Source organism: Arthrobacter sp. R1-13 (assembly GCF_054161475.1).
Window position 1 is genome coordinate 2,919,205 of record NZ_CP096420.1, and the last position, 230,686, is coordinate 3,149,890.

Sequence of the window (230,686 nt, forward strand, 5' to 3'; positions counted from 1 at the left end):
GACCCGGATCTGGGCTCCCATACTTATCCTTTCCTAAGATCCCGATGGCCGGGACTGCCGGAACCGCGAGGGGTCCCGGCAGTCCCTGCCAGCGAAACTAGCGCTTCTGCCTGACGATTTTTTCCTGGTCGACCTGAGCCTCATCGATGGCCGAGTGCTCCTCGTGGCCGGCGCCGACCAAGTGGTTGTCGCCCTCCCCGAAGAAGCCCTGCTTGAAGTCCACGATTGCGGTCTTCAGTGCGGCAGCGGTGTCGTCGTCGAGGACGTTGGTCTGTGCAAGCGTGGTCAGGATGGAGGACCGGTGCTTGAGGTGCTCCAGGAAGCCTGACTCAAAGCGGTTGATGTCTTCCACGGGAACGTCGTCGAGGTAGCCGTTGGTGCCTGCCCAAATGGAGACAACCTGGTCCTCTACCGGGAACGGCGCGTACTGGCCCTGCTTGAGCAGCTCCATCAGGCGCGCACCACGGGTCAGCTGCTGGCGGGAAGCAGCGTCGAGGTCCGAGGCGAACATGGCGAAGGCCTGCATGTCGCGGTACTGAGCCAGGTCCAGCTTCAAGGTACCGGAGACCTTCTTCATGGACTTGACCTGCGCGGCACCGCCAACGCGGGACACAGATACACCCACGTCAACAGCAGGACGCTGGTTGGCGTTGAAGAGATCCGACTGGAGGAAGATCTGACCGTCAGTAATGGAAATTACGTTGGTCGGAATGTAGGCCGAGACGTCGTTTGCCTTCGTCTCGATCAGGGGCAGTCCGGTCATGGAGCCTGCACCGAGCTCATCAGAGAGCTTGGCACAACGCTCCAGAAGGCGGGAGTGCAAGTAGAAGACGTCGCCCGGGTAAGCTTCGCGTCCCGGCGGACGGCGGAGCAGCAGCGAAACTGCACGGTAGGCCTCAGCCTGCTTGGACAGGTCATCAAACACGATCAGAACGTGCTTGCCGCCGTACATCCAGTGCTGGCCGATGGCAGAACCTGCATACGGTGCCAGGTACTTGAAGCCTGCGGGGTCCGAAGCCGGGGACGCCACGATGGTGGTGTACTCCAACGCGCCATTGTCCTCGAGGGTCTGGCGGATGGCAGCAATGGTCGATGCCTTCTGGCCGATGGCGACGTAGATGCAGCGAACCTGCTTGGTCACATCTCCCGAAGCCCAGTTGGCCTTCTGGTTGATGATCGTGTCAATGGCGATTGCCGACTTGCCTGTCTGGCGGTCACCAATGATCAGCTGGCGCTGGCCACGGCCGATCGGAATCATGGCGTCGATTGCCTTCAGGCCGGTCTGCATCGGTTCGTGCACAGACTTGCGCTGAGTGACGCCCGGTGCCTGGAGTTCCAGGGCGCGGGTGGTCTCGGCCTTGATTTCACCGAGGTCGTCGATGGGCACGCCCAGCGGGTCAACAACACGGCCAAGGAAGGCGTCGCCAACGGGGACAGACAGAACCTGTCCCGTACGGTGAACTTCCTGGCCTTCTTCAATCCCGGTGAAGTCACCGAGGACAATGACACCGATCTCGCGGACGTCGAGGTTCTGGGCGAGGCCCAGAGTGCCGTCTTCGAAGCGAAGCAGCTCGTTCGCCATGACCGAGGGAAGGCCCTCAACACGGGCGATGCCGTCACTTGCGGTGGTCACGCGGCCGACCTCTACGCGCTCTGCGTTTCCGGGTTCGTAGGACGCCGCGAACTCGTTCAGCGCATTACGGACGTCGTCGGCGTTGATGGTCAATTCGGCCATCTGCAGTCCCTGCTCTCCTGTTTCGTGATCATCGTTGCTCACGATGACCGGGGTTTCTATCAGTAAGGTTTGTGCTTTGTCCGGTTTAGCCGGCGAGTTGACGGTGCAACTGACCCAAACGGGTGACGACCGAAGCGTCAACAACTTCATCGCCCACCTGGATCCGGATTCCGCCAATGAGGGTGGGGTCAACATTAATGTTGACCTTGAGCTCGCGCCCGTAAAGGGCGTTGAGCCCCGCCTGAAGCCTGCTGGCCTGCGTTTCCGTCAGCGGACGGGTAACGCTCACCGTTGCGATCCAACGCTGCTGGCGTTTGGCTGCCAACTCCGCAAAGCGTGCCACAAGCCGGGTGGGCTTGATGCCGCGAGGCTGGGTTACAGCCTGACCGATCAGGACCTTTGCTTCCTCGCCTGCTCCAGGAACAAGCTTTTCGGCCAAAGCTACCTTCGCTGCAGCGCTTGCTTGCGGCTCGGACAGAGCACGCTGAACCTCATGGTTGGAGGCAACGGCCTGGTTGAAGGAGAAAAGATCATTCTCCAGCTCTTCCAGCCCGGTGATCCCTGAGGCAGAGACGGCCGACTTGTTTTCAGCGACGGCGATAACCACCGAAGCGGCAAGGGTCTCGAGTGCATCGCCAATATCGCGTGCCGACGCCCAGCGTGAGCTGACCAGTCCGCTCACGATTTCGACAGCATCAGCGGACACTTTGCCGCTGAAAAGCTGCCGGACCAGCGCCGCCTTTTCTTCGCCGTTACGGGAGGGGTCGGTAAGCGCACGCCGCAAGCCAGCGGACGTGTCTACCGTTCCCAAAATGCCGAAGAGTTCTTTAGCCAACTGCAGCGAAGCCGTAGGAAGCTTAGCTTCCAACGCAGCCAAAGCCTTGGTCAGCGATTCGCTCGATACACCTGCCATTACTTAGCTGCACCTGCGTTCTGGCTCTCCAGTTCTGCCAGGAAGCGGTCAACCACACGGGCGGCCCGCTGGTCGTCATCGAGGGCTTCGCCCACAATGCGTCCGGCGAGAGTCGTGGCCAGCGTGCCAACCTCGGAACGCAAGGCGACAACAGCCGCCTGGCGCTCTGATTCGATCTGCGTGTGAGCCTGAGCGGTGATGCGTGCAGACTCGGCAGCAGCCTTTTCCTTCAGATCAGCAAGGATCTGGGCACCTTCTGCGCGGGCTTCTTCGCGGATGCGGTTAGCTTCGGCACGGGCGTCGGTGAGCTGCTGCTTGTACTCTTCGAGTGCGGCAGAAGCTTCAGCCTGGGCCTTTTCAGCCTTGGCGATGCCACCCTCGATCGCCTCGGCGCGCTCTGCAAACGTCTTCTCGAACATCGGGACAACAAACTTGACCACGATGAACATGAGGAGTGCAAAGCCAACGAGAACGACGAACATTTCCCACAGGTTGGGCACCAGCGGGTTGGCTGCCGCGCCGCCTTCAGTGGCGGCTGAGATGATCAGCTGATTCATATTTCACCCGTCCTTATCTTCTCGGTTCTGAATTGTCGCTTCGTTCTGAGGACTAGCTCAGGACGAAGGCGAAGACCAGGCCGAGGATGGCGAGGGCTTCAGTCAGCGCGAGGCCGAGGAATGCGATCGGCTGGAGAACGCGCTGGGCTTCCGGCTGACGTGCCACACCGTTGATGTAAGCGGCGAACACGAGACCAACACCGATACCACCGCCGATTGCGGAGAGACCGTAGCCGATGAGGTTGAGGGAGCCGTTGATGGAGCCTTCCATTTTTCTTCCTTTCAAGATGCCACCCGTGTGGCAGGTTGTTTGGGTTGCTTCATCCCCGCGAGGGGAAGTTTGTGGGTGCCTAGTGGCTGTCGGCGTGCAGCGCGCCTTCGATGTAGATCGCTGTCAGCAGCGTAAAGACGTAAGCCTGCAGCACCATGATCAGGGCCTCGAGCATGTACATGGCGATCGCACCTGCCAGCACAAGCACAGAGGTGCCCTGGAGCAGGATGTTTTCCTGCGTCACGAGGAACTCGATGCCGTAGCCGGCAATCATCACGATGAGGTGGCCGGCGAGCATGGTGGCAAAAAGACGGAGGCTGTGCGTCACCGGGCGGACCACGAAGTTGGAGATGATCTCGATCGGGACAACGATGGGCAGGATGTAGAACGGAACACCTGACGGAACGGTTGCCAGCTTGAAGTACCTGACGCCGTTCTTCTTGATGCCGATGGCAATCCAGGTGACGTAAACAATGCCTGCGAGGACGTAAGCGCCGCCGACGTGCGAGAACGTGGGCAACTGGAACAGCGGGATGGCGCCGTAGATGTTGTTCACCAGGATGAAGAAGAAGAGGCTGAACAACAGCGGCACGTACTTCATGAAGTCTTTGCCGCCAATGATGTCCTTGGCGATACTGTTGCGGACGAAGCCGTAGGCCATTTCGCCAGCGAACTGAAGCTTGCCGGGAACCAACTGCTGCTTCCGCGCAGCGAGCAGAAAGAATGTAGCGATAATTACGACCGACAGGACCACCAGCAGCATCTGCTTGGAAAATCCGTCTGCCGCACCCCACGGCAGGATTGCCGGCAGATGCATTTCGTTAATTCCAGGAGGAGTGAAGTCTCCTGTATTTTGGGCCGGGAGCGCAAGCGCGATCAACGCGTTTCCTCTCTGCAGTGTCCGTCATTGGGCGTTGGTAGGGGTCCGGCGAAATTCGTATCCGCGTCCCCCGTTGTGAAATTATTTGGCATTACTGTTCCCATCATCGGACGGGCCGCTGGAAGCATTGCTCTGCCCAGTAGTTTTTCGTGAACTGGTAAGGCCGTGCATATGGGAAAGATAGAACCCTCCCGCGGCTCCAAGCAGAGCGCCAGCGAGCACAATCCAGCGGGTTCCCCACAGATTATCCAGACCCCACCCTATCAAACTCCAGACGATGATTCCGCCAATGATGTAGCTGAATACGGCAATCCCAGCGTTGTATCCGCCGTCGCGGCCGTCCGCTGATACACCGGGAGCGCCGGTACCCGTGCGGGGAGCTTTGGGGCGGACTTTGCGTCCTGGTTTGCGACTAGTCATCACTGCCGCCTTTGGTGGATGTGGGGTCGTTGTAGATTTGCAAGCGTGCTTTACTGAAGCCACGGATTTCTGCGCCTTGCCAGATCACCACGGCCACGACGGCGCCGATCAGGAACCAGCGTTCGTGCAGCCATTCGGGCTCTCCGACTATAAAGAGGACGACGGCAAAGCCGACCACCTTGACGAAGTATGTGGCTACGAAGAGCCCAACGGCACCTGATGGATTTGTCCGGCCAACAAAATGGCCGATCAAAAGGCTGATGGCGAAAAAGAACATGACCAGCGCTCCGCCGAAACTGCTCGAGAGCAGCGCGCTGGAGCCATTAAAGGCGAGTGCGATCAGGCTTGTGATAAGAACGGCTGCACCAGCCGCGACAGAACTCAGCACTAACAAGCCAAGCCACAATGACTTCGCGGGGCCGGAGACGCCAACGGCCGCAGTGCCGGACGAACGTCCGTGCTCGGCGTTGGAGGTCATCAGATCCCAATCGTCGGTGCCTGCTGGCGGCGTGGTGGAGTGGCAGCTTTGGCTGCCCCTGAATTCTACACGAGATAGAAATTATTACTGAACCACTGTTACGCCGAGGTACCGTTACCGCGGCGACTCAGGTACGGCCATGCCGTGACGAGCGCCATTCCCAGTGTCAGGAACAGGTCCACGGCAAGGACGATCTGCCATGGGAACACAGCGAAGGCCAGTCCCCCAAAGGCAAGGATGCACGTCCACACGTACATCAGCAGGACTGTTGTGCGGTGTGAATAGCCAATATCCATCAGCCTGTGGTGGAGATGGCCACGGTCAGCCGACCAGGGCGAACGCCCCAGAGCCGTGCGTCTCACCACCGCCAGGCCGAGGTCCAGCAGCGGCAGGAAGAGCACCGCGAACGGAAGCAGGATGGGAATGATGGTGGGGATACCGTTCGCCCGGTCGTACAGCCCCGAGGTGATCTGGCCCGTTGCCACGATGCCTGCCGATGCCATCAGCAGGCCGATCAGCATGGCACCGGAGTCTCCCATGAAGATTTTCGACGGGAACCAGTTGTGGGGCAGGAAGCCGATGCAGCTTCCTACGAGCACTGCGGTGAGGAGCGTAGCCAGGTCCGAGTTGTCAGTCTGCGGGTTGTTCCGGTGAACCCAGTACGCCGTCAGGAAGAAGGCTGCCCCGCCGATGATGGCCACTCCGGCGGCCAGGCCGTCCAGGCCGTCGATGAAGTTGAAGGCGTTCATGGTGGTTACGATCAATCCGGCCGTCAGGATAATGGTGAGGAGCTCGGAGCCGACGTGGATGGGTTGGTCGGAGATAAACGGAATCACCGTCATGCGGACGCCCCAGATGGCCACCACAAGGGCCGCAGCGCTTTGGCCAATGAGCTTGATCCACCAGCGCAGGTCAAGGAGGTCATCGGCAACTCCCACGAAGACAATGACTATGGCCCCGGCGATGACTCCCCACGGGGCGTCATTGTTGCGGAAGATGTCCTTGACGAAGGTGGACTGACTGGCAACGATCAGGGCAACCAGGCAACCGGCAAAGATGCCTACGCCGCCAAGCCTGGAAACCTGATGCGAGTGTGTGTCCCGGCTCCTGATGGGCATGAACAGCTTGAGGCGATTGCCAACGAACCGCGCCCCCCACGTTACCGAGTACGACACTATGGCAGCTGTAAGCCCCATAAGCAGGTACATGATCACGAGGCGGCTCCAGGATGCAGCGCCAACCGGGCGTCCGCAGACGATGACGAATCCACGGCCCGAGGGCGCGCCACAGCGGTGCATCTTGGGATTCGGGGGCTCAATGGATGTAGGTCTGATTCTTGATTAATGGAAGTTCTCCGTTGCCATGCCTGCGCAGGCGGTGCGTCATGCCACTTGGGGCTGTAATACAGTGGACTCTATTCAAGATACTAATGCCAACGGCTGAATGGCTCGCGTCACACGGCCGAGTGACGCCCTAAGCGCCACGCCGTGACGAAAGGAAACCGCGATGCCCTCGTCGGTTGCAGTAGCCGCAGTAACGTTTGACCGACCCGGGGAACTCGCAGTACTTCTGAACGCGATCAACAGCCAGACCGCACCGGTAAAGACCATCTGCCTTGTTGACAGCGGCACGGTACCGGCGAGGGACGTAGCCGAGTCGCACAAGAACGTTGACTACATCCGCTCAGAGGCGAACCTTGGTGGAGCCGGAGGATTTTCCCTCGCGGTACTGAAGGCGATGGCCAGCGGTGCCCGCTGGATCTGGATGATGGACGACGACGCCGAGCCTGGCGACGCCGAGTGCCTCGCCACGCTGATCCAGGAGGCGGAGTCGCGTGACCTCGAAGCCGTGGTCCCGCTGGTGATGGCTCCGGGCGAGCCGGACTGGCTCTCCTTTTTCTTCCGCCTCGACGGCAAGGTGACCCACAGCCGCGCTGAGGTTGAAAAGATCGGCTTCATTCCGAATGACGGACACTTTTTCAATGGTGCCTTGATCCGTTCGGACGTGTTCTTCAAGGTTGGGCTGCCCGATATCCGGCTGTTCATTCGGGGCGATGAGGTGGACTTCACCATCAGGCTGCGCAAAGCCGGGATCCGCTTCGGCACCGTAACAACAGCAAGCATCACGCACCCGCATGCGTTTTCGGAGACGCAGCACGTCTTTGGCCCCCGCTGGCACGTCATCGTTCCCGAGGGCGCTTTCAAGCGCTACTACTACTACCGCAACCGCGGCTACCTCATCAGGCGGTACTTCAGGGTAAAGTCCCTCGTTGCCGACGTCGGTGGCTACCTGGGCTATTTCCTGAGCCGGGGTGACCTCCGGGGCCTGAGGGACTGGTTCCGTGCGTTCTCCATGGGCCTGCGAGCCAAGGGCTTCGCCCGCCTGGAGGATCAGAACTTCTAGCCCCCGGAGGCGCCGAGCCCTTAACGCCGGAGGCCGCCCAGCCTCCGGCGGAGAAGAAGCGCCAGCAGCACCCAGGGTTCACCGAAGACCCGGTAAGCCACACGGCGGGGGTGGAGCATCAGCCGCCACGCCCACTCCAGGCCCATCCGGCCAAGCCAGCGTGGCGCGAGCCTCTGGATACCGGCCAGCTGTTCAATGGCTCCGCCCACTGTGCAGTACACGGCCGGAGGCAAGGCCTCCAAAGTGCGTTGCAGCACTGCCTCCTGCAACGGCATCCCCAGGCCCACAAGAACCAATTGCGGCCGGAACGCCTGAAGCCAGGCGACGGCGTCGTCCTCTTTGGCGGGGTTCCATGCCTCCCCGGGCATGCCTGCCACATTTGCACCGGGAATAAGGGCCTTGAGCCGGGTAACTGCACCATCGTTGGCACGTTGTCCTGCTCCCAGAACCGCAATCCGTTCAAGCCCGGGAACAGTCCCCAGTGCAGGAATCCAGTCAGTGGAACCCAGCCGGTAAGCCATAAGGGACGCGTCGGACTCCGGACGCGGTTTCCGGCCCCTGCCCCACAGCCAAAGGAGCGGAGCGCCGTCCAGAAGCACCACATCGCTGCGCTCGTAAAGCTCCCGGAACCAGGAGTCAGAAAGCGTCAGCGTGACGCTGTGCAGATTGTGCCCGACGACGGTCCGGGTTGTTCCGTCGTCGATGAAGGTGGCCAGGACGTCAATCAGCTCATCGACAGTCAGCGGGGTTGCGTCAACGCCGAGCACCGGGATCTGTTCGCGGACAAGGTTCATCGGTCGTCGCGTCCGCTTGTGGGCACGCTCCCCTGCTTCTCCGCCGGTTCGGGCTCAGTCCCAGGGGTGACTTCCGGACCCGCAGGCTCAGGGCTCTCTGCAGGTTCGGACTCAGTCTCAGGGGTGGCTTCCGGACCCGCAGGCACAGGGCTCTCTGCTGCTACAGCCTCGGCTTCAGGGATCTCCGGGCTCGAAGGCTCCGGAGACTCGGCTTCAGGCGCCTCCGTCCCAGGCGCCTCTGTTTCAGGAGCATCCTGTTCCGGGGCTTCCTCCCCCAGACCCAGGACTCCGGGCACAACCTCGCGCAACCGCTCCAGACTGACTGCCCCGTCCCGCACGACCCGCAGCGGCAGCGACGTTGCATCAACTATCGTGGATGGCACGGCCTCGGACGCGCCCTCGGGGCGAAGGCCGTCCTCAAGGTAGACCTCTACTGACTCAGCCAACTGCTCCCGGGCCTCTCCGGCCGTGCGGGCAGCCGGCTGGCCGGTCCTGTTCGCCGACGAGACTGCCAACGGCCCCGTGAGGTTAAGCAGATCCCTGGCAAGTTCATCCGCGGGAATCCGCAGGGCCACGGTGCCTTTGGTCTCTCCGAGATCCCAGTCGAGCGAGGGCTGGGCATGGAGGATCAACGTCAGTCCTCCAGGCCAGAATTCCTCGGCCAGCTTCCTCGCCTCGGCGGGAACATCCGTTGCCAGACCGTCCAGGGCGTTGAGCCGCGGGATAAGGACGGGCGGGGGCATCTGCCGGCCGCGGCCCTTGGACACGAGGAGCATGGTTACAGCCTGGGGAGAAAAGGCATCCGCCGCGATCCCGTAGACGGTGTCAGTGGGCAGCACCACGCATTTGTTCTCCCGGATCGCACGCTGGGCATGCTGCAGTCCTTCATAGCGCTCAGTGGATGCGGTGCAGTTGTAGGTTGTGGTCACGGCCCTATTCTTTCATCAGCGGCGGCGGCGATTCCGCCAGGACAGCGCTCGTAGCCCTTTCTTTACCGTTAAGGTCGCGGTGGGCGGTGATCTCTGACCACAATCCGGTCCTGTTCAGCATGGTGGCGATCCAGCCGGATTGGACTTCCGCGTGCTCCATGACAAAGTATCCGCCCGGAACCAAAAGCCGCGCAGCAGAGGCAGCGGCCGCCGTCGGAAGCTCCATGCCGTCCGCTCCCCCGCCGTACAGTGCCTCCGGCGGATCGTGAAGGGCCACTTCAGGTTCATTCGGAATGGCTTCCGAGGGAATGTACGGCGGGTTGGAGACGACGACGTCGAACGTCCCGCTTCGCTCCGGCAGGGCATCCCGCAGGTCTCCTCTGACGAGTTCAACGCCGAGCGGGGCAAGATTCTTCTGCGCCCAGGCGTGCGCGAACTCGCTGAATTCGACGGCAACAACTTCAGCGCCCGGAACTTCATGAGCAATTGATCCGGCAATTGCGCCGGAACCTGTGCCCAGATCAACCACCTTGGGCCGCTCGATCCCCTGAAGGCGGTCGATCACCAGTTGAACCACTGATTCCGTTTCAGGGCGGGGGACGAAGACGCCAGGCCCGACAGCGAGCTGGAGGTAGCGGAAATGTGCAACGCCGGTGATGTGCTGGAGCGGAACACGCTGCGCGCGCTCGGCCACCAGCTCGGCATACCCCTCGGGGGCCCGGTAATCGCCCAGGAGCATGGCGCGAAGCCGTCCCAGCCCCACATCAAGCAGGTGCTCAGCCAGCAACTCGGCGTCCACCCGGGGGCTGGGAACGCCTGCTGCACCCAGAATTGCCGTCGCTTCACGGACGGCTTCCGAGAGGGACATCTCCGGGCCAATCGGCACCGGGACCTCACTCAAGTTATTCCCCGATAGCGTCGAGGCGTGACTGTTCGTCCATCTCAATGGCCGACTGGATAACCGGCTCCAAATCGCCGTTCATCACCTGATCCAGGTTGTACGCCTTATACCCGGTGCGGTGATCCGCGATCCGGTTCTCGGGATAGTTATAGGTACGGATGCGCTCGGAGCGGTCCATGGTGCGGATCTGAGACTTCCGCTGGGCGGAGTTTTCCGCGTCAATCTGTTCCTGCTGATGAGCCAGGATGCGGGCACGAAGAACACGCATGCCGGCTTCACGGTTCTGCAGCTGCGATTTCTCGTTCTGCATTGCCACCACGATTCCTGTAGGCAGGTGGGTGAGGCGGACGGCGGAGTCAGTGGTGTTAACGGACTGGCCGCCCGGGCCTGAAGACCGGTAAACATCGATCTTGAGGTCGTTCGGGCTGATCTCAAGCTCTTCGGGCTCGTCCACTTCAGGCAGTACCAGGACCCCTGCGGCGGAGGTGTGGATGCGACCCTGCGATTCGGTCACGGGAACACGCTGGACCCGGTGGACGCCACCTTCGAACTTAAGCCGGGCGTATACCCCCTCGGCAGGATCGTTGGAGTTGCCCTTCACCGCCATCTGGACATCCTTGTAACCGCCCAGGTCCGATTCCGTGGCCGAAATAAGCTCTGTCTTCCAGCCGCGGGATTCGGCATAGCGCATGTACATCCGGAGCAGGTCACCGGCGAACAGGGCGGCCTCATCGCCACCTTCACCACCCTTGACCTCCAGGATGACGTTGCGGGCATCGTCCGGATCCCTGGGAATGAGCAGCCTGCGCAAATTAGCCGCCGCCGATTCCAGGGCTTCCTCAAGCTGAGGCACCTCAGCGGCGAACTCGGGATCCTCCGCAGCCATTTCCTTCGCAGCAGCCAGATCGTCCTGGATGGAGTGCCAGCGCTGGTAAGCCTCAACAATGCCGTTCAGCTGGGCAGACCGCCGCCCCAGCTTCCGTGCCAGCCGCGGGTCAGCATAAACAGCAGGATCCCCCAGCTGCGCCTGAATAGCATCATGCTCATCCAACAGGCCCTGTACGGACTCAAACATTCTCAAAACCTCTTTCGACTTTTCCAAGTCTAGTAACACAAAAGCGAAGGTGGGCAAACAGCAAAGCCGTTCGGTTTTTGCCGCCCCGGGAGTGGCATCGGGCCTGCCGAAGCTGGGAGGCTTGCGATCGAAGATCGAAAGCCTCCCAGCGTAGGGGCGGGGGCGGCAAAACCGAACGGCGAAGGCGGAGGCGGAAACCCACACGGCGGACCGTGCGAAGGATTCCGGCACTCCGCCTTTGAACTCAGCTACTTGTCGTTATCCGACTTTGCGCCAAGCGTCGTCTTCTGAACCTGCATAAGGAACTCGACGTTGCTTTGAGTCTCCCGGATCTTGTTGGTCAGCAGTTCAAGGCTCTGCTGCGTTTCGAGTCCGGAGAGGACGCGGCGCAGCTTCCACATGATCTTGACTTCCTCGGGGGAAAGCAGGTTCTCTTCACGGCGGGTACCGGACGCGTTGACGTCCACGGCCGGGAAGATGCGCTTGTCAGCCAGCTGGCGGGACAGGCGGAGCTCCATGTTGCCGGTGCCCTTGAACTCTTCGAAGATCACCTCGTCCATCTTGGATCCGGTCTCTACGAGGGCCGTTGCCAGGATGGTGAGCGAACCGCCGTTTTCGATATTGCGGGCGGCGCCAAAGAAGCGCTTCGGCGGGTAGAGCGCGGCGGAGTCCACACCACCGGACAGGATGCGGCCGGAGGCCGGTGCTGCCAGGTTGTAGGCGCGGCCAAGGCGGGTCATGGAATCGAGGAGCACCACAACATCCATGCCCATTTCGACCAGGCGCTTTGCCCGCTCGATGGACAGTTCAGCCACAGTGGTGTGGTCGTCGGCGGGACGGTCGAAGGTGGACGCAATGACCTCGCCCTTGACCGTGCGCTGCATGTCGGTGACTTCTTCAGGACGTTCGTCAACAAGCACCATCATGAGGTGAACCTCAGGATTGTTGGTGGTGATTGCGTTGGCGATCGACTGCAGGATGAGGGTCTTACCGGCCTTGGGCGGTGAGACAATCAGGCCACGCTGGCCCTTGCCGATGGGAGCAACCAGGTCGATGACACGGGGGCCGATCTTCTTGGGGTCTGTCTCGAGGCGGAGGCGCTCGGACGGGTACAGCGGAACAAGCTTGGCGAACTCGACGCGGTCCCTGAGCTCTTCCGGAGTCTTGCCGTTGACTGATGTGACGCGCACGAGGGCGTTGAACTTCTGGCGGGCGGACTGCTGGCTGCGGTCCTCACCGTCACGCGGGGCGCGGATGGCTCCGACGACGGCGTCACCCTTGCGCAGGCTGTACTTCTTGACCTGGGCCAGGGACACGTAGACGTCGTTGGGGCCCGGGAGGTAGCCCGAGGTGCGGATGAACGCGTAGTTCTCCAGGACGTCGAGGATGCCCGCTACGGGCAGCAGGACGTCGTCCTCAGTGACCTCGACGTCGTCGACGTCGGGTCCCTGGCTGCGACCGCGACGGCGTTCGTTGCGGTCGCGGAAGCGGTCGTTGCGGGAGTTGTTGTCCCGGCTGTCCCTGCTGTCGCGGTTGTCGGACCGGTCGTTTCGGTCGCGGCGGTTGCGGCGGTTCCTGCGGCTGCCGCCGTCGGAATCATCGTTGTCACGGTTGTCGTCGCGACGGGTGTCAGGACGCGTGTCCTGACGGTTGTTTTCGCGGGTGCCTGTGGCATCGCCGGTGTCGCGGCCGCCACGGCCACGAGTGTTTTCGCGGCGCTCGTTGCGCTGGCCGGCATCGCCGGATTCGCCCTGCTCAGCAGCGCGCTGCTCAGGTGCACGCTGTTCAGTTCCACGCTGTTCAGATGCGCGCTGTTCCGTTGCACGCTGTTCGGCGCGATCCTCAGCGGCAGGCTGCTCAGACGGGGCTTCGACGCTCTCAGAAGCCGTAGCCGTGGCGGCTGCTTCTCCACGGCGGCGGTTGCGGGTGCGTGGCTGCCGACGCTCTACGGCGCCGTCCGCAGAGGGCGCTTCAGCTGTTGCGGCCTGCTTGGCTGCTGCCGGGGCTTCAACGGGTGCAGCATCCGGAGCCGGGGCTTCTGCACCCGGTGCGCTGACCACACCGTCGCTTCCAGCGCGACGGCTGCGGCCGCGTCCACGTGCTTTCGTGGTGTCCGCGGCAGGGCTTTCCTGCGCTGGTGCTGCGGGGGCTTCCGTTACGGCAACCGGGGCCGGAGCAGAGGAGGCAAGGGAGTTGTCCCTCACTTTCTCAGCAGAACGGGCCGGAGCCTTGCTCGCCGAGGAACCTGCACGGTGGGCGGAAATGGCCGTAACCAGATCCCCCTTACGCATGCGGGATCCGCCGGAGATACCCAACTGGCTGGCGAGAGCCTGCAATTGGGCGAGCTTGAGGCCTGCAAGGCCGCTGCTCTTGGGTGCGGCCGCTAATGCGGCAGCAGAAGATGATGTGTCCACAGCTGGAGACAGCTCAGTGGTTTCGGTCACGAAGGATCCTTCCCCCTCGACGGCGTCCAGACTGGGAGCTGGACGCGATGATTGATCTGGGCTGCAGTTCAGATCTGCAGCCGGGATTTCGGCCTTGCCGGATGGATTTCGGCCAGCAGGGCCGGATACTGATTCACCTGGAATGTTCCGGGTATGCGGAACGAAGGACTGGTCAGGGGTGCAGAGATGTTCTGCAGGTTCCTGCTACAGACCAAAAGCAGGTGGCACCGGAAAATATAGCGCAGTAGAAGATCGAAGCAGCAGATGCGAGACAGGCAACATGGCCAACATCGGGTGTCCCTGACTGCCTGCTTACCGCCTGCTTACTGCCTGCGGAATTACCGCCGGTGCAAGTCCACTTTAGCACCTTCGACGTCCACAGCCAGCTTCATCACACGCCAGGCGACATCCGGCGTGTTCTCGGACGTGTAGCTCCTGATGAATTCCAGGGTGGCCTCGGCTTCTTCTTCCCCGTTGGCCAGGACCAGAACCGTGGGACCTGCACCGGAGACAACTGCGGCGTGACCTGCCGCCCGGAGGGCGCCAAGCAAGCCCGCGCTGGGGCGCATTGCCTCGGCCCGATAGCTCTGATGCAGGTAGTCCTCAGTCCCTGCCAGCAGGAATTCCGGCTTCTGCGTGAGGGCGTGGATCAACAAGGCCGCCCTGCCCGAGTTCATCGCGGCCGCGTGATGTCCGATCGAGGCAGGAAGCAACGCCCGCGCCGCCTCCGTCGAGAGTTCGTAGTCCGGCACGGCGACGATTGGCACTACCTGCGGCGACACCTCGGCGCAGGTGCTGCTGTACTGGTCACTGTCCTGCCATGACAACGCAAGGCCGCCGAACAGGGCAGGAGCGACGTTGTCCGGATGGCCTTCCATCTCACTGGTGACCTGAAGAATCCACTCACGGTCCCGCTGCGAAGGAGCCGGCACGAGGGCGTTGGCTGCAACAACGGCTGCAACCACCGCGCAGGCCGATGAGCCAAGTCCGCGGCCGTGGGGATTGACGTTATTGGCGATGATTCTTAGGCCGGAATGGCGAAATCCCAGACGTGCGAGGGCGGCCGTGATGGCCTTGACCACAAGGTGGCTCGCGTCACGGGGAAGTGTCTCAGAGCCCTCGCCCGCCAGTTCGAAGAGAAGTTCGCCGGTGCCCAGAGTCTCTACCGTGAGAGTGTCATACAAGGACAGAGCCAGACCCAGGCTGTCGTAACCGGGTCCCAGATTAGCGCTGGTGGCAGGGACCCGGACAGTCACCTGCTGTCCCGCAGCGATGGCGGGCGATTCCGCGTCTGCCCTAAGCATCGTTTCCAACGCTACTTTTCTTCCAGTCCCAGTTCAGAAGCGACAGTCACGACGTCGTTGGAAACCTTGACGGGCTGCACTTCGCTGCCGTCCTCGGTCCTGAGCGCCCACTGGGGATCCTTCAGGCCGTGACCGGTAACGGTGATGACGATGGTCTTGCCTGCGGGAACCTGGCCAGCGGCGTGCTTCTTGATCAGGCCTGCAACGCCGGCTGCTGAGCCGGGTTCCACAAAGACACCTTCACGGGAGGAGAGCCAGCGGTGCGCGTCCAGGATTTCCTCATCGGTAACAGCTTCAATCACGCCGCCGGATTCGTCCCGGGCGGCAACGGCAGTATCCCAGGATGCCGGGTTGCCGATCCGGATGGCAGTGGCAATGGTGTCCGGTTCGGTAATCGGATGGCCGGCCACAAACGGTGCAGCACCAGCCGCCTGGAAACCCCACATTGTGGGTGTCTTGGTGGAAACAGCCGGAAGCGTACCTGCGGTCAAGGATTCGAACGGTGCCGAGTACTCCTTGTAACCCTTCCAGTACGCGCTGATGTTGCCGGCATTCCCCACAGGAAGTACATGGAAGTCCGGGGCGTCACCGAGGGCGTCAACGATTTCGAAGGCACCTGTCTTCTGGCCTTCGATCCTCGCGGGGTTGACGGAGTTCACCAGGAAAACAGGGTAAGAGTCACCCAGCTTGCGGGCGATGTCCAGGCAGTCATCAAAGTTGCCGTCCACCTGGAGCAGCGTCGCGCCGTGGGCGATAGCCTGGCTCAATTTCCCCATCGAGATCTTGCCTTCGGGCACCAGCACCGCACACTTCAGCCCGGCCGCCGTTGCGTAGGCCGCCGCGGAAGCAGAGGTGTTGCCAGTGGACGCGCACACCACTGCCTTGGCCCCGGCTGCGACCGCTGCCGTCATGGCCATGGTCATGCCGCGGTCCTTGAAGGAACCGGTCGGGTTCATGCCTTCCACCTTGAGGTAGACGGTGGAACCGGTAAGTTCGGACAACTGCCGGGCGTGGACCAGCGGAGTGCCGCCCTCACCAAGGGAGATCACCTTCGTGGCTTCCGTAACAGGCAAACGATCAGCGTATTCGCGGACTACTCCGCGCCATTGGTGAGCCACTTAGACTCCTTCTACCCGCAGTACGGATGTAACGGAATTGATGACGTCAAGGCCCTTCACGGCCTCAACGGTTGCTGCCAGTGCAGCTTCGCTTGCGCGGTGCGTGACTATCCTCAGTTCGGCCGTTTCCAGGTTGGAATCGGCGTCGCGGTGGATTGTCTGTCGCATGATTTCGATGGAAACGCCGTGGTCTGCGAAGAGACGCGCGATTTTTGCCAACACGCCGGGCTGGTCTGCAACGTCCAGTCCGATGTAGTAACTGGTTTGCGCGGCGTCGATGGGGAGCGCCGGCACGTGGCCCGTGGTTGTTTCCGTGCGGCCAGGGCCCCCAAGGACCAAGCGGCGGGCTGACGAAATAAGGTCTCCCAGGATTGCCGATGCGGTGGGGGTTCCGCCGGCTCCCTGGCCGTAGAACATCAGCTCGCCCGCGTTTTCCGCTTCAATGAAAACAGCATTGAAGGCACCGCGGACAGCGGCAAGCGGGTGCTCCCTCGGAAGAAGTGTGGGGTGAACCCTGACGGAGACGCCTTCCCCGCCGTCTGTTTCCGTGCCTGCGGCGGGCAGTTTCTCAGCAATGGCCAGAAGCTTGATGACGAATCCGGCATCCTTCGCAGCGGCGATGTCCGCAGCGCTGACGTTGCTGATTCCTTCACAATGCACGTTCTCGAGGGCAAACCGCGTGTGGAAGGCCAATGAGGCAAGAATGGCTGCCTTCGCGGCGGCGTCATGCCCTTCGACGTCAGCTGTGGGATCAGCTTCGGCGTAGCCGAGCTTCTGGGCCTCTGCCAGGGCATCGGAGAACTGGGCACCCGTTGAGTCCATCTGGTCAAGGATGAAGTTGGTGGTGCCGTTGACGATGCCGAGCACGCGGGTGATGCGGTCTCCGGAGAGGCTGTCCCGGATGGGGCGGAGAATGGGGATTGCCCCTGCAACGGCTGCTTCGTAAGACAGCTGGACGCCGGCTTTGTCCGCCTCTTCGTAAAGCGTGGGACCATCCTGGGCCAGGAGGGCCTTGTTTCCCGTCACCACACAGGCGCCGTTCTGGATGGCTGTCAGGATCAGGGACCTTGCCGGTTCAATGCCGCCCATGAGCTCGATGACCAGATCTGCATCTTTGACGAGGGTGTCAGCATCGGTGGTGAAGAGCTCCTGCGGAAGCTCGACGTCGCGCTTTGCATTGACGTTGCGCACAGCGATGCCGGAGAGTTCCAGGCGCGCTCCGGTACGGGCTGCGAGGGCGTCGGCGTCTTCAATGAGAATCCGCGCTACCTGGGCCCCAACGTTGCCGCAGCCCAGCAGGGCTACCTTCAGGGTTCGCACTTCAGTCATTCGCCACTCCCATGTCACGGTTTAACAGATCTTCTTCGGTTTCCCCGCGGACAATGAGCCGGGTGGATCCGTCGCGCACAGCGACAACGCCCGGCCGGGCCAGATAGTTGTAGTTGCTTGACAGAGCCCAGCAGTAGGCGCCGGTACCCGGTACAGCGAGAAGATCACCGGCTGCCACGTCCTCGGGCAGATATACATCTCTAACAACTATGTCGCCGCTCTCGCAATGTTTGCCCACTACTCGGGACAGCTGCGGAGCCGCTGCGGACGCCCGGGAGGCGAGGATGGCCGAATAATCGGCGTCGTAGAGCACCGGGCGGGCGTTGTCGCTCATCCCGCCATCCACTGACACATAGCGGCGGGGGTGCGTAACGTTTACGGCTCCTGAATCGGCAGAATCACCGGAAACCACGGGGCTGTCCACCCGGACTGTCTTCAATGTGCCCACCTCATAGAGGGTAAACGTGGACGTGCCCACTATCGCGCGGCCCGGCTCGATCGAGATCCTTGGGGCCTGGATGTTCAGTTCGGCACATTTTGACCGCACGACGGCGGCCATCGCCTGCGCGATCTCGGCTGGCGGGCGTGGACTGTCCACGGGAGTGTAGGCAATGCCGTAGCCTCCCCCCAGATCAAGTTCCGGCAGGACAATTGAATATTTGGCCTGCATGGCAGCAAGGAAATCCAGAAGCTTAGCCGCCGCAAGGGCGAAGCCATCGGCTTCGAAGATCTGCGAGCCGATGTGGCAGTGGATTCCGAGGAGCTCAATGCTGGCGTAGCTGGTGGCAGCTGCCACCGCTTCCTCAGCAGCAGACAAACCGGCCTCGTCGGTGGAATCACCTGCCATTGAAAGGCCGAACTTCTGATCCTCATGGGCGGTGGCGATGAACTCATGGGTGTGGGCGTGCACTCCTGGAGTCAGGCGAAGCATCACCTTGGCCACCTCCCCACGATCAGAGGCGATCTTGGCCACCCGCTCAAGCTCGGCGAGGCTGTCCACCACAATGCGGCCAACGTTCATGTCGAGCGCGCGCTTGATTTCGGCGTCGGACTTGTTGTTGCCATGGAGTCCAAGATGCGGGCCTTCAATCCCGGCTTTGGCGGCGACCGCAAGTTCCCCGCCTGAACATGTGTCCAGTCGCAGGCCCTCATCAGCCACCCAGCTGGCCACCGCGCTGCAGAGGAAAGACTTGCCGGCGTAGTAGACGTCCACTCCCCCGCAAATATCAGCGAACGCGTCGTCGAAGGCGTTCTTGAAAGCGCGGGCACGTGAGCGGAAATCCGTTTCGCTCATCACAAACAGGGGCGTACCGAACTCTTCCCGCAGGCGGCTGACGGGGATCCCGTCTATGGCCAACTCGCCGTCGTCGTTGCGTTCCACGCCCCCTGCCCACATCGGTGGATGCAGGACGTTCAGGTCTGCAGGCAGCTGCAGCCACTCAGGCGCCAGTGGCGAGGCCTGATGCGCACTCACTGCGTTGGTATGGCTGTTGGTATTCACTGTGCTGGTATTCACTCTGTTGGTATTCACTGCGCTGGTATTCACTTCGTTCATCTGTCTCACATCCGTTCCGGCGCCGAAACGCCCAGCAGATCAAGTCCATTGGCCAGCACCTGGCTCGTGGCATCGTTGAGCCACAGCCTGGTGCGGTTGAGGTCGGTGATGGCTTCATCCCCGAGCGGCGCCACCCGGCAGGCGTCATACCAGCGGTGGTAGGCGCCGGCGATCACTTCAAGGTGGCGGGCTATCCGGTGCGGCTCACGGAGTTCAGCGGCCTTGGCAACGATCGAGGGATAGCTGCCGAGATAGGACAGGAGTTCGTTCTCAGTGGCATGCTCCAGCAGGGAAGCGTCAAACGCGCTTCGGTCCACACCGGCTGCGACAGCGTTACGGGCTGTACCTCGTGAACGGGCGTGGGCGTACTGGACGTAGAAGACGGGGTTCTCGTTGCTGTGCTTCTTCAGCAGCTCAGGATCGAGCGTCAGCGGGGAATCTGCCGGGAACCGGGCCAGGGAATACCTGACGGCATCTTTGCCCAGCCAATCGATGAGGTCCTTGAGCTCGATGATGTTGCCTGCACGCTTGGAGAGCTTGGCTCCATTCACGGAGACCAGCTGACCGATCAGGACCTCGATGTTGACGTCAGGATCATCTCCGGCGCACGCCGCAATTGCCTTGAGGCGGTTGATGTAGCCATGGTGATCGGCGCCCAGGAGATAAATCTTTTGATCGTAGCCGCGATCCTTTTTGGACAAGTAGTACGCAGCGTCTGCGGCAAAGTAAGTGGGCTCCCCGTTGGCCCGGATCATGACCCTGTCCTTGTCGTCGCCGAAGTCAGTGGTGCGCAGCCAGACTGCCCCGCCGTCGTCGAACACGTGGCCCTGTTGGCGCAGGCGGGCAACGGCACTTTCGATCGCCCCGCCGTCGTGCAGGTCCTTTTCAGAGAAATAGGTATCGAACACCACACCGAAATCCGCCAGCGTGTGCTTGATGTCGTCAAGCTGCGCCTCATAGGAGGCGGCCCGGATGACAGGCAGCGCCGCAACATCAGTGAGTTCACGGATATCCGGATGCCGGGTCAACACGTGGTGGCCGAGGTCTGCGATGTACTGGCCGGGGTAGCCGCCTTCCGGCACATCCCTGCCGTGCAGGCGGGCCAGCACCGACTCTGCGAAGACATTCATCTGGGAGCCGGCGTCGTTGATGTAGTACTCGGCCGTGACTTTTGCGCCGGAGGCACGGAGAACCCTGGCGATTGCATCACCCAAAGCAGCCCACCTTGTATGCCCAATATGCAAGGGGCCGGTGGGATTGGCAGAGACAAACTCCATGTTCACCACGTGGCCGGCGAGCGCAGAATTGGTTCCATACGCTGGACCGGCCTCCACAATGGCCTTCGCCAGCGCGCCGGCAGTCGCTGCATCTACGGTGATGTTCAGGAATCCCGGTCCGGCGATGTCCACCGACGAGACGCCGTCGATGGTCTTAAGCCTTGTGCTTAGTACGGCAGCAAACTCACGCGGATTCATGCCTGCCTGCTTGGACAGCTGCAGTGCGATATTGGTGGCCCAATCGCCGTGGTCACGGTTCTTCGGACGCTCCACGCGGACCTCCTCGGGCACAGCCGAAGCCTCGAGGGCGACGTCGCCGGCCGCGACGGCGTCTTTCAGGCAGGCGGATATGGCGAGGGAGAGTTCTTCGGGGGTCACGCATCTAGCCTACCGGTGCCCTGCAATCCAGCGGAATTTGCATTGCGGCAGCAGTCGTCGCGAACCGCAATCCCGGATGCTTTTCGGGGTGCTCTTAGAGTTCTTTTTGGAAGGATTAGCGTTCACAGGAAATTCACAGCGCCAGGAAATGATGAACCATTACGCTGATTCTGACGTTGTCACATCCGTAACAGTCCCCGAACGAGAATCGAGCCCTGTATGAAAACCGCCCGCAAAAGTCTGTTCGTTGGCGTCGCCGGCCTCTCCCTGGTAGGAACCGTGGCCGGATGTGCACCGTCAGCCACCTCTCCGGCAGCCAGCACTCCCGCAGCTACAAGCGCAACTACGTCCGCCGTACCCTCGAGCTCACTGGCAACCTCCGGGACGGCCTCCGGCTACAAGGACGGGACCTACAGCGCCGACGGTAACTATGTCTCCCCCAACGGCACCGAGACGGTGGGCGTCGAGCTGACGTTGGCGGACGGGACGGTATCAGCCGTAAAAATCACCGAGCACCCGACCAACCCGAACACCAAGAAATTCCAGGGTGAGTTCGCCGGAGGGATCCAGGCGCAGGTCGTGGGAAAGAAGCTGGATGAACTCAATGTATCCAAGGTGGCCGGTTCGTCCCTGACCAGCGGCGGGTTCAATGACGCCGTGGAAAAGATCAGGTCCCAGGCCAAGTAGCCACTACCAACTGCAACAGTTCCACATCTTAGGAGAGCACGTGCCCCATCCGGGTTGGGCGGCATTCACTTTTGACGGGATAGGTACCCGTTGGGAGATCTGTACGCCCATTCAGCTGGCGGACGTGCAGCAACGCAGGCTTCTGGCCATCGTTGAGGAGTACGACTCCGCTTGGTCCCGTTTCCGCCCGGACTCCCTGGTGGCTTCTGCCGCGAGGGAGTCCGGCCGTTTCGAGATGCCTGACAACGCCGCTGAGCTGGGCTGGCTCTACCGCGACCTCTACCGGATCAGCGGTGGCGCGATGACACCCCTGATCGGGGGAAGCCTTGAGCACCTTGGTTACGACGCCGGATACACCTTGCTTCCTAAGGGATCACCGGTGGCACCGCCGCGCTGGGAGGACGTTCTGCAATGGGAAGGTTCCATCCTGTCGACGTCGGCACCTGTTGTGCTGGACATTGGCGCCGCCGGCAAGGGGCAACTGGTAGACCTGCTGTCCAAGGAGCTTTTGGCGCAGGGATTCAGCGAATACTTCCTCGATGCCAGCGGCGACCTGTTCAACTCAGGTCCCAAACCCGTGTCCATAGGACTCGAACACCCGTACGATCCCGAACGTGCCATCGGGACAATCAGCCTGCGCGCCGGCGCACTGTGCGCATCAGCCTCAAACAGACGGACCTGGGGCGACGGGCTGCACCACGTTCTGGACGGATTAAGCGGCGCTCCGGTGCAAACCATAGTGGCCACCTGGACCGTGGCTTCCAGCGCCATGGTGGCGGACGCGCTGGCCACGGCACTGTTTTTGGTTTCCGGGGACCGGCTCAAGGAGGACTTCGATTTCTCCTGGCTCAAGGTCTTCTCGGACGGAAGCGCAGAATACTCGGCAGACTTCGAAGGAGTACTTTTCTCATGAGTTCCATCAGTTTGCGGAGCCCCGTCGCTACGCGCCTGGACACTGCGCTCAACCGCCTGACGATGTACCGCCTTGTGCTCTGGGTCCTGGGGATTCTTGTGGCGTACAGCCTGCTGCTGAACGTCCTGGGATGGCTGACCTTCGGTATTCCGGAAATGTTGGCGCACCTGGCGCTGTGCCTTGGGCTGACTTATGGATCCAACCGGGGCCTGGCCGCCCTCTTCCGGGTACAGCCACATTCCGAATCCTCCCTGATCACCGGGCTCCTGCTGTACTTCCTGTTCTGGCCCTCGTTCAAAACGCTCGATATGGCAGGTGTGGCACTTGCCTGTGTCCTGGCGTCCGCCTCCAAGTATGCCCTCGCCTGGCGGGGCCGCCACATCTTCAACCCTGCCGCCGCCGGCGCGTTCATCACAGGACTGACCGGCCTGAATATCGCGACCTGGTGGGCGGCCACCCCTTCGATGCTCCTGCTCCTGGTTCCGGGCATTGTGCTGGTGCTTTACCGGACCAGGAAGGTGATTATGGGCCTTGTGTTCGTTGTCGCCTCCACGTCAATCGTGGCAGTTGAACTATTGCGTGCAGGAATGTCGGCCGGGGCGGCCTTGTGGCAGCCCCTTGCCCAGCGGCCCATACTGTTTTTTGTCGGTTTTATGCTCACCGAACCACTGACCTTGCCGCCCCGCCGTTGGCAGCAACTGGGGCTCGCCGCCGTCGTCGGTGTTGTTTTTGCCCTGCCGTACAACTTCGGGTTCGTGGCGAATTCCCCCGAACTGGCGCTGTTGTTGGGCAACCTGGTCGCCTTCTTCGCGGGCCAGCGCGGCGGTATCCGGCTCCATTTCCAGGGCTCCCGCCCCCTCACGCCTACGACGACGGAATTCACGTTCCGTCCGGAGCGCTCCGTAAGGTTTACCCCCGGGCAATACATGGAACTGAACCTCCCGCACACCGGCTCTGACGGGAAGGGCCGCCGTCGCGTCTTCAGCGTCACAAGCTCCCCCGACGATCCGGATGTGTCCTTCGGTGTCGGTACCGCTGAACCCCTCTCCGCTGCCAAACGCGCGCTCCAGTCCTTGGAGCCGGGCGACACTGTGACCGCCACGGCTGTGGGTGGGGACTTTGTCATGCCGCGTGACCCCTCTGTTCCCGTACTGCTGATCGCAGCAGGGATCGGCATCACTCCGTTCCTGGCACACCTTAATGCCGGTGCCGCCCGCGAACGCGATGTGGTGCTGCTGTACCTCGCCAAGAACGGCGCCGAACTCGCCTACGCGGACGAGCTGGAAAAGTCAGGGGCGCGAGTCATCGTACGGCTCTCGGACGGATCTGCGCCGCCACGGTCGTTCCACAATGCTTTCGCTGGCGTGGTGCCGGACAGTGCCTCACGGTTGGAGGGATCCGTGCAGGCAGTAGCAGGCCCCGGCCCCGGCCGCTCCGCCCGGATTGACGGGCCCGCCCTGAAAGAGCTTGTGCCGGACATTTCAGAGCGTGAGGTCTACATTTCCGGCTCCCCTGCCAGCGTTCGATCCCTGCGTTCTGCCGCCCGGCGGGCAGGGGTCAAAAAGGTACACACTGATTCCTTTGCCGGCTATTGAGGGACGTCGGCTGTCAGGAGCCGCTGGTTTTCCCTTCAGGGCTACGTTCCTGCTAAGCTCTAGGACGTCCCGCCGGTAAGGCTGGATCCCTGAAATGCCCTCGTAGCTCAGGGGATAGAGCGTCTGCCTCCGGAGCAGAAGGTCGTAGGTTCGAATCCTATCGAGGGCACAACCGAAAGCCCGTCAGTTCAACGAATTGGCGGGCTTTTGCTGTGCCACCGCAAAAAAGTCGCTACCCCCTCGTAGGCTGATTTCCAAGAGACAGCGGGTCAAGCGGCAAGGGGTATTCCATGTACTGTTCGATCATTCCGCCGTACATCCTCAAGCGGGTGGCGGCACAGGACGCGCCACGATTTTCGGCGGCGGCCAGGGCGGCCAAGGAAGCGCTGCTTCACGTCAAAAGCGTGCAGGCTGCGCGGGCACAGCCCTCCCCCGCCCTTCCTCCCGGTATTCGCCAAGTGAAACCGGGCCCTCCGCAAAGGACCGTTTACGATGCCCAGGAAGCGGAAATACTGCCCGGCAAAGTAGTCCGGAAAGAAGGCGAACCGGCTACCGGTGATCCGGCCGCCGACGAGGCCTACGATGGACTCGGCCATACGCACCGGCTCTATGCGGACGTGTTCGGGCGGAATTCCATAGACGCGCAGGGCCTCCCGCTTGACGCGACGGTGCACTTCGGGAAGCTGTACGACAACGCCTTCTGGGACGGATCGCAGATGGTCTTCGGCGATGGGGACGGGGAGATCTTTCAAAGGTTCACGCTTTCCCTGAGCGTTATCGGCCACGAATTGGCTCACGGGGTCACACAGCATTCAGCCGGCCTCGCCTACCGCAACCAGGCCGGAGCAATCAACGAATCCCTCTCCGACGTTTTTGGCGCCCTGGTGGAGCAGTTCGTTGGACAGCAAACAGCTGCGGAAGCCAGCTGGCTCATTGGAGAAGGACTTTTTACGTCCCAGGTTGAAGGTTCTGCCCTGCGCTCCATGAAGGCCCCGGGAACGGCATATGACGACGACGTGCTGGGCAAAGATCCGCAGCCGGACTCGATGGATTCCTATGTACGGACCAGCGCCGACAACGGCGGAGTTCACATCAACTCCGGCATACCCAACCGGGCGTTCTACCTTGTGGCCTCAAGTTTGGGCGGTTATGCATGGGACTCGCCTGGCCGCATCTGGTACGACGCCCTGACGAGCGGCTCGCTTAAGGCCGACACCACGTTCCGGGCCTTCGCCAAGGTAACTCTGGCTTCGGCAGAGGAGCTGTTCGGAGCAGCTTCACCGGAACATGACGCGGTCAAGCTGGCATGGGAAACTGTCAAGGTAAAGCTATAAAAGACGCCGCCTGCACAGAGTGAACCCCCGTGAAGGAAGCACCCAAAGCGGTCCGGCAGTACCGGAAGCACAGGAACCAGGCCATGAAAATCACCGTCCAGCGCAGCGGCGGCATTGCTGCGCTGACCCGTGAGTGGAGCGTGAAGGCTGTGACCCCTGCGGACAAAAGCCGCTGGGAGCCCCTTATTGATGCGTGTCCGTGGGATGCGGTGCCTGGACGGGACGAGGATGGCGGTGGTAACCAGCCCGACCGCTTCATGTACTCCATCCGGGCAGGACAGCACCGGGCCACGCTTCCGGAGCGTGCTGTTACCGGCCCATGGCGCATTCTTGTGGACAACACCAGGGCGGCCGCGGAGGCTTCCCGCAACAAGGACGGAAAGCGCTGAACCGGACTAGACGGCTGCGGCCAGCTGCCCCCTGAAGGTCCTCCGGTACAACTGTGGGCTCGTGTCGAGAACCTTGGCGAAATGGTGCCGGAGCAATACGGAGTGGCCGAACCCTGCTTCACGGGCAATCTCGTCGATGTTCAAGTCAGTGGATTCTAGCAATTCCTGTGCCCTCAGAACCCGCTGCGAATTCAGCCACGCCGCCGGAGTGGTTCCCGTTTCCGAACGGAACCGGCGGGCGAACGTCCGCGGTGACATATGCAGGCGGTTGGCCAACTCATTGACAGTATGTTCCTCGTCCAGATGCGTCACCATCCACCGCAGCAACTCCTCCATGGGAGCCGATCCGCAAGTCGGCATGGGGCGTTCGATGAACTGGGCCTGGCCACCGTCGCGATGTGGAGGAACCACCATGTCCCGGGCAATCGAGGCAGCCACGCCAGCCCCGAGCTCAACCCGGACAAGGTGCAGGCTGGCATCAATTCCGGCGGCAGTACCGGCACTCGTCACGAGGTTTCCGTCCTGGACGTACAGCACATTCTCATCAACCATCACGTCCGGGAATTTGGCGGCAAGCTCATTGGAATAGTGCCAGTGGGTGGTGCAGCGGCGACCATCAAGGAGACCTGCCCTGGCCAGTGCGAAGGCTCCGGAACAGATGGACATGACCCAGGCTCCACGGGCATGTGCTGCGCGCAGGGCATCCAGCACGTCTTCATGCACATCTTCATCCCGGCCATAGGGAGTCATAATCACCAGATCGGCGTCGGCCGTGGCCTCCAGCCCCAGAGCGACGTTCATCGACAGGCCGCCCTTGAGCGGGATGTCTCCGGGCACGGGGGCGCAGACCCGGAAATCAAACGCCGGCACTCCCCCTTCACGCGCCGATCTGTCGATTCCGAAAACCTCGTAGGCCGTGCCGAACTCGAAGAGGGAGAAGTGAGGGACAACGATTACCGCCACTGATTTAAGCATGAAATCAGTATGGCAGAAGGTTGGCAGGAATTATAGCTTTTTGGGCATTTCTGCCACTGTTCCGTGATGCATGGCGGGAGAAGGATTGAGTCATGGAAATCATCGCCGTTGTACTCATCGTCCTTCTCCTCGTCGTACTCCCCGCCACCCTGACAAGCATTTTGGGTGACGGTCGGGGTCACACTCCCCGCGAGCAGTCCCACCCTGACTGGAAAGCCATGGACCTGCCGAGCACCAACTACACACTCCGCAATTTCTGACCGACAGGGCTGCCGCTGTCCTGCTCCAGAGCTCCCCGGCCAAAAGATTCCAGCCACGTGAATCCAGCCAGGAAACACTGGCCAGGCACAGCGACAGCCCTCAGCATGTGGTTCCCTGCCGATCACGTCGTTAGCTGACCACGTCAGTGACCAGATCCTACGGCCGCTTGAGGACGGATTCGGTCCTCGATTCCTTTACACATGAAGTACATTTGGGGTCATGATCCAGACCTCCGCCCGCCTCCTGCAGTTGCTTTCGTTGCTTCAGATCCGCCGGGAATGGACCGGGCCCGCCCTCGCCGAGCGGATGCAAGTGACGGAGAGGACCATCCGGCGTGATATTGGCAAACTCCGTACCCTCGGCTATCCGATCCACGCATCACCGGGAATAGCGGGCGGATACCAACTCGGCGCCGGAGCCGAACTGCCTCCCCTCCTCCTGGACGACGACGAGGCCTTGGCTGTCGCCTTGGGCCTCAGCGCTGTCGCTGCGGGCCCAGTGGCCGGGATAGGCGAATCGTCGGTCCGTGCATTGGCCAAGCTGGAGCAGGTTCTTCCCTCGCGGCTGCGACACCGGTTCGGTGCCCTCAAAAACACTGTCACTACCCTTCCCAGCGATGCGGCACCTGTCGATCCCCTGCAGCTGACTGCGATTTCGGCGGCCATCACTGACCGCCGGGAACTGAGCTTTGACTACACAAAGGCCGACGGCGGCACCGGCCGCCGTCTTGTCGAGCCCTATCGGCTGGTGGACACGGGACGTCGCTGGTACTTCGTGGCATGGGATACAGAAAGGGAGGACTGGCGTACCTTCCGCGCCGACCGGATTTCCTCCATGCCGACTGAGCGCAAGCGGTTTGTTCCCCGGCAGCTGCCCGCCAAGGACATCGCCGCCTATGTTCAGGAATCCATCACCCGATCGCCCTACAAGTATGACCTGGTGATCCGGCTTCATGCCCCGATCCAAGAAGTAGCCGCCCTCGTAGGGCCACAAACGGCAAGCCTGAACGCAGAAGGAGAGGACAGGACCATTCTCCGCGCAGGCTGGGACAGGCTGGACACTCCTGCCGCCCATCTGGCCTCCCTGGGCATGGACTTCGAGATCCTCTCCCCTGCGGAATTCCGGGAGCATGCACGCGCAGTCGCGGAGCGGCTTATCCAGGCAGCAGGCGGCGGACCGCCGGCGACTGAGGAAAAGGAACGGTTCCCTGCTCAGCAGTAGACTGTTTCCAGCCATGACTTTTCATATCTCCTACCCCGCCGAGCTGCCGGTATCCGAGCGCCGCGAGGACCTGATGGCGGCCATCGCCGCGAATCAGGTAACCATCATCGCCGGCGAGACCGGCTCCGGAAAAACCACCCAGATTCCCAAGATGTGCCTTGAGCTGGGACTCGGGGAGAACGGCCTGATAGGCCACACTCAGCCGAGGCGGCTGGCCGCCCGCACCGTTGCTGAACGCATCGCCGAGGAGCTTGGCGTAGAAATAGGCCAGGAGGTGGGCTTCCAGGTCCGCTTTACCGGCGAGGTGAGCAGGTCCACGAAGGTCAAGCTTATGACCGATGGGATCCTGCTCGCTGAAATCCAGCGGGACAAGCTGCTGCGCAAGTACAACGCCATCATCATCGACGAGGCCCACGAGCGCAGCCTCAACATCGACTTCATCCTGGGCTACCTCAAAAGGATTCTTCCGCAACGGCCTGATCTGAAGATCATCATCACTTCAGCCACCATTGATCCTGAGCGCTTTGCGAAGCACTTTGGCACAGATGAGGCGCCCTCCCCCATTATCGAGGTATCCGGACGGACCTTCCCGGTCGAAATCCGATACCGGCCGTTGTCCCAACCTGCAGGGCGGGAATCGGAAGAAGACACCTCGGATGACGCACTCGAGGAAGACCGTGATCCGCTGGATGCCGTGTGCGATGCCGTCGACGAGCTGGCTGCAGAGGCGCCCGGCGACATCCTGATCTTCTTCTCCGGCGAGCGCGAGATCCGTGACGCAGCCGAAGCCCTCAACGCCAGGATCCAAGGGAACCGGCGGCTGGCAGGGACTGAAGTTCTCCCGCTGTTCGCAAGGCTGAGCCTGCAGGAGCAGCACAAGGTCTTCCATCCCGGCAGCAAACGACGCATCGTCCTTGCCACTAACGTTGCCGAGACTTCCCTGACGGTACCCGGGATCAAATACGTCATAGACACCGGAACGGCCCGTATCTCCCGATACTCACACCGGACGAAGGTCCAGCGCCTTCCGATCGAGCGCGTCTCGCAGGCATCCGCGAACCAGCGCTCCGGCCGGTGTGGCCGTGTCTCCGACGGCATTGCTATCCGGCTTTATTCCGAGGAAGACTTCGAATCCAGGCCACTGTTCACCGACCCGGAAATCCTGCGCACCAACCTCGCCGCGGTCATCCTCCAGATGACCGCCATGGGAGTGGCCCGCGGACCCAAGGATGTCGAGAGCTTCCCGTTCGTGGAACCGCCGGACTCGCGCGCCATCAACGACGGCGTCACCCTCCTCCGCGAGCTCGGCGCCCTTAACCCTGTCGTGACCACAGGCCCTGCCGCCAACAGTGGAAAGGGCCGCGATAGCGACGGCGATGCCGGCCGTGGCAGCCGCGGCCGGACTGGTGGCGGACTGACCGCCGTCGGGCAGAAGCTGGCGCAACTTCCGGTGGATCCGCGGCTGGGGCGCATGATCGTCGAGGCAGGCAAGCGGGGTTGCGTCCGTGAGGTGATGATCCTCGCTGCGGCCCTGACCATCCAGGATCCCCGCGAGCGCCCTACCGACAAGCAGCAACTGGCGGCTGAGAAGCATGCCCGTTTCCGGGACGAAAACTCCGATTTCACGGGCTTCCTGAACTTATGGAACTACCTTCAGGAAAAGCAGCAGGAACTTTCCTCCACCCAGTTCCGCCGGCTGTGCCGGACAGAGTTCATCAACTACCTCCGCGTCCGGGAATGGCAGGATCTGTTCGCCCAGCTCCGCCAGCTCGCAAGGCCCTTGGGAATCACCCTGGACAACAAGCGGCTGGCCGATCCCGTCGGCAACCATGAGGGCATCCACATCAGCCTGCTGTCCGGTCTGCTCAGCCACATCGGCATCCTGGACGAACGCAAACGCGAATATGCCGGTGCCCGCGGGAGCCGCTTCGCTATCTTCCCCGGATCAGCGCTGTTCAAGAAGTCGCCAACGTTTGTAATGGCCGCCGAACTGGTTGAGACAAGCCGCCTTTGGGCAAGGGTGGCTGCCAAATTTGATCCGCTCTGGGCCGAGCAGGTAGCGCCGGATCTGGTAAAGCGAAGCTACAGCGAGCCGCATTGGTCCAAGAAGATGGGCGCGGTGATGGCCCATGAAAAGGTAACCCTGTACGGCGTGCCCATCATTCCCGGCCGGCGGATCAACTACGGCCGGGTGGATCCGGAGCTGTCCCGCGAACTGTTTATCCGCCATGCCCTGGTGGAGGGTGATTGGCAGACCCATCACAAGTTCTTCCACCGGAACAGGGCGCTCCTCCAGGAAGTCGAGGAGCTGGAGGCGCGGATGCGTCGGCGGGACATCCTGGTCGACGACGAGACACTGTTCGAGTTCTATGACGCCCGGATCGGCAAGGAGGTGGTGTCCGAGCGCCACTTCGATAAATGGTGGAAGGACGCCAGACAGCAGGATCCTCAACTGCTGGACTTCGACCAGTCGCTGCTCATCAGCGAGGGCGCCGATGCCCTGGATGAATCCGCGTACCCGAAGAGTCTGCAGCACAAGGGCTTTGAGCTTCCGCTCAGTTACGAATTCCATCCGGTCGCTCCGGGCTCCCCTCCCAATCCTTCAGACGGCGTAACGGCCGAAGTTCCTGTCCTCTTCCTTAACCAACTCGATGACGCGCCCTTCCGCTGGCTCATTCCCGGCCAGCGCGTTGAACTCGTGACGGCGCTCATCAAGTCCCTGCCAAAGAACATCCGCAAAAACTTTGTTCCCGCACCGGACGTCGCACGGCAGGCCGTCGCCGCATTGGAGCGCGACTTCGATCCCGCTGAGGATGAGCTTGAGCCCTCGCTGGAGTTGGCTCTCCGGCGCATCCGGGGCCAGGTTATTCCCCAGGGATCCTGGAACTGGGACGCCATCCCATCACACCTTCGGGTGAGCTTCCGCGTGGTGGATTCGCACGGCAAGGTACTCGACGAGGGAAAGGACCTCAAGGTCCTGCAGGAGCGCCTCGCCCCCGCAACGCGCCGTGCCATCGCCGAATCCCTGGGCGCGACGCCCGGTACGACGGCGCCTCGAAGTGGCGCAAGCCCATCCCGTTCCGCCAACGCTACGTCGAAGGGGGCAGCAACCGGGGCGTCCGCCAATGGCAAGGGCGGGTCCGGCAAGGGTACCTCCGGCCTTGATGGAAGCAGGCAGGGCATAGCCGAACAGTCAGGCCTCACGGACTGGACTATCGGGACCCTGCCGCGGGAGGTTAAAGGCACCGTCAACGGTCACACCGTCACTGGCTATCCCGCGTTGGTGGACGAGGGGACGTCAGTGGCGCTGAAGGTGTTCCAGACTGAATCCGAGCAGCGGGAAGCCATGCGGGGCGGCGTAATTCGTCTCCTCGCGTTGAAAGTTCCCTCCCCTGACCGCTACGTCCTTGAACACTTGAGCAACACGGAAAAGTTAACGTTCAGCCAGAATCCCCATGGTTCGGTCTCAGCGCTCATCGCCGACTGCGCGCTGGCCGCGATTGACAAGCTGACCCCGGCGGACTTGCCCTGGGACGAAGCATTGTTCAGGTCTCTCTACGAGCAGGTGCGGGCGGAGCTGATCGATACCGTGTTCAGCGTCACCGCCATCGTGGAGCGCATCCTGTCCAGCACCAGCCGGATCAGAAAGCAGTTGAAGGGCACCACCAGCCTGGCGTTGATCAGTTCGCTCAACGACATCAGGAGCCAACTCGAGCAACTGGTCTACCCGGGTTTCGTGGCAAAAACGGGCTACGCCCAGCTCAGCCAGCTGCCGCGGTACCTGGCCGCGATCGAGAAGCGCCTGGAGAAGCTTCCAGGTAACGTCCAGCGCGATGCGTTAAATATGAGCGTGATCCAAGGACTCGAAGACGACTACGACGACGCCGTCTCGGCTTTGCTGCCGGGGCGACGCGCCGGGGAAGAACTCACCCGCGTGCGCTGGATGATCGAAGAGCTGCGCGTCAGCCTCTTCGCCGTCGAACTCGGCACGGCCTATTCAGTGTCTGAGAAAAGGATCCGCGCCGTGCTGAACAAGGCGCTGGCGCCGGCTTAGGATTCGGGAACATTCCCGGAGTATCCGGCGGCCCGCAAGCACTCACGAAGTTTTTCCGCGTTCGCGTCCAGTTGGGCAGGATCCGGGTTCTGATCCACCGACCCGAAATCGTAATCCGCCATCGAGTTCGAAGGCCACACGTGCACATGCATGTGATGGACTTCGTAGCCCGCGATCAGTAGCCCCGCCCGGGCCGATCCGAAGACCTCGACTTGGGCCGCACCGATTTTCCGCGCCACCTCCATGGTCCGGGAAAGAATCTCCGGACTCGCATCGGTCCAGCGGTCCACCTCTTCAATGGGGACAACCAGGGTGTGGCCGTCGGCGAGCGGACCCATGGTCAGGAAGGCAACCACGTTCTCGTCACGCCAGACGAAACGCCCGGGAATCTCGCCGTTGATGATTTTGGTGAATATGCTGCTCATGCGTCTGCCTTTGCTGCCGGAGCCGGGAGGGTCTTGTTGTCCAGGACGAAGCGGTACTTGACGTCACCGGCCACCATCCGCTCATATGCTTCGTTGAGTTGTTGGGCTGAAACGATTTCGACGTCGGACACAACGCCGTGCTCTGAACAAAAGTCCAGCATCTCCTGGGTCTCGGCAATGCCACCGATATAGGAACCGGAGTACGCGATGCGGCGGCGGATCAGATGCCAGGGATTGACCGGCGGCATGGGATCAGAGGGCAAACCCAGCTGGAACAGCGCGCCTTCAAGACGCAGGGTCCGGAAGTACGGGCCGAGGCCGTGTGGTGCGGCAACCGTATCGATGATGACGTCGATGCTGCCGGCGGCCGACTTCATGGCGTTTTCGTCCCGCGACAGAATGACCTCGTCTGCCCCCAACTCCTTGGCCGCCGCAACCTTGGCTTCGGAAGTGGTGAAGACCTTTACTTGGGCTCCCATAGCCTTGGCGAGCTTGACGGCCATGTGCCCGAGTCCGCCGAGGCCCACGACCCCAACGACATCGCCTTCCTCGACATCGAAGTGCCGCAGCGGCGAGTACGTAGTGATCCCGGCGCAGAGGAGCGGAGCGACGGCGGCCGGGTCAAGATTCTCCGGCACTCTCAACACATAGCGTCGGTCTACCACTACCGAGGATGAGTATCCGCCCTGGGTGATTCCGCCTGGGTTCCGTGGATCGATGGCGCCGTAGGTGCCCACCGGGCCCTTCTCGCAGTACTGTTCGAATCCGTCGAGGCAGCTCTCGCACTCACGGCAGGAATCCACCATGCACCCGACGCCCACCAGGTCCCCAATGGAGAAGTCGTCGACGGCGGATCCCACGCCGCTGATGCGTCCCACGATCTCGTGGCCCGGAATCAGTGGATACTTCGGCGCACTCCACTCGCCCCTCGTAGCGTGGACATCCGAATGGCACAGGCCACAAAATTCGATGGCAATTTCGACGTCGTCTTCCCCGGGTGCGCGCCGGGAGACCGTCAGCGGGACGAGGCCTCCGTCACTGGAGCGGGCGCCATAACCGGCGGCCAACCGGGCATCCGCCGATGAAGCGGAAGGAACAAGAGGTGGCAACGGCTTGGCGAAGGGCGGCGGGGAGGGGCGTCCTGGGGTCATAGTGTGACGCTACTCCCGGCACCGGCAGAATTTCCAATCACCGGGCAACACAATGGTCATCAAACAGCAGGACTTTCGGCCGTCCCGCCTGGTTCAGGGCCGGTCGCTACTTTGTTGTCGGAATTGTTGGACCATTCAGAAAATGAGCCGGGAAAGAGTGCGGCTGTGATCCCGGCAATCTCGAGGGCGGCTACCTCATGGGCCGCTGTAACGCCTGAGCCGCAATAGACTGCGACAGATGACCCCGGCCCGACGCCAAGGCCGGCAAAGCGTTCCTTGAGTTCCGCAGCGGGAAGGAAACGCCCGTCGTCGTCGAGATTCCCGGTGGCCGGTGCACTTACCGCACCGGGAATGTGGCCCGCCCGTGGGTCTACGGGCTCGAACTCACCCCGGTACCGCTCCCCTGCACGGGCGTCCAGCAGGACCCCGGACTGGTGCCAGCGGGAAGCCTCAGCCGCGTCAATGACAGGCATGGCACCCTCTGCCAGAGTGACATCGCCGGGCGCGGCCTTCCTGTCTCCCTCTTCGACAGGGAACCCTGCCTCCTTCCATGCCGCCAGGCCGCCGTCGAGCAGGAAGACGCTTGGAAAGCCGGCGTACCTGAGCAACCACCAGAGCCTGGCCGCGGCCATGTTCCCGCTGTCGTCATAGGCAACCACAACGTCATTGTTCCGGATACCCCAACTCCGCGCGGACTCCTGGAACCGGGTCAATGAAGGTAGAGGGTGGCGTCCTCGCCGGGGATCAGCAGCGGCGGCCAGCTGGGTGGGCAGATCCACATACAGCGCACCGGGGATGTGCTCCTCGAGGTAGTGTTCGTGGCCGTGCGGATCGCCCAGCGCCCACCGCGCATCCAGCAGAACAACGGGGCCGCCGGCGGCCATCCGCTCCTTCACCCAGGACACGTCCACCAGCGTGTTCATAGAATCTCCTTAGTTCAGAATCGCGAGTTCAGAATCACGTATCAGCCACCCCACTCTAACCGCAGGGCCACATCGCGGCCCCGGTAGGCTGGAGCAGTGAAACAACCGCGCAGCCTGGATCGAACGTGGGCAGATGAAGCCGTCCGGCGGATCAACGCCGAGAACAACCGGTCTGCCGACACCCACCTATATTCTGTGCCCCTGCCGGAGCACTGGGGCGTCCAGTTGTACCTCAAGGATGAATCCACTCACAGGTCCGGGAGCCTCAAGCACCGGTTGGCCCGGTCCCTTTTCCTGTTCGGCCTGGTCAACGGCTGGATCAAGGAAGACACCACCATCGTCGAGGCTTCAAGCGGCAGCACGGCGGTCTCCGAGGCGTACTTCGCCCAGCTGCTGGGACTTCCCTTCATTGCAGTGATGGCCCGGACAACAAGTCCGGAGAAGATATCCCTCATCGAACAATTTGGCGGGTCCTGCCTCCTCGTGGACCACGCCTCCGAAGTCTATGCAACGGCCGCCGAAGTGGCTCACACCGCCAAGGGCCACTACATGGACCAGTTCACGTATGCCGAGCGTGCCACGGACTGGCGCGGCAACAACAACATTGCCGAGTCGATATTCGGCCAGCTGGCTCTCGAGGAGCATCCCATCCCAGCCTGGATTGTGGTGGGAGCAGGAACGGGCGGTACCAGCGCCACAATCGGCCGGTATCTCCGCTATCACTGTTACGGGACCCGCCTGGCCGTGGTGGACCCCGAGAACTCCGCCTTCTACCCGGCTTGGCGCGACAGTGCAGGCGAGACGGCAACGGGCCTCCCCTCCCGAATCGAAGGGATCGGGCGGCCCCGCATGGAACCGAGCTTCGTTCCCGGCGTCATCGATCACATGATCCAGGTGCCGGACTCCGCGTCCGTCGCCGCCATGCGCCACCTGCACGGGCTCGCAGGGCTGCATGCCGGCCCTTCTACGGGCACCAACCTCTGGGGTGTATGGCAACTCATCGCAGCCATGGTCCAGGAAGGCCGCACCGGCAGTGTTGTGTCATTAATGTGCGACGGCGGTGACCGCTATGCAGGCAGCTACTACAATCCGGAGTGGTTGGCTATGCAAGGGCTTGACCCGGCTCCGTATGAAACCACTCTTCGGAAATTCTTCGATTCCGGAATCTGGAGCGGTTAACCGGATCCACTATTTCCGGGCCACCGGAAGGGCTACACCTCAACGGACTCGCCGCTTGCCAGATGAACGTACTCGGTGCCGTACTTGGCCCCAATGCGCTTCACATGCCCCTCCACGACTCCGAGGCCTGTTTCGCTGAGGAGCGCGTCATGGACCGGAAAAGCTTTCGGAGCCCGGACGCCCACTACAAAATCCACCACTTCCCCGATCTTGCTCCACGGCGCGTGAATCGGAACGAGCAGTGTCCCAACGCTCACCCCATCCGGGATGATGAACGAATCGCCGGGATGGTAGACGTTGGAATCGATGAGGTAACCCACGTTAGCGACGATGGGGATCTGCGGATGGATGAGCGCATGCTGGCCGCCGAACGTTTTGATATCAAAACCTGCTGCACGGAAATTGGTGCCGGGTTCGGCCGTGTGGATCCGTGATCCCGCAGCCGGAGCCTCCTCGCGCAGCCGGGCCGCCACACCCGCAGGCGCGTGCAACTGCAGTGAATCATTCTCGCTGAGTGCAGCTGCCACCACCGGAACATCTATGTGGTCCGGGTGCTCGTGGGTGATAAGCACGGCATGAGCGCCCTCCAAAGCCTGTTGCGATTCAGAGTAGGTTCCGGGATCAAGAACCAGGGCCAGTCCGTCCTTCTCGAGGCGGACACAGGCGTGGGAGTATTTCGTCAGCTTCATCCGGTCAGCCTAGATATTTGATATCGCCCTGTCCACGAACCCGTGGCTGGTAATCTTGAACTTTGCCACCATCCCTTGAGGGAAGCGAGTTCAACCCATGCCACAGGGCGCCACAGCTGGAAAAGAACAGCGGGTGACGAAGCAGCGCCTCGCGGTCAGCGCCGCTCTGGATCAGCTCAACGACTTCGTCAGCACGCAGGAGCTCTACCGCATCCTGCAGAATCAGGGAACCTCGGTTTCATTGGCCACGGCATACCGGATTCTGCAATCGCTTGCTGACGAGGGGCTGGTGGATGTGCTGCGCAGCGGCGATGGGGAAGCCGTGTACCGGCGGTGCGCCGTCACTGAGCACCACCATCACCTGCTCTGCCGGAACTGCGGCAAGGCTGTGGAGATCGAGGCGCCCGCCGTTGAGACGTGGGCGGCGCAGACTGCCAAGGAGCACGGGTTCACCGAAGTGGCCCATACCTTGGAAATCTACGGTCTGTGCCCTGATTGCTCGGCCGCGAAGGCAAAGGGCAAGGCCCAGACGGGCTCTGCTAACTAAGCCTGCAGGGAAGCTGCACGTGCCGGGCTTGACTGCACCCGGCGCCCAATCAGTCCACGCCGGGAGCGCACTCCGCCAATGATCCGGCAGGCCACATAGATCAGGAACGACAACGTGGTCACGTAGGGGCTGATTGGAATCCTCCCGCCCAGGGCCAGCAGGATGCCGCCCACCGTCGCAGTGACAGCGAACGCCACGCTGAGGATGACGACCATCCGTGGCGACGACGTCACGCGGAGGGCTGCGGCAGCAGGGGTAATGAGGAGGGCCAGTACGAGCAGCGCCCCGACTACTTGGATGGACAGGGCAACACTGACTCCCAGCAGGACCATAAAGGCTATGGCGAGTCCACGCACTGGAACACCGCGCGCTTCAGCAAGTTCCGGATCCACGCTGGCAAAGGTCAGAGGCCGCCAGATCAGCACCAGGGCCACCATCACAACGGCGGCGGTGCCTGCCAGAGCCTGCAGCTGCACGGTATCGACGGAGACAATCTGGCCCGTCAGCAGGCCGAATTTGTTGGCGGCCCTGCCTTCGTAGAGTGCCAGGAAGAGAATTCCGAGCCCCAGCCCGAAGGGCATGATAACGCCAATGATGGAGTTCTTGTCCCGCGCCCTGACTCCCATCAGGCCCAGCAGCAATGCCGCAGCCACTGACCCGATGAGGGATCCGAAAACGATGTCCGCACCTATTAACAAGGCAAACGCTGCACCGGCGAAGGACAACTCGGAAATACCGTGAACGGCGAAAGCCAGATCCCGTTTCATCACGAAGGTTCCGACCAGGCCGCCAAGCAGTCCAAGGACCGCACCGGCCCAAATAGAGTTCTGCACCAGCGCGAGCAGCTCGCCGTAATTGTCGAAGTTGAAAACCGAACGCAGAAATTCCTGGAAGTCCATTCAGACTCCCTCTCCGGCCAGCGAATGTTCATCGTGGTGGTGGGTGGTGGCATCCGGGAGCCCCACCACGACGATCCTGCCATTCAGGTGCATGACTTCCACGTGGCTGTCATAAAGCTCTGAAAGCACTTCGGTAGTCATCACTTCGTGGGGGGTACCCACCCTGAACTGTCCGCCAGCCAAGTAGAGGACCCTGTCCACGTAATCGATAATGGGGTTTATTTCGTGCGTGACAAACACCACGGCGCTCTCCTGCTCGTGGCACTGGTCATTGATCAGTGAGCTCACCGCCTGCTGATGATGCAGGTCCAGCGAAAGCAGCGGCTCATCGCACAGCAGCACCCGGGGCTCGGTGGCGAGCGCCTGGGCCACCCTCAGCCGCTGTTGCTCCCCGCCCGACAATTGTCCGACGGGCACATTGGCGTAGTCCGAGGCTCCTACCTGGGCCAGCAGCTGATCAATCCTGCGGTTGACCTTCGCTGCCCCGAGGCGCACTCCCCACCGGTCCCCATCCACACCGAGCCCCACCAGGTCCCGTGCCCGAAGGGGTGTATCCGGTGCGAAGGACTTCTGTTGCGGGATGTACCCGATCATCCGGCTCCCGCGCTCCACAGGATGGCCACCCAGCGTGGCAGTCCCCGAGTGAAGCTGCTGCAGTCCGAGCAAGACCTTGAGGAAGCTGGTCTTTCCGCTCCCGTTGGGCCCGAGGACAGCAAAGAACTCGCCGGGCTTGATATCGAGGTCGAGGTTCTCCCACAGCGTCCTTTTTCCAAAGGCAAGGGAGGCGCCGCGCAGACTCACTACCGGTTTCAACGTGTCTGTTCCTCAATTCAGGGTGAGTCTGGTTCCGCTATGGATCAAAGCCTGTAACTGGCCAGATGGGCACTCAACGGGCACTGCACGCGGTGACTCTGTCCTGATTATCTTAGGACGTATTGACGATGCTGATGGCCGGAAGGCAGGCCGGGCGTACCGGAATCTACTTGTTGATGGCCTTAGTAACGTTGTCGACGTTATCCGACATCCACTGCAGGTAGGACTTGCCGTCAGGCAACGTCTCACTGAAATCAACCACAGGTACTCCGGCGCCTTCGGCAGCCTTCTTAAGGACTTCGGTCTGCGGTCCCTCAGTCTGAAGGTTGTACGCAAGAAGCTTGACCTCACCCGAAGATACCAGTGCGCTGGCTTCCTGGAGGACCGACGCCGGGACGTCAGTACCTTCCTCGATAGCAGCGCTGTACTCTTCCGGTGTCTTGTTTACAAGTCCGGCTGATTCCAGCAGGTAGCCGGGAACCGGCTCCGTGATAGCTACCGGCTCCCCGTCTGCGCTGGCTTTGACGGCCGCCAGTTTGTCCTGCAGCCCGGCGAGTTCCTTCTTGAACGACTCGGCGTTGGCCTGGAAGGTGCTGGCAGACGCGGAATCGATGGTTGAAAGCTTGGCGGCAACGGCGTCTGCCAGCTTGGACATGGCATCAAAGCTGTACCAGACGTGCTCGTTGAACTCTCCGTGTTCGTGTTGATGCTTATCAGCGGACTCAGTTGCTGTTCCCGTCGGGCTTTCGGAGGCATGGGCTCCCTCCCCCTCCGGTGCCAGGCCTGAGACATCGACTGCCGTGATGATGTTGTCCTCGGCGATCTTGCTGTCCTCGGCGAGTTTGTGGATGAAATCGTCGTAGCCGCCACCGTTCTGGACAACCACCTGCGCCTTCGAGATGACCAGCTTGTCCTGCGTGGTTGCCTCGTAGGAGTGGGGATCCTGGCTGGTGCGCGTAATGATCGGGGTCACGTGGACTTTGTCGCCGCCGATGTCGCTGACGATATCGCCATATACGTTGGTTGAAGCGACGACCTCGATGGTCCCGCCAGCGGACGGGGAAGGAGCGCTCGACGGCGCCCCGGCACATCCGGTCAGCAGGAGACCAAGTCCGGCAACGGCTGCCAGGGAGGGACGAAGGACGAAATGACGCACAGGTAGGCCTCGGATCTTGTCGATGAGAATCAGGAGCATTAGCAACCCGAAAAGTCTAACGCTAAATGGGAATGATTCCTATTTAGGCTCCTTAGGTCAATTCTTAATCCGGCCCGGAAGGAGCTAGCCGCCCTCCTGCTGGCCCAGACGCCGTATCCCGGTGGCCTGGGTTGCGTCCCGGATCTCGCCCACAAGCTGTTCGATCACATCCTCCAGGAACAGCACCCCCTGGGTCTGTGCGTCAGGTCCGATCACGCGGGCCAGATGCGAGCCGGTCCGTTGCATCACCGACATTGCCTTCTCGATCTCATCGTCCGCGGAAAGGTTTGCCAAAGACCTGATACGGCCTTCTGCTATCGGATACCGGTAGCCGGCCTCCGGAATCGACAGAACGTCCTTGATATGGAGATAGCCCGACAGCATGCCGTCGTCGTCCACCATCGGGAAGCGCGAGAAGCCCGTCCGGCTGACAGCTTTCTCGAAGTCCACCGGTGTGGCGCCGGGCTTCATCATTACCAGCTTGTCCAGGGGCACCATGATGTCGCCCGCAGTGTATTCGGAGAATTCCAAAGCTCCGGTGATAAGGCCCGCATTGTCGTCTACGAGACCGTGACGGGTGGACTCCTGCACAATCGACTGGACCTCCTCCAAGGTAAAGGAGGACGTGACTTCATCTTTGGGCTCAATCCGGAGCAGTTTCAGAATGTGGTTTGCTGCCCAGTTCAATACCCGGATGACCGGATTGACCAAACTGGCAATGAACATCAGCGGCGGTGCAAGCAACAGAGCAGCCTTGTCAGCTACAGAAACGGAAATGTTCTTAGGGACCATCTCGCCGAAGGTCACGTGGAGGAAAGTGACAGCGAGCAGCGCAACGGCGAAGGCGCCGACGTCGGCGACCTCCACGGGAACCCCCAGCGCGTGCAGCGGTTCGGCCAGAAGATGGTGGATGGCAGGCTCGGCCACCAAGAGGATCAGCAGCGAGCACACCGTGATCCCCAGCTGGGCACAAGCCAGCATCAGGGAGACATTTTCCATCGCGCGCAGTGTGGTCTGGGCACGCCTGGACCCCTGCTCAGCCAGCGGTTCTATCTGGCTGCGCCGGGCCGACATGACTGCGAACTCAGCCGCAACAAAGAAGGCGTTGCCCATGAGCAGCACAACGAGCCAAAAAATTCCTGCCCAGTCGCTCATGCCTTGCCCCCCTGCCCTGCGGCATGTTCCTTATCCCGGACGGGGCCGGGTTTGAAACAGATCCTGTCGATCCGCCGGCCGTCCATGCGTGTCACTGTCAGTGTCCCGCCGTCGACGTCAACGGTGTCCCCTACGGAGGCGATGCGCCCGAGTTGGCTCATGACGTAGCCGGCCACCGTTTCATAGGCAGATTCATCCGGGACAGAGAGCCCCGGGATCTGCTCGGAGAGCTCGTCCGGGCGCAAAAGCCCTGGGAAGTACCAATCACCGGAAGCACTTTGAAGCAGTCCAGGCCTGACTTTGTCGTGCTCGTCAGAGACTTCTCCAACGATTTCTTCCACCAGGTCCTCCAGCGTGGCGATGCCGGCGGTTCCGCCGTATTCATCCAGCACCACGGCGAGCTGCATGTTTCCTTCACGCAACTCAGCAAGCAGCGCGTCCAGGTGGATGGTCTCCGGGACCCGCAGGACGTCCGTCATAATGGCGCCGGCCTCGAGCTTCTTGCGCCGGGATGATGGCACGGCGATGGCCTTCTTGACGTGGACAAGGCCGCGGATGTCGTCCGGGGAATCTCCGATAACAGGGAATCGCGAGTACCCGGTTCGGCGCGCAGCTTCCAGGATGTCGGTAACCGGCTGATCGGCCGCAATTGTCTCAACACGGATGCGGGGAGTCATGACGTCGGCAGCGGTTCGCCCGGAGAAGTTCAACGTCCGTGCGACGAAGTTGGCTGTTCCCGCATCCAGCGTTCCCATGTCAGCCGAGCGGCGAACGAGGGATGCCAGCTCGGCTGGGGTTCGTGCTCCGGAAATTTCCTCTTTCGCCTCAAGCCCGAAAATATTGAGAACCCTGTTGGAGAACCCGTTCAGCACAATGATGGCTGGTTTGAAAATGGCCGTGAAAACCAGCTGGGGACGGGCCAACGCCTTGCCGATCGGAAGAGACAGCGCTATTGCCATGTTCTTCGGGACCAGCTCGCCGATCAGCATCGACAGCAGCGTGGCAAGTGCCATCGCCAAAACCAGGGACAATGACGCGACTGCGGCAGGGGCGAGACCCAACGCCGCCAAGGGAGCCTCAAGGAGTCTTCCCACCGAGGGTTCCATCACGTAGCCCGTAAGCAGGGTGGTGAGTGTGATGCCCAGCTGACAGCTGGACAGTTGAGTGGACAGTGACTTGAGGCATTTCAGCAGCGGCACAGCGCCGGTGTCGCCGCTGTCCACTGCCCGCTGGACCGTCGCCTGGTCAAGGGCCACCAGCGAAAATTCAACGGCGACAAAAAAACCCGTGCCGAGGATAAGGAGGAAGCCGGCAATAAGAAGTAACCACTCCATTCAGCGATCAGCCTCATGACAGAGTGGGATGCTTTGGGCCATATCAGGCAATGGCACTGACGATGACCTCAGCAGGGGAAGTACGCGCTCGAAGGACTGGACGTGTCTGCCCGGCGGAGGATGGTCAGCAGAAGCCGAGCCTGTTTCCTGCATTCCGCCAGGACTCACAGTCAGCGGAGATCGATGGGCGCGTGAACGGGGTTTGCCGGCTCTTCGGGTGGAGTTGGCGGAACTGTGATTCGTGCTCCGCTGACAGCCCCCAGGCCGGCACCTAGATTTACTGTCCATAAGGATTCCAGTCTACAGGAGCCCCGGCCGCCCGCTCGGCGTCGCCAGCCGTCACCAGCTCTGGGATACCGGCCGTCCTTCCTCGTACCCGGCAGCTGACTGGATACCCGCGACGGCCTTTTCCCGAAAACCCTCGAGATCGGCTGCGCCGGCATAACTCATCGAGCTCCTCAGGCCTGCCGTGATGAGATCCAGCAGGTCCTCAACTCCAGGCCGTACAGGGTCCAGGTACATTCGCGAAGTCGAAATGCCTTCCTCGAAAAGCGCCTTCCGGTCCTTCTCAAAGGCGCCTTCGCGCTGGTTCCGGTTCTGGACAGCCCTTGCCGACGCCATGCCGAAGCTCTCCTTATAGAGCCTGCCGCTTGCATCGGGTTGAAGATCACCGGGGCTCTCGTGCGTGCCCGCGAACCAGGAGCCGATCATCACCTGGCTGGCTCCCGCGGCGAGCGCCAGTGCCACATCGCGGGGGTACCGGACACCGCCGTCGGCCCAAATACGCCCGCCGGCGGCACGCGCAGCTGCCGCACATTCGAGGACTGTGGAGAACTGGGGCCGTCCGACGGCGGTCATCATCCTGGTAGTGCACATCGCTCCCGGTCCAACCCCTACCTTCACAATGTCCGCCCCTGCCCCGAGCAGCTCCCGGGTGGCCTCAGCAGTCACCACGTTGCCTGCCACCAATGGCAAGCCGGACGCCACACTCCTAACGGCGGCCAGGGCATCAAACATTTTCTCCTGATGGCCATGGGCGGTATCAAGGACAATCACGTCTACGCCGGCGTCAATCAGTTCGGCAGCCCTTCCGGCCACGTCCCCATTAATTCCGACGGCGGCAGCTACCTTGAGTCTGTCCTTACCGTCCAGCGAGGGGCGGTAAAGGGTGGACCGCAGGGAGCCCTTGCGTGTCAGCGCGCCTGCCAACACACCACCGTCGTGGACTGGTGCGAAGTCCGTCCCGGCTGCCGCCATGGCCTCGAAGGCGCTGCGCAGGGCATGCTGGCGGTCCTCGCGGAAGTCCCCCGCGTCAAGCACCACCGGCTGGGCGCGCGCCACCGAAGCCAGGGAAGCGAAGCGGTCCTGGCCCTCGCAGTCGGCTGGCCTGACAACCCCGGTGACCCCGCCGCCGTCGTCGACTACCACCACTGCCCCATGAGGACGTTTGCCCATCAGGTGCAACGCGTCGATGACAGTCGCGGACGGGGAAAGGACCACCGGAGTTTCAAAAATCGTGTGGCGGGTTTTGATCCAGGAGGTGACTTCACGCAGGACGTTCAGTGGAACATCCTGCGGCAGGACAGCCAATCCCCCGCGCCTTGCCATCGTTTCCGCCATCCGCTTCCCGGTCACCGCGGTCATGTTGGCAGCCACCAGGGGAATGGTGGAGCCTGTCCCGTCGTCGGCGGCAAGGTCCACATCGAGCCTGGAGGTGACCGTTGAACGCGCCGGCACCAGGAAGACGTCCGAGTAGGTCAGGTCAGTAGAGGGCTCATTGAGAAAACGCACTGTTGCTCCTTCTAAAAGGGATCCCGGGTGCGAGTCTAGGCGAGGAGGGAAGCGCTTTGGCAGCCCTGTTGGAGGGGATGTGAAGCAATCGTTCCGTCACTTCATGATTTGGATCACCCTTATTGGCAGTTAACCAATGATCGTCACTAGACTGGCAGAGGTCTGGGTTCATAGGACGCAGAGACTGGTTCGATTGTTGTGCTGTGGTGTTGTGCTGCCGCATGTCGCAAACCAGAGGAAATCAAACTCATGGAAGAGGCGTATTTCAAGTGCCAGAGCAGCCTAGCCACCGTCTACCAGAGGAATTTGGCGGAAACGAGTGGCTCGTGGACGAACTGTACGAGCGTTACCAACAGGACAAAAACGCGGTCGACGCCAAGTGGTGGCCTCTGTTTGAATCCTTTGACGCCGGTGAAGGTTCTTCCACCAATGGGACCTCCGGAGCGAATGCTCCGGCCCACCCCGAAACCCGTGAACTTCCAGTTGTAGCGCCCCCTGCAGCGGCACCGGCGCCGGCTGCATCCGCTCCTGGTGCCCCCGCCCAGCAGGCTCACCAGCAGGCGGAAACCGCCCCTCCGGCAGCACCTGCCGCGAAGAAGGCTCCCGCGACGGTTGCCCGCGACGGCTCCAAAAAGCCCGAGGCGACCAGCGGCTCGGCCCCGATTCCGGCCCAGCTGCCCAAGAACATCAAGGCTCCCACCGCACCGGAGGAAGACGTCGTTTCCGTTCTGCGGGGCCCGGCCAAGGCAATCGCGTCCAACATGGTCACGAGCCTCGAGGTCCCCACGGCCACAAGCGTCCGTGCCATTCCCGCGAAGCTCCTGATCGACAACCGAGTGGTCATCAACTCCAACCTGGCCCGCGCCAGGGGCGGCAAGGTCTCCTTCACGCACCTGATCGGGTACGCGGTAATCCGCGCCCTGTCCCAGTTCCCCTCAATGAACGTCTACTACGACGAGGTGGACGGCAAACCCGTAGCGGTACAGCCCGCACACGTTAACTTCGGCATCGCCATCGACATGCCCAAGCCCGACGGCACCCGCCTTCTTATGGTGCCGAACATCAAGAAGGCTGAGACCCTGAACTTCTCGGAGTTCTGGCACACCTATGAAGACCTCATCAAGCGTGCCCGTGCCGGAAAGCTTACGGCCGACGACCACTCCGGGACCACGGTTTCACTGACCAACCCCGGTGGCATCGGAACCGTCCACTCGGTTCCGCGTCTGTCCAAGGGCCAGGCGGCCATCATTGGCGTTGGCGCCCTCGACTACCCTGCCGAGTTCCAGGGCGCGAGCGAGAAAATCATCGCCCAGAACGCCATCAGCAAGGTACTCACTCTGACGTCCACCTATGACCACCGGGTCATCCAGGGTGCGGGCAGCGGCGAGTTCCTCAAACTGGTCCACTCCCTCCTGCTCGGCGCCCAGGACTTCTACGACGAGATTTTCGAAGCCCTGCGCATCCCGTACGAGCCCGTACGCTGGAGCCCGGACCTCCAGATTGACCCTGCAGACCAGATCAACAAGGTTGCCAGGATCCAGCAGCTGATCCACTCCTACCGCGTCCGTGGCCACCTGATGGCAGACACGGATCCGCTGGAATACGTGCAGCGCAAGCACCCTGACCTCGATGTCCTGACGTATGGACTGACGCTTTGGGACCTGGACCGCGAATGGCCCACTGGGGGCTTCGGCGGCAAGCCGCAGCTGAAATTCCGCGACATCCTTGGTGTACTCCGGGATGCCTACTGCCGCACCACCGGCATCGAATACATGCACATCCAGGAGCCTGCCGAGCGCAAGTGGTTCCAGGACCAACTCGAGCACCCCTACTCCAAGCCCAGCCGCGAAGAGCAGCTCCGGATTGTTTCGAAGCTGAATGCAGCCGAGGCCTTCGAAACCTTCCTGCAGACCAAGTTCGTTGGCCAGAAGCGCTTCTCGCTGGAAGGCGGCGAATCGCTGATCCCGCTGCTGGATGCCATCATCTCCGATGCCGCTGACGACGAGCTGGACGAAGTGGCAATTGGCATGGCCCACCGTGGCCGTCTCAACGTGCTGACGAATATTGCAGGCAAAACCTACGCCCAGGTCTTCCGCGAATTCGAAGGCACCCAGGATCCACGGTCCGTACAGGGCTCCGGCGACGTCAAGTACCACCTGGGCACCGAGGGTACGTTCACCTCGGACAACGGCAAGGAGACCAAGGTCTACCTCGCGGCCAACCCGTCCCACCTGGAAGCTGTTGACCCGGTGCTGGAAGGCATCGTCCGGGCCAAGCAGGACCGCCTGGACCAGGGTGAAGCATTCCCCGTGCTGCCCATCATGATCCACGGTGACGCTGCCTTCGCCGGCCAGGGTGTTGTGGCTGAAACCCTCAACCTGTCCCAGCTCCGCGGATACCGCACGGGTGGAACCATCCACGTAGTGGTCAACAACCAGGTTGGCTTCACCACGGCTCCCTCTTCCTCGCGGTCCTCCACGTACTCCACCGACGTCGCCAAGATGATCCAGGCTCCGGTGTTCCACGTAAATGGTGACGATCCCGAAGCCGTGGTCCGGATCGGCCAGCTCGCATACGAGTTCCGCCAGCGGTTCCACAAGGACGTCGTCATCGACATGGTGTGCTACCGCCGCCGCGGTCACAACGAAGGCGACGACCCCTCAATGACCCAGCCGCTGATGTACAACCTGATCGAAGCCAAGCGGTCCGTGCGCAAGCTTTACACCGAGTCGCTCATCGGCCGTGGGGACATCACCGAGGAAGAAGCCGAGCAGCTGCTCCGCGACTACCAGGAACGCCTCGAGCGCGTGTTCGCCGAGACCCATGCAGCGCAAACATCCCCTATCCCGATCATCACGGCCGACTCCGCCGCTGTGTCCGATATCGAGCGGCCACAGGCTCAGCAGGCCGACTTCGGCACCAACGCACCGGCGTCGACGGCGATTTCACCGGAGACGCTGGCACGGATCGGCAAGGCCCACCTGGAGATTCCCGAGGGTTTCACGGTCCATGCAAAGCTCAAGCAGTTGCTTGAGAAGCGCGAGCAGATGTCCCGTGAAGGCGGTATCGACTGGGGATTCGGCGAGATTGCGGCCTTTGGCTCGCTGATCATGGAGGGCGTGCCTGTCCGCCTGGCCGGCCAGGACTCCCGCCGTGGCACGTTTGTACAGCGTCACGCAGTCTTCCATGACCGGGCTAACGGCAACGAATGGCTGCCGTTGGGCAACCTCTCCGACAGCCAGGCCAAGTTGTGGATCTACGACTCCCTGCTGTCGGAATACGCCGCAATGGGCTTCGAATACGGCTACTCGGTTGAGCGTCCGGATGCGCTGGTGTTGTGGGAGGCTCAGTTCGGAGACTTCGTCAACGGCGCCCAGACGGTCATCGACGAGTTCATTTCGTCCGCTGAGCAGAAGTGGGGCCAGCGTTCTTCGCTCGTCCTGATGCTGCCGCATGGCTACGAAGGCCAGGGCCCGGACCACTCCTCAGCCCGCATCGAGCGCTTCCTGCAGATGTGTGCCGAAGAAAACATGATCGTGGCCAACCCCACCACGGCGGCGTCCCATTTCCACCTGTTGCGCCGCCAGGCCTACAGCAGGCCGCGCAAGCCGCTGATCATCTTCACTCCAAAACAGCTTCTTCGCTTGAAGGGTGCGGCATCGGCTGTGGAAGACTTCACCACGGGAGCCTTCCGGCCTGTTATCAGCGACCACGAAAACCTCCAGGGCGACGCCGTCGAGCGCGTGCTGCTGGTCTCGGGCCGCCTGTACTACGATCTCCTGGCCACCAGGCAGAAGACGGCAGATTCGACGACGGCGATCGTCCGCGTGGAGCAGCTGTATCCGCTGCCCCACGCAGAGATCGCTGCCGAGCTCGCCAAGTACCCCAACGCCGAAGTGGTGTGGGCACAGGACGAGCCCGCCAACCAGGGTCCTTGGCCGTTCATGGGGCTGAACCTTCCTGAGGCTTTGGACCGCAGGGTGCGCCTGGTCTCCCGCCCGGCGTCCGCTTCCACCGCAGCGGGTTCCATGAAACGCCACGCCGCGGAGCAGGACACGCTCCTCAAGCAGGCTTTCGCCCGCAAGTAGGTTCACTTGCTGCCCGGCTGGTCGTCGAAACAAGCGACGCACGGCCGGGCAGTTCTGTTTAATGGACACACCGCCCACCGCGGCTGTGAGTCACCGGTAGTTGTCCGATAATTGTCTGTCGGACCAAGGGCAATCCTGACGTCATCGCCGAGGTAAAGAGGTAGTAGTGGAAGACAGGAAGCTGCGCATAGCGGCTGTTGGAGATGAGTTGCTGGCCGGACTTGGTGACCCCAGGGCTCTTGGCTGGCTGGGGCGCGTTCTTGCCCGCACTCCACAGGACGGCGTGGCCGTTGAGTGCTACTCCCTCCCCTGCCCTCAGGAAGGAACTGAAGGCCTGGCATCGCGTTGGCTGGCGGAAGCGACCCGGCGGTTCAGCGAGCACCATGAAAACCGGCTCGTCATCGGCTTATCCGGCAGGGACGTGGAGTTCGGCCTTTCCACCGCCAGAAGCCGGCTCAATCTTGCGAACATCCTGGACGCCGCCACTCAAAACAACATCGAAGTCTTTGTCGTTGGACCACCGCCCTCGCTGGATCCCGGACAAAACAGGCGGCTGAGTGACCTCAATACGGCCTTTGCCGATGTAACAACCCGGCGCAAGCACCTCTATGTGGATACGTTCTCGCCGTTGCTGAACCACGAGCAGTGGCGTCAGGATCTTGCTGCCAACGGCGGAACTCCAGGCCAGTCCGGTTATGGGTTGATGGCTTGGCTCGTACTGCACCGTGGGTGGTTCCAGTGGCTGGGTCTTGCCGCTCCCGAGTAGCAGCCAGTTAGCTATTGCGCTCCAAGGAATCGCGATATATCGTAACTCACACGATATATCGTGAGTTGGAGGAGCCATGACAGAGAGCAGCAGGACAGAGAACAGCTGGACCGTTACCGGCCCCCAGACCATCGACGTTGACGGCGTCACCTCGCTTAAGCTGGGAATCGTCGGCGGTCGCTTCGACGTGGTTCGCCACGAGGAAGCTGTGACCCGGATCGAGATTTCCGAGGTTCACGGTGATCCTGTCGCAGTGAGTCTCGTGAATGGCAGGCTGGAAGCCAGGCATCAACTTCATGGCGCCCAGGGCTGGTTCAAGAACCTCATGGGCGCCGTCAACCACAACAGCAGCAATTCAGTGGTTATCAGTATCGCCCTGCCGGAGGGCGTCCAGGTGGAAGCCGGGACAGTCAGCGGGGACGGCCTGGTGGCAGGAACAGGCAACCAAACCCGGCTGGCTACTGTGGGCGGCTCAGTCATGGCCGACGCGACGTCCGGCGAGCTGCACATCAATACTGTCAGCGGTGAGGTGATAGCACGAAACCACAAAGGCGTCCTGACTGCCAAGAGCGTGTCCGGAGAAGTGACAGCCTCCGGGCACTTCAGCCATATTCGTGCGAACACTGTCAGCGGAGATATGAGCTTCGACCTTAAGGGGTTCACCAGCGATTTTGGGGCGAATTCCGTTTCCGGTGATCTGACCGTCCGGCTGCCCCAGGATGTCGGAGTGGATATCATCGCCAAGTCCGCGAGCGGAGCCGTGACTATAGATGACCGGCAGTACTCCCAGCCCGGCGGCAAAGTGGAGGCCATCGCAGGACCTGATTCACGCCTTATGCTCGTTCGGACCAACTCGGTATCAGGCAGTCTTTACATCCTTCACAGCCTGTCATCGGCAGATTCAGAAGCAGCGGTCTAGTGCCTCCGGTCTTCGCCCACGGTGCCCTACGCCTCTACCTCCTGGCATTGCTGGAGTCCGGACCCAAACATGGCTATGAACTCATCAAGGCGCTCAGTGACCGCTTCGGTGGCACCTATTCGCCTAGCGCCGGGACCATCTATCCGCGGCTGGCCAAGCTCGAGGAAGAGGGCCTGGTGGCAACAGAGACCCAGGGCCGGCGCACCAAGTACAGCATCACAACGGCCGGGCTCGGTGAGCTTGATGGACGCCGGGACAAGCTTGCTGATGTGGAGAATGACATTTCCGCCTCAGTCCGGCGTCTCGCGGACAACCTGCGTACGGACATCCGCAATAACATGCGTGGGCTACGCGCAGACCTTGCAGCCACTGCGGAGGCAGCCCGTTCCAGCGCCAGGTCAGGCGATCTGTTCGCCCGTGCCGAACGCAAGCCATCTGGCAATGACCCCATGCTCAAAGAAGCCGAAATGATCCTTCAATCCTTCAGGGACGAGCTGCGGGTGGAGCTCAGGCTTCATGCCAGCACCAACCCCATTACCCCGGTGACCCTGGAAACCGTCCGGACGGTCCTGCACCAGGCGGAGATCGCTATCAAGAATTCATTGCAGGAGTAGTGCCGGTCGGTTCGCGGCCAGTCCCGCTTTATGGGAGACTTGAGGGCAGCTCTTTTGAGTACCGATAGTAAGGAGGCCAGCTATGAGCAAACGTGCACGTAAACGTCGTGACCGTAAGCGTGGCGGCGCGAACCACGGGAAGCGCCCCAACACCTAAGCCACGGCTTGGAACAAAAGCTTAAAGCTTCGGGCCCCGGAAACCACATGGTTTCCAGGGCCCGAAGCTTTTGCTGTTTTTGGGAGAGGCCGCTAGGCGTCGACCGGACGAATCCCGTGGATACGGTCCAGGATGGCGTTCTTGAGATTCTCGGGAGCCGACTCAGTACAGGAACGCTTCACCATATTGCGGATAACGCACTCGAGGTCGTATTGCTCCAGGCACTCCGGGCAGTCGTCCAAGTGGTCCTTGATCTCTGCAACGTCATCACGCGTCAGGGCACCATCGAGGTACTCATAGATGCGTTCCATCCGGGCGTCATCACAGTCGCCCAATCCTTGGCAGTCGCTCATTTCCTGTTCTCCTGTGTGTCACTTCCGGGCGCCGGGGTGGATTCCCCCGCGGCTTTAAAACCCCGCTCTGCGGCATAGTCCGCGAGCATATCGCGCAGCATCTTCCGGCCACGGTGAAGTCGGGACATGACTGTCCCGATCGGGGTGTTCATGATGTCTGAAATTTCCTTGTATGCGAAGCCTTCAACGTCGGCGAAGTAAACGGCCAGCCTGAACTCCTCGGGTATCGCCTGAAGCGCCCGCTTAACGTCCGAATCCGGAAGGTGGTCAAGTGCTTCAACCTCTGCCGAGCGCAAGCCCGTTGAGGTGTGGGACCCGGCCCGCGCCAGCTGCCAGTCTTCGATGGTGTCGGTGTTGGACTGCAGGGGTTCGCGCTGCCTCTTGCGGTAGAGGTTGATGTAGGTATTCGTCAGGATCCGGTACAGCCAGGCCTTCAGGTTGGTTCCCGGCTTGTACTGATGGAACGCCGAAAAAGCCTTGGTATAGGCCTCCTGGACGAGGTCCTCCGCATCGGCGGGATTCCGAGCCATCCGCATGGCAGCGGAGTAAAGCTGATCCACATACTGCATGGCGTCGCGCTCAAAACGGAGCCGCCGCTCCTCAGCCGATTCGGATTCGACATCCACTTCCGCTTCGGGGGCCGGCTGCCCGGCCTCTTCACCTTCGATGGCTTCAGGCTCTTCGAGGTGCGGAACTGAAGTCCCCGCTGCTGCCGCGGCCATGGCTGCGGGTGTGGCACCGTTTCCGGCTGCCTCATACATGGCCGCTACGGCCGGATCCAGGGTGCTCATTGCAGTCAAGTCTACTGTCACCTTCCGCTTGCCCGGGTATGCGGAAGCGCTTGCTTCCCACTCCTGCGGAGGACTCAGCAGGTTGACGTCGTCCTTTACAAAACTCAAACTTGCTCTCCACTCTGTGTCCGGACGTCAGTGAATCCGGGGGACGTCCATGCTTCCGGTCAGACCGGCCAAGCCATCACGCGGTGCCTGACCGGAGCGATACGGGCCTGCATTTCACAACGACGGGTGGCAGGCAAATATTCCACAAAAGTGCAAGACTAGAACCGGTTCCCCCGCGGAGGTTGCGCGGCTCGTCCATCCAGGAGGAAATTCATGTCCTTTGTCCGTTTTCTCGCCCGGCCCATGCTGGCATCCAGTTTTGTCCTTGCTGGCGTGGATAAGCTCAAGAATGCGGATGATACTGCCGCACAGTTGTCTCCCCTGCTTCGGCGTGCTTCTGAATCCCTCCCCTTCCCCGCAGATGAGAAACTCCTGGCCCGGCTGATAGGCGGTACCCAGGTAGGGGCAGGCCTCTGCTTCGCCCTCGGTAAGTCCGCACGGATGGCGGCTGCCGTCCTTGCTGTCATTTCGGCCTTGAACGCCTTCGTTGAATGGCGCAGTGCCGACATCAGTTCCAAGGAAGGCCGCCAGTCCCGTCGTAATCAGTTGCTGAAGAACATGACACTCACAGGAGGCGTCCTTCTGGCTTCAGTGGATACAGCAGGCAAGCCGAGCCTGGCGTGGCGCGCCGAACACCTCGCCGCAGACGCGCGGAAAAGCGCGGGGCATTTGGCCGCCGATGCCAAGAAAACCACTGGCAAGCAGCTGAAGCGTGCAGACAAAGCAGTGCGCAAGGCCGTAGACCATGCAGTGGGAGCATAAAGCAGTATGACCGGAACCACCTCAGCCGCTCACGCTGCCCCCCTCTCGGCTGACCCTGGCCAGCACTGGCCGGCACCATACGCAGCCCGCCCGGTTAACGCCACAGTGGCAGTACCGGGTTCAAAGTCCCTGACCAACAGGTACCTTGTCCTGGCGGCACTCGCCGATGGCCCTTCACGGCTGCGGGCTCCACTCCACTCACGCGATTCTGCATTGATGATCCAGGCGCTGCGCCAACTGGGAGCCACCATCACCGAGGTTCCCGGAGACAGCGTGTTCGGCCCCGACCTTGAGGTATCGCCCATCACCGGATCCGACGCTGCCGGGGAGGCTTCTATAGATTGCGGCCTCGCGGGTACAGTGATGCGTTTCGTTCCCCCGCTCGCGGCGCTGCGCAACGGCGGCACCCTGTTCGACGGCGACCCGCACGCACGGATACGGCCCATGGGCACCATCATCACGGCTCTTACCTCGCTGGGCGTTACAGTCAGCGGCGAAGCAGACGGGCCGCCGTCGTCCCTGCCGTTTAAGGTTGAAGGGACCGGTCAGGTTCGCGGCGGGCACGTGGTTGTTGATGCCAGCGCCTCCTCACAGTTTGTATCTGCGCTGCTGCTGGTGGGAGCCAGGTTCACCGAAGGCCTCCACCTGGAACACGTCGGCGCCCCTGTCCCCAGCCTTGACCACATCAACATGACGGTTGCAGCACTGCGCGGCGTAGGCGTCTCCGTGGACGATTCCCGCCCGAATCACTGGGTGGTCTCCCCCGGCCCTATCAGTGCCTTCGATCAAAGGATCGAACAGGACCTGTCCAACGCCGGGCCTTTCCTCGCCGCCGCAGTGGCCACGGGTGGAACGGTACGGATTCCCAACTGGCCCGAGGGCACCACGCAGGTCGGCGACATGTGGCGCACCATCCTCCCGGCATTCGGCGCGACTGTCAGTCTGGAGGACGGGACCTTGACCGTCACCGGCGGGACCGAAATCAAGGGCGTCGAATTCAGCGACACGAGCGAGCTTGCCCCAACGGTTGCCGCGCTCTGTGCACTTGCCACCGGTCCGTCCAGGCTCAGCGGCATCGCCCACCTGCGGGGCCATGAGACGGACCGCCTTGCTGCCTTGGTAAGCGAGATCAACGGGCTTGGTGGGGACGTCGAGGAAACACCGGATGGCCTGCTCATTCGGCCCGCTCGGCTCCATCCGGGCATTTTCCACAGTTATGCTGACCACCGCATGGCGACGGCAGGCGCCATTGTGGGTCTCGCCGTCCGTGGCGTGGAAGTCGAAGATATCGCCACCACGGCAAAGACCATGCCTGAATTTCCGCAGATGTGGACTGACATGCTGGCCCAGGGACCTGACTCCGGCTCCGCCACACGTCGTGGACCACGGCACGCCCGGGAAGAGGCTTCCAACGGTGGCACGCAGCACTGAATCGTGGGACGAGTCCGATGTCCGCATTCGTCCGAACAAAAAGGGTTCGCGCCCACGGACGAAGGATCGTCCCAGTCACGATGATGCCGTTATCGGGAGGATCATCACCGTGGACAGGGGACGGTACACCGCTGTAGTGGGCGAAGACTCCGGGAATGAACGGACAGTGGTGGCCGCCCGGGCCAGGGAGCTTCGCCGCTCCCCCGTGGTGGCTGGAGACTTTGTGTCGCTAGTTGGAGACGTTTCGGGAGAGCCTGACACGCTGGCACGGCTGGTCAGGATTCAAGACCGCAAAACGCTCCTGCGCCGCAGCGCCGATGATACCGATCCCATTGAGCGCGCAGTGGTGGCCAATGCCGATCAGCTCGTCATCGTGGTTGCGGCAGCCAACCCGGAGCCACGCACAGGTTTCATTGACCGCGCCCTGGTGGCAGCGTACGACGCCGGCATCGACCCCCTGCTGCTGGTCACCAAAGCCGACGTCAAGGACCCGGCCGAGCTGCTGGCCAACTACCGCCATCTGGACTTTCCGGTCATTATCAGCCGCACCGCTGACTCAGCGGCTTCAGGCATCGATGCCCGCTCGGATGACGGGCTGTCAGCCCGTCTGGACCGTGAAGCAGTCGCGCAGCTGCGCCATCACCTTGACGGCAAAGTCACCGTCATGCTCGGCCACTCGGGCGTTGGCAAGTCCACCATGGTGAATGCCCTCACCGGCGCTGAACGGGCCACCGGAGGGGTCAATGCCGTGACAGGCCGCGGCCGCCACACGTCGTCGTCGGCCCTTGCCTTGAAAGTGACCGGCGCTCCCACGGGAAGCTGGATCATCGACACACCCGGAATCCGCTCCTTCGGCCTGGCCCACGTGGATCCGGACAGGATCCTGCACTCCTTCCCGGACCTTGAGCCTGGGACCGAGGCTTGTGAGCGCGGCTGCAAGCACGACGCCACAGCAGTTAACTGCGGAGTGGATGCCTGGGTGGCCGAAGGCCATGCCGGAGCATCCGGTGCCGCACGGCTCGCTTCGCTCCGGCGCCTCCTCGGCACAGATCCCCGCATGGAAGCACAGGAAACAAAGGAACTCGGCAGCGTCTCCTAAAGGCACGCTGGGGTCATATTGGCAGCGTTGCTGCACCGCTTCCGGGCCTGAAGGCCGCCGAGACGGTAGTTTGGAACAATGACCCAACCCGCTTCGAGCTACAACGATGACCTGCGCCTCGCCCACGTCCTGGCTGACTCCGTGGACGACCAGACCATGAGCCGCTTTAAGGCGCTTGACCTTCAGATCGAAACGAAGCCTGATCTGACACCGGTTACAGACGCTGACAAGGCTGCCGAGGAATCCATTCGCGGGCAGCTGTCGCGCTCGCGCCCCCGCGACGCGGTCCTCGGTGAGGAGTTCGGAAGCTCAGGGCACGGTTCCCGTCGCTGGATCATCGATCCCATCGACGGAACAAAGAACTTCGTTCGGGGCGTGCCGGTCTGGGCCACCCTCATCGCGCTCGTAGATGAAGGCGAACCCGTAGTTGGCCTGGTCAGTGCGCCGGCTCTGGGCAAACGCTGGTGGGCAGCCAAAGGCGCGGGGGCATACATGGGCCGATCCCTGGCTGCGGCCACCAGACTGCGTGTCTCAAACGTCTCGGAGCTTTCCGACGCTTCGTTGTCCTACTCCAGCCTGGGTGGCTGGAAGGAACGCGGGAACCTCGATGAGTTTCTGGGATTGACTGAGGAGGTCTGGAGGACAAGGGCTTACGGGGATTTCTGGTCCTATTGCCTGGTTGCCGAGGGTGCAGTGGATATAGCCTGCGAGCCCGAACTGAATCTTTACGACATGGCGGCGCTGGTTCCCATTGTGACCGAAGCGGGCGGGCGGTTCACCTCATTGGAGGGCGACGACGGTCCCTTCGGAGGCAATGCCCTCGCTACCAACTCGATCCTCCACTCAGAGGTGCTCAAGCGGCTCAACCCAAATCTGGACGACCTCTTATAGTAGACCGGCTGACGAATTATCGACTGCGGAACATCCAGCTAAGGGTGTTCCGCCGTCGTTTTGTTCGGTCAAACGGTTGTTTGTCCACCTGCCGTAACAATCGGCTTAACATTTGGATCGACTTTTTTATGGCTGACTGAATGTCTTAAGCTCGATATCAGGTCACGAGTGCCAGCGCTAAACCCCGGTTTGCTGGCCGGCAACCCTCCATTCGCGGTGGGGTGCCCCGGGTGACGACCAGGCCGGTCCGGAACGGACCCGGCAAGCGCGGATCCCGGCTGAGGGGTCCTGTTCGAGTGAGGTCCCGTTGACTACTGCCATTTACTCCCCCGACGCCGCTGCTGCTGACGCTTCTTTTAGCGAACAGCACGTTGCCCTCTCTGTTTCCCGTCGCCCGCTTGCAGCCGTCACCGGGGCGGAAATCCAGGCGCCGCTCATCCAGGGCGGACACATCCGCTACGCCAACCTCGACTACGGCGCGTCGGCACCAGCGCTCTCCGTTGTCTCGGCCTACCTGAACGAGATCCTGCCCTATTACGCGAGTGTCCACCGCGGCGCGGGTTACGCCTCACAGATCAGCACCTCCGTTTACGAGAACTCGCGCAACATTGTTCGCGACTTCGTAGGCGGCCGCTCCGATGATTCCGTGATTTTCACGCGCAACACCACTGATTCGCTGAATCTCCTGGCCGGGTGCCTCCCCGCAGCAGGCGGACAGCACATTGGTGAAGTGCTGTATCTCGACATCGAACACCACGCCAACCTGCTTCCGTGGCAGGGAGTCCCGCACCGCAGCGTCGTGGCAGAGGAGACCCTCGCCGGAACCATCGCCAATCTCCGCGCAGAGCTGGAACAGGGCGACATCAGCCTGCTTGCGGTCACCGGAGCCTCAAACGTCACCGGTGAAATCCTGCCCATTCGCGAACTGGCCGCATTGGCGCACCAATTCGGCGCCCGGATCGTCGTTGACGCGGCCCAGCTTGCTCCGCACCGCCGCATCAACATTGCAGCGGACGACGTCGATTACCTCGCCTTTTCGGGTCACAAGCTCTACGCTCCATTCGGTTCCGGCGTCCTGGTGGGCCGCCCTGACTGGCTCGACGCCGGCACACCCCACCTTGCAGGCGGCGGCGCGGTCCGCGAAGCCAGGCTGGACAGCGTCAGCTGGACGACTGGCCCGGCACGCCATGAGGGCGGCTCCCCCAACGTTCTGGGCGCTGCGACCCTTGCCCGGGCCACCCAGGTCATTGCCGCCCTGGACCAGGACCTGTGGCACGCCCACGAGTCGGCCATCCGTTCCTTCCTCGTCGAAGGGCTGCAGAAGATCGAAGGCGTCACCGTTCACCAGATCTTCAGTGACACCGATTCCGCCACAGACACGATCGGCGTCGTGAATTTCTCGGTAGAGGGCTACGACGCGGGCCTGGTGGCCGCATACTTGTCAGCGGAGCACGGCGTGGGGCTCCGCGACGGCCGTTTCTGCGCCCATCCGCTCCTGAAGCGGCTGGGCCTGCCCTCAGGATCGTTGCGGGCAAGCTTCGGCTTGGGCTCCCGCCTCGAGGACGCCCAGCGGCTGCTTGCGGGCATCGAGGAGCTGCGCCGTACGGGTCTTGGCTGGGACTACGTAGTCGACGCCGGACGCTGGGTGCCGGCAAATGACACCCGCACCTACCCTGAATGGGCACCAAACACCCCGGGAACCGCCGGAGCGGCGCCCTGCATTGAAGACTGACCCGCGCTGAAGAGGTAAGTTCAGGGGGTAACCAACAGCCGGCCGGAGGAGAGTACGCGTGGCGCGGGGAGGCCCCAAACTTCATCAGCAGCGCCGCCGCGAACTGGGCATGGCATTCCAGGACGGCGGCGAGCACTACGATCGCGTCCGCCCGAATTACCCTCTTGACTCCGTGGATTGGCTCGTGCCGGCCGCGGCCCATGACGTTGCCGACGTCGGTGCCGGAACCGGTAAGTACACCGAGTTGCTGGCCCAACGCGGCATGCGGGTGACCGCCGTCGATCCTTCCCCGGACATGCTCGGACAGCTGCGCAGGGCGCTGCCCGGCGTAACGGCGCTTGAGGGCACGGCGGAGTCCACCGGACTCGGGGATGCCGCGTTCGACGTCGTAACTGTCGCCCAGGCGTGGCACTGGTGCGATCCCCTGCGGGCCAGCACAGAGGCCGCCCGGATCCTCCGCCCCGAAGGAGTGTTGGGGCTCATCTGGAACCAGCTGGACACTTCCGTGCCGTGGGTGCACCGGCTTTCCCGGATCATGCATGCCGGCGACGTCCTCAAACCACACTTCAGGCCGGTTGTAGGGCCCGAATTTGTCGATCTGGAAAGCCATCTGACGCGCTGGGAGGACCCGCTGACACCCGATGACATTCTTGAACTCACCAAGTCCCGCAGCTATTACCTCGGCGCCTCTGCGGCTGTCCGGGCGAAAGTCATAGCAAATCTCGAGTGGTATCTTCATGAGCACCTGGGTCACCCAGCCGGCGTAGCCATCGGCCTCCCCTATTTGACCCAATCCTGGAAGGCCTATAAAGCGTGAGGCTGCAGGACATAGCGGTAGGCTTGGTTCCGTGAAGACCAGTGCGCCATCCTCCTCCATCGAGGACTACGTCAAGGTCATCTACTCCTTTACGGAGTGGCAGGATAAGCCCATCACTTCGTCGCAACTGGCCCAGCGCCTGGGCGTCGCCAACTCCTCAGTCTCGGAAATGGTCCGGAAGCTCAAGGAACAAGGGCTGGTTGACCATAAGCCCTACAGCGCCATTACCCTGACGGACAACGGGGTCAACCTCGCTCTTTCCATGGTCCGGCGGCACCGGCTCATCGAAACCTACCTCGTGCAGGAACTGGGCTACAGCTGGGACGAAGTCCATGACGAAGCGGAGCACCTCGAGCACGCGGTGTCGGACACCTTCATCGAGCGCATGGCGGCAAAGTTGGGGAACCCGCTCCGCGATCCCCACGGAGATCCCATTCCCTCTGCAGACGGTTCGGTCAAAATGCCGCCAGCCCACCGGCTGAGTGAACTGGACGAGGGCCACACCGGCAGAATTACCAGGATCAGCGATGAAAACCCGGAACTCCTGCGGTATCTCTCTTCGGAGGAGATCGATCTTGACGCCAACGTCGAGGTAGTTGGCCGGAAGCCGTTCGGGGGGCCACTCGTCGTGCGGATTGGTTCCGGCGATGTGCGCCGTGAGTTTGACCTGGCTGACGAGATCACCTCAGCCCTGTGGGTCTACAGTGAAACCGCCCATGCGGGCTGCCGGCTGCCGGTCCTCTGAATGCCTTCGTATTGGACAAGCGCTCTGAAGGCTCCGGGATGGAAGGCCTGGCTCGCAGTCGCTGTTGGTGGCCTGGCGGGAAGTGAACTCCGGTACGGGTTGGGTCTCCTCTTCCCCGAGCACCCGGGATCCGTTCCGTGGACAACCCTGGCGATCAACGTAAGTGGCAGCTTTGTGCTGGCGCTCCTGACAACATTGTGGATGGCCCGGCCGCGAACATCATTCTGGCTCCGGGCAGGGATTGGTCCGGGGATCCTCGGTTCCTTCACCACGTTCTCGGCGGTTGTTTTCGCCCTGGACAGGCAGATCCGTGACGGGCAGCATGCGCTCTGGATTTTCTACCTCGGGCTTTCCCTCATTCTCGGGCTCGGCGCCGCGGCGGCCGGCTGGAAGGCTGGCAAGGCCGTTGCCGACATCACTGGAGGGGCGCAATGACCACTGCGCTTCTCGTTGGGCTGTTCGGAATGGTGGGCGCCTTGCTCCGCTTCGCCGTTGACACTTTATTTGCCCACCGAACCGATTCCCGCTCCCATTGGCCGTGGGCTACATTCATGGTGAACATGACGGGCTCCCTCATCATTGGCCTCTCCCTGGGCATCACCGGCCGGCTGGGGTTGGGGCCCGAACTGCAGGCAGGACTCGCTACAGGTTTGGCAGGCGGCCTGACCACCTTCAGTTCATGGACGACGGCGACAGTCCGGTTGGTGAGCGAACAGCGCTTCGGTGCAGCCGCCCTGAATGTTACCGCCAATCTTCTCGCGGGGCTGGCTGCTGCCGGGGTTGGGATCATGCTGGCCGGCTGAGGAATAAATCGGGGCGCAGACTCACGTATCGTTGACTGTGATGATGAGCAGACGCGACGCCGCAATAGCCCTGGACGTTCCCCTTGAGATGGCCCAGCGCCACGGCATTCCCTCCCGCCTTTCGGAGGCAGAGTTGCGTGAGATACTCGACAACCCGCCTCCGTGGTTGGTGCAGTCCCGTGCCAATCGAACAGGTAAGCGGCCTGTGTGGGTTCATCTGCAGTGCGATGTCTGCGGATATTCAGAGGCCGCACGCCCCAAGAAATGGTGGCCGGACTTCACCTACGTCAGCTGCGCCCACCACAGTCCGGCCGAAGTGCCCGCGCCCGCAGCCGGCTTCGTGAGGAGCGAATTCGACGGCATCGGAACCCGCTTCGTTGGCATTGCCGACGTCAACCCCTCTCAGTAGGGCGAGGCAGGATCAGCCGGCGTCCGTCATTTCCTCTGGCACCGCAATGAGATGCTGTTCCCTTCCATCCCGGAGCACTACCAGGTCCAGCGGCGCCCCGATCGCTTCAGCGAACATCAGCTTCTGAAGGCTTTCAGCATTGGACACAGACTTCTTGCCCACACTGAGCAGTACATCAGCGGGCTGCACTCCGGCGCGTTCAGCCGGTGAGTCCGGCAGTACCTCGACGATTCGCAGGCCTTCCCGTTTGCCGGTCCTCATCACGGCACTGACGGGAAGCTGCACGGGAGTGCTGACAAGGCCCAGATAAGCGCGCCGGACCCGGCCATCGGTAAGCAGGGACGAGATGATGCGTCGGGACGTGGCGTTGATCGGGATCGCCAGTCCCAGGCCTGCGCCCGCAACGGCCGTATTGATGCCCACAATCCGGCTGTGGGCATCCGCCAGCGCTCCTCCTGAACTTCCGGAGTTGAGTGCCGCATCAGTCTGTATGACATCTTCAATCACCCGGCGATTGCGCCCCGCCCAAATGGGTATCGACCGCCCGAGTCCACTCACCACTCCTGCGGTGACTGACCCAGCCAAACCCAAAGGGTTTCCAACGGCCACTACAAGCTGTCCGACCTTCAGGTTTTCTGCGTCCCCGAAATCCGCCGGTGGGGCAGCCTGCGCCCTGCCCCTCACGATGGCGAGGTCGGAGAGGCGGTCTGCGCCTACTATTTCGATCTCCGTTTTGCTGCCATCGGTGAAGACTGCATGGCCGCTCTGAGTACCACTGACCACATGCGCGTTGGTCAGCAAATACCCGTCCGAGGTGAAGAGGACCGCAGAACCGGCCCCGACGCGGAACCTGCCGGACCTTCCTTTGCCTGTCATCTCAATGGCAGCGACATGGGGCGTCACCGTCTCTGCCACGCGGATCACAGTCGCGGAATAGGAATCAAGCGGATCCTCCGACCCCTCGCCCATGTCCGGATTTGGATGGATAACCGATGCCACAGCGCACCTCCCTAAGACTCGCCTTATCTAATTCAACGACGGTCCGGGCGTGCATAGTCCAGCCACTGCTACGCCCAAAGTGAAACTGCCAGACGTGCCTGACCGGCGATACTAGGCGTACACATCCTGCTGCTCATCCACGACTACCGCCCCAGGCATAAAAAACACCCCGGTCCGAAGACCGGGGTGCTAATCGATGACCCGACACATCCGTGAAGGATGTCTCGACTCACCACATATGTGGAGATGGGGGGAATTGAACCCCCGTCCGATGTCGTGTTGTCAGGGCTTCTCCGGGCGCAGTTTGCGGCGGATTTTCTCGGCCCCAGCTCTCTTGCAAACAAGTAGCTGATCCGGGCCCAGTCATCTAAGAGTCCCGTTTACCCCGATGACGGAGGCAAACAGCAGTGGCTATTTAAATGACGCCAGCATCCGGGGCAATAGCAACCTCGGGCTGACGGACTGTCTTACTGCTTAGGCAGCAAGAGCGAAGTCAGTGCGTTTTGATTCGGCACTTATTGGTTTGCAGACAGCGTTTACGAGATAATTCTGCATCCTCGGCCCGCTTCACCTGTCGCGACTAACATCGTCGAAACCGATCATCCCCATATTTTGTTTTCAACCCGGTCAGGTTCTTCGCGGAATCCGCTCCGATCTTTCCCGGACTACCTATGATAACGCACGTTCAGCCCGAATCATTCCCGACGGCGGTGCAAAGGCACCACTGCATGTGGCCAAGCGTCAGGACAGACTAGCGGCGGTTCCTGGAGCGCATTTCCCGCAGCGCCTCACGGGTGTCCTGCTGTTCACGCAGGGTCTGGCGCTTGTCGTATTCCTTCTTGCCCTTGGCGATGGCAATCTCCACCTTGGCCCGGCCGTCCAAAAAGTACAGCTGAAGCGGCACAATGGTGAACCCGGACTCGCGGATCTTGTGGGAGATCTTCACAAGTTCCTCACGATGCAACAGGAGCTTACGGCGCCTGCGTGCTGCATGGTTCGTCCAGCTGCCTTGGTGATACTCCGGGATGTGGATGCCTTCCATCCAGAGTTCGTCGTTATAAAAGGTGCAGAACCCGTCCACCATGGAGGCGTGGCCCTCCCGCAACGACTTAACTTCTGTTCCCATCAGGGCGATCCCGGCCTCGTATGTGTCCAGGACGTGGTAATCGTGCCGGGCCTTTCGGTTGGTGGCCACTATCTTGCGGCCACTTTCTTTAGGCACGGTAGAACTCCTCAGATCTAGTGTTAGACAAACTTCAAAGGGGTGGACTGCCGCCCGGGGACCGGCTGCGCTACACCCGGGCGTGAAGTCCTTCTAGTGTACGGCAGAGTAGCCGCGCGCTTCAGGTAGGGACTTGGGCCTAGAGCAGGGTCATGGGGTCCACTGCTGCGCCGTTCAACCAGGTTTCGAAGTGCGAATGGCATCCGGTTGAATTGCCCGTGGTTCCCGAGTAGGCGATGAGCTGACCTTGGCTGACTTGCTGGCCTGCTGACACCACCACGCTGCTGTTGTGGTAGTAAATCGTTGTCAGCGAGTTGCCCTGCACCACACCATGCGAAATCTTGACATGATTGCCACCGCCGTCGTTGCCCCAACCGGCCGCAAAAACAGTACCTCCGGCCGCCGCGTAGACGGGGGTGCCGCACCCGGCCCCAAAGTCGATGCCCGTGTGCATATAACCACCGGTTCCGTAAAAGTCCACGGTACCGGGCGGGGTGGCCCGCCAGCCGAACCCAGAGGTTATGGGCACCCCTCCGGAGAAAGGAGACCTGAGGCCAAACGCTGAAGGCGATCCCTGAACGGGGACGTACGGCTGGGCCACCTGACCCTGGGCCCGTGCAGCAGCAGCTGCTGCTTCGGCGATCCGGCGCTGCTCAGCCTCCCAGGCCTCACGCAACTTGCGGTCCCGCTCGGCGATTTCATTCGCTACTGCGTTCTGTTGGGCCTGAACTTTCGACAGCTGCGACTGGATACCTGGCTTGGCCGCCTGCAGCTCCGCATTGAGCCGGGTGGTGTCAGCGATGAGCTTGTCCACCTGTTCCTTCTTGGCGGCAGCCTCATCGCGGGCAGCTTTTTCCCGCTCCAAGGCTGCGTCTGCCTTGGCTTTGAGATCCTTAATCTCGGCCTCGACTGCTTGCAGGCGCGCCTGTGAATTCACGTTAGTGGCATTCTGCTGGCTGAGCTTGTCCATAGCGGAGTTTTGACTCCGCATGGCCTGATCGGCAAGGTCGATTGTGTCCGTCAGGCTCGTCCCGCTGTTCGCGCCCAACAGCAGCGTGAGGTTTGATGGCACACCGCCGGATTTATAAGCTTGCGTTGCGATCTGCCCGATGAGCTTCTTTGTGTCAGCGATCTTCTTCTTATCGCTCTCCAACTGCTCAGTGATTTTGGCCTTGTTTTGCTGGGCGAGATCCACCCGGGCCGCAAGTGCCTCAACCTCTTTAACTGCGCTTGCTACCCTGCCCTGCGCTTCAAGCAAGGCCTGCTGCGCTCCTGGAAGCTGACCTTGGTAAATGACCAACTCTCCGGCCGCCTGCGCTATACGGGCGTCAACAAACTCCAAAGACTGTTGCACACGGGCGGCCTCAGCTTGCAGCGCGGCCTGCTGGTCCTCAAGGTCATCAGCCAAGGCTGCAGGTGCCGACGTCGCAAGGATCGAACACAGCACCAATGCCAGGGCGGCGCTTATCACGCGACCTCGGTATCGGGCCCTGACTGGTGGTTCGATTCTGTTCATTGACGTCATGAGCTTTCCTTTAGGGTACGCACAGCCTAAACGCGCAAATATCTGCGTAGGGTCAAGAGAGACGAAATTCCAGCCAAGATTACACCCAGCGCGAATAGCGCAGGAACCAGGACAAGGGTCTGGCTCGGTGAAATGAATGGCGTGTCCTGAAATTGCTTTGACAAATCGCCGAGGAAGAAATATGAGACCGCCCAAAGCGTTCCGGAAGCCAGTGCAGCGCCAATAAGGGCAGCGATGACACCCTCCAGAATGAAGGGAAGTTGAATGACTGTCTTGGACGCCCCCACGAGCCGCATGATTCCCGTTTCCCTCCTGCGGCTGAAGGCGGACAACCTAATGGTGGTGGCAATCAGCAGGATGGCACAAACGATCATGACGGCCGCGATGACAACAGCGACAACGGACGCTCCGTTCATGACCGAGAAAAGCTGCTCGAGGATCTTACGCTGATCTATGACGCTTTCCACGCCGGGTTGGGAGGCAAATGTCTCGCTGATAATTTGATACTTTTCGGGATCCTTCATATTGATCCGAAAAGACGCCGGAAGCTGGTCAGGAGCCACTGAATCGACGATGGGCGAGTTGGAAAACTGCTCTTTGAAGTGCCCGTACGCGTCTTCTTTTGATTCAAACTGGAATTCATTAATGTACTGGGCGACGGCTGGGGAACGCAGCAATGCTTCCAGGTTCTTCTGTTGCTCGTCAGTCACTGGCCCGGAGGCACAGCCGGCAGCCGCGGAACCTTCGCTGCAGAGAAAGATCGCTACCTGGACTTTGTCGTACCAGTAGCCCTTCATCTGGTTGATCTGTAGCTGCAGCATGCCTGCGGCACCGACAAATGTCAACGATATGAAGGTTACCAGGATGACAGAAATGACCATCGTGAGGTTACGGCGCAAGCCGCTGCCGATTTCACTGAGGATGAATGCGAGCCTCACTGCGGCGCCTCCCCTGACGATGTGCCTTCCTGGCTGACACGCTCTGGTCCAGCCAGATCGTCAAGGCCGCTGGCGTCCTTGAGTCGCCGCGATTGCCCGACGACCGGAATCATCGACGTGTACAGTGCCTTGGCCTCATCACGGATGACCACGCCATTCCGGAGCTCCACCACACGCTTACGCATTTCGTTGACGATATCGTCGTCGTGGGTGGCCATCACTACCGTGGTGCCGTTCTGGTTGATCTTGTCCAGAACGCCCATGATGCCCATGGATGTTGTAGGGTCCAGGTTTCCGGTGGGCTCATCCGCCAGCAGGATCCCGGGGCGATTGACGACGGCGCGGGCGATTGCCACGCGCTGCTGCTCACCTCCGGAAAGCTCGTGGGGCATACGGTGCTCTTTGCCTTCCAACCCGACAGTCTTAAGCACTTCGGGGACAGTCGACCTGATGACACTCCTGCTCTTGCCAATGACCTGCATGGCAAACGCCACATTGGCGAAGACATTCTTCTGGGGCAGCAGCCGGAAATCCTGGAAAACGACGCCGATACCGCGCCGCAGCCGCGGAACACGCCAGCTGGAGATGTTCGCTACGTTCTGGCCGGCCACGTAAACAGCTCCCGACGTCGCCCTGTCCTCTTTGAGGACTAGGCGCAGGAACGTCGATTTCCCCGAGCCGGAGGCGCCTACCAGGAACGCAAATTCGCCGCGGTCGATTTCGAGCGTGATCGAATCCAGCGCGGGTCGCGCCTTCTGGTCGTACACCTTAGTGACATTTTCGAAACGGATCATGGCCCTAATTGCCCCGCAGCACGTGGGCACACGGCTCACTTCTGCCGCCGGTGCACGGGCTTTCGGTTTGGGGGAAGTAGGGCTCCGGCTTCTCGACTATACGCACGGATATTCGGGAATTCCCGGGAATAACAGGGCGTGTCGCTCGATTCCGGCAAGCCGAGGGACCGTATCGACGGCCGTTCGACTACTTTTCCGCGTTGCGGTTGTCAGTACGCCAACGGATGCCGGCGTCAATGAAATCGTCGATCTCGCCGTCGAACACCGCAGAGGTGTTCCCCACTTCATGCTCGGTCCGGAGGTCTTTGACCATCTGGTAGGGGTTCAGGACGTAGGAGCGCATCTGATCGCCCCAGGAGGCTTTGACGTCGCCGGCCAGGGCCTTCTTTTCCGCATCCTCCTGGACTTTCTTCAAGAGGAGCAGCCGGGACTGCAGAACCCGCATAGCCGCTGCCCTGTTCTGCAGCTGCGACTTTTCGTTCTGCATGGAAACCACGGTGCCGGTAGGAATGTGCGTGAGCCGAACGGCTGAGTCTGTCGTATTAACTGACTGCCCGCCCGGGCCGGATGACCGGAAGACGTCAACGCGGATCTCGTTGTCCGGGATCTCGATCGAATCCGTTTGCTCGATCAGCGGGATGACCTCAACGGCAGCAAAGGAAGTCTGCCGGCGGCCCTGGTTGTCGAACGGGCTGATACGCACCAGGCGGTGTGTGCCCGCCTCTACGCTCAGCGTTCCAAAAGCATACGGAGCCTTCACCTCGAAGGTGGCCGACTTGAGGCCTGCTTCCTCCGCATAGGAGGTATCCATGACGGTGGTGGGGTATCCGTGGCGCTCGGCCCAGCGAAGGTACATGCGAAGGAGCATTTCAGCGAAGTCTGCTGCGTCCACTCCCCCGGCTCCGGAGCGAATGGTGACAACAGCTTCACGTTCGTCGTACTCACCCGAGAGGAGGGTCACCACTTCGAGTTCTTTGAGTGCTTTGCGGACGGATTCGAGTTCGGCGGCAGCTTCACCCATCGAGTCGGCGTCGTCCTCGTCCTGTCCCAGCTCTACAAGAACTTCAAGGTCATCGATTCTGGAGGCCAGCGAGTTCAGCCGTTCCAGCTCGGACTGCCGGTGGGAAAGTTTAGAGGTGATGACCTGGGCTGCTGCGGGGTCATCCCACAGATCAGGCTCACCTGCGCGTTCACTGAGTTCAGCAATCTCTTCCTTGAGTGCTTCAACGTCCGTGACGTTCTCAATAGACGTGTAAACGGCGCGAAGAGCGCGGATTTCTGCAGAAAAATCAATTTGAGCCATGGTTCCTCCAGCCTACGCTATCTGCCTCGTCCACCGGCTTTGCGTTGCCTCCCCCGCTCAGCGGCTCAGTCTTGCCCTGGCAGTGGATTCGGCTTGGATGGCAATTCCATCAGGAACGAGGAAGTTGACTATTGGCGGATGCACCACAGCACTCAGCACGACGACGGCAGTGGATCCCTCTGTGCTTCCGGTTGATGGCTCAACGGCAAGACCGTCAAATCGGGTGAAAGCGTCGTTTTGCGTCAGGTAGTCCATGACGACAGTCCGGACCCTTCCGCCGTTCAGCACGGCTGAGGGCGTTCCTGCCGTGGTTTCCATCTGACCGAGGGTGTAGCTGTCAGCAGCCGCCACGGATGCACCGTCAGCCATGGACAGTAGTTTCTTGTGTTCGATGTAAACCGTGGACACTGCCACGACAACGGACGTCAAGAGAAGGGCAAGCAGGATGTAGCCGATGATCAGAACTGTGATTTGACCCGTTTCAGGATCGGCCTGGACGGTGTGAATGTCCTGGCTCTGCTGACGCTGCCGACTCTGCTCAACCTGCTGACTCATCTGAACCTGCCGACGATTTGCGTCGCGGAGCCGTTCAGTTCACTGACGGTAAGCCCGAGGGACTCGTTGAACGGGACGAACGGCAATGGCACGCTCAAATGGACGGTCACCGTAACGGCAGCTCCGGCGGCGGCACAGTCGGCGGGTTTGCACACCGTTTCCATCCGGGCGTTTGCTGCAGGATGTCCATGATCCGCGAGCGCCAACATCACCGCTTGCTCAGCGGCTATACGCCCGCTTTCCGGATCAGCCTGCGCAACGAACACTTTCGCCGCTTGATCGGCGGCGCCAACTACCGCAAAGGATCCGCCCTGGATTTGGCCGACGGTGATGATGAAGTACACCAGCGGCACCATCAGGAGCACGGCGAGGAACGTGAATTCGACGACGGCGCTCCCGCGTTCGGCGTCGTCTCTCCTACCATCGCGCGCAGCAACTTCAGTGCACCAAGCCGCACGAAGGCGCCGCCTAATGCACTCCCTTATGTCGTTGCGGGTCTCACGGCTGCAGAGCGGCATGTCCTTTCACCTCCAGTACCTCCCGTGGTCCGATTAAACCGATCACGGGAAGTGGTGCCTTGACCGTTACTTCAAGGGTCCGCAGCCCTTGGAAGGTTACTTCTGCCGTCGTCACGTCCTGCGCGAAATCCTGGTTCAACGCGCCCTCGATGAGACTCCCCGCACGCTTTCGTGCATCATCCGCGTTTCTGTCTGCGAGCGTTCCGTATCTTGCTCCCGACGCGGCCGCATCGATGAGAGTGTTACGGACGTGGAGTACCAGTGCCAATTGAATAATGGCCAGGAAAAACATCGTCAGCAGTCCACCAACCAAAACGAAGTCAACCACAGCCGATCCCCGTTCCCGCCAGGAGCTGTTTCTGATTCTGGAGGCTCCGGGCGCAGCATCCACCCGCTCGGGGCTCCGCAGCCTCAAACCGGACATCGTTACTTGGCGACCGTGTCCATTGCCTGATTGAAGAGGCCTTCCAGCGCGGGTCCTGCGAGCGCCAAAAGCGCGGCCACCAGGACAGCAGACATGAGTGTGATCATCACCCATCCAGGGACATCGCCGCGTTCAGGGTTGTCCACAGCGGGAAGCGACCCACGTCGTCGAGATGTTTTCAGGTTGCTGAATCGGTAGCTTGTCATCAGCAAACTCCGGCGCATTCTTTCGAGGCTCATTTGGTTCCCATTCTGTACTGTCTCTCCGATTGACCCGGGTGTCCGGGTGTTTTTCCAAACATCTCTAAAGGCCCAGACTGATTGCTGCAAGGCCAGGGAAAACTGCAAAAACTACTGTCAGGGGAAGCACGCCGAACACCACGGGCACCATCATGGCAATCTCCTTTTTGCCCGCCGCCTCCATCAGGTCGCGCTTGGCGGTGTCCCGTACATCCTGGGCCTGGGCCCGCAGCACGTCCGCCAATGGCGTTCCACGCTCCACAGCCACCACTATCCCGTCCACAAATCGCACGAGAGGTCCCAAATCCGTGCGGGCCGAAAACTCCTGCAGCGCTTCCACCAAGGGTTTGCCGGCCCTAGTTTCGGCGAGTACCCGGCTGAACTCCTTGGACAGTTCCCCGCTGGAGCTACGGCAAACCCTGTCGAGCGCTCCCGAAGCGCTCTCCCCTGCGCTCACGGCAAGCGCCATCAACTCTGCGAGGCTGGGAAATTCGGCCATCATCCGGGACTCCCGGGTTTTGATTTGGACGCCGAGCCAATAGTCCCGAAACAGGAAGGCGCAAAGAGCGCTTCCCAGAACAGCAACAACGGCAAGGAATGGAGAAAAACTCCCATTCACAGCCGCTGCGGCCACAACACCCGTTGCGACAAGGAACCCGCAGATCGCCCACAGCACCTGCTCTGCCCGAAAGTCGACAGCGGATTTATTGATACCGGCCTGTGCCATTCGACGGCTCAACACGGACGAACCCATGTTGAGCCTGTTGAGTGAAGCCAGACCATCATGAACAAGCGGGCGGAATATGCGATCCAATAATCCGAACGGAGTGATGCGCTGGCTGTCCTCCAACAAAAGCCGGGACTCGACGTTCTGGGACCTAAGTTGCGGCTCAATGCGCTCGAGAAACGACGGTGGCCGCATGAAGGGAAGACGGGCCAAGAGCAACCACAACCCGGCGCCAAGTGCTGATCCACAAACGAGCGCACTCGCTGACAGCACCGTCATCTCAGAACGCGTTCGTCTTGGGGCAGGGCCCCGATCCGCAGCATGATCGAATAACACACCACAGAGACAACGAGTCCGCCCAAAAGCACCGCAGCACCGAGCGGGGTGTTGTAGGCGGCGACAGCCTCGGGCCGGCTTGCCAACAGCACCATGACAATCCAGGGAGCGGCAACAGCCAAGCGTGCCGCATTCACGGTCCAGGACTGTCTGGCTTCAAGCTCGCTGCGCGTTCGCGCGCTCTCGCGCAGGAACTCGGACAGTGTCCCCAGGAGTCGGCCGAGGTCAGATCCTCCCACGTCGCGTGTGAGCCTCAGGGCCTCGACTATTCGATCTGCAACCGGGTCAGCAAGCCTTTCTTTCAGCCGGTTGAGTGCAGGATCAAACTGGCCGCCGGAACGGTAATCTGCTCCAAAGTCCCGGAAAATGTGGCGGAGTTCTTCGGGTCCTTTGTCGCCCAGCTGGATCAAGGCTTCGGGGAGCGACAGCCCTGCGCGAATAGCCGAGCGTAAGTGGTCAACGAGATCCGGCCAGAGCTGTCGCAGGACAGCCGTTCGCTTTATCGCGCGCCACCTGACCAGTGCCACTGGAAACCATCCTCCGAAAAGGCCAAAGCAGCACGAGATCGGCAGTGAGCGGGTCACAATGAAGAACACCAAAGCAACGAAGACCGCAAGTCCCAGACATGTAGCAATCAGGCCAAGCCGTGACACCTTTTCAATCCCGGCATTTCTAAGCAAATCCTCCAAGCGGCTGGTCCTGCGCGGACGCTCCGACCGCTCTCCGGATTCTTCCCACGCAGACCACCAGATCAGGAAGAAGCCCGCTCCAGCCAGCACCCCGAGAAGCGGCGCCATCAGCTCGCCTCGAGCAACGCTGAGACATCGTAGCCGGCACGGGCAAACTTCTCTGACGACGGTATGGAGTTGGGCCGCGGTTGAAGCTGGCCATCGACTAACGCGAAAACCATGGATGACTCAATAACTCCGTTTTCCACCCTGCGGCCCAAGGACAATATCTCGGTGACCTGTCTTCTCCCATTCGCCTGACGGCTGCAGTGCACCACTAGGTCGATACAGGAAGCCACGGTAGGAACAACAAATGCACTTGAAATGTTCTCGCCCGCCAACAACGGCAGCGTGCAGATTTTGGTCACGGCATCGTGAGCTGAGTTGGCATGGACTGTGCACATTCCTGGCAGACCTGAATTCAGTGCAATAAGCATGTCCAGGCTTTCCGCCTCCCTGACCTCGCCTACGACCAGCCGGTCCGGCCTCATGCGAAGTGCTTCCTTTACAAGGCGGCGCAGGGGGATTTCGCCCTCCCCTTCAAGGTTGGCTTGACGGCATTGCAGTCCGACTACGTCCCGGAGCGGGAACTGCAGCTCGAAGATCTCCTCCACGGTGATCACGCGTTCACGTGTCCCGATGCTTGCCGCGAGGCAGTTGAGCATAGTCGTTTTGCCCGCTTGTGTTGCTCCCGAGACGAGAATGTTCAACCCGCTCGAAACTGCGGCGCCAAGAAATCGTGCTGACTGAGGAGTCAGGGTGCCAAGCTCAACCAAATGCTCCAACCTGCTTGCCTTGACGATGAACTTCCGGATATTGACAGCCCAATGGCGTCTGGTCACATCAGGAATAACGACGTGGAGACGGGATCCATCGGGAAGCGCGGCATCCACAAAGGGTGACGACATATCCAGCCGCCTGCCGGAGCTCTTCAACATCCGCTCTACGAGGTCCCTGACCTGCTGATCGGTCAGGCTGAGCGAGGTCAGCTCCGATTCACCGTTACGTGCCACGAAAATCTCGTTTGGAGCATTAAGCCAGATTTCCTCGATGGTGGGATCGTCCAGCAATGGCTGCAAGGTTCCGAATCCGGCTACTGCATCAAAAACGAAGCGCCGGGCCGTGTCCAGAGACCCGATGGGCGGCAGGGGTCCCATAAGCGCGCGCTCATCATAATCACTGACAGCCGCCTCCACGAGCCTCCGGACTTCTCCCGCCTGCCGCAGCGGATCCAGTCCCCTTCGGCGGATAAGCTCCCGTACTTCATCCTCGACGATCTGGACCGCGTCCATATGTTCCCCAATACGTCTGCCACCCCCGGCTGAGGCAGTGCAATTGGCTTAAAGCTAGAGCAGGGTACACGCATGGACAAAGTCAAACAGTGGTGACTGTGGAAAACTTCAGTGCCTTTGGTCACAGCGGTAACAACAGAAACACTGGTTTCATTGATGCGGCGATGTTATCGTGAGCCCGTTACGCCAGATATTTCCAAGTTCAGCGGCCTCTGGTTGTCTGACTGGACACGCAACTTAGTGCCGGGCTCGGGGGAGCTTGGCATGGTTCCCGGAGCTATAAATGATGCACTCACGTGTACGGTCTCAATCCCGGCAAAAATTCCTCGTGCCCGCCGTCCTTTTAACTGTCTCGCTACTGGCAGGTCCCTGGATCGTGATGCCAGCAAGTGCAACGGGAACTGAACCTGCGCCACCTCCCTCTTCCGCTCCTCCTGTTCCGCCGACCACCTCCACTCCTCTTGCTCCGGAGCCGCCGGCGGCCCCCTCTCCCGCACCCTCCCCCGCTTCCGAACCACCAGCTTCCGCACCCCCGGCCCCGGCCCTTGCACCGGACCCCTCGAAACGTCCCAGCCCAAGCGCAATGGCCCAAGCGATAGGGCCGGGCGGGGCTGAAATGGGCCAACGGTCTTCGCGAGTGGTTGCCAGCAAAGAAGATGCAACTGAGAAACAGCCCCCTGCCTTGGAATCCATGACCACGCAATCCATCGAAACTCAGGGCACCTGGATGCCCACCTTCGGAGTGCAAGGGCTGGATGTCAGCGGTCACCAGACCAGCGTCAACTGGCAGCAGCAATGGAACATGGGCGCCAGGTTCGCCTACGTCAAGGCAAGTGAGGGCAACTACTACACCAACGAGCTTTACAGTTCGCAGTACCAGGGATCCCGCAACGTCGGCATGATTCGAGGGGCCTACCACTTCGCCATTCCCAACTGGTCATCGGGATCCGATCAGGCACGATACTTCGTGAACAACGGCGGAGGCTGGTCGGCTGATGGCTACACACTCCCACCGGTGCTGGACTTCGAGTTCAACCCTTATGCTGGCCGCACCATTGACGGATTCTATTTCGGCGACACCTGCTACGGCATGTCCCCCGCCCAGCTGACGTCGTGGGTACGTGACTTCGGAAACACCATGCTCGCCCTGACCGGCAGGCTGCCCGTGATCTACACCAACACCTCCTGGTGGAAGCAGTGCACGGCTGACGCTGCCGGTTTCGGTAGCTATCCGCTGTGGATAGCGGCCTACCCGAGTTCTCCGACCAACAATGCCGGAGCTGTTCCTTCCAGCTGGAGCTCCTACAGCATGTGGCAGTACAGCAGTACAGGACCATTCGCCGGCGACTCCAACGTCTGGAACGGGACTTACGAGAACCTGCAGGATTTCGCGCGCTTCGCTGACGGCTATGGTGCCCGTTTCGCCATCGGTCCCAACGGCGGCACCATCTACGTCGTGGGAAACAAGACCAAATACCCGATCCCCAACTGGGAGACCTACCAGCTTTACTCCCGCGTCAACTCCCTGACCCGGGTCACCCAGCAATATTTGGACGCGTTGCCTACAGGTCCAGTGGTGGGCCGGTTCGCTAGGTCCGCCGACGGTTCGATCTATCTGATCGATTCGGGACGAAGATTCCACGTCCCCAGCTGCGGCATGATGAGCGATTTCGGCGGAGGCAACTGCACGAACTGGATACCCCTGTCGGGCGCCCAGCTGGGAATGTATACCGACGGCGGCATGCTGGCAAACGCCACCTCTTCGCCCACCGGAAAGCTCTTTTATGTCACGGGCGGCACGAAGCGCGAGTTCTTCGATGCACCGTCCCTCAGCCGCGCCGGCTTGCCTGCAGCCGTGATTCCTGCCAGTGATGCCCTGACCGCTTCGATGCCCTATGGGGCTCCCATTGTCCGCCAAGACGTGATCGTGGTGAACAGAAACACCCGGGAAGCATTCCTCTATACCGTCAACAAACTGCTGCCGGTCCCGACCTCCATCAATGCCGACAACGTTTGGGCAAGAGGAATCACCGCTGCTGCCCTCGACCCGCAGTCCCTTACCCAACTGGCCAAAGGCCCGGCGTTCATAGGATTCGCCGGAAACACGGCTGGAACCGCCAAGTTCGTCATCGGCTCAAACTATAAATATCTGATGTCGTCGGCCAGCCAATGGCCATCAACAACCGTCCAATTTTCAGACACCCTCCTGAATGCCATTGGCTCAGGCAGTTCGGTTGGCAGCCCAGCTTTCCTCAAATCAGTCAATTCGCCCGTGATTTATCGCTACGAAAACCAAGTAGCCCGGGAAGTTCCCAACCTGACCACTCTTTATCAATTCGGTGAGGGGCGGATTCCGCCTATCTATTCGTTGGCACCGAATACAGTCAACTCGCTGGCAAAAGGACCTACTCTGCTCCCGGCGGCCAAGCTCTATGTCGGCGATGCCAGCCCTGTCGTCTACCTCGTTGATGGAGCCAACAAGGCGCTTCAACTCGAGGATTTCAGGATCACTGACAGCATGGGGATCGGCGGTTACACCCGCGTCCCGCAAAGTGTCCTGTCCCTTTACACCAACACGGGTACTGTCCTGCCGGCCGTGACCTGCGGATCCACAAAGTTCCTGGGCTACCGTGGCGGTCTGTGGCGGCTCCCTGCCACCACTGGAACTGCCCAGCTGCCTGCACGGGTCCTTGAAGGGTCAACCTGCAGTTCGTTGCCCACTCCCCGAGGGAATATCGACAGCACGGTGTTCGTGAAGGCGCTCGACAACCCGGTGGTTTATCTGCTCCAGGACGGTGTCAAGAAGCCGGTGTCTTCCTGGTCAAGGCTGATGGAACTGAACCAGGGAAGCAGCTTTCCCGTAATCGCGGACTACGCACCCAGCGCCCTTGCTGCCATCCCCACCGGCAATCCGGCCTAGGCAGGGCTCTCGCGGCACAACAAAAGGAGGGCGGTACCGGAGGATTCCGGTACCGCCCTCCTTCGTCGTGGCTTGGGCCGACGCACAAGCCAACCGCGCCTACAGACTTTTACTTACCTTGCGCCAGCAGTTCCAGCAGGTACTTTCCGTAGCCGCTCTTGACCAACGGCTCCGCGCGCTTCCTGAGTCCGTCGTCGTCCAGGAATCCGAGTCGCCAGGAGATCTCCTCGGGGCAGCCGATGGAGAGGCCTTGACGCTTCTGGACCGTGTGGATGAACTCAGAGGCCTGGTTCAAGGAATCGAAGGTGCCGGTATCCAGCCATGCCGTTCCACGCGGGAGAATCTCGACCTGCAGCTTGCCGCGGTTCAGGTACTCCCGGTTTACGTCTGTGATCTCAAGCTCACCGCGCGGCGAGGGCTTCAGGTCACGGGCGATCTGCACGACGTCGTTGTCGTAAAAGTAAAGTCCTGGCACCGCATAGTGGCTGCGTGGCCGCTCAGGCTTCTCCTCCAAAGAGATGGCCTTGCCGTCTCCGTCAAATTCCACAACTCCATACGCCGAGGGATCTGCCACCCAGTAGCCAAAGACGGCACCGCCGTCGATGTCGGCAAAGCGGCGCAACTGCGTGCCCATGCCCCGCCCATAAAAGATGTTGTCACCCAGCACCAGGGCAACGGGACCGTCGCCGATGTGCTCAGCTCCGAGCACAAACGCCTGTGCCAGCCCGTCCGGAGAGGGCTGTTCCTTATAGGTGATGTTGACGCCGAACTGTGAGCCATCACCCAGCAGACGCTGGAACTGATCGGCGTCGTGAGGAGTGGTGATGACAAGAATGTCCTGGATGCCGGCCAGAATCAGTGTGGAAAGCGGATAGTAGATCATCGGCTTGTCATAGACGGGAACCAGCTGCTTGCTGATCCCCAGGGTAATGGGGTGAAGTCTGGAGCCGGTACCGCCGGCAAGGATAATTCCGCGCATGCAACCTATCTTTCCCTCTGGTGGGAAGTCCGGCCAAATCCGGTAACCTATGAAACTATGCAGCGACTTCTCGTAACCGGCGGCGCCGGATTCATTGGCTCGAACTTTGTCCACTATGTAATGGCCAATACGGACAACTATGTAACCGTACTGGATAAGCTCACATATGCGGGGAACCTTGAGTCACTCAAGGGGCTGCCGGAGGACCGGTTCCGTTTTGTTAAGGGTGACATCAGCGATGCGGAACTCGTCGATGGCCTCGTCTCCGACCACGACGTCGTGGTGCACTACGCTGCCGAATCGCACAATGACAACTCACTGCACGATCCGCGTCCGTTCCTGGATACAAACATCATCGGAACCTACACGCTCATTGAAGCCGCCCGGAAGTACAACAAGCGCTTCCACCACATCTCAACTGACGAGGTCTACGGGGACCTGGAGCTTGACGATCCGGAACGGTTTACTGAGGAAACCCCGTACAACCCGTCCAGCCCCTATTCCTCCACCAAGGCGGGGTCAGACCTCCTGGTGCGTGCGTGGGTGCGTTCGTTCGGTCTTCAGGCGACGATCAGCAACTGCTCCAACAATTACGGGCCGTACCAGCATGTCGAGAAGTTCATCCCGCGGCAGATCACTAACGCTATTGACGGTATCCGCCCCAAGCTCTATGGCAAGGGCGAAAACGTCCGGGACTGGATCCACGCAGACGACCATTCCTCCGCTGTGCTGACCATCATCGAAAAGGGCGTCGTCGGCGAAACCTACCTCATCGGCGCTGACGGTGAAAAGAACAACAAAGAAGTGGTAGAACTGATCCTCAGGCACATGGGCCAGGACAGTGGAGCCTACGACCATGTTGTGGACCGCGCTGGCCATGACCTTCGCTACGCCATCGACTCCAGCAAGCTCCGCAACGAACTTGGCTGGACACCGCAGTTCTCGGATTTCGACGCCGGCATTGAGGCCACCATCCAGTGGTACCGCGACAACGAGTCCTGGTGGCGGCCGCAGAAGTCGGCAACTGAGGCGAAATACAAGGAGCAGGGCCAGTAGGTATGGAGTTCCAGAAGAGGCTCAGCGCCACCGAAACACCCATTCCCGGCGTGATTCTTTTCGATCTTCCCGTGCATGGCGACAACCGTGGCTGGTTCAAGGAAAACTGGCAGCGCGAGAAGATGGTGGCCTTGGGCCTGCCGGACTTCAGCCCCGTACAAAACAACATCTCCTTCAACGACAAAAAGGGCACGACGCGCGGAATCCATGCGGAGCCGTGGGACAAGTTCGTTTCGGTGAGTACGGGAAAGATCTTCGGAGCCTGGGTGGACCTCAGGGAAGGACCAAGCTTCGGGAGCGTATTCACAGCGGAACTCGATGCCAGTAAAGCCATCTTCATTCCCAGGGGTGTTGCCAACTCCTACCAGACGCTGGAGGACAACACGTCCTACGTCTACCTGGTCAACGACCATTGGTCCGCTGATGCCGAGTACACGTTCCTGAATCTTGAGGATGAAACGGTAGCCATACCCTGGCCAATCCCCCTTGCTGAGGCGGAACTGTCGGACAAGGACAAGGCGCATCCACGGCTGGCCTCCGTCAAGCCAATGGGCCCACGCAAAACCTTGGTTCTCGGCGCAGACGGCCAACTTGGCACGGCACTGCGAGCGGCACTTGAAGGTGACCCGAACGTCGAATTTGCCGGCCGGGATGAGTTCGATCTTCTGGATCCGGCGTCTTTTGAAAGCCGTCACTGGCACAATTACAAAACCATCATCAACGCAGCGGCGTATACCGCCGTCGACGAGGCCGAAGAGCCGGAGGGCCGGCGTGCAGCCTGGGCGATCAACGCCGTCGCCGTCAGCCGCCTGGCGTCGGTTGCCGCCCGGAACAACATCACCCTCGTTCAGGTGTCCAGCGATTACGTGTTCGACGGTATTCAGCCCATCCACACCGAGGACGAGCCATTTACGCCTCTCGGGGTCTACGGCCAGACCAAGGCTGCAGGCGACGCAGTGACGGCAACAGTGCCCCGGCATTACATCGTGCGCACCAGTTGGGTCATCGGGGAGGGCAACAACTTCGTGCGCACCATGGCGTCGCTTGCCGGCCGCGGAATACAGCCGAACGTTGTGGATGACCAAGTGGGAAGGCTCAGTTTTGCCAGCGACATTGCGGCAGGAATTCTGCATCTGCTCACAACCGGATCAGAATATGGAACGTACAACCTGACCAACGATGGTGAGCCACAGTCTTGGGCACAAATCGCAGCTGACGTCTTTGAGCTAACCGGCGCGGACCGCTCCGACGTCAGCGGGGTCAGCACGGAAGAATACTTCCAAGGCAAAGCTGCGGCTCCCCGGCCGCTGAACAGTGTGCTGGATCTGAACAAGCTGAAATCGACAGGGTTCCAGCCGAGGAACGCACGTGAGGCGCTGGAGAGCTACCTGGCGGAAACAACCCTGAAGATCTGAACAACGGGCGCCCTCTCTTAGATGGCGACCGGAGTCAGCGTCAGCTGACCCCGGTCGCCATTCTTATGCCACTTCGGTGAGTTGGCGGGCCTCGCGTTGCCGGCCCATAAGCCCAATACTCACTACGTCACGGGCTCGTGAACCTGAGGGGCATCCGCAGGACTTTCCCCCATCGGATCCGTCGTTCCTGGCTCTTGACGCCTCCCGCGCCAGAACCTTACGCCTTCAACAGCGGCCCATAACAGGACCCCAACGGTCCCTATCAGCCAGGCTGTTACGCCTGCAGCCCACCCAGGCGGCGTAAATGACACGGCAACTGCGCGCCCAACCGAATCCGCGGGAATATCAACGGTGAGCAGGAATCCATCCAATGGTTCTCCCATCGTCCCGTTCTGAACCGTGTAGCCAGGCCAGGGCAACCTGCTTAGGGCTGCCTTTCCGCCCCCTTGAGGAACCTCATCTACGCGAAGCCGCACTTCTGTATCGGTGCGCGAAAGCTCAGTGAGTTTCGTATTCCCGCTCGTCCAGACAACCCCACCGGCCGAATGCAAGGGAACGTCACGGCTCCAGAGTTCAATCTCACCGTCGTCACTGACCATGCTCCAGCCCACCGGCGGTGCGGGGATCGTCACGGAGCCGGAACGTCCCACATAGTTGTTTACAGCGCCGGGAAGCTCATCGCCTTCAAACGATTTCTTGAGTATCTGGATGTTGTCAACGCTGAGCTCGTCCACGAGCATGATTCCGGTATCTGGCCGCTTTTCGAAGAGGTCGTCCAAGAGCTCAGCGCACGTTCCGCCCAGATATCGCACACAGAGCGTCCGGTTGTATTGCGTGAAGCCGACGAGCTGATACCTGTTGATCACCGATGCTTCACTCAGGTACCACGTATTCGCCATCAAAGTACGTGACCAGGTGGAATCATCTTGCGGATAGTCCAACGGGTCTCCCACTACCAGGACCTGGCCTTTGACACCGGCCAGGACTCCCTTGGGTATGTTGGCGTCGGCTGGGACATTGGCCCTGGAAAGGGGGCTGCCGTCCGTCGTCCGGTGCTGAAGGACAGATGCTCCGGCGCAGCCGATGGCGATAACGCCAGCGATAAGTACCGACGTCGACCATTTCCAATAGCGGAACCTGTTGCCCCGAAGGGCCCACCAAATCACTGCAACACCTGCCGCTGCAAGGCAACCGGTGAGGAAGACCGTCATGTACCGGTGGGGACTTTGTGCCCAGGCGCCATACATCCCAAAGGCAATCGCCCCGACGGCACCGAACAACGAAAGCTTGGATGGGTGACTGGCCAGGGCATGGGACAACAGCACGACACACAGCAGGATGCAGACCATCGCCAGATACGGCATGAACCGGGCCGGGTACCTCAGGGGACCAATGGTCGTCGGTAGGAGCACAAAGACGAGGGACAGCACCCCGAAGATCCAAATGTCGTGAATCCGTGGTGCGAAAGCGCGTATGCGGCGCCAGCTCAGGTAAGCGATCAGAGGCAGGAACCAGGCAATGTACAGGGCAGGCGCCGGAGCAGTGAATCCATTCCACCACCATGAGGGCATCATGGGCAGTGCAGTGGCAATGGTTGATCCCAACAACCCGGTGAGGTTCACGCCCATGTAGTTGTCGTTGAAGATTGCTGTCGTGCTGCGGGTGGTAACGGAAGCAGTCAGCACACCGGGCAGGTAAACCACCACTGCCACCAGCACGACAGCAAGTCCAACCGCTGCCGTTCGGAGAGCACTGGACCATTGACGGTGCCACAAGGCATTTATTCCTAGGGCGAGCAGCACGAAGCCGACTGCGACGGTTCCGGCGACATAACCGATCGTAACGATCAGGTATCCGATGAGGAATGGCCATAGTGGATTCCTGCCCGCGAAGGCCATGGATTTTAGAGTCAGCCAAAAATACGGGACCAGGGCCCAGGCCAGCGCGCCGGTCACCCAGGACGGTGCATCGAAGAACACCGTGAAGCCGTTCAAAGGGACCGCGATTCCGGCAACGAACGCCAAGGGCGGCGGGACGTTGAAGGAGCGGCTGAGAAGGAAGCATCCCACGCCGGCGCAGACGAGAATCGCCACCTTGATGATGGTGGTCACCAGGACCGCGTTTCCAGCCAGATAGACGAGGACACCGATGGCCATGATCAATGGATTCCAGGTGCCCCATTGACCCTCCGCGGTGTAGTTTCCGCTGGACCAGATGGCAGGGTTGAGAATAGGCACCTTGCCCGACAGCAGGCTGTCGCCCAGGTGATACCAGACGCCATAAGCTCCGTTTTCGGTGTCGTCCTGGAAGTAAAAACGGGGGGAACGGGCTAAGGGAATCAGGCTGAACAGCAACACGGTAGCTGCTGTTAGGGCGAGCCAAAGCCCGGAGGAGTTTTTGATTCCTTGTCCCGGCTCAGTCACACCAGGCTGCGGCTCCGTCACATCAGGCGCCGGCTCCGTCACACCAGGCTGCGCCGCACCCGTCGAGGAGAAATTCGAGGGGAATTCAGACGTTTTGTCCTTGAGAACCTTGGGCACTATTTGATCTTCCACAATGTGATTTCGGCCGTTTCTTCGCCAATTTTGTACCGGCTCTCGGAGACTTTGGTTCCGTCGACCTTGTCCTGCCATCCCTGCTCGCAGCCGCTGTCCGTCAAGACGTACTTCACGCCCGCTGACGCTGCTAGGGATTGTGCGAAGACGTAATGCTTTCGTTGTTCCAGGACCTCCCGCAATTTCGCTTCTTCCTTTGGCCAGGCAAGCCCGAGGTTGTAGAAGGCAGTCGGCAAGCCGGTGATGGCCTTTACCCGGAACTGACTGATACACGGATCAAACATGACCAGTTCTGAGGCCGTCCCGTCTTCTGCGCGGCCAATCTTCAGTTCGGAATCATCGTCCGTCAACGGTTTGGCGGCGTTCCTGATCGCAACAGACTGCTCATCCGAGAAGTTGGCGGTGCCGTAGGACTGGACGTATTCCGTGAACTTCGGGTAGTCACCGAAACTGACTGCAACCGCTGTCACAGTGACCAACGCTGCGATCGTCGCCGTCGCCACAGTTCCCGTCAAGCGGGGCTTGGTGATCTGAGTTGTATATGTTGCAGTCTTGACGCCACCGCCGTCGCTGGCTGACTCCTCGGCAAGGCTTGAGGTATCGATCGTGTCAGTCTGAACTGAACCGCGCCACAAGCGCCAGCTTTCCACGGCCACCTGGAGCAGGACCGGAACGGCAGCGGCAGTAACTATGGTGAAACTGTCGATCCAAAACCTGTAGGGTTCCTGGTTCGCTCCCCAGAGATCATTGCTGGCAACGACCGGCCAAGCGACCAGTGCCCCGACCGAGAAGGCGAGCCACGCCCGGTTTCGCTGCCGCAGTCCGGCCCAGAAGATCAGTGCCAGGAACAACAGCGGCACGAGCGCGGCCAACAATCCTGTTCCGAGTGGAACTCCAAGCGCCTTTGACGAAAGCTCGCGGTAGGTTAGGAAGTCGTCCTTGGCGGCGAGTCCCAGAAGGGTCCCGAGAATGGTCGGAGAGGCAGCAAGCGCCAATGCGGCGCAGGACGAAATCACCAGCGTCTTGTAGCGGAGCAGAAGTAGCAGGAACCCGGGGACCGCGGCCAGAACTCCTGCCATCAGCGTCGCGAGCGGCCCTGCGACAGAAGCTATGGTGGGTCCGCCGAGAAGTACTGCTGCCAGGATGCCGAGGCTTGCGATGCCATGGATTTTTCTTCCATAACTCAACAGGCCATAAGCCGCAGCAGCGTAGAGCAGAAGATAGACAGTGGTGAGGAAGGAATAAGTCTGGACGTTGGCGAGGAAACCTACCGCCCCTGCGGCAACAATAATCGCTGCTGAGCGTCTCCGCTGCGGGACAGGCTTCAGCCGGTGTCCTGCGGGGAAAGTGGCGCCTATGAGCAGGCAAACCGCGGTAACGGCAAGTGACAACGCCGCAGACTCTCCATTGAGCGTGAAGAGGACTCCGAAAGCGCCCCACAGTACAGCATGATTGTCCAAGGTATGGTGCCAGTTCCCGGTTGCGAGAACGGCAAAGGTGCCGATGATGCTGGGCACGAACCCGAGGGCTCCCAAGGCAGGAACTCCGGTCAGGCGGATCAGCAGCCAGCTGATGGCGACGACCATCAGCAACTGGAATGCAAGGCCTGTGACCTGCCAGGTCAGAATGATGTCCTTGTCGAAAAGCCGTGCAAGAAGGCCAAGGAAGACATAGTAAAGCCGCGGATAGTGATTGGTGCCGGTCTCCGTGAAAGGCTCGACGGCGGCAAGGTTGCCGTTGCGCACGTTGACGGCAATCGCCAAATATGAATACTGATCATACGCAAAATATTGGCGGAAGTTGTTCCAGGCAAAACCGGGGCTTTGGGTCAGAGGCCGAACCTGGAAAAACCAATACATGAGGCAAGAAAACGCAATGGCTCCGGTGGAAACAAGAGACCTCAACCGTACAGTGGGCATTTTGGCAGTCATCAAAGTCATATACGTTGGTTTCCCCGATAGTTCAGTCAGACCGGCCTGCTGCCGGGTACCTCGTTCTTAAGCCGCTCGATTACTAGAAAGATTCTAAGGCCTCCAGCCACAGCTGCAGTTTAGCCACAGTTGATTCTCCGGCATGCCGCGGCCCCGGCGTGACGGTAGACTTTGTGCACATGACGTACGAAACGACGGCTTCTCCCTCCAGCCCGCACCGCATCTCAATTGTGGTTCCTGTTTATCAAGGTGAGAAAACCCTCCCCGCCGTCGTCGCGGAGCTGATGGAGTACACCCAGCCGTCCGTCTCCCCTGGCGGAAACCCGTTCGTGGTCAGCGAGGTCCTCCTTGTTTTTGACCATGGGCCGGACGGGTCAGCGGGCGTCATCCGTGATCTAGCCGAGAAATATGATGTCGTCCGTGGAGTGTGGCTAAGCCGCAACTTCGGGCAGCACCCCGCCACATTGGCCGGAATGGCATCGGCCGGAGGCGACTGGGTCGTCACGATGGATGAAGACGGGCAACACGACCCCGCAGCCATACCGGCCCTCCTCGATACGGCTATGCAGAACCAGTCCACCCTGGTGTACGCAAATCCAAGCAACAAACCTCCTCACGGTTTCCTGAGGAACGCCGCTTCAGTTGGTGCCAAGAAAATGGTCTCGGCTCTGTTGTCCAGCAACGACGCCGCCAACTACCAGAGCTACCGGCTGCTCACGGGCGAAGTGGCCCGTTCGGTCGCCGCCTACGCGGGGAATGCCGTCTACCTGGATGTTGCCCTGGGCTGGATAGCATCCAACGTTTCCACCTGCCCCGTTGCACTGAGGGAAGAAGGTGACAGGCAATCGGGCTACAAGCTCAGGTCCCTGCTGTCGCATTTTTGGCGGATGGTCATTTCCAGCGGCACAAGGGCCCTGAGGCTGGTCAGCCTTATCGGGGCGCTCTTTGCCCTGATGGGAATCTGTCTGGCGATCTATCTTTTGATTGCGTACCTGACAGGGCACGGCGCCGGTCAGCAGGGGTGGACGTCCACGATGATCGTCATCCTTATCAGCACGGGTGCCATCCTCTTTTCTCTTGGCGTCATTGCTGAATACGTGGGCGTCAACGTGAACATGGCGATGGGCAAGCCTGCCTACCTCATCGTCAGCGATCCGGCAGTCGGTCCCCTCGGCCGGAGGCCGGAAACTCTCCCCCAACGACACAATGCCACGCAGGCCGCTGGAGGAACTACGCCTCATGCCTGATCCCACTTGGGTGATCGGGGCCGGCGGGCTCCTGGGCCGCGGTGTCTTGGCAGAATTGAAAAGCAGAGGGCATGAGGTTCTGACTTCGTCAATTCCCTGGAACGATCCCGCCGCTGCCAAAGATGCCCTCGCTGAGTCCGCCGTCGCTCTTCGTTCTCTCGCCGACGGGCGGCCCTGGGTGATTGCATGGTGCGCCGGAGCTGGAGTCACCGGCACTTCCCAAGCCGAACTCGATTCCGAACTGGAAGTATTTCAGTCAGCGCTCGATTCCTTTGGTGAAGTCCTGTGCGGACCGGATGCGGCCCCCGGCCGAATGTTCCTTGCCTCTTCGGCCGGTGGCGTCTATGCAGGGAGTTCCGAACCGCCCTACACGGAGGAAAGCCCCACGCAGCCTTTGGCCCCGTACGGGTTTGCGAAGCTTGCAGCGGAAGAATCAGCCGCTGATTTCGCCTTCAAAACGGGAACCCGCCTCGTCGTCGGCCGCGCAGCGAACCTGTATGGGCCGGGTCAGAACCTGGCCAAGCCCCAGGGCCTGATCTCTGTTTTTGCCAAGGCCCACCTGACCGGGCAGCCCGTCTCGGTGTACGTTTCGCTCGATACCCTACGCGATTACATCTTTATTGATGATGCCGCCGAACTGGTTACGGACTGCCTTGAGCGGCTGTCCGGCGAGGACATTCACGATGGGCAGACTGTTGTGAAAATCATAGCCACCCAGCGCGCTGACACTATCGGTGCAGTGATAGGGGCCTGCAAGACAGTCTTTAAGAGGCGGCCCCGAATAGTCCTTGGGGCATCGCCGTTTGCGAAGGCCCAAGCGCACGATCTGCGGTTCAAATCAGTGGTCTGGCCGGAACTGGACCGGCGGCCCTTCACTCCCCTTGCCGTCGGGATTGATGCAACGGTCAGGGATATGCAAACCCTCAGGAACGGACTCGGGCAGCTCTAGGGTTGAGCCTCGGAACGGTGATCGATATCGCATCCGCATGTCAGTGGCAGGATTCGGTACCCTTAATAGAGCGTTGGCGACAGGAAGAGACCGTAAAGAATTGAATATTCGAGAACTAGCGGCTGAGGTCCCGGAACGCAGGGGGGCCTGGAAATGGGCCTGTGCGACACCGCTGATTGCTACTGTGGCGGCGCTGATCCCGGTGATATTCAACCACCGCTTCTACTTTTACGACGATACCCAGATTGGCGCCTATCCGATTTGGGTGGAAATTGGCAAACTGCTGCGGGCCGGTGACTGGCCCATCTTCAGTGCTGCCGGCTGGCAAGCGGGTAACTACGCAGCCGAAGGACAGTGGGGCATCTTCAGCCCCGTCACGCTGCTGATCGGGCTTGCCGCATCCTTTGCAGGGAACGCGATCATTTTCTCCACGGCCGTGAAGATCGGGTTCCTGGCTCTCGCCAGCATCGGTGTCTATCTCCTGAGCCGCAGCTTCAGGGCCGTTCCACCACTGGCCTTTGTCGCAGGGGTGACGTCCACTTTGGCAGGCTTCACCGTCTATCTGGATGCACCGTCTTGGGTGACAGGCCTTATGGTGTGGGCATTCCTGCCGTTCGTTTGGTGGGCTCTGCGGCGTATGGCTTTTGACAGGAAGTCACCCCTGCCCGTGCTCGTTTCCGGCTATTTGCTCGTGACCGTTGGCTACGTTCACGGCACCATCATGATGGTGCTGGTTTTTGTCGCCTTCATCGCCGAAGTCCTGATCCGTCGGCATTGGAAGGCCTTGAGGCAGACGCTTGCCTCCGGCGTTGTTTTGGGACTCGTCGCTCTGGCGGTGTACCTGCCGGGAGTCCTGACCCTGGCCAGCACCGCACGAAAGACCGGAATCTCCAACACGAACTTCCTGACAGTAGACCTCACCGGTCTGGCCGGGTCAGCGCTCCCCAGCAACCTGCCCCAAGTCGCCTCATGGTGGTGGGGGCCGTTTGCACCGGTTCCCCTGACGTACATCGCCTGGTTCCTGCCCCTCTTCGCCATCATAAATTTCCACAAGCTCCGTCGGCTCACTCCGCCGATGGCAAGCCTGCCGGTTTTCCTGGTCTTCTCCTTGTTGCTGACACTTGCCCCCAGCGACATGGGACCTCTCCGGACGCCCGTCAGACTGATGCCCTACGTCGCTCTGACAGTCATCGTCCTGATCTGCGTCGCGCTCTCCCTTGCCCGTTTGAAGGCCATCTCACGGACCCGCTGGCTTGCAGTCGGCGGCTTGTTCCTGGCAAGTGTTTACCTCGGCTGGACCGGAAAGCCCGAGATGTGGACCGTCAGTGCCAGAATGTTCCTGATCATGGCAGCAGGCTTCGCCGTCATCGTCCTTGTCTTCTGGAAAGTGGATCGCGCGAAAAGAGCCGAAGGTATCTTCGCAGGAATACTGGTGGCCACATCGCTGGCGGTGGCCTTCCCCCAGCACAACTACTTCCCTGCTCCACCGGTCCAGGACTTCAAGATGCCTGGTGACACATCCAAGTACGGACAGCAACTCGAAGGCGCCGAAGGCCAGGCGATTGTGGTGGGTGCCCCGTCTTCCCTTGATGGAGCAGCCTGGGGTGAGACGCTGGTGGGCAACATGTGGTATCTGAACCCCGTTCCGGTCCACAACCTTTACAGTCCCATCCAGAACGCTGCGTATTCCAAGGACCTCTGCATCATTTCCCGCGGCGAAACATGCCGGGAGCTGACAACCAAGCTTTTCGAAATCGATCCGGCTTCAGGAAAACCACTCGCAGATCTCCTGCGGGTCGACACCGTGCAGGTTGTTCGGGATGCCGCGGACGCCCAGGGCGTCGAACTGGCCAAGGTGACACTCCCGTCTGGCTGGAGTGTGGCTTCCCGCACGCCGAACACCGTCATGTGGACCAGGGACGCACCTCTGGGCAACGTAGGCGCTCCCGTCTATTCGTCTGAAGGAACGGACGTTGAGCTGGTTCAGAATGAGGATTCTTCTGTCAGTTTCAAAGTCACCAAGGTTGGAAACGACGGCGGCAAGGTCACCCTAGGCAGGATTGCGTGGCCTGGTTACAGCGTCGACGGCGGAACGCTTGCGGACCCCCTGCGCGGATACCTCCTGACAGTGGACGTGGCACCGGACATGATCGGCAAGACGGTCACTGTGTCATTCCAGCCGCCGGGCTGGAACATCGAGCTGGCGGCCCTGGGCACGGCTTTGCTCCTCGGGGCCACCTGGTCGGTGCTGTTCGCCCTCAGACGACGCCGTGACCATCCACGAGCAGGGAAACTGCCCCCTGCTGCCCGGACGTCCGGCCCTGGCCCTGGCCCGCAGGATTTTGACGAGACAAAAGACAGATCAACAAATCCCTCCGAACCGGTAGGAGTAGCAGCGAAGGCACCATGGAACGAGGAGAGATAGTGACGACGGCCCCATTACCCGACGAGGATGAGCCGGTCCGCGGTATTCATTCGGGCCCGCCCGGCCCCCTGCTTAAGATCATCAAGGACCAACGCGTCGCATTCCTGCTCGTCGGAGGTGCCAACACCGCCTTCAGCACCGGCTTGTTTATTGTCCTTGCCCTGACCTTCCCGCAGTCACCGTCCTTTGTGCTGCTCACAGCTTCCTGGCTCGTGTCGCTCATTTCGGTGTTCTTTGTCTACCGTAAGCTCGTTTTCCGGGTAAAGGGCCACGTCTGGCTGGACCTCGGTAGATTCGCCTTGGTTAACCTGACATCCCTGCTGGTGAACATCGTGCTGCTGTCACTCTTCGCAGACATCCTTCAGTTCCCACGGATCCCCACACAGATTGCCATCACCGTGCTTTCGGTCTGCATCAGCTACTTCGGCCACCGATACTTCTCGTTTCGCCGCAAGGAACCGTCCCGACCGGCTGCAAGCACACCCACCCATGGAACCAAAGAGGAAGAAACGGCATGAGCCCCAAAGTCTCCATAGTCATCCCTGCCTACAACAACGTTCAGTACATTGCGGAAACGCTTGAGTCGGTGTTGAACCAGACCTTCGACGATTATGAAGTGGTGATCGCGGATCATTCCTCGATTGACGGAACCTCCGAAGTCATCGAGACCTATCGGAGCAACCCGCGCCTCCGGATTCTCTCGCCTACTCCCACGGGTGGCGGGGCGCAGGCCAACTGGAACCGCGTGAGCTCGGAAGCGCGTGGTCAGTACGTGAAACTTGTCTGTGGTGATGACCTCATCGCTCCGACGGCTCTCGAAGAACAGGTTGCGGCGTTTGACGCCAATCCCAGCGCCGTCCTTGTAGCTTCCCAAAGAGACCTTGTGGACTCAAAGGGCGACGTTTTCATTAAAAGCCGTGGACTGCAGGGCATTTCCGGGCTCGTCAGCGGCGTCAAGGCGGTCCGCGCGACCGTTCTGGCTGGATCGAATATCTTCGGCGAGCCGGCCTGCGTGATGTTCCGCCGTGAACTCCTCGAACAGGAAGGCGGCTGGGACAACACCAACCCTTATCTGATCGACCAGGCAACGTATGCCCGCATTTGCCTGCACGGGGACGTCGTCGCTCTTCGGAAAAGCCTGGCCACATTCCGGATCAGCGCCAGTCAATGGAGCGTCCGGCTCGCGAAGCAGCAGTCAGACCAGGCTATTGCGTTTCACCGGGAGATTGCGGCAAAGCATCCGGGGATCCTCAGTAAGACGGATCTCTACATCGGGAACCTGAAGGCCATCGGAATGTCCTACGCCCGGCGGCTTGCCTACATGCGGCTTGGCAAGCGCATGGGCCATGAGCTTGCCGTCGAAAGCACCGTCTAAGAGCCTTTCCGCTCGGCCGCGGTAGATTTATCGTGGCCGAGCGCAGGATCGTCTACGGCCCGTTCAGGAATGTGTTGCGTGGACATCACGCGCATCTTGCGACGCGCAGGCTCTTCAAAATGCCTCCACAGCATGTATCCCAGGACTGATACAACCACCGGCATCAGCGCAAAACCAACCTTTGCACCTACCGTGCCAGTCCCCAAAGCCTCCGGAAACGTCATCTGCATCTTCCAGAAGATTTCGATCAGCGGCATGTGGACCAGGTAGATGCTGTAGGACGCCATTCCGCCGATCACCAGGGCCCGTGTTCCAAGCAAGCGTGCAATGTGCCTGTCTGCCACGCCCAGTGTTCCCACCATCATGACAAGTACGGGGATCAGAAGACCCACGTATCGGGCACGCCCCGTGAGGTGCATGAAATAGCATCCAGCCACCAGGACGACGATGGCCAAAACCAGCAGATGGCTGGCGAGCATGCGCATACGTGCCCTGTCGGGCAGCCGCCGGACGATGTAGAACATCAAGGCTCCGGCGGTAAAGGCGCAGAGAATACGCAAAACCCACATCCATGGTCCGTAAAGGCCCAGGACATAGGAGAAAAAGACAACAGGGAACAGTACGACGGCGGCCATAACAACCAGCGAGCGCGTACTGAACGCCCTGTTGAGCCGAAAAATGAGTAGCGCGATGATGGGATACAGCAAGTACGCGAACGCTTCGGCGGATACAGACCACGCGGCACCGTTCCAGGTAAGGCGGTCAAACCCCGGCTCCGTCCACTGCACCACCAAGGTCAGCTGCCGCAGGAAACTGCCAATGCTGTAGTCCTTCACGGCAACAGGGTCTGCGCTCTGGCGGGCCAGAAGAATGCCATGCCAAATTGCGGTAAATACCAGCATGAAGGCATAGGCCGGCCACACACGTGCGAGCCTTGCCCACCAAAACTTGACGGTGGCTTGACGGTCCAGCCGGATACCCATCCGCTCGCCATAGTTCAGGGCGAGTACATAGCCGCTGAGGGCGAAAAAGAGATCAACGCCGAGCTCTCCGTGTGCCAAAAGGGGACCGATAACCGCGTCAAGCCAAGGGAATTCAGCAGCTATGTTTCCACGAACGTGGAAGAGGACCACCCACATCGCAGCCACAATGCGGACGCCGGTCAGAGCATGCACCTGCTGCACTGCGGCCGTGGCCGTTCGGGGCGGGGTCTCTAACACGGCGTTCGTTTGCACGCAGTTCCTTCGCGTTTCATCATTTAGGGACAACAGCGCCGGGCGAAAGGCACCTTGTCAAGAATACCGGATAGCCGCCGGCTCGATCGCTGCGGCTGGAGCGACGTACGGCCCTCTCCCTTCATGATACTTTCGGGGGATGGGCAATAATATTTATCTCGTTGCGTCCGCAGGGAACCCGAACTACGGCGACGAGTTGATCGTAGCGTCGTGGCTGCGATTCCTGGCAAGGGTGCGTCCGGAAGCTTCCATCTGGTTGGATTGCCCTCAGCCAGGCACTGCCAGCGCACTGTTTGCAGGTATGCACCCTCACCTGCGCACCACGAACACCCTTTGGCGTTCCTGTGCGGAGGCACCGGATCAGTCTGCCCAGGGTGTCTGGGACCATGTGGAGCGCATCGTTTCCCATGGCGGAACCCCCATGTACGACGTCGGCCTGATGCCCCTGGGTCAGGCGGACACTATCCATCTCCTGGGCGGTGGATACGTCAACGGCGTTTGGCCTGATCACGTTGGACTTGTAGCTGGAATGGCCGCTGCCGGAAGACTGAACGGCGCCCGTCTAATCGCTTCGGGACTTGGCCTGATGCCTCTTCCGGAGAACGCCGCGCAGCTCAAATCTACTGTCAGTTCATTTAGCAGTGCCAGCGTACGGGACGCGGCTAGTGCAGGAGCCATCGGGCTCGAAGTGGGGTTGGATGACGTATTCCTGGGCCTCCCCCACGAGCTGCAGCGAGCCGGCGGCTCCGAGGCTGTTCAGACGAGGGCAAAAGATGTAATGCTCTGTATTCAAAGCGACATGACCGATGACGAGACATTCACCCGGCTGCGGGACAAGCTCCATCTGGTGGTGGAGAAGGCACTGGCTAACGGACTCTCAGTCGGCTACATGGAAGCAATCCCTGGCTCTGACCGACGCATGTTCGATGCTTTGGAAGGGCTGATCCCCGAGGAGAACTTCGTTCCGTTCCTCTCTGTCTGGAACGATGGTCTGCCAGTACGGTCCGGTCAGGTGTGGTACACATCGAGATTCCATCCCCATATGATGGCCGCTGCTGCGGGGGCGCGCGGTGTGGCGATCGGCATTCTTGATGACTACTACGACGTCAAGCATCAATCACTGCTGGAGCTGGGAACCGGTTGGGCGTATGCCGCTTCCAAGAGCGAGGAGAACCTGCCGGAGCCAACCGGCAACTCAGACTTCCGGCAAGTCGCTCTCGGCTTGTCTGCGCGGAAAAGAACCGAAGCTTTGTCCTTGTACCCCTTGCCGTGAGTTCAACTGACTGGCGGCATCTTAGGAACCTAACGGCCTCTTAAATGTTTCAGGGCCCGGCACTGGCCGGACCCTGAATTTACAGCTGGTGGTTTTTAGCGGACGCTCCGCGCCATCTTGGGCTTGGGGTCGAATTTCAGGCCCTCAAGAATGCGTTTCGCCACTCCGAGCTGAAGCCTACGCCCTACCCGGGCCCTGACCATCCAGGCGTAGGTGGTGACCACAAACTGAACCCAGGCAAGCTTGTCATCATGGTGCCACCGGTAAGAGGACTCATTTCGGGCACCGTGGTAGAACTTCCAGGCATTGCCCGGGTTAAGGTCACCGAAGTTCACGCCCCGGTTTTCGGGCATATCGTGAACTGCAACGCTGTCCAGAATCTGAACACCGGGTCCCTCAGCGCTGATCCTCAAGGTGTACTCCATGTCGTCAAACCAAATGAAGTACTCAACCAGCGGAAGTCCATACTTGGCGATCGATCGACGCGGGATGAGTACGGAGACGAAGGAGCAATTGGTGATCAGAACCGAATTCAGACCCTTGGCGATCAGCCGTCCCCAGTCCCAGGTGGTACCCGGATTGTTCATTTCGCAGATGGAACCATCGGTGTATCGCACCAGTGAGCAGCTGTACGGAACGGCCCGTCCCAGTTCCGTTTCTGCTTCTGCATGACCCTCGAGCAGCTTCTCCAGCGCAGTCTCGGTGGTGTAGCAGTCGTCGTCCATGATCCAGACCCAGTCGGCGCCTCTTTCGTAAGCCCGTTCCATGCCTGCAGCGAACCCCCCGGCACCACCGGTGTTGGTGCTGAGCCGGACAATTTCGACTCGGGGATCATCGTCGTAGACCGACAATAGTTGCGGCGTCGAATCCGTGCTGGCGTTATCGACAACAATCAACTGGTCAACTGACCGTGTCTGGGCCAGGATCGAATCCAGGACTTTCCCGAGCTTATCCACCCGGTTGTACGTTACAACTACCGCTGCGACCTTGTCGGTCATGCTTTCCATCCTTCATACAGTTTCTTTGTCCACAAACGCGCTTCCGGGAGTTCCTTCAGGGACTCGATCTTCTCGCGCTGCTCCTGGACGATTTGTTCACGCAGCTCTTCGGACTCCATGATCTCCTTCGTAACGGACACAGCCTCCTTAAGGAAAGCCAGCGGCTGACGCGGCACGAGTGCACGGGAGGAGACGAGGGAGGCCTGCGATCCGACATCCGTTGAAAGTACTGCGACATCATGGGCAGTGGCTTCGAAAGTAGTCAGGGTCAATCCCTCGTTATCTGAAGAAATCACCAACAGATCCGATTCGGTCAGTGTGTCGTCAACTGCCCGCGGCGGCCTTCTAAACTCAACACAATCCGAGAGGCCATAGCGGGACACCAATTGGGTGGCTTCATCGGACAACGCGCCGTCACCGTGCATGATGAAACGCACGTTGTCAGCGGACCGCTTCAGCTGATGTGCATAGCGCAGGAACAGGTACGGCCGCTTTTGCTGGCTCAGGCGGCCGATGAAGGAGACGGTGAAAGGCCTCCCGTTCTCGATCTTCGCCTGCTGCACGGGTGCGGCCTCATGGAGTCCGTAAAGCGGAGCCAACGCCACCCGTTCCTTGGGAATGTCGCGCTGCAGCACCATATAGTCACGGAGTTGGGGCGAGATGACATGGTGAACATCAATAGCGTTGGAGAGCTTGATGGAAACCTCGACGAACCCGCCCGTGCGCCATTCAATGATGTGCAAGGAGTCCGCCACCTGGATGGTCGGGTCCATCGCCTTGAACCATGCGAGCCGGTGATAGAGCCAGCCGTTGTGATGGACATGGATTCCCCGGACCGAGAACTCCGTAGCGAGGGCCAACAAAAGGTCAACTTCCTCTGTACCCGGCAGCGGCAGATCCAGTGGAAGGACCAAGGCGCCTTCCAGTTCGGGCCGCACGATCCACGGGTGGGAAGATTCCCTGTCGGTGAGGACGATGGGAAGGAACCCTGCCTCTTTGGCTAAAGCAATGGATTCAAGCGCCCATCGTTCCGCACCCCCCATTTCAAGCCAGTGCAGTCCAAATACAATCGCCTGAGGCCTGTCTTCTCCTGCAAGCCCTCGCAGCGGGGCAGCGGACTCGACCCGTGCAATCCGGGGAGGCCGTCGGTTCGAAGTAATCCGCTTTTCATAGTAATCCGTGAGACCTTGCCGCAAGGCATCAAAAGCAACGGGAGCACCAAAGCGTGCCCGTTTCAGGACTTTTGATTTCAGACCCGCACGGCTGTAGAAAGATGTTCCCCCGCCTGGATGTTCTCCCCCAAGGTCAATGACCAGCGGCACCAGAGGGGCATTCTCAGGAACCGTTCCATTGAGGGTGCTGCGAACCTGAACCGTGCAAACCACAGTCCGGTCGGCCGGCCACTCCAAGCGATGGCACGAATCGCCGGTCAGTCTTGGGAACGACTCGTTCGGTCCGCGGAGCACTACAGCCCTGAATTCCCGGCCTGGCTGTACCAGCGAATGGTAATTCAACGCGCCGGCCAACAATCCAACTTCGCGTGGCGAGAGGCGCTCCTCCGCACCATCAAGGCCGGAGCCGCCGTCGTCAATAATTTCGAAGACCTGTCGGGCCCTGGTCATGTGTACTCCCTGCATTATTGTCATGCGTCGGTTCCGTCTCAGCCTTCCCGCAACAGCGAGACAGCTTCTCCAATAGGCCCGTCAGCCACCTTCTTACCTTGCCGCAGCACCACTCCCCGGTCGCAGACCTTGCTCACCATATCCAGGTCGTGGCTGACGACCACCAGTGTGCAACCGGAATCACGCAGCTCCTGGACACGGGCAAGGCACTTCTTCTGGAACGGCTCGTCGCCGACGGACAGAATTTCATCGATGAGGAAGACATCCGGGTTGGTGTGTACGGCGACCGCAAAGGCCAGCCGCAGGAACATCCCCGAGGAGTAGAACTTCACTTCCGTATCGATGAACTTTCCAATCTCAGAAAATTCCACGATCGCGTCAAAGCGCTCGGCGGTTTCTTTTTCGGTCATCCCGAGAATCACTCCGTTAAGGAAGACATTCTCACGGCCCGTCAGATCGGGATGAAAGCCCGCGCCCACCTCAATCAGGCCAGCAACCTTGCCCCGGGTCCGAACAGTACCGGAGTCAGTTGTCATGACCCCTGAAATCAGCTTGAGCAGGGTGGACTTTCCGGAGCCGTTAAGTCCGAGCAGTGCGACGGACTCCCCCACCTCCACACTGATGTCCACACCGTCAAGAGCCATGAAAGTGGAGGACAAGTCCCCGCGGCGTCCCTTTAGCAGCCACACAACGGTCTCTTTAAGGGACCGGGTATGGCGGAGGTTGAACCGCTTTGAGACATTTTCAACAACAATAGCCTCTGAACCCATCACAGCTCCTGCGCAAATCTGCCCTCAAGGCGTCGGAATAGTGACTGTCCCACGGCCAGGATCATCAATGAAACCAACAGGCCCACGGGAAGCCAGATCGAAAGAAGGTTCTCAGGAAGCCTTGCCCCCTCCGGCGCCAGCCTGACTGCTGAGGTCGGAGACCAGAATGCTGCGTGGAACAGTTCGACGGCGATGGTCATGGGGTTGAGCTGATAGAAGAAGTAGAACGTTTCTCCAAGCGTGTCCCGGACCAGATACCAGGCATAGAGTACTGGCGAAAACCAGGTAGCCATCATGAGCATGAGGTCAACTATGTTTTCAGAGTCCCTGAAAAGCACGTTCGCCGCAGCGAAGAACAGTCCGAGGCCCAATGACAGCATGGTCACTATCACGAATGCCCCCACTGCCCCTATCAGCTGGGGAATAGTCGGGGTCCAGCCAAAGAAGAAACACGCCACCAGCAGAATCAGCATCTGGGGCAGAAAATGGACGATGGCAACCCAAACGGATGCTACGGGGAACAGTTCCCTCGGCAAGTAGATCTTCTTCACCAGGGCGGCGTTGGCGACCACCGAACGGGTAGCCTGGCCAAAGGCCTCAGAGAAGTAGTTGACGAGGATGATGCCCGAGAACATGTAGATCACGAAGTTCGGCTGCTTGTTAAGCCCAAGGAACACACCGAGCGCGAAGTAGAAGACGACGAACTGCACGCCAGGCTTGACATAGGACCAGAGGAGCCCAAGCACGGAACTCCGGTAGCGGACCTTCAGTTCCTTTCGGACGATCAGGCGAAGAAGGTCCCGGCGGCGAAGCACGTCAAACAGGCCGCCGCCCTTGTCGGGTGCAGCCAACGTGTCTTGGCTCATGCGTCCACTCCTCCGCTTTCGAACTGATCTCCCGCTTCGAAGTGAGGCCGTATTTTGTTCTCAAACATGGTCAGGGCCGATCCGATTGCCATGTGCATGTCGAGGTACTTGTAGGTGCCCAGGCGCCCTCCGAAGAGGACATTCTTCTCTTCCGCCGCCAGGTCGCGATACTTCAACAACCGATCACGGTCAGCCGCAGTGTTGATCGGGTAGTAGGGCTCGTCACCGTGTTCCGCTGCGCGGGAGAACTCACGCATGATGACGGTTTTCTCCGTCTGGTAGTCCCGCTCGGGGTGGAAGTGGCGCGGTTCAATAATGCGGGTGTATGCGACGTCGGCGTCGTTGTAATTGATGACGGACGTACCTTGGAAATCGCCGACGTCGAGCACTTCCTCCTCGAAATCAATCGTCCGCCAGGAGAGACGGCCTTCCTCGTAGTCGAAATACCGGTCCACGGGACCTGTGTAGACGACCGGAATTTTTCCTACTACCTTGTCCTTGCTGTATTCCTGTGAATCATCAAAAAAGTCGGTGTTCAGTAGAACTTCGATGTTCGGATGATCGGCCATTTTTTCAATCCAGGCGGTATAGCCGTCGGTGGGAAGGCCTTCGTACTTGTCATTGAAGTACCGGTTGTCGTAGTTGTACCGCACGGGAAGCCGCGAGATGATTCCAGCCGGCAAATCCTTGGGGTCCGTCTGCCATTGCTTACCCGTGTAGTGCTTGATGAAGGCCTCGTAGAGCGGGCGTCCGATGAGCTGAATGCCCTTGTCGTTAAGGTTCTGGGGATCCGTTCCGGCAAGTTCTCCGGCCTGCTCCTGAATCAAGGCCTGGGCCTGGCCCGGGGTGAGGTTTGCGCGGAAGAACTGGTTGATGGTTGCCAGGTTGATGGGCAGGGAATAGACCTCGCCCTTATGCACGCCATACACCTTGTGGACATAGTTCGTAAACGTTGTGAAGCGGTTCACATACTCCCAGACGCGTTCGTTGGAGGTATGGAAAAGGTGGGCCCCGTAACGGTGGACCTCGATGCCTGTCTGCTCTTCCTTTTCGCTGTATGCATTGCCGCCGATATGGTGGCGCCGGTCGATGACAACGACCTTCAAGCCCAACTCCGTGGCGGCCTGTTCTGCAATTGTCAGGCCAAAGAAGCCTGACCCTACGATGACAAGGTCAGCGGTCACAAAATCTCCTGATTCGAATGCGGGCAGCACAACGTATGGCATTGTCTGCTGCTCTAGCCTACCCGAGGGTGGCGCACTCACCGCGAATCGGAAGCGGCAGCAGATCGTTATCCACATAGTGAAGGCGGGGCCGTTCCAGGTCGCTGGCCAGGCCATAGCGTGGGTCAGGACCGCACCGGCAAAAGCAAGGAAGACCATGACCCTCGAATGCACGCTCGTTCACAGCCATGGTTCCGGGCTAACCGGCGATCCCCTCGAACTGACCATCACAGCGCCATCCGGATGCAGTGGCTTGGAACTTCAGGACGCCGTCTCCCGGAAGTATGGCACGCGGACCCTTACGGCGCGAGGTTCGCCCATTGCCGGGATGACCGTCGGTGTTCCCCCGCTTGTCCCCGGAGTTGTCCTGGTGGACGGAAACGAAGCGCCGATTCACGGAAACCCGGGGCCATCGTCCCTCGGCTTGATGTTGGCGGTCCATGGTGGCCCGGGTGCAGGCACTGTGGTGCCCCTTGGCCGGGGTTCCGTCCGCATTGGCCGCAGCGGCACGGAGGTCCTCCTTGCCGATGCCGAGTTGTCGCGGGAGCACGCCCGTCTCGAGGTATCGGAGTCAAGTGTCACCATCACTGACCTTGGCAGTGTGAACGGAACAACCGTGGATGACAAAAGGGTCAAGAGTTCCCAGGTCTTCACCAACTCCCTCATACGCTGCGGCCACTCAACACTAAGCATCGTCTTCGGCGGGTCTTCCACTGAACAGCATGTTTATGCTGAAGCAGGCAGCAACGTTGCCGAGCCGTTGATTGTAGGCAGGAAGGCCGAAGACGCCAACCGCGGCACGTTGATCCTCACTGCGGTGCTTCCCATTGTTATAGGAACAGGCCTTGCCGTGATCACGGGAATGTGGATGTTCCTGGCCTTTACAGCAGTTTCGGCCCTTTCCATTCTGGTGCCTGTCGTGTCCGGCAGGCGCCAGCGGGGCGACCTGAAAAGGGCAGTGGCGGTGGCCGTGAAAGACGATCAGGAACGACGACGCCGGTCCGCACCTTCTGCTGCCGACATTGTCCTTCAAACCGTGTACTCCGGTCCCCAGCCCCTTCCCGCATCCGTTGCGGAAGGTGGGGTGTCGCTACGACTTGGACTGGCGACGCAACCGGCGAACGTGCGAACCGATCCCGCCGACCCGCGCTTTCGCCCACCCCTGCTGGAATCAATGGCTGTCACGCTTGAGCCAGGCCCCGGCGTGACCCGGATCCAAGGGCCGGACGAAGCCGTGGCCGGGCTTATCAGGTCCCTCATCATGCAGTTCTCAACTTTTTCGTTCGCAAGGGGAACCCGGGTCCTAATCCTCGGTGGAGCCCGGGAGATCCCTCTCGCCGCCCGGTTTCTTACGCAGGTCTCCCTGGTGACTCAGGCCGCGGCGTGTCTGGCCAGTCTTTCTGCTGGCCCAGGGCGCGGATTCGACCATGGAGTGCTGATCATGATGGAAAATATCCCGTGTTCCGGCGAGGCAGACAAAGTCCTTTCCGCTGCAGTGGGCAACGGGTGGCAGGTTTTCCACTGCTCCAATGCACGGGGCGAACTTTCGGCTGGCGTGGATGGCCCGTATGTCAATTTGAGCGGAGGCTTGGCGCGGTTGACGAGAGCATCCCGCCGCATTGATTTTGTGGCTGATCTCGTTCCCGATCAGGTTTTCAGTAACTTCTGCCGGCGGGTCGCCTCCAATCCGCCGCAGGATGATGCTGCCACACGGCAACGTGTACCGGAAGCCTGTCTGCTGGAAGATGTACTCACTCTCTCTGAGTCCGAACTCGCCCTGCGTTGGGATAAATCCCGGGAAACTCGGGGTCTCCCCGTCAGCCTCGGCATGGGAGCCTCCGGTCCGCGCTTCTTTGATCTGCAGGCGGATGGTCCGCACCTGTTGGTCGCCGGTACCACCGGTTCAGGTAAATCGGAGCTGCTACGCAGCCTGACGGTTTCCCTTGCCCTGTCGTTTCCGCCAGATCGCGTGAACTTCCTCTTTGTGGATTTCAAGGGTGGTTCCGGCCTTGGCCCTTTGACCGGGTTGCCGCACTGCGTTGGAATGCTGACTGATCTGTCACAGCACGAACTTGATCGATTTCTGATCTCCCTCCGCGCGGAGATTCGCCGTCGTGAAGAACTTCTCGCCTTGGCCCAAGCCCCCGATCTTGTAAGCTACCGGGCCACGGCAACCGGAAAGGTGCAGGCACTACCCCACCTGGTGCTGGTTATTGACGAGTTCAGGATGCTGGTAGAAGACGCACCGGAAGCGCTTCGCGAACTCATGAGAATTGCTGCCATCGGCCGGTCCCTGGGACTGCACCTCATCATGGCAACCCAACGCCCGCAGGGTGCGATTACAGCCGATATCCGGGCCAATGTGACCACCAGTATTGCCCTTCGGGTCCAATCAGAGCTGGAATCTGCCGACATTATCAACTCAGGGGCGGCTGCCCGGATCCCAGTAGGGAACCCTGGCCGGGCATTCCTTGCCCGCGGAACTGAGCCGCCCGAAGAATTCCAAACGGCAGCACTGACGGGAACGGCAGCGATAGCTGACTGCGAGCTGACGGTCGAAGCAACCCTTGATGTCCTGGCCACCACCCCGGGCACGCCTTTACAGCAGCGCGATGCTGCAACGGAATCCGTCACTCCGGCAGATGCCGCCGCTCCACTCATCCGCCAGGCATGTACCCTGTGGGCACTTCGTGGCGGTGCTTCCATCCGGCCGCCTGTGGCGCCGGCGCTACCTGAAAGCCTGCCGTTCCCCGGCCCCGGCCCCGATGGTGTGGCAGAGCTCGGGTGGGTGGACTCGCCGGAGCAGCAGACAGTGACCGCACTGAAATGGAAACCCTTGACTGACGGGCATCTGGGGCTGGTTGGAACGGCGACGGCGGGTACGGACGATGCACTGCTCCTGGTGCTGGGACAAATGCTGGAGACACCAGGGGAGGCGCACTTTTACCTCTTGGACTCTGACGGTACTTTAAGCGGAACGTCCGCGCTCCCACACGTTGGTGCAGTGGCTGGCCTTCAGGAACTTCGTCGCGGAGTCCGTGTGCTGGAACGCGTTGCCCACGAGATGTCGGTCCGGTTAGGCCGTCAGGGTGACGGTACAGATCCTCCCCTCGTCCTGGTCATTTCAGGTTGGGGTTCCTGGGCTTCTGCGCTTCGAGCTTCTCCGCTGGTTTGGGCTGAAGACCTGCTCCAGGACATCGTCAGGGATGGCCCGAAGGCCAAGGTCACGGTTCTCATTTCCGGAGGTCGGGAACTCGTGACAGCACGGTTTTCCGCCTCCATTCCAAACCGGTGCTTTTTCCCCATGGGTTCGACCGAGGAAGGACGCCTCGCGTGGCCCCGCCTTCCTGCCGTGCCGTCAGTAAGGGGCCGGGCCGTCGCTTTTGGGTCCCTTGTTAAGGGGAGTCCGTCCATGGTCCAATTCTTCGCTCCACCACAAAATTCGCTGCGGCTTCCTGCATCCGTTCAAACACCAAAAACGACACCTTTCAGGGTAGAGCGGCTACCCGATTCCATTCCGGGGAAAGCAATCAGAGACCGGTATGAGGACAAGACATCCCGGCGAATTCTTCCTTCCGGAAGGTCACCCAAGCGACGGGACCGTAGGCTCCTGGTAGGAGTAGGTGGGGACGAGCTTGAGCCCGTAACGCTCACCGTTCCCACGGGCGGCGTCCTCGGGGTACTGGGTGGCCCATCGGCAGGTAAGAGTACATTTCTGCAGGCCCTCCCCGAAATGAACCCGGGTGAAGCTGCCTGGCTAAACCCCGGGCAGGAAGCAGATGCCGGCTCGTACTGGTCCAGCCTCGCCGCGAAGGCCGCATCGAATGGACTCGCCCCGGATGCCTTAGCCCTCGTGGACGATGCTGACCGGTTGTCGCCGGAAGCGCGCAGCAGCCTGCTGGACCTGAACACGATGGGACTGACGATTGTCCTGGCCGCTGGCTTCAGCTCCACGGTCGCACAACGCGTTCCCTTGATGCTGCAGGCGCGCAGCCACGGCACAGGGGTACTCATTTGTCCGAGGAGCGTTCTTGACGGCGACTTCTTCGGTGTGCGTTTCGATGTGGAAGCACGCCCGCCAGCCGGCCGTGCCGTGGTCATATCCGGTGGAAGGGCTGTCTTGACTCAACTTGGAGATTTGGCTCCTCGGCTACAAGGCGGGAGGTCCGCCGCCGGAACGTGAAGCAAAGCCGACCACGCGTTTGTCGAACAGCAGCACAATAGCTGTGGCAGCCGGGACCAGCATCAGAAGTCCAATGAGCGTCAGTCCGCCTGTCAAAGCAGGAAATCCAAGGGTAAGGACGAAGAGTTGGGCCAGGAAGGCTCCCGCCCTCGGCCAGCGGTAAGCGCGGAAAAGAAAGTAGGCCATCGCGTAAAGCCACGCTGAAAAGGCGAGCAGGAGCACAAGGAGGAAGACAGCGCTCCAGAAGGAGCCTGTGGGGGCTCCGCTGAGCAGCCCGATGATGAACCAGGCGGCAGCAACAAGAAGGGCAGTTCCTTCTGCAGCCAGTATCCCGCTGAGGACGGCGATGCCTACCGGGCGCCTTTGCATGTCCGCTGCACCGGCGTCATTGGCAGCGGGGTGGCGGCGGTTTTCGGCGCCGCTCTTCATTCCGGCGTCGCTGCCCATCCCGGTGTCCCGGTCGTTCCCGGAGGCATCTTCCGGTGGTTCCAGTGGAGGTCTTGACACATTGGCACAATACCGGACATAGTCACTAACTGTGAGGCCACGTGAACAATGTGATGCATCGCTCACGCCGAAGAGGCACTTCCGTCATCAAACCCCCTTGTTTACACAGCGTTAACATGACAGGCTTATTGGAGATGACCAAGGGGGCCCGATTGGGCCCCTTTCCTTTGTTGCCTTTAGTGAATATTTTCACAAAGCACTCAACGAGTTTCCCAGGAATGGAGTGACTGATCAGCATGGATTGGCGTAACCGCGCAGCGTGCCTCGATAAGGACCCGGAGCTGTTTTTCCCCGTAGGCAACACCGGCCCTGCCCTCCTGCAGATCGAGGAGGCCAAGAGCGTCTGCCGCCGGTGCCCCGTGGTGGATACCTGTCTTCAGTGGGCCCTGGAGTCCGGGCAGGACGCAGGCGTCTGGGGTGGCATGAGTGAAGATGAGCGCCGCGCCCTCAAACGACGTGCTGCACGCGCACGCCGGGCTTCCTGAGGGACAAAACCAATATGAGGGGCCGTGGACGTTTCTGTCCGCGGCCCCTCTTATTTTTGCCGACGACCCGGCGCCCTACTTAGACCTGGAGGCCCCGGGCCGGCAAGGGCCCTACCGCCGGATTAGGCTGAGCACGATCTGGACCGCGGTGCCGCCACCTTCACGTCGTTGCCACTGGATTGTGCCTCCGAGCTCACTCATCACCAGGGTTCTGACTATCTGCAGCCCCAAGCCCTCGATATGGGGTGTTTCCGGGAGCCCTACACCATCATCGGCAACGGTCACTGTCAGCAGTTCCTCACCGTCGTCTCCTTCTGAGCGGTCCGCGAGCAACCAGACGGTGCCTGTTCTCCCCTCCAGTCCATGCTCGACCGCGTTGGTAACGAGTTCATTGATTACCAGGGCCAAGGGTGTCGCGAAGTCGCTCGGCAGTTCACCAAACAGACCGGCGCGCTCCGTGCGTACCTGCTGGGAGGGCGAAGCGACTTCAGCAGATAGCCTGAATTGCCGCCCGATCAGTTCATCGAAATCGACACTCTGGGTAAGGCCCTGGGACAACGTCTCATGGACGAGCGCGATGGTTGCTACCCGGCGCATCGCCTGCTCGAGGCCCTGTTTTGCCTCGTCACTGACCATTCGGCGGGATTGCATCCTGAGGAGGGCAGCAACGGTCTGCAGATTATTCTTAACCCGGTGATGGATCTCGCGGATGGTCGCATCCTTGGTCACCAGCTCCATTTCACGGCGGCGCAATTCCGACACGTCGCGGCACAAGACGAGGGCACCGAACCTCTGCTGTTCGTCCCGCAGCGGAATGGCCCGCAGTGAAAGGCTGACGCCACGGGATTCGATTTCGCTGCGCCAGGGCATCCGGCCGGTGACGACCAGCGGCAAGGTTTCGTCCACCATCCGACGGTCCTTGAGCAAGCCTGCCGTTACCTCTGCGAGTGACCGCCCCTCCAGAGATTCCCCATCGCCCAGACGCCGGAAAGCCGAGACACCGTTGGGACTGGCATACTGGACGATTCCATCCGCATCCAGCCTGATGAGGCCATCCCCCACACGCGGCGCACCGCGACGGGAACCGGTGGGCGATGCGAAATCGGGCCAGAGACCTAAGGTACCCATCCTCAGCAGGTCGTACGCACACTGCCGGTACGTCAGCTCAAGCCGGGAGGGCATTCTGGAACTGGACAGGTCCATGTGGGAGGTGACCACAGCGAGCGTCCGGCCATTGCGAACCATCGGGACCGCCTCCACCCGGAGGGCCATGTCGCTGCTCCAGTTGGTCTCGCTGGAACGCTCAATAGTCCGGCTCTCCCACGCTTTGTCCACCAGGGGCTGCAAATCCGACCGGATCCCCTCCCCCACAAAGTCGGCGTGAAACACCGTATGCGTGGTGGAGGGGCGGACATGCGCGAGCGCAATGTATCCGTGTTCCGGATGCGGAAACCACAATGCAAGGTCAGCGAAGGCAAGGTCTGCAACCATCTGCCAGTCGCCCACCAGGAGGTGCAGCCACTCGGCATCCCCCGGCCCAAAATCAGCGTGCTCCCTGATAGGGTCCGTAAAGATTGCCACTGCACCTCCATATTGCGACGCTCCGGCTACTGCCTAGCGTCGGACGATTGACCTCAAGAGCCTCAATGCTACCGACAGGGACGCCATATCGTCGGCTTCAAGGGCGTTGACCTCATCAAACATGCTCTTCGCCCTCCCCAACTGCTCGGCGTTCAGTCCTTCCCAGGTCTTCAGGCGGTCTTCTGCAGGGACACCGCTGGGAGTGGCCTCCAGCACGGCCGTGGTCATATCTGAGACCGTTGAATATAGATCGTCACGCAACGCGGCCCGGGCAAGGGCCTGCCAACGGTCCTCCCTCGGGAGCTTCGTGATCCGCTCCAACAGGGAATCAATGTGGAACCGGTTGAACACGGTGTAATACACATGCGCAATGCTTTCCACAGGTTCCGGATTGCCATGGGCGATCTTGGCAATGTCCAGCAACACAAAGCTCTCGAACAGCTCAGCCCACCTGTAAGAAAGGTCTTCAGGGAGGCCCCACGCGCCGGCCTTTTCAAGCCATGCGGCCACTCGTGCGCGGTCATCACCACGCAGGTAATCGAGCAGGCGAGAGCGCATCGGATCCATCAGTGGCTTGAACTCCGCGACTGTGTCTGCAATCGGCCGCGTTGCGTTCCCCTGAGTCAGAACCCAGCGGACCGCACGGTCCAGCAACCTGCGGATATCCAGGTGGACAGCGCTCCAGTGTTCAGTGGGGAACGATGCCGGAAGGGCGTTGAGCTCCGCCACCATGTTGTCCAGTTCGTACACTTCCCGCAGCGCCACAAATGCCTTCGCAACTTGGACCTCACTGGCGGAAGTCTCCTCCATCACCCGGAAGGCGAACGTGATTCCGCCCATGTTGATCATGTCATTGGCGATGACCGTCGCTATGATTTCCCGCCGCAGCGGGTGGCTGTCCAGCTCGGCGTCGAACCTTTCCCGCAACTGACGGGGGAAGTACTCCCGCAAGGTCCGACGGAACCACGGATCATCGGCGAGGTCACTTTCCCGCAGCGCCGTGGCCAATTGGATCTTGGCATAGGCCGAGAGCACGGAGAGCTCAGGGCTGGTAAGTCCTTGGCCCTGCTCCAGCCGCTCGCGGAGCGTCTCGGTTGTGGGCAGGGCTTCGAGCTTCCGCTTCAGGTATCCGGATTTCTCCATCCAGTCCATCAGCCGCTCATAGCTGGGGCTCCATTCAGCAACGCGGATTCGATCGTTCAGCAGCAGAATGTTTTGGTCAATGTTGTCCTCAAGAACGAGCCGGCCAACTTCCTCCGTCATGGATGCCAGGAATTCGGCACGCTCGCTGGCGTCGAGTTTGCCTGCCGCTACCATCCTGTCGACAAAGATCTTGATGTTGACCTCGTGGTCGGAGCAATCAACTCCGGCAGAGTTATCGATTGCGTCCGTGTTGAGGATCACCCCTTGCAGGGCGGCCTCAATACGGCCCCGCTGGGTCAGTCCCAGGTTGCCGCCTTCGCCCACCACCTTGACACGCAGCTCTCGTCCGTCCACACGGATTGCGTCATTGGCTTTGTCACCAACTTCAGCATTCGTCTCAGTGCTCGCCTTGACGTAAGTTCCGATTCCCCCGTTGTAAAGAAGGTCAGCCGGAGCCAGCAGGATCGCACGAAGCAGCTCTGGAGGGCTCAAATGGGTAACTCCATCGGGAAGGCCCAAGGCGACCCGGACTTGCTCCGAAACCGGGATCGATTTCAGCTGGCGCGGATAAACACCGCCACCTTCACTGATGAGTGATTTGTCGTAGTCGTCCCAGGACGAACGCGGCAGCCCGAACAGCCGTTGCCGTTCATCGAATGAAACTGATTCGTCCGGGTTCGGATCGAGGAAAATATGCCGATGATCAAAAGCAGCCAGGAGCCGGATGTGCCGTGAAAGCAGCATTCCGTTGCCGAAGACATCCCCTGACATGTCCCCCACACCGACGACGGTAAAGGGTTCGGATTGTGTGTCCAGGTCCAGCTCGCTGAAGTGACGCTTGACTGATTCCCAGGCGCCCCTTGCAGTGATTCCCATGGCTTTGTGGTCGTAGCCCACAGAGCCACCGGACGCGAAGGCATCCCCCAACCAGAAGCCGTATTCAGCGGCAAGCCCGTTGGCGATATCAGAGAAAGTCGCTGTCCCCTTATCCGCTGCGACCACCAGGTAGGAGTCATCTCCGTCATGCCGCACTACGCCGGACGGCGGCACCAATTCCTCACCCCCAGGCGTGGCAACGAGGTTGTCTGTAAGGTCCAACAGACCTCGGATGAACGTCTTGTAGCTCTCTACCCCCTCGCTCATCCAGGCAGCCCGGTCTTCCGCAGGGTTCGGTAATTGTTTGGCGTAGAAGCCACCCTTGGCCCCAGTGGGAACGATGACCGCGTTCTTGACCGTTTGTGCCTTGACGAGACCGAGGATTTCGGTCCGGAAGTCCTCCCGGCGATCTGACCAGCGAAGGCCGCCTCGTGCAACCTTCCCGAACCGGAGATGTACGCCCTCGACCCGTGGGGAATAGACCCAGATTTCGAACATCGGCCGCGGGAACGGCAACCCCTCAATGCCGGCCGGGTTGAGCTTGAAGCTCAGGTACGGCTTGTTCTGGAAAAAGTTGGTCCTCAGGGTCGACTCGATCAGATTCTTGAAGGTCCGCAGAACCCGGTCGGCGTCCAGCGTGGCTACCTGCTCAATCGACGCAGCCAGTTCCCCGCGCAACTGTTCCTGCCTGGCCTCGCGCTCTTCCTCCTCGAATGAGGGGTCAAATCGCGCCGTGAACAGTGCACTCAAGGCGCGCGTGACATCGGCGTTCGCCAACAGTGTGTCAGCCATGAATTCAAAGGAATTGGTGTTGCCCATTTGCCTCATGTACCTGGCATAGGCGCGAAGAACCACGATCTGGCGCCATGTCATGCCTTCACGAAGGACGAGCCGATCAAAGCTGTCAGATTCGGCTGCACCGGAAACTGCTGCACCAAAGGACTCGGCAAGAAGCTCTCCCGTGGCCGAAGGATCCACCCGTGGCGGGTATTTGAGCCCGAGGTCGTAGAGGAAGAAGTCACGTTTATCGGCCGTCTCGATCTCGAAGGGCCGCTCATCCAGCACCTCAAGGCCCAGGTTGTGGAAGTACGGAAGAATCTGGCTCAGGCTCTTGGGGTCAAGCATGTACAGCTTGACGCGCGCATCCTCCTCCAGAGTTGCTCCCGCGCCTTCAGGAAGGTAGACGTGAACGCCCGGACGCTCGGGGCCGCCCCTTTCTTTGGCTACCGCACTGTACTTCTCGAACCTTGCAATATCCTGCAACGCATCTTCAACCTCGTAGTCAACGCGGTAGCTGGCAGGAAAGGCCTCGGCCCAGAGTTCGGCGAGCTCTTTGCCGCCTCCATCAGGTGAGGAATCACGAAGTACTTCCGTGATTCCTTCGCTCCACGAACGCGTAGCGCGAACAAGACGTTTTTCCAGTTCCTGGGCGTTGACGTTCGTGACATCGGCGTCCTTCGGCAGACGGATCCGGAAGAAGAGCCGGGCCAGCGCAGACTCCGTCATACGTGCTTCATAATCAATCGACTCTGCGTGAAAGGTCTCACGGAGCTCATCTTCGATACGGAGCCTAACGTTGGTGGTGTACCTGTCGCGCGGAAGGAAGACGACCGCAGACATGAACCTGCCGTAAATGTCCGGCCTGAGGAAGAGACGCGTCCGGCGCCGTTCCTGCAGTCGCTGAATGCTGATGGCAGTCGCAGCGAGATCAGGCACCTCAATCTGGAACAGTTCGTCCCGGGGGTACGTTTCGAGGATCCCGAGAAGGTCCTTGCCGGAGTGTGAATCGGGTGGAAAACCCGCGATCCGAAGGACTGCCTCGACCTTCTCCCGCACGATTGGAATATCCCTGACAGACCCTGCATAGGCACTCGTGGCGAACAGACCGATGAAGCGCCGCTCGCCATTGACGTTACCGGCGGCATCGAAACTCTTGACGCCAATATAGTCAAGGTAGGCCGGGCGGTGCACGGTGGACCTGGAGTTGGCCTTGGTGATCACCAGTGCCCGCTTCTCCCTGGCCTTTTTCCGGCCGGCGTCCGTAAGGTGCTGAATCTGCCGGCCGTCCGAGCTGGCGCGCAGAAGGCCCAGCCCGCTGTCTTCACGAAGCTGGAGCACATCCTCGCCGTCCTCGTTGACGAGGTCGTATTCACGGTAGCCCAGGAATGTGAAGTTGCCTTCGTCCAACCAGCGCAGGAGATCCTGAGCCTGCCGAAGTTCTGTAATTTGGGCCGGATTGGCTACCTTGTCCAAGTCGGCAGCTATCTGGAGGGCTTTATTCCGCATCCTCGGCCAGTCTTCGACCGCGGCCCGAACGTTTCCAAGAATCCGCCGGAGTCCATCTTCAAGAAGATCCCGCCCCTCCTTCCCCAGTCTGTCAATCTCAACTGCAATCCAGGACTCCATGTGGGAGGCATTGTCACCTTCAGCAATGAGGTGGGAAAGACTCGGCATAGTAGCTGTATCGCCGCTGGAGAGACCAACCGTCGAAGGAACTTTGTCCACCTTGACCAGTTCACCCGTAACTCGGTTGCGCATGACGACAAACAGCGGATGCACCACCAAATGGATGGCGGATTTTTGACGGACAATTTCTGCATTCACCGAGTCCACGAGGAATGGCATGTCGTCAGTGACTATATATACGACACAGTTGTCGCCCTCTTCCAAGATGGAGACGTTCGCGTGGCCCGGCTGGCGGCTTTGCGCTACAGCCCGGTGCGTCTCCGCCCGGGTGGAGAGGACTTCGGCGGGGTACGCCTGGAAATCCTCTTCTGCCAAATGCTCGTAGTAGTCCCCCAGGTATCCTTCCAAGGCCGCGACGGTCAAGGATTGATCCTCCACACTGGATCCAGACGACATATATGAAACGCCTCCATCAGAAGTTCGCGGCTGCACCTTTGCAGCCCTCAAGGTGAGCCTAATCCTTAACTCTGCGCCTTGCTGTGGAAGTAAATACAGACGAACGGCGTTTTCCCTGGACTGGTGCACAAACCAATTCAGCAATGGAGCGGCGAAGTGCCGAGTCCGGGGCAGCTTCGAGCAGCAAGGCCCCCGAAAGGAGCGCTGCATCTCCGGCTCCGGGATCAGCAGGAAGAAACGCTTCTATCCGAAGGGACGGGCCGTATCTGTCCCAGGCTTCCCGCAGTTGGCGCTCCGGAGACCTGCCAACCACTGAGGCTCTCACTTTGTTCAGAACCACTTTCGGCGATGCATGCGGCACGGCCTGCTCGAGGTCAGATAACGCGCGCACCAACCGGGGTACTCCAACGGGGTCCGCGGCTCCTACCGCAAAGACAGTATCTGCGAGTTCAAGGCTGCGCAGGGTGGCCGCGTTCCGCCTGGGAGCCACCGTGTCAAAGCTGAGTTCTTCATCGGCCTCCAGACAGAACCCCGCATCAACGACGATGACGTCGGCAATCTCCCTGGACTTCTCAAGCACCAAGGAGAGGGCAGCGGCGCGCAACTCCGTCCATCGGTCAGCCCGGGTAATTCCGGTGAGAACGCGGAACGTGCCGCCCTTCGTGACTACCCGAGTGGCAACCCGAAGCAGGGCATCGGCGTCGAGGATGCCTTGGTCAGCCAGTCGGCACGCCTGTGCGAGCCCCGCCGTTTCGTCAAGCAATCCCAGCATGGCTGCGACGCTGGCGCCATAGCTGTCGGCGTCGACCAGCAGGACAGACTTACCCTCAGCCGCCAACTCTCCGGCGATGTTGATGGCGACAAGAGTCCGCCCAGGTGACCCGGCAGGACCCCAAACAGCAATGATCTGCCCTGTTCCCGACGCTGGAGGGACATCGGCGCCGTCGTCCAGTCTGATTCGGTTGGAGGCGCCGGGATCAGACATCCCGCTGTCTTGCTTGAAAGGGGGAACGGATCCACTCCCGGACAAAAGAGCCACCGCTTCCGAGATCTTTGCTGCCAGGGCCACCGGGTCCAGATCCGGCGCGGCACAGATCACTCCCATTCCACGCAGTCTGGTCATCTCTCCTGGAATGTCAGTCAAGGCAACTATTGCCACTCCCACAGCCCGGAGGCGGTCAACCAACGAGGCTGCAAGCTCCTCGCTTCCTCCTGCCACCACAGCGGCCCTTGCCAGCCCGCCCTGGCATGCTGCCAACAGTTCTGTCAGCTCTGAGCACCGCCTGACGACGGATACCGGACCATGCAGCCGCTCCAGGCCTCCGACCAGGTCTTCCTGGGCATCACCTACTGTTACGACCGGGATGCTCATTTGCCCACACCGCCCGGGTTCCACACAACTGAGATCTTTGCCTTGTTTGCCTGTGAACCCAAGAGCTTGGGCATCTGATCGTCACTGACCAGCACCATCAGGACGGTGGATCGGGAGGATCCAAGGGCAGTGGACCCTGGCGTCACCTGCGAGATTTCAGCGCCGGGCAGCAGCATCGAGGGCTCGCTGAAGCCATTGCGCGTATCGGGCTGCGCCACCCAGACATCAACCCTCGAACCGGCCAGCGCCTGCTCAGGAAGCGGTTCATCGATGGTTATGGCAACTGGTTTTCGATCGAGCTCATCCGGCTTCCCGAGGCTCGCCTTGGGCAGGAGCTGGTCCTTGCCGATCCTCTGAACAGCCACAAGCCCATCGGGAAGTCCGGCCTCGCCCGAGATGTAGAGCTCCTCCAACTGGCCCAGACGCACCTTAGCCCGGGCAGTGTTGTCCGCGGTCAGTCTCTCCCCGACGGCGATAGCCTCCCGCGCCACGTAGACATCAGTAGTCTGGTCGGCTGCACCCACCAGCGAAACGACTCCGACCACAGATGCAAGCACCAGCAGCAATCCGACGAGTAGCCGGGGATCCTTCCACGACGGTTTCTTCAGTCGTGCTCCCGCGGATGTTGTGCTCCCACTCATGCCGCCCCTTCCCCCTTTAGTCGCTACCGGATTGGTGGATCATGCGCCAGACACCCCTCATTGTCATTGCAAAGAAGCAGATCTGAAAGTCACAGCGTCAAACTGCATCAAACTGTGGATAACGCATGCTCTTCACCACATCGATGGCAAAATGGGTATATGCCCAGATTCCTGACGCTTGCAGACGTTGCCGAACAGCTACAGATCAATTCCCCGGCGGCCTACGCCCTCGTGCGCAGCGGTGAACTAAAGGCAATCCAGGTTGGTGGCCGAGGTCAATGGCGCGTCGAGGAAAAGATGCTGGAGCAGTACATAGAGGAGCGGTACGCCGAGGCAAGCCGGATGATCCAGGAGTCAAAGTCAAAGACGGTTTGATTCCTGCCGCTCAGGTCACCGCCTGAAGGGACCTGATGGCACTTAATGCCGTGAAGGGAACGGCCGCCATCTCGATGACATTTGCTGCACGCCTTGCTTCCCCGGGCGCGGTCACGGCGAAGTCCACGTAATCCCTGCCCACGCGGTCAATAACCCCGTGAAGTGTTGTTTCGCCTTGGGATCCGCCAGCCAACGTCAGTGCAAGATGCGAACGATCCCGGGAAAGCGCCCTGAGCGCACTTCCCAAATCAGGCCTCTGCCGCACTAGTGATGGTTCCGCGACAGCATGCCGCGCCAGGCCACTGCAGCGGCCAATTGCCGCGTAGGGAACAAGCACCTGATGCTGCTGTTCATTCAGAACCAGCAACTGGCTGCCGGCGTGGCCCAGCAACCCGCTAAGCGTGGATCCGGACAGCAAATGAACCGTAACCCTGAGGTTGATTGAAGCCCGGAGCCGGTCAGCGATGCCCACTCCTGCCACGTCAATGCGTACGCGCTCAGCAATTTCGGACTCCCGCTGAAGACGGTTCTCGGCAGAGAACTGCGCTTCCATGTCTTCGAACAGTGCATCCCAACGCATGCCGTCAGCGTAGGTGTCCAGGGTCAGCTGGTCAATTTCCAAAAAATCCAAGAGGAAAATGACTGGACAAAACAATATCGCCTGCCTCAGACTGATCGAACGAGCCTAAACTAGGTCAAACTGCATCAAACGACACCAAACACGAGGTAGGGCGCACAATGAGATCCACGGATCATAGATCTCTCAGTTCGGATGCAGCCTTGGCAGTTCTGATTTTGCTGCTCGGCGTATTCCTTGCTGCCACAGGGGAAGCCCTGACCGGCCGCTGGCAACGCTCCGCCGCGCGGAACCAGTCGATGGGCTTTGACGACATGCTGGGGTTCGGTGCCAACATTCTTGGTTTGGTCTTGGTTTTGTGGTGGGTACTTTCGGCGGTGATCGCCTTTGTAACAGCTGTCCTGGAGCATGCAGGGAGCCGTCGGGCGGCGGCCGTCACGGGTAGTTTCACTCCCCGCTACATGCGCAGGTTGGCACTGGCCGCCTTGGGCCTTCAGCTGGTGACCGCGCCCCTTGCGAACGCCGACAGTTCCTCCGGTTCAGCCTGGACCCCCGGCGCGGGGACTTCGGTATCAGCGGCATGGAAGGCGGAGCACTCAGACGACAAGCTCATACAGCCGTTGAATCCCCGCTGGCAGCCCAGTAAGCCGGCAGTGGACCCGGGCCTGATCGCAGGAACTCCACTTCGGGCTGTTCACCAGGTGCCAGGGAGCGGGACTGCGGCGGTAACGGTCGTGGAAGGCGATTCCCTCTGGACCATTGTTGCCAGCCATCTTGGTCCACTGGCCTCCGACGTCGACATCGCCCAGGAATGGCCGCTCTGGTATCGGGCCAATCGTACCGTCATAGGCGAAAACCCTGACGTGCTGAAACCCGGGCAACTGCTTACACCTCCCGGCGCGGCCTGATCGGCGCCCGCCAATCCGCCATCTATTGAAGGATCATAATGAGTGCAGTAACGGTAGTTCGGAGCAAGCAGGAACCAGTATCCAATACGGACGCGGCTGTTCACAGATTCCCTGCAGTCATCACCCCTGCGAGCCAACCCCCTTCAGGGCTGAAGCCCCCCGCGGAATCGATGAACAATCCCGTGAGGAGCCTAAGGGCGGCCACAGACCATCGCGAGGTCTGCGCCATTGCGCGGGGGACGGTCCAGGCTGCCATAGAAGTTCTCGCCGGCACTCGTCCTGTCCACCAATTGGCTCGACGCCTGGACCAACAGTGCCTGGCGGCCCTTCAACATCGGGCAGCCCTCATTCGCCTTAACAGGCAGAGCCTTTCCCCGTCCGCCTCCGGTGTGTACCGAAATCCTGCCGTGCGCTCCGTGCGCGCCTCAGAAGTGACGGCTGATATCTACGAAGCCAGCGCCGTCGTAGTGGATGAGACGCGGGCACGTGCGGTGGCGTTACGGCTGGAACGGAACAACAAGGTATGGCGGATCACGGTTTTGGAAATCGGCTGATTTCCCTGACTGTCAGGTCAGCGGCGCTTCTTCTTGTTGTTCCGTCTTCCGACATCCTGCGCTGCAGCTTTCGCGGGGTTGCCTGAACGGCCGGTCGACTTGGTCTCCATGCGGGTCTGGCTGGAGCCGTCTTCGCTCGGCGCCGTGTACTGAAGTTGGGCGGGTTTCTCCGGAGCCTGGAGGCCAGCTGCCTTGATCTGCGGAGTGTGGTGCTCCGTATGCTCTCCTTCGGCATCGGCGACGACGACATCTTCGGCGGGCGTCACTTCGACCTCAAGGTTGAACAGGAATCCAATGCTTTCTTCCCGGATGGCTTCCATCATGGCCTGGAACATGATGAACCCCTCGCGCTGGTACTCAACGAGCGGATCACGCTGGGCCATCGCCCGGAGGCCAATGCCCTCCTTGAGATAGTCCATCTCGTAGAGGTGTTCCTGCCATTTGCGGCCAATCACCGAAAGGACAACCCTGCGCTCAAGTTCGCGCATGCTCTCTGACCCGATGGATTCTTCTCGTGCCTGGTAGACCAGGCGGGCATCGGAAAGGATCTCCTCGCGGAGGAATTCTGCTGTGATGCGTGACTTCCCGCCGGCTTCATCGATGATGTCGTGAGGCGTGACGCTGACGGGATAGAGAGTCTTGAGGTTGGTCCACAACTGGTTGAAGTCCCAGTCGTCCCCGTTCCCCTCAGCGGTAGCTTCGTCGATGAAGGAGTTGATGGTGTCTTCGAGGAAGTACTGCACCTTTTCGTGGAGGTCGTCCCCCTCGAGGATCCGACGCCGGTCGCCATAGATCGCTTCACGCTGGCGGTTGAGGACGTCGTCGTACTTAAGCACGTTCTTGCGCTGCTCGGCGTTGCGGCCCTCCACCTGGCCCTGGGCCGAGGCGATGGCACGGGATACCAGCTTGGATTCAAGGGCGACGTCATCTGGGACAGAACTGTTCATCAGACGCTCCGCTGCACCGGAGTTGAACAGTCGCATGAGGTCATCTGTCAGGGACAGGTAGAAGCGTGACTCGCCGGGGTCTCCCTGGCGGCCGGAGCGGCCGCGCAACTGGTTATCGATCCTTCGCGATTCGTGGCGCTCCGTGCCCAGCACATAGAGGCCACCGAGGTTCAAAACCTCTTCGTGCTCGTCCTTGACGGCCTGCTTGGCAGCTTCGAAGGCAGCCGGCCACGCAGATTCGTATTCCTCTGAGTTTTCCTCGGGGTCCAGTCCCTTTTTGGCGAGTTCGGCCACTGCCGTGAATTCGGCGTTGCCGCCAAGCATGATGTCAGTACCACGACCGGCCATGTTGGTAGCCACAGTGACGGCACCCTTGCGTCCGGCCTGGGCAACAATGGCGGCCTCGCGGGCATGGTTCTTTGCGTTCAGAACCTCATGCCTGATGCCCTCCTTGGCAAGGAGACGCGAAAGGTACTCGCTCTTTTCGACGCTGGTGGTGCCTACCAGGATCGGCTGCCCCTTTTCGTGGCGTTCAGCGATGTCCTTGACGACAGCGTCGAACTTCACCGTCTCGTTCTTGTAGACGAGGTCGGACTGGTCGATCCGCTGCATATCCCGGTTGGTCGGAATGGCAACGACCCCGAGCTTGTAGGTGCCCATGAATTCCGCGGCTTCGGTTTCGGCCGTACCCGTCATGCCGGAGAGCTTGCCGTACATACGGAAGTAGTTCTGCAGCGTCACCGTGGCCAAGGTCTGGTTCTCGGCCTTGATTTCGACGCCTTCCTTGGCTTCGATGGCCTGGTGCATGCCCTCGTTGTAGCGGCGTCCGGCAAGGATGCGGCCGGTGTGTTCGTCAACGATCAGGACTTCGCCGTCGAGAATGACGTAGTCCTTGTCCCGCTTGAAGAGTTCTTTGGCCTTGATTGCGTTGTTGAGGAAGCCGATCAGCGGAGTGTTGGCAGATTCGTAGAGGTTCTGGATCCCGAGGTAGTCTTCGACCTTCTCGATGCCTGCCTCAAGAACACCGACGGTGCGCTTCTTTTCGTCCACCTCATAGTCCCGTTCGGGCTGGAGGCGCATCACTACCTTGGCGAACTCGCTGTACCAGCGGTTCGTATCGCCCTGCGCCGGGCCCGAAATGATGAGCGGGGTACGGGCCTCGTCGATGAGGATGGAGTCGACCTCATCGACGATAGCGAAGTTGTGGCCGCGCTGGACCAGTTCTGACTGGTCCCACGCCATGTTGTCGCGCAGGTAGTCGAAGCCGAATTCGTTATTGGTGCCGTAGGTGATGTCAGCGGCGTACTGCTCACGGCGGACGGAGGGATCCTGATTCGAGAGGATGCAGCCGCTGGTCAAGCCCAGGAAGCGGTAGACGCGGCCCATCAGGTCCGACTGGTATTCGGCCAGGTAGTCGTTGACCGTGACGACGTGGACGCCCTTGCCGGTCAATGCGTTCAGGTAGGCCGGAGCTGTGGCCACGAGGGTCTTGCCTTCACCGGTTTTCATTTCGGCGATGTTGCCCAGGTGCAGCGCAGCCCCACCCATGAGCTGCACATCGAAGTGGCGCAGGCCGAGGGTTCGGGACGACGCTTCGCGTACGGCGGCGAAAGCTTCGGGGAGGAGCTCATCCAGCTTCTCACCGTCCTGGTGACGCTCCCGGAGACGGTCGGTTTCTTCCCGCAGTTCAGCATCCGTGAAGGTTTTGAATGAGTCTTCCAGGGCATTAATGGAATCGGCATAGTTCCGCAGTTGCCTCAGGGTTTTTTTGTCACCCGTACGGAGAAGTTTTTCGATAAGTGATGCCACGTGAAGTTGCTCCCAGTCTCAAGCTGCCGAATTCTGGCGTGTTCAGTCTACGTGAGAGACACTGGCCGCGCCGTTAGTGTTCCCTGAGAGCTGATACCCAGTCCGGGGCAGGGCCATTTCATCCGCCAAGGCAGGTCCCAGATCCCCTATCGGGAAGACGACCACCTCATCCAGTTCCAGCCAATCGGCCATAAGCCTCAGCTCCTCGGCAAGCTCCACAGCAGTGTCATCAGGCGCATTCGGCTCTGCATAAGCCGCTCTCGCCAGAAGTCTTCCCGTTAGGCGGTCTGCCTTCAGGTCAACCCGGGCCACGATTCCCTCGCGAAGCAGGAACGGCAGGACGTAGTACCCGAACCTCCTCTTGGCCTCGGGAGTATAAATTTCAATCCTGTAGTGGAATCCGAACAACGCCTCCAGCCGCTTACGCTCAAACACAAGCGAGTCGAAGGGGCTCAGGAGCGCCCGGCCCGTTGCAGCGCGTGGAAGCTTTGCCTCGGCATGCCTGTACAGGGGTTTATCCCACCCTTCAACCCGGATAGGTTGCAGACGTCCTTGCTCCACAAGACGCTCCACTGATGCAGCCCCGGCGCGCAATGGTGTTCGGAAGTAGTCGGCGAAACAGCGTACTGTTCCAATGCCGTGAGCCCTCGCTGCAGCTTCTATGAGTCGGTCCATTGCGGAATCCGGGTCTCGATCAGCCGGCGGTTCAACGGTTGCGGCCGGCAGGATCTTTGAAGCCAGGGTGTAGCGGCGTTCAAATTGTTCTGTCCGGGACGCAGCCGAGACCACGCCTTCCTCAAACAGGTGCTCAAGAACCCTCTTGACCGCGTTCCAGTTCCATCCCCAATTGTCCTGGCGACGGTCCTCCACATGGCCGATCCGGGCTGTCAGTTCAGCGGCTGTCAGGGGCTTACCCTTCGAAAGCACCCCCAGCACCTGGTTCGCCACGTCCTCACGAAGTATGGGATCCATGCCGCCGGCGCCTACCCATTTCCGGTTCTGCCAGAGTACGAGGTCGTGGAAGTGATCAGGCAGGATGAAGCAGGCTTCATGCGCCCAGTACTCCATCATCCGGCGGGGATGCGTTCCGGCCATACGCTGCAGTATTTTCCGGTCATAGTTTCCGAGCCGGGAGAAAAAAGGGAGAAAGTGGCTACGGGCCAGGACGTTGACAGAATCTATCTGCACCAGATGCAGGCGGGCAAAGGTACGGCCCACCGCCCGTGATGTCACGGGGCCGGCGGGCCGTCCCTTATCCAATTGCTGCGCTGCAAGTGCAATCCGCCTGGCCTGGATCAGGCTCAGCGATGCACTCACATCAGTCCTTTCGTTGGATGGTCTCCTCCAGCTTAGGCGTTCGCTGCCTGATCGTCGGAGCGGTAAGCGATGATTTTGTCCTCAAGCAGGGTTTCACCCGGCTCGCAGAACTGATCCAGGGTGATAACGCCATAAGTCCAGCCACGACGCCGGTAGACGACGGAGGGGGCGTTGGTCGCCTTATCCACAAAGAGATAGAAGTCATGGCCGACAAGCTCCATATTGTCGACAGCGTCGTCGAGACTCAGGGACGCCGCAGGGAAGACCTTGCGCCTGATCAGCACAGGCGAATCACCGGCCGGAATATCGTTGTCGACGTCGTACGGCGACTTTTCCGCGGTGGGCGCGACAGGGGGCTTGCGGCTGCTGGTGTCCGCGTAGAGCGGCCCGCTGGGGCTGGCAGGCTCGAGTGCTGCTGTAGCTTCCCGGACAGCCTTGGGCGTGTGCCGTCCGTGATGGACCTTCTTCCGGTCCTTTGCCCTCCGCAACCGTTCAAGGAGTTTGTTGTAGGCCAAGTCAAAAGCAGCGAATTTGTCGGCCGCACTGGCTTCAGCGCGGATTACGGGGCCGCGTCCCAGAACTGTGACTTCAACTGTGAGCTGATCGCCGGTCTGCCGCGTACCGGTCTCTTTCGAAACCTTTGCGTCTACCCTCTGGACCTTGTCCCCCAGCGACTCAATCTTTGAAATCTTCTCGCCGGCATATTCGCGGAAGCGGTCTGAAACCGTCAAATTCCGTCCGCTGATCATGAACTCCATGGTGCCCTCCAAATGACTTCGGTGACACGACGGCGGCACTTGCGGGGCCGATCTGATTGACAGTCGAGCCCCCCTTTCGAGCCGCTATCGACAGGTACAACTGATCTTGGTACCCACAACCGACGTTAGTTCATAGCCACCCGTTATTCATCTTTTCGCCGTTTATTTTTTTCTAAGTCCTTGTGGTCATCACTGCCCCGCCGGACCTCGTGAACCACCCCGCCGGCGTCCGGCGCACGCGTCGCGGAAAGGACCACTGCGCCCACTACGATGCCCCCGGCGGCACGCAGCGCCTGCGCGGCTTCGGCCAGTGTTGCACCTGTTGTGAGGACGTCGTCGACAATGATGCACGGTTGCCCCCGGATCAGCCGCCGGCGCATGGTCCGGGACGTCATCGAGCCTCTCACGCGCCGCGCACGCTGCCCCCTGCCCAAGCCTTTTTGCCCGCTGTGATTCACCACCCCGGAGAGCGCGAGGATTCCGCCAGGCGCCATCCTTCCCCCATTGAGCCGGCTGGTTTTTCTCAGGGCGTCGACGACAACAAAGCCTGCAAGCTCCCGGTGCAGCCACAGATTGTGCAGCAGAAGATGTACAGGGCTGAACCCGCGCTTCCTGTAAGCAGCCGCACTGCTCGGTACCGGCACGAGCCTCACGTCGTTGCCTTCGCCCAGGCGCGCACGGATGGCCCGGCCCAGGCCTTTGGCGAGGGCGTTTCCCAACTGATACTGGCCGTGTCTCTTGAAGGTGAGGATGGCCTGGGCCATCTCCTCCCGATAAACGGCAGCTGCCACTACCGGCAAAATGACCGAGCCGTCAACGTCCATCAGCGCAGGGGCCTGGCCTTCAGCTCTGAAAGGCTTGCGGGTGAGCCGCTGGATCTGCCGCTCGCATGCAGCACATAGGGAACTGTCTTCAGCACCGCAGCAGACACAGTCAACCGGGGATATGAGAGCCAGAAGTTCCGCGAAAGAAACAGCCAGTGTATCGCTCCACCTCCACAGCCTCTTGGAATAACTGCCCCGATGCTTCGCGGCCATCGTGACGGAGGGCGCCAGATCGGGATCGGCGCGGACAATACGGGGCTTCATTCTCCCAGTGTTCTTCGCTACGGGATCGGGCGACAGGGAGAGCTGTTCCAATGTGGACAACGCGGCATGGGAAAACCCTGGCAGCTGCCGTCCGTGACACGTCCGGTTCTGCTGAATTCAGCCGGGGAAGGACGGGTCCACTGGCCCCTTCAGCTGTGGTGACCAGCCGTTGCCGAGTCGTTGGAAGATGCCTTCCGAAGACTGGCCAAAGATCTCTTCGGGCCCGTTCCCTGCACTGATGGCAGTCAGTCCCGGCCACGGCGCAAGCTGCTGCGGGGGTGAGGACGTCAACGAGAGCAGTTCGGGCGAGACACTGTCATTTGCATTCGCGGCTGTCTTCATGACTGCCACCGTGGTGTCATCCACCCAGACCCCTTGATCCGCTTCCTTTGACGCGACCAGGGTAATCGGTGCGGTCAGGTCACGGGGAGTCCCGTCTGCGTTACGGACGATGCCCGTTATCTGAACCCGTGATTTTCCGTTCTGCTCCGAAATTACCAGGGCGCGCACGCCTTCACGGGACACCCTGAACTCCTTCACATTCCTGCCGGCCAGCCAGGACGGCGCCAGGGAAACCGTCGGAACCGCGCCTCCTTCGGCAACATTGACCGGCCGGAATGCCACCACTTCTGTGGAGCCGTTGGCACCAGGGCCGGCAGTCCACACCCAGTCGCTCCGTCCGAAGGATGGATGCGTCAGCGTGCTGCGGGTGGTCAGTGCCCTGGCCGGTTGTCCTGGAAGGATGGAATACAACGTGGTTCTTCCCCCGTTGAGGAAGGCTGCTGTCTGGGATACCGGCGATTCTGCAGGTGATCGGGGCCCCAGCCCACTGACGGACTGCATATCGGGCAGTGGCGAGACCCTGTTGTTTTCATAGCGAACAAGCTCATTGCCGTTGACGGCTATCTGGCGGGAAGGAACGTTCACGTCACGTATCGGCGGAAGGACGGATCCGTTGTCTTCGACCCGCACCAGATCCTGATCCGCCCGCAATTCCACATTGATGACATCGGGTTGGGTGCGGAACGTCAGCGCCAACTGGGTCTGCATCCGCAACCTGTCCTCAGGCGAAGACTCCCTTAGTTCCTTGGCGGTCAGGTCGACTTGAGCTGCGCCGGAAACGACGGGCACAGACTCCCGGGCGAGCCGCATTCCAGACGGAAACGCGCTCACCACTGCTCCACGGAGGTACGGGGCCGGGCCCGCCAAGAGCGCGCTGGTCATGGCCTTAACCGTCTTCTTCTTGATGAACCAACGCACGTCCGGAACCGCGTAAGTAAAGCTGTGGTCATAGAAGTAGATGGGGTAAGGGCCGTAGATGATCCTGAAATTCTCTTCAGGAATAGCCGTACCATCCGGTATGGCAGAAACACGCCAGTTGCCGTCGACCTGTGTCAGCGTCGCTGGAATGTTCTCCTTGGTTCCCTCAGGAAGAGCTGTGGCCACACCGTCGGCGTCTACTGTGTAGGACAAGTCAAGCTCGTAGTTGTAGACATTTTCAACGGCCGTCTTGACTACTCTGGCCGACCGGAAGACGAGAGTCCGCTGGTCTGGTTTCCACGAGACGGCCGATGCCTGTGTGAGGAACTGGCGGGCTACAGCGTAATCGGACTCGTAGCCACTGCCGGCACTGTAGAAGCCCTCCAGGATGGATTCCGGGCTGGCACCCTCAAGAGGCCCCTGAGGAAAAAACACGGGAGCGTCAGGATTGCCGGCGCTTTCATCTGTGCTTTTTCCTACTGGACCGGACCGGGGAATTTGCGCGCAGGCAGTGACGAACAGCAGCAGCAAGACAGTCAGTGAGGCCACTATGGGATGGATAACCCGGCGCCGGGGGCTCTCAGTGATCACGAGTGTCCTCCCGGCTGCTTTCTTCAGGGACTCCCTGTCCGGGGGCCTCCAATGCAGCCGCGGTGCTCGCCGAGGCAGCAGAGTTGAGTATCAGAGTGGAGCGATCGCTGGCACGCACGGAAAGCTCGACGTCGGCCGGCTCCAGCTGAAGGGGCGATTTGGCAATCGCTTCGCCCTGCCGGAGAGGAAGCGTCAACCTGAAGTTAGACCCTGCTCCCTTGTTGCCCCACGCTTGAAGCCAGCCGTCGTGCAGCTTTGTGTCTTCGGCTGCGATTGACAGCCCCAATCCGCTGCCGCCAGTTGTGCGTGCCCGCGCCGGGTCGGCTCGCCAAAATCTGTCGAAGACCCGTGCTGCCTCCGTTGGAGTCATTCCAATTCCATGGTCCCGTACCGCGATTGCGACCGCGGACTCATTAGCCGCAACGGAAATGTGAATAGGTTTTCCTTCACCGTGTTCGAGCGCGTTAAGGACAAGGTTACGAAGTATCCGGTCGATCCGGCGAGCGTCCATCTCCACGACGATGCTTTTTTCCCGGCAGATGACCACGATCTCGGACCCGTATTCTGCGGCAACGGGTGTCACCCCATCCAACACGTGGGTGACGAGTGACAAGATATCAGTTGGCTCGGCGTCGAGCCTTGCCACTCCGGCATCAAAGCGCGAGATTTCCAGCAGGTCCGCCAGCAGTGATTGGAATCGTTCCACCTGATTGTAAAGAAGCTCAGCGGATCTCTTGTTGATGGGGTCAAAGTCGTGGCGGGCGTCGTAGAGGACTTCAGCAGCCATCCGGACAGTGGTCAAAGGTGTACGAAGTTCGTGGGACACGTCTGATACGAATCTTTGCTGCATTTGCGAAAGCGTCGCCAGCTGGGTGATCTGCTCCTGGAGGCTGGCCGCCATGTGGTTGAAGGACGCGCCGAGGCGTGCGACTTCGTCCTCGCCTTTGACCACCATCCGCTCCTGGAGTTGGCCGGCGGCCAGCTTTTCGGATACGAGGGCGGCATGACTGACCGGGCTGACCACATTCCTCGTAACGTACCAGGCGATGGCACCAATCATCAGAACCAGGACGGCGCCGCCTGCCCACAGTACGTTTTGGATCTCATCGAGAGTCTTTTGCGCCGAATTAAGGTCGTAGATCAGGTACAGCTCGTAGGCAGTACCGTTGAAAGTCACCAGGTTTCCGACCGCAATGCCTGGCCGGTCCTCGGTACCGACCGGAAACTCCATCGAGGCCCAGAACTGCTCTTTTCCGGACTCCTGCACCGCCCTTCGAAGTTCCGGAGGAATGACGTTTATGGTCAGCTGGTCTGATGCCCGCGATTCCACCCACCGGTTTCGGGGCTTGGTCTGCTCCGGCTTTGCTTCAAAGACGTAGCGCCTCTGAATCACGTTGCCACGGCCCTCGACGGCATTCAGCGTGTCGTAGACGAGTGTGATGACGCTGGACTGATTGGTGACCTGCGCGCCGTCGAACGTTTCCTGGACCTGCTTGACGTTGTACAGGGTTTCTGATTCTGCCTGGGTCAGCCGTTCCTGGAACAGATTGTTCGCAATCTGATTGGACAAATAAGCACCCACAACGGCAAAGGAGCTGATCGACAGCAGCAACGTGGTGAGGACCGTCCGCAGTTGCAGGGAACGACGCCACCGTCGGCGCAGGGAGCGAAGCAGGAACCGGATCCCGGGCAAGGCCCGGCTTACCCCGGTCCGAACGAGCCTCAGAACGCGCAGTACTACTATTTGCGCCCGCCGCCCCCAGAGCCTGGCCCGGAAGGACAGCCCAGGCACATTTGCCAACGCATCTGTATGTTCGGGACCATGCTCATGCACCGGCGACCTGTCGGTCTCCGGCAAAGGAGTTGGTTTGGTGGAGCTGGGCGCGGCGTTTTCAGCCGATGGCGACTGGGGATCCGTCTCGCCGGAGCGTCCTTTGGGAGGCTCAGGAACCTGCTTTATAGCCGACACCACGGACCGTCATTACTACTTCGGGGGCTTCAGGGTCACGCTCAATCTTTGACCTCAACCGCTGGACATGGACGTTGACCAGACGCGTGTCCGCCGCATGGCGATAGCCCCACACCTGTTCAAGAAGGAGTTCACGGGTAAAGACCTGCCAAGGTTTGCGGGCCAGGGCCACCAGCAGATCAAACTCCAAAGGAGTCAGTGAGATCCGTTCGCTGCCGCGGCTTACCAGGTGACCCGCGACGTCGATGGTTATATCAGCGATGCGCAAAGTCTCGGGGGCCTTCTGGTCCCCCGGACGCAAGCGGGCCCGCACCCGTGCCACGAGTTCAGCGGGTTTGAAGGGTTTAGGCACGTAGTCATCAGCCCCTGATTCCAGCCCACGGACCACGTCAGAGGTATCGGATTTAGCCGTTAGCATCACAATCGGAACGTCGGATTCACCCCGGATCTGACGGCATACCTCGATGCCATCAACTCCAGGAAGCATGAGATCGAGCAGCACGAGGTCCGGCTTGGAGGAGCGGAAAATTTCCAGGGCCTGACCGCCGTCTGCACAAAAAACCGGCTCGAAGCCGTCATTGCGCAGCACAATGCCAATCATCTCGGCCAACGCCTCGTCATCGTCCACTACCAGAATGCGTGCCTTCATAGTTACATATTCCCTTATTGTATTGGCTTTGTCCTGTTGGGGGGCAGGGTCGGCATGGCGCGGTGCGTTGATGTATCTGCCCCTGCTTCTTTTGAACGGCGGGACTCCCATACTTATTTGAGCTCTCAGCTCGGTCTGGGTGCTATGACGCTGCCCGCCGGAACTATAGGCTGGGGACAGGCCGGGTCTGGCCGGATGACCTTGACCTGGAACCGGGACCTGGACCTTGGATGGTGCGGTGCCCGGGGACGCGGCCGCTTGGGGAGGAACAGCTTGTCTGAAGAGGAACAGAGTGCTCCGGCACCGCGGGAGCAGCATCCTAAGGGAAACGAGCCCGGGTGGGGATCACAGCCTCAATGGGGTCTGCCGGCATGGCAACAGGGGCAGCAACCGTGGGCAGCGCCACAAGGGCCCCCACAACAGGGGCAGCAACCCTGGCCCTCACAACAGGGGCAGCAACCGTGGCAGCAAAGTCCACAGCCCGGACAACCGTGGGCTGGACAGCCCTGGCCCTCGGAGCAAGGCCAGCAACCATGGCCCGCACAACCAGGACCATATGGCTCCCCGGCTGGTCCTTACGGGAGGCCGATGTACGTTGCGCCACCGAAGCCGGGCGTGGCGCCCCTCCGGCCCCTGATGTTCGGGGAAATCCTAGACGGTTCCTTTCAGACAGTGCGCCGGAACCCGCAGGCAATGTTCGGTGCGGCCCTCCTGGGACAGTCCCTCACCATCCTTGCCGCTGCGATCCTGGGCATTTTGGGCCTGGCCTCGCTGCAAGAAGAATCCATGGCTGGATGGATGGCAGGGAGGAACGAATCTGAGCTGGTCGGCATGATGGTGGGCATCGTCGGCGGCGGCCTGCTGCTGCTCCTGTTGAGCGTCTTCCTCAGCGCGGTCCTTCAGGGCGTCATGGTAGTCCCGGTGGCGAGGGCGCTGCTCAACAGGCGCACCACGTTCCGCCAGATGTGGGCCTTGGCGAAAGGACGCGTGGGCGCCCTGATCGGGCTGTCCGCGCTCCTCCTCGTCGGTTTTCTGGGCGCGTTTGCTCTCCTGGTGATCCTTGCCATTCTGCTGGCAGAGACGATGGGTGGCGTATCGGCAGCGATTTCAATCCCCCTGTTCCTTGGACTCATAGTTGCCATGGTCTGGGTTTATATCCGCTTTCTGGTCGCTCCCGCCGCCATTGTGATTGAGGAACTCGGTGTCCTGGGCGGACTCAGCCGTTCCTGGCAACTGACCCGCAATAACTGGTGGCGGATCCTGGGCATCTGGCTGGTGATCTACATTCTGATCAGCATCGTCTCACAGATAGTCACAATGCCATTGGCCCTTATTTCCGGTGGCACTGGATTCCTTACGCCACATGCGCGCGCTGAAGAAACTGCTGCAGCCGGCGTAGGCTTCCTCATTGCATCGACGATTGTGTCCGGCTTGGTAGCGGCAGTGGGATATGCCTTCCAGACGTCAGTCATGGCATTGCTCTACTTGGACCTCCGAATGCGAAAAGACGGACTGGACCTGGTGCTGATCCGTTCACTGGAAACGGGTGAGGACCCTGATGGCGTGCCAGGACGTGGGGCACCGGTCTACACAGCGGGCCGGCCTGGTTACCCAGGAGCCTGGCCGCAATCTCCTGGCGGCACTCCCCCGATGTACGGATGATGCTTATGGCCGGTACACACCTGGCTGCAGCGCCCCCTTCGCATAGTCGCGCCCAGGCAAAACCACCGGTGCTTCCCGATGGGGATGAAGCACGCCGGTGGGCAGTGGAGGAACTGTCCAAGCCCAAGTACGGGGAAGCAACTCCAAGTTGGCTGGAGGACGCCTGGCGGAATTTCCTGCGCTGGTTGGACTCACTGGGCAGCAGTGACAGCAGCGACACGGGAGCGCTTCCCATTATCACCGTCGCAGCAGTCATAGTGATTGCTGTGGCGATCGTCATGATTCGTCCTCGCCTGAACGCCCGCAGGAAGAACAGCAGCAAGGCAATTTTCGACGTCGACCCTTCCGTCAGCCCTGAGACCTACCGGGGAAGGGCAGCTGCTGCAGCCGCCAACGCTGACTGGGGAACGGCCGTCGTCGAGCAATTCCGTGCAGTGGTGCGCTCGGCCGAAGAAAGGACCATCATCGACCCTCTGCCTGGTCGAACAGCCGACGAGGTTGCCGCAAGTCTCGGAGCGGCCTTCAGCCCCATGGTGTGGCGGCTCGAGCGGGCAGCAAACGTCTTCGATGCTGTCCGCTATGGACACGCACCTGTGGACCAACAGGACTTTGCCGACATGATGGAGCTGGACGAATCTATCGCTGGCCTCCAACCGGACTTCAAGGGCTCAGCCTCATACACGCTGGCGCGTCCCCTGTGAGCCTCGATCTTAGGGGCGGCTCGTCCGATTCCCCGGCGTCGGCTTCCCCGGCTTCTGAACAGCAGGCAAGCAACCTTTCCGATACCTCTGCCCCTCGACGGGCGGAAGTCATCAGAAGCCGCCTGCGTCGTCATCGGGGCTTCATTCTGATCAGCCTCGTGATCATTGCAGCCATGGTGTTGACCATCGTGACCCAACTCTCGCCAAAAGAGGACGTTGCTGTCCTTTCCACCCGGAACGCCGCCCCTCACGGGGGGATGGCGGCAGCAGGGATCCTTGAGGACCACGGTGTGGCTGTCCAGCAGACCGATTCGTTCCAATCCACGCTTTCGGTGTTGGATCGTTCCGCTGACAGCGGCGACGGTGGCACTACCGTCCTGCTCTACGATCCCAACGGCTTCCTCGAAGAAGACCGGTTGCGGGAGCTCCTGGACTCCTCAGACCGCCTGGTTGTGGTTACCCCTCATTTTCAAACATTGCGCGGCCTGGGTGGTGAAATCCGACAGGCCGGGGTTGCACCCGAAGCGCTGGATACTGTGGAGCCTGGTTGCGATGCAGTCGATCCCCAGGCCGCAGGCGCTATCTCCACCGAATCCGCTTTCCTGTACACCGGCCATAATGGCGGCTGGACATGCTACCGTGCGGCCGAAGCCGACGGCGGGATCTATGCCACAACCGCGGACGAGCGGCTCGTTGTGCTGGGGAGCACCGGGATTATCAGCAATAACCTGCTTGATGAGCACGGCAATGCTGCCCTGGTGTTGCGAACGCTGGGGGCCGGTGGCACGCTCGTTTGGTATCTTCCCGGCGCCTCAGATTTCTCACCCTCAGACTCGCCGCCAACGCTCAATGAACTGGCTCCGGAATGGGTGGCTTTCCTTGGTCCGTGGCTGGCTCTGGTAGCCCTTCTTTCCATGTTCTGGCGGGGACGGCGCCAGGGACCGCTGGTAACGGAACCCCTTCCGGTGGTGGTGAAGGCTGCCGAAACAGCAGAGGGCCGCGCCCGTCTTTACCATGATGCCCGGGCAGTGGACAGGGCCTCGGAAAGCCTCCGTGCCGGGACGTTGGTACGGCTGGCCAAATCCCTCAGGCTGGGTGCGGATGCAGAACCGGATGACGTCGTCGAGGCCGCAGCGCGCAAACTGGGACGGAACCCGGAAACGGTGTCTGAAACCCTGAACGGCCAACCGCGTACCGAACGCCAACTGGTGCACTGGGCACAACAACTTCAAGGATTAGAGAAAGAGGTAATCGAGCAATGAGTGAGCAGCGTGCGGAGTATCCCGCCAGCGGTATGACCGGAGCGTCACAGACAGTTGCACCTTGGCCTTCCGGACAGCATGTGCCTCCCCGGGATGAGGAGCAGGCTCGTCGGGGCGATCCCGTTCGGCAGTCGTTGCTCGATGTACGGCATGAAGTAGCCAAGGCCGTGGTGGGTCAGGACTCCACCGTCACCGGCATGCTGATTGCGCTTTTGTCGCGCGGCCATGTGTTGCTTGAGGGCGTTCCCGGCGTGGCAAAAACGCTGTTGGTCCGCACGTTGTCTGCAGCCTTGAACCTCGATACGAAGCGTATCCAGTTCACGCCCGACCTCATGCCCGGTGACGTTACGGGATCCCTGGTGTACGACGCCCATTCATCTGAATTCACCTTCAGGGAAGGGCCCGTCTTCACCAATATCCTGCTGGCTGATGAAATCAACAGGACACCTCCCAAAACCCAGGCGTCGCTGCTGGAGGCCATGGAGGAACGCCAGGTATCAGTGGATGGGGTCTCACGCCAACTTCCCGCACCGTTTATTGTTGCCGCGACGCAGAACCCCGTGGAGTACGAAGGCACCTATCCCCTGCCTGAAGCCCAGCTCGACCGGTTCCTGCTGAAACTCACCATGCCCCTTCCCGGACGTGACGATGAGATAGAGGTCATCCGGCGGCACGCTGCCGGCTTCGATCCGAAGAACCTGGCTGCTGCCGGCGTGCGGGCCGTCGCGGGGATTGAGGAGCTGGAACTTGCGCGGCGAGCCGTCGCAGAGGTGACTGTTGCGCCGGAAGTCCTCGCTTACGTGGTGGACATCGTCCGTGCAACGAGGTCCGCCCCGTCCTTCCAACTGGGCGTATCCCCTCGAGGCGCGACTGCCCTGTTGAGCACGTCCCGCGCCTGGGCGTGGCTCTCGGGACGGCACTTCGTCACGCCCGACGACGTCAAGGCTCTTGCCCTCCCTTGCCTGCGGCACAGGGTCGCGCTCCGGCCGGAAGCGCAAATGGATGGAGTCCACGTTGACGGGGTGCTGGGCAGCATCCTGGCTTCCGTGCCAGTTCCCCGCTGATCCTCATGGCAATTTCCGGACGTTTTGTTCTCCTGGCTTTGCTGGGCGTTGTACCCGTGCTCATGTTTCCCGAGTGGGGAACGGTCTTACTGGTGTGCCTGGTACTGTGCGCACTCCTCGTGTTGGACCTGGTGGCCGCAGCATCCCTGCGCACCATCTCGCTCGAACGTTCGCGCTCCGGCAGCGTCACGCTCCGTATGGGCACAGACTCCACACTCACCATCACTAATTCCGGCCGACGCCGTCTCCGCGCCAGCGTGCGTGATGCATGGCAACCTTCCGCAGGAGCCCAAAACCCGGTTCAGCGACTGGACATACCGTCCGGAGAACGGCGTCGGATGACCGTAAGGCTGCAGCCCACGAGGCGCGGGGACCTGAAAGCGGACAATGTCACCATACGGTCGTTCGGGCCGCTGGGAGTGGCTGCCAGGCAAAGAACGCTCCCCTGCCCAGGTTCGCTTCGGGTGCTTCCGCCGTTTCACTCCCGCCGGCACCTGCCCTCCAAACTGAGAAAACTTCGGGAACTTGACGGCAAGGCCGCAGTGCAGATCCGGGGCGCAGGAACGGAATTTGACTCCCTTCGGGACTATGTACGCGGCGACGATGTGCGCTCCATCGACTGGCGTGCAACAGCGCGGCGATCCGCCGTCGTCGTGCGCACATGGCGCCCCGAAAGGGATCGTCGTGTTGTCATCATGCTCGACACGTCACGGACTGCAGCGGCGCGAATCGAGGATGAGCCGCGCCTGGATACCGGGATCGAAGCAGCACTCCTGTTGGCGGTCCTAGCGGAACGGGGCGGCGACCGGGTGGACTTCTTCGCCTTCAACCGGAGAGTCAGGGGAAGGGCGGGGTCCGCGTCCAGGGGCAATCTTCTGGAACAGCTGGTCCAAGCCATGGCGCCGCTGGATGCGGAACTCATCGAACTGGACTGGAGCCAAATTCCGGGCCAGGTCCGGGCGGTGTCGGCGCACCGATCCATGGTGGTGCTCCTGACGGCGCTCGACGGCGGTGCACCTGAAGAAGGGCTGCTGCCCATGGCCGCCCAGCTCATGCAGCAGCATGTTGTGGTGGTTGCCTCCGTGCGGGACCCCATGCTGAGTGAGATGCAGGAAGAACGTACGACGGCGGCCCACGTCTTCCGCGCCGCTGCCGCCGAACGCGCGCTTTTGGAAAGGGAGGCCGTGGCGAACCAACTCCGCCACCTGGGTGTGGAGGTGGTGGATGCTGAACCGCACCAACTGCCGCCTGCCTTAGCCGATATGTACATCAGGCTCAAAGCAGCAGGACGGCTTTAGCCCGGCATCGTAAAGCCAGGCGTGAAATTGAAGAATCAGGACTATCAGGAGGCCAGCGTGACCACCCCCATTTACCGGCGTGCCATGGGCAGCGACTTTGAGCGCCTGCAGCCGGAACTGCAGGAATACTTCTCGCTTGCCCCCGGAATGGGGAACTACGGCGTAGGCGAAGGGGTGTTCGACATCGTAGGGTGCCGCCAGTCCTGGCTACGGCCACTCTTGAAACTGACCACCGGAGAGGAGGCCTTTTTCCCCGAGTACGGGGAAGGGATCCGGTTCCGGATCGAAAACCACGCCCACCTTGACCCCTTCGGGCGATCCAGCCTTACTGCCCGGCGGGAGATCTTTTTTCCCGGGATGACGCGTCTGTTCCACGACACGACGAGCCTCATTGATTCGCAGCACGGAGCGCAATCTGTGTCCCAAGGCCAAATACCGGAGGCACGCCTGGAGTCCCCCGGGAATCCCCGGCTTGTGGACTACGTCGGCCGCTACCGGAGACTCGTCACGGACCTGGACCTCGGAGTCACTGACGAGGGCAGGCTCCGTGGCATTTCCGGTAAGTCCCGGCTGTTCCTTGGCCCTCTGCGGATCCCGCTTCCCAAAGCCCTCGATGCAAAGGCCTTCGCAGAACAATGGTGGGATGCCTCCGAACAGCAGCACCGGATCCAGGTCAAAGTGATCCAGCCTCAGGTTGGCCTCGTCCTGGTCTACGCCGGACGTTTCGACTACCGTCTGCTCAGCTATCCTGGGCGCGGTAGCAGCACTCCCGGGTTCCTGCCGGCCTATGCTCAGCCGGACAAGTGGGAAAGCCGGACCTAGCCCAAGGCCAGCTGGTTGAGACCGTCCGCCACTTGGGTGAGGCGGGTGAGGACAGCCGTGGCGCTTGATGGTGTATGCCCGGCCAGGCCCGCTGATGGCGTGACCCGCAGTGATCTCAGGCTGTGGGCCGGAAGCCCGAGCTTCCGCCATGGCCGCCAGACGTTCTCTACCACCTCCGGCACCCGAGGGAGCTGTGCGGAAGGGTTTTCAACGGGCAGGACCCCCGCCCAAAGCCGCTTACCGGATTCCACGGCAGCCGCCAACTTCTCCCATTGGCGGGACGTGAGCGCCTTAAGCGGGACGGCGATACCGTCGGCTCCGGCAGAGATGATGCGGTCAAACGGCGCTTCGACTTCCGGCACTGCCACAACGATCTCCACGGCACCCGCAACGCGCAGAGCCTCAATCAGCGAGCGCCAGGATTCAGTAACTTCCTGACCGGGAACCGAGCGGAGCGTCCTGTAACCACTGGACGTCGGGATGGTTCCCGCCATGATTGATGCAATATCCGGCTCGTCGATCTGGACGACCAGCCGGGCGCCGGGCACCGCCGTCGAGATACGGGCGAGCAGATCGTGGACTCCTGCTGACAATGAATCAGCGATATCGCGGCGCGCACCGTAGTCCAGCAGGGCCCGTTCGCCATTGTGGAGATGGAGCCCGGCGGCCAGGGAGAGCGGGCCAATGAGCTGGATCTTGAATTCTTCAGCCGGGGCCTCTTCTGCCCCGGCCACGTCAGCGAGCACATTGATATCGGTCGAAAGAGCCGATTCCGCCCTGCGCATGTCCTTGCCGGGCCTGTCTACAATCCTCCAGCCGTAGGGCTGCGTGTCAACGGCCAGATCCACAAGGACGGAGGCGGTGCGTCCTAACGGGTCGGAACCGACCCCGCGTTCGGGGAGCTCGACCAGAAACGGCAAGTGCGGGGAACCGAGTTCGCCGCGGACAATGCGGCTCGCTTCCAGCGGATCATCCCCTGGCCACGGGCCGAGGGCTGTAGCGGTGACCTGGCTTTCCTGCTGCGAGTCGTTGACGGGCATGACTTAAGCGTCCACCTGTTGCGTGGAGTTCAAGGAGCCGTTCGTGGCCGCTTCATGGTCCTCGGCGATCGCTTCATGATGGCGGATGACCTCGCCGATGATGAAATTCAGGAACTTCTCCGCGAAAGCCGGATCCAAATGGGCCTCTTCCGCCAGACGCCTCAGCCTTGCGATTTGGGCCAGTTCCCGCCCGGGATCCCCCGCAGGAAGTTTGTGAGTTGCCTTCAGGAAGCCCACCTTTTGCGTGGCCTTAAAGCGTTCAGCCAGGAGGAACACAAGCGTCGCATCGATATTGTCGATGCTGGACCTAATGGACAAAAGTTCCGCCATCACCGAGCTATCCACCTGGCCGGCGAGGGAACTGGCCGAAGGATCATAGGATTCGGCGTCGGAGTGGTCGTGGTTCTGCTCGCTCATGGTTCCAGTCTAGGGGTATGACCCTAGATCAACGCCGCTGTCAGGCTCCGGCCAGAGCGGGTCCCTGTCCCGCAAAAATACTGTTGCAAATGGGACCCGCCGCCGCTGAATGAACCGTCCGGAACGGCGGCGGGACCCTGTTTATCCTGGCATGCCTATTGACTAGGTCGTGAGCAAAGCCCTGTTCTCTTCCCGGCGTCGGGCCTGTTCTTCAGGATCAGGCACCGGCAAGGAAGCGATGAGCCGCCTGGTGTACTCATGCTGCGGGGCATTCATCACCACGCGTCCCAGCCCCTGTTCCACAAGCCTGCCCTTGTAGAGCACACCCACCCAGTGGGAGAGGATGTCCACGACGGCGAGGTCATGACTGATGAACAGGGCCGCGAAGCCGAACTCCTGCTGGATCTCTTTGAAGAGCTCCAGCACTTTGGCCTGGACGGAGACATCCAAGGCTGACGTCGGCTCGTCGGCAATGAGCAGCTTGGGGTTCAGGATGAGGGCGCGGGCCAAGGAAGCCCGCTGCCGTTGCCCTCCGGAGAGCTCATGGGGGTACCTGCCTGCATACGACGCCGGCAGCTGTACTGATTCGAGTAGCTCACTGACCCGCTGGCGTGCCTGGGCGGGTGTCGGGTTCCCATGGATGATGAGGGGCTCCGCCACACAGTCGCCAATGGTGAGATGTGGATTGAACGACGCCGCAGGATCCTGGAAAACAAAGCCAATATCCTTGCGGTGCGGCTTGAAAGTGCGCTCTTTAAGGTTCAGCATTTCGTAGTCAAGGACTTTCAGGCTGCCTCCGGTGGTCCGGTTCAACCCCGCGATCGCCCTGCCGATAGTGGTCTTGCCGGACCCTGATTCACCCACCAGGCCGAAAACTTCGCCCTCCGACAAGGTGAAGCTGACACGGTCCACCGCCTTGAATCCCGGGCTGCCAAGCCTGCCGGGATACTCGATGGTCAGGTCCTTGGCCTCAACCAGCACCTTGCCATGTTGGTGTGCCCGTTCCTTCATTCCCTCCGACGCAGAATTCCTGCCGAGATGCGGAACAGCCGCAAGCAGCTTCTGTGTGTACTCCTGTTTGGGTTGGGCGAAGAGGGCTCTGGAAGGAGCTTCCTCCACCACGTCGCCCTGGTACATGACCACCACCCGGTCGGCGAGGTCCGCCACCACTCCCATGTTGTGGGTGATCAGGACAATCGATGTGCCGTAGATGTCCCTAAGATCCCTCAGCAACTGCAGTATCTCAGCCTGGACCGTTACATCAAGGGCGGTTGTGGGTTCGTCCGCAACAATCAGCCCCGGGTTCAAGGCCAGGGCTGCCGCGATGACCACGCGTTGTTTCTGACCGCCCGAGAATTGATGAGGGTAGTAGTTGACCCTGGTTTCAGGATCAGGGATGCCTACCCTGCGCAGCGCATCGATCGCCAGCAGTTTCGCCTCCCGCCTGCTGATGCGGTGACCGTCATCCCCCCTGCCGGCGTGCGCGCGAAGGCCCTCCGCTATCTGCCAGCCGACGGTAAAGACGGGATTAAGCGCCGTCGACGGTTCCTGGAAAACCATGGCGACGTCCTTGCCACGGATCTGGCGCAGACGTGCCGCGCTGACGCTGATGACGTTGTTGCCATTGATGAGCACAGCCCCTGAACTCGTGGCAGTTTCCGGAAGGAGCCCCAGAATCGTCTTCGCTGTCACAGTCTTACCGGAACCTGACTCCCCCACAATGGCCAGGACCTCGCCCTGCTTTACTTGCAGGCTGACGTCCTTCACCGCATGCACGTCACCCCCGTCGGTGGCGAAAGTGACCTTGAGATGGTCGATATCCAGCACTGGTCCGGAAGTGCCGGCGTCGTCCTTTATCGGATCGATGTTGATGGTCATAACGTCCTCGCTTCTGCTTCAAACGCGGCCAGGGAAGCGGTGGGAGCATCTGCTCCACCCTTACCGCCGGCGCGTTTGCGTCCCCGCAGGCGGGGATCGTTCAGATCATTGATGCTTTCGCCGACCAGGGTCAGGCCCAGGACTGTGAGGACGATGGCCAGGCCAGGGAAAACACCCGTCCACCAAATTCCCGACGTCGTATCGGCCAGGGCCTTGTTCAGGTCGAACCCCCACTCAGCGGCCGACGTCGGCTCGATGCCGAAGCCCAGGAAGCCCAGCGCGGCAAGGGTAAGGATGGCCTCTGAAGCATTTAGGGTGAATATGAGCGGCAGGGTCCGGGTGGCGTTCCCGTAAATGTGCCGGCTCATGATCCGGATATTCGAGGCTCCCACCACCTTGGCGGATTCCACGAAGGGCTCGGCCTTCAAACGGATGGTCTCCGCCCTGATTACCCGGAAGTACTGCGGAATGAACACGACGGTTATGGAGATGGCCGCAGCCAGGATTCCGCCGATGAGGCTGGACCTTCCCCCGCTGATGACAATGGCCATGACGATAGCCACGAGGAGGGAGGGAAAGGCGTACACAGCGTCGGCAACCACAACGAGTACCCGGTCAAGCCAGCCCCCGAAGTAGCCACTCACCAGACCGAGGATGACCCCGATAAAGATGGACATCACGACGGCGACGATAATCACCATGATTGCGGTCTGCGCACCCCAAACAACCCGTGAGAAAACATCGTAGCCACCCACGGTGGTACCCCAGAGGTGCCTGCCGCCCGGCGGTTCCTGCGTCGGAAAGCTGCCGTCGGCGTCGGAGATCTGTGAAAAACCGAAGGGGGCAATCAGTGGGGCAAGGATGGCTGTCAGGATAAAAATTCCCGTCAGCACGAGTCCGGCCACCAGCATCCCGCGCTGAAGGCCCACGCTCTTGTTGAAATGCGAAATTACCGGCAGCCGCTTGAAAAGGGGTTGCCGTGGATCTGCCACGATCGGCAGAGGAGAATCTGTGCTCATGTCAGTACCTCACACGGGGGTCGATCAGCGCGGCAGCGATGTCCACGATGAAGTTGGTGACAGCCACGATGATCGCCAGGAGAACCACAATGCCCTGGACCGCCACAAAGTCACGGGCAGTAAGGTATGAAGCCAGCTGGAAGCCCAGGCCCTTCCATTCGAAAGTGGTCTCAGTCAGCACGGCACCTCCGAGCAGCACGGCGATCTGAAGCCCCATAACGGTGATGATGGGGATCAGGGCAGGCTTGTAGGCGTGTTTGGTCACGAGCCTGAATTCGCTGACGCCCCGTGAGCGTCCAGCTTCGATGTAGTCCTTGCCCAGTGTGCCGATAACGTTGGTCCGCACGAGCCGAAGGAAGATTCCGGCCGTCAGGAGGCCCAAGGCGAGGGCCGGAAGAACGGCGTGGGCCACCACGTCGCCAAGGGCCGCCATGTTCCCGCTGCGGAGGGCGTCGAGCCAGTAAATTCCTGAGGGGGCCCCAAGGCCAGTTAGCGAAAGCTCGGTAGAGGTGGTGGCCCGGCCTGCCACAGGCAGCCAGCCCAGCCAGACAGCGAACGTCAGTTTGAAGAGAAGTCCGGAGAAGAACACCGGGGTGGAATAGCAAAGGATAGCGAAAATGCGGAGCACCGCATCCGGTGCCTTGTCACGCCGGTGAGCCGCGATCATGCCCAGTGGAATTCCCACCACCAGAGCAACGAGCACGGCATTGATGGACAGTTCCAGCGTGGCCGCCCCATAGGTGGTCAGCATTTCCGAAACCTTGCGGTTATCCGACAATGTGGTGCCGAAGTTCCCCGTGACGAGTTGGCCAAGGTATTCCAGGTACTGCACCAGGATTGGCCTGTCGTAGCCTGCGGCGTGGATCCGTTCCTGCAGTTGATCAGGGGGAAGCCTGCCGCCCAGGGCTGACGTAATGGGGTCACCGGTGATTCGCATCAGGAAGAAAACCATGGTGACGAGGATAAAGATCGTGGGGAAGATCAGGAGAAACCTGACCAGTATGTACTGGCCAAGACCGCCACCCGATGACTTCTTTTTCGACGGGAGGATCCCGTCGGCGTCGCTTGGCGGCGCATCAATAAGGGTTGTCATTAGTACCTAAAATCTAGAGATTCCCGGGGTTGTTGGGGGCCGGGTGACGAGCCAAAGGCGGGACGCCGTTGTGGCGCCCCGCCTCCGTGGCTAGTCAGGACCTGATGGGACTCTTACTTGGAAATCACACCAAGACGGGTCTTGAAGGAAGCGTCAAGGGTGGTATCAACGCCCTTCACATTCGCCCCGGCCACCATCAGTTGTGCACCCTGCAGGAGGGGCAAGGTGGAGAGGTCCTTGGCAACGGCCTCCTGGGCCTCACCCAGGACTTTCTCGCGTTCGGCCTTCTCAACGGTGGTCAGCTGCTTGCCGATCAGCTCGGTCACAGCCGGGTTCTCGTAGTGGTTGCCCAGGAAGTTGCCCGGAACGAAGAACGGCGTCAGGTAGTTGTCGGCGTCGGAATAATCCGGGAACCAGCCCAACTGGTAAACCGGATAGGCGTCGGCTGTCCTGTCCTTGGAGTAGGTGACCCATTCAGTGGACTGCAGGTCCACCTTAAACAGTCCTGACTTTTCCAGTTGCTCCTTGATCATGGCGTATTCGTCTCCTGAGGACTCGCCGTAGTGGTCAGGGTTGTACTGGAGCTTGAGGGTCACGGGAGCAGTGACGCCAGCGTCCGAAAATGCCTTCTCCGCCTTGTCCAGGCTGGGCTTGCCCGCGCCGTCACCATACATTTCCTTGAGCGGCTGGGTAGCGCCGACGAAGCCGTCGGGAACAACCGAGAACGCCGGGAGGTAGGTTCCCTTGTAGACCTGGGTCGCAAGAGCTTCCCGGTCTACGATGTGGGCCATTGCCTGCCGGACAGCGAGCGCTTTGGCGGGATCTGCATCAGGTGTCTTGGCACCGAACGGCATGGTGTCAAAGTTGAAAACGATGTAGCGGAGCTCACCACCGGGCCCCTTGTGAACCTTGACTTTGGAATCCTTCTCAAGGTCAGCGACGTCAGTGGCTGCCAGGCTGCGGCCTGCGACGTCGATCCCGCCCTGCTGGACCTCCAGCTTGAGGTTGTTGGCGTCCGCGTAGTACTTGATGTTGGCGCCGTCGTTTGCCGGCTTGCCCAAAAGGCCCTTGTAATCCGGGTTGGGCTTGAGGCTGACCAGTTCGTTCTTCTTGTAGCTTTCTATGGTGTAGGGGCCGGCGAAGGGCTTGCCCTTGACGATGTCATCGTCGGTCATGACCTTGTCGGCCGGGAAGACCTCTTCATCGACAATGGGACCCGAGTTGGCGGCCAGGACTCCGGGGAAGACCTGGTCGTTGCCTTTCTTCAGCGTGAAGACGATTGTTTGATCGTCAGTGGCCTCGACCGAAGAGAGGTTGCCCAGAAGGGAGGCCGGGCCGTTGGGGTCTGCGATCTTGACCACACGGTCGAAGGAGAACTTCACGTCGGATGATGTCAACGCGTGGCCGTTCGCAAATTTGAGGTCCGACTTCAGCTTGACGGTGTACTCGGTGGGGCTCGTGAACCCCGCTGACTCAGCGATGTCAGGGGTGGAGTCAGCCGTTCCGGGCTTGGCGTTCATGAGGAACGGGTAGACCTGGTTCATCACCATAAATGAACCGGCATCGTAGGAGCCCGCGGGGTCCAGAGTGACCACCTTGTCGGTGGTGCCAAACGTAATGGTTCCACCTCCGGCTCCGCCGGTGCTCGTTCCGCCGCCCGAGGGGCCCGTGCAGGCAGTCAGGGCGAGGGCGGAAACGCCCGCGAGCGCGATAGCACTCCGCAGGGCTTTCTTAGTTGTTGGCATCTGTGAACTTTCTGTTCGATGACTACCGCGCGCCGCCTGATGTATGCCGGAAGTACTTTATTGATCGAAAAGTTACTCCGTATTACGGCGCGCTGTGCTGATGCCTTGATTCAATCAGAGAATCCGATACTGGAAGGTCACTTCTGGTGATTTGAAACACAATATTTACCGGATTGATGCATGGCTATCGTTTTCTTCGGCCTGAAGGCTGACCGGCAGGATATCCCGCGGCTTAAAGGGCTGCGCGTTGCAGGGAACGGGCCGTGTCAATGGTCGCCTGACCAAGTACTCGGCTCCCCTGGTAAAGCACCACCGTCTGACCAGGCGCGACTCCGCGCAGGGGGTTGGTGAGAGTGACGACGAGGTTTTCCTGGCTGCGGCCGTCCTCGTCCGTTGAGCGCTCCATCCATGCACGCGCAGGGACCGGGTCGCCGTGGGCGCGGACTTGGGCATAGCAGTCAAAGTGCTCACCCGTACTGATCTCGCCGATGGGGAGGCCTGCCCAGGACACCTTGATGCCCCGGATTTCGTCAATGGCTAGAAGCGCCTCCGGGCCTACAACCACTTTATTTTCCTTGGGGCGGATCTCCAGAACAAAGCGCGGCTTCCCGTCGGCGGCGGGAGTGCCCAGCTTCAATCCGCGGCGTTGGCCGACGGTGAAGGCATTGGCCCCTGGGTGTTCGCCTACTTTGGAGCCAGTTTCATCAACGATGTCCCCGGTGGTCATATCGATCTTCTCAGCCAACCAGCCAGCGGTATCGCCGTCGGGGATGAAGCAGATGTCATGGCTGTCAGGCTTGTTTGCCACGGACAGGCCCCGGCGCTCGGCTTCGGCACGGACCTCGGCCTTGGAGGGCGTATCTGCCAGCGGGAACATCGAATGCTTGAGCTGCTCGTGCGTCAGGACACCCAGCACGTAGCTTTGATCCTTGGCCCAATCTGCAGCGCGGTGGAGCTCGCGGTTGCCCTCCGCATCCTCGATCACCTTCGCATAGTGCCCGGTGCAGACGGCGTCAAAACCTAAAGCTATGGCCTTTTCCAACAACGCCGCGAACTTGATGCGCTCGTTGCAGCGCATGCATGGATTGGGGGTGCGGCCGGCAGCGTATTCGTCAATGAAGTCCTGGACGACGTCTTCCTTGAATCGCTCCGAGAAGTCCCACACATAGTAGGGAATTCCGAGGACGTCACAAGCCCGCCAGGCATCGCGGGAGTCTTCGATGGTGCAGCAGCCCCGGCTGCCGGTGCGGAGGGTTCCGGGCATGCGGGAGAGCGCCAGGTGAACACCGACGACGTCGTGCCCGGCGTCAACGGCGCGGGCGGCGGCAACGGCGGAATCCACTCCACCGCTCATGGCTGCAAGAACTCGCATACTGGCTTTCTTTGGGAAAATTGGGGGATTTCGGGACCGGAAGCCCGGTTGATATTCCGGCGGACACAGGGTCCGCCCATCTATTCTACTGTCCTTGCGAATCAGGGCCCAAAATCCCTTGACCGTCGAGTGCCTTCGCTTCTAAAGTCAAGAGTATCAGTTTTAGAAAAGGTCCACGAAGGCTGCGGCCTTCGGTCAGAATCGAGGCGCATCATGGTTGCCGAACATATCGTCATCGCGGGAGGCGGGCTGGCGGGTGCCACGGCGGCAAAGACTCTCCGCGGCCAAGGCTTCGCCGGTTCCCTCACACTCATTGGGGCAGAGAAGCATCATCCGTACCTGCGTCCTCCGCTCTCGAAGGAGTACCTCCTTGGCAAAGAGGGCGAAGAAGCCCTTCCTGTGGTGCCCGACTCCTGGTACCGGGAGAACGACGTCGACCTCCGCCTGGGGATTAGGGTCACTGAAATTGACGCCGCCGCTCATGGCGTAACCCTGGCCGACGGCAGCCGGATTCAGTTCGGCTCCCTGCTGATCGCCACTGGCGCCCAGCCTCGCACCGTACCGCTGCCAGGCAGCGGGCTTGACGGGGTAACCACTTTCCGGACCGTCGATGACAGCCGCATGCTCCGTGACAGGCTGTCCGACGGCGGCAGGATCGTTGTGATGATCGGGTCAGGCTGGATAGGAATGGAGTTGGCCGCCGCCGCGTCCGCCTACGGCAACCAGGTGACCCTCATCGGACTCGAGGATATTCCGCTCTCTGCTGCCATCGGGCCGGATCTAGGCAGGTTCTTCCACAGCCTCCATGAGGCCAACGGGGTAGGTTTCAGGCTGGGCGCATCGGCTGTGGAGATACGAGGAACTTCAGGAAAGGCCGCAGGCGTGGTCACCGATTCCGGGGAGTTCCTTCCGGCAGATACTGTCGTGATCGCCGTCGGGGTCGTCCCGGACGTCGAACTTGCCAAGGAAGCGCACCTGGACCTGAACAACGGCATTCTGACTGACGCCTCACTGCGGACTTCGGCTCCGGACATTTATGCGGCCGGGGACGTCGCGAATGCCCTGCACCCCTTCACCGGCCAGCACCACCGCAGTGAGCACTGGTCCAATGCATTGAACGGGGGCAAGACGGTGGCGAAGGCCATGCTGGGACAGGACGTCGTGTTCGATACCATCCCGTACTTCTACACGGACCAGTTCGACGTCAGCATGGAGTACTCGGGATTCCCAACGCTCGCCAAGGAAAGCCCTGTGGTTCGCGGCTCACTCGAAAGTAAGGAATTCATTGCCTTCTGGCAGCATGAAGGACGGGTGGTGGCGGGAATGAGCGTCAACTGGCCCAAGGCCGCCAAGCCCAAACCGTCCGCCCAAAAGGTGATCAAAGAACTGATCAGTTCACGGAGGCAGCTGGCACCAGAAGCCCTGGCCGATGCCGCAATGCCCCTGGATCAGCTGCTCGCAGAACCCTGACGGGCAACAGAACCCTGACGGGCAACAGTGGCGGCTGTCTGGATGGAGGAAACATGCCCCGCCATGCCCGCCTGGGCGGCGCGATCATAGGCATCAGGCAATGCCTTCAGCAGGACATCGACATCCGCCTCTGTCGACGCATGCCCCAAGGTGAAGCGCTGCGCTCCCCTGGCCGTCTCTTCGTCCAGGCCCATGGCCAGGAGCACATGGGAGGGACGCGGAACACCTGCAGTGCAGGCAGAACCTGTGGACGATTCCACACCCGCCAGATCCAGCAGGAACAGCAAGGAATCCCCTTCACAACCGGGGAAAGTGAAGTGCGCGTTACCCGGTAGGCGGCCGGCCCCAGGCGCCCCTCGCAGGACTGCGGCCGGTATCGCTGCCTGCACTCCAGCAATAAGGCGATCGCGGAGGCGCGAGATTCGTGACGATTCCGCCGAAAGGTTCCGGGTGACGGTTTCGGCGGCTGCGGCAAAGGCTGCAATGGACGCTGTGTCCAACGTTCCGGATCGGACGTCCCGCTCCTGACCACCGCCGTGCTGCACAGGGGTCAGCTTCACCGATCTCCCCAACAGCAGGGCCCCGACGCCCACCGGGCCGCCGATCTTATGGCCTGAAATCGACATCGCATCCAGGCCGACAGCCCTGAAGGCCACCGGCAGGGAGCCGAATGCCTGGACAGCGTCAGAATGCACCGGCACCCCTGCTGCATGCGCCAGCTCCACGATCTCCGTAATCGGCTGGATTGTTCCTACCTCATTGTTGGCCCACATCACCGTGACCAAGGCAATGGAACCTGGATCGCGTGCGAGCTCGGACCTCAAAACATCCAACCGGACCACGCCATCGCCGTCCACCGGCAACCAGCAGACCTCGGCTCCCTCATGTTTTTCAAGCCACTCCACGGCATCCAGGACGGCCGGATGCTCGACGGCGGAACACAGGACGCGTCTGCGGGACGGATCTTCGCCGTGCCGGGCCCAATACAGTCCCTTAACTGCAAGGTTGTCCGCCTCAGTGCCTCCCGAGGTGAAGATGACTTCTGAGGGGTGCGCTCCCGCCGCTGCGGCAAGCACTTCACGGGCATCCTCGACTGAGCGACGGGCACGGCGGCCAGAGCCGTGCAGCGAAGAGGGGTTGCCGGTGCGGGAAAGTTCCCGCGTCAGTGCAGCCAACGCCTCCGGGGACAAGGGCGTAGTGGCGGCATGATCAAGGTAGGCAGGCACATACCAATTCTAGCGTTGGGGCCCCGTCTCTTCGATTGGAGACGTTGACGACGGCTCATGGCGGAGTCTTATGAAAAGGATCTCAGTCCGACGGCGGCACAACCGCCACTCTTTGGGCTACATCGGCCTTCGCGGCTGACAGCGTGCCCTGGTCGGGACAGGAAATGGAGATATAGACGGACGAGCCGGTTTTACCGAACATCCTCGCCATAATCGAGGTGGCCTTGGCCCCGGACGTGGGCCCCCTTTCAAGGACCAGGACCTCCACGTTCGGAGCGGGCTTATCCGGTTCCCCTCCCCAACGCAGGTTGGCCAGCGTCAAGTAGTCTGGCAGGATGGTGGAATCCAGGTAAGTGAAAAGCTCCACGGTGGAGGTTTTGTCGTTGCCGCTGGCAGTCAGGGGCCACTGGTTTGTCCGCACTTTTGCGGCCACCACGCAGCCGTCGGCCTTGATGTACTGGTTTTCGCCCGCCACATCCTGCTTCCCGGGCTTCCAGCCCGGGGCCTGGGCCAGACCATCAGAAATCCCCACCGGAACCCCTGCGGGCAACGTATCGCCAGCCGCGAAAGGCATGTCCTTGCCCGCTACGGCTGCGGCATCGTAGCCGGGAGTAATGGTGGGTGTGGCTATTCCCGGCGTGGTGGGAACAACCTTGGGAGCAGCAGGGTCCGGTACATCCAGGCTGCAGCCGGCCGCAGTCAACGCCACACCGGCTGAGAGGAGAACCGCCCGAAGAACTGCGGACTGAAAACTTCCCCACTTCCCCGCCATTCGTGCTGACTTCTTGGCCGATATGACCCGCCGCGCCTTGCCTTTGACGTCCTGCACCCAGTCCCCCCGCTGCCCTGCCGAAGACGCCGTCCTGCACGGGCCTCCGCAAAAGTCTAATCTCCCGTCACCGCCATAACCGATTCGCACGGACCAGCCCCGCCGCCACGCAGGGAACCAAGAGCGGCTGTGCAGTCGTTGTGTTCCTAGCCGGTTAAACTGGCCGGACCGGACTGCCTGAGCGGGCTGGCACCTCAAGAAAAAGGATCCGTGGTTGACCCAGGGCAGCAGCTCCCACTACCAGGTTCTCCGTATCGCCGTCACGGCAACGGAGAAGGAGATCAAGGTGGCCTACCGTAAGGCTGCACGCCTTTCCCATCCTGACCAGGGCGGTGACGCCGCCGCTTTCCGTCGGGTTACTCTCGCGTACGAGATACTGATGGATCCCAAACGCCGTTCAGCATACGACCGCGCCTACGCGATGGGAACCTCAGAGGACGACGACGGCGCCCACTTCGACGCTCCAGCGGCAGGCAGCCATGCCGCATCCACCGTCCGTCGCCCCAACACTCCCCGGAATACGGCCGGTGACCCCGCCGTTTATATTCCGCCGTTCGAGACCGCCAACCAAGAGGGATATGTTCCCCTCATTCCCTCTGAACTGGCCCGCCAACAGGTGCACGGAATGCCCCGCAAACGTGGGATCTTCGGAGCCGAGGCCCGTATCCAGCGTGAAATGCGGACCGTCCAGTTGATCACCCGCCAGATCCTTCCTGCCATTCCCGCTGCCAGGCTCATCAACGGCCTTCAGTCCCCCGCGGACAACAGCCACATCGACCACGCCGTCCTCTCCGGCTACCGGCTGGCGATCATCGGTTCCATGCTGCTTCCAAAGGGTGCCTATGCGTGGAACGGCAGTACCCTCAACCATGGCGGACGCTCCATCGCGCCACCACAGTTAGCGCATGTGGTAAGGCGCATGCAGGACATTTTCCCTGAATTGAATGTCACGGGCTGGACAGTCATACACAGCCCCGACGGTAACCTCCACGAGCCCGTCATCGACCACCACCGGCGGTCCCGCAGCAGCCTGGACATGGTGCAGGTGGTTAATGCTGCCGGGCTTGCTCGGGGGCTTAAGCAGTTCCTTAGCTCAGGACCGGCCCCCAACACGGTGAATGTGCCGGTACTGGCCAGGCTGCTCCGCGGCATGCACTAACGCGTCGGACCGGGATGCGGCCAATGGCAGCCGCAAGGGTAGCTACTATTGGACGGTGTTCCGCATCCTCTTCCACGCCCCTGAAATTCCCGGCAATACCGGCAACGCCATCCGCCTGGCAGCCATAACCGGAGCAGAGTTGCACCTGATTGAGCCTCTCGGCTTCGATTTCTCCGACGCCAAACTCCGCCGGGCGGGGCTGGACTACCACGACCTCGCCGTCGTCACCATTCACCAGGACCTGGACGCCGCGTGGAAGGCCCTTCAGCCGGAACGGGTTTTCGCTTTCACATCCGATGGCGAGGCGTCCTATACCGACATCAGCTACCGGCCGGGCGACGTCCTGCTCTTTGGCAAGGAATCCGTGGGGCTTCCGGAATCCATCAAATCCGATCCCCACGTAACCTCCCGTGTCCGTCTTCCAATGCTCCCTTCGCTGCGCTCGCTGAATCTGGCCAACGCCGCGTCCATCGCCGTCTACGAGGCATGGCGGCAGAATGGATTCGCAGGAGCAAAGCTCTAGGAAAGAGTGCTGTCTTCTTCCCATCCGAACGCCCGCCAGCGCCGAATTATTAGCAGGAAAGCGAGCGGAGGGAACGTGAGAGCGGAAGGTGACAACACTGGCAGCAAGCCCCGGCGGGGAAACTGGGACCATAACTCCGGGCGAGTCCTCCCTGGGCGTCCGCGCTCCCGCACGGTCTCCGGCGGACATATGCTTGACAGTGATGGACACTCCCAATGCGCCTAACCCTGGGGCTGCCGCCTCTACTGGCACCAGTCTCGACCTGAACCGCCGCCTGGGCTCACTGCTCGCCCAGATAGCGGGCGGAAGCCAGCCCGCCTTCGCTGAGTTTTATGAACTCACCTCGAGGCGCGTGTATGGGATGGCGCGGAGGGTGCTGATTGACGCGGAACTTAGCGAAGACACAACTCAGGAAGTCTTTCTGCAGGTTTGGCAAAATGCCTCGAAGTTCAACGATGAAGCTGGAAGCCCATTAGCTTGGCTGATGACCATTTCCCACCGCCGAGCGGTCGACAAGGTGCGTTCCACCCAGTCGGCCACGGACAGGGAAGCCAGGTACGGAGCCAGCAGCCAGGACATCGACCACGACTCCGTCTCGGACCAAGTGGACAGCAGGATGGAGGCGGAGGCGGTTGTACGGTGCCTGGGCACATTGACTGAAACCCAGCAGGAGTCCGTCCGCCTTGCGTACTACGGCGGATTGACGTACCGGGAAGTTGCAGAGAGGCTGAACGCCGCCGTGCCCACCATAAAGTCCCGCATCCGTGACGGACTGATCCGGTTGAAGACCTGTTTGGGTGTGAGTTGAGATGACTGAAAACAACAGCGATCGTGATCCGATGACTTTTTCCGTGGACATTGCCACCGACTTGGCTGCCGGACGTGCAGCGGAGTTGGCCGAACTCTATGCCCTGGACGCCCTGAGCGCCGACGAGCGCGCGGCTGTGGAGCGGCACGTGGCAGCAGCGACGCCCGAAGAACGCAAAGCCTTCAACGACCGGGTCCGCCAGGCACGCGAAACGCTGGCCGTGAGTTTCACCGCGGAGGAGGAGCCGTCGTCGGACCTCTTTGGCCGCATCATGGCTCAATTGCCTTCCCAACAGGAAGCCGTTCCAGCCGTCCCCGACTCCCTGGCCGCCGCCCGCCAACGGCGTGAGGAACGCCGCCGGTCCGGCCCGATGAGGAACTGGATCATCGGGGTGGCCGCTGCGGCGGCCTTGGCCCTCGGCGGAGTGGGGATCGGAGCTTACAATGCGTACCAGAACGATCCGCTGAACCAGGTCCTCCAGGCCCAGGATCTCCGTAAGGCGAGTGTGGGCGTAACAGGCGGAGGCACGGCCAACCTCGCAATCTCGCCGTCGAAGAACGCCCTGGTGGTCACCATGGACGGCGTTCCGGCGCCCCCGGAGGGCAAGGTTTACCAGATGTGGCTGATCCCGAAGGACGGTTCAGCACCGGTCTCGAAGGGACTGATGGACGCAGAAGCCTTGTCCAAGCCGGCTGTGGTTGACGGCATCCAGGCGGCAGCGTCGCTGGGAATTACCGTGGAACCGCTCGGCGGGTCCGGGTCACCCAGCACGCCGCCGGTTGCCGCGGCTACCTTGGGAGCCTGACTCCTTTAGAAGCCGGCGATGGTGCTGTCGCCGTTGATTCTGACCACGTGGAAGGCTTCAGCACTGCGGTCTTCTTTCATGCCTGCTCGTTGCCCGTTCTGCAACATCATTGCGCGCACGGTTCTGTCCATGGCCTTGACATCAGGATGCTGGCTGGTGTGGACGTGAATGGCGGCAAGCTTGTCCTCCACGTGGTCGCTGACGTCCACAAAATGGTTCTCCCGCTCCTCCGGTCCCGCGAAAAGCCATAGCCAAGGCAACTTGTACGCCTCAAGCCCGGCCTCGGCCAACTCGGGGTAGGCGAACGGGTTTTCCAGGGCCGGGTACACAGCGCGGGTCACGGCTTCCCCTACGGCCAGATGGTCCGGATGGCTCTTCTGGATCCGGTTCCAGTTGCGCTCAGGGTGCATGGACAGCACGACGTCGGGGCGGACTTCCCGGATCACTTTCACGACTCCCCGCATCACGTCATGCGAGGGTTCCAGGAAGCCGTCACGTTCGTGCAGGTAGTGGATCTTAGAAACTCCGACCAGGGCAGCTGCCCTGCGTTGCTCCTCCGCGCGCAAGGCAACGATTGCTTCACGTTGGGAAGGGTTGAAACCCCCGGCATCGCCGTCGGTCATGATGCAGTAGTTGACCTCCACGCCTGCCGCGGTCCACGCGGCGACCGTTCCTGCGGCGCCGAAGTCAATATCATCAGGATGGGCTCCAAAACAGAGGACCCGCTCAACCCGGTAGGCCGGGTTGAACGGGCTCTGCGCTGAGACAGGATCAGTGCGCAATCATCAGCCTTTGCGTTTTTTGATTTCGGCGGTTGCCTGCGGCAGGACTTCGAAAAGATCCCCCACAATCCCGAAGTCTGCAATCTCGAAAACAGGAGACTCGGCGTCGTTGTTAATTGCAACAATGACCTTTGCCGTCTGCATGCCTGCCTTCTGCTGCACTGCCCCCGAGATACCGGCGGAAATGTAAAGCTCGGGAGAAACGGTCTTTCCGGTTTGACCAACTTGGGCGTCGTGGCTGATCCAGCCGGCGTCGGTGGCGGCACGGGAAGCTCCTACTGCAGCTCCCAGCGCGTCTGCCAGCTCCTCCACGGGGCCAAAATCGCCATCAACACCACGCCCGCCGGCCACAACAATACGTGCATCCAGAAGATCCGGACGCCCGCTGGTTGCCTTGTTGCTGCGTCCGGTGATGCGGGCTGCGTTCGCCGTGACAGAGGCCGGCACCTCAATGGTGAGGGACTCTGGCACCGTCGCCGTGGCAGCCGGTTCAGGGGTCAGTGAGTTCGCTTTGACAGTCAGAATTGAGACCGGCGTGGTGGCGCGGCATACCGTTTTGTAAGAGCCCGCCAGCACTGATTTGTGAGCCGCTCCGTCTGCTTCAACTCCAACGACGTCGGTGACTACTCCTGCTCCAAGCTTGATGCCCAGCCTGGCAGCGATTTCCTTACCGTCCGATGAGTTCTCGATGAGCACCGTGCCGGCACCGGTCGCAGCAACTGCTTCAGCCAGATACGCAGCCTTGGGAGCTACGAGATAGTCATCGAGGTCTGCACTCCCCGGACGGTACACGGCAGTGACACCGTAGGAGCCCAAAGCAGCCGCGACGTCGTCGTTAAATTCACCGTTGAATGCCACAACCGGCTCGCCGATCGTGCGGGCAATGGTCAGCAACTCGAGGCTGCTCTTCTTGACAGCGGGGCCCTGATTGTCAATGAATACAAGTACTTTTGCCATATTCGTGGATTCCCCTTAGAGCAGCTTCTGGGCGGCCAGGAAGTCAACCAGCTTGATGCCGGCATCGCCCTCGTCGGTGATGATGGTGCCGGCGCTACGCGGCGGACGCGGTTCGGCATTCTGCACGGCCGTCAAGGAGCCGGACAGACCCACCTCGGCAGGGTTGACGCCGATGTCCGCCAGAGACAAGGTGGTGATGGTTTTCCGCTTCGCAGCGATGATGCCCTTGAAGTTGGGGAATCGCGGCTCGTTGATCTGGTCAGTCACTGATACCACGGCAGGCAACGGTGCCTCGATGGTGTCGTAGTGTGTGTCGCTGTCGCGCCGGGCAGTAATCCGGCCGTCCGAGATCTCGAGCTCCGAGGCGAAGGTCACTTGCGGGAGGCCAAGGCGTTCGGCCAGCTGCGCCGGCACAAGGGAGGTTTCGCCGTCGGTGGAAGCCATACCGGTAAGGATCAGGTCCACGGGGCCGCCCGCACTCAGATACCGGACAGTTGCGGCCAGTGCCAACGACGTGGCCGCGGCATCCGAACCCGCCAGAGCGTCATCCTTAAGGTGCACGCCCTCAGTGGCGCCAATCTGCAGGGACTTCTTGATGGCGTTGGCTGCACCTGCCGGGCCCATGCTCAAGGCGATGACCTGGTGGCCGGCTCCCTTGCCGCCTTGGGCCTCTGTCAGTTGCAGGGCGGCTTCGAGCGCATATTCGTCCAGTTCGGACAGGATGCTCTCAGCACGGTCTGTTGTGTAGTCCGCGCCGTTGAGGTGACGGTCCAATTGGGCGTCAGGAACATGCTTGACCAGCACGATGATCTTCAATGTCTCTTCCACTTTCTGTTCAGCGGCACTCCATGTCCATGGAATGCCAGCCGGGTGGGGTCATGTCCGCGGATCTTCCCAAGGGTGCGGGTAAATCCTAGCTAACCATATAGCGGCTCATACCCGCGGCCTGCGTTAACGCCTGTTTCAGACCCATTTGCTGTCCCGGCCTGGTTCCCCACATATCGAGCGCCAATAAGCAGCCGCGGACAAAGCGACGGCGAGGCACCGATGGATGCCCCGCCGTCGTTCCTGTTCGGTTTTTCTATTGTTCTGCCGCTGCTCCGAGCGTCACATCCAACTGCTGCTCCTGGCCGCCGCGAAGGATGGTGACCTTGACCGAGGCTCCCGCCGGCTGTTCGCGCACCGCCGCCGTCAGCTGGTTCGGATCACTGATGGCAAGGTCATTGAACTTGGTGACCACATCTCCGACCTTGATCCCGGCCTTGGCTGCGGCCGAACCGGACTCCACCGTGGCCACCTCAGCGCCTACTGAGAACGCTGATGCCGCACTACTTGCTGATTTTGCCTTGACACTGACGCCGAACTGGCCATGGCTGGCCTTACCGGTGTCGATGATCTCCTGGGCAACTCGTTTGGCGTGATTGATCGGAACGCTGAAGCCGACGCCGATGTTGCCGCTGCTGCTGGAGTCGCCCCCGGCGGAAGCGATGGCCACGTTCACGCCGATGACTTCACCCTTGCTGTTGACCAACGCCCCGCCGGAGTTCCCGGGGTTGATGGCTGCGTCAGTCTGGATCACGTTGAGGGAGATGGAGCCCTGGTCAGGGCTGCTCTGGCCCTGACCGCCGTCCGGCGGTGCGAACTTGAAGCCGCCTTGGTTGTCACCCTGCGAATTGTCACCGCCATCCTTGGGTGCCGCGGACGAAGCGACACTGATGGTCCGGTTCAGGGTGGAGACGATGCCGTCCGTGACCGTTCCGGTCAGGCCGAGCGGGGATCCGATGGCGACGGCGGTGTCGCCGACGTTTAGCTTCGCCGAGTCGCCCAGCGTAGCCGGAACCAAGCCGGAAGCGTTGTCCACTTTGATGACGGCAAGGTCGGACAAGGGATCAGTACCAACGATGCGGGCAGACAAGACCCGTCCGTCGCTCGTACGCACCTCTACTGTGGCGTTGGCGGCCTTGCCGTCAAGCGTCACAACGTGGGTGTTGGTCAGGATGTGGCCCTCGGTATCGAGAATGATGCCGGATCCGGTTCCGCCTTCACCGCCGCCGGTGGCTTTGATGGTGACGACGCTCGGGGAAGCCTTCTGCGCCGCTGCAGTAATAACGTTGACGTCGTCCTTGTTGTTGACGATCACGGTCCCCTGCTGGCTGCTGCTGACAGCTGCGGGAGAACCTTGGTAAAGGAAAGCGTCACTGGCCGCAACCACTCCGCCGCCCACAAGGCCGGCTGCAAGAATGCTGGCTACTAGGGTCCCGACGCCGAAAGTCGCCTTGCGCTTAGGGGAATTTGCGGGGTGAGATACATGCGACGGGCCATAAGGAGGCTGGCCACCGCTTACGTGGGATCCGCTGTGGGAGCCGTAGAACGACGTCGGCTGCCCATACGGCGCTCCATTTCCTCTTTGGGCGGGATCATGGCTTTGGTTGCCGGGCGTCTGGCTTTGGTGGCCGGGCGTCTGGCTTTGGTGGCCAAACGCCTGGCCGGCAGACTCATTGCCTGCCGGCTCATGGGTTGGAGACGCGAACCGCGCGGTTGGCGCGCTCTGTGCGTGACCGGCGGGCGGGGCGAACTGCTCAGTGCGGCCGAACTGCTCGGTGCGGGCACTCTCCCCCTCGCCCTGCAGCTCGCCCGGAGCGGACACGTTCTCAGCGGCCGTTTGGCCGGTGGCGTAGGGCTGCTGTTGGCCGGCAGGACCGGCCGTGTCGCGGGAGTATGCAGGATCTCCGGAGGAGCGCTCCTCACCTGAGGCCACAGTTGCGGCGTCAGGGGCACCTGCCTCTCCTGCTACCTGGCGGGACCTGCCCTCCTCGACGCCCGGTTCCAGGGGCTCCCGCGTCTCGGGCGAACCGCCTTGTGGGTTCTCAGTCATTGGACTTCCTTTCATCCGTGTCTGCATTAACTATGGATGCTGCGACTGAAACTAATGCGGACGTTTGCTGGGAGGTTCCTGAAAGACTCTCTCACTGCTGCCACAAGGGTTTAAGCGCGTTTCGCTGGTGGCATATTCCCTCATGTGGACGGCCCAAAAGGTGCACCATAGAATCAAATGGAAATGCCTCAGCGACCCTGCGGCTAGACATGCGTGGGGGCGCTGGTGCTTTCTGTGACGGCTGGTTCAGCCTGGACCGGCCGCGGAAGTGCTGAAGGGTTGCACATGCGGTCAAACTTTAGACGTGTTCTCGCCGTGATCGGTCTGGCCGGCATGCTGGCGCTTCCCGCCACCGCAGCCTGGGCCGAACCTCCGGTGACCATCCCGTCCGGCCAGAACATCGTTGACGACGCCAAAGTCCTCGGAGGACGAGAAGGTGAGGTCCGAGAGGCCATCAAGAAGCTCCTGGAGGATCACAAGTACAACTTGTACGTGGTCACAGTGGACAAGTTCGAAAACCCGTCCAACCCGGAACAATGGGCCAATGCTGTGGCCACCACCAAGGGAATGGGACGAGCCGATGTCATCTTGGCGATGTCAGATGACGGCAATTTCTACTTCGCCCCCAACTCCCGTAGCGCAATTGCCTCAAAGACTCCCAACATCAGCCAGAACGCCATCGTTACCAACCTGAGCGGCGGAAAACGGGACTTCGCCCAAGCCGCCATCGATACGGCACGCGCCGTCGGCGACGCAGCCAGCGGAGGAAGCGGGGAGGTTTCTTCTGGCGACGGAGCAGGAACGGCTGTCCTCGTTGGTACCGGTGTTGTCGCGGCTGGCGGCGTAGGCACCTACCTGTATCTCCGCAATCGGCGGAAAAAGGCCTCCCAGGCGTCCAGCGCCAGCTATGGGCCCCAGAGTGCTGAGCTTGATCCCCTGGCTTCACTGAGCGTCGAGGAGCTACGCCGAAAGAGCGGCTCCCTCCTGATTGAGGCTGACGACGCCATTAAATCCAGTGAGCAGGAACTCGGTTTTGCTGAGGCGCAGTACGGCGAATCTGCAGTGGGCAATTTCACTAAGGCATTGCAGGACGCCAAGGGCCACATGTCCGAGTCCTTCAAGCTGCAGCAGCAACTGGATGACCACATCCCAGACACCGAGGAGCAGCAGCGTACCTGGCTGGGCGAGATCATCCGCCGCTCCGAAGCCGCCCTCGCTTCGCTACGCGAACAGAAGGCAGACTTCGATTCCCTCCGGGAACTGGAGAAGACCGCACCGCAGGCTCTTGCCGCGGTGAACGCGGGAGCGCGCGAGGCAGAGGCGAAAATCGCCAACTCCGAGCAGACCTTGACAGGACTCAGGGCCAAGTACGCAGACAGCGCCCTGGTGCAGGTCTCTGACAACATCACTCAGGCCAAGGATCGCCTCGCCTTCGTTCAGAATGCCACCGAGACGGCCCAGGAGAAGCTTGCCGCCGGTGAAGGCAGCCTCGCGGCGGTAGCCGTCCGGGCAGCAGAAGAGGGCCTCCACCAGACAAACGTTCTGATCGATGCCATATCCAAGGTCTCGAGCAACCTCGACGAGGCCCGAACCGGACTGGAAGCCGCCGTCGTGGACATCTCCCAGGATCTGGTTCAGGCGAAGGCCATGATCCAGTCGGGGGCCCATCCGGAGCTGGCTGGACCTGTAGCGCGCGTAGAGGCTGCCCTGGACCAAGTGAAAGAGGAAATCCAAGGAGGCAAGATCGATCCCATTGCCACTCTGGAACGTGTGGAAGCTGCCCACCAGTCCCTGGACCAGGCGCTCAGCGGTATCAGGGACCAGCAAGAACAGGCCCGCCGGGCACAGGCTGCCCTCCAGCAAACCATCATGTCCGCCCAGGCGCAGATCAGCGCCACGTCGGATTACATCACTGCGCGGCGCGGAGGAGTCGGGACCGAGGCACGTACCCGGCTGGCCGAAGCACAACGCAACCTGGACTATTCCTTGTCCATCTCCAGAAACGATCCCGTCACCGCACTCACCTATGCCCAGCAAGCGCACGCATTGGCCGCACAGGCAGCCCAGCTGGCCCAGACCGACGTTGACCATTTCGGTGGCTACGCCAACCAGGGCTATGGCGGCGGCGGGATGTTCGGGGGCGGAGGAGGCGGCGGCCTTGGTGGCGCCATCCTGGGCGGCATCCTCATCAACTCCATCCTCAACGGCGGAGGCGGCGGCTGGGGCGGCGGCCACAGCGACGGTGGAGGCTGGGGCGGAGATTCCGGCGGTGGAGATTTTGGCGGAGGCGACTTCGGAGGCGGCGACTTCGGAGGCGGGGATTCCGGCAGCTTCTAGGCCCGAATGACTAGGCGCCTCAGAGGATGACCTTTGAAGCGGATAGAGCGGTACATCATTTGTTCACTGAAATCAGTGGGAACAACCGAGCAGGACGAAAGGTAACACCATGGTTAAGCAGTCCATTTTCGGCCGCATGGCGCAGCTTGCGAAGGCGAACATCAACTCCCTGTTGGACCAAGCCGAGGATCCGCAGAAGATGCTGGACCAGATGGTCAGGGACTACTCCAACAACATCGCCGAAGCTGAATCTGCGGTTGCCCAGACCATCGGCAACCTGCGGATGCTCCAGGACGACTACAACGAAGACATCAAGAACGCCCAGGACTGGGGCAACAAGGCCCTGGCTGCTTCACGGAAGGCAGACGAGTACCGGAGCGCCGGCAATGCTGCTGACGCCCAGAAATTCGACAACCTCGCCAAGGTAGCACTTCAGCGACAGATCTCCTCGGAAAACGAAGCGAAGTCCGCAGAGCCCAGCATTGCGTCCCAGACCGAGGTCGTGGATAAGCTCAAGTCCGGCCTGGACATGATGAAGGGCAAGCTTAACGAGCTCACCAGCAAGCGCAACGAATTGGTTGCCCGGTCCAGGACTGCCGCCGCCCAGTCCCAGGTCCACGATGCGCTCAAGAGCATCGACATCATGGATCCCACCAGCGAAGTGGGCCGCTTTGAACAAAAGATCCGTCGGGAAGAAGCGAAGGTCCGGGGTCAGCAGGAACTGGCAGAATCCAGCCTGGACTCCCAGTTCAACCAGCTTGAGGATCTCGGCGAACAGACCGAGATTGAAGCCCGCCTCGCTGCCCTGAAATCAGGCGGCGCAAAGCCTGCAATCGGCGCCGGAAACGGCTCCCAGGCATCCGAAACCACAGTCGAGGAAGCAGACTTCGACAAGCTCTAGAAGTTTCGCGGACGTACTCACCCCTTGACGTAATTGAAGGCCGGGATTCCCATGGAATCCCGGCCTTCAGTCTTGGAAGCGGTTAGCGGGTGACCTTACCCATGAGGGAAGCTATGGGGCGCAGGAAGAGCGGCCTGGCGAGGAACCAGGCGCCGACCATGACGGCCACGGAGACAGCGAATATCCAGAAGCCCACCCAGTTCTCCTCGTCGCTCCCGCCATACATGTGGTTCAAGTTCCGCAGCGCCCCTGTGGCCAGGACCAGGAAAACGTGGACCGCGATAAAGGCCACAAAGTAGATCATGACGGGGAAGTGCACTGCCCTTGCCGCTTCAATCGGGAAAAGCCTGTTGAGTGTGGGCGCCTTCTTGGGCCAGACTGACGACATCCTCAAACCCGTGATGAAGGCAAGTGGTGCTGCGATAAACACGGTGGCAAAATACGTCAGCAGCTGAAGTGCATTGTAGTTTATCCAGCCGTTCTCAGTGGGCCAGTTCAACGACGCATACTGGAGCGCAGCCGAGAGTGCGTTGGGGAAGACGTCCCATGATGTGGGAACAATACGCATCCACTGACCCGTAGCGAACAGAAGGATGGCAAACACAACGCCGTTCAGGATCCACAGGACATCCAGGGTGAGGTGGAACCACAGATCAAGGCTGATTTTGCTCGGGGGGTTCTTGGTCCTGATGAACCCCTTGTTGTTCCTGGTCCAGTGCGCAGCCGGGCGGGCGGTGGTGCGAACCTGCCACCCCGTACGGATGATGAGAAGGAGGAAGAAACCGTTCAGGAAATGCTGCCACGCAAGCCAGGCAGGAAAGCCAACCGGGGCCCCGCTCGGGAGCTCTGAATGGCCGGGATACTGCTCCAGAAAGTCGTTGACCCCGGACAGCCCCGTCAGCCACTTCGTCAGGAGCACGATCAAGAGCATGGCAACCAAGGCTGCCGGCACCGCCCAGTAGCGCTGCACCCACTTGCTCTTCGCGGTTCCGGACTTCTTCGTTGGCACTGACATCGAAAAGCATTCCTCTCGAGAATGATCGACTGATAGTAATAGCTGCTTGCTTCGGCCGGACGGCAGGAGCGCACGGTCTATTGCTGACCGCCTTAATAGCTTGGATCATCACAGGCCGCAAGAGCGAAATATGGCGGGGCTTCAGTCATGCCCCGCAACATATTCATCCCTGGCATCCTGCGATCGAGAATACTAGGAAATGCTACTAAATGCGGGATCCAAAGAAGAGGCCCCGACCGGTCGTATTGCCGGTCAGGGCCTCTAGTGGTTGCGGGGACAGGATTTGAACCTGTGACCTCTGGGTTATGAGCCCAGCGAGCTACCGAACTGCTCCACCCCGCGTCGCAAGATCAAGCCTACCCTAGATTTTGGGCCCCAAAGTCCACCTCGGAGATGAGCCCACTCCTGCCCTCGGAGAGCGCCGCCGAACTGGTTCATTCGTCAATCGGGTTTCTTAAGCAGTTCAAATCCGGGTCTTAAAGCAGAAAGTCCGGAATACTTTTTCAAGCATTCCGGACTTTCATTTTTCAGTTGCGGGGACAGGATTTGAACCTGTGACCTCTGGGTTATGAGCCCAGCGAGCTACCGAACTGCTCCACCCCGCGTCGCAAGATCAACTCTACCTGCCGCCCAACGGGAGGCCAAATCGAAGCGGGGTGATGTACGTCTCCGCCCAGGAACTCCCTGTGTTGGTAACCGGAACGGCGGATGCGGGAACAATGACGGCCGGTCCTGCCTCCACACTGTGGAGACAAGACCGGCCTTCTGCTACTGCTGCGTCGCTACGGCCCGGAAGGCCTTCCAGGGTCAGCTGGTGGGGCTGGGGGACGGTGTCGGCGTAGCTGTAGGCGAAGCAGCGGGCGCTGCTCCGGGAACAGCCAACTTAGCCTCAGCATCGATGGCTCTCTTCAGGGCATCCGCCAATCTCCGCTGCTGGTCACCGTACGCTGCAAAATCGCCCTCAGCCAGTGCTGCCTGGCCGGCCGCTATGGCTGCGTTCGCTTCGTCCAGTGCCGCCTTCAGCTCCGCCTTGGCATCCGTGGTGCCTGGCGCCGGAGGGGTTGTACCCCCTGGAGCAGGAGGAGCCTGGCCATTGTTGGCAGAGTCACCTGCAGCAGCACCAGAATCGCCTCCGAAGAGCTGCTTCAGGGCTTCGTCCAAAGTGGGAGCGAAGCCTATCTTGTCACCAAAGGCTACGAGCACTCGCTGAAGCGTAGGGTACGAGGTCTCGCCGGTGGACTTGAGGTAAACCGGCTGGACGTAGAGGATACCGCCGCCTACAGGCAACGTGAGCAGGTTTCCGTTCAACACGTCTGACGCGCCCTGACGAAGCAGGTTAAGCGCCTGGGAGACTGTTGGATCAGAGTTGAACTTGTTCTGAGCCTGTCCTGGACCGGGCACCTGAGTTTCCGGCGGAATCTCCAGTAACCTCAACTTGCCGTAGCTCTCCGCCTTGACGCCCTTCTCTTTGCCAGCATCCGAGTCAGCGGCCAAGAAGCCGTAGAGCACATTCCTTGCACTGCCATCAACGATCTGGGGAATAAATGAGGATGTGAGCTGGAATGCTGAATTTTCCTGATCCGGCATCTGGAGCGACATGTAGAACGGAGGCTGCTTAACCTCACGCTCCACCGTTGGATCGTTGGGGACGCTCCAGACATCATCGCCTTGGTAAAAGCTGTCCGGCTGGGTGACGTGGTAACGGCCCAGGAGCTCACGCTGAACCTTGAATAGGTCCTCCGGATACCTAACGTGGCTCATCACGTCACCGGACATTTCGGAGTAGGGCTTCAGCGACGTTGGGAAGACCTTCTGCCAGGCCTTCAGGACCGGATCCTGGTCGTCCCACGCGTAGAGCTCCACCGAGCCGTCGTAGGCATCGACGGTTGCCTTCACCGAGTTGCGGATGTAGTTCACAGAGCTGTTGGGCAAGGCTACAGACCGTCCGGCCACCGTCTGCGAGTCCGCAGTTGCTTCAGATAGCTGCTCCTGCTGCGAATACGGGTAGTACTGGCTAGTGGTGTACCCGTCAACGATCCACTTCACTCGTCCATCTACAACCGCCGGATAAGCATTGCCATCCACAGTCAGATAGGGTGCTACTTTTTCCACCCGCTCACGGGGACTCCGTTCGTACAGAATCTGCGATTCGGAATTCACGGCGTCGGACAGCAGCAGATCGCTCGACTGGAACTTTATTGAATACAGGATTCTGTTCAAGAAACTGCCCACATTTGGACCACCATTGCCAGTGAAGGTGTACTGGGTATCCCCACCGCCTTCCCTCGCCGAGGGACGGTCCTGTTCACGGTGTGGTGAGCCTTCCGGCGCCCCGACAATGGAGTATTCAGGGGAGTTCTCCCCGAAGTAGATGCGCGGTTCGTATGTGGAGTCGTCACCAAGCACACCCGTGGAAGGGATACCTGCCTGCAGGAAGTCCGGCTTTCCGTCCACGGTGAACTTGTTGCCCTTGGCGGCAACCACGCCGTAACCGTGGGTGTAAACGGCATGCGTGTTCAGCCAGGACTGCTGGTTTGCGCTCAGCCCGCCTGGATTGAGCTCGCGGACCGCAATAACGGTGTCCTGGACTTTGCCGTCCACCTCATAGCGGTCCACGTTCAAGGTCTCAGGGAACGTGTAGTACGGCCTGTACTGCTCCAGCTGTGCAAACGCATCGGAGATCAGGTTTGGATCGAGGAGGCGGATGTTCTGCGTTGTCTGGGCATCCGGGGCCAAAGCCCCCGACGTTGCCGTGTTGGTGGCGTTGTAGCGCTCCACCTGAATCTTGTCCAGACCGTAGGCTGTTCTGGTCATCCCGATGTTCCGCTCGATGAATTCCTTCTCGAGGGTCTGCTCGGAGGGCCGGACCTGGAACTGCTGGATGACCCAAGGATAAACTCCACCGGCGAGAATGGAAGTGATAACCAGCATCGCTGTACCAATGACAGGCAACCGCCACTTGCCGATGATGGCAGCAACGATGAAGAGAATTGCCACCAGGACGGCTGCCACGGCCAGGATTGCCTTGGTGGGAATGACGGCGTTCACATCAGTGTAGAGCGCTCCGGCCCAGCGTCCTCCGTTGTTCTGGAGGGCGGCATACCTGTCCAGCCAAAAGTTCACACCCAGCAGCAGCAGGAATGTGCCGCCCGTTACAGCGAGATGAATCTGTGCTGCGCGGCTGGTGAAGATGCCGCGTTCCATGATGCGGATACTGCCGTACAGGTAGTGCGTCAGGATTCCCGCGATGCCTGCGACTACGGCCACACTGATCAGGAAGCCCGTGACGAACCCCAGGAACGGCAACGTCATGAGGTAAAAACTAATGTCCAGCCCAAACTCGGGATCACTCTGGCCAAACGGAACCTGGTTGAAATACAGGAGGACTTTCTGCCACTGGCTTGCAGCGGCACTGCCGGCAAAAAGGCCGAAAAGGATGGGGAGTCCGACCATCACGACCCGGCGGACGGGCTCAAGCTGCGCCTGGTAGCGGTTCAGGTTGTCCCGTATTTCGGCGTCGGGAGCGTAGACAGGCCTCGCGTTATAAGCAATGCGGATCGCGAAGTACATCGCGGCCGCCATGATGCCAAAGCCCGCGACAAAAATGCCGATCCGGGCCAGGTTCTCCGTGAGGAAGACTTCAAAGTATCCGAGCTGCTGGTACCACAGGACATCTGTCCAGGTGTTGGCGAAGAAGATGAATCCGACCACAACCAGGGCAACGACGATCAGGGTCGGCGTCAGGGCGCTGCGCCTTGACTGCGTAGTGCTTGTGGGCGGCATGGGGCTGGCGGGACGGGTCAAACTTTGTACCTCATAGCTGGTCGTCTGATTCGCGGGTGATGCTGTTGTGGCGCAGGTGCCAGCTCCCGTTCACAGACTGGCGCTGACTGGTTATATATGCCACGAGTGGCGGTGGAGCTAAGTTCCTCGATTTAGTCTAGTCGGTGGTGCACGTCGGGAGTGCGGCCGTGTCCTGTCCGGCACCGACCAACTCGACCGCTTTCTTGGCTTGAGCGAGGTTCTCGATTTTCACTACCTGTAGACCGTCGGGAATATGGCCCAGAACCTGCTCACAATTTGCTGCCGGGGCAAGAAAAACGGTGGCGCCGGAACGTTGGGCACCAACCATCTTTTGCCCTATTCCTCCAATCGGGCCCACTGATCCGTCGGGGGAAATAGTTCCGGTTCCCGCAATTTTCCGGCCGCCAGTGAGGTCACCGGGAGTCATGGTGTCCACAATGCCCAAAGCAAACACCATGCCGGCGCTCGGACCTACCACCTCCTGCAGGGAGATGTTTACCTCAACAGGAAAAGTGAAGTCGTATTCCAGCTGGACGCCCAGAATGTAACGGCCCGAGGCGTTCTTGGCGGGGGTGATCGTTTCGGTGACACTCGTGCCGTTGCGGTCGACGACGACGGGCACCGGCTTCCCTGCCCCTGCCGCCAGCTCTTCCTGAATAACGTTCAGGGCAGTTACGGGTTTTCCCCCGACGGACACGAAAACGTCTCCGCGTTCCAGCTTTCCTTGCGAAGGGGAGGAGCCCGGAACGTCGGCTATCTTCAGCTTTTGGTCAAAGGGGACGTCCAGCTCGTTCAAGGCCGCAGCTACCGCGTCCTCCTGGGAGGTAGTCATGGCCGCGGCGCCTTCCTGATCCGACTCTTCCCTGGTGATGCCCTCGGGGTAGATCATTTCAACGGGATAGACGGCTTTTGATTCGTCTACCCACGCGGCAAATGCCGATAGCACTGAGACGTAACCTTTCGGACCGCCTTCGACGTAGACCGTGGTGAGATAAAGGTCTCCGTTTGCAGGAAACGTTTCCCGTCCCTTAATACTGATGACGGGATTGCCGGCCTTGTCCACACCGAGGGTGTTATAGGTCGGGCCGGGAGTCTCCACCACGTAGGGCACAGGAAGAGTGAACAGCCCGATGCCGAGAATGAGTGTCAGGACAGCCGAGACAGCCATCGCCGTGAATCTCTTGTCCTCAGACGGAGAACTGCCTTCCGGGCCTGCTTCAGGCCAGCCCACCTGCTGGTCGCCCTCAGTTAGCGTCAATGAAGAACCTCTCCCCTACCGGCTTTCGACCTCGCATGCACCAGCTGTCAGCGCTACTCATCACGGGGTCACGCTCAAAGGCGTGCCTATATGTCCAGTCTCTAACATTACGCGGTGTATCCGGCGGCGGGCTCTTTGCCTAGAGCGAACGAAGCCGGCTTTCGGCAGACAGCCGCTCGTTGACCGGGGTACCGTGAACTTGATCAACAGTCACACCGACGATCGGCGGGATCATGACCTCCAACCCACTCAATCCGTCCAATGGCGACGAGAACCCGAAGGATCCGCTGGCAGAAATGCTGCAGAACCTGATGGGTGGCAAGGGTATGGGCAATATTGATCCCGCTGAACTTGCCAAAGCAGCCGGCCTTCCCGAGGACCCGAACCTGCTGGCCCAGATGTTTTCGCAGGTCCAGGCCATGATGAGCGCTTCCTCAGAAGGCCCTGTCAACTGGCAACTGGCTCATGAGAACGCCCGCAGGGTTGCGGCCAGCGGTTCAGACCCTTCAGTCACCTCGCAGCAATCCCGCGAGATTGATGAAGCCCTTCGCCTTGCCGAGCTGTGGCTTGATCAGGTGACTGAGCTTCCGGCCACGGGGCTCATCGGCCGGGCCTGGTCCCGGGCAGAGTGGGTTGAAGAAACGCTCGGCACGTGGAAGCGGCTGACTGAACCCGTGGCAAACAGCATCGCCAACGCCCTGACGAATGCTTTGAGCGACCAACTGCCCGAGGAAATGAAGTCCATGATGGGTGGCGCTTCCTCGATGCTTCAAAACATGGGCGGGGCAATCTTTGGCATGCAGCTGGGCCAGGCTATCGGCGCCCTCTCGGCCGAAGTTGTCAGCTCCACCGATATCGGGGTGCCCCTGGCCGATCTGGAGATGGCGCTGCTTCCGGCCAACGTGGCAAAGTTTGGAGAGGGGCTCAGCCTGCCCGAGGGAGACATCCGCCTTTTCCTCGCGGTCCGTGAAGCTGCCCACGCCCGCCTGTTCGTTCAGGTGCCATGGCTTCGTGGACATCTGCTGGGAGCCATCGAGGCTTACGCCCGTGGGATCCATATCGACATGACCAAGATTGAAGAATTGGCCAGAGAACTGGATCCCGGCAATCCTGAAGGTATCCAGGAGGCACTCTCCCAGGGGGTCTTTATGCCCCAGCGCACACCTGCCCAGGAACAGGCCCTTGAGAAGCTCGAAACAGCGCTGGCCCTGGTTGAGGGCTGGGTGGATGAGCTCACCGCTTCGGCCACGGAGAAGATGCTTCCGTCAGCCTCTGCACTCCGCGAGACTGTCCGGCGCCGACGCGCTACCGGAGGCCCCGCTGAACATGCCTTCTCGTCGTTGGTCGGATTGGAGTTGCGTCCGCGCAGGCTCCGCGAAGCTGCCACGCTCTGGGCAACGCTAAAGGCCGAGCGGGGCGTTGCCGGCAGGGACGCCATCTGGCATCACCCTGATTTGCTTCCCACAGCCGAGGACCTGGATGATCCTCAGGGTTTCAGTAGCCGCCGCAAACTTGCGGAGGCCAGTGAGACGGAAGTGGACGACGCGCTCCAAAAGTTGCTGCGTGGCGGATTCGATGAGGAAAAACCTGAGGATCCGGAGACTCCCGCCGAAGCGGACGACGACAGCAAGAAGGATGACTCCAACGGCGACGACGCAGGCACATCCAAAAGCTGAATGACCCAACATCCCGAGAGGATCCATCCCAATCTGCGGTGCGGTCAGTCAGCGTCGGCGCATCCGGGCTCCAAAGCGTCTTGATGTTGGCTGTCGTCTGAAGCGGCTTCGCCTGAAAGCCTCCCCATGCCACGGGATGTGGCAAAGGAAACGCCCTCCAGGAAGGCTTTAGCCCGCCCCGTCTCCGGATAGGACTCCAGCAACCGCCAGAAGGCGGCATTATGTCCGGCAACCAGCAGGTGGGCGAGTTCATGGAGCAGGACGTAATCAATCACCCATTGGGGCATCGGCTGCAGCTTGTCAGACAACCTGATGGTGCCTTCGGAAGGGGTCGCTGAGCCCCACCTCGAGTTCTGGTTGCTTACCCAGCGGACAGACGTGGGAACGGCCCGTCCCGCAAGGTAGCGTGCCGATAAAGCCGCTGCGTGGTCCGCCAGCGCGGTGTCTGTGGCGGGATTCCGTTTGCCGGCGCCCGCCGACCGGCGCAAGCCCTGCCGCCGGAGTTTAGCCAGCATCCGGCTGACCCACTCTTTCTCCTGGGCCCGGCTGAAATGCGCCGGGATCGCAACGACGGCTTTACCGTCTTCCCAGAAAGCAGCGACAGTCCGACGACGGCGGGCCGAGCGGCGTACCACCACCGGCGCGCCGTCGTGCGTTAACGGTAATTCTCCCGCACCCGGAGTCATACAGTGCTGCTTTCCACCAGCACCGCAAGGACAGCCTGGCCATAGCGTTCGAGTTTGGAAGGACCCACACCCGCCAGTTGCGCCAGCTCTTCCAAGGACGACGGGCGCGCCTCCGCAATGGCCGTCAGCGTTGCGTCGGTGAAGACGACGAATGCCGGTACGTCGGCTGTCAGCGCAACGTCCTTCCGCCATTGCCGCAGTGCCTCAAACGTCTGTTCCTCATAGCTGGGCGGACACTGGCTGCAGCGCCCCACTTTGCGTTCCGCTCCTGTTGACAGCATGCTCCCGCACGCCCTGCACATAGACGGAGCGGCGGCTTTCCGGCGTGGAGCCGCTCCGGCACCCCTTGTTGAGGAGGTGACGACGGAATCCGGCCTCAAGCCGTCAAGGAAGCGGGACGGTTTACGGTTGGCCCTGCCGCCCGGCGTCCTTGCCGAAGACCAGGACAGGGACAGGTGCTCACGCGCGCGTGTGATCCCGACATAGAGGAGGCGGCGTTCCTCGTCCACAGTCTCTGGCGTATCGGCGAAGGAAATCGGCATGAGCCCTTCGCTTAGACCAACGAGGAACACTGCATCCCATTCCAGGCCCTTTGCTGCGTGCAACGACGCAAGAGTGACACCCTGGACCGTCGGCGCATGCTGGGCCAGGGAACGTTCCTGCAGCTCGTTGACGAAGTCTGAGAGATTGAATTGTGGTCCCCGGCTGAGCACGAGTTCGTCGGCAAGCGCAACCAAAGCAGCCAACGATTCCCAGCGTTCCCGCAAAGCCCCGCCACTGTGCGGTGCAGAGTCTGTGTACCCCAGTGAAGCCACGATGTCCCTTACCAGCTGGCCGAGAGGTTCCGGCTCTGACGACTCTGCCGCAGCCCTGGTGGCAGCCCTCAGTTGGAGGATGGCGTCCCGCACTTCCTTTCGGGCGAAAAACCGCTCCCCGCCCCGGAGTTGATAGCCGATGCCGGCGGAAGCGAGCGCCTGCTCATAGGCCTCAGATTGTCCGTTCGTTCGGAACAGGATGGCGATCTGGCTTGCAGGCAGGCCTGAATCGAGGAGTGCGCGGATCTTCCCGGCCACCGTGGCCGCTTCCGCTTCATCGTCTGCGCACTCGGTGAACTGAGGCACGGGTCCGGGAGCCCGCTGGGCCACAAGCTTCAGGGGCGCAGCCCAAGCCCCGTCCGCTGCGGGTCCCCCGCTCCTGCGGTTGGCAAGCAGGTCATTCGCCAGTTTCACCACCTGCGGCGTGGAACGGTAGTCACGGATAAGCTTCACCACATTCGCCGCGGGATACATCGTCTTGAATCCCAAAAGGTGCTTGGGCGATGCGCCGGTAAATGAGTAAATGGTCTGGCTGGCATCCCCCACGACGCACAATTCGTCGCGTCCGCCCAGCCAGAGCTCCAGGAGTCTTTGCTGAAGCGGCGAAACATCCTGGTACTCGTCGACCACGAAATGGCGGTATTGCTCCCGTACCGTTGCCGCCACCTTCGGATCCTCCTGAAGGATCCCGACGGTTATCAGAAGGACATCCTCGAAGTCGATAACATTCCGGTCTGTCTTGACGTCCTCATAGGACTGGAAGACCCGTGCGACGGCGGTGAGGTCGAAACCGCCAGGGGTTCCCCTGTCCTGCGCATTCTCCAGGTAGTTGGCAGGGGTCAGCATTGACACCTTGGCCCATTCAATTTCCGACGCCAGGTCACGGATGGACGCGCGGTCAGTGCTGAGCCGAAGACGCCGGGCCGCCTCGGCGATCATCTGCGCCTTGTGATCCAGCAGATTCGGCAACGTTCCACCCACTGCCTGTGGCCAGAAAAACTGGAGTTGCCTTAACGCCGCAGCGTGGAAGGTTCGGGCCTGGACATTGCCGACTCCCAGGTCGCGGAGTCTGCTCCGCATTTCCGCCGCTGCCCGGGCAGTGAAGGTGACTGCCAGCAGCCTCTGAGGGCTGTAGACACCGGAATGCACGCCGTACGCGATTCTGTGCGTGATCGCCCTTGTCTTTCCCGTTCCGGCCCCCGCGAGCACGCAGAGGGGTCCGTTCAAGGTACTGGCGACTTCGCGCTGTTCGTCGTCCAGACCACCGAGGATACGCTCCTCAAGCGTTGCGCCATCGAGGGGCGCTGTTCCGTCCAGGTTTTCTGTTGTCACTTCTACTGCTCAATTGATCGGTGGGCGATGATCGGTGGTGCATATTGATTCCATGGAAAGCTGTGGTTCAATAGCGCGTTCAAGAGTACAGCGCTTTCAGGAACCGGTTGGGCGGTCCTGGATCACTCCGCCGTACCAGTGCTCAATAAGGGACCTCGAGATGGACAACCTGCTCGATATGACGACGTCTCCTTGGAGGACCGCGTCCTGTAGCTCTGCCCGATTGAACCAGCGCGCCCTGGTGACCTCAACGCCGTCGGGCCGTGGCTCAACATCGGACGTCAGGGCGGTAAAGCCCAGCATGAGTGATGCAGGAAACGGCCAGGACTGTGAGCCGAGGTACTGGCAGGCATTCACGCGCACCCCTACCTCTTCAAAGATCTCCCGGACTACTGCCTGCTCAAGGGACTCCCCCGGCTCCACAAAACCCGCGAGGGTTGAATAGTTTTTGGCATCGACTGGACCCCCGCCGCCAAGAAGCAACCTGTCATCCGCACCGACCACCGTAACGATGATCGCAGGATCGGTCCGGGGATAATGCTCTGAACCATCCTCAGGGCAACGGCGTACCCATCCGCCTGCCTCAACAGTGGTCCTGGCTCCGCAGCGGGGACAATGCGTATGCGTGCTGTGCCAGTTGGCAATTGCGCTTGCTTCGACGAACAATGCGGTGTGCAGGGCATTCAATTGCGCGGCTACATCCCGAAAACCGGCCCACTCTGCGGCCTTCGGAATGCCGGAAGTGCCAGGAGCCAAGGCATCAGCCAAAACAAAGAGGACGATCCCGGTGCCGGGGGCGATGCGTTCATCGTCCAGTGGGGATCCGAGATAGATAACATGCCCGGGCCGCACACCCGCCTCGCCTAAACTTTGGGCTAAGGAGGCAGCGTCGAGGAGCACCAGCTCGTTCGCCTGCACCAGCGCCTTTCTGCCCGCCAGGACCATAGCCAGGGCGTTTCCCGATTCGATGAGGGCCTGAACCATTCCTGGTTTGAGGCGCTCCGAGGATCCACGATCCACCAGGGCCGGGCGGACGGGAAGCAAGTTGTCAGTCAGGTGGTTGGCTCTGGTGGAGGAAAGCGGAAGCCCTCCCGACTCCTGCGTTTCCCATGGCCGGCCTTGCTGCGGTGCAGCTTCATGCTGCACTACAGGTCCGTGCTGCGGTACAGGTGGCTCAGCAAGACTCATGTACCTACCGTACTGACTCGGGCTGACAATTGATATTTCGGCCCCTTCGATGCGCTGCCGCACAGAACTCTGTGATTTGTTCCTTATCTCAGGACTCGCCGAACCACATCATTGTCTTGGGCGACTGTCAATCTACCGTGGAACCGTGAGAAGAAAACCGATCGAACTGGCAGCCATAGCAACTGCAGCAGTCCCAGGACTGACTCTTACTGCCGTGTCCTCTGCTCCTGACGATCCGGCGGACTTCGACTCGGCTCTCCTCCTCGACTCTGAGGGAAAACGGTGGAGGGTACGTTCCCCCCGGCATTCAGAGGCAAGCACCCGGCTGGAGACCGAGTTCATGGTGCTGAAGGCTTTTACTCCCGGTATCCGCGCAGAACTCCCCTTCCTGATGCCGACCGTGGCAGGAACGGTCCGGCAAGGCGCCCTCACAACCTTCGTTTACTCACACCTCGCCGGAGCCACCCGGAGCGTGGAGGAACTCAGTGCAGGGTCAGATGAGTTGGCACAGGAAATCGGTTCCGCCCTGGGTGCAATCCATGACCTCCCCCACTCGCTGGTAAGCAATGCTGATTTGCCGACCTACACCCCTAATGAGTTCCGTCAGCGTCGCCTCAACGAGCTGGACCAGGCTGCGACGACAGGAAAAATTCCGTCAGTCCTGCTGCGGCGCTGGGAGCATGCCCTTGAGGATGTTTCGCTCTGGCGGTTCAACCCCTGTGTGGTGCACGGAGACCTGCATGAGGACAATCTCCTGGTGGAGGGACAGCGTGTAACGGCAGTGACAGGCTGGACTGACCTGCGCATCGGGGACCCGGCTGATGACATTGCCTGGCTCGTGGCATCCAACGAGCAGGGCTTCGTGGACGCTGTCCTTCGCCATTACACCAGCGCCCGGCGGGACTCCCCGGACAATCATCTGCTCAGGCGGGCAGCATTGTCAGCGGAATTCGCCTTGGCGCAGTTCCTTGTTAAGGGCGTGGCTTCAGGCGATGAGGGCATGATTTCCGAAGCCGAAGAGATGCTGTCCGCCTTAGCAGGCGACATCGTGGAACATGGCGGGCAGCCCATCAGTGTCGATTCTTTACCCCATCCGGCTGGGACCGCCCCGGGGGCAGAAACGGGGCAAGGAAATGGATTCACGGTTACACCTATCCCCCGTGAGGCTCCCGGTGGCATTGGCGTGGACCAGGCCATCCCGGCCGTTCACGTGACACCGATCCCGGCTGGTGAGCCAACACCAACCAGGGACAGCGCGCCGGTGGCGACCCCTTCGGATGACAGCCTTGGCCATGCCGTCCGGCCCGAAATAGACATGGAGTCTGAGAAGCGCTCGGACCACGTCTCTGCAACTGCGAGTTCCGAAAAGGACCGGGGCGGCAATGATGGAAGCCATGCCGACCCTTCGGAGGGTGGAACGGGCTCGGCCGATGACACCTCCACCGCGGCTCTGAAGATCGTTGACTTGAAAACTTCTTAGGCCGGTCCTTCCGTGCGAGGGGAACTGATCGCTGCCGTGATGATTTTCTCGAGCTGCCCGGCTGAGCCGAGGTCGTGGGGACGGACAATCAGGTTTTCCGACACGTAGTAAAAAGCAGCCCTGACGTCCTCCAGGGGCACCCCCTTCAGCCGGGACCACGCGAGCCGATAGACCGCCAACTGGACTGCCTTGGTCTGAAGCTGGCGAGCAGACGGTGGGCGGCCTGTCTTCCAGTCCACGAGGTCCCACCGTCCGTCGGCATCTTTGAACACGGCGTCGATCCGGCCCCGCACCACGACCTCGCCAATACGGGTTTCTACGGGGATTTCCACATGGACGGGTGCCCTGTTCGCCCACTCGGAGGAACGGAAAGTCTCCACCATGCTGTCCAGCCCGTAGGCCTCGTCGATGTGTTCGTCAGATCCTGCGGCCTCGCCAAGATCCAGCATTCCAGCCGTGCCGAAGTACTCCTCCACCCAGGCGTGGAAGGCGGTTCCCTTGCGCGCGGACATCCCCGGTTCTCGAGGGACGGGTCGTCGAAGCCGGGCAAGAACGGCTCCAGGATCGTCATTGAGATCCACCAAAGTCGAAGCAGAAATGTGCCCTGGGAGGTGAACATCCTGAACAGATGAACGTTTAAAGCGACGCTCCAGCAGCATCGCAGCTTCCCTCCTCCAGAAACCCGCAACTCCCCTGAGTTGTTTCTGCTCGGCACTGTGTTGGTTCACGTCACTTTGCTGCTTTACGGCTTCTGGCAGCTTTTCTTCGGTATTCGGATTGACCCCTGCGCTCAGGCCTGCCAGAACGAGGGCAGCGGCCGCCTCCATGTCCTCGCGGCGGCCCGGAACCAGGCTGAGCCGCTTCCGTGTACGCGGATCAATTGGCCCCTCGAGCGGGTCATAAGGCCATTCAGCCACCTCGAGTTCCTGCGTCAAGGGGCTTTGTTCGGGCACAGATGCTTCCTCAATGGAGGAAACGTGCACAACAGCTTGGGCCTTTTGCGATTCCCTTCGGTCCCCACCGCCGTCGCCATCCCCTGTAGGTGACTGCATAAGTGCAGTCAGAGGGGCAAGGTCAGAGAGGAAAGGCGACATCTCGGCCATCCCGGAGCGGGATCCCACCCAGGCCGCACTGGACACCCACAAAACGAACTTTGCCCGTGTATAGGCAACGTAAGCCAGCCTCCGCTCTTCCGCCTCGGAGTGCGTCTGTACGGCAGCCTTGAAGTCTTTTTCCGCTTCAAGCCACCCCTTCTGATCCGGTTGTTCAAGATCCCATTGGGGCAGGTCTGCGTGGTCCCCCCTCAAGGGCCAGGGGAGCGCCGCGCTCCCGCTGCTCCATCGCGAATCACGGTTGCTGGGAAATGAACCGGCGTTCAGGCCCGGAACGAAAACAACATCCCATTCGAGCCCCTTGGACGCATGAACCGTCAGGAGTTGCACCGCTTCATGGTTCACCTCCGGAGGAGCGGCGTCCAAGCCTCCCTCTTCGGCGGCGGCGGCTTCCAGCCAGGCCAGGAACGCAAGGACATCTATCCGCTGTGAGGTGTGCAGAAATCCGACGGCGGCATCGTGGAAGGCATCAAGGTTGCGCCTGGCCTGATGGATACTGACTCCGGGACGGGCAGCGACCTCGATATCCAACAACATGGCTCGTTCCACTTCCCCGAGCAGGGTGGTCAGGTCATCACCCATGAAGCCACGCAACTGCCTCAACTCAGCCGAGAGCCGCCTCAGCCTGTCCAGGCCCTCATTGCTGATCACTCGCCCGTGTGCCGACACCCACCCGTCCCTTGGCAAACGGTCCAATGCCTCTACAAGGCTGGCGGCATCGGTAAGGTCACCCTCGATCACGGTTACCGAGTCATCTTGTTCAGTGTCCTCCGGAGCAATGGAGCCTTCGTGGGACCTTCGCCGTGCAAGGAATGCCGACCAGTCCCGGAAGGCCATAAGGTCTGCTGGTCCAATCCGCCACCGGGCACCGGCCAGCAAACGCATCAGGGAATCGGAACGCCCAGGGTCTGCCAGAACTCTCAGAGTGGAGACAAGGTCCACGATTTCCGGTGTATCCAGGAGTCCACCGAGACCGATGATTTCGTAGGGTATCCCCCGCACCTCAAACTGCCGGCGGACACATTCCATCTGGGCCCTCCGCCTGCAGAGAACAGCCATGGACGGCGGCACCCTGTCCGCCTGCAACGTCTCCTCAAAGTCCGTTACCCGATATCTCAAAACGTCGCCGGCGATAGCCGCGGCCTCATCCTCGTCGGTGCCGAAGCGCCCAATAACCACTTGTCCGGAAACAGCTGCAGGGCTGGGCTGCAGCGGCGGGACATCGATGGCTGCGCCGGCGCCCCGTTCGCCCGCGGGCCCCTTATGCGCGGCTGCGGCACTGAGGGGAGCTGAAATAACGTTGGCTGCAGCAAGGATGTTCTTTCCGTTGCGCCAGGCTGTGGTCAGATATGAAACAGGCGCCGGCATCCACCGTTCGGCCGGTCCGGCTGTGCTGGATGGCCCGGGGTTAGGTGCAGGCACAGGGAATTCCCGGACGAAGTGGAACAGCTGCCCCGCGGAGGCGCCCCTGAACCCGTAGATGGATTGGTTGGGATCTCCTACGGCCGTTACGGCATGGCCGTGTCCGAACAGGCGTGAAAACAGCACCAACTGCGCATGTGATGTGTCTTGGAATTCGTCGAGCAGGACCACTTTGTATCGCTCCCGCTCCAGAGCGGCTGCCAGGGGAATGTCTCTCGCCACCCGGGCCGCAAGCGCCACCAGATCTCCGAAGTCCAAAGCGCCCCTGGCCCGCTTCGCCTGTGAGTAGCGTGCCACCATGTCCGCCACGCTCGCCCTCGTCCGCAGCATGGCCTCAAGCTCCTCCACCGCCTGCGTGGCGTTCTTCTTCGCGCCATCGACGTACGGCAAAGCCACAAATTCGGCCACCCGGGCCATGAGCCACTCCTGAACCTCCGCGGGCTCCTGGAGGTGTTCGGCGCATTCTCCCGCCATTTGGATCACGGCCTTCACCAGGGTGGACTTGGCGGCACGGAAGTGAGCGTACTCTCCGTCGAATGCCTCCACCACTTCGCTGGCGAGCTGCCACGCCTGGGCTCCGCCAAGAAGCACAACATCCCGTTCCACCCCAAGGCGGAGGCCGTAGTCCGAGACGATGCCGCTGGCGTAGGAATGGTAGGTCGAGACTTTGGGTTCAAGGGCATCGGCATTCACCAGGCCGGCCGGGAAGATCTGCTGTTGCCTATCCTCCGCGGCAATGCGCTGCAGCACCGTCAACTTGGCCCGGATTCTGCTGGCCAACTCCCCCGCGGCCTTGCGGGTGAAGGTCACCCCGAGTATTTCCTCCGGACTCACCCACCCGTTTGCTACCAGCCAGACCACCCTGTCCGCCATGGTGGCAGTCTTCCCGGAACCCGCCCCGGCAATTACCAGCCGGGGCGATAGCGGGGAGGAGATGATGGCTGACTGTTCTTTTGTAGGACGGTTCTTTTCGCCGAGGAGGGCAGACAATTCCTCCGGGGTAAAGCGGGGCTCCGGCGTCGGTAAGGCTTCCAAGGGCGACGCGGACGCGCTGTGGATCGTCTGGGCGCTCATTGCGTAACCTGCTTTCCGCGGAGACACAGCGGACAGACCTCAGGCAATCTGCAGCCGTGACCGCCATGCCCGCCCTTGGAGGGATCGTGGCGAGCCTCGAACGTACTGCCCGACATTGCGCGGGCAGCCTCCATCACCAGGTCCAACGCCCAGTTACCCGCGGGATCCAAAGCATCCTGTTGCTGAACGGCAGGGCTTTTGCTGCTCGTGCCAAGCTGCGCGAGGATCGCTCCCCCAGGCTGGAGGGCACGCGTCGCGACTCCGTCTCCTGGCGTGATCACGGAGTCGAATCCACCCGCAAGCACGGCCGCCTGATACGCCCCCAGCTGGGGATGACGCCCGACTTCCGCCTTTGCCGGTTGTCGTTTGCCTGTTTTCAGGTCAACCACCACCAACTGGCCCTCGCGATCAATCTCCAGCCGGTCTACTTGGCCACGGAGAATGGCGTAACGTACCGCGTCATAGGCTTGATCTGCGCCAGCACTGTAGTCCTGGTTGTCACCATTCGCGTTGTCGTCGGGAACCTTTTCACCAGGAACAAGTCCCACCACGTCCGGAAGCTTGACTTCAAAATTCTCTTCGACGCCCAACAGGCTCCGACCTTCGCTCCGCATCACCAACACGTACTGGGCAAGTTTGCGCACCATCGATTCCGCCCGCTGGAAGTCAAGCTTGCCCTCCCAGTTCTCCTTCATTCCGAGTGTGGGCCAGCGGCGCACGAGTTCGGCGAGGTATTCGCCGCCTGAGGCGTCAGGGAGGTCCTGGGCAATCGCATGCACCAGGGTTCCCAGGCTGCGGGCAAAGTCTGTAGCAGGCTCACCTCCAGCAGCCTGGATAAACCAATCCAAGGGCGATTTATGGACCGTTTCCACCTTTGACGGTGACACCGAAACTGTTCCGCCTTCCGGCACTACCGGCCGATCAGACGACAACGGGGCCAGGCCCCACCAGGTATCGGGGTGGGCGCCGGGGACAGGCGGTTCCACCGAGGCCAGCTTCGCGAGGACTCTGGCAGCTTCCTCGGCTTCGGGCGCAAATTTGCCCTGCAGCTGGACGTACTGCCGAAGTTCTGCCACCAAGGCTCGAAGCGTCAGAGGCCGCTCCACGGTGGTAAAACCACGCCTCTCCTGCCCTGGGCGCAAGGGCGAAACGTAGTCGAGAAAGGAGGAGGCCTGTTCGTCCTCAGAGGAAACTGCGGTGCAGATCAACACATTCCGGGCGCGGGATACTGCAGTTGAAAAGCTCCGCAGTTCGTCGTATCTGATTTCATGCAGTCTGCTCAGTGGGCCAAGCTGGAGCGCGTAGTCCACTCCGTGCTCGACGGCGTCCGCGAAAAGAGTGCTCCCCAGCAGTTCGCCGCGTAAGCGCGTATTGGGCCAAACGCCTTCCTGCAAGCCTGCAATGATCACCATTGGCCATTCCCTGCCCGCGGCACTGGCGGGAGTCATAAGCTCAACAGCATCCTCAAGCTGGGCACGGGCAGCCAGAGTGTCCATGGGCAGTTCCTGATTCAACAGGTATTCCAGGAACTGTTCGGGGCCCGAGCCTGGCAGCTGGTCAACAAAACGTTCAGCAGTGTGGAACAGCGCCATCATGGCATCAAGGTCCCGATCCGCGCGGGCACCGGCCGCCCCTCCGTTCAAGGCGGCCTCAGCCCACCTCGATGCCAGCCCCGTGGAACTCCAGAGTGCCCAAAGAACTGTTTCGGCATTCGCCCCCGGTTGTCCGGCAGCATCCCTGCCGGCCTGGATCATGCGGGCCACGCGGCGGGCAGACTGCCCCTCGATACCAAGACTTCCCAGTGCGCCCGGTTCCAGCAGGGCTTCGACCAGGAGAGCGTCGCTGGAACGGCCTCCCCCGCCCAGGATCTCCTCGGAGCGAAGGGCCTGCCGGAGACGCCGCAGCTCGATGGGGGTGGAGCCGCCGATGCGTGAAGTAAGCAGTGACACAGCCGACTCCGGAGTGAGATCGTCTGGCTCCAGCGCTACGGCGTAAGCATCCAGCAGCGGGCGGACAGCAACCTCATCACGGACAGCTGACTCTGCGACCGGAACGCGTACTGGAATCCCCTGCCCCGACAAATAGCGCTGAAGCTGGCTGAGCTGCCCGCCGTTGCGGACAATTACAGCGATATCGCCAAGTTCACGCCCCTCCTTCAATTGCGCTTCGAGAATGCGTTGCGCCACATAGCGGAGTTCGTGAACAGCTGACGGCAGGAGGTGTGCCTCCACCCGTCCGCCGTTTTTCGGACTTTCGCCCTGTTCCAGGCGCCGCGCGGAATCCCCGCCGGCTCGCCGGGATATCCGGGAAGCAACCGATAACCACGCCTGGGCAACGTCGGGACTGTGCCGATGCATGCGGCTGAGAGGACGTTCCAAAACACGTTGACCGCCCGGTCCCAGCAGCTCAGGCAACTCGGCAACAAGGTCGGGGCGGGCACCCCGGAAGCCCTGCACAACTGTGTCCGGGGACGATGCGACGTAGACATCCTTCCCTGCGCCTATGTCAGCGAGCAGTTCGAAAACGGCAGGGTTTGCCTCTTGCATATCATCCACAAGGATGAGCTGAAGACGGTTCCGTTCGGCTGCAAGAAAGTCTGGATGATCCTGGAAGATCTGGCGCGCAGCCGTAATAATGCCTGCAGGATCAAAGGCTTCAGGCATACGCAGGTCCAGCACATCCCGATACTCTGCATAGAGGGCGGCGGCCGCGGTCCAGTCAGGACGGTTGCATTGCACTGCCAGGGCAGCCACGTCTTCCGGCGTCCGCCCCGACTCGATGACGCGGTCGAAAAGCTGCCGGACCTCCTGCCGGAACCCCCTGGTTTCCAACGCAGCGCCGAGATCGCCTGGCCATGGCAGCTCCAAGCCGGGCACCGAGTGGCCCTCCAAAAGTTCCTTGATGATGAGGTCCTGTTCCGGGCCCGAGAGCAATTTGGGTGGCCTTGGGAGTGGAAGGATGCCTTCCGCCTTGGCCCGCCGGATAACGTCGAATGCATACGAGGCCCAGGTGCGTGACGGTGTGGTACTCAGGCTCCTGTCCAGCCGGGCGGTGAAGCGGTCCCGAAGGGAGTCGGCGGCAAGCCGCCCAGGTGCCAGGATCAGAATTCTCTCGGGATCCACTCCGTCCTGTTCCACGCGCCGGACTGCGGCTTCCACGAGAATGGTGGTCTTTCCGGTCCCCGGGGCTCCAGGGACGAGGACCGGCCCGGAGCCCTGACGAACGGCCACGGCAGCAAGCTGGTCAGGAGACAGTTCCGGGATGCCGTGATGGACTTTTTTGGGCGCAAGGAGCCGGAGGCGTTTAGCCGCAACTTCGGATGAGTGCGTTCCACCGCTGCGCGGTCCAGCTGTTGGTCCCTCAGCCTTGCGGATATCGGCATCTGCTGTTTGACCGTCCGGTGAGGCGGATGCGGCGGGTTGCTGGTCCTGGATAGTTGCGGTCACCCAGTCATTCCATCATCCGCCACTGACAATTCGTGAAGCCGGCTCGCAAGGCGGCGGGCAATCTCGTCAATGCGGTCAAAGTCGTTCTCCGACGGCGCCCAACGTGCAGCCCTGATGTCCACCCGCCAGAGTCCTTCACCCGTCCGCAGGTACTCCTCGGCATCCCCGCGCAGGGGAGTCCGCTCTTCGAGGTAGTGCCGGAGGGCTTTACCTTCGAGTCCTGGAGGTGCCTCGCCGCTGGCCCGCAGGACCCTCCACCAGGGAACAGGATTGCCATAGTGGCTCATCACCGCTCCGACTTGTCTCGGGCCACCTGAGCCCAGGAGCTCGGCTACGTCACCGTACGCCAGCACACTGCCTGCCGGAACCAGTTCCACGAGGGCAATGACAGCCTCGACATACTCCGTCCGCATGGCCTCCAGACTAGCTGCTCCCGTCAGCGCGATCGGGTTCCGTCGCCCGGCGCGGCACGCCAAATATTGTCGCTGGCGGCAGGTAGCGTAATGGCATGAGCACCTGGAACACCCGCCCCCGCGCCGCCTTCGATCTTGAAACCACTGGTCGAAACTCACGTGCGGCAAGGATTGTGACAGCCTCAGTTACGCTCGTGGATGCCGGCGGCGAAGTCGTCAGGGAGCACGAATGGCTGGCAGACCCTGGTGTCGAAATCCCCGCAGAGGCCAGCGAGGTACACGGTGTTACCACCGAACGTGCCCGGACTGAGGGCAGGCCGGCATCGGAAGTCACACGTGAGCTTGCGGAGGTGCTTCAGGAGCTCTTTAACGACGGCGTTCCCGTCATCGCTTTCAACGCAAGCTACGACTTCACGGTGCTTGCTGCAGAATCCGCACGGTACGGCGTTCCGCAACTCACGCGGTTCCCGGTACTCGATCCCTTCATCATGAACAAGCAGGTTGACCGCTACCGGAAGGGCAAGCGCACACTGACAGCGCTCTGCGAGGAGTACGGCGTGAACCTGGACAATGCCCATACCTCGGCAGCTGATGCCCTTGCCACCCTGCGTGTCCTGGACGCGATGGCGGGCAAGTTTCCCAAACTCAGGATGCCGGCCAGTCAACTGCATCAGCTCCAGGTGGACTGGGCAGCCGCTCAGGCTACCGACTTCCAGAGCTACCTGCGGAAGACAAAACCGGCAGCAGTTATTGAGGGCCAGTGGCCGGTCCTTCCCCCCGAGGATGCCAGCCGCGGGGACTTCTAGTCCGCAGCCTTAGGGCCGGTTCCAAGAAGCTGAATGGTCCTTCTTGTCCCCCAGAATCTGGCCTTCGCAACGATATGCCTGGGTTTTCCATGGGACACACATCACAGCCTCATGCCGCCCTGCGCATAACAGTTTGGTTCCCAAGAATTCAGCCACGGTCTCAATGCATGGTTTCAGCGAATCAGAATTAAGAAACCCAAGCCCACTTATGCGGATATAGCTTGCCTTGGCCGAATTTAATGCGGAATCGACGCCCCTACAGGCCCGCTGACATAATTTACTGCAGAAGCGAGCTTGTGCTATGTCCTGCCCGAGCCCTACCGCCTGAGGATAAATGATCACAGTTACCGACCTTCGTAAGGTCTACCGCCAGGGGAAAAAGGAAGTGGTTGCCCTCGACGGCGTCACCCTTTCCGTTCCCAAAGGGTCCATCCATGGCATTATTGGCCATTCCGGCGCCGGAAAATCAACCCTTGTGCGCTGCCTGACCCTCCTGGACCGTCCGACGTCGGGCTCCGTCAGCATTGACGGCACCGAGTTGAGTTCCGTAAGGGACTCCGAAATCCGGACGGCGCGGCGGCGGATCGGCATGGTCTTCCAACATGCGAACCTTATGGACTCCCGCACGGCGGCCGGCAACGTGGCGCACCCACTGGAGCTCGTCAAGACGCCCAAGGACCAAGCCCAGGCGAAGGTTGCCGGGCTCCTGAAGCTCGTGGGCCTCGAGGGGTTCGAGAACGCCTATCCGTCGCAGCTTTCCGGTGGCCAGCGCCAGCGAGTCGGAATCGCCCGGGCACTGGCCTCGGATCCCGACGTCCTTTTGTGCGATGAGCCAACCTCGGCGCTCGATCCCGCCACGACGGACGAGATCCTGGACCTCATCCAGGACCTCACCAAGCGGCTGCAGCTGACCGTACTGATCATCACGCACGAGATGAATGTGGTTAAGCGCGTGTGCGATTCAGTGTCCCTGCTTTTCAAGGGCCGCATCATTGAGCACGGCGCCCTGCAGGACGTCGCCGGAGATCTGGAAAGCAAGCTGGCGCGCGCCCTCCTGCCGCTGCCGCCGTCGGAATCCCTCCGGGGTTCCCTCGAGGACGGACCTGTACTGGAAATCCTCTTCGCCGGAGACAGCGCCAAGGAACCCGTCATCACCGGCGTCGCCCGGCATTTCGACATCGACCTGAACGTCCTTGCCGGCAGTGTTGAAACGCTGGGAGGCCAGCAGTTCGGGCATCTCCGCGTGCAACTTGCCGGGAACGCCGATTCCGGGGCCGTACTGGACTATCTGCACGCCCGCGGGATCAGCGCCAAGCTCGCCGCTCCCGAAGCCTCCATTCAGTCCGAAGCCCCGCTGCAGTACCAAGCGACAGGAGAGAAGAAGTGAACGAAATCTTCGGCAACCCTGTACTCGTGAAGGCGCTTCCCGAGGCCATCGTGGAAACGCTCCAAATGGTCGGGATCTCAGCTTTCTTCACGGTGCTGATTGGCCTGCCCCTTGGTGTCTTCCTGCACGTGACGGCCCCCGGCGGCCTCCGTCCCATGCCCGTCACAAACCGGGTGATGAGCGACGTCATCGTCAACATCACCCGTTCCATCCCGTTTGCGATCCTGATGGTGGCGCTTATCCCGCTTGCCAGGCTGCTGACCGGTACGAGCCTGGGCCCCGTGGCGGCATCCGTGTCACTGTCCATAGGGACGATTCCGTTTTTTGCCCGCCTGGTTGAAACATGCCTGCGCGATGTCCACATCGGAAAAATCGATGCTGCCCAGGTTATGGGATCCACCACCATGCAGGTCATCAACAAAGTCATGCTGCGTGAATCACTTCCGGCGCTCGTGGCCGCGACCACCACCACCGTTGTCACCCTGGTGGGATATTCAGCCATGGCCGGCCTTGTTGGCGGCGGCGGACTGGGCAAACTGGCGTACAACTACGGCTTCCAGCGCTTCGACGTCACGGTCATGATCGTCACCATCGTCCTCATCATCGTCCTGGTCCAGATCATCCAGCTCGTGGGCGAATGGGCCGCCCGGAGCCTCGATCACCGCTAGGCGCCCCAAGATCACTGCAGCGGTAACCACGGCTGCATTTATGCCGGAGCACGTTAGGGGTAACAGTCCTGCCTGCGTGCTCCCAGCTATTCGAAAGGAACGCATCAAATGCGTAAGTCACTCACCCTCCTGGCATCAGGTATCGCCACCGCATTGGCGTTGACCGCTTGCGGTGGTTCAACCACCTCCAGCTCCGAGGTCAAGGAACTTGACCCGGCAAACCCGGTTACCCTCACGGTGGGAGCGAGCCCCGTTCCCCACGCCAGGATTCTCGAATTCGTGAATGCTGAGCTCGCTCCGAAGGCCGGTCTCAAGCTGGACATCAAGGAAATCGAGGATTACCAGACCCCCAACACCGCGTTGAGCGATGGGTCCCTGGACACCAACTTCTACCAGCACCTGCCGTGGTACGAGGACCAGGTGAAAACCAAGGGTTACGACTTCGCCCACGGTGAAGGCGTCCACATTGAGCCTTATGCCGCCTTCTCGGAGAAGGTCAAGGACGTCAAGGACATCGGCGACGGCGCCAAGGTTGCCATCACCAACGACCCCTCCAACCAGGTGCGCGCGCTCAAGGTTCTGCAGGTTGCCGGCTTGGTTGAAGACATCAAGGATGACTCCTCTGTGTTGAATTTGACGGATGCCCAGAACCCGAAGAAGCTGAAGTTCTCGGAAAACCAGCCGGAACTGCTGATCAATGACCTCAAGGATCCGTCAGTGGATCTTGCGCTGGTCAACGGCAACTTCATCCTCAAGGCCGGGCTCAGCACGAAGGACGCCCTGGCTGTCGAATCCACGGACAGCAATCCGTACGCCAACTTCCTCGCGTGGCGCGCCGAGTCCAAGGATGACGCGCGTATCAAGAAGCTCGATGAGCTCCTGCACTCCCCTGAGGTGAAGGCCTTCATCGAGAAGGAATGGCCTAACGGGGACGTGACTCCGGCCTTCTGAGCCGCCGGAGTTTGAGCGTCACACCCTAAAATCACTTTGGCACCCGCTACAGCGGGTGCCAAAGATTTTTAAGAAGCTCTGCTTCGGACGGAAGCTAGACGTTGAGGCTGACAGGAGCCTTCGCTGCTGCGGCAGCCTGGGCAGCTGCCGGAAGCGCGTCGAAAATCCTGTTCATCGCAGTGTCGTCATGGGCAGCTGAAAGGAACCAGGCCTCAAAGACCGACGGCGGCAGATAGACCCCCGAAGCCAGCATCGAGTGGAAGAAGGGTGCGTAGCGGAAGGTTTCCTGCGCCTGCGCCTCCTCGTAGTTGGTGACTCCATTCGCTGACGTTCCAAAGGCCAGCGAGAAGAGATTGCCGGCCCGTTGAATGGAATGGTCCACCCCGGCCGCGTCCAAGGCCGAGGTCAGGGCTGCAGAAAGCTCCAGCGAGCGCGCATCCACATAGGAGTACACCTCCGCCGTCGCATGGGTCAGAGTGGCAACTCCGGCAGCCATGGCGACGGGATTACCGGACAGGGTACCGGCCTGGTAGACGGGGCCAGTAGGAGCCAGATAATCCATGACGTCAGCACGTCCGCCAAGCGCCGCCGTCGGCATTCCTCCGCCGATTACTTTTCCAAAGGTCAGCAGGTCCGGGCTCCAGGGCTCAACCGCTCCCGCTGCTCCGCCGGTGAGGCCCCAGTACCCCGAATACCCGGTGCGGAAGCCTGTGAGGACCTCATCGAGGATCAGCAGCGCCCCGTGTTGGGTGGTGATCCGGGAAAGACCCTCGTTGAATCCGGGTCCGGGAGTCACCACGCCCATATTGGCCGGCGCCGCCTCAGTGATCACGGCCGCGATGTTCGGACCGTGCTTGGCAAAGGCAGCCTCGACGGCTCCAAGATCGTTGTACGGCAGGACCAGCGTTTCGGCTGCAGTTGCGGCCGTCACGCCTGCTGATCCAGGCAGGGCGAGGGTCGCCAGGCCCGAACCGGCCGCAGCCAGCAGTCCATCAAGGTGCCCGTGGTAGCAGCCCGCAAACTTGATCACCAGGTTGCGGCCTGTAAATCCGCGGGCCAGCCGGATGGCGGTCATTGTGGCCTCGGTGCCGGTGGATACCATCCTCACCCGCTCCACTGCGGACACACGTTCCTTGACGATCGCTGCAAGGTTGGCTTCATCCGGCGTTGAGGCGCCGAAGGACAATCCCCGGTCCACTGCGGCGTGGACGGCCTCGAGAACGGCAGGGTGGGCGTGACCCAGGAGTGCCGGTCCCCAGGAGCAAACCAGATCCACATACTCGTTGCCGTCTGCGTCGGTCAGGTAGGGCCCCTGTGCCGAGACCATAAAGCGGGGTGTGCCGCCCACCGATCCGAAGGCGCGGACGGGAGAATTCACGCCGCCCGGCATGAGCTGCCGTGCGCGGTCAAAGAGTGCCTCGTTGCGAGGGGTGCTGGAAATCATGGTCCTATTCTTTCAGTTCGGGGCAGCGGGTTCGGAGTCACTGGTTCGTCTGCTGCGGAGCCAGGGAGGCTGCCGCGGCAGCTTTCGAGAGCAGCTGGGCCACTCGGGGAGCCACAACCGTGCCGAACAGTTCAATCGAGCGCATCATGGCGGGGTGCGGCAAAGAACCGCTGCTGTATTTAAGGTCGAAGCGGTCCACCCCCAGGTTCCTTTTCAGCAGGGCGATCTTCTGCGCCACAGTCTCGGGCGAGCCGACGTACAAGGCACCTTCGGGTGTACACATGGCGTCAAACTCCCGCCTGCTGCCCGGCCCCCAGCCACGCTCTGAGCCGATGCGGTTGCGGAGATCCAGCCAGTGCGGGAAGTACTCGTCCCGCGCTTCCTCATCGGTGCCGGCGATGTGGCCCGGCGAATGCGTGGCGATTTGTCGCATTTGATGCCCGTACTTGGCCATCGCCTCCCGGTACAGGCCAACCAGCGGCGCGAATGAGCGGGGTTCACCGCCAATGATGGCGAAGATGATTGGATAGCCGTATTCTGCGCAGCGAAGGACGGACTCGGGTGTTCCCCCAACCCCGATCCAGGTTGGGAGGAGATGATGCTCAAGCGGCGGGTAGACCCTGAGGCCCTTAACCGGAGGCCTGGTCCGCCCCTCCCAATGAACGGGTTCCTGCGAACGGACCTTGTCGAAGAGCTCAACTTTTTCTTCAAAGAGGAGGTCGTAGTCGGCGAGATCCAGTCCGAAGAGCGGAAAGGATTCGATGAAAGAACCCCGACCCAACATCACTTCAGCCCGCCCGTTGGAGATGGCGTCTACTGTCGAGAAACGCTGGAAGACCCGGATCGGGTCATCAGAACTGAGGACGGTCACGGCCGACCCCAGCCTGATCTGCTTCGTTCGGGCAGCAGCGGCCGCAAGGAAGACCTCGGGGGCGGAGACCGCGTAATCCTTGCGGTGGTGCTCTCCCACTCCAAAGGCATGAAGTCCGACGGCGTCCGCCAGTTCCGCTTGTTCCAGCACCTGCCGCAGCACTTGGGCGTGCGGAACCGGGTGACCATCGGGGTACACGCCGACATCACCGAAAGTGTTCAGGCCCAGAAGAATCCGCTCCGGCCCAACAGGGGCAGTCGGATCAGCTTTATCGATGGTCATCGGGACTCCTTCAGCCAGCCTGCGAGCTCAGCTGCCCAGTAGGTCAAAACCATGTTGGCTCCGGCGCGCTTGATTCCCAGTACTGACTCGGTGATGGCCGCCTGCCGGTCGATCCAGCCGTTGGCCGCTGCCGCTTCAATCATCGAGTACTCCCCCGAGATCTGATACGCGGCAACGGGCACCGGGCTCATGGCAGCGACGTCGGCAAGGATGTCCAGGTAGCTCATGGCGGGCTTCACCATTACGACGTCGGCACCTTCAGCCAGGTCCAGCTCCACTTCCCGGATGGCTTCCCGCCGGTTGGCAGCATCCATCTGGTAGGTGCGGCGGTCGCCCTTGAGCTGTGAGTCCACGGCCTCACGGAACGGCCCGTAAAAGGCGGAGGCATATTTGGCCGCATAGGCAACCACCGCAGTGTTGGTGTGTCCGGCCGTTTCGAGCGCCTGCCGGATGGCTGCAATCTGCCCGTCCATCATTCCCGAGGGCCCGAGCATGTGGGCGCCGGCGTCAGCCTGGGCCACCGCCATCTTCGCGTAGATTTCCAGTGTCGCGTCATTGTCGACATAGCCCGAAGCGTCCAGGACACCGCAATGTCCGTGGTCGGTAAATTCATCGAGGCAGACGTCGCTCATGACCACCAGTTCATCGCCGATTTCAGACCTGACATCCCGGATCGCCTTGTTAAGGACTCCGTTCGGATCCAGGGACGCACTTCCCTCTGCATCCCGTTCGGACGGGATGCCGAACAGCATGATGCCCCCCACTCCCAGCTCTGCTGCTTCGGCGGCCGCCCGCTTGAGGGAACCGGTAGTGTGTTGCACCACTCCCGGCATGGACGCGATGGGGTTGGGCTCGGACAGCCCTTCCCTGATGAAGGCTGGAAGGATCAGCTCCGCAGGTGCGAGGCGGTGTTCGGCCGTCATCCTTCGCATGGCCGGGGTGGTGCGCAGCCGGCGTGGTCGTTGATTCGGGAAGCTCATGCTGTGGTCCTTCACGTGTCGGTGGAGAGGGCGTCGGTGATGGCTTGAACCAGACCCTCGGTGGTGGGCGCATTCGCCGTGGCCGCCACGGGCAGTCCTACGGACTCCGCCTGAGCGGCCGTGGAAGGTCCAATTGCTACCAAGCGGCAATCGCCCAAGGGCCGCAAAGCTGAGTGGATGCGCTCGACGGCGCTGGGGGAAGCAGCTACTACGGCGTGTAGCCTGCCCTCGGCCAACTGGGCTTTCGCCGTCGCCGGCGTCAGTGCGGCGGGGGAAGGCAGTCCGGATTCCCCTGTGCCGGTGCCAATCCGTGCGGCCAGGGAACGGCCGGGATCTGCAGGGTAGTCCACCGTCCGGTAAGCCGTTACGGCCTGGACTCTGGCTCCCCGCGACTGCATCCCCCGGGCAAGTGCGGGATCGGCAAGGTCAGCCTGGGGCAGGAACACCATGCCTTGATCGGGAGGCCAGATGTCCAAAAGCCCGGACGCGGACTGCTGATTCTCCGCGGGCAGGAGATCCACGTGGAGCCCTTTGGCGAGCAGGGCGTCACGGGACCGGGTACCGACAGCGGCAACCCGCACAGAGCCGGGAACCCAATGCCGGAGGTCAGTTCCCCGCTCCGCCGCCTTAATTTCCAAGGCCAGCAGCGTCGTCGTGCTCGTGATAACAAGCCATTGGTATGCTCCCGCGCCCAACGCGTCGAAAACCACGTCAAGGGAGTGCTGGTCGCTGGCGAGTTCGAAGTCGATCAGGGGCAGTACGAGGGGCTCTGCGCCCAGATCCCGCAGTGCGGCGGCCAGGGGCTCCGCACGGTCAGCGCTGCGGGCAATCAGGATCCGTGCTCCTTCGAGCGGCCTTTCACCCGAACGTGAGCCAAGCACACTGCCTGGTGTGGACTCCGCGCTGTGCCGTCCCATTCTGCTGGATGCTGTCCGGCTCAGGAAGCAGCCAGATCGGCAATGTCGGCTGCGCCCTGGCCAAGGAGGATCTCGGCGAGTTCTATGCCCAGCAGCGTCGCTCCTACCTCGGTCAGTCCGTCGGTTGCGCGTTGATCCCGTACCGCAGCGGTGCCGTCCACCGCGCAGACCACAGCCTCGAGGTACAGCATGCTCCCTTTTCGGTAGGCGTAGGCCCCAACCGGCGCGGCACAGCCGGCTTCCAGCCGGGCCAGCAGGGCCCGTTCTGCCGTCACCGCAAGGCGGGTATCGGCGTCGTCCAGTGCCGCGAGTGACTGGGCGAGGACGCCCCGTGATCCTTCGTTGGACCCTGGCCTTGGCGGGGCATCGGCGATACGGCATTCAATGGCCAGCGCTCCCTGCCCCGCGGCCGGAAGCATAATATCCGTTTCGAGGTATTCACTGACCGCGTCCAGCCGGCCGATTCTTTCCAGACCCGCAGCGGCGAGGACGACGGCGTCGAGATCGCAGGACTTCCCGCTGACGACGGCGTCAGTTGTGTTGCCCGGCAAACCCGGGACACGCCCCAAACGCGTGTCCACGTTGCCGCGGATGTCGACGATTTCAAGATCAGGCCGGGCGGCCCGAAGTTGGGCGGCGCGACGAGGGGAGCCTGTTCCGACGCTGGCCCCCTTGGGCAGATCTGCCAATTTGAGGCCATCCCGGGCGCACAGGACATCACGGACGTCAACGCGCTTGGGAGTGGCAGCAAGAGCCAGGCCGGGTGTTCCTCCTGTGGGCAGGTCCTTGAGGGAGTGCACAGCTACGTCGCAGGCCTCACGGAGGAGGGCATCACGCAAGGCGGCTACGAAGACACCGGTTCCTCCCATCTGCGAGAGCGAGCCTGTCAGGACGTCGCCCTCGGTCTTGATGTGCACGAGCTCAACGGTAAATCCCCCGACGGCGGCGAGCTGGTCTGCTGTCTGCTGCGTCTGGGTGAGGGCCAGTTTGCTGGCCCTTGTACCGATCCGTACCGTCATGGCGCCACCCGCTCTGAAGGGTAAGGATCGTGCCCTTTACCTACTGTGGTGTCGGCTCCGGCGATGGTTGGCTTCTCGCCGCGGAAGTTGGCGCAGCAGCCGGGACGGCACACGTCATACCAGGGGCCCAGCTGCGTCAGCGCGGGGCGGTCCTTGATGTTGTTGCTTGCAGTCCGCTCACAAATCAGGTCCACGAGGCCTTTGACGAACTTCCGGTGGGTACCGGGCGTCGGAACGCGCGTGGCCGTTAGTCCGAGATTGAAGCATGTCTCCATGGCTTCGGTGTCGAGGTCCCAGACCACCTCCATGTGGTCACTGACGAAGCCGAGGGGAACAATCACAATGCCTTTGATACCCGTTTCGGCGAGTTCTTCGATGGCGTCGTTGATGTCCGGCTCCAGCCAGGGCACATGGGGAGCTCCCGAGCGGGACTGATAGACAAGCGACCAGGGTGCCGTTTGTCCGCTCTGTGATTCCACCCGGCGCATCACTTCCGCACCCGTTGCCAGATGCTGTGCCACGTAGGCGGAATCTTCCGCAAAGTGACGGGGCTCGTCCGCCGAGCGGCCCGCTGCCTCCGCGTCGCGGGTGGGGATGGAGTGTGTGGCGAACAGGATATGGACGGGAGCATCGGGGGTTCCCGCAGCGGCCAGCCGTGCCCGGACATCTGCGAGCCCGGCGGCTGTTCCTTCGATAAAAGGCTCGACAAACCCGGGGTGGTCGAAATACTGGCGGACCTTGTCCACCTCGAGCTTGCCATCCAGGCCGGTTTCCGTCAGGGCCATGCCGATGTCCTCGCGGTACTGGCGGCAACTCGAGTAAGACGAATAAGCGCTCGTGGTGATCATCAGCAGCCGGCGGTGGCCGGCGTCATACGCATCCTGGAGAGTCTGCGGAATGTACGGATCCCAGTTGCGGTTTCCCCAGATCACCGGAAGGCTGATGCCACGGGCTGCCAGTTCCGCCTCCAGCGCTGCTTTCAGCTCACGGTTTTGCTGGTTGATCGGGCTGATCCCGCCGTTGGCCCGGTAATGGTGTGAGACTTCCTCGAGCCGCTCGTCCGGAATTCCGCGGCCGCGCGTGACATTTCGGAGGAACGGGATGACGTCGTCTTGCCCTTCCGGACCACCGAACGAAGCGAGCAGGAGGCCGTCGTACTCTTTCGGCTCCATGCGGCCCGCTTCCGTGACCACGTTCACTGCTGTCAGCTCATCCTGGGGATCGAGTTGGTTCACGAAAGGACCTCGGCAATCTCTGCAGGGGAAATCCGCCGCCCGGTGTAGAAGGGGATTTCCTCGCGGACGTGGTTCCGTGCTTCGGTAGCGCGCAAGTGGCGCATCAGGTCCACGAGGTCAACGAGCTCCGGAGCTTCGAGGCCGAGAATCCATTCCCAGTCGCCAAGGGCGAAGGAGGAGACGGTGTTTGAGATGACCTGGGGGAATTCACGCCCCAGCATTCCGTGGTCGCGCAGCATCTTGCCGCGCTCGGCCTCGGGCAGCAGGTACCACTCGTAGGAGCGGACGAACGGGTAGACGCAGAGCCACTCGGCCGGCTCCACACCACGGGAGAAAGCAGGGGTGTGGTTCTTGGCGAACTCGGCTTCACGGTGCACGCCCATGGCCGACCAGGCGATCTCGGTGCCGGCGAAGAGCTTGCTGCGGCGGATGGACCGCACGCCCTGCTGAAGTGCTTCGGGACTTGATCCATGGAGCCACACCATTACGTCAGCTTCCGCGCGCATTGCTGACACATCGTAGCTGCCGCGCAGCGTCACACCGTCGTCGCCAAGTCGCGTAACAAGAGCCTCGAAGTCAGTAGCAGCATCACCGCTGCGCAGGACGTCCGCAGAGCGCTTGAATACCGTCCAGAGAGTGAAAAACTGCTCTGTTGATTCTTCGGTTTTGGTGACAGATTCGGCAGAAGTGTGGCTCATGGGTACAAGTCTGCCCCCTGCTGGCGGGTAAGTCGAAACAGATGACTTCTACAGCACGTAGAAGTGGTGCAAATCACAAACAAGCCGCATTTTGTGGTTCATACCCTGCGTAACCTGAGAAAAATAACTGCCGCAATACCGGATAAAAGAACCAGTCCAATGCCCCACAAAAGCAGCCGGGAAGCCTCGGCCTGATCAACGTTTGCCACCTGCTCCATGGGCTGCTTTTCGGTGGTGCTGCCTTGGGCCTGGACCTCTCCGTACGAAGGATTTTGAGTGGCCTGGCCGTAGACGGAACCAGTGGCTGCAGGCGACGGGGAGGACATAGCCTCCTCGGTTACGCCAGAAACAGAGACAGCGCCGTCCTGGTCAGGGTGGACAGGCTCAGCGGCCGGCGGGGCAGGTTCTGCCGTGGGAGATTCAGCCGGTACTGTACGGGGTTTTCCCCCCTTCGGCTCCTGCGAAGATGGCGGCGCGGGAGTACCCTTGGCGTCGGACGGAAGCCGGGTGTCTGAGGAATCAGTTGTCACCGTGGGCGACTCCATGGGAGCAGAAGGGGCCGCGACGACCGCGTTGGAGGCAGGGGTGCCTGCGACGAAAACCAGAACCGCTCCGAGCAAGGCTGCTGCCGTACCGCGTCGAAGACCCCCATGGAAACCAGTCAGCGTCCTGAAAATGATGGACCTCTGAATAACCATAGTTAACGACCCTAACGACTGAAGGCGGACTATGGGAATTTGCAGTGATCCAATGATTGTGGACGACGGCGGAATCCGACCCTCCGCTGGAGGATTGCCTTAGCGTCGGGACACGAGTGCCCGGACCTGCTTCGGAGTGTCTGCTACGACCGCGGCAAGTCCATTGCCCGAGAGCCAGCCGCCCACCATCGCGAGGTTCCCGGTTGCGGCACAGATGGACCTGATAGCGTCCACGCGGTGCTTGTGGCCCACCGACGCGAACGGCAGCGAGCCTGGCCACCGCACGACGTCCCAGTCCACCACGTCCTTTTCGGAGATGCTTACACCCAGCAGGGCGGAAGCATCATCAAGGGCTGCCCTCAAGAGTTCCTGATCGCCTCCGGCGGTATCCCTCCTGCCGTCAGAAGCATCGCCAGACGCATCCTCAGCGGCATCCCCGCTGCGACCATAGGACAACCTGAGGACATGGGTTCCGGGACCCGCCTTGGCTGCCAGCCACTCCCACTTTGCGGTCGCATGGGTGAGCGCCTTGGCCTGAATTCCCGGCGTCTGGGGTGCCACCAGGACGCCGGTGCCCCTGGGTTTTCTGTCCAGCTCGGGAAAATCCAGCACCACGGTCACCAGCCGGATGTCAGGGCCTTCCGCAGGTCTGTGGCTTGCCAAAGCAGGAAGGTCCGCAGCCAGGAGTGACACCGCCGAGGGACCGTCAAGGGCAACCACAAGCACTTCGCAATCAAGGGCGCGGCCAGGCCCGGAAACCCGCCATCCCGCCGAAGTGCGTGTCACGGCCTCAGCTCGGACACCGGCTTCCAGGTGCACGCCCCTGGACTCAAGATCCTGGACAAGAGCCGTGACCAGGGTGTGCATTCCGTCGCGGAGTCCCGCTACGGCAGACCCGGCTTTCACCCGCTCCCGTGTAGCGCCTGCATTGCGCTGGGCGGCCACAGCAGCCGCCAGTGAACCGTGCTTGCGGACACCTTCCCGAAGCCCGGGGGCCACCACATCGACGTCGAGCAAGCCCGGATTGGCGGAGTGAACCCCTCCCACTATAGGCTCCACAAGCCGTTCCAAAACCCTGCGCCCCATCCTGGCCCGTACCAAGGAGGAGACGCTGGCGACGTCCTTCGAGGTTCCCAACCACGCTGGCAGCCACGCGTCCATGGATGCGCGGAGGGCGCCCAGCAAGCCAAGGGACCTGCGGACCTCCGGGTCCCATGGGGACGCCGGAATACCAAGAATTCCCGTTTTGGGGAGTTCTCGGGGACCATCAGGCAACTGCACCCAGGCCCCGGACGGATCAGGGGACACGATGTTTCCCGCCAGGCCTAATTCTGCGGCCAGGTCCGCCACCGCCGAGGAGCGGGTAGCGAACGATTCCGCTCCGCTGTCCAGTTCCAGGCCTGCAACAACGTGCCTGCCGACACAACCACCCCATGAATCACCGGCTTCCAGCACTGTCACTTCGAAGCCAGCCTTGGCGAGTTCGCGTGCGGCCAGGAGGCCGGACATTCCGCCGCCCACCACCGCTGCAGTTCGGTTGGAACGGCTTTCCTGAGCTGCTGCCATGGCCTTACTCGGGGGAAATCGAATGAATAAGTTCGACGACGCGGGTCAGGACGGTGGGATCGGTTTCCGGCGGTACGCCATGGCCGAGATTCAGCACGTGGCCTGGTGCGGCCGAACCGGCAGCGATGACTTCGCGGACGTGGGCTTCGAGCACCTGCCAGGGAGCCGAGAGCAGCGCGGGGTCGATGTTGCCCTGCAAAGGTACTGTTCCGCCCAGGCGGCGGTTGGCCTCATCCAGCGGCAGGCGGTAGTCCACCCCGACGACGTCGACGCCGACGTCGCGCATGGCCACCAGGAGTTCGGAGGTTCCGGTGCCGAAGTGGATGAGGGGTGCGCCAAGATGCCGCACGTGGTCCAGGGCGCGGGCCGAAGCCGGGGCAACAAAACGCTGGTAGTCAGCAAGGCCAAGGGAACCGGCCCAGGAATCGAAGAGCTGGCCGGCAGACGCCCCGGCTTCCAACTGCGCCCGCAGGAAAAGGCCTGAGGCGTCAGCTGCCCAGTTGGCCAGAGCCTGCCACGTTTCCGGGTCAGCGTGCATCATGGTGCGGGGACCCAGGTGATCCCGGGACGGCTTGCCCTCCACCATGTAGGCAGCCAGCGTGAAGGGCGCACCCGCGAATCCGATCAGGGGTGTTTTGCCCAACTGGGCCACCGTGAGACGTACAGCTTCCCTGATCGGCTCCAGCGCTTCCCACGTCAGCTTCGGCAGCGCCGCTACATCCGCCGCCGTCCGGACCGGCTTGTCCAGGACGGGGCCAACCCCCGGGACAATATCGACGCCGACCCCGGCAAGCTTGAGGGGAATGACGATGTCCGAAAAGAAAATGGCGGCATCCACGTCATGGCGCCGCACCGGCTGCAGGGTGATTTCAGAGGCAAGCTCGGGCCGCAGGCAGGACTCGAGCATCGCGACGCCCTCGCGGACCTTCAGGTATTCCGGCAGCGAGCGGCCGGCCTGGCGCATAAACCAGACAGGACGACGGGACGGCTTCCCGCCGCGGTAGGCAGTAATCAGGGGCGAGTCCGCCGTACGCCCATCCATCAAGGGGTGGCCTGAGTCGAGACTGCCCGGGTGGGTGTGGCTCACCGTACCGTTGGATGCCGTGCCGTCTGAAGTTGCAGCGCTAGAGATCATGCCTTCGATTGTGCCCAAATTCCAGCCCAAAAGATAACGACAGCTTGTCATCTGTTGGTCTAGGCATTGCATGGTGGCAGGGATCACAAGGGGCGGTGCTGCACTCCACTTCATTGAGTTGTTCTACACGGACACGAAAAAGCTATGATTGTGCTGCTGTGGTTCTTTTTTCATTGGTGGCTACACACGCCGACATCGACCTTGAAACCGTTGCTCAGTTGAGCACCGGCGCTTCAGAGCTCGCTACATCCGCACTCTCCGGATCGCCGGAAGTCACGGGTGCGATTGTCCTTGCCACCTGCAACCGCTTCGAGATTTATGGCGAAGCCGTTCATGCGGATGATGTTGAAGCGGCCCGCGCTGCCCTGGTGGCACAGATCAGCGGAAGCAGCGGACTCAGTGAGCAGCTCGTGTCCAGGTCATTCAGCACACGCACCGGGACTGAAGTGACCAAGCACCTCTTTGCCGTCAGCTCCGGGCTGGATTCCGCCGTCGTCGGTGAACGCGAAATCGCAGGCCAGGTCCGCCGTGCCCTGATCCAGGCGCAGCATGAGGGAACCGCGAGCTCGGGGCTGGTCCGCTTGTTCCAGGCAGCCTCAAGAACGGCCAAGGACGTCGGCGCCCAGACCGCACTCGGATCCCGGGGGCTTTCCATCGTGTCCGTTGCTCTCGACCTGGCCGCGGATCTTTCCGAGAACGCGGATTGGGCAACCAAGAAGGCCGTCATCTTCGGTACCGGCGCCTACGCCGGAGCCACGATGTCCCTTTTGCGTGAGCGCGGCTGCACAGACGTTTCTGTATTCTCTTCCTCAGGCCGTGCCGCAGGTTTTGTCGCAACTCGCGGCGGTGTGGCGTTGGACGAAGAATCCCTTCCTGTGGCCGTGGCCGCTGCTGACGTCATGATCGGCTGCAGCGGGTCGGACACCCGGGTGGAAGCCGGGGAGCTGGCCCGTGTCCGTGCCGGCTCTCCACAGCCGCTGATTGCGATCGACCTCGCCCTGACCCATGATTTTGATCCGGCGGTGGGAGAGCTTGACGGCGTGGAACTTCTCACCCTTGAATCCGTACGGCTCGCGGCCCCGCAGGAGCAGGCCGAATCCCTGTCCCAGGCCAGCAGCATCGTCACCGCAGCAGCCAAGGCATTTGAGCAGGAACGTGAGGCCCGCTCGGTCGATTCAGCCATTGTTGCCCTGCGCCGCCACACCATGAACGTCCTGGACGCCGAGATGGAAAAGGTTCGCGCGCGCCACGGCTGTACGGCAGCCGCCGAAGAGGTGGAGTTCGCCCTCCGCCGCATGGTCAAGCAGTTGCTCCACGTTCCCACGGTCCGGGCCCGCGAACTCGCCGCCACCGGCCAACAGGACGAGTACGTGGCAGCCCTTGAAGCCCTCTACGGCATCAGCGTGGAGCAGGCAGCTGCACCGGCACCTCTCCAGGCCTCTGCGCCGCCTGCCTCAGACACCGAGGCAGAATGCCCGGTTGATCACACGCAGATCTCCATCGACGATCGGCGCGAATCCGCCTAGTAGACGGGCTTTCCCGGCTCTATGTCCTTCACCCAGGCGAGAATGCCGCCGTCGAGATGACTGACCCGTTCGTACCCCGCCTTTTTTGCTGCGGCCAGAACCGCGGCTGAACGGGTTCCGGCCTTGCAGTGGAACACAATCTCCCGGTCCTGGGGCAGTTCTGACCAAGCTTCACCAGCGAGGATCCTGCCCTGCGGGATGAGCACTGACCCATCGATGCTGACGATCTCGTGCTCCCCGGACTCCCGGACATCCACGAGCTCGAACTCCTTGAGGCCAGCCTTACGCGCGGCGAGCATGGTAGCCAGCTGCTTCGGGGTGATGGTGTTCTCGTTAGCTGTGGAAGACGCCGGGAGGATGCCGCAGAAGGCCTCATAGTCGGTCAATCCGGTGATGGGGTCGGCCGCGGGATCCTTGGAAACCTTGATCTCACGCCAGCTTCCACCCAGTGCGTCAAAGAGCGCCACGCGCCCCAGCAGGGAGCGTCCGACGCCGGTGATGAGTTTGACTGCCTCCGTCACCATCAGGGAGCCCACAGCCGCGCACAGCATGCCGAACACTCCCCCCTCCCCGCAGGAGGGAACAGATCCGGCAGGCGGTGCCTCCGGATAGAGATCGCGGTAGGTAGGGCCGTGTTTTTCCCAGAAGACGCTGACCTGGCCGTCAAACCTGAAAATGGAACCCCAGACATAAGGCTTGCCCAGGATTGCGGCAGCGTCATTGACGAGATAACGAGTGGCGAAGTTATCGGCACCATCCAGGATGAGGTCGTAGTCCGCGAAAAGTTCGAGGGCGTTGGACGCATCCAGCCGGACATTATGCAGCCTGACATCAACCAGAGGATTCAGGGCAGCGACGGCATCCCGCGCCGATTCAATCTTCGGCCTGCCGACGTCCGCCACTCCATGGATGACCTGGCGTTGAAGATTGCTGAGGTCCACAACGTCGTCGTCAACAATTCCCAGCGTCCCCACCCCGGCAGCAGCCAGGTACAGCAGGGCAGGCGAGCCAAGTCCGCCGGCACCGATCACCAGCACCTTTGCGTTTTTGAGCCGCCGTTGGCCCATTGTCCCGATCTCAGGAATGATGAGATGCCGGGAGTATCTCTCCACCTCTTGGGGACTCAGCCCTTCCGCCGGTTCCACCAAAGGTCCGATGGCCGTAGGGGCAGCTGTTGTGGAGATCATTGAAGCCATACTTCAATGTATGCCGAAGATGCCGTCAGGTCATGTTACCCCCGCGTAAAGTAGAGGTAACTGCAAGGGAAAGAAGGCCAAAAAGTGGCTCATCATGCACCGGTCGACCGGGTACAGGACGGCAAGCCCGTTGGCGGGCAGGCGCGTACTTCCGGTCCCCGCTCGGCGCGGCTGCCCCGTGATGAACGCAGGGCCCAGTTGCTGTCCGCAGCCCAGGAGGTCTTTGTTGCCAACGGTTACCACGGGGCTGCCATGGACGAGATTGCAGAAACGGCACGCGTCAGCAAGCCAGTGCTCTACCAGCACTTCCCCTCCAAGCGGGAACTGTATCTCGCCCTGCTGGACAGCCACCTCACCGCGCTGACCGAACTGTTGCTCGGCGCCCTGAACTCCACCACGGACAATGACGAGCGTGTCCAGGCGGTGATGCGCGCCTACTTCCGCTTTATTGCGAATGATGACCAGGCTCACCGGCTGGTTTTCGAGTCTGACCTCATCAATGATCCGGATGTCAGTTCCAGGCTCGAAACCTTCAACAAGACCTTTGCCGACGCCGTGGCCCGTGTCATCGCCGAGGACACAAAACTTCCGCCGCTGGAAGCACAGCTGCTCGGCCGGGCACTCGCTGGAATGGCCCAGGTAAGCGCACGTTATTGGCTCGAAACAGACGGCAACCTGGACCTCGATGTTGCCAGCGACCTGATTTACCGTTTAGCTTGGCGCGGAATCAGTCGCTTCCCCAAAGAGACCTAGACTACAAATAGAAACTGTCTTCGGAATTTTTTAACTTTGATTGGCTGGGAGGCCTCGCTGTGGAAGTAAAGATCGGCATTCAGAACATCGGCCGTGAAATTGTGTTGGAATCGGCTCAGGATGCTGACGAGGTCGCCAAGGTTGTTGCAGAAGCCATTTCCAAAGGCACTGAGCTCAGGCTGAAAGACGAAAAAGGCCGTTTGGTGATAATTCCCTCCAACACTTTGGGCTACGTAGAAATCGGAGCGGAAGAAGTCCGCAGGGTCGGATTCGGCGCACTTTAATCTGGCAGGAGTTCCACATGCTTTCTCTCGTCATCGTCTCTTTCGTGACGGTAGCTGCAGGCTTCATCATCTGGGCGAATGACCGCAGGCATGCCAAGTACGGCATTCTGATGCCGGCGGGAGTAGCAACGGCGGTAGGGCTTTTGAGCTGGATCCTGTTCATTACCGCCGGATTCGGTTATCAGCCGGGCCTGACCTGGATTCCGTGGATCCTTCCGATGGTTCTGGGCACCGCGGCCTCCTTGGCTGCTGCTCTATACCTTGGGAAGACCCGGGCCCGGCACGACACCGCACGGCTCACTGCCGCACTGAGGCTCTAACGGATCGGGCTCTAAAAGGGTCTAACGGGACGCGGGTCTAACCGGGCAACGCCACAGCGGGTCCTCAGAGGTCCGGCTCGTGGCCTTCTTCGGTGCACAGGCACAACCGGTTGCCTTGGGCGTCAGTCACAACAACCCAATGAGGGGCGTGGCCGTAGTCCATCAGGGCGCCTGTGCCGGCGGTCTTCTCCAGCGTAGGGCCGGACTCCTGCTTGCTTCGGTGGACATCCAGGTGAAGGCGGTTGGGATTTGGCGTGGACGTGTTCTGGAACCAGAGGCCGGGCCCCCTTCCATACGGGTCCACCAGGTCCCCGTAGCGGCCCTTTTTGTACCCGAGGGCAACGCGCCACACCTCTGAGATTTCGGCGGGATCGGCTGAGTCTATGGCGATTTCGATAGTTCTGTAGAGGCCTGGTTCAGCAGTTGCGCCTGCCGCTTCCGCCTCTGCGCTCACCGACGTCGCGGCGGTAATGTCCCGTCGGGTGACTTCCGATCCCGCGTCATGGGACGTAAAGCGGATGAACACCCTGTTGAACCGCCAATCGAGGTCAGGGTGATGGTCCTGTTCTTCTGCCAAACGTCCGACGGCGGCAATGAGGTCCAGCGCTTTGGCGGCCGCCGGCAATTTGTAGACGGTCACCAGGCCCCCGAGGCGGTAACGCCAGTCCGGTAGCCCGGCAAGCGCTTCGTCAATCTGCGGCCGGGTCAGTACGGCTGCTTTTTCAGGTACGACTGGTTCAGGCATGACGCCCTCCTGGAACTGATAGCAGGCGAACAGGTCCGCCGTCGGCCGGCCCGGAAAGCTGAACCAGGCAACCGTGCCCGGAAGGACGGGCTAGAGGAACTCGGCCCGGCCTTCCATGGCAGATGACGCCAAGGCGTGCTCACGGCGCGGAATCCGGCCGGCGGTTTTCGCCAGCCTACCGGCGATGACGGCGTGTTTGAAGGCCTCGCCCATCTGGACCGGGTTCTGGGCCCGCGTGACGGCGGTAGCCAACAATACGGCGTCACAGCCGAGCTCCATGGCCAGGGCGGCATCCGAGGCGGTACCGATTCCGGCGTCGAGCACTACCGGGACAGAGGCCCTGGCAACGATCAGCTCTATATTGTGGGGGTTCAGGATGCCCAGGCCGGTCCCGATGGGCGAGCCCAAAGGCATCACGGCGACGGCACCGAGGTTTTCCAGGCGCAATGCCAGCACGGGGTCGTCATTGGTATAGGCAAATACTTTGAATCCCCGGTTAACCAGCTGCTCGGTCGCTTCGACCAGTTCCACGGCGTCGGGCAGGAGGGTATGTTCGTCGGCGATGACCTCCAGTTTGACCCAGTCCGTCTCAAGCGCCTCACGGGCCAGTTCGGCGGTCATGACTGCGTCCCTGGCGGTGAAGCAGCCCGCTGTGTTCGGCAGCACCCGGATGTTGTGCTCCACGAGGAGCTGGAAGAGGGAACCCGTTTGCGCCGGTGAGTACCGGCGCATTGCAACTGTTGTCAGTTCCGTCCCGGAGGCCAGCAGCGCGGCGCCGAGCCCGTCAAGGCTTGGAGCCCCACCGGTTCCCATGATGAGCCTTGAACTGAAATCGACCCCGTCTATGGTCAGCTCGTCGGTCGCCTTGTATGCCGGACCGGAAGTGGTGGCTACCATCATGTTTCCTGCGTTTCCTGTTGGAGTAGGGCCTTCATGCATTTGCCTAGCCTCCCTGTACTGCGGTGACCAGTTCGACGTCGTCGCCGTCAGCGAGCGCCGTCAGTGACCAGCGGCTCCGCGGAACCACTTCGGAGTTGCGGGCAACTGCAACGCCAAGTTTCTGACCGTCAGCTGCCTGGCCGTCGGGGCCAAGGCTCTTACCTGTAACCAGGGCTACCAGCGTGGTGACCGAGGCGCCGTCGTCGATGGCACGCTCCGCGCCATTGAGGGTGATGTTCATGCTGTTCCTTACTGCGGAGAGGTACCGGCTGTTGCCGGATCGGGGTGACGCCGGACATGACCGGCGGAGGAGCCTGGGGAGAATCGTCCGGGTTCGAAAACTGCCCACCGGGAATCAGACCGGCCCTCCATCAGCTGCAGGCAGATTGATGCGGCCGCCGGAGCCAGAAGTATGCCATGGCGGAAGAATCCTGTCGCCACAATGAGGCCCAAGAGGTCAGCGTCACCTGTGCGGTCCCGTACCCTGCCCAGCAGCGGCGCATTGTCAGGGGTGCCGGGCCGGCCGCGGGCGGTGCATTCAAGCAGCTCCAGTTCGGCCACTGCGGGGAGAAGTACCTGCGCGTCGCGCAACAACTGGTAAATACCTCCGGCGGAGACCGCTGCCTCTGCTGCACCTGCTTCCAGGGCTGCTTCCCGTTGCGTGGCTCCGATCACCACAGTCCCGTCGTCCCTTGGAACGATGTACACCGGCACGCCATGAACCATCCCCCGGACCGTTGAGGTCAGGAGCGGCTGGAGGTGGCCCGGGACGCGGAGCCGGATGATATCCCCGTAGACAGGCCGCAAGGGAAGATCGAGTCCCGGCGGAAGGCCGTCCAGTTTTCCTGTTCCAAGTCCGCTGGCCAGGACAGTCTCGCCGGCATGGATGGCTCTTCCGTTGTCCAGGACGACGCCGGCTACGCGGTCACCATCCCATCGCAGGCCGGCGGCCCTCGCCGGGAGCATTTCGCAGGTTCCCCCGGAACGCTGGGGATCGGCCAGAGCTTCGGCGATCCGGGCAAGGAGCCTTCGAGGGTCCACCTGATGATCGGCGGCGATCCGGTAGGCACCGGAGACGGCGGGACTGAGCAGCGGCTCAATGGAGCGTGCTTCACGAACTGTCAGTGGCTCCACTGTGAGCCCGTTCGCTGCCTGCACCCGCCTCAGATCCTCGAGCGCCCGGCGGTCTGCAGCATCAGCGCCGATGACGAGCGTGGGTGTGGTGAGGTATCCGGTACCAGATGCCTCCGCTTCAGAGGGTCCGTTGACACGGCTGTCGATGGCAGGGGCAAGTCCGGCTGCGAACGCAGGCCAGAGGGCTGAGGCCTCGAGCATGAGTTCCAGCAGGTCTTCCTCCTGGTAGTGCAATTCAGTTACCGGGGCCAGCATCCCGGCGGCGGCCCAGCTCGCGCCGGTACCGGGGGCATCGTCAATCAGGACCACGGAGCGCCCACTCAGTGCAGCTTCCCAGGCGATGGCATGGCCCACCACTCCGCCGCCAATGACTGCCACATCCACGCTGATATCCGTGCCGGAGACGGGCTCGTGCATTGGGCCGGTGGACGTTGTGTGGCTGGATGATGGAGAGAGTGCTGAGTGGGAGAGCACTGGATTCCTTCCCTACGCCGGTACTAACCGGATCAGGTCAAGCGGTCGGCTCTGACGCCCTCTCAGCCCGGCAGTTTATGACAGCTGCTGCGGGCTCCCGCGGTACTCCCCCAGTTTAGAGGAACTAGGCTGGTGCCATGACCGAGCCTGCCGTCCACACCACCGCCCGCCTCTACCTCTGCACCGACTCCCGCCAGGGCCGGGGGGACTTTGAGGACTTCATCGACGCCGCCTACGCAGGGGGCGTTGACATCATCCAGTTGCGGGACAAGCAACTGGAGGCTGCGGAGGAACTGGAGCTGCTGGAAGTCCTGCAGGCCGCGGCCCAGCGGCATGGGCGGCTGTGGGCGGTCAATGACAGGGCAGACATCGCGTCCCTGTCCGGCGCTCCCGTCTTGCACCTTGGCCAGAAGGACCTCCCGCTGCACTCGGCAAGGACGTTCGTCGGCAGTGAAACAGTGATCGGCCTTTCCACTCATACCCCGGGGGAGGTTGATGCCGCTATTGCCGCATCACCGGGGCGAAGCGGCCTGGATTACTTCTGTGTCGGGCCGGTCTGGTCCACTCCCACTAAACCCGGACGGACCGCCGTCGGGCTTGAACTCGTCACTTATGCGGCTGACGCCATCAGGGCGGCAGACCGAATGACTGTCGACGGCATACTCCTGCCCTGGTTCGCAATCGGCGGCATCGACCTCGCCAATGTGGAGCAGGTGGTGGCCGCCGGCGCCTCGCGTGTAGTGGTGGTCCGGGCCATTACAGAGGCAGACGATCCTGCGGCCGCAGCCAAGGCCATCCTGCAAGTGCTCGACGCCGGAGCCTGACCCGGGCTTTACGGTCTGATCAACCGAGCTGTCTCACCATCCGAAGCCGATTGGCTAGCCTGTCAGGCCCAATTGGGTCATGCGCCGGGAGTGGTTCCCCGCCAGCTCCTTCATCAAATCAGCAACCATGAGTTTGGCCTCGGCGTCGTCCCGGACGATTCCCACTCCTGAGTCTGACCCGGGTGGGTCATTACCTTGGCTGGCTATGAGGCCCGACAGGAAAGCACGCTCGAAGCCCACCCGCTGCGCCTGGGTGAGAGCCTCCCCCAGCAACCGCCTCCCCCACAAGGCCAGCCTCGACGCCAACCTGGGATCATCGGACAACGCTTTCTTGAGCCGTACACGAAGAATCTCCGTGACATCCTCGGCTGACTGGACCTGCCGGATCAGCTGCCTGCTTTCCGGCTCGACGTACTCGGACACCGCACGGTAGAAATCAGCCGAAACAGTGTCAATCACGTACGCCTTCATCAGGGACTCGTACCAGTCCGCCGGGCGCGTACGATCGTGGAAATGGTCGATGGCGGGCTGGAATGGCAGCATGGCTTCCTCGGCATCAACACCCAACCCTGCAAGCCTGGCACTTACCAGTTCATAGTGCTGGAATTCCAGCACAGCGATCCTGCCCATAACGGCCCGGTCATGGAGGGTGGGCGAGTAACGGGCGTCCGCAGAGTATCTCTCAAAGGCGGAAAGCTCCCCATAGGCCATGACTCCCAGGAGGTCCGCAAGGAAACGGTCCCGGCGAGCGTTGTCTGTGGGGGAAGTGCTCATGATCCAAGACTAATGGCGCAAATCGGGCTAACCTGATTTTCGTGTCACATCATCGTCTGGCTCCCAGTGTTCACGCTCAGAGCAACCAGCTGGCCGCGGCGCTCAGTGCTCTGCGCACCCGCCTGGAGCTGCCCGGCGCCTTCCCGGACGAGGCCCTCAAAGAAGCTGAAAAGGCCGTTGCGGACCACCGCCTTCCGGACCTGGATCTCACGGCCATCGAGTTCATCACCATTGACCCGGCGTCCTCCACCGACCTTGACCAGGCTGTTTTTATAGACAGGGCCGGTGACGGTTACAAGGTCTACTACGCCATCGCCGACGTGCCCTCCTTTGTGGAGCCGGGCGGCCCTTTGGACGCCGAAACCCGACGGCGGGGGCAGACGTTCTACGCGCCCGACGGTCGCATCCCGTTGCATCCCGAAGTGATCAGCGAGCAGGCCGGCAGCCTGTTGGAAGGTCAGCTGTGCTCGGCGTTCGTTTGGGAATTCGATCTCGACCGGGCGGCAGAAGTGTCAAAGGTTGCCGTGCGCCGGGCGACGGTCCGGAGCCGGGCGAAGCTCAGCTACAGGCAGGCCCAGACACAGCTTGATGCAGGAACCGCGCCACTCGTGTTGCAGCTGCTCAAGGAAGTGGGGATCAAGCGGGTCGAGCTGGAGCGGGGCAGAGAGGGTGCAAGCCTGAACATGCCCGAACAGGAAATCCAACAGCTTCCGGACGGCGGCTACCGGATCATTGCAACACCCCAGCTTCCGGTTGAGGACTGGAACGCCCAGATTTCCCTGATGACAGGCATGGCAGCCGCAAAACTCATGCTGAACGGCAAGGTGGGCATTCTCCGGACCATGCCCACTCCCGACGAGCGGTCCCTCGATAATTTCCGAACTCAGACGCAGGCCCTTGGCAAGCCCTGGGATGGTCAATTCAGTTACGGGGAATACCTGCGCACCCTCGATCCCCGGGATCCTAAGCAACTGGCCATCCTGCACTCGGCGGGGATGTTGTTCCGGGGAGCAAACTACACCCCGTTTGATGGAACGGTCCCGGAGAACGCCATTCAATCGGCCATCGGTGCCAGTTATGCGCACACCACAGCACCGCTGCGCAGGCTCGTGGACCGCTTCGTCCTGGTCATCTGTGAAGCACTGAGCAACGGCTGTGACGTCCCCCGCTGGGCACGCGAGGCCCTTCCGTCGCTGCCAGCCATCATGGCCGCTTCCGACCAGCTCGCCGGCAGGATGGAACGCCTCGCCCTGAACACCGTTGAAGCCGCGCTCCTGGTCAACCACATCGGCCAGGAATTCGAAGCAGTTGTGATCTCCGGATCCCGGCAAGGCAAACTCAACGGTAATGGCGGCAACGGCGGCAGCAACGGCAACGGCAACAATGGCAACGGCAGCCTGAACGGGTCCGGACCTTCCGGGATTGTGCAGATTGCAGAACCTGCGGTCACGGCCAGGTGTACGGGAGAGCTCGAACCCGGCACCAACGTCAGGGTCCGGCTGGTGGCCTGCGACATCTCGGCCCCGGAGGTCTTGCTCGAGCTCGTGGACTGACCCAAATCGGGTCGCGTCCAGTGCTTTTCGTGTCAACAGCTAGACTGAAGGTGTAGTAATGGATGCCCGGTCGTTGATTTCCTTCCTTTTAAAGAATCAACAAGCCCGCCCCTACGCGATCTTGAGACACACCAGTTGGTCACCAGTGCCAGCATAGATAGCCCGCGATCGGCTTCCACTGGATTTGCTAGCGCGCCCGAGCGTGCTCCGGAACGGCCTATCAAACCGCCCCGTTGAGCAGGCAGCGCCTAAGCCCAAATGAATAAGGAAACTCCACTGTGAGTGAATTGCACACGCACCAACTTCTGACCGACGACACCGGAACGGAATCGATCGAGCCTGAAGAAACCATCATCTCGGACGAAAAACCGCACGAGATCGAGGAAAAGTCTTTCGCCGACTTCAACGTCCGGGCCGACATCGTCGAATCCCTCGCCGACGCCGGGATTACCCATCCGTTCCCTATCCAGGCCATGACGCTCCCGGTGGCCCTTTCCGGCCACGACATCATCGGCCAGGCCAAGACGGGTACGGGCAAAACCCTGGGCTTCGGCATTCCTGCCCTGCAGCGCGTTGTGGGAAGGGACGATCCCGGCTTCGACAAGCTAGCCGTTCCCGGTGCCCCGCAGGCATTGGTGATCGTTCCGACGCGCGAACTCGCCGTCCAGGTGGCCAATGACCTCCAAAACGCCTCCCGCAAGCGGAACGCCCGCATCGTCACCATTTATGGCGGCCGCGCTTATGAGCCCCAGGTTGACGCTCTGCAGAAGGGCGTCGAGGTTGTTGTGGGAACGCCTGGTCGCCTGATCGACCTTTACAAGCAGAAGCACCTCAGCCTCAAAAACGTCAAGATGGTAATCCTCGACGAGGCTGACGAGATGCTTGACCTGGGCTTCCTGCCGGACGTTGAGACCCTCATCGCAGGAACGCCGGCAGTGCGGCAAACGCTCCTGTTCTCGGCAACCATGCCCGGTCCAGTCATTGCCATGGCCCGCCGCTACATGACTCAGCCCACCCACATCCGCGCTGCAGACCCCGAAGATGAGGGCCTGACCAAGCGCGATATCCGCCAGTTGATCTACCGCGCCCACAGCATGGACAAGATTGAGGTCGTCGCCCGCATACTGCAGGCCCGCGGCCGTGGCCGTACCATCATCTTCACCAAGACCAAGCGCACCGCCGCGAAGGTCGCCGAGGAACTGGTGGACCGCGGCTTCGCGGCCGCCGCGATTCACGGCGACCTCGGGCAGGGGGCCCGCGAGCAGGCGCTTCGGGCTTTCCGTAACAACAAGATAGATGTCCTTGTCGCCACCGACGTCGCCGCCCGCGGCATCGACGTCGACGACGTCACCCACGTCATCAACTACCAGTGTGTTGAAGACGAGAAGATCTACCTGCACCGCGTTGGACGCACGGGCCGCGCCGGCAACAAGGGCACCGCCGTGACGTTTGTCGACTGGGATGACATGCCGCGTTGGGGCCTGATAAATAAGGCCCTCGGCTTAAGCGTTCCGGAGCCGGTGGAAACCTACTCGTCCTCGCCTCACCTGTTCGAGGAACTCGACATCCCCGAGGGCACCAAGGGAAGGTTGCCCCGCAGCAAGCGGACCCTGGCCGGTGTCGATGCCGAGGTCCTCGAGGATCTGGGCGAAACCGGCAAGAAGAACAGCCGCTCCGGCGGCCGCGACAGTGGCAGCGGCCGGGACAGTGGCAGCGGCCGGGACGGCGGACGTTCCGGTAACCGCGACGGCGCCCGTTCAGGCAGCCGGCGCAGTGGCGGCGATACCGGCGGCCGCACAGGTGACCGTCGTCGTCGTTCCCCCGAAAACGAAGCAGGTAACGGCGCTGCTGCCCCGGCGGCAGCTGAGGCCCCTGCACAGGCTGACACGGACCGTCCGGCGCGTGCCCGACGCACCCGGACCCGCACCCGCCGCCGTAACGGCGAAGTGGTGGCCGGCGGCGACGCGCAGTCCAGCACCACCGAGGCCTAAACCCCTCAATGACTGACACTGTCTGGGCGCCGGACGGCAGCAACCTGGTGGTACACGCGGATAACGCGATCTTCCTCCCCACGCTGCCGGACGGCGCCTTCACACTCATCTACGTAGACCCACCCTTCAATACCGGCCGCTCCCAGCGACGCCAGGAAACGAAAATGGTGGTGAACGCCGACGGAGCCGGGGACCGTGTGGGGTTCAAGGGCAGGTCCTACGACACCATCAAAGGCGCACTGCACAGCTACGACGACGCTTTCAGCGACTACTGGTCCTTCCTGGAACCGCGGCTGGTGGAGGCCTGGCGGCTCTTGGCGGACGATGGAACCCTGTATCTTCACCTGGACTACCGGGAAGTGCACTACGCCAAGGTCATGCTGGATGCCATTTTCGGCCGGGAGTGCTTCCTGAACGAGATCATCTGGGCCTACGACTACGGGGCACGGGCCAAGTTCCGTTGGCCTACAAAGCACGACAACATCCTCGTCTATGTGAAAAATCCAGCGAAGTACCACTTCGACAGCGTGGAAGTGGACAGGGAACCCTATATGGCTCCTGGCCTGGTCACACCGGCAAAAAGGGAACTAGGGAAGCTGCCAACAGACGTCTGGTGGCACACCATCGTCTCGCCCACCGGCAAGGAAAAAACCGGCTACCCCACACAAAAACCCGAAGGGCTACTGCGTCGCGTAGTAGCAGCATCCAGCCGCCCCGGCGACTGGTGCCTGGACTTCTTCGCCGGTTCCGGGACCCTCGGCGCGGTAGCTGCGAAACTGAACCGGAAATTTGTGTGCGTTGACCAGAACCTGCCGGCCATCGACGTTATGACCAAGCGTCTGGGACCGGTGGCGGAAGTCGTCAGGCGGCCCAGCTCGTCATAAAGGCATGGACTGCATCCGCGATCATCTGCACTGCGATCGCGGACAGCAGGAGGCCTGCAATCCTGGTCACGAGTTCCACGCCGTTCTCACCAAGGACCCGTTGGACCAAGCCGGCGAAACGCATCGCCAGGTACAGGGAGAACAGTGTGACGGCGATTCCCAACCCCACAGCCAGATACTGTGCTGCGGCAGAAGACTGCTGAACGAACACCATCACGGCAACGATCGCTCCCGGTCCTGCCATCAATGGCGTCCCCAGGGGAACAAAGGCCACGTTCTTGTACTTGGCAGCGTTCTCTTCACCGCTTGTTGAACCGGTCAGCAGCTGGAGGGCGATCAGGATCAGCAGCAGCCCGCCGGCTCCCTGCAGGGCAGCGAGCGATATGTGCATGTAGTTCAGGATTGACTGTCCGAAAAGAGCGAAAAGTATGATGACCCCCGCGGCCACCAGAAGCGCCTGCAGTGCCGACCGGTTCCGGTCCTTCGCCGTCATCTGCGCCGTCAAGGACATGAAGATCGGCACCGTCCCTGGCGGGTCCATAATCACAAAAAGCGTCACCAGAACTGACGCGAACAACTGAAGATCTATCCATTCCACTGGGCAAGCTTAGACCGTGGGATAGATGCTCCCGGACTCTGCCGAGCGTCAGGAACAGCGAGCGTCAGGCTGAGGTCAGGAACGCACTACCGCGCTTCCTGTCCCCATTTCCTCGATCCGGACAAGCACTTCGGGGGCCGTCAGGTTTTCACCGAGCAGGTTCGGCTTTCCCGTCCCGTGGTAGTCGGAGGAGCCTGTCACCAGTAAATCGTGGCGTTCCGCCAGCCGCCGGAGAAACCGTCGGCCCTCCTCCGGATTGTCCCGGTGCTCGATTTCGAGCCCTGCGAGCCCTGCGTCGATCATTTCCTGGTACGTCTGCTCCCCCACGATCCTGCCACGTGCTGATGCCACCGGATGGGCGAAAACCGGTACGCCACCGGCAGCCCGTACCAGTTCGACGGCGATGGCGGGGTCAGGCGCATAGTGCTGGACGAAATACCGGGAACGGGATGTCAGGATCGAGGAAAAGGCCTCGGAACGATCTGAAACGACTCCGGCGGCCACCAGGGCGTCTGCAATATGCGGGCGGCCCAGGGTCGCGCCAGGAGCAACATGGTGAATAACGTCATCCCAGGTCAGCGGATAGTCCTCAGCCAGCAATGTCACCATGTGTTCGGCACGGGTGAGGCGCGCATCCTTTGCCTTGGTGATCTCTTCCATCAGGCCAGGGTGCGCGGGGTCATGGAGATAGCTCAGCAGGTGAACGCTGATTCCCTTAGCCGTCCGGCACGAGATTTCAATTCCTGGCACGAAAGCAACCCCGGCCACAACGGCAGCCTCGGCGGCCTGTGCCCAGCCATCGGTCGAATCATGGTCCGTCAGGGCAATGGCGTCCAGCTTTGCCGCTGCCGCCGCCCGCATCACGACAGCAGGGGTCTGGGTGCCGTCGGAAACGTTCGAGTGGGCATGCAGGTCAATCCTCACCAGCCCAGCCTAGTAGATGACCAGGTCCCGGCCGGTCGCCGCATCTTCGGCGGTCCGGGACAAACGGACGGCAGTGTTGCCAACCCCGGGTCCGCTGGTGAGACGATGGGACCGTGAACGATGCTGAAACCACCCAAAACTCTGCTGCCCAGCCACTTGAGGAGCGTGTCAACAACCGCTCTCAACGGCCAAGTTCCGATGCCTTCAAGGCCTTTATGGCCAGTAACTGGGCCCCCGCTCCTGAGCAAAGCCATGAGCTTGAAGTTGTGGCGGGTTATGCCGCTGCCCGTCGCCATGCCATCTCCGGACAGTTCAAGGGCGAGCGCCTGGTCATTCCGGCCGGGCCCTTGAAGGTCCGCTCCAACGACACCGACTACCGCTTTCGCCCGCACTCGGCATTCGCGCACCTGACGGGTCTTGGCGTCGACCACGAGCCCGACGCCGTCCTGATTATGGAGCCGGTTGAAGAAGGCAAGGGCGACGACGGCGGCCACCACCACGCCACCCTTTACTTCCGGCCGCTGGCCGGCCGGGACACGGAACAGTTTTACGCCGATTCCCGCTCGGGAGAGTTCTGGATCGGGCCGCGTCCCACCCTGGCGGAATTCAAAGCCCGCCTCGGGATCGCCACGGCACACATAGATGAACTGGAGACGGCCATCACCAAGAATGTGGGCGCTCCGGAAATCGGGGGAGTTTCGGTACGGCTGGTCCGCAAAGTGGACGAGAACATCGATGCCCTTGTGGACACCGCCCGCTACAACACGGCGAAGGATCCGGACACGCTAGATCTTGGAGTCCTGGATGCCTTGGACGACAAGCTTTCCGAGGCGCTGTCGGAACTGCGGCTGCTCAAGGACGAGTGGGAAGTCGAGCAGATGAAAATTGCAGTGGCAGCCACCGTTGAAGGCTTCACCGAAGTGGTCAAGTCGCTTCCCCGCGCCCTGACTCACCACCGCGGCGAGCGTGTGGTAGAGGGAGCCTTCTTTGCGCGCGCCCGTGAAGAGGGCAACGAACTCGGCTACGACACCATCGCGGCCGCCGGAAACAATGCAACGGTGCTGCACTGGACCCGGAACACCGGCAAGATCAACGCCGGCGAACTCCTGCTGCTGGATGCAGGGGTGGAGGCAGAGTCCCTGTACACTGCCGACATCACGCGCACCCTTCCTGCCAACGGTGTTTTCTCCGAGATCCAGCGCAAGGTCTATGAGGCAGTCCTCGAGGCCGCAGATGCCGGATTTGCCGCCGCCCGGCCCGGAACGAAATTCCGCGACATCCACACCGCCGCCACCACAGTACTGGCTGAGCGGCTTGCGGAGTGGGGGCTGCTCCCAGTGTCCGTGGAGGAGGCCATCAGTCCCGAGGGGCAGCAGCACCGGCGCTGGATGCCACACGGCACCAGCCACCACCTTGGCCTTGATGTCCACGATTGCGCGCAGGCCAAGCGGGAACTTTACCTGGATGGTGTGCTCGCTCCAGGAATGGTATTCACCATTGAGCCTGGCCTCTACTTCAAGGATGAAGACCTCGGCATCCCGGAGGAGTATCGGGGAATCGGCGTCCGCATCGAGGACGATGTCCTGATGACAGCTGAGGGCCCTGTGAACCTCAGTGCGGCCCTTCCCCGCGGGTCCCATGACGTGGAGGACTGGATGGCCGGGATCTACCAGGACGTAGACGCCGAGTCGGCATAAGAAGTGGGCTTGGTCGAGCCCGCGAACTGACTGACCGCAGGAACTGACAAAGAAGGCCCGCCGGAAATCTGACTGCTCAGATCTCCGACGGGCCTTCGTGCGTCCCTGTCTTTGGCGCTGAATCTTTGGCTGGCTAGGACTTGCCCTCGGTGTTGTCCTGCGGTACCTGCGGCTGGGTTGCTTGTGGTTGCGGTGCCGACTGGGGGTCAGTAACCCGGACGCCGTATTGGGGACGTCCGTCGGGAAGGTCCGGGTAGCGCACTGCCGCCGGCCTGGTCCCGGCAGGCATCCGCTGTGCTTCCTCCTGTGAAATGGCAGGGGCCTGGCCGGGCTGGTGTTGAGGGGTGCCGGCAGCCTGGCCGGGCTCTTGCTGTGACGTTCCAGGGGCCTGTCCGGGCTGCTGCCCGGCTCCCGGTGCCTGGCCATAGGGATCGTTCCAGCTGGCCGGACGCTGCGGAGCCTGCCCCTGGTGCGCGTTGTAGCGGGGTGCGCCGGAAGAAGCGTCCGACGGCCTCATAGGCAGTTGCTGCAGCAGCCGCCGGGCTTCCCCTGAGGCCTCGACGGCAACCACGACGTCGTAGTTGGTGGCCACAACCTGGCTGGTGGACGTGAAGTCACGCTTACCGCGCTGCATGGCATAGGTGACGATGCCGAACAGCATAAAGAAGGCTGCACCCATCAGGACCGAGGCAACGATGGAGAAGTAGCCGCCCGTCGGGGAGAAAAAGGAGAGCATGACGCCAACGAACAGCCCGAACCACATGCCGCTCAGCGCACCGGACAATGCAACCCTTGGGTAGCTCAGCCTGCCGGTAACACGTTCCACCATCTTCAGGTCGTTGCCCACGATGGACACAACCTGCACCGGGAACTGCTGGTCGGCCAGGTAGTCCACCGCCTTCTGGGCGTCCAGGTAGGAGTTGTATGACCCGACGGTGTCCCCGGTGGGGACAGTGCGGGACTCGTCGGACCCGGGAACGCCCGACTTAGGAGCACCAAAAATATTTGACATACCCCCATTCTTGCCCATGATCATGTGTGGCGGCTGTAAATTCAGCTAAAAGAGAGCAGACTCGGTAGCCTGTACAAGTGAGCACCAATCATTCGCGGGTATTTGTCGCGCGCTTACTTGGACTGGACGTCTTCGACCCCCTGGGGGACCGTCTGGGCAGGTTGCGCGATGTCGTGGTGCTCTCCCGCGGCAGCCGCGGCGCCCCCCATGTGGTGGGTATCGTCGTCGAAGTGCCGGGGAAGAAGCGGGTCTTTGTTCCGATGACACGCATCACCTCGATTGACCAGACCCAGATCATCTGCACAGGGCTGGTCAACCTGCGCCGCTTCGAACAGCGCGGCGCAGAGACCCTCGTGGTGGCTGAGATGTTCGATCGGCGGGTAACCCTGGCTGACGGCAGCGGAGACGCGACTATCGAGGACATCGCCATGGACCGCCACCGCTCAGGTGACTGGTTTGTGAGCAAGCTGTTCGTCCGGCGCGGCCATTCACTTTCCCCGCTCAGCCGGCTCCGCCGCAACGAGACCATGATCATCGACTGGGCAGATGCCTTGCAGGTAGCCAAGACGGAGCCGCAGGCCGCAACCCAGTTCGTCGCGACGCACGAAGACCTGAAGCCTGCCGACTTCGCCGAAGCACTGCAGGAGATGAGCGACAAGCGCCGCTTTGAAGTGGCCAGCGAACTCCAGGACGAACGTCTGGCTGACGTCCTGCAGGAGATGCCCGAAGGCGATCAGGTGGAGATCCTCTCCGCCCTCGACGTCGAGCGTGCTGCCGACGTTCTGGAGGAGATGGATCCCGACGACGCGGCCGACCTCCTTGCCGAACTGCCCACGGCCCAGGCCGAGGAACTGCTGCAGTTGATGGAGCCGGAGGGCGCAGAGGATGTCCGGCGTCTGCTGGAATACGACGAGGACACTGCCGGTGGCCTGATGACTCCCGTTCCCGTGATCCTTCCCCCTGAAGCGACGGTCGCGGAAGCCCTGGCACATGTCCGGCGGGAAGAGCTCTCCCCGGCCTTGGCGTCGTCGATCTTCATTACAAGACCTCCGCTGGAAACCCCCACTGGCCGCTTCCTGGGTGTTGTGCACATTCAGCAGTTGCTGCGCTACCCTCCCCCGGAGCCCTTGGGCAACCTCGTGGACAAGAACCTCGAACCGTTGTCCGACCAGGCGCACATCAGCGAAGTTGCCCGCGCGCTCGCCACGTACAACCTGAACTCGCTTCCTGTGGTCAATGACGACGGCCGGCTCGTGGGGGCGGTGACTGTTGATGACGTGCTTGATCACCTGTTGCCTGATGACTGGCGTGCCCACGAGGATGACGTCCCCATAAGGAAACTTGGAGGCCGCATTGGCTGATCAGAACGCTCCCCGGAAGCTCAATGGCCGGCTGGTCGGAAGGCAAAGCGTCACAGGCGGCCTGGACACGCCCTTAAGCGGGCGTCAGCGGATTCTGCCCAAGTTCTCACCGAACCCGGATGCTTTTGGCCAATCCACTGAGGGTTTCGCCCGCTTTATGGGTACTCCCCAGTTCCTGGTCTACATGACGGTGTTCGTCGTCGTTTGGCTGGTCTGGAACACCTGGGCCCCGGTGGAGTGGCAATTCGACTCCCGGGCACTTGGTTACACCTTGCTGACACTGATGCTGTCCCTGCAGGCCTCATACGCGGCTCCACTCCTGTTGTTGGCCCAGAACCGGCAGGACGACAGGGACCGCGTGTCCCTGCAACAGGATCGCCAGCGTGCCGAGCGGAACCTGTCCGATACCGAGTACCTGACCCGCGAGCTGGCATCGCTGCGGATTGCTTTGCGTGAAGTGGCTACCCGTGACTACGTTCGTGCCGAACTCCGCAGCCTGCTGGAGGACATTCTGGAAGCCCAGGAGGAACTCCGGAAGCACGACCCCTCAGGGGCCGGCAGCCACGAGTCGCCCAAGGAAAAGGTCCGCGAAAAACTGAAGGAACGCAGGGAGAAGCAACGCAATCCCAGGACCCAGCAGATTCCGAAGATCCGGCCTGAATCCTCCGGCAATCCCGCGCATCTCAACCCGCCGGAAAGCCCCAACCACCCTGAAAGCTGAGTACCGCTCCATGAGTAACTCATTGGTCCCGGCAGTTAACGCTGCTTTGGCCACAGTCATCGATCCCGAGCTGCGCCGACCCATTACGGAGTTGGGCATGGTGGGTGGGGTTGATATTTCAGAAGAAGGATTGGTTCGCCTTACAGTGCTCCTGACCATCGCCGGATGTCCCCTTCGGGGAACCATCACGGCCGATGCCGAGGCTGCCTTGACAGCAGTCCCGGGAGTATCCGGCGTAGACGTTGATCTCCAGGTGATGACGCAGTCGCAGCGCGATGCCCTGAAGGAGAAGCTCCGCGGCCCAGGCGCCCAGCGCGGCATCCCCTTCAACCAGCCCGGCTCATTGACCAAGGTCTACGCGGTGGCCAGCGGCAAGGGAGGGGTGGGTAAATCATCTGTAACAGTGAACCTCGCCTGTTCCCTCGCGGCCCAGGGACTGCGCGTGGGCATCATCGACGCCGACGTTTACGGCTTCTCCGTTCCGGCTCTGATGGGCATCACGCAGGCGCCCACCCGGGTGGACGACATGATCCTGCCGCCGGTGGCCTACGGGGTCAAAGTGATTTCCATCGGGATGTTCGTTTCCGGTAACCAGCCGGTGGCCTGGCGGGGGCCCATGCTGCACCGGGCACTCGAACAGTTCCTCACCGACGTCTACTTCGGCGACCTTGACGCCCTGTTCCTCGACCTGCCACCTGGAACGGGCGATATCGCCATCTCCGTAGCCCAACTGCTGCCCAAGGCCGAGATCCTGGTGGTGACCACGCCGCAGGTTGCCGCAGCCGACGTCGCTGAGCGGGCCGGCGCCATTGCAACCCAAACAGGACAGTCGGTGGCGGGCGTTGTGGAAAACATGTCTTACCTGGAAATGCCCGACGGCGGCCGGATGGACCTCTTTGGTACCGGCGGCGGAGCAGTGCTCGCCGAGCGTCTCTCTGCCACCGTTGGCACCGAAGTCCCGTTGCTCGGACAGATTCCGCTGGACATCCTTCTGCGGGAAGGCGGAGACACCGGTCTTCCGATCGTTCTCAACCGCCCGGAGACAGCGGCGGCATCCGCTTTGAATGGCATCGCCGGAAAACTGGCGGCCAGACCGCGGGGACTAACGGGGCTGTCGCTCGGGCTGCAGCCCCGCTGACTTTACTGCGGCAGACAGGCCTTTATGTGGCCTCAGAGTCGAAAGGCGCAGCTGCACCGTCAGCAAGACGCTCGATAACACGTGCGGGGCGGGATTCTGAAGCGGTTGCGGCCGCAGCGCCGGCCACTGCTCCGGGGGCGCCTGCGCTTACAGGTTTGGTGTCATCATCCAGCAGCGCTTCTTTGATGATGCGGCGGGGATCGTACTGCCGGGGGTCGTACTTCTTCCAGTCGACATCGTCGATGTCGATCCCCACTTCGTCTTTGATCTGTTCCCGGGCACCGGACGCCATCCGGCGGACTTCCTTCACCAGGTTTGCGAGTTTCTGGGTGTATTCGGGCAGGCGCTGGGGACCGATCACCATCACACCGATGATCAGCAGAAGTAAAAACTCCGGGCCATTGATTCCAAACACTTTAGGAAGATTACCCTCTCCGGGAGCCCGGTGACGATTCCTGCGAAAGGCAGGGAAGCATACAGCTGCGAAAGCCTGTCATGAGACGGCAATGCCACCAAAAATGCGGCCGATCCCCCGTTGAATCCGGCCCAGGAGATCCCCGCCCCCAGCACGTTCCTCCAAGGACTCGGCCCCGGTTGCCGGCCCTCTCATGGAGTCGCGGGGAGCAGACTGCGTCAGCGCGGCCAAGGCGGCCTCCGCGTGGTGCTGTGACAGGTCCGTCACATAGGTGAACGTGATGCCGTTGACCTGGTAGATCGCGCGTTGAGGGGTTCCTGAAGAAACCCAAAGGCTGCCAGCCTCCGAACCGTCCAGCTTCGTCACCTGGGCAAAACCGTCCTCGGAAGCAGCATGCCCCGTCAGCGCGTTCACAGGTTCGCGTACAGCTGTGGGCATCCCCGGGGACGCTCCGGCGGGAAGGGAGTGCTGTTCGATAATCGTCGCGTAATTCTTTCCATCCGAAAGGCGCAACTCCATCGCCGGTTCCCCCGACACGACCTTGGTCCGGGCGGAAACCAAATGAAAGCCTGCACCGGACAGATCAGGACAAATCCATCCCTGGCTGCGCAGTTCCTGCACCCTGCCTGAGGCCAGCGTGCTGCCTTGGTCTGTCAGGGAGCCTGCAGCGGCCGTCCCCGCCTGGGGGACCGGATCACCTCCCACAATGAAGGCGGCCATGCCCATGAGTCCTGCCACCGCAGCAGTGCAGGCCAGCAAGAGTTGAACCAGCTTCATTCTCGAGCGCGCCCTGGAGACCGGCTCGGGAACAGCCATGGCAAGATCCTGCGTCCTGGACAAAAGGCGCTCAACGAGATCATCAGGCGCGGCAGGCACCGCCGCGCTGTGGAGCCGCTCCAGGTACTGCCGCTCCCGCTGCACGGCAGTGGAGCAATCCGGGCAAGCTTCCAATGCGGCCCTGCAGGCACCGTGTTTTTTGCCGATGCCGGTTTTTACGGACTGAACCAGCCGTCGAAACAGATCAGAATGACGTAACCGACCCATAAGGCCGATCAGAGGATGCCGGCGATGCGGGGCATGTTAAGACGCGGCTTCAAACCCTGCGTCGGACGGGGATCCCGGTGAGCCAGCTTCTCGCGCAACATGGTGCGTCCTCGATGAATGCGGGAGCGCACGGTGCCCAGCTTCACACCGAGGGCCAGAGCCACCTCGTCATAGGAAAGACCCTCAAGATCGCAGAGTACAACAGCAGCCCTGAAGTCGGGCGGCAGCTCCTCCAGAGCTGCCTGCACATCCAGATCAAGGTTGTTGAACTCAAAACTCTGCTCCGGTCCGGGTTCGCGTCCGGGCAAGCGGGATTCGGCGTCATCGGCAAGGGCATCGAACCGGATCCGGTTCTTCCGCCTCGCCTGATCGAGGAAAAGGTTGGTGGTGATACGGTGCAGCCAGCCATCAAGGGTGCCCGGCTTGAAGTTCTCCAGCGAACGGAACACCCGCACGAACACTTCCTGGGTGAGGTCCTCGGCGTCGTACTTGTTGCCGGTCAGGCGAAAAGCAAGGCGGTAAACCTTGGCTGAGTGGTTGGTGACCACTTCTTCCCAGGTTGGCCTGACCCATGCGGCTTCCGCCGGGGTTCCCGAATCTTCAACTGCAGGGACAGGTGCCACAACTGATGCTGACATCGTCCACTCCCCTCGTGGATGGGTACTAACGCCGATTTTGTGCTCTTACACCAGTGATTCGGTGCCGTTCATCTGTCGGATGACCGGATAATTATCATGTCAAATTTGGCTGGGAGTTTCCTGACATTCAAGGCGCTTCAGCCCAAGGCGCAATTGCGCTGGAGGGAAGTCCTCCCCAAGAGCGCCGCATTCCCGAATGAACCTTTGCAGTCTACGCCGTTCTCAACGCTGCCACACCGTCACCTTCCCGGTCTACGGCGTCAGACACAGTACTCTGATACAAACGCCCCCTGCCGCCCAGAAAGCGAATCCTCCATGAGCGCCGATAAGTCCACGAGCTGGTCCTATGCAGAAGATCTGCCTGCTGAGGATGAGGTGCTGTTGCACGCTCGTGAACGTTCCTTCGAGCTTGGCGTGACACCAATTGGTCCCGGTGTCGGTGCCGCCCTCACTGTGCTTGCAGCGGCGTCAAAGGCGCAAACGGCAGTTGAAATAGGCACGGGCGCCGGCGTCTCCGGTGTCTGCATTCTCAGAGGCCTGGGACCGCAATCGGTACTGACAACCATCGACGTCGATGTGGAACACCTCAAAGCGGCACGCGAGGCCTTCCAGGAAGCCGGCAGCCCGGCAAACCGCACCCGCACTATTTCCGGCCGCGCGGCCGACGTCCTCCCGCGTCTGACCGATTCTGCGTACGACCTTGTATTTGTGGATGCGGATAAGCAAGGACTTCCCGGCTACGTCGAACAGGCCATCCGTCTGCTCAAGTCACGCGGCTTGCTTATCGTCAACGACGCACTGGATAAGGATCGGGTCTCCAACCCCGCCGCCCGGGATGCCAGCACCGTGGTCCTGCGGCAGGTTGGCAAGGCAATCCGCGAGGACGAACGCCTGGTGTCGGCCATGTTGCCTACGGGCGATGGATTGCTCGTAGCCGTCAAGAAATAGGCGCGCCAATCACGGCGCCGATCGGCAACCAAAAAGGACAGGACCAGCAGCCTGTTGGCTACCGGTCCTGCCCCGGAGAATCTATTCGGTAACGCCCACCAGGCATTCCTTCAGGTTCGCCGCCTCCGCAGCGTTGAGCTCAACTACAAGCCGTCCTCCGCCTTCGAGCGGCACACGCATGATGAGGCTGCGGCCTTCTTTGGTTACTTCCATCGGGCCGTCGCCGGTGCGTGGTTTCATAGCCGCCATGAGGAATATCCCCTCCAGTAGTCCCAGGACATACCAGCCCGGACGGGCTGTGTCCGCATGGTCAAACAAGCCGCTATGACGGCCGCTACCGCAGCCGTCATGGCTGAACACTGTCGAATGCCATTTGTCCTTGCTTACCTCTATTATCCCGTAATTGACCGCGCACAGCTAATTGATGGACTTTCGACACGCTGTCCAAAACACGCCGGGGAAGAGCTGCGATTCAAGGGTCAGGGCGGGTAATCTCCGCCTCCGGGCAACTGCGCCCAGGCCCAGAGCCAGACTATCCAGACAATTTGCAGGAGGACAAACATCATCGCGACTACCGTCCGGTAGGCGCCGGATCTCGAGACCAGGGCGGCACTGAGTGCCAGCGGAAACAGTGGGAGGAGCATACGGAAGGTACTGGTCTGGGGATGCAGGAACACCAGCAGGTAGCCCATGTAACAGATGCACCAGAGGCGCAGCTCGATACCGAGTGCACGCACAGGCCGAGTCACCATCACGAGGCCAAAAACGGCCACGAACACGAAGGGCGCCAGGATCCCCAGGACTGGGCCGAACAGCAGGATCCCTGTGTCGAACCACGGCATAAAGGGGACGAGGTCGTGGCCGCGCCAGGCCGTCTCAGTCTTGGTATAGGCCCCGATATCACCAGTCACCAGCCAAGCGATCCCAGGCCACATCAGGGCTCCCACTCCACTGACCAGGGTTAGCCCGGCCAGGCTCCACAATTCACCCAGGCTGTGACCACTGCCCTCCCTCCGCTCAGCAGGCCGGAAATGCTGCCATAGGCGGTAGCAAAGAAGAAGCCCTGCCATCGCGGCGAACGGCACTCCCGTGGGCCGGGACAAGCACATCAGCAGCACTACGGGCATGGCCAAAAGGTACCGGCGCCGGACCAGGAGCAACAAGGCGGAAGCCAGCAACAGCAGGTTCAAGGACTCCGCATAAGGAACCTGGAGCACCGGAGCCACGGGGAACGTGGAAAAGAACACAATTCCCCACAGGGCAGCAGCATGGGAGGCCTTGTGGCGGAACAGCCGATACGTCACCAAGGCAGCACCAAGCCCTGCGACCATTGCGATTACGGTCAGCGATGCAGCCGGCGGAAGCCCGGTTAGGCCTGAGAGAGCCCTGCCAAGCACCGGGAAGAGAGCATAAAAAGCCCAGGCGTTCTCCTGGACGTTACCCGAATCGTTCAAGGGGAGTTCGGAGGGATAGCCGTTAGTGGCAACCTCGCCGTACCAACGGGCATCCCAGATATTGATGAAGTTCCAGTAATCCGGCTTGGCAGGAAACCAGGGATTAGTGCCTTGGTGCAGGGCCGCCGCCATGAAAATGCAAGCACTGATCAGCCGGGCCCCCAGGTATACAGCTCCCACCTGCAGCCACCAGGGCCATCGGCCGGCCGCGGAAAGGGCGTCAGCCATGCGTTCGTTGAGAGGCCTCACGGACCGCGTACGAATAACGCTCCTGTTCCCGCCAGGAGCCGTTTCCTGACCGCTCAAGAGCCTTCCTCCTGCATCGTTCGCATCGCTGACCCAGAGGAACCAACGGAGCCCGGGGAGCCGGAGGCACCAGTGGAGTCAGCGGAACCGACGGAACCAAGAGCGGCGCGAAGCCTGGCGATTTCGGCATCCTTCTCCGCGAGATGGTCACGGAGTTCATCCAGCACCTGGTCCACCTGGTCCATCCGGTAACCCCGCAGGCCAAGGGCAAAGCGGATGTGGTCCACGTCGGAGGGTTTCGGGTGCGCCGGCAGCAATACCGGAGGGAGTGATGCCACCGGCTCATCAAAGCCGTCCTCAAGCAGGCTGCTGACGGCGCTCCTGTTGCGGAACTTTGAGCCGATGCCGGTGCCGAAGAAAACCGTGACGCCGAGCAGTGCGACGGCGAGAAAAACCAGGAAGTAGCTCACAGCACCCATCGTGCCAGATCAACGGCTATTCAGGCCGCTGCTCTCCGTTGGGCCGGCCGTTTGCCCGGCCGTTGGCTGAAGCGCCCGGAACTGAACCACGCAGCACCAGGTCAACGGCATCAGTGGGATCGTCTACTACCTGGATGAGGTCCAGGTCCTTCTCCGACACCATGCCCTCCTCTACAAGAGTGCCGCGGATCCAATCGATCATCGGTCCCCAGAAGGACGTTCCCAACAGGACGATCGGGAAAGACGTGACCTTCCGCGTCTGTACCAGAACCATGGCTTCGAAGAGCTCATCAAGAGTTCCGAGGCCTCCCGGGAGCACAATGAATCCTTGGGCGTACTTGACGAACATGGTCTTGCGGGCGAAGAAGTAACGGAAATTGATCCCCAGGTCCACCCACTGGTTGAGGCCCTGCTCGAAAGGGAGCTCGATCCCCAGGCCTACTGAGAGCCCGTTGCCTTGCACTGCTCCCTTATTGGCGGCCTCCATGGATCCTGGTCCGCCACCCGTAATTACGGCAATGCCGGCTTCTGCCAGCTTCCTTCCCACGTCAACGCCAAGATCGTAGTAAGACGTGCCGGGTTTTGTTCGTGCCGAACCGAATACGCTGACTGCCGGACCGATGTCTGCAAGCGCGCCGAAGCCCTCCACGAATTCACTTTGGATCCTCAGTACCCGCCACGGATCAGTGTGGATGAACTGGCCTGCGCCCTTGGTGTCCAGCAAGTGCTGGTCGGACATCTCGACGGCGGCCTGTTTACGCCGCAACTCCAAAGGACCTTTATGCCGCGTCGCCACATGGTTGTTCGCAACCTGCTCAGGGGCTGGGAAAGATTCTCCGGTGGTGTCCGGGACTGGCTGTGGGTGCGGATCGGTACTCATCCACCAAGGCTAGCGCGGATCGGGGTGTCCGCCGCTTATCGATTCCTTATTCCGGATCAGCATTCCCGCGCCCGGGCTCCGCAGGTATCTCTTGAATTACGATCTGCAGGAAGTGGGAGTGATTCGGGTCATAAGTGTTCAATGTTCGCTAGATTCATTCCTATGACTACTCAAGTGCCCGGCGATGCCCTCGTCTCCCTTAATGCTGTCAACAAGCACTACGGCCAGTTGCACGTCCTCAAGGACATCAACCTGAACGTCCGCAAGGGCGAAGTAGTCGTAGTCATCGGGCCCTCCGGCTCCGGCAAGTCCACTCTGTGCAGGGCCATTAACCGCCTTGAAACTATTGATACCGGCGAGATCACCATTGATGGGAAGAAGCTCCCGGAAGAAGGCAAGGAACTCGCGCGCCTTCGTGCCGACGTCGGTATGGTCTTCCAGTCGTTCAACCTGTTTGCCCACAAGACCATCCTGGAAAATGTGACCCTCGGTCCCATCAAGGTCAAGGGGCTTTCCAAGGCTGAGGCAGACAAGGAAGCCATGGCGCTGTTGGAACGGGTCGGCGTCGGTCATCAGGCACCGAAACTTCCGGCCCAGCTCTCCGGTGGCCAGCAGCAACGTGTGGCAATCGCACGCGCACTGGCCATGAAGCCGAAAGTCATGCTTTTTGACGAGCCCACCTCTGCCCTTGACCCGGAAATGATCAATGAGGTCCTGGACGTCATGATCCAACTGGCCAAGGAAGGCATGACCATGATCGTGGTGACCCACGAAATGGGATTCGCGCGCAAGGCTGCAGATCGAGTGGTCTTCATGGCCGATGGCCAGATCGTTGAAGACGCAACGCCTGAAGAATTTTTTACGAACCCCAAGAGCAACCGGGCCAAGGACTTCCTGTCCAAGCTCCTTACTCACTGACACCCACTGAATTCGCACCCCTGGCCGTCAGCTTCGGCCGCCCAATGAAAGGAATGTCATGAAGGCATTTATGACCCGTCGGAAGTCCTTGCTGGTTGCAGCTTCCGCAGCCCTGGCCTTGAGCCTGAGCGCGTGCGGCGGCGGCACTACCACCACCAACCCGACAGTGGCAGAGAAGCCGACCTTCGCGGCCGGCAGCACCATGGAGAAGCTTTCTTCAGCCGGAACGATCAAGATCGGCACCAAGTTTGACCAGCCGCTGTTCGGTCAGAAGGGCCTCGACGGCAAGCCTGTCGGGTTCGACGTCGAGATCGGCAAGCTGATCGCAGCCAAGCTGGGCATCGCAGCTGACAAGATCGAGTGGGTCGAAACTGTCTCCGCTAACCGCGAGCCGTTCATCGAGCAGGCCCGCGTCGACATCGTGGTTGCCACCTACACCATCAACGACAAGCGCAAGCAGGTTGTTAGCTTCGCTGGCCCGTACTACGAGGCCGGCCAGGCCCTGATGGTCAACAAGGACAACACCTCCATCACCAAGCCCGAAGACGTCAAGGGCAAGAAGGTTTGTTCAGTGACAGGCTCAACTCCTGCCGCCACCATCGTGGAGAAGTACCAGGCAGAGCTCGTGCCGGCCGCAACGTACTCCGCTTGCCTTGAGCCGCTCCGCAACAAGCAGGTCGAAGCGATCACCACTGACAACGTCATCCTCGCCGGTTTCGTCAACAAGGAACCGGACGCCTTCAAGCTCGCCTCCGACGAAACCTTCACCAAGGAGCCTTACGGCATTGGCCTGAAGAAGGACGACACCGAATTCCGCAACTGGATCAACGATCAGCTGGAAGAGTTCGCGTCTGACGGATCCTACAAGAAGGCCTGGGAAGGCACTGCGGGCGCAGTCATCAAGACTGCCCCTGAACTTCCCGAGCTGGACCGCTACTAAGCACTAACCGGCGGTTATCGGGGCCTCTATCCGGGTCCCGATAGCCGCCGTTCGCACGATTCGTTCCATTTACCCCGACGCAGCTGAAGGATCCCATGGACGTTATTATCGAAAGCCTGCCTCTCTACGGGGAAGGCTTTCTCAGAACCCTCTTCCTGTCGGTGGTGTCCGGACTGATCGCCCTTGTAGTGGGCACGCTCCTCGCCGCGGCCAGGGTCTCCCCCATCGCAGCCCTTCGGGGTTTCAGCATGGCGTATGTGGAGATAGTCCGTAACACCCCGCTGACCATTGCCTTCTTCTTCGCCGCCATTGTGCTGCCCCGGCTGGGGGTCACTTTCCAGCAGTTCGAGGTTGCGGCCATCATCGCCCTCAGCACCTACACGGCCGCCTTCGTGGCCGAAGCGGTGCGTTCCGGTGTCAACAGCGTTCCGATCGGCCAGGCAGAAGCCGCCCGAAGTGTGGGCATGAAGTTCTCCCAGGTGCTCTCGTTGATCGTCCTTCCCCAGGCGGTCCGCTCCGTTGTGCCGCCGTTGATCAACATCATGATCGCGCTGGTCAAGAACTCCTCCGTTGCCGGCGCATTCTTTGTCCTCGAACTCTTCGGCTACGGGCGCCAGCTTGCCAACGCCAATGGTGACCAGGTCATGCTGGTGCTGATCGGTGTTGCGTTCTTCTACCTGCTTATTACCGTTCCCTTGGGCATATTGGCCAGCACCGTCGAACGAAAGGTGGCGATCGCACGATGACTTCCGTTCTCTACGATGTCCCCGGACCAAAAGCCCGCCGCATTTCGCTTTTAGGTTCAATCATTGGAATCGTCCTGATTGCCCTGCTCTTGGCCGGCGCCATCACAGTCCTGGCAAATCAGGGGATTTTCGAAGGACAGCGCTGGGCCATTTTCCAGAACCCGCAGGTCTGGGCGCTGATCGGTGACGGCATCGGCGCCACTTTGAGCGCTGCCGCCCTTGCCGCCGTTATTGCCTTCCCATTGGGGCTGGCGCTGTGCCTCCTCCGAATTTCGGACGTGGCCTGGATCAGAATTCCGACACGGGTTCTCCTGGAGTTCCTGCGTGGTATGCCTGTTGTCCTCATGATGCTGTTTGTGCTGCTGGTATTCGGCACAAGCCCTTTCATTGCCGTGGTAGCTGGCCTGATCCTCTACAACTCCGCCGTTTTCTCCGAGATCATCCGCGCCGGTATCCAGTCCCTGCCCAAGGGCCAGCGCGAGGCGGGGCTCACAGTAGGCCTGACGAGTTTCCAGTCACGCCTCATCATTGAGCTTCCGCAGGCAATCCGGCGCATGATGCCGTCCTTGGTGGCCCAGCTCGTGGTCCTGCTCAAGGACACGTCACTCGGTTACATCGTGGCTTACGGCGAACTCCTCCGGGCGGTACAGGTCATGGCCGACTTCCTGGGCACCGAATTCCTGTTCCCGATCTTCTTCGTGGCTGCCGCCATCTACATCCTGATCAACCTCTGCGTTTCGCGCATTGCCAACTGGATTGAGCGCCGCGGTACGACGAAGGCCGCCGGCGGCGTGGCCAAGGCCGACCCCGCAAAAGCTGAAGCCGGCCAGGTAGGTCAAGCGGGGCCGGGCGTTTAAAGTCCGGACACCAAGGACTCAGGACGTTCAAAAGGGAGGGGATGAACCGCACACTGCGGTTCGTCCCCTCCCTTTTGCGTAGCCGGCGAAGTTTGGACGGCCTTATGCGAGCCAGGTCCGCAAGGCGCGGAGGCATTCGCGTATGGCTTCCGCCTCAACATGCTCGTTGTCCTTATGCGCCAGCAGTGCGTCTCCAGGGCCGAAATTCACTGCCGGTATCCCCAGGGCACTAAAGCGGGCGACGTCTGTCCAGCCATACTTCGGCTTCGGCTCAGCCCCGACGGCAGCCACGAAGGAGGCAGCGGCGGGGTGCGTCAGCCCCGGCCGCGCTCCCGGGGCCCCGTCCGTGCGGACCACGTCGAAGCCCGACAGCAGCTCTCTAACGTGTGCCTCTGCCTGGTCCAGGGACTTGTCGGGCGCAAAGCGGTAGTTAATCTCAACCACACACCGATCGGGAATGACATTGCCCGCAGTGCCCCCACGGATCTTTACAGCGTTCAGGCTCTCGCGGTAGTCCAGGGCATCCACCGTGACTGTTGCAGGCTGATACGCGGCGAGCCTCTCCAGAATGGGCGCTGCGGCATGGATTGCGTTCCTGCCCATCCAGGCCCGCGCCGAGTGGGCTGCCTCGCCTATGGTGGTCACCTCGAAACGGGACGTCCCGTTGCAGCCGCCCTCGACGGTTCCATCAGTTGGTTCAAGGAGGATCGCGAAGTCTCCGTCGAGAAGATGGCCGTGGTTCCGCACCAGGCGCCCGAGGCCGCTCTTAGCCTCTTCCACTTCCTCATGGTCATAGAAGACAAAGGTCACGTCCTTGTTGGGCTCCGCGCCGTCGTCGAACATTGACGCCGCAAGGGCGAGCTGCACAGCAACCCCGCCCTTCATGTCCGTGGTCCCGCGCCCGTAGAGGACGCCCTGGCCCGGTGTGCCGGACACCCACGTCGACGGTACAGTCCCCAAGGATCCCTCTGTGATGGGAAGCGGAACAGTGTCCAGGTGGCCCGCCAGGATAACGCGCTCAGGACGGCCCAGCTCGGTGCGGGCGATGATCGAATCTCCGTCACGGACCAGCCGGAGTTGGGGAATCTTAAGCAGCGCGGCCCCAACGGCATCCGCCAAAGCCCTCTCGTTGCCGGACACACTGTTAATGTCGATCAGGGCCGCTGTGAGGAGCGCAACATCCTGGCGCAGGTTCAAGGGAGCAGGCAAGGACACTGGAGTGGTTTGAGCAGTCACGGTGACAGTCTAGTTCGAGTCCGGCGCCCAGCTCTCGATACACTGGGGCCATGACTGAAACCGTTGCTGATTCCGCCGTGCCCTCTGCCGCCCGTTCCGCCCATGGCTATGGAGTGGCCACCATCTTCACCCGCAACGGTGATTCCACTGTGCTGGACGTCTGGTTCCCGGAGCCGGCCTTGGGAGTTGCAGCCGATCATCTCCGGGATGTGGCCAACGCGGATGGTGTCCTGGCCGAGATCGCTGCCGGCGGAACAGACCCGGATCGAGGAACCGAGCAGAAGGTTGTCTTCGTCCAGATTGACCTTGACGAAGCCCCTGCTGACACTGCGGACGCGTATCTGCGGCTGCACCTGCTGTCACACCGTTTGGTTCAACCGAACACGATCAACCTCGACGGCGTCTTCGGCAAGCTGCCGAATGTCGTCTGGACCAACTTCGGACCTGCAGCAGTCGATGGATTCGAATTCACGCGGGCCAAACTCCGCCGACGTGGCGCCGTGACCGTCTATGGAGTGGACAAGTTCCCGCGCATGGTGGACTACGTTGTCCCCAGTGGCGTGCGCATAGCCGACGCCGACCGCGTGCGCCTGGGTGCCCACCTCGCCGAAGGGACCACTGTTATGCACGAGGGTTTCGTGAACTTTAACGCGGGTACCTTGGGTACCTCGATGGTCGAAGGCCGTATTTCAGCGGGAGTGGTTGCCGGAGACGGCACTGATGTGGGCGGCGGCGCCTCCATCATGGGCACCCTGTCGGGTGGCGGGAAGGAAAAGATTGCCTTGGGCGAGCGGGTCCTCCTGGGTGCCAATTCCGGCGTCGGGATCAGCATCGGCAGCGATTCAGTGGTGGAAGCCGGACTCTATGTCACAGCGGGAACCCGGGTGCGCGTAGTTGGCGCCAAGGACGCCGACGGCGAGGACACCAGCAAGGTTGTCAAAGCGGTGGAACTTTCCGGTGTCCCAAACCTTCTGTTCCGCCGGAATTCGGCCACGGGCGCAGTGGAGGTACTCCCCCGCAAGGGACAAACTGTCGAACTCAACGAGGCCCTGCACGCCAACTGAGGCAACAATCCCTAAGAAACAGCAGCAACTCACCGCGCATCACCTGGACCGGCCCCGAAGGGCCTGAGGGAGCATCTTCTTGGCACACAGACGTGGCCGTCGCCGCGCATTAGTGCTGGTGCTGGCACTGGCCCTTGTGGGTGGCGGCATCTACATCGCCCTGTCCATAGTGCAGCGTTCAGAAAATGTGATCGTCGAACGCTGCACGGCCACTGCCGGCTCCCAGCGCGCGGAGCTGGCAACAGACCAGGCCGCTAATGCGGCATTGATTTCCGGGGAGGCTGTTGAGCGAGGCCTTCCGCCACGCGCAGCAACGATTGCCCTGGCTACCGCCATGCAGGAATCCAAGCTGCGCAACATCAGGTATGGAGACGAGGCAGGACCCGACTCCCGGGGCCTGTTCCAGCAGCGGCCCACCCAAGGCTGGGGAACCGAAGAGCAAGTCATGGATCCGCACTACGCCAGTGGAGCCTTCTACGCTGCCCTGGTCAAGGTCCCGGACTACGAGGGGCTCGAAATTACAGCCGCCGCCCAGCAGGTACAGCGCTCTGCCTTTCCCCGCGCCTACGCCCAACATGAGGGCATGGCGAGGGCCTTTGCTTCTGCTTTGACGGGGCAGTCCACCGCTGCGCTCGACTGCACCCTGCGCGCCCCGGAAGAAGCCGGTGATCCGCAAGCAGTGCTTGACGAACTGACCTCCACCTTCGGCGACGTTCCAGCGTCCGTTGAGGGTTCCGTCCTGGTGGTCCAGTCAAGTGACAGCCAGGCATGGGCCATTGCCCAATGGGCCGTGGCCAATGCCAAGCTGCGCTCCCTGACGGCAGTCGACGTCGCGGGGTACAGCTGGCTGAGAGAATCGCGGAGTGGCTGGCAGCCAAGCGCTGCCGCAAACGGTCAGGTCTCGATCACCATTGCTGCCCAGGACGCCTCGTAAGCAGTCCAGCCGTAATCAGGCAAGCATCTCCACGACGGGCTGGACGTAGCTCCTGAACGTGTCCGGGTGGGACAAGAGGTCCTGGCTCATCACTATTTTGTCGGGCTCCAGGTACCATGCCCGCGGCTCGTCAAGCGGCAACTCAATAATGGTCAGGTTGAAATCCCTCGACTCCCTGCCCACCTCCATCAGCCTGTCTTCCACGATGTCGCCGAGGAGCTGGCAGGCGCCACCCGCCTCCCGTTCGGCTTCCAAGGTGGCGTAGTCGCTTCGGCGTTCACGCGCCCAGCTGAGCGCGCCGCCAAAATGTGCCTGCAGGACGCGCTGGAGGGCAGGTGAATTGGCGAACGCCTCGAAGGAAGGAGGAGTCAGGTCCGGCGTCATCTGTGGGTGTGATCTCAGCAGCTTCTCCCACCAGGCTTCCCACTCGGTCTTGAGTGCGCTGATCCCGCCGACATCGGCAGTGAGGTGATTGTGGTTCGCCCGGTGAACCTTTGGGGCTGCATGCGAAAGGGCAGGCCGGCCGGCACCATCAAGCCCTGCGGCATCCCGTACATAGAGGGCAATGAGCATGGGACCTGAGGTGTCCATGGTGATCCCCCAGGCGGGACCGCCTGTCTGATGCATCCGAATGGCCTCCCTTGATGTTAGGTCTCCCCGTCCCAGTGTATTCCCGATACAGGGCGGCGTTAATGGCCTTTGGCGGGAGCGGCAAGTGTATCCAGATGGGCCTCCAGGACCTCGTGGCACATCTGTGCCGTCATCCACTCCGGCTGGAGCAGCGCGTGCATGCTCAGGCCCTCGAGCATGGCAAGCAAGCGCTCAGCCTCCGTAACGAGGACCTGCCGATCGACAGCGTCGCCGCCGCGCTGACTATTCGTACCGCCGGTAGTGCCGCCGTCGACGTCCGACGGCGGTGCGATCAGCTCCATGACCAATCGACCCATAGCGGCAGCAATGGCACGGTGACTCCTGTCAGCCTCCGGAGCCAGGAAGGGCCTGATCCGGGCAGCGTTCTTGAAAGCGAGCCAGACACAGCTGTCCACAGCCCGCTCCTCATCGAGCGGAAGGATTTGGCCCAGAAGGGTTAACACGGCCGACCTATGCTCGCTGGTGGCTGGGGTGCATGCCGCTACGGCCTGAGCTGCTTTATCGAGGCGGCTGGTGATGCGGTCCACCACTACTCCGAACGAATGGATCAGCAGCTCTTCGCTGCTGGAGAAATAGTGGCGGACCGAGCCCACTGCAAGGCCGGCTTCCTCCGCAACTTCCCGCAGCGATGCGCGCTCAAGGCCATCACTGGCGATAATCCTGAATACTGCTTCCACCACATCTTGCCGTCGCAGGCCGGCATCTACGTATTTGGGCACCAGTCCTATTTAGCACACATGTGCTGGCACCCGCCCATGGGGCACCGGGCGGCACCTGGCGTAGCACTTCCGGCCGTTCGTCGGGGGTGAGGCAATTTGGGATAGCGTGGAGCCATGAGAATTCTGGTAACTGGCGGCACCGGCTATATCGGTTCGCACACGGTCCTGTCCCTTCAGGAGGCAGGCCATGATGTTGTGGTCATAGACAATCTGGCGAACTCCAGTGAGGAAGCCTTGCGGCGGGTGTCTGAGCTCAGCGGCAAGCAGGCAGCCTTCCACGAAGTGGATCTGGTGGACGAAGACGCTGTCAACGCCGTCTTCGCCCAAGAGAATATAGACGCTGTCATCCACTTTGCGGGTCTGAAGGCTGTTGGTGAATCAGTTCAGGAGCCCCTTAAGTACTACTACAACAACCTGGTGGGAACGCTCAACCTCATCCGTGCCATGGACCGCCACGACGTGCGCTCCATCGTCTTCAGCTCCTCCGCAACTGTCTACGGCGAGCACAACGAGATTCCCTATGTCGAAAAAATGGAAATCGGTGCCAACAACCCGTACGGCCGCACCAAAGAGCAGATCGAGGACATTCTCTCTGACCTCGGGTCCGCTGATGACCGTTGGCACATTGCGCTGCTTCGCTACTTCAACCCGGTGGGCGCCCATCCCTCCGGCCGGATTGGTGAGGACCCGCAGGGCATTCCCAACAACCTGGTGCCGTTCATAGCCCAGGTCGCAGTGGGCCGGCGGGAAAAGCTCATGGTGTTTGGTGGCGACTACGACACCCCTGACGGGACCTGCCTGCGTGACTACATCCACGTCGTCGATCTGGCCGAGGGGCACCTCGCAGCCCTGAACCACATCGCGGAACGGGCCGGCGTTTTCCGCTGGAACCTCGGGTCAGGCAAGGGCTCATCCGTGCTTGAAGTCCTGCGGTCCTTTGAAAAGGCCGTCGGACGGGAAATCCCGTATGAGATCACGGGCCGGCGGGCAGGGGACCTCCCCGCCTTCTGGGCCGACGCAACGTCAGCCTTGGCCGACCTGAGCTGGTCCACCACCAAGACCATCGACCAGATGTGCGAAGACCACTGGCGCTGGCAAAAGAACAACCCGCAGGGCTACAACTCCTAGCGTCGGTTAAAGTACGACGGCGGCCGCTCGCCCGTGAAGGTGAGCGGCCGCCGTCGTCGTCCTAGCGGGTGATAGAGCCTGCACCGGAGCCGGCGGGAGGGCCCACACCGCGGTGGGCCCGAACCGAGCGTGCGAGGTTTGGGAGCCGGTGGGGATTAGCGGGCCGGGTAGTTGCGCTCGGGCTCGCCAATGTACAGCTGGCGCGGACGGCCAATCTTGGTGTTGGGGTCGTTGATCATTTCGCGCCACTGGGCAATCCAGCCGGGCAAGCGGCCGATCGCGAACAGCACCGTGAACATCTTCTCCGGGAAGCCCATAGCCTTGTAGATCAGGCCTGTGTAGAAGTCCACGTTCGGGTAGAGCTTTCGCTGGATGAAGTAGTCATCGCCAAGCGCCTTCTCTTCGAGGCGCATCGCAATATCCAGCAGTTCGTCGTTGCCGCCGAGCTTGCTCAGAACTTCGTGCGCCGTAGCCTTGATGATCTTGGCCCGGGGGTCGTAGTTCTTATAGACACGGTGTCCGAAGCCCATGAGGCGGACGCCGTCTTCCTTGTTCTTGACCTTCTCCATGTAGTCCTCGGGCTTGATGCCATCGGCCTGGATCTGTTTGAGCATCTTCAGCACGGCTTCATTGGCACCGCCGTGGGCAGGGCCGAAGAGCGCGTTGATGCCAGCAGACACCGAAGCGAAGAGGTTGGCGTTGGAGGAGCCCACCAGGCGCACCGTGGAGGTGGAGCAGTTCTGTTCGTGGTCCGCATGCAGGATCAGGAGCAGGTCCAGGGCCTTTGCAATGACGGGATCCAGCTCGTACTGCTCAGCCGGAAGGCCAAAGCTGAGCCGCAGGAAGTTCTCCACCAGGTTCATTGAGTTGTCCGGGTACAGCATCGGCTGGCCAATGGACTTCTTATGCGCATAGGCCGCGATGACCGGGAGCTTGGCCATCAGGCGGATGGTGGAGAGTTCCACCTGCTCTTCGTTGAACGGATCCAGGGAGTCCTGGTAGAAGGTGGAGAGTGCAGACACGGCCGATGACAACACGGGCATCGGGTGGGCGTCACGGGGGAAGCCGCCGAAGAAGCCCTTTAGCTCCTCGTGCAGCAGCGTGTGGCGGCGGATCTTCTGGTCGAAACCATCCAGCTCGGTGGGCGTGGGCAGGTTGCCGTAAATCAGGAGGTAGGAAACCTCGAGGAAGCTTGAGTGCTGGGCAAGCTGCTCAATGGGATAGCCGCGGTACCGCAGGATCCCGGCGTCACCATCGATGTAGGTGATGGCCGACGTCGTAGCGGCTGTGTTCATGAAGCCGGGGTCAAACGTAACGGCCCCGGTCTGCTTGAGCAGTTGGGAAACGTCGTAGCCTTCGTTTCCTTCTACAACCTTGATGCGGGGCAGTTCGAGTTCGCCGCCCGCATGGCGCAGGACTGCGCTGGTGGTCTCAGTACTGGTGGTCTCAGTCATGGAGTCCCCTTCATGAGGCCTCTGGGCCTCTCTAGAAAGCTTGATCCAACATCAGGTGGGACCGTCCGCGGTCGCTGCACACGCAGGTTTCCAACAGCCGGGCTGCCTTCCTGTAGAAAGCCACCATTGATATTCAGTTAAAAAGTACCGCCCCTGCGCAGGTGGTACTAATCCGATCCTCACGAAACTGCCTCAAACCCGGCCAGTTGTGGCACGAGTCACATGATTGTTACGGCACTACGGAGAGTCGCTGAACTGCGGCGTCGATCCTGTCGTCCGCTCCGGTCAGCGCCACACGGATGTAGCCATGGCCCGCATCGCCGTAGAAGACGCCGGGGCCCACAACAATTCCCCGCTCCGCAAGCCTCCCAACCGTATCCCACGTGGCCTCCCCGGCAGTGCACCAGAGGTAGAGGCCGGCCTTGGATTCCTGGATCTCCAGGCCGAATTCCTTCAGTGCCGGGACTATCCGCTGCCGGCGTGACCGGTAGATGTCTTTTTGTACCTGCACGTGGGAGTCGTCCCCGATCGCGACCCGCATTGCTTCCTGGACGGGATAGGGCACAATCATGCCGGCATGCTTGCGGCTGTTAACCAGGTTGGCCATGATGGCCGAATCGCCGGCAATGAAAGCTGCCCGGTAGCCCGCGAGATTCGACTGCTTGCTCAGCGAGTAGACAGCCAGCAGACCCTCGTTGGAGCCGCCGGAAACCCGTGGATCCAGGATGCTTGGCACGGCTTCCCCACCCAGCTGGAGGTCCCACTCATCCCAGCCCAGTTCCGCATAGCATTCGTCGGAGGCAACCACGGCGCCGATCTCCCGGGCCTGGTCAACAATCTTTCGGAGGGAAGCAACGTCCCGGACGCTGCCGGTGGGATTGGCGGGCGAGTTTATCCAGATCAGCCGCACACGGGAACGTGTGGCGGCATCTAGCTCGTCCAAATCGTCCGCTGCGATGTGAACAGCTCCGGCGAATGTGGCGCCGATGTCATAGGTGGGATAGGCAACAGTAGGACGCACGACGACGTCGCCGGACCTGAGTCCCAGAAGGAAAGGGAGCCAGGCCACGAGTTCTTTGGAGCCAACCGTGGGCATCACGTCCCGGGGATCCAGTCCGGGAACGCCACGGCGCCGTTCGAACCAGCCTGAGATCGCTTCCCGCAGTCCCTGGGTGCCATGGACCGTGGGGTAGCCGGGAGCGTCCGCAGCGCGGCGCAGGGCTTCCTGGATCAGGGCCGGAGTGCCGTCCACCGGAGTGCCGATGGACAAATTCACCACTCCCCCGGGATGCGCTGCCGCCGTGGCGAGGTAGGGCGCCATGGCTTCCCACGGGTAGTCGGGAAGGCTGAGGCCAAAGCTGCGGAGGGCAGAGGTCACTGGCGCGTCCGCCCTTAGTGGTCTTGGTTCTGCGGCGGTAGGGCCGCGATCATGGGGTGGTCTTTACCGGTGTTACCGACCTTCGCCGCTCCGCCAGGCGAACCGAGGTCGTCAAAGAACTCGACGTTGGCCTTGTAGTAGTCGGCCCACTCATCCGGGGTGTCGTCCTCATAGTAGATCGCCTCAACAGGGCACACCGGTTCGCAGGCGCCACAGTCCACGCACTCGTCGGGGTGGATGTAGAGGGACCGCTCACCCTCGTAGATGCAATCGACGGGGCACTCCTCAATACATGCCTTGTCTTTTACATCTACACACGGTTGCGCGATTACGTACGTCACGTCCCTTTGCCTCTCCACGTTGGTTCCGGCAATCCTGCCAGTTAGTGCTTCCGGCGCGCACGCCGGACCTATCGACTTCCGAGCCTATTATCTCCCAGCCTTTGGCGCGAACGTAGCGGAACGTCATACTGCCGGGGCGATTTACGATGAAGGGGTGACCTCCCCACTGAAAACGCCCCAGGACTTCCTCGCCGGCACAGCCCCCGGAACGCGGGTTGTGGTCCGGTACAGGATCGAGGGGGGACTCACTGATGCCCTGGGAGACGTCGTTTCCGTCACCGGCGGGGAGTGCACGGTGCGCACCCGACGCACCGACGTCGTTATCCCCCTTGCCCTTGTGGTGGCGGCGAAGGAAGTCCCCCCTGCGCCGCCCCGACGGGGCGCCCGTTCGGCTGTCTAACCGCTTCTGCAGCCGCTCAGTGGCTGACTACACTAGCCACTATGGATAATGAGGGCACGGAAGCGGATCTGGCGGCAAGGGAGCGTGCATTAAACTCCCCGCTGCGGTTGCGGATCCTGCGCTTGTGCCTTCACCAGTCGCGGACCAACAAGGAAATAGCCGAACTGTTGGACATCAATCCTGCATCGAGCCTTCACCATGTGCGAATCCTTGTGCGGACCGGCCTGCTGCTCACGGAAGAACGAAGGAAAGGCAAGCGCGGAGCCACCGAGGTTCCCTACATTTCCAGCAAGGAATCGTGGCGGACACCCGTGCCGAACGTATCCCCCATCCTCATAGAGACCTTCCTGCAGGAGACCAAGGGCCTGCCGCCGGCCGACATGGAAGTGTGGCGGCTGGGCGTGAAGTTCAACGCCGAACGCCGGGGCGAAATGCTGGCAAAACTGAAGGCCGTTTTGGAGGAATACACGGAACTGCCACCGGACGACGACGGCGAGGCCACGTCGCTGATGATTGCCCACCACCGGGATCCGTCCGCCGACTGAAAGCGACAAAAAGAAAACTGCCAGTACGACGACGGCGGAGCCGCCTGCCGTACCGGCAGTTTCTGGTATTGCTGCTTTGTTAGAGCTTGGCCTGTCTAGACCTCGCCTTGTTAGACCTTGGCGCGGGCGCGGTTGGCCTTGGCACGCTCGTTGGTGTCCAGGATGACCTTGCGGATACGGATGGAATCCGGGGTCACTTCAACACACTCGTCCTCGCGGGCGAATTCGAGGGATTCTTCGAGGGTCAGGTCGCGCGGCGGCGTCAGGTTCTCGAAGGTGTCGGAGGAAGCCGCACGCATGTTGGTGAGCTTCTTTTCCTTGGTGATGTTGACGTCCATGTCATCGGCGCGGGAGTTCTCGCCGACAATCATTCCTTCGTAAACCTCAGAAGTGGGCTTCACAAAGAAGGAGCCGCGCTCCTGGAGGTTGATCATGGCGAAGGGTGTCACGACGCCTGCACGGTCGGCGATCATCGAACCGTTGGTGCGGTATTCGATGGGGCCGGCCCACGGCTCGTAGCCCTCGGAGATGGAGGCGGCGATGCCGGCACCACGGGTGTCCGTGAGGAACTTGGTACGGAAACCGATGAGGCCACGCGCGGGAACAATAAACTCCATGCGGCACCAGCCGGTGCCGTGGTTTGCCATGTTCGTCATCCGGCCCTTACGGGCTGCCATGAGCTGGGTAACAGCGCCGAGGTATTCTTCGGGCACGTCAATGGTCATGTGCTCCATCGGCTCGTGGATCTTGCCATCGACCGTACGGGTGACTACCTGGGGCTTGCCGACCGTCAATTCGAAGCCTTCGCGGCGCATCTGCTCCACGAGGATCGCCAGGGCGAGCTCGCCACGGCCCTGGACTTCCCAAGCATCCGGACGCTCGGTGGGGAGCACCTTGATGGAGACGTTACCGATCAGTTCCTTGTCCAGGCGGTCCTTCACCTGGCGGGCGGTGACCTTGGCACCCTTGACCTTGCCGGCCAACGGCGAGGTGTTGATACCGATGGTCATGGAGATCGCGGGATCGTCCACGGTGATCAGCGGCAGCGGTTGCGGGTTCTCGGCATCGGTGAGGGTCTCACCGATGGTGATTTCCTCGATACCGGCGACGGCGACGATTTCACCCGGGCCTGCGGACTCGGTGGGAACGCGGTCCAGGGCCTTGGTGGCGAGGAGTTCCGTGATCTTGACGTTCTTGAGCTCGCCGTTGGCACGTGCCCAGGCAACGGTCTGGCCCTTGCGGAGGGTTCCGTTGTAGATACGGAGCAGGGCGAGGCGGCCGAGGAACGGTGAGGCATCCAGGTTGGTGACGTGCGCCTGCAGGACACCGTCCG

204 protein-coding genes, 3 tRNA genes, 1 other RNA gene and 2 riboswitches (2 of these 210 running past the window's edge) are annotated in these 230,686 nt (G+C 61.3%); of the genes, 82 read left to right on the forward strand and 126 right to left on the reverse strand.

The features are described 5' to 3' along the window. From M1D88_RS13515 to M1D88_RS13555, 9 genes are all read right to left on the reverse strand, one after another. On the reverse strand, positions 1-21 hold the 5' portion of the coding sequence (locus M1D88_RS13515; protein ID WP_458111332.1) for a F0F1 ATP synthase subunit gamma. It extends 873 nt beyond the left edge of the window; 21 of the gene's 894 nt are visible here — the first part of the coding sequence; the start codon lies at positions 19-21; its stop codon lies beyond the left edge, outside the window. A gap of 76 nt (positions 22-97) precedes the next feature. Next, positions 98-1,735: a F0F1 ATP synthase subunit alpha gene (gene atpA / locus M1D88_RS13520; RefSeq protein WP_458114523.1), complete on the reverse strand. Its 1,638-nt coding sequence runs from the start codon at positions 1,733-1,735 to the stop codon at positions 98-100. Between the two features lie 85 nt (positions 1,736-1,820). After that, on the reverse strand, positions 1,821-2,648 hold the full coding sequence (locus M1D88_RS13525; protein ID WP_458111333.1) for a F0F1 ATP synthase subunit delta: 828 nt from the start codon (positions 2,646-2,648) through the stop codon (positions 1,821-1,823). Next, positions 2,648-3,205 carry a F0F1 ATP synthase subunit B gene (locus M1D88_RS13530; RefSeq protein ID WP_309106537.1) on the reverse strand — a complete coding sequence of 186 codons (558 nt, stop codon included), beginning with the start codon at positions 3,203-3,205 and terminating at the stop codon, positions 2,648-2,650. Before M1D88_RS13530 ends, M1D88_RS13525 begins: the two co-directional genes overlap by 1 nt. A gap of 52 nt (positions 3,206-3,257) precedes the next feature. Next, positions 3,258-3,476, reverse strand: a complete 219-nt coding sequence (atpE, locus tag M1D88_RS13535) for an ATP synthase F0 subunit C (RefSeq protein ID WP_011692451.1) — start codon at positions 3,474-3,476, stop codon at positions 3,258-3,260. A gap of 79 nt (positions 3,477-3,555) precedes the next feature. After that, complete coding sequence (gene atpB / locus M1D88_RS13540) at positions 3,556-4,356, reverse strand: F0F1 ATP synthase subunit A (RefSeq protein ID WP_458111334.1); 801 nt, start codon at positions 4,354-4,356, stop codon at positions 3,556-3,558. An 81-nt stretch (positions 4,357-4,437) separates the two neighbouring features. After that, positions 4,438-4,776 carry a hypothetical protein gene (locus M1D88_RS13545; RefSeq protein WP_458111335.1) on the reverse strand — a complete coding sequence of 113 codons (339 nt, stop codon included), beginning with the start codon at positions 4,774-4,776 and terminating at the stop codon, positions 4,438-4,440. Beyond that, on the reverse strand, positions 4,769-5,254 hold the full coding sequence (locus M1D88_RS13550; protein ID WP_458111336.1) for a hypothetical protein: 486 nt from the start codon (positions 5,252-5,254) through the stop codon (positions 4,769-4,771). Before M1D88_RS13550 ends, M1D88_RS13545 begins: the two co-directional genes overlap by 8 nt. A 98-nt stretch (positions 5,255-5,352) precedes the next feature. Continuing rightward, the gene (locus tag M1D88_RS13555) at positions 5,353-6,468 is read right to left on the reverse strand and encodes an MraY family glycosyltransferase (protein ID WP_458111337.1); all 1,116 of its coding nucleotides are present in this window, start codon (positions 6,466-6,468) and stop codon (positions 5,353-5,355) included. A gap of 292 nt (positions 6,469-6,760) precedes the next feature. Here M1D88_RS13555 and M1D88_RS13560 point away from each other — a divergent pair, with 292 nt between their 5' ends. Then, the gene (locus M1D88_RS13560) at positions 6,761-7,657 is read left to right on the forward strand and encodes a glycosyltransferase (RefSeq protein ID WP_458111338.1); all 897 of its coding nucleotides are present in this window, start codon (positions 6,761-6,763) and stop codon (positions 7,655-7,657) included. Between the two features lie 20 nt (positions 7,658-7,677). Here the strand turns inward: M1D88_RS13560 and M1D88_RS13565 are convergent, their stop codons facing one another. The 10 genes from M1D88_RS13565 to argS form a co-directional block, all read right to left on the reverse strand. Beyond that, positions 7,678-8,451: a WecB/TagA/CpsF family glycosyltransferase gene (locus M1D88_RS13565; protein WP_458111339.1), complete on the reverse strand. Its 774-nt coding sequence runs from the start codon at positions 8,449-8,451 to the stop codon at positions 7,678-7,680. Continuing rightward, positions 8,448-9,380, reverse strand: coding sequence for an L-threonylcarbamoyladenylate synthase (locus tag M1D88_RS13570; protein WP_458111340.1), 933 nt, complete (start codon positions 9,378-9,380; stop codon positions 8,448-8,450). Before M1D88_RS13570 ends, M1D88_RS13565 begins: the two co-directional genes overlap by 4 nt. Before the next feature lie 4 nt (positions 9,381-9,384). Beyond that, positions 9,385-10,248, reverse strand: a complete 864-nt coding sequence (prmC, locus tag M1D88_RS13575; protein WP_458114524.1) for a peptide chain release factor N(5)-glutamine methyltransferase — start codon at positions 10,246-10,248, stop codon at positions 9,385-9,387. A 34-nt stretch (positions 10,249-10,282) separates the two neighbouring features. Beyond that, the gene (gene prfA, locus M1D88_RS13580; protein WP_458111341.1) at positions 10,283-11,356 is read right to left on the reverse strand and encodes a peptide chain release factor 1; all 1,074 of its coding nucleotides are present in this window, start codon (positions 11,354-11,356) and stop codon (positions 10,283-10,285) included. A gap of 248 nt (positions 11,357-11,604) precedes the next feature. Further along, on the reverse strand, positions 11,605-13,800 hold the full coding sequence (gene rho, locus M1D88_RS13585; protein WP_458111342.1) for a transcription termination factor Rho: 2,196 nt from the start codon (positions 13,798-13,800) through the stop codon (positions 11,605-11,607). A gap of 338 nt (positions 13,801-14,138) precedes the next feature. Beyond that, positions 14,139-15,104, reverse strand: a complete 966-nt coding sequence (thrB, locus tag M1D88_RS13590) for a homoserine kinase (protein WP_458111343.1) — start codon at positions 15,102-15,104, stop codon at positions 14,139-14,141. An 11-nt stretch (positions 15,105-15,115) separates the two neighbouring features. Then, positions 15,116-16,222, reverse strand: coding sequence for a threonine synthase (thrC, locus tag M1D88_RS13595; RefSeq protein WP_458111344.1), 1,107 nt, complete (start codon positions 16,220-16,222; stop codon positions 15,116-15,118). Continuing rightward, positions 16,223-17,551 (reverse strand): homoserine dehydrogenase, encoded by a 1,329-nt coding sequence (locus M1D88_RS13600; RefSeq protein WP_458111345.1) that lies wholly within the window; start codon positions 17,549-17,551, stop codon positions 16,223-16,225. After that, complete coding sequence (gene lysA / locus M1D88_RS13605; protein WP_458114525.1) at positions 17,544-19,025, reverse strand: diaminopimelate decarboxylase; 1,482 nt, start codon at positions 19,023-19,025, stop codon at positions 17,544-17,546. Before lysA ends, M1D88_RS13600 begins: the two co-directional genes overlap by 8 nt. 86 nt (positions 19,026-19,111) lie before the next feature. After that, complete coding sequence (argS, locus tag M1D88_RS13610) at positions 19,112-20,761, reverse strand: arginine--tRNA ligase (RefSeq protein WP_458111346.1); 1,650 nt, start codon at positions 20,759-20,761, stop codon at positions 19,112-19,114. A gap of 219 nt (positions 20,762-20,980) precedes the next feature. On the opposite strand from argS, the gene M1D88_RS13615 reads away from it, so the two are divergent. From M1D88_RS13615 to M1D88_RS13640, 6 genes are all read left to right on the forward strand, one after another. Continuing rightward, a complete protein-coding gene (locus M1D88_RS13615; RefSeq protein WP_458111347.1) occupies positions 20,981-21,448 on the forward strand; it encodes an FMN-binding protein in 468 nt (155 codons plus the stop codon). Between the two features lie 40 nt (positions 21,449-21,488). Then, on the forward strand, positions 21,489-22,361 hold the full coding sequence (locus M1D88_RS13620; RefSeq protein WP_458111348.1) for an FAD:protein FMN transferase: 873 nt from the start codon (positions 21,489-21,491) through the stop codon (positions 22,359-22,361). Continuing rightward, positions 22,358-23,956, forward strand: coding sequence for an FAD-dependent oxidoreductase (locus M1D88_RS13625; RefSeq protein ID WP_458111349.1), 1,599 nt, complete (start codon positions 22,358-22,360; stop codon positions 23,954-23,956). Before M1D88_RS13620 ends, M1D88_RS13625 begins: the two co-directional genes overlap by 4 nt. 96 nt (positions 23,957-24,052) lie before the next feature. Beyond that, positions 24,053-24,125: transfer RNA gene (locus M1D88_RS13630), tRNA-Arg, on the forward strand. A 121-nt stretch (positions 24,126-24,246) separates the two neighbouring features. Next, complete coding sequence (locus M1D88_RS13635) at positions 24,247-25,290, forward strand: M4 family metallopeptidase (RefSeq protein WP_458111350.1); 1,044 nt, start codon at positions 24,247-24,249, stop codon at positions 25,288-25,290. Positions 25,291-25,373: 83 nt separating this feature from the next. After that, positions 25,374-25,679 carry a protealysin inhibitor emfourin gene (locus M1D88_RS13640; RefSeq protein ID WP_458114526.1) on the forward strand — a complete coding sequence of 102 codons (306 nt, stop codon included), beginning with the start codon at positions 25,374-25,376 and terminating at the stop codon, positions 25,677-25,679. Between the two features lie 6 nt (positions 25,680-25,685). Here M1D88_RS13640 and M1D88_RS13645 read toward each other — a convergent pair whose 3' ends face one another. After that, positions 25,686-26,654: a GlxA family transcriptional regulator gene (locus M1D88_RS13645; RefSeq protein ID WP_458111351.1), complete on the reverse strand. Its 969-nt coding sequence runs from the start codon at positions 26,652-26,654 to the stop codon at positions 25,686-25,688. 92 nt (positions 26,655-26,746) lie between these two features. On the opposite strand from M1D88_RS13645, the gene M1D88_RS13650 reads away from it, so the two are divergent. The 3 genes from M1D88_RS13650 to hrpA all read left to right on the forward strand — a co-directional run bounded on the left by M1D88_RS13650 (position 26,747) and on the right by hrpA (position 32,190). Continuing rightward, the gene (locus M1D88_RS13650) at positions 26,747-26,914 is read left to right on the forward strand and encodes a hypothetical protein (protein WP_247042798.1); all 168 of its coding nucleotides are present in this window, start codon (positions 26,747-26,749) and stop codon (positions 26,912-26,914) included. Positions 26,915-27,134: 220 nt separating this feature from the next. Next, on the forward strand, positions 27,135-28,136 hold the full coding sequence (locus M1D88_RS13655) for a helix-turn-helix transcriptional regulator (protein WP_458111352.1): 1,002 nt from the start codon (positions 27,135-27,137) through the stop codon (positions 28,134-28,136). A gap of 13 nt (positions 28,137-28,149) precedes the next feature. Then, on the forward strand, positions 28,150-32,190 hold the full coding sequence (hrpA, locus tag M1D88_RS13660) for an ATP-dependent RNA helicase HrpA (RefSeq protein ID WP_458111353.1): 4,041 nt from the start codon (positions 28,150-28,152) through the stop codon (positions 32,188-32,190). Here the strand turns inward: hrpA and M1D88_RS13665 are convergent. Genes M1D88_RS13665 through M1D88_RS13675 form a run of 3 tightly spaced genes read right to left on the reverse strand, consistent with a single transcriptional unit; the run spans position 32,187 to position 34,689 of the window. Further along, positions 32,187-32,615, reverse strand: a complete 429-nt coding sequence (locus M1D88_RS13665; RefSeq protein WP_458111354.1) for an HIT family protein — start codon at positions 32,613-32,615, stop codon at positions 32,187-32,189. The genes hrpA and M1D88_RS13665 overlap by 4 nt on opposite strands. Further along, complete coding sequence (locus M1D88_RS13670; RefSeq protein WP_458111355.1) at positions 32,612-33,766, reverse strand: NAD(P)-dependent alcohol dehydrogenase; 1,155 nt, start codon at positions 33,764-33,766, stop codon at positions 32,612-32,614. The genes M1D88_RS13665 and M1D88_RS13670 overlap by 4 nt, the downstream gene beginning before the upstream one ends. Before the next feature lie 59 nt (positions 33,767-33,825). Beyond that, positions 33,826-34,689, reverse strand: a complete 864-nt coding sequence (locus M1D88_RS13675; RefSeq protein ID WP_458111356.1) for a sulfurtransferase — start codon at positions 34,687-34,689, stop codon at positions 33,826-33,828. Positions 34,690-34,785: 96 nt separating this feature from the next. On the opposite strand from M1D88_RS13675, the gene M1D88_RS13680 reads away from it, so the two are divergent. Then, positions 34,786-35,868: a PLP-dependent cysteine synthase family protein gene (locus M1D88_RS13680; protein ID WP_458111357.1), complete on the forward strand. Its 1,083-nt coding sequence runs from the start codon at positions 34,786-34,788 to the stop codon at positions 35,866-35,868. 32 nt (positions 35,869-35,900) lie between these two features. Here M1D88_RS13680 and M1D88_RS13685 read toward each other — a convergent pair whose 3' ends face one another. After that, positions 35,901-36,557, reverse strand: coding sequence for an MBL fold metallo-hydrolase (locus M1D88_RS13685; RefSeq protein ID WP_458111358.1), 657 nt, complete (start codon positions 36,555-36,557; stop codon positions 35,901-35,903). Between the two features lie 97 nt (positions 36,558-36,654). Here M1D88_RS13685 and M1D88_RS13690 point away from each other — a divergent pair, with 97 nt between their 5' ends. After that, entirely contained in the window at positions 36,655-37,104 is a 450-nt protein-coding gene (locus tag M1D88_RS13690) for a Fur family transcriptional regulator (RefSeq protein ID WP_309106508.1), read from the forward strand. On the opposite strand, the gene M1D88_RS13695 is transcribed toward M1D88_RS13690, so the two are convergent. The 6 genes from M1D88_RS13695 to M1D88_RS13720 form a co-directional block, all read right to left on the reverse strand. Continuing rightward, positions 37,101-38,003, reverse strand: coding sequence for a metal ABC transporter permease (locus M1D88_RS13695; protein WP_458111359.1), 903 nt, complete (start codon positions 38,001-38,003; stop codon positions 37,101-37,103). The genes M1D88_RS13690 and M1D88_RS13695 overlap by 4 nt on opposite strands. Continuing rightward, positions 38,004-38,816, reverse strand: coding sequence for a metal ABC transporter ATP-binding protein (locus tag M1D88_RS13700; RefSeq protein WP_309106506.1), 813 nt, complete (start codon positions 38,814-38,816; stop codon positions 38,004-38,006). 166 nt (positions 38,817-38,982) lie between these two features. Further along, positions 38,983-40,011: a metal ABC transporter solute-binding protein, Zn/Mn family gene (locus tag M1D88_RS13705; RefSeq protein ID WP_458111360.1), complete on the reverse strand. Its 1,029-nt coding sequence runs from the start codon at positions 40,009-40,011 to the stop codon at positions 38,983-38,985. Positions 40,012-40,095: 84 nt separating this feature from the next. Beyond that, entirely contained in the window at positions 40,096-41,166 is a 1,071-nt protein-coding gene (locus tag M1D88_RS13710) for a hemolysin family protein (RefSeq protein ID WP_458111361.1), read from the reverse strand. Then, a complete protein-coding gene (locus tag M1D88_RS13715) occupies positions 41,163-42,500 on the reverse strand; it encodes a hemolysin family protein (RefSeq protein ID WP_458111362.1) in 1,338 nt (445 codons plus the stop codon). Before M1D88_RS13715 ends, M1D88_RS13710 begins: the two co-directional genes overlap by 4 nt. A gap of 339 nt (positions 42,501-42,839) precedes the next feature. Continuing rightward, positions 42,840-44,291 (reverse strand): GuaB1 family IMP dehydrogenase-related protein, encoded by a 1,452-nt coding sequence (locus M1D88_RS13720; RefSeq protein WP_458111363.1) that lies wholly within the window; start codon positions 44,289-44,291, stop codon positions 42,840-42,842. 269 nt (positions 44,292-44,560) lie between these two features. On the opposite strand from M1D88_RS13720, the gene M1D88_RS13725 reads away from it, so the two are divergent. From M1D88_RS13725 to M1D88_RS13745, 5 genes are all read left to right on the forward strand, one after another. Beyond that, complete coding sequence (locus M1D88_RS13725) at positions 44,561-48,379, forward strand: multifunctional oxoglutarate decarboxylase/oxoglutarate dehydrogenase thiamine pyrophosphate-binding subunit/dihydrolipoyllysine-residue succinyltransferase subunit (protein WP_458111364.1); 3,819 nt, start codon at positions 44,561-44,563, stop codon at positions 48,377-48,379. Between the two features lie 166 nt (positions 48,380-48,545). Beyond that, a complete protein-coding gene (locus tag M1D88_RS13730; protein WP_458111365.1) occupies positions 48,546-49,145 on the forward strand; it encodes a GDSL-type esterase/lipase family protein in 600 nt (199 codons plus the stop codon). Positions 49,146-49,221: 76 nt separating this feature from the next. Continuing rightward, positions 49,222-50,064 carry a DUF4097 family beta strand repeat-containing protein gene (locus M1D88_RS13735; protein WP_458111366.1) on the forward strand — a complete coding sequence of 281 codons (843 nt, stop codon included), beginning with the start codon at positions 49,222-49,224 and terminating at the stop codon, positions 50,062-50,064. Beyond that, a complete protein-coding gene (locus M1D88_RS13740; protein ID WP_458111367.1) occupies positions 50,064-50,678 on the forward strand; it encodes a PadR family transcriptional regulator in 615 nt (204 codons plus the stop codon). Before M1D88_RS13735 ends, M1D88_RS13740 begins: the two co-directional genes overlap by 1 nt. Before the next feature lie 82 nt (positions 50,679-50,760). Continuing rightward, on the forward strand, positions 50,761-50,835 hold the full coding sequence (locus M1D88_RS13745) for a 50S ribosomal protein bL37 (RefSeq protein WP_369299106.1): 75 nt from the start codon (positions 50,761-50,763) through the stop codon (positions 50,833-50,835). 92 nt (positions 50,836-50,927) lie between these two features. Here the strand turns inward: M1D88_RS13745 and rsrA are convergent, their stop codons facing one another. Further along, a complete protein-coding gene (rsrA, locus tag M1D88_RS13750; protein ID WP_458111368.1) occupies positions 50,928-51,188 on the reverse strand; it encodes a mycothiol system anti-sigma-R factor in 261 nt (86 codons plus the stop codon). Continuing rightward, positions 51,185-51,979, reverse strand: a complete 795-nt coding sequence (locus M1D88_RS13755) for a sigma-70 family RNA polymerase sigma factor (protein ID WP_458114527.1) — start codon at positions 51,977-51,979, stop codon at positions 51,185-51,187. The genes rsrA and M1D88_RS13755 overlap by 4 nt, the downstream gene beginning before the upstream one ends. Before the next feature lie 321 nt (positions 51,980-52,300). Between M1D88_RS13755 and M1D88_RS13760 the strand changes: the two genes are divergently transcribed. From M1D88_RS13760 to M1D88_RS13805, 10 genes are all read left to right on the forward strand, one after another. After that, positions 52,301-52,849: a DoxX family protein gene (locus M1D88_RS13760; RefSeq protein ID WP_458111369.1), complete on the forward strand. Its 549-nt coding sequence runs from the start codon at positions 52,301-52,303 to the stop codon at positions 52,847-52,849. A 6-nt stretch (positions 52,850-52,855) separates the two neighbouring features. Continuing rightward, positions 52,856-54,280, forward strand: coding sequence for a 3-phosphoshikimate 1-carboxyvinyltransferase (gene aroA, locus M1D88_RS13765; protein ID WP_458111370.1), 1,425 nt, complete (start codon positions 52,856-52,858; stop codon positions 54,278-54,280). Further along, positions 54,264-55,379 (forward strand): ribosome small subunit-dependent GTPase A, encoded by a 1,116-nt coding sequence (gene rsgA, locus M1D88_RS13770; protein WP_458111371.1) that lies wholly within the window; start codon positions 54,264-54,266, stop codon positions 55,377-55,379. Before aroA ends, rsgA begins: the two co-directional genes overlap by 17 nt. Before the next feature lie 78 nt (positions 55,380-55,457). Continuing rightward, positions 55,458-56,270 carry a histidinol-phosphatase gene (gene hisN, locus M1D88_RS13775; protein WP_458111372.1) on the forward strand — a complete coding sequence of 271 codons (813 nt, stop codon included), beginning with the start codon at positions 55,458-55,460 and terminating at the stop codon, positions 56,268-56,270. A 160-nt stretch (positions 56,271-56,430) separates the two neighbouring features. Further along, positions 56,431-56,544: riboswitch (SAM riboswitch) on the forward strand. 33 nt (positions 56,545-56,577) lie between these two features. Then, positions 56,578-58,002, forward strand: coding sequence for an aminotransferase class V-fold PLP-dependent enzyme (locus tag M1D88_RS13780; protein WP_458111373.1), 1,425 nt, complete (start codon positions 56,578-56,580; stop codon positions 58,000-58,002). Between the two features lie 58 nt (positions 58,003-58,060). Continuing rightward, a complete protein-coding gene (locus M1D88_RS13785) occupies positions 58,061-58,819 on the forward strand; it encodes a class I SAM-dependent methyltransferase (RefSeq protein ID WP_458111374.1) in 759 nt (252 codons plus the stop codon). A 31-nt stretch (positions 58,820-58,850) separates the two neighbouring features. Beyond that, on the forward strand, positions 58,851-59,564 hold the full coding sequence (locus M1D88_RS13790) for a metal-dependent transcriptional regulator (RefSeq protein WP_458111375.1): 714 nt from the start codon (positions 58,851-58,853) through the stop codon (positions 59,562-59,564). After that, entirely contained in the window at positions 59,565-59,999 is a 435-nt protein-coding gene (locus tag M1D88_RS13795; RefSeq protein WP_458111376.1) for a fluoride efflux transporter FluC, read from the forward strand. Next, complete coding sequence (locus tag M1D88_RS13800; RefSeq protein ID WP_458111377.1) at positions 59,996-60,367, forward strand: fluoride efflux transporter FluC; 372 nt, start codon at positions 59,996-59,998, stop codon at positions 60,365-60,367. Before M1D88_RS13795 ends, M1D88_RS13800 begins: the two co-directional genes overlap by 4 nt. A gap of 40 nt (positions 60,368-60,407) precedes the next feature. Beyond that, positions 60,408-60,776, forward strand: coding sequence for a hypothetical protein (locus tag M1D88_RS13805; protein WP_458111378.1), 369 nt, complete (start codon positions 60,408-60,410; stop codon positions 60,774-60,776). A 12-nt stretch (positions 60,777-60,788) separates the two neighbouring features. Here M1D88_RS13805 and M1D88_RS13810 read toward each other — a convergent pair whose 3' ends face one another. The 14 genes from M1D88_RS13810 to M1D88_RS13875 all read right to left on the reverse strand — a co-directional run bounded on the left by M1D88_RS13810 (position 60,789) and on the right by M1D88_RS13875 (position 72,376). Next, positions 60,789-61,745, reverse strand: a complete 957-nt coding sequence (locus M1D88_RS13810; protein WP_458114528.1) for a S1C family serine protease — start codon at positions 61,743-61,745, stop codon at positions 60,789-60,791. Between the two features lie 268 nt (positions 61,746-62,013). Further along, positions 62,014-62,382: a transfer-messenger RNA gene (ssrA, locus tag M1D88_RS13815) on the reverse strand. A 144-nt stretch (positions 62,383-62,526) separates the two neighbouring features. Further along, positions 62,527-62,997 (reverse strand): SsrA-binding protein SmpB, encoded by a 471-nt coding sequence (gene smpB / locus M1D88_RS13820; RefSeq protein WP_247042716.1) that lies wholly within the window; start codon positions 62,995-62,997, stop codon positions 62,527-62,529. 139 nt (positions 62,998-63,136) lie between these two features. Next, positions 63,137-64,522, reverse strand: coding sequence for a peptidoglycan DD-metalloendopeptidase family protein (locus M1D88_RS13825; RefSeq protein WP_458111379.1), 1,386 nt, complete (start codon positions 64,520-64,522; stop codon positions 63,137-63,139). Positions 64,523-64,548: 26 nt separating this feature from the next. Then, positions 64,549-65,460, reverse strand: coding sequence for a permease-like cell division protein FtsX (ftsX, locus tag M1D88_RS13830; RefSeq protein ID WP_458111380.1), 912 nt, complete (start codon positions 65,458-65,460; stop codon positions 64,549-64,551). Continuing rightward, entirely contained in the window at positions 65,457-66,254 is a 798-nt protein-coding gene (gene ftsE, locus M1D88_RS13835) for a cell division ATP-binding protein FtsE (RefSeq protein ID WP_458111381.1), read from the reverse strand. The genes ftsX and ftsE overlap by 4 nt, the downstream gene beginning before the upstream one ends. A gap of 187 nt (positions 66,255-66,441) precedes the next feature. Continuing rightward, positions 66,442-67,557 (reverse strand): peptide chain release factor 2, encoded by a 1,116-nt coding sequence (gene prfB / locus M1D88_RS13840; RefSeq protein ID WP_458111382.1) that lies wholly within the window; start codon positions 67,555-67,557, stop codon positions 66,442-66,444. A 57-nt stretch (positions 67,558-67,614) separates the two neighbouring features. Next, complete coding sequence (locus M1D88_RS13845) at positions 67,615-68,112, reverse strand: pilus assembly protein TadG-related protein (RefSeq protein WP_458111383.1); 498 nt, start codon at positions 68,110-68,112, stop codon at positions 67,615-67,617. Next, entirely contained in the window at positions 68,109-68,630 is a 522-nt protein-coding gene (locus tag M1D88_RS13850) for a hypothetical protein (protein ID WP_458111384.1), read from the reverse strand. Before M1D88_RS13850 ends, M1D88_RS13845 begins: the two co-directional genes overlap by 4 nt. Further along, positions 68,611-68,922, reverse strand: a complete 312-nt coding sequence (locus M1D88_RS13855) for a TadE family protein (RefSeq protein ID WP_458114529.1) — start codon at positions 68,920-68,922, stop codon at positions 68,611-68,613. Before M1D88_RS13855 ends, M1D88_RS13850 begins: the two co-directional genes overlap by 20 nt. A gap of 134 nt (positions 68,923-69,056) precedes the next feature. Then, positions 69,057-69,260, reverse strand: coding sequence for a hypothetical protein (locus tag M1D88_RS13860; RefSeq protein WP_458111385.1), 204 nt, complete (start codon positions 69,258-69,260; stop codon positions 69,057-69,059). Between the two features lie 97 nt (positions 69,261-69,357). Then, positions 69,358-70,299 (reverse strand): type II secretion system F family protein, encoded by a 942-nt coding sequence (locus tag M1D88_RS13865; RefSeq protein ID WP_458111386.1) that lies wholly within the window; start codon positions 70,297-70,299, stop codon positions 69,358-69,360. Then, entirely contained in the window at positions 70,296-71,153 is an 858-nt protein-coding gene (locus M1D88_RS13870; RefSeq protein ID WP_458111387.1) for a type II secretion system F family protein, read from the reverse strand. Before M1D88_RS13870 ends, M1D88_RS13865 begins: the two co-directional genes overlap by 4 nt. Then, complete coding sequence (locus M1D88_RS13875) at positions 71,153-72,376, reverse strand: CpaF family protein (protein ID WP_458111388.1); 1,224 nt, start codon at positions 72,374-72,376, stop codon at positions 71,153-71,155. The genes M1D88_RS13870 and M1D88_RS13875 overlap by 1 nt, the downstream gene beginning before the upstream one ends. Positions 72,377-73,067: 691 nt before the next feature. Here M1D88_RS13875 and M1D88_RS13880 point away from each other — a divergent pair. Beyond that, positions 73,068-75,296, forward strand: a complete 2,229-nt coding sequence (locus M1D88_RS13880; RefSeq protein ID WP_458111389.1) for a lysozyme — start codon at positions 73,068-73,070, stop codon at positions 75,294-75,296. 109 nt (positions 75,297-75,405) lie between these two features. Here M1D88_RS13880 and rfbA read toward each other — a convergent pair whose 3' ends face one another. Further along, positions 75,406-76,275, reverse strand: coding sequence for a glucose-1-phosphate thymidylyltransferase RfbA (gene rfbA / locus M1D88_RS13885; protein ID WP_309106475.1), 870 nt, complete (start codon positions 76,273-76,275; stop codon positions 75,406-75,408). 57 nt (positions 76,276-76,332) lie between these two features. Between rfbA and rfbB the strand changes: the two genes are divergently transcribed. Beyond that, positions 76,333-77,331, forward strand: a complete 999-nt coding sequence (rfbB, locus tag M1D88_RS13890) for a dTDP-glucose 4,6-dehydratase (protein WP_458111390.1) — start codon at positions 76,333-76,335, stop codon at positions 77,329-77,331. A gap of 2 nt (positions 77,332-77,333) precedes the next feature. Further along, positions 77,334-78,746, forward strand: coding sequence for a sugar nucleotide-binding protein (locus M1D88_RS13895; protein WP_458111391.1), 1,413 nt, complete (start codon positions 77,334-77,336; stop codon positions 78,744-78,746). 122 nt (positions 78,747-78,868) lie between these two features. Here M1D88_RS13895 and M1D88_RS13900 read toward each other — a convergent pair whose 3' ends face one another. Then, on the reverse strand, positions 78,869-81,301 hold the full coding sequence (locus M1D88_RS13900) for a hypothetical protein (protein ID WP_458111392.1): 2,433 nt from the start codon (positions 81,299-81,301) through the stop codon (positions 78,869-78,871). Then, complete coding sequence (locus tag M1D88_RS13905) at positions 81,286-83,064, reverse strand: hypothetical protein (RefSeq protein ID WP_458111393.1); 1,779 nt, start codon at positions 83,062-83,064, stop codon at positions 81,286-81,288. The genes M1D88_RS13900 and M1D88_RS13905 overlap by 16 nt, the downstream gene beginning before the upstream one ends. A 347-nt stretch (positions 83,065-83,411) precedes the next feature. Here M1D88_RS13905 and M1D88_RS13910 point away from each other — a divergent pair, with 347 nt between their 5' ends. The 5 genes from M1D88_RS13910 to M1D88_RS13930 all read left to right on the forward strand — a co-directional run bounded on the left by M1D88_RS13910 (position 83,412) and on the right by M1D88_RS13930 (position 89,228). After that, positions 83,412-84,479, forward strand: a complete 1,068-nt coding sequence (locus M1D88_RS13910) for a glycosyltransferase (protein WP_458111394.1) — start codon at positions 83,412-83,414, stop codon at positions 84,477-84,479. Next, positions 84,472-85,428, forward strand: coding sequence for an NAD-dependent epimerase/dehydratase family protein (locus tag M1D88_RS13915; protein ID WP_458111395.1), 957 nt, complete (start codon positions 84,472-84,474; stop codon positions 85,426-85,428). The genes M1D88_RS13910 and M1D88_RS13915 overlap by 8 nt, the downstream gene beginning before the upstream one ends. Positions 85,429-85,612: 184 nt before the next feature. After that, a complete protein-coding gene (locus M1D88_RS13920) occupies positions 85,613-87,853 on the forward strand; it encodes a hypothetical protein (protein ID WP_458111396.1) in 2,241 nt (746 codons plus the stop codon). After that, positions 87,853-88,371 carry a GtrA family protein gene (locus tag M1D88_RS13925; protein ID WP_458111397.1) on the forward strand — a complete coding sequence of 173 codons (519 nt, stop codon included), beginning with the start codon at positions 87,853-87,855 and terminating at the stop codon, positions 88,369-88,371. The genes M1D88_RS13920 and M1D88_RS13925 overlap by 1 nt, the downstream gene beginning before the upstream one ends. Further along, positions 88,368-89,228, forward strand: coding sequence for a glycosyltransferase family 2 protein (locus tag M1D88_RS13930; protein WP_458111398.1), 861 nt, complete (start codon positions 88,368-88,370; stop codon positions 89,226-89,228). The genes M1D88_RS13925 and M1D88_RS13930 overlap by 4 nt, the downstream gene beginning before the upstream one ends. Here the strand turns inward: M1D88_RS13930 and M1D88_RS13935 are convergent. Continuing rightward, a complete protein-coding gene (locus tag M1D88_RS13935) occupies positions 89,225-90,463 on the reverse strand; it encodes an acyltransferase family protein (protein ID WP_458111399.1) in 1,239 nt (412 codons plus the stop codon). The two genes, M1D88_RS13930 and M1D88_RS13935, sit on opposite strands and share 4 nt — an antisense overlap. A 139-nt stretch (positions 90,464-90,602) precedes the next feature. Between M1D88_RS13935 and M1D88_RS13940 the strand changes: the two genes are divergently transcribed. Continuing rightward, on the forward strand, positions 90,603-91,736 hold the full coding sequence (locus M1D88_RS13940; protein ID WP_458111400.1) for a polysaccharide pyruvyl transferase family protein: 1,134 nt from the start codon (positions 90,603-90,605) through the stop codon (positions 91,734-91,736). Positions 91,737-91,831: 95 nt separating this feature from the next. On the opposite strand, the gene M1D88_RS13945 is transcribed toward M1D88_RS13940, so the two are convergent. From M1D88_RS13945 to glf, 5 genes are read right to left on the reverse strand one after another with little or no spacing between them, the layout of a single operon-like run. After that, the gene (locus M1D88_RS13945) at positions 91,832-92,734 is read right to left on the reverse strand and encodes a glycosyltransferase family 2 protein (RefSeq protein ID WP_458111401.1); all 903 of its coding nucleotides are present in this window, start codon (positions 92,732-92,734) and stop codon (positions 91,832-91,834) included. Then, a complete protein-coding gene (locus M1D88_RS13950; RefSeq protein ID WP_458111402.1) occupies positions 92,731-94,356 on the reverse strand; it encodes a glycosyltransferase in 1,626 nt (541 codons plus the stop codon). The genes M1D88_RS13945 and M1D88_RS13950 overlap by 4 nt, the downstream gene beginning before the upstream one ends. Positions 94,357-94,394: 38 nt before the next feature. Further along, complete coding sequence (locus tag M1D88_RS13955) at positions 94,395-95,126, reverse strand: ABC transporter ATP-binding protein (protein ID WP_458111403.1); 732 nt, start codon at positions 95,124-95,126, stop codon at positions 94,395-94,397. Next, positions 95,126-95,992: an ABC transporter permease gene (locus tag M1D88_RS13960; protein ID WP_458111404.1), complete on the reverse strand. Its 867-nt coding sequence runs from the start codon at positions 95,990-95,992 to the stop codon at positions 95,126-95,128. The genes M1D88_RS13955 and M1D88_RS13960 overlap by 1 nt, the downstream gene beginning before the upstream one ends. Then, positions 95,989-97,176, reverse strand: a complete 1,188-nt coding sequence (gene glf / locus M1D88_RS13965; protein WP_458111405.1) for a UDP-galactopyranose mutase — start codon at positions 97,174-97,176, stop codon at positions 95,989-95,991. Before glf ends, M1D88_RS13960 begins: the two co-directional genes overlap by 4 nt. Positions 97,177-97,372: 196 nt before the next feature. Here glf and M1D88_RS13970 point away from each other — a divergent pair, with 196 nt between their 5' ends. Continuing rightward, positions 97,373-101,398, forward strand: a complete 4,026-nt coding sequence (locus M1D88_RS13970; protein WP_458111406.1) for an FtsK/SpoIIIE domain-containing protein — start codon at positions 97,373-97,375, stop codon at positions 101,396-101,398. Here M1D88_RS13970 and M1D88_RS13975 read toward each other — a convergent pair. Then, complete coding sequence (locus M1D88_RS13975; RefSeq protein ID WP_458111407.1) at positions 101,366-101,905, reverse strand: hypothetical protein; 540 nt, start codon at positions 101,903-101,905, stop codon at positions 101,366-101,368. The genes M1D88_RS13970 and M1D88_RS13975 overlap by 33 nt on opposite strands. Positions 101,906-102,141: 236 nt before the next feature. On the opposite strand from M1D88_RS13975, the gene M1D88_RS13980 reads away from it, so the two are divergent. Then, positions 102,142-102,390 (forward strand): WhiB family transcriptional regulator, encoded by a 249-nt coding sequence (locus tag M1D88_RS13980; protein WP_003804966.1) that lies wholly within the window; start codon positions 102,142-102,144, stop codon positions 102,388-102,390. 111 nt (positions 102,391-102,501) lie between these two features. Here the strand turns inward: M1D88_RS13980 and M1D88_RS13985 are convergent, their stop codons facing one another. The 4 genes from M1D88_RS13985 to M1D88_RS14000 are packed head-to-tail and all read right to left on the reverse strand — an operon-like array spanning position 102,502 to position 110,865. Further along, positions 102,502-103,971 (reverse strand): sensor histidine kinase, encoded by a 1,470-nt coding sequence (locus tag M1D88_RS13985; RefSeq protein ID WP_458111408.1) that lies wholly within the window; start codon positions 103,969-103,971, stop codon positions 102,502-102,504. 33 nt (positions 103,972-104,004) lie between these two features. Next, positions 104,005-108,852, reverse strand: a complete 4,848-nt coding sequence (locus M1D88_RS13990; protein WP_458111409.1) for an NAD-glutamate dehydrogenase — start codon at positions 108,850-108,852, stop codon at positions 104,005-104,007. Between the two features lie 58 nt (positions 108,853-108,910). After that, on the reverse strand, positions 108,911-110,224 hold the full coding sequence (locus tag M1D88_RS13995) for an AAA family ATPase (protein WP_458111410.1): 1,314 nt from the start codon (positions 110,222-110,224) through the stop codon (positions 108,911-108,913). After that, positions 110,221-110,865 (reverse strand): hypothetical protein, encoded by a 645-nt coding sequence (locus M1D88_RS14000; protein WP_458111411.1) that lies wholly within the window; start codon positions 110,863-110,865, stop codon positions 110,221-110,223. Before M1D88_RS14000 ends, M1D88_RS13995 begins: the two co-directional genes overlap by 4 nt. A gap of 159 nt (positions 110,866-111,024) precedes the next feature. On the opposite strand from M1D88_RS14000, the gene M1D88_RS14005 reads away from it, so the two are divergent. Beyond that, positions 111,025-111,240, forward strand: a complete 216-nt coding sequence (locus M1D88_RS14005) for a helix-turn-helix domain-containing protein (RefSeq protein WP_458111412.1) — start codon at positions 111,025-111,027, stop codon at positions 111,238-111,240. Between the two features lie 10 nt (positions 111,241-111,250). On the opposite strand, the gene M1D88_RS14010 is transcribed toward M1D88_RS14005, so the two are convergent. Beyond that, positions 111,251-111,862 carry a hypothetical protein gene (locus M1D88_RS14010; RefSeq protein WP_458111413.1) on the reverse strand — a complete coding sequence of 204 codons (612 nt, stop codon included), beginning with the start codon at positions 111,860-111,862 and terminating at the stop codon, positions 111,251-111,253. A gap of 158 nt (positions 111,863-112,020) precedes the next feature. Between M1D88_RS14010 and M1D88_RS14015 the strand changes: the two genes are divergently transcribed. Both M1D88_RS14015 and M1D88_RS14020 read left to right on the forward strand, forming a co-directional pair. Continuing rightward, complete coding sequence (locus M1D88_RS14015; protein ID WP_458111414.1) at positions 112,021-112,725, forward strand: LysM peptidoglycan-binding domain-containing protein; 705 nt, start codon at positions 112,021-112,023, stop codon at positions 112,723-112,725. Positions 112,726-112,763: 38 nt separating this feature from the next. Further along, a complete protein-coding gene (locus M1D88_RS14020) occupies positions 112,764-113,279 on the forward strand; it encodes an Rv3235 family protein (RefSeq protein ID WP_458111415.1) in 516 nt (171 codons plus the stop codon). Positions 113,280-113,296: 17 nt separating this feature from the next. On the opposite strand, the gene secA is transcribed toward M1D88_RS14020, so the two are convergent. The 8 genes from secA to M1D88_RS14060 all read right to left on the reverse strand — a co-directional run bounded on the left by secA (position 113,297) and on the right by M1D88_RS14060 (position 124,271). Continuing rightward, positions 113,297-116,035, reverse strand: a complete 2,739-nt coding sequence (secA, locus tag M1D88_RS14025; protein WP_458111416.1) for a preprotein translocase subunit SecA — start codon at positions 116,033-116,035, stop codon at positions 113,297-113,299. Between the two features lie 42 nt (positions 116,036-116,077). After that, complete coding sequence (locus M1D88_RS14030) at positions 116,078-117,352, reverse strand: winged helix-turn-helix domain-containing protein (RefSeq protein WP_458111417.1); 1,275 nt, start codon at positions 117,350-117,352, stop codon at positions 116,078-116,080. 32 nt (positions 117,353-117,384) lie between these two features. Continuing rightward, complete coding sequence (gene hpf, locus M1D88_RS14035; RefSeq protein WP_458111418.1) at positions 117,385-118,110, reverse strand: ribosome hibernation-promoting factor, HPF/YfiA family; 726 nt, start codon at positions 118,108-118,110, stop codon at positions 117,385-117,387. 143 nt (positions 118,111-118,253) lie between these two features. After that, positions 118,254-119,198, reverse strand: coding sequence for a ComF family protein (locus M1D88_RS14040; RefSeq protein WP_458111419.1), 945 nt, complete (start codon positions 119,196-119,198; stop codon positions 118,254-118,256). Between the two features lie 117 nt (positions 119,199-119,315). Then, the gene (locus M1D88_RS14045) at positions 119,316-121,046 is read right to left on the reverse strand and encodes an LpqB family beta-propeller domain-containing protein (protein WP_458114530.1); all 1,731 of its coding nucleotides are present in this window, start codon (positions 121,044-121,046) and stop codon (positions 119,316-119,318) included. Next, positions 121,039-122,841: an MtrAB system histidine kinase MtrB gene (mtrB, locus tag M1D88_RS14050; protein ID WP_458114531.1), complete on the reverse strand. Its 1,803-nt coding sequence runs from the start codon at positions 122,839-122,841 to the stop codon at positions 121,039-121,041. The genes M1D88_RS14045 and mtrB overlap by 8 nt, the downstream gene beginning before the upstream one ends. A 151-nt stretch (positions 122,842-122,992) precedes the next feature. Next, positions 122,993-123,667, reverse strand: coding sequence for an MtrAB system response regulator MtrA (gene mtrA, locus M1D88_RS14055; RefSeq protein WP_458111420.1), 675 nt, complete (start codon positions 123,665-123,667; stop codon positions 122,993-122,995). 319 nt (positions 123,668-123,986) lie between these two features. Next, positions 123,987-124,271, reverse strand: a complete 285-nt coding sequence (locus M1D88_RS14060; protein ID WP_458111421.1) for a hypothetical protein — start codon at positions 124,269-124,271, stop codon at positions 123,987-123,989. Between M1D88_RS14060 and M1D88_RS14065 the strand changes: the two genes are divergently transcribed. The 6 genes from M1D88_RS14065 to M1D88_RS14090 are packed head-to-tail and all read left to right on the forward strand — an operon-like array spanning position 124,256 to position 130,476. Then, the gene (locus tag M1D88_RS14065; protein WP_458111422.1) at positions 124,256-125,329 is read left to right on the forward strand and encodes a DUF7847 domain-containing protein; all 1,074 of its coding nucleotides are present in this window, start codon (positions 124,256-124,258) and stop codon (positions 125,327-125,329) included. The two genes, M1D88_RS14060 and M1D88_RS14065, sit on opposite strands and share 16 nt — an antisense overlap. Further along, positions 125,326-126,030 carry a DUF4129 domain-containing protein gene (locus tag M1D88_RS14070; RefSeq protein WP_458111423.1) on the forward strand — a complete coding sequence of 235 codons (705 nt, stop codon included), beginning with the start codon at positions 125,326-125,328 and terminating at the stop codon, positions 126,028-126,030. The genes M1D88_RS14065 and M1D88_RS14070 overlap by 4 nt, the downstream gene beginning before the upstream one ends. Beyond that, positions 126,027-127,292, forward strand: coding sequence for a DUF4350 domain-containing protein (locus tag M1D88_RS14075; protein WP_458111424.1), 1,266 nt, complete (start codon positions 126,027-126,029; stop codon positions 127,290-127,292). Before M1D88_RS14070 ends, M1D88_RS14075 begins: the two co-directional genes overlap by 4 nt. Next, entirely contained in the window at positions 127,289-128,356 is a 1,068-nt protein-coding gene (locus M1D88_RS14080; protein ID WP_458111425.1) for an AAA family ATPase, read from the forward strand. Before M1D88_RS14075 ends, M1D88_RS14080 begins: the two co-directional genes overlap by 4 nt. Before the next feature lie 5 nt (positions 128,357-128,361). Then, positions 128,362-129,654 carry a DUF58 domain-containing protein gene (locus tag M1D88_RS14085; RefSeq protein WP_458111426.1) on the forward strand — a complete coding sequence of 431 codons (1,293 nt, stop codon included), beginning with the start codon at positions 128,362-128,364 and terminating at the stop codon, positions 129,652-129,654. Between the two features lie 57 nt (positions 129,655-129,711). Next, the gene (locus M1D88_RS14090; RefSeq protein WP_458111427.1) at positions 129,712-130,476 is read left to right on the forward strand and encodes a DUF4166 domain-containing protein; all 765 of its coding nucleotides are present in this window, start codon (positions 129,712-129,714) and stop codon (positions 130,474-130,476) included. Here the strand turns inward: M1D88_RS14090 and M1D88_RS14095 are convergent. The 7 genes from M1D88_RS14095 to mnmA form a co-directional block, all read right to left on the reverse strand. After that, the gene (locus M1D88_RS14095; RefSeq protein ID WP_458111428.1) at positions 130,473-131,516 is read right to left on the reverse strand and encodes a hypothetical protein; all 1,044 of its coding nucleotides are present in this window, start codon (positions 131,514-131,516) and stop codon (positions 130,473-130,475) included. The genes M1D88_RS14090 and M1D88_RS14095 overlap by 4 nt on opposite strands. A gap of 3 nt (positions 131,517-131,519) precedes the next feature. After that, positions 131,520-131,933, reverse strand: a complete 414-nt coding sequence (locus M1D88_RS14100; protein WP_309107797.1) for a chorismate mutase — start codon at positions 131,931-131,933, stop codon at positions 131,520-131,522. A gap of 162 nt (positions 131,934-132,095) precedes the next feature. Beyond that, entirely contained in the window at positions 132,096-133,811 is a 1,716-nt protein-coding gene (locus M1D88_RS14105) for an ABC transporter ATP-binding protein (RefSeq protein WP_458111429.1), read from the reverse strand. Further along, complete coding sequence (locus M1D88_RS14110) at positions 133,808-134,830, reverse strand: ABC transporter permease (protein ID WP_458111430.1); 1,023 nt, start codon at positions 134,828-134,830, stop codon at positions 133,808-133,810. Before M1D88_RS14110 ends, M1D88_RS14105 begins: the two co-directional genes overlap by 4 nt. Position 134,831: 1 nt before the next feature. Continuing rightward, positions 134,832-135,923 (reverse strand): ABC transporter permease, encoded by a 1,092-nt coding sequence (locus M1D88_RS14115; protein WP_458111431.1) that lies wholly within the window; start codon positions 135,921-135,923, stop codon positions 134,832-134,834. Between the two features lie 113 nt (positions 135,924-136,036). Beyond that, complete coding sequence (locus tag M1D88_RS14120; RefSeq protein ID WP_458111432.1) at positions 136,037-137,668, reverse strand: ABC transporter substrate-binding protein; 1,632 nt, start codon at positions 137,666-137,668, stop codon at positions 136,037-136,039. 232 nt (positions 137,669-137,900) lie between these two features. Then, positions 137,901-139,022 (reverse strand): tRNA 2-thiouridine(34) synthase MnmA, encoded by a 1,122-nt coding sequence (mnmA, locus tag M1D88_RS14125; protein WP_458114532.1) that lies wholly within the window; start codon positions 139,020-139,022, stop codon positions 137,901-137,903. 231 nt (positions 139,023-139,253) lie between these two features. On the opposite strand from mnmA, the gene M1D88_RS14130 reads away from it, so the two are divergent. Beyond that, positions 139,254-140,510, forward strand: a complete 1,257-nt coding sequence (locus M1D88_RS14130) for an NAD(P)/FAD-dependent oxidoreductase (RefSeq protein WP_458111433.1) — start codon at positions 139,254-139,256, stop codon at positions 140,508-140,510. Here the strand turns inward: M1D88_RS14130 and M1D88_RS14135 are convergent. Together M1D88_RS14135 and M1D88_RS14140 are read right to left on the reverse strand one after the other, a co-directional pair. Beyond that, the gene (locus tag M1D88_RS14135) at positions 140,489-141,736 is read right to left on the reverse strand and encodes a cysteine desulfurase family protein (RefSeq protein ID WP_458111434.1); all 1,248 of its coding nucleotides are present in this window, start codon (positions 141,734-141,736) and stop codon (positions 140,489-140,491) included. The genes M1D88_RS14130 and M1D88_RS14135 overlap by 22 nt on opposite strands. Before the next feature lie 82 nt (positions 141,737-141,818). After that, complete coding sequence (locus tag M1D88_RS14140; protein WP_458111435.1) at positions 141,819-142,565, reverse strand: hypothetical protein; 747 nt, start codon at positions 142,563-142,565, stop codon at positions 141,819-141,821. Positions 142,566-142,779: 214 nt separating this feature from the next. On the opposite strand from M1D88_RS14140, the gene M1D88_RS14145 reads away from it, so the two are divergent. From M1D88_RS14145 to M1D88_RS14160, 4 genes are all read left to right on the forward strand, one after another. Then, positions 142,780-143,724 carry a J domain-containing protein gene (locus M1D88_RS14145; RefSeq protein WP_458111436.1) on the forward strand — a complete coding sequence of 315 codons (945 nt, stop codon included), beginning with the start codon at positions 142,780-142,782 and terminating at the stop codon, positions 143,722-143,724. 55 nt (positions 143,725-143,779) lie between these two features. After that, entirely contained in the window at positions 143,780-144,247 is a 468-nt protein-coding gene (locus M1D88_RS14150; protein WP_458111437.1) for a tRNA (cytidine(34)-2'-O)-methyltransferase, read from the forward strand. A 202-nt stretch (positions 144,248-144,449) separates the two neighbouring features. After that, positions 144,450-145,055, forward strand: a complete 606-nt coding sequence (gene sigK / locus M1D88_RS14155) for an ECF RNA polymerase sigma factor SigK (protein ID WP_458111438.1) — start codon at positions 144,450-144,452, stop codon at positions 145,053-145,055. A gap of 1 nt (position 145,056) precedes the next feature. After that, positions 145,057-145,860: an anti-sigma factor gene (locus tag M1D88_RS14160; RefSeq protein ID WP_458111439.1), complete on the forward strand. Its 804-nt coding sequence runs from the start codon at positions 145,057-145,059 to the stop codon at positions 145,858-145,860. A gap of 5 nt (positions 145,861-145,865) precedes the next feature. Here the strand turns inward: M1D88_RS14160 and M1D88_RS14165 are convergent, their stop codons facing one another. The 4 genes from M1D88_RS14165 to M1D88_RS14180 all read right to left on the reverse strand — a co-directional run bounded on the left by M1D88_RS14165 (position 145,866) and on the right by M1D88_RS14180 (position 150,474). Further along, positions 145,866-146,642 (reverse strand): PIG-L deacetylase family protein, encoded by a 777-nt coding sequence (locus tag M1D88_RS14165; RefSeq protein WP_458111440.1) that lies wholly within the window; start codon positions 146,640-146,642, stop codon positions 145,866-145,868. 3 nt (positions 146,643-146,645) lie between these two features. Then, on the reverse strand, positions 146,646-147,599 hold the full coding sequence (locus tag M1D88_RS14170) for an electron transfer flavoprotein subunit alpha/FixB family protein (RefSeq protein ID WP_458111441.1): 954 nt from the start codon (positions 147,597-147,599) through the stop codon (positions 146,646-146,648). A gap of 15 nt (positions 147,600-147,614) precedes the next feature. Further along, complete coding sequence (locus tag M1D88_RS14175; protein WP_458114533.1) at positions 147,615-148,415, reverse strand: electron transfer flavoprotein subunit beta/FixA family protein; 801 nt, start codon at positions 148,413-148,415, stop codon at positions 147,615-147,617. Between the two features lie 265 nt (positions 148,416-148,680). After that, on the reverse strand, positions 148,681-150,474 hold the full coding sequence (locus tag M1D88_RS14180; RefSeq protein WP_458111442.1) for a trypsin-like peptidase domain-containing protein: 1,794 nt from the start codon (positions 150,472-150,474) through the stop codon (positions 148,681-148,683). A gap of 285 nt (positions 150,475-150,759) precedes the next feature. Here M1D88_RS14180 and M1D88_RS14185 point away from each other — a divergent pair, with 285 nt between their 5' ends. Continuing rightward, positions 150,760-152,811 carry a TPM domain-containing protein gene (locus M1D88_RS14185; RefSeq protein ID WP_458111443.1) on the forward strand — a complete coding sequence of 684 codons (2,052 nt, stop codon included), beginning with the start codon at positions 150,760-150,762 and terminating at the stop codon, positions 152,809-152,811. 109 nt (positions 152,812-152,920) lie between these two features. After that, on the forward strand, positions 152,921-153,712 hold the full coding sequence (locus M1D88_RS14190; protein ID WP_458111444.1) for a PspA/IM30 family protein: 792 nt from the start codon (positions 152,921-152,923) through the stop codon (positions 153,710-153,712). 82 nt (positions 153,713-153,794) lie between these two features. Here the strand turns inward: M1D88_RS14190 and M1D88_RS14195 are convergent, their stop codons facing one another. The 5 genes from M1D88_RS14195 to M1D88_RS14215 form a co-directional block, all read right to left on the reverse strand. Further along, entirely contained in the window at positions 153,795-154,727 is a 933-nt protein-coding gene (locus tag M1D88_RS14195) for a cytochrome b/b6 domain-containing protein (protein WP_458111445.1), read from the reverse strand. 265 nt (positions 154,728-154,992) lie between these two features. Beyond that, positions 154,993-155,069: transfer RNA gene (locus M1D88_RS14200), tRNA-Met, on the reverse strand. A 189-nt stretch (positions 155,070-155,258) separates the two neighbouring features. Next, positions 155,259-155,332 (reverse strand) — tRNA-Met (locus M1D88_RS14205). Positions 155,333-155,534: 202 nt separating this feature from the next. Then, positions 155,535-158,510 carry a UPF0182 family membrane protein gene (locus M1D88_RS14210; RefSeq protein ID WP_458111446.1) on the reverse strand — a complete coding sequence of 992 codons (2,976 nt, stop codon included), beginning with the start codon at positions 158,508-158,510 and terminating at the stop codon, positions 155,535-155,537. 157 nt (positions 158,511-158,667) lie between these two features. After that, the gene (locus tag M1D88_RS14215; protein WP_458111447.1) at positions 158,668-159,789 is read right to left on the reverse strand and encodes a YlbL family protein; all 1,122 of its coding nucleotides are present in this window, start codon (positions 159,787-159,789) and stop codon (positions 158,668-158,670) included. Positions 159,790-160,022: 233 nt separating this feature from the next. On the opposite strand from M1D88_RS14215, the gene M1D88_RS14220 reads away from it, so the two are divergent. After that, positions 160,023-161,465 carry a zinc-dependent metalloprotease gene (locus tag M1D88_RS14220; RefSeq protein ID WP_458111448.1) on the forward strand — a complete coding sequence of 481 codons (1,443 nt, stop codon included), beginning with the start codon at positions 160,023-160,025 and terminating at the stop codon, positions 161,463-161,465. A 44-nt stretch (positions 161,466-161,509) separates the two neighbouring features. On the opposite strand, the gene M1D88_RS14225 is transcribed toward M1D88_RS14220, so the two are convergent. From M1D88_RS14225 to nudC, 3 genes are all read right to left on the reverse strand, one after another. After that, positions 161,510-162,151 (reverse strand): M48 metallopeptidase family protein, encoded by a 642-nt coding sequence (locus M1D88_RS14225; protein ID WP_458111449.1) that lies wholly within the window; start codon positions 162,149-162,151, stop codon positions 161,510-161,512. Further along, positions 162,148-164,298 carry an ATP-dependent DNA helicase UvrD2 gene (locus M1D88_RS14230; RefSeq protein WP_458111450.1) on the reverse strand — a complete coding sequence of 717 codons (2,151 nt, stop codon included), beginning with the start codon at positions 164,296-164,298 and terminating at the stop codon, positions 162,148-162,150. Before M1D88_RS14230 ends, M1D88_RS14225 begins: the two co-directional genes overlap by 4 nt. A gap of 96 nt (positions 164,299-164,394) precedes the next feature. Beyond that, positions 164,395-165,486: an NAD(+) diphosphatase gene (gene nudC / locus M1D88_RS14235; RefSeq protein ID WP_458111451.1), complete on the reverse strand. Its 1,092-nt coding sequence runs from the start codon at positions 165,484-165,486 to the stop codon at positions 164,395-164,397. A 145-nt stretch (positions 165,487-165,631) separates the two neighbouring features. Here nudC and M1D88_RS14240 point away from each other — a divergent pair, with 145 nt between their 5' ends. Beyond that, entirely contained in the window at positions 165,632-166,966 is a 1,335-nt protein-coding gene (locus M1D88_RS14240) for a macrolide 2'-phosphotransferase (RefSeq protein WP_458111452.1), read from the forward strand. On the opposite strand, the gene M1D88_RS14245 is transcribed toward M1D88_RS14240, so the two are convergent. The 3 genes from M1D88_RS14245 to M1D88_RS14255 all read right to left on the reverse strand — a co-directional run bounded on the left by M1D88_RS14245 (position 166,963) and on the right by M1D88_RS14255 (position 174,433). Beyond that, the gene (locus M1D88_RS14245) at positions 166,963-170,574 is read right to left on the reverse strand and encodes an ATP-dependent helicase (RefSeq protein ID WP_458111453.1); all 3,612 of its coding nucleotides are present in this window, start codon (positions 170,572-170,574) and stop codon (positions 166,963-166,965) included. The two genes, M1D88_RS14240 and M1D88_RS14245, sit on opposite strands and share 4 nt — an antisense overlap. Then, a complete protein-coding gene (locus M1D88_RS14250) occupies positions 170,571-173,837 on the reverse strand; it encodes an ATP-dependent helicase (RefSeq protein WP_458114534.1) in 3,267 nt (1,088 codons plus the stop codon). Before M1D88_RS14250 ends, M1D88_RS14245 begins: the two co-directional genes overlap by 4 nt. Positions 173,838-174,016: 179 nt before the next feature. After that, complete coding sequence (locus M1D88_RS14255) at positions 174,017-174,433, reverse strand: MGMT family protein (protein WP_458111454.1); 417 nt, start codon at positions 174,431-174,433, stop codon at positions 174,017-174,019. Between the two features lie 95 nt (positions 174,434-174,528). Here M1D88_RS14255 and M1D88_RS14260 point away from each other — a divergent pair, with 95 nt between their 5' ends. The 4 genes from M1D88_RS14260 to M1D88_RS14275 all read left to right on the forward strand — a co-directional run bounded on the left by M1D88_RS14260 (position 174,529) and on the right by M1D88_RS14275 (position 178,245). Further along, positions 174,529-175,239: an exonuclease domain-containing protein gene (locus M1D88_RS14260; protein ID WP_458111455.1), complete on the forward strand. Its 711-nt coding sequence runs from the start codon at positions 174,529-174,531 to the stop codon at positions 175,237-175,239. A 334-nt stretch (positions 175,240-175,573) separates the two neighbouring features. Further along, on the forward strand, positions 175,574-176,626 hold the full coding sequence (locus M1D88_RS14265; RefSeq protein WP_458111456.1) for a methionine ABC transporter ATP-binding protein: 1,053 nt from the start codon (positions 175,574-175,576) through the stop codon (positions 176,624-176,626). Then, a complete protein-coding gene (locus M1D88_RS14270) occupies positions 176,623-177,294 on the forward strand; it encodes a methionine ABC transporter permease (protein ID WP_458111457.1) in 672 nt (223 codons plus the stop codon). The genes M1D88_RS14265 and M1D88_RS14270 overlap by 4 nt, the downstream gene beginning before the upstream one ends. A gap of 108 nt (positions 177,295-177,402) precedes the next feature. Next, positions 177,403-178,245, forward strand: a complete 843-nt coding sequence (locus tag M1D88_RS14275) for a MetQ/NlpA family ABC transporter substrate-binding protein (RefSeq protein WP_458111458.1) — start codon at positions 177,403-177,405, stop codon at positions 178,243-178,245. Positions 178,246-178,339: 94 nt separating this feature from the next. Here M1D88_RS14275 and hemL read toward each other — a convergent pair whose 3' ends face one another. From hemL to hemE, 10 genes are all read right to left on the reverse strand, one after another. Then, on the reverse strand, positions 178,340-179,689 hold the full coding sequence (hemL, locus tag M1D88_RS14280) for a glutamate-1-semialdehyde 2,1-aminomutase (protein ID WP_458111459.1): 1,350 nt from the start codon (positions 179,687-179,689) through the stop codon (positions 178,340-178,342). A gap of 37 nt (positions 179,690-179,726) precedes the next feature. Continuing rightward, entirely contained in the window at positions 179,727-180,842 is a 1,116-nt protein-coding gene (locus tag M1D88_RS14285) for an LLM class flavin-dependent oxidoreductase (protein ID WP_458111460.1), read from the reverse strand. After that, positions 180,839-181,822 carry a porphobilinogen synthase gene (gene hemB / locus M1D88_RS14290; protein WP_458111461.1) on the reverse strand — a complete coding sequence of 328 codons (984 nt, stop codon included), beginning with the start codon at positions 181,820-181,822 and terminating at the stop codon, positions 180,839-180,841. Before hemB ends, M1D88_RS14285 begins: the two co-directional genes overlap by 4 nt. A gap of 11 nt (positions 181,823-181,833) precedes the next feature. Further along, complete coding sequence (locus tag M1D88_RS14295) at positions 181,834-182,739, reverse strand: uroporphyrinogen-III synthase (protein WP_458111462.1); 906 nt, start codon at positions 182,737-182,739, stop codon at positions 181,834-181,836. Between the two features lie 20 nt (positions 182,740-182,759). Beyond that, positions 182,760-183,758, reverse strand: a complete 999-nt coding sequence (hemC, locus tag M1D88_RS14300) for a hydroxymethylbilane synthase (RefSeq protein WP_458111463.1) — start codon at positions 183,756-183,758, stop codon at positions 182,760-182,762. Continuing rightward, positions 183,755-184,993 (reverse strand): ferrochelatase, encoded by a 1,239-nt coding sequence (locus M1D88_RS14305; protein WP_458111464.1) that lies wholly within the window; start codon positions 184,991-184,993, stop codon positions 183,755-183,757. The genes hemC and M1D88_RS14305 overlap by 4 nt, the downstream gene beginning before the upstream one ends. Continuing rightward, a complete protein-coding gene (hemQ, locus tag M1D88_RS14310; RefSeq protein ID WP_458111465.1) occupies positions 184,990-185,691 on the reverse strand; it encodes a hydrogen peroxide-dependent heme synthase in 702 nt (233 codons plus the stop codon). Before hemQ ends, M1D88_RS14305 begins: the two co-directional genes overlap by 4 nt. 98 nt (positions 185,692-185,789) lie before the next feature. Further along, on the reverse strand, positions 185,790-186,389 hold the full coding sequence (locus tag M1D88_RS14315) for a hypothetical protein (RefSeq protein ID WP_458111466.1): 600 nt from the start codon (positions 186,387-186,389) through the stop codon (positions 185,790-185,792). Between the two features lie 99 nt (positions 186,390-186,488). After that, the gene (gene hemG, locus M1D88_RS14320; RefSeq protein ID WP_458111467.1) at positions 186,489-187,955 is read right to left on the reverse strand and encodes a protoporphyrinogen oxidase; all 1,467 of its coding nucleotides are present in this window, start codon (positions 187,953-187,955) and stop codon (positions 186,489-186,491) included. A 4-nt stretch (positions 187,956-187,959) separates the two neighbouring features. Continuing rightward, a complete protein-coding gene (gene hemE / locus M1D88_RS14325) occupies positions 187,960-189,090 on the reverse strand; it encodes a uroporphyrinogen decarboxylase (RefSeq protein ID WP_458111468.1) in 1,131 nt (376 codons plus the stop codon). A 158-nt stretch (positions 189,091-189,248) separates the two neighbouring features. Between hemE and M1D88_RS14330 the strand changes: the two genes are divergently transcribed. Beyond that, complete coding sequence (locus M1D88_RS14330) at positions 189,249-190,616, forward strand: glutamyl-tRNA reductase (RefSeq protein WP_458111469.1); 1,368 nt, start codon at positions 189,249-189,251, stop codon at positions 190,614-190,616. Here the strand turns inward: M1D88_RS14330 and moeB are convergent. Next, complete coding sequence (gene moeB / locus M1D88_RS14335; RefSeq protein ID WP_458111470.1) at positions 190,613-191,812, reverse strand: molybdopterin-synthase adenylyltransferase MoeB; 1,200 nt, start codon at positions 191,810-191,812, stop codon at positions 190,613-190,615. The genes M1D88_RS14330 and moeB overlap by 4 nt on opposite strands. Before the next feature lie 84 nt (positions 191,813-191,896). Between moeB and M1D88_RS14340 the strand changes: the two genes are divergently transcribed. From M1D88_RS14340 to M1D88_RS14350, 3 genes are read left to right on the forward strand one after another with little or no spacing between them, the layout of a single operon-like run. Further along, entirely contained in the window at positions 191,897-192,565 is a 669-nt protein-coding gene (locus M1D88_RS14340) for a TetR/AcrR family transcriptional regulator (protein ID WP_458111471.1), read from the forward strand. 59 nt (positions 192,566-192,624) lie between these two features. Next, positions 192,625-192,849 carry a DUF3107 domain-containing protein gene (locus tag M1D88_RS14345; protein WP_458111472.1) on the forward strand — a complete coding sequence of 75 codons (225 nt, stop codon included), beginning with the start codon at positions 192,625-192,627 and terminating at the stop codon, positions 192,847-192,849. 17 nt (positions 192,850-192,866) lie between these two features. After that, positions 192,867-193,169: a hypothetical protein gene (locus M1D88_RS14350; protein WP_458111473.1), complete on the forward strand. Its 303-nt coding sequence runs from the start codon at positions 192,867-192,869 to the stop codon at positions 193,167-193,169. A 64-nt stretch (positions 193,170-193,233) separates the two neighbouring features. Here the strand turns inward: M1D88_RS14350 and M1D88_RS14355 are convergent, their stop codons facing one another. From M1D88_RS14355 to thiO, 4 genes are all read right to left on the reverse strand, one after another. Further along, the gene (locus M1D88_RS14355) at positions 193,234-193,914 is read right to left on the reverse strand and encodes a 4a-hydroxytetrahydrobiopterin dehydratase (RefSeq protein ID WP_458111474.1); all 681 of its coding nucleotides are present in this window, start codon (positions 193,912-193,914) and stop codon (positions 193,234-193,236) included. Between the two features lie 90 nt (positions 193,915-194,004). Beyond that, positions 194,005-194,814, reverse strand: a complete 810-nt coding sequence (locus M1D88_RS14360; protein ID WP_458111475.1) for a thiazole synthase — start codon at positions 194,812-194,814, stop codon at positions 194,005-194,007. A 43-nt stretch (positions 194,815-194,857) separates the two neighbouring features. Further along, positions 194,858-195,094 (reverse strand): sulfur carrier protein ThiS, encoded by a 237-nt coding sequence (gene thiS / locus M1D88_RS14365; protein ID WP_309105931.1) that lies wholly within the window; start codon positions 195,092-195,094, stop codon positions 194,858-194,860. 8 nt (positions 195,095-195,102) lie between these two features. Next, on the reverse strand, positions 195,103-196,404 hold the full coding sequence (gene thiO / locus M1D88_RS14370; protein ID WP_458114535.1) for a glycine oxidase ThiO: 1,302 nt from the start codon (positions 196,402-196,404) through the stop codon (positions 195,103-195,105). A gap of 48 nt (positions 196,405-196,452) precedes the next feature. Then, positions 196,453-196,572: riboswitch (TPP riboswitch) on the reverse strand. Positions 196,573-196,598: 26 nt separating this feature from the next. Here thiO and thiE point away from each other — a divergent pair. Then, the gene (thiE, locus tag M1D88_RS14375) at positions 196,599-197,285 is read left to right on the forward strand and encodes a thiamine phosphate synthase (RefSeq protein ID WP_458111476.1); all 687 of its coding nucleotides are present in this window, start codon (positions 196,599-196,601) and stop codon (positions 197,283-197,285) included. 54 nt (positions 197,286-197,339) lie between these two features. Here the strand turns inward: thiE and M1D88_RS14380 are convergent, their stop codons facing one another. Beyond that, positions 197,340-198,059 (reverse strand): ferritin-like fold-containing protein, encoded by a 720-nt coding sequence (locus M1D88_RS14380; protein WP_458111477.1) that lies wholly within the window; start codon positions 198,057-198,059, stop codon positions 197,340-197,342. Positions 198,060-198,100: 41 nt separating this feature from the next. Between M1D88_RS14380 and M1D88_RS14385 the strand changes: the two genes are divergently transcribed. The 3 genes from M1D88_RS14385 (at position 198,101) to M1D88_RS14395 (ending at position 202,487) form a co-directional block, all read left to right on the forward strand. Then, positions 198,101-199,612 (forward strand): RNB domain-containing ribonuclease, encoded by a 1,512-nt coding sequence (locus tag M1D88_RS14385; RefSeq protein ID WP_458111478.1) that lies wholly within the window; start codon positions 198,101-198,103, stop codon positions 199,610-199,612. 278 nt (positions 199,613-199,890) lie between these two features. Then, on the forward strand, positions 199,891-201,603 hold the full coding sequence (locus M1D88_RS14390) for a DEAD/DEAH box helicase (protein WP_458111479.1): 1,713 nt from the start codon (positions 199,891-199,893) through the stop codon (positions 201,601-201,603). An 8-nt stretch (positions 201,604-201,611) separates the two neighbouring features. Continuing rightward, a complete protein-coding gene (locus tag M1D88_RS14395; RefSeq protein ID WP_458111480.1) occupies positions 201,612-202,487 on the forward strand; it encodes a DNA-methyltransferase in 876 nt (291 codons plus the stop codon). Here M1D88_RS14395 and M1D88_RS14400 read toward each other — a convergent pair. Together M1D88_RS14400 and M1D88_RS14405 are read right to left on the reverse strand one after the other, a co-directional pair. Continuing rightward, positions 202,465-203,076 carry a MarC family protein gene (locus M1D88_RS14400; protein ID WP_458114536.1) on the reverse strand — a complete coding sequence of 204 codons (612 nt, stop codon included), beginning with the start codon at positions 203,074-203,076 and terminating at the stop codon, positions 202,465-202,467. The genes M1D88_RS14395 and M1D88_RS14400 overlap by 23 nt on opposite strands. Before the next feature lie 84 nt (positions 203,077-203,160). Continuing rightward, on the reverse strand, positions 203,161-204,009 hold the full coding sequence (locus M1D88_RS14405; protein ID WP_458111481.1) for a PHP domain-containing protein: 849 nt from the start codon (positions 204,007-204,009) through the stop codon (positions 203,161-203,163). A 113-nt stretch (positions 204,010-204,122) separates the two neighbouring features. On the opposite strand from M1D88_RS14405, the gene M1D88_RS14410 reads away from it, so the two are divergent. Next, positions 204,123-205,706: an aminopeptidase P family protein gene (locus M1D88_RS14410; RefSeq protein WP_458111482.1), complete on the forward strand. Its 1,584-nt coding sequence runs from the start codon at positions 204,123-204,125 to the stop codon at positions 205,704-205,706. A gap of 133 nt (positions 205,707-205,839) precedes the next feature. Here the strand turns inward: M1D88_RS14410 and M1D88_RS14415 are convergent, their stop codons facing one another. Next, a complete protein-coding gene (locus M1D88_RS14415) occupies positions 205,840-206,718 on the reverse strand; it encodes a general stress protein (RefSeq protein WP_458111483.1) in 879 nt (292 codons plus the stop codon). A gap of 77 nt (positions 206,719-206,795) precedes the next feature. Between M1D88_RS14415 and M1D88_RS14420 the strand changes: the two genes are divergently transcribed. The 3 genes from M1D88_RS14420 to M1D88_RS14430 are packed head-to-tail and all read left to right on the forward strand — an operon-like array spanning position 206,796 to position 209,938. Beyond that, positions 206,796-208,079 carry a magnesium transporter MgtE N-terminal domain-containing protein gene (locus tag M1D88_RS14420; RefSeq protein ID WP_309105922.1) on the forward strand — a complete coding sequence of 428 codons (1,284 nt, stop codon included), beginning with the start codon at positions 206,796-206,798 and terminating at the stop codon, positions 208,077-208,079. Continuing rightward, complete coding sequence (locus M1D88_RS14425) at positions 208,060-208,800, forward strand: DUF1003 domain-containing protein (RefSeq protein ID WP_458111484.1); 741 nt, start codon at positions 208,060-208,062, stop codon at positions 208,798-208,800. Before M1D88_RS14420 ends, M1D88_RS14425 begins: the two co-directional genes overlap by 20 nt. Before the next feature lie 10 nt (positions 208,801-208,810). Beyond that, the gene (locus tag M1D88_RS14430) at positions 208,811-209,938 is read left to right on the forward strand and encodes an Mrp/NBP35 family ATP-binding protein (protein WP_458111485.1); all 1,128 of its coding nucleotides are present in this window, start codon (positions 208,811-208,813) and stop codon (positions 209,936-209,938) included. 22 nt (positions 209,939-209,960) lie between these two features. Here M1D88_RS14430 and M1D88_RS14435 read toward each other — a convergent pair whose 3' ends face one another. The 3 genes from M1D88_RS14435 to sigE form a co-directional block, all read right to left on the reverse strand. Continuing rightward, positions 209,961-210,353 (reverse strand): Sec-independent protein translocase TatB, encoded by a 393-nt coding sequence (locus tag M1D88_RS14435; RefSeq protein WP_458111486.1) that lies wholly within the window; start codon positions 210,351-210,353, stop codon positions 209,961-209,963. A gap of 78 nt (positions 210,354-210,431) precedes the next feature. After that, positions 210,432-211,274, reverse strand: coding sequence for a hypothetical protein (locus M1D88_RS14440; RefSeq protein ID WP_458111487.1), 843 nt, complete (start codon positions 211,272-211,274; stop codon positions 210,432-210,434). 131 nt (positions 211,275-211,405) lie between these two features. Then, on the reverse strand, positions 211,406-212,035 hold the full coding sequence (gene sigE / locus M1D88_RS14445) for an RNA polymerase sigma factor SigE (protein ID WP_458111488.1): 630 nt from the start codon (positions 212,033-212,035) through the stop codon (positions 211,406-211,408). A gap of 315 nt (positions 212,036-212,350) precedes the next feature. On the opposite strand from sigE, the gene M1D88_RS14450 reads away from it, so the two are divergent. Beyond that, a complete protein-coding gene (locus M1D88_RS14450; RefSeq protein ID WP_458111489.1) occupies positions 212,351-212,983 on the forward strand; it encodes an O-methyltransferase in 633 nt (210 codons plus the stop codon). 81 nt (positions 212,984-213,064) lie between these two features. Here the strand turns inward: M1D88_RS14450 and M1D88_RS14455 are convergent, their stop codons facing one another. From M1D88_RS14455 to M1D88_RS14470, 4 genes are all read right to left on the reverse strand, one after another. Continuing rightward, on the reverse strand, positions 213,065-213,232 hold the full coding sequence (locus M1D88_RS14455; protein ID WP_009357720.1) for a DUF3117 domain-containing protein: 168 nt from the start codon (positions 213,230-213,232) through the stop codon (positions 213,065-213,067). Positions 213,233-213,462: 230 nt separating this feature from the next. Further along, positions 213,463-214,665, reverse strand: a complete 1,203-nt coding sequence (locus M1D88_RS14460) for a hypothetical protein (RefSeq protein WP_458111490.1) — start codon at positions 214,663-214,665, stop codon at positions 213,463-213,465. Positions 214,666-214,739: 74 nt separating this feature from the next. Further along, the gene (locus tag M1D88_RS14465; RefSeq protein ID WP_458111491.1) at positions 214,740-215,162 is read right to left on the reverse strand and encodes a DivIVA domain-containing protein; all 423 of its coding nucleotides are present in this window, start codon (positions 215,160-215,162) and stop codon (positions 214,740-214,742) included. A 16-nt stretch (positions 215,163-215,178) separates the two neighbouring features. Next, complete coding sequence (locus M1D88_RS14470) at positions 215,179-216,042, reverse strand: LOG family protein (protein WP_458111492.1); 864 nt, start codon at positions 216,040-216,042, stop codon at positions 215,179-215,181. A gap of 162 nt (positions 216,043-216,204) precedes the next feature. Here M1D88_RS14470 and M1D88_RS14475 point away from each other — a divergent pair, with 162 nt between their 5' ends. The 4 genes from M1D88_RS14475 (at position 216,205) to M1D88_RS14490 (ending at position 219,503) form a co-directional block, all read left to right on the forward strand. Further along, positions 216,205-216,960 (forward strand): amino acid ABC transporter ATP-binding protein, encoded by a 756-nt coding sequence (locus tag M1D88_RS14475; protein WP_458111493.1) that lies wholly within the window; start codon positions 216,205-216,207, stop codon positions 216,958-216,960. 58 nt (positions 216,961-217,018) lie between these two features. After that, the gene (locus M1D88_RS14480) at positions 217,019-217,900 is read left to right on the forward strand and encodes a glutamate ABC transporter substrate-binding protein (RefSeq protein WP_458111494.1); all 882 of its coding nucleotides are present in this window, start codon (positions 217,019-217,021) and stop codon (positions 217,898-217,900) included. Positions 217,901-217,995: 95 nt separating this feature from the next. Beyond that, positions 217,996-218,646: an amino acid ABC transporter permease gene (locus M1D88_RS14485; RefSeq protein ID WP_458111495.1), complete on the forward strand. Its 651-nt coding sequence runs from the start codon at positions 217,996-217,998 to the stop codon at positions 218,644-218,646. Beyond that, positions 218,643-219,503 carry an amino acid ABC transporter permease gene (locus M1D88_RS14490; RefSeq protein WP_458111496.1) on the forward strand — a complete coding sequence of 287 codons (861 nt, stop codon included), beginning with the start codon at positions 218,643-218,645 and terminating at the stop codon, positions 219,501-219,503. Before M1D88_RS14485 ends, M1D88_RS14490 begins: the two co-directional genes overlap by 4 nt. Before the next feature lie 102 nt (positions 219,504-219,605). On the opposite strand, the gene dapE is transcribed toward M1D88_RS14490, so the two are convergent. Beyond that, positions 219,606-220,739: a succinyl-diaminopimelate desuccinylase gene (gene dapE, locus M1D88_RS14495; protein WP_458111497.1), complete on the reverse strand. Its 1,134-nt coding sequence runs from the start codon at positions 220,737-220,739 to the stop codon at positions 219,606-219,608. Between the two features lie 50 nt (positions 220,740-220,789). Here dapE and dapD point away from each other — a divergent pair, with 50 nt between their 5' ends. Both dapD and M1D88_RS14505 read left to right on the forward strand, forming a co-directional pair. Next, positions 220,790-221,803, forward strand: a complete 1,014-nt coding sequence (dapD, locus tag M1D88_RS14500; protein WP_458111498.1) for a 2,3,4,5-tetrahydropyridine-2,6-dicarboxylate N-succinyltransferase — start codon at positions 220,790-220,792, stop codon at positions 221,801-221,803. A 79-nt stretch (positions 221,804-221,882) separates the two neighbouring features. Continuing rightward, positions 221,883-222,737: a hypothetical protein gene (locus tag M1D88_RS14505; protein WP_458111499.1), complete on the forward strand. Its 855-nt coding sequence runs from the start codon at positions 221,883-221,885 to the stop codon at positions 222,735-222,737. Between the two features lie 15 nt (positions 222,738-222,752). Here the strand turns inward: M1D88_RS14505 and M1D88_RS14510 are convergent, their stop codons facing one another. Both M1D88_RS14510 and M1D88_RS14515 read right to left on the reverse strand, forming a co-directional pair. Continuing rightward, complete coding sequence (locus M1D88_RS14510) at positions 222,753-223,364, reverse strand: hypothetical protein (protein ID WP_458111500.1); 612 nt, start codon at positions 223,362-223,364, stop codon at positions 222,753-222,755. A gap of 62 nt (positions 223,365-223,426) precedes the next feature. After that, positions 223,427-224,107, reverse strand: a complete 681-nt coding sequence (locus M1D88_RS14515) for a TetR/AcrR family transcriptional regulator (RefSeq protein WP_458111501.1) — start codon at positions 224,105-224,107, stop codon at positions 223,427-223,429. A 114-nt stretch (positions 224,108-224,221) separates the two neighbouring features. Between M1D88_RS14515 and galE the strand changes: the two genes are divergently transcribed. Beyond that, entirely contained in the window at positions 224,222-225,235 is a 1,014-nt protein-coding gene (galE, locus tag M1D88_RS14520; RefSeq protein WP_458111502.1) for a UDP-glucose 4-epimerase GalE, read from the forward strand. A 155-nt stretch (positions 225,236-225,390) separates the two neighbouring features. On the opposite strand, the gene M1D88_RS14525 is transcribed toward galE, so the two are convergent. The 3 genes from M1D88_RS14525 to fdxA form a co-directional block, all read right to left on the reverse strand. After that, complete coding sequence (locus M1D88_RS14525; RefSeq protein WP_458111503.1) at positions 225,391-226,689, reverse strand: citrate synthase; 1,299 nt, start codon at positions 226,687-226,689, stop codon at positions 225,391-225,393. Positions 226,690-226,918: 229 nt separating this feature from the next. Continuing rightward, complete coding sequence (gene dapC / locus M1D88_RS14530) at positions 226,919-228,067, reverse strand: succinyldiaminopimelate transaminase (RefSeq protein WP_458111504.1); 1,149 nt, start codon at positions 228,065-228,067, stop codon at positions 226,919-226,921. 14 nt (positions 228,068-228,081) lie between these two features. Then, the gene (fdxA, locus tag M1D88_RS14535; protein WP_050685972.1) at positions 228,082-228,408 is read right to left on the reverse strand and encodes a ferredoxin; all 327 of its coding nucleotides are present in this window, start codon (positions 228,406-228,408) and stop codon (positions 228,082-228,084) included. A 154-nt stretch (positions 228,409-228,562) separates the two neighbouring features. Here fdxA and M1D88_RS14540 point away from each other — a divergent pair, with 154 nt between their 5' ends. Together M1D88_RS14540 and M1D88_RS14545 are read left to right on the forward strand one after the other, a co-directional pair. Further along, positions 228,563-228,808, forward strand: a complete 246-nt coding sequence (locus M1D88_RS14540) for a putative acetyltransferase (protein WP_458111505.1) — start codon at positions 228,563-228,565, stop codon at positions 228,806-228,808. A gap of 41 nt (positions 228,809-228,849) precedes the next feature. After that, positions 228,850-229,353, forward strand: coding sequence for a helix-turn-helix domain-containing protein (locus tag M1D88_RS14545; RefSeq protein ID WP_458111506.1), 504 nt, complete (start codon positions 228,850-228,852; stop codon positions 229,351-229,353). A 110-nt stretch (positions 229,354-229,463) separates the two neighbouring features. Here M1D88_RS14545 and typA read toward each other — a convergent pair whose 3' ends face one another. Continuing rightward, on the reverse strand, positions 229,464-230,686 hold the 3' portion of the coding sequence (gene typA, locus M1D88_RS14550) for a translational GTPase TypA (protein ID WP_458111507.1). The gene runs 706 nt beyond the window's last position; 1,223 of the gene's 1,929 nt are visible here — the last part of the coding sequence; the start codon falls outside the window, past its right edge — the gene reads right to left on this strand; it ends in the stop codon at positions 229,464-229,466.

Bases quoted from the DNA above. Each gene is read 5' to 3' on its own strand.
- M1D88_RS14210 (WP_458111446.1), bottom strand. From the start codon at position 158,510: ATGCCGCCCACAAGCACTACGCAGTCAAGGCGCAGCGCCCTGACGCCG.
- M1D88_RS13635 (WP_458111350.1), top strand. From the start codon at position 24,247: ATGTACTGTTCGATCATTCCGCCGTACATCCTCAAGCGGGTGGCGGCA.
- M1D88_RS13690 (WP_309106508.1), top strand. From the start codon at position 36,655: ATGCCACAGGGCGCCACAGCTGGAAAAGAACAGCGGGTGACGAAGCAG.
- M1D88_RS14275 (WP_458111458.1), top strand. From the start codon at position 177,403: ATGCGTAAGTCACTCACCCTCCTGGCATCAGGTATCGCCACCGCATTG.
- M1D88_RS13675 (WP_458111356.1), bottom strand. From the start codon at position 34,689: ATGAACACGCTGGTGGACGTGTCCTGGGTGAAGGAGCGGATGGCCGCC.
- M1D88_RS14185 (WP_458111443.1), top strand. From the start codon at position 150,760: ATGCGGTCAAACTTTAGACGTGTTCTCGCCGTGATCGGTCTGGCCGGC.
- atpE (WP_011692451.1), bottom strand. From the start codon at position 3,476: ATGGAAGGCTCCATCAACGGCTCCCTCAACCTCATCGGCTACGGTCTC.
- M1D88_RS14220 (WP_458111448.1), top strand. From the start codon at position 160,023: ATGACCTCCAACCCACTCAATCCGTCCAATGGCGACGAGAACCCGAAG.
- M1D88_RS14450 (WP_458111489.1), top strand. From the start codon at position 212,351: ATGAGCGCCGATAAGTCCACGAGCTGGTCCTATGCAGAAGATCTGCCT.
- M1D88_RS14350 (WP_458111473.1), top strand. From the start codon at position 192,867: ATGCTTTCTCTCGTCATCGTCTCTTTCGTGACGGTAGCTGCAGGCTTC.
- M1D88_RS13850 (WP_458111384.1), bottom strand. From the start codon at position 68,630: ATGCCGCTCTGCAGCCGTGAGACCCGCAACGACATAAGGGAGTGCATT.
- M1D88_RS14095 (WP_458111428.1), bottom strand. From the start codon at position 131,516: ATGCCCGTCAACGACTCGCAGCAGGAAAGCCAGGTCACCGCTACAGCC.
- hemL (WP_458111459.1), bottom strand. From the start codon at position 179,689: ATGATTTCCAGCACCCCTCGCAACGAGGCACTCTTTGACCGCGCACGG.
- M1D88_RS14065 (WP_458111422.1), top strand. From the start codon at position 124,256: ATGTACGTTGCGCCACCGAAGCCGGGCGTGGCGCCCCTCCGGCCCCTG.
- thiO (WP_458114535.1), bottom strand. From the start codon at position 196,404: ATGCACGAGCCCGTCTCCGGCACGGATATCAGCGTGGATGTGGCAGTC.
- M1D88_RS14100 (WP_309107797.1), bottom strand. From the start codon at position 131,933: ATGAGCGAGCAGAACCACGACCACTCCGACGCCGAATCCTATGATCCT.
- M1D88_RS14005 (WP_458111412.1), top strand. From the start codon at position 111,025: ATGCCCAGATTCCTGACGCTTGCAGACGTTGCCGAACAGCTACAGATC.
- M1D88_RS14190 (WP_458111444.1), top strand. From the start codon at position 152,921: ATGGTTAAGCAGTCCATTTTCGGCCGCATGGCGCAGCTTGCGAAGGCG.
- M1D88_RS14295 (WP_458111462.1), bottom strand. From the start codon at position 182,739: ATGGGACGGCACAGCGCGGAGTCCACACCAGGCAGTGTGCTTGGCTCA.
- M1D88_RS14380 (WP_458111477.1), bottom strand. From the start codon at position 198,059: ATGAGCACTTCCCCCACAGACAACGCTCGCCGGGACCGTTTCCTTGCG.
- M1D88_RS13910 (WP_458111394.1), top strand. From the start codon at position 83,412: ATGACGTACGAAACGACGGCTTCTCCCTCCAGCCCGCACCGCATCTCA.
- M1D88_RS13640 (WP_458114526.1), top strand. From the start codon at position 25,374: ATGAAAATCACCGTCCAGCGCAGCGGCGGCATTGCTGCGCTGACCCGT.
- M1D88_RS14105 (WP_458111429.1), bottom strand. From the start codon at position 133,811: ATGACCATCAACATCGATCCGATAAAGGACGACGCCGGCACTTCCGGA.
- M1D88_RS14510 (WP_458111500.1), bottom strand. From the start codon at position 223,364: ATGCATCAGACAGGCGGTCCCGCCTGGGGGATCACCATGGACACCTCA.
- hemG (WP_458111467.1), bottom strand. From the start codon at position 187,955: ATGGCAGCAGCTCAGGAAAGCCGTTCCAACCGAACTGCAGCGGTGGTG.
- M1D88_RS14455 (WP_009357720.1), bottom strand. From the start codon at position 213,232: ATGGCGGCTATGAAACCACGCACCGGCGACGGCCCGATGGAAGTAACC.
- hemE (WP_458111468.1), bottom strand. From the start codon at position 189,090: ATGATCTCTAGCGCTGCAACTTCAGACGGCACGGCATCCAACGGTACG.
- M1D88_RS14490 (WP_458111496.1), top strand. From the start codon at position 218,643: ATGACTTCCGTTCTCTACGATGTCCCCGGACCAAAAGCCCGCCGCATT.
- thrB (WP_458111343.1), bottom strand. From the start codon at position 15,104: ATGCTTAGGGCAGACGCGGAATCGCCCGCCATCGCTGCGGGACAGCAG.
- mnmA (WP_458114532.1), bottom strand. From the start codon at position 139,022: ATGAGCGGTGGAGTGGATTCCGCCGTTGCCGCCGCCCGCGCCGTTGAC.
- M1D88_RS14085 (WP_458111426.1), top strand. From the start codon at position 128,362: ATGGCAATTTCCGGACGTTTTGTTCTCCTGGCTTTGCTGGGCGTTGTA.
- M1D88_RS13760 (WP_458111369.1), top strand. From the start codon at position 52,301: ATGTCCTTTGTCCGTTTTCTCGCCCGGCCCATGCTGGCATCCAGTTTT.
- hemB (WP_458111461.1), bottom strand. From the start codon at position 181,822: ATGAGCTTCCCGAATCAACGACCACGCCGGCTGCGCACCACCCCGGCC.
- moeB (WP_458111470.1), bottom strand. From the start codon at position 191,812: ATGGCTTCAATGATCTCCACAACAGCTGCCCCTACGGCCATCGGACCT.
- aroA (WP_458111370.1), top strand. From the start codon at position 52,856: ATGACCGGAACCACCTCAGCCGCTCACGCTGCCCCCCTCTCGGCTGAC.
- M1D88_RS13880 (WP_458111389.1), top strand. From the start codon at position 73,068: ATGACCACGCAATCCATCGAAACTCAGGGCACCTGGATGCCCACCTTC.
- M1D88_RS13625 (WP_458111349.1), top strand. From the start codon at position 22,358: ATGAGTTCCATCAGTTTGCGGAGCCCCGTCGCTACGCGCCTGGACACT.
- M1D88_RS14485 (WP_458111495.1), top strand. From the start codon at position 217,996: ATGGACGTTATTATCGAAAGCCTGCCTCTCTACGGGGAAGGCTTTCTC.
- M1D88_RS14070 (WP_458111423.1), top strand. From the start codon at position 125,326: ATGATGCTTATGGCCGGTACACACCTGGCTGCAGCGCCCCCTTCGCAT.
- M1D88_RS13990 (WP_458111409.1), bottom strand. From the start codon at position 108,852: ATGTCGTCTGGATCCAGTGTGGAGGATCAATCCTTGACCGTCGCGGCC.
- sigE (WP_458111488.1), bottom strand. From the start codon at position 212,035: ATGTCAGCATCAGTTGTGGCACCTGTCCCTGCAGTTGAAGATTCGGGA.
- thiS (WP_309105931.1), bottom strand. From the start codon at position 195,094: ATGAACATCACCCTCAATGGCGCGGAGCGTGCCATCGACGACGGCGCC.
- M1D88_RS13755 (WP_458114527.1), bottom strand. From the start codon at position 51,979: ATGAGCACCCTGGATCCGGCCGTAGCGGCCATGTATGAGGCAGCCGGA.
- M1D88_RS14415 (WP_458111483.1), bottom strand. From the start codon at position 206,718: ATGTCAAATATTTTTGGTGCTCCTAAGTCGGGCGTTCCCGGGTCCGAC.
- M1D88_RS14080 (WP_458111425.1), top strand. From the start codon at position 127,289: ATGAGTGAGCAGCGTGCGGAGTATCCCGCCAGCGGTATGACCGGAGCG.
- M1D88_RS13945 (WP_458111401.1), bottom strand. From the start codon at position 92,734: ATGACCGACAAGGTCGCAGCGGTAGTTGTAACGTACAACCGGGTGGAT.
- sigK (WP_458111438.1), top strand. From the start codon at position 144,450: ATGGACACTCCCAATGCGCCTAACCCTGGGGCTGCCGCCTCTACTGGC.
- M1D88_RS14475 (WP_458111493.1), top strand. From the start codon at position 216,205: ATGACTACTCAAGTGCCCGGCGATGCCCTCGTCTCCCTTAATGCTGTC.
- M1D88_RS13955 (WP_458111403.1), bottom strand. From the start codon at position 95,126: ATGGGTTCAGAGGCTATTGTTGTTGAAAATGTCTCAAAGCGGTTCAAC.
- nudC (WP_458111451.1), bottom strand. From the start codon at position 165,486: ATGAGTCTTGCTGAGCCACCTGTACCGCAGCACGGACCTGTAGTGCAG.
- M1D88_RS13565 (WP_458111339.1), bottom strand. From the start codon at position 8,451: ATGAACCTTGTCCGCGAACAGATCCCGGTGCTCGGCGTTGACGCAACC.
- hemQ (WP_458111465.1), bottom strand. From the start codon at position 185,691: ATGAGCCACACTTCTGCCGAATCTGTCACCAAAACCGAAGAATCAACA.
- ftsE (WP_458111381.1), bottom strand. From the start codon at position 66,254: ATGATCCGTTTCGAAAATGTCACTAAGGTGTACGACCAGAAGGCGCGA.
- M1D88_RS14460 (WP_458111490.1), bottom strand. From the start codon at position 214,665: ATGGCTGACGCCCTTTCCGCGGCCGGCCGATGGCCCTGGTGGCTGCAG.
- M1D88_RS13870 (WP_458111387.1), bottom strand. From the start codon at position 71,153: ATGGCGCCGCTTCTCGGGGTGCTGGCTGGAGCGGGCTTCTTCCTGATC.
- mtrA (WP_458111420.1), bottom strand. From the start codon at position 123,667: ATGAAGGCACGCATTCTGGTAGTGGACGATGACGAGGCGTTGGCCGAG.
- M1D88_RS13545 (WP_458111335.1), bottom strand. From the start codon at position 4,776: ATGACTAGTCGCAAACCAGGACGCAAAGTCCGCCCCAAAGCTCCCCGC.
- M1D88_RS13685 (WP_458111358.1), bottom strand. From the start codon at position 36,557: ATGAAGCTGACGAAATACTCCCACGCCTGTGTCCGCCTCGAGAAGGAC.
- M1D88_RS13875 (WP_458111388.1), bottom strand. From the start codon at position 72,376: ATGGACGCGGTCCAGATCGTCGAGGATGAAGTACGGGAGCTTATCCGC.
- prfA (WP_458111341.1), bottom strand. From the start codon at position 11,356: ATGTTTGAGTCCGTACAGGGCCTGTTGGATGAGCATGATGCTATTCAG.
- rfbB (WP_458111390.1), top strand. From the start codon at position 76,333: ATGCAGCGACTTCTCGTAACCGGCGGCGCCGGATTCATTGGCTCGAAC.
- M1D88_RS13825 (WP_458111379.1), bottom strand. From the start codon at position 64,522: ATGACGTCAATGAACAGAATCGAACCACCAGTCAGGGCCCGATACCGA.
- M1D88_RS13560 (WP_458111338.1), top strand. From the start codon at position 6,761: ATGCCCTCGTCGGTTGCAGTAGCCGCAGTAACGTTTGACCGACCCGGG.
- M1D88_RS13970 (WP_458111406.1), top strand. From the start codon at position 97,373: ATGACCCTCGAATGCACGCTCGTTCACAGCCATGGTTCCGGGCTAACC.
- M1D88_RS13895 (WP_458111391.1), top strand. From the start codon at position 77,334: ATGGAGTTCCAGAAGAGGCTCAGCGCCACCGAAACACCCATTCCCGGC.
- M1D88_RS13930 (WP_458111398.1), top strand. From the start codon at position 88,368: ATGAGCCCCAAAGTCTCCATAGTCATCCCTGCCTACAACAACGTTCAG.
- M1D88_RS13645 (WP_458111351.1), bottom strand. From the start codon at position 26,654: ATGCTTAAATCAGTGGCGGTAATCGTTGTCCCTCACTTCTCCCTCTTC.
- M1D88_RS14115 (WP_458111431.1), bottom strand. From the start codon at position 135,923: ATGACAACCCTTATTGATGCGCCGCCAAGCGACGCCGACGGGATCCTC.
- M1D88_RS14225 (WP_458111449.1), bottom strand. From the start codon at position 162,151: ATGACTCCGGGTGCGGGAGAATTACCGTTAACGCACGACGGCGCGCCG.
- M1D88_RS13665 (WP_458111354.1), bottom strand. From the start codon at position 32,615: ATGAGCAGCATATTCACCAAAATCATCAACGGCGAGATTCCCGGGCGT.
- M1D88_RS14355 (WP_458111474.1), bottom strand. From the start codon at position 193,914: ATGCCTGAACCAGTCGTACCTGAAAAAGCAGCCGTACTGACCCGGCCG.
- prfB (WP_458111382.1), bottom strand. From the start codon at position 67,557: ATGGCTCAAATTGATTTTTCTGCAGAAATCCGCGCTCTTCGCGCCGTT.
- M1D88_RS13950 (WP_458111402.1), bottom strand. From the start codon at position 94,356: ATGACCAGGGCCCGACAGGTCTTCGAAATTATTGACGACGGCGGCTCC.
- M1D88_RS14120 (WP_458111432.1), bottom strand. From the start codon at position 137,668: ATGCCAACAACTAAGAAAGCCCTGCGGAGTGCTATCGCGCTCGCGGGC.
- M1D88_RS14130 (WP_458111433.1), top strand. From the start codon at position 139,254: ATGGTTGCCGAACATATCGTCATCGCGGGAGGCGGGCTGGCGGGTGCC.
- hemC (WP_458111463.1), bottom strand. From the start codon at position 183,758: ATGACGGTACGGATCGGTACAAGGGCCAGCAAACTGGCCCTCACCCAG.
- M1D88_RS13810 (WP_458114528.1), bottom strand. From the start codon at position 61,745: ATGGGCGAGGGGTCGGAGGATCCGCTTGATTCCTATTCCGCGACTGTG.
- M1D88_RS13670 (WP_458111355.1), bottom strand. From the start codon at position 33,766: ATGACCCCAGGACGCCCCTCCCCGCCGCCCTTCGCCAAGCCGTTGCCA.
- M1D88_RS14525 (WP_458111503.1), bottom strand. From the start codon at position 226,689: ATGACTGAGACCACCAGTACTGAGACCACCAGCGCAGTCCTGCGCCAT.
- M1D88_RS13695 (WP_458111359.1), bottom strand. From the start codon at position 38,003: ATGGACTTCCAGGAATTTCTGCGTTCGGTTTTCAACTTCGACAATTAC.
- M1D88_RS13940 (WP_458111400.1), top strand. From the start codon at position 90,603: ATGGGCAATAATATTTATCTCGTTGCGTCCGCAGGGAACCCGAACTAC.
- M1D88_RS13995 (WP_458111410.1), bottom strand. From the start codon at position 110,224: ATGAGCATCCCGGTCGTAACAGTAGGTGATGCCCAGGAAGACCTGGTC.
- M1D88_RS14360 (WP_458111475.1), bottom strand. From the start codon at position 194,814: ATGATGGTAGCCACCACTTCCGGTCCGGCATACAAGGCGACCGACGAG.
- M1D88_RS14395 (WP_458111480.1), top strand. From the start codon at position 201,612: ATGACTGACACTGTCTGGGCGCCGGACGGCAGCAACCTGGTGGTACAC.
- galE (WP_458111502.1), top strand. From the start codon at position 224,222: ATGAGAATTCTGGTAACTGGCGGCACCGGCTATATCGGTTCGCACACG.
- M1D88_RS13530 (WP_309106537.1), bottom strand. From the start codon at position 3,205: ATGAATCAGCTGATCATCTCAGCCGCCACTGAAGGCGGCGCGGCAGCC.
- M1D88_RS14020 (WP_458111415.1), top strand. From the start codon at position 112,764: ATGAGTGCAGTAACGGTAGTTCGGAGCAAGCAGGAACCAGTATCCAAT.
- M1D88_RS13800 (WP_458111377.1), top strand. From the start codon at position 59,996: ATGACCACTGCGCTTCTCGTTGGGCTGTTCGGAATGGTGGGCGCCTTG.
- M1D88_RS14480 (WP_458111494.1), top strand. From the start codon at position 217,019: ATGAAGGCATTTATGACCCGTCGGAAGTCCTTGCTGGTTGCAGCTTCC.
- M1D88_RS13715 (WP_458111362.1), bottom strand. From the start codon at position 42,500: ATGGAGTGGTTACTTCTTATTGCCGGCTTCCTCCTTATCCTCGGCACG.
- M1D88_RS14110 (WP_458111430.1), bottom strand. From the start codon at position 134,830: ATGAGCACAGATTCTCCTCTGCCGATCGTGGCAGATCCACGGCAACCC.
- hisN (WP_458111372.1), top strand. From the start codon at position 55,458: ATGACCCAACCCGCTTCGAGCTACAACGATGACCTGCGCCTCGCCCAC.
- dapD (WP_458111498.1), top strand. From the start codon at position 220,790: ATGACTGAAACCGTTGCTGATTCCGCCGTGCCCTCTGCCGCCCGTTCC.
- atpA (WP_458114523.1), bottom strand. From the start codon at position 1,735: ATGGCCGAATTGACCATCAACGCCGACGACGTCCGTAATGCGCTGAAC.
- M1D88_RS14160 (WP_458111439.1), top strand. From the start codon at position 145,057: ATGACTGAAAACAACAGCGATCGTGATCCGATGACTTTTTCCGTGGAC.
- M1D88_RS13655 (WP_458111352.1), top strand. From the start codon at position 27,135: ATGATCCAGACCTCCGCCCGCCTCCTGCAGTTGCTTTCGTTGCTTCAG.
- M1D88_RS13600 (WP_458111345.1), bottom strand. From the start codon at position 17,551: ATGACTGAAGTGCGAACCCTGAAGGTAGCCCTGCTGGGCTGCGGCAAC.
- M1D88_RS13845 (WP_458111383.1), bottom strand. From the start codon at position 68,112: ATGAGTCAGCAGGTTGAGCAGAGTCGGCAGCGTCAGCAGAGCCAGGAC.
- thiE (WP_458111476.1), top strand. From the start codon at position 196,599: ATGACCGAGCCTGCCGTCCACACCACCGCCCGCCTCTACCTCTGCACC.
- M1D88_RS14285 (WP_458111460.1), bottom strand. From the start codon at position 180,842: ATGACCATCGATAAAGCTGATCCGACTGCCCCTGTTGGGCCGGAGCGG.
- M1D88_RS13525 (WP_458111333.1), bottom strand. From the start codon at position 2,648: ATGGCAGGTGTATCGAGCGAATCGCTGACCAAGGCTTTGGCTGCGTTG.
- hpf (WP_458111418.1), bottom strand. From the start codon at position 118,110: ATGGAGTTCATGATCAGCGGACGGAATTTGACGGTTTCAGACCGCTTC.
- M1D88_RS14245 (WP_458111453.1), bottom strand. From the start codon at position 170,574: ATGAGCGCCCAGACGATCCACAGCGCGTCCGCGTCGCCCTTGGAAGCC.
- M1D88_RS14170 (WP_458111441.1), bottom strand. From the start codon at position 147,599: ATGGCAAAAGTACTTGTATTCATTGACAATCAGGGCCCCGCTGTCAAG.
- M1D88_RS13980 (WP_003804966.1), top strand. From the start codon at position 102,142: ATGGATTGGCGTAACCGCGCAGCGTGCCTCGATAAGGACCCGGAGCTG.
- prmC (WP_458114524.1), bottom strand. From the start codon at position 10,248: ATGTCCCTCTCGGAAGCCGTCCGTGAAGCGACGGCAATTCTGGGTGCA.
- M1D88_RS14265 (WP_458111456.1), top strand. From the start codon at position 175,574: ATGATCACAGTTACCGACCTTCGTAAGGTCTACCGCCAGGGGAAAAAG.
- M1D88_RS13705 (WP_458111360.1), bottom strand. From the start codon at position 40,011: ATGCTCCTGATTCTCATCGACAAGATCCGAGGCCTACCTGTGCGTCAT.
- M1D88_RS14040 (WP_458111419.1), bottom strand. From the start codon at position 119,198: ATGAAGCCCCGTATTGTCCGCGCCGATCCCGATCTGGCGCCCTCCGTC.
- M1D88_RS14000 (WP_458111411.1), bottom strand. From the start codon at position 110,865: ATGAGTGGGAGCACAACATCCGCGGGAGCACGACTGAAGAAACCGTCG.
- M1D88_RS13615 (WP_458111347.1), top strand. From the start codon at position 20,981: ATGAAAACCGCCCGCAAAAGTCTGTTCGTTGGCGTCGCCGGCCTCTCC.
- rfbA (WP_309106475.1), bottom strand. From the start codon at position 76,275: ATGCGCGGAATTATCCTTGCCGGCGGTACCGGCTCCAGACTTCACCCC.
- M1D88_RS13960 (WP_458111404.1), bottom strand. From the start codon at position 95,992: ATGAGCCAAGACACGTTGGCTGCACCCGACAAGGGCGGCGGCCTGTTT.
- M1D88_RS13550 (WP_458111336.1), bottom strand. From the start codon at position 5,254: ATGACCTCCAACGCCGAGCACGGACGTTCGTCCGGCACTGCGGCCGTT.
- rsrA (WP_458111368.1), bottom strand. From the start codon at position 51,188: ATGAGCGACTGCCAAGGATTGGGCGACTGTGATGACGCCCGGATGGAA.
- M1D88_RS14470 (WP_458111492.1), bottom strand. From the start codon at position 216,042: ATGAGTACCGATCCGCACCCACAGCCAGTCCCGGACACCACCGGAGAA.
- M1D88_RS14315 (WP_458111466.1), bottom strand. From the start codon at position 186,389: ATGGTTATTCAGAGGTCCATCATTTTCAGGACGCTGACTGGTTTCCAT.
- M1D88_RS14255 (WP_458111454.1), bottom strand. From the start codon at position 174,433: ATGCGGACGGAGTATGTCGAGGCTGTCATTGCCCTCGTGGAACTGGTT.
- M1D88_RS13855 (WP_458114529.1), bottom strand. From the start codon at position 68,922: ATGTTTTTCCTGGCCATTATTCAATTGGCACTGGTACTCCACGTCCGT.
- M1D88_RS13650 (WP_247042798.1), top strand. From the start codon at position 26,747: ATGGAAATCATCGCCGTTGTACTCATCGTCCTTCTCCTCGTCGTACTC.
- M1D88_RS13710 (WP_458111361.1), bottom strand. From the start codon at position 41,166: ATGAGCGACTGGGCAGGAATTTTTTGGCTCGTTGTGCTGCTCATGGGC.
- M1D88_RS13860 (WP_458111385.1), bottom strand. From the start codon at position 69,260: ATGACAAGCTACCGATTCAGCAACCTGAAAACATCTCGACGACGTGGG.
- M1D88_RS14465 (WP_458111491.1), bottom strand. From the start codon at position 215,162: ATGGGTGCTGTGAGCTACTTCCTGGTTTTTCTCGCCGTCGCACTGCTC.
- M1D88_RS13915 (WP_458111395.1), top strand. From the start codon at position 84,472: ATGCCTGATCCCACTTGGGTGATCGGGGCCGGCGGGCTCCTGGGCCGC.
- M1D88_RS14430 (WP_458111485.1), top strand. From the start codon at position 208,811: ATGAGTAACTCATTGGTCCCGGCAGTTAACGCTGCTTTGGCCACAGTC.
- M1D88_RS14195 (WP_458111445.1), bottom strand. From the start codon at position 154,727: ATGTCAGTGCCAACGAAGAAGTCCGGAACCGCGAAGAGCAAGTGGGTG.
- M1D88_RS13795 (WP_458111376.1), top strand. From the start codon at position 59,565: ATGCCTTCGTATTGGACAAGCGCTCTGAAGGCTCCGGGATGGAAGGCC.
- M1D88_RS13805 (WP_458111378.1), top strand. From the start codon at position 60,408: ATGATGAGCAGACGCGACGCCGCAATAGCCCTGGACGTTCCCCTTGAG.
- M1D88_RS14260 (WP_458111455.1), top strand. From the start codon at position 174,529: ATGAGCACCTGGAACACCCGCCCCCGCGCCGCCTTCGATCTTGAAACC.
- M1D88_RS13735 (WP_458111366.1), top strand. From the start codon at position 49,222: ATGACAGAGAGCAGCAGGACAGAGAACAGCTGGACCGTTACCGGCCCC.
- M1D88_RS14545 (WP_458111506.1), top strand. From the start codon at position 228,850: ATGGATAATGAGGGCACGGAAGCGGATCTGGCGGCAAGGGAGCGTGCA.
- M1D88_RS13865 (WP_458111386.1), bottom strand. From the start codon at position 70,299: ATGACGGTGCTGTCAGCGAGTGCGCTCGTTTGTGGATCAGCACTTGGC.
- M1D88_RS14180 (WP_458111442.1), bottom strand. From the start codon at position 150,474: ATGACTGAGAACCCACAAGGCGGTTCGCCCGAGACGCGGGAGCCCCTG.
- hrpA (WP_458111353.1), top strand. From the start codon at position 28,150: ATGACTTTTCATATCTCCTACCCCGCCGAGCTGCCGGTATCCGAGCGC.